Origin of the sequence: Xanthomonas translucens pv. cerealis, from assembly GCF_006838285.1 — a bacterium.
In the GTDB taxonomy this organism is placed as follows: domain Bacteria; phylum Pseudomonadota; class Gammaproteobacteria; order Xanthomonadales; family Xanthomonadaceae; genus Xanthomonas_A; species Xanthomonas_A cerealis.
The window spans coordinates 115344-343100 of the sequence record NZ_CP038228.1 but is presented as its reverse complement, the minus strand read 5'-3'; the positions used below and the strand labels follow the sequence as shown (position 1 = coordinate 343100).

At 65.6% G+C, this 227757-nt stretch carries 205 protein-coding genes, 1 tRNA gene, 1 other RNA gene, 7 pseudogenes and 1 riboswitch (2 of these 215 running past the window's edge); of the genes and pseudogenes, 113 read left to right on the top strand and 101 right to left on the bottom strand.

The features are described 5' to 3' along the window. A protein-coding gene (gene coaE / locus E4A48_RS01535; RefSeq protein ID WP_142741782.1) for a dephospho-CoA kinase crosses the window boundary here: on the top strand, positions 1-273 show its final stretch. It extends 348 nt beyond the left edge of the window; only the last 273 of its 621 coding nucleotides appear in the window; its start codon lies beyond the left edge, outside the window; its stop codon occupies positions 271-273. Positions 274-510: 237 nt separating this feature from the next. On the opposite strand, the gene E4A48_RS01530 is transcribed toward coaE, so the two are convergent. From E4A48_RS01530 to rimK, 4 genes are all read right to left on the bottom strand, one after another. Continuing rightward, a complete protein-coding gene (locus E4A48_RS01530; RefSeq protein ID WP_142741781.1) occupies positions 511-1851 on the bottom strand; it encodes a sensor histidine kinase in 1341 nt (446 codons plus the stop codon). After that, a complete protein-coding gene (locus E4A48_RS01525; protein WP_003466405.1) occupies positions 1844-2521 on the bottom strand; it encodes a response regulator transcription factor in 678 nt (225 codons plus the stop codon). Before E4A48_RS01525 ends, E4A48_RS01530 begins: the two co-directional genes overlap by 8 nt. A 98-nt stretch (positions 2522-2619) precedes the next feature. Beyond that, positions 2620-2994 carry a hypothetical protein gene (locus E4A48_RS20805; protein WP_260608032.1) on the bottom strand — a complete coding sequence of 125 codons (375 nt, stop codon included), beginning with the start codon at positions 2992-2994 and terminating at the stop codon, positions 2620-2622. Positions 2995-3256: 262 nt separating this feature from the next. Next, positions 3257-4150, bottom strand: coding sequence for a 30S ribosomal protein S6--L-glutamate ligase (gene rimK / locus E4A48_RS01515; protein ID WP_058195840.1), 894 nt, complete (start codon positions 4148-4150; stop codon positions 3257-3259). 297 nt (positions 4151-4447) lie between these two features. Here rimK and E4A48_RS01510 point away from each other — a divergent pair, with 297 nt between their 5' ends. Next, positions 4448-6745, top strand: a complete 2298-nt coding sequence (locus tag E4A48_RS01510) for a TonB-dependent receptor family protein (RefSeq protein WP_142741780.1) — start codon at positions 4448-4450, stop codon at positions 6743-6745. Positions 6746-7239: 494 nt separating this feature from the next. Here the strand turns inward: E4A48_RS01510 and E4A48_RS01505 are convergent, their stop codons facing one another. From E4A48_RS01505 to E4A48_RS01495, 3 genes are read right to left on the bottom strand one after another with little or no spacing between them, the layout of a single operon-like run. Beyond that, positions 7240-9285, bottom strand: a complete 2046-nt coding sequence (locus E4A48_RS01505; protein WP_409976371.1) for a phosphocholine-specific phospholipase C — start codon at positions 9283-9285, stop codon at positions 7240-7242. After that, on the bottom strand, positions 9171-10193 hold the full coding sequence (locus tag E4A48_RS20800; protein ID WP_142741778.1) for an SDR family NAD(P)-dependent oxidoreductase: 1023 nt from the start codon (positions 10191-10193) through the stop codon (positions 9171-9173). Before E4A48_RS20800 ends, E4A48_RS01505 begins: the two co-directional genes overlap by 115 nt. Next, complete coding sequence (locus E4A48_RS01495; protein ID WP_142741777.1) at positions 10090-10608, bottom strand: SDR family NAD(P)-dependent oxidoreductase; 519 nt, start codon at positions 10606-10608, stop codon at positions 10090-10092. Before E4A48_RS01495 ends, E4A48_RS20800 begins: the two co-directional genes overlap by 104 nt. Positions 10609-10791: 183 nt before the next feature. Between E4A48_RS01495 and E4A48_RS20795 the strand changes: the two genes are divergently transcribed. The 10 genes and pseudogenes from E4A48_RS20795 to E4A48_RS01445 all read left to right on the top strand — a co-directional run bounded on the left by E4A48_RS20795 (position 10792) and on the right by E4A48_RS01445 (position 21740). Then, positions 10792-11010, top strand: a complete 219-nt coding sequence (locus E4A48_RS20795; protein ID WP_230812370.1) for a hypothetical protein — start codon at positions 10792-10794, stop codon at positions 11008-11010. A gap of 338 nt (positions 11011-11348) precedes the next feature. Then, positions 11349-13487 (top strand): type III secretion system effector XopAA, encoded by a 2139-nt coding sequence (xopAA, locus tag E4A48_RS01485; protein WP_039005796.1) that lies wholly within the window; start codon positions 11349-11351, stop codon positions 13485-13487. Positions 13488-13546: 59 nt separating this feature from the next. Then, a pseudogene (locus tag E4A48_RS01480) lies at positions 13547-13896 on the top strand (hypothetical protein); the annotation flags it as partial. A gap of 365 nt (positions 13897-14261) precedes the next feature. Further along, a complete protein-coding gene (locus tag E4A48_RS01475; RefSeq protein WP_142741776.1) occupies positions 14262-15416 on the top strand; it encodes a 2-aminoethylphosphonate--pyruvate transaminase in 1155 nt (384 codons plus the stop codon). Then, the gene (locus tag E4A48_RS01470; RefSeq protein WP_039005799.1) at positions 15416-16738 is read left to right on the top strand and encodes an O-acetylhomoserine aminocarboxypropyltransferase/cysteine synthase family protein; all 1323 of its coding nucleotides are present in this window, start codon (positions 15416-15418) and stop codon (positions 16736-16738) included. Before E4A48_RS01475 ends, E4A48_RS01470 begins: the two co-directional genes overlap by 1 nt. A gap of 25 nt (positions 16739-16763) precedes the next feature. Further along, on the top strand, positions 16764-17804 hold the full coding sequence (locus E4A48_RS01465) for a fatty acid desaturase family protein (protein WP_142741775.1): 1041 nt from the start codon (positions 16764-16766) through the stop codon (positions 17802-17804). Continuing rightward, on the top strand, positions 17801-18682 hold the full coding sequence (locus tag E4A48_RS01460; protein WP_312845567.1) for a gamma-glutamyl-gamma-aminobutyrate hydrolase family protein: 882 nt from the start codon (positions 17801-17803) through the stop codon (positions 18680-18682). Before E4A48_RS01465 ends, E4A48_RS01460 begins: the two co-directional genes overlap by 4 nt. Positions 18683-18718: 36 nt before the next feature. Continuing rightward, positions 18719-19318 carry a LysE family translocator gene (locus E4A48_RS01455; RefSeq protein ID WP_080763378.1) on the top strand — a complete coding sequence of 200 codons (600 nt, stop codon included), beginning with the start codon at positions 18719-18721 and terminating at the stop codon, positions 19316-19318. A gap of 67 nt (positions 19319-19385) precedes the next feature. Next, a complete protein-coding gene (locus tag E4A48_RS01450; protein WP_080763379.1) occupies positions 19386-20309 on the top strand; it encodes a homoserine O-succinyltransferase in 924 nt (307 codons plus the stop codon). A gap of 78 nt (positions 20310-20387) precedes the next feature. After that, positions 20388-21740, top strand: a complete 1353-nt coding sequence (locus E4A48_RS01445) for a glutamine synthetase family protein (protein ID WP_142741773.1) — start codon at positions 20388-20390, stop codon at positions 21738-21740. 476 nt (positions 21741-22216) lie between these two features. On the opposite strand, the gene E4A48_RS01440 is transcribed toward E4A48_RS01445, so the two are convergent. Continuing rightward, positions 22217-23092 carry an ImmA/IrrE family metallo-endopeptidase gene (locus E4A48_RS01440; protein ID WP_260608030.1) on the bottom strand — a complete coding sequence of 292 codons (876 nt, stop codon included), beginning with the start codon at positions 23090-23092 and terminating at the stop codon, positions 22217-22219. Further along, on the bottom strand, positions 23089-23670 hold the full coding sequence (locus E4A48_RS01435; RefSeq protein ID WP_260608029.1) for a helix-turn-helix domain-containing protein: 582 nt from the start codon (positions 23668-23670) through the stop codon (positions 23089-23091). Before E4A48_RS01435 ends, E4A48_RS01440 begins: the two co-directional genes overlap by 4 nt. Positions 23671-23753: 83 nt before the next feature. Between E4A48_RS01435 and E4A48_RS01430 the strand changes: the two genes are divergently transcribed. From E4A48_RS01430 to E4A48_RS01410, 5 genes are read left to right on the top strand one after another with little or no spacing between them, the layout of a single operon-like run. Next, complete coding sequence (locus tag E4A48_RS01430) at positions 23754-23978, top strand: DUF2188 domain-containing protein (RefSeq protein ID WP_142741771.1); 225 nt, start codon at positions 23754-23756, stop codon at positions 23976-23978. A 6-nt stretch (positions 23979-23984) separates the two neighbouring features. Then, positions 23985-24971: a CBASS cGAMP-activated phospholipase gene (locus E4A48_RS01425; RefSeq protein ID WP_142741770.1), complete on the top strand. Its 987-nt coding sequence runs from the start codon at positions 23985-23987 to the stop codon at positions 24969-24971. A 9-nt stretch (positions 24972-24980) separates the two neighbouring features. Further along, positions 24981-26117, top strand: coding sequence for a CBASS cGAMP synthase (locus E4A48_RS01420; RefSeq protein WP_142741769.1), 1137 nt, complete (start codon positions 24981-24983; stop codon positions 26115-26117). Beyond that, positions 26114-27748 (top strand): ThiF family adenylyltransferase, encoded by a 1635-nt coding sequence (locus E4A48_RS01415; RefSeq protein WP_142741768.1) that lies wholly within the window; start codon positions 26114-26116, stop codon positions 27746-27748. Before E4A48_RS01420 ends, E4A48_RS01415 begins: the two co-directional genes overlap by 4 nt. After that, the gene (locus E4A48_RS01410) at positions 27745-28212 is read left to right on the top strand and encodes a Mov34/MPN/PAD-1 family protein (RefSeq protein WP_260608028.1); all 468 of its coding nucleotides are present in this window, start codon (positions 27745-27747) and stop codon (positions 28210-28212) included. Before E4A48_RS01415 ends, E4A48_RS01410 begins: the two co-directional genes overlap by 4 nt. Positions 28213-28289: 77 nt before the next feature. Here the strand turns inward: E4A48_RS01410 and E4A48_RS01405 are convergent, their stop codons facing one another. After that, positions 28290-29930: a MobA/MobL family protein gene (locus E4A48_RS01405; RefSeq protein ID WP_142741766.1), complete on the bottom strand. Its 1641-nt coding sequence runs from the start codon at positions 29928-29930 to the stop codon at positions 28290-28292. Positions 29931-30303: 373 nt separating this feature from the next. Further along, positions 30304-30639: a helix-turn-helix domain-containing protein gene (locus tag E4A48_RS01400; RefSeq protein WP_142741765.1), complete on the bottom strand. Its 336-nt coding sequence runs from the start codon at positions 30637-30639 to the stop codon at positions 30304-30306. A gap of 144 nt (positions 30640-30783) precedes the next feature. On the opposite strand from E4A48_RS01400, the gene E4A48_RS01395 reads away from it, so the two are divergent. Both E4A48_RS01395 and E4A48_RS01390 read left to right on the top strand, forming a co-directional pair. Beyond that, positions 30784-31095: a hypothetical protein gene (locus E4A48_RS01395; RefSeq protein ID WP_142741764.1), complete on the top strand. Its 312-nt coding sequence runs from the start codon at positions 30784-30786 to the stop codon at positions 31093-31095. Positions 31096-31139: 44 nt separating this feature from the next. Beyond that, on the top strand, positions 31140-31532 hold the full coding sequence (locus E4A48_RS01390) for a hypothetical protein (RefSeq protein WP_142741763.1): 393 nt from the start codon (positions 31140-31142) through the stop codon (positions 31530-31532). A 224-nt stretch (positions 31533-31756) separates the two neighbouring features. On the opposite strand, the gene E4A48_RS01380 is transcribed toward E4A48_RS01390, so the two are convergent. Next, a complete protein-coding gene (locus tag E4A48_RS01380) occupies positions 31757-32647 on the bottom strand; it encodes a MobA/MobL family protein (RefSeq protein WP_142741761.1) in 891 nt (296 codons plus the stop codon). A 288-nt stretch (positions 32648-32935) separates the two neighbouring features. Here E4A48_RS01380 and E4A48_RS01375 point away from each other — a divergent pair, with 288 nt between their 5' ends. From E4A48_RS01375 to E4A48_RS01355, 5 genes are all read left to right on the top strand, one after another. After that, positions 32936-33118 (top strand): hypothetical protein, encoded by a 183-nt coding sequence (locus E4A48_RS01375; protein WP_126966382.1) that lies wholly within the window; start codon positions 32936-32938, stop codon positions 33116-33118. A gap of 621 nt (positions 33119-33739) precedes the next feature. Further along, positions 33740-34216 (top strand): hypothetical protein, encoded by a 477-nt coding sequence (locus E4A48_RS01370; RefSeq protein ID WP_142741760.1) that lies wholly within the window; start codon positions 33740-33742, stop codon positions 34214-34216. Next, entirely contained in the window at positions 34216-35247 is a 1032-nt protein-coding gene (locus tag E4A48_RS01365; protein WP_142741759.1) for a serine/threonine-protein kinase, read from the top strand. The genes E4A48_RS01370 and E4A48_RS01365 overlap by 1 nt, the downstream gene beginning before the upstream one ends. A 688-nt stretch (positions 35248-35935) precedes the next feature. Next, positions 35936-37798, top strand: a complete 1863-nt coding sequence (locus tag E4A48_RS01360; RefSeq protein ID WP_185910700.1) for a DEAD/DEAH box helicase family protein — start codon at positions 35936-35938, stop codon at positions 37796-37798. A gap of 752 nt (positions 37799-38550) precedes the next feature. Continuing rightward, positions 38551-39720 carry a tyrosine-type recombinase/integrase gene (locus E4A48_RS01355; protein WP_142741757.1) on the top strand — a complete coding sequence of 390 codons (1170 nt, stop codon included), beginning with the start codon at positions 38551-38553 and terminating at the stop codon, positions 39718-39720. Positions 39721-40177: 457 nt separating this feature from the next. Here the strand turns inward: E4A48_RS01355 and E4A48_RS01350 are convergent, their stop codons facing one another. From E4A48_RS01350 to E4A48_RS01340, 3 genes are all read right to left on the bottom strand, one after another. Beyond that, on the bottom strand, positions 40178-41044 hold the full coding sequence (locus tag E4A48_RS01350; RefSeq protein ID WP_142741756.1) for a hypothetical protein: 867 nt from the start codon (positions 41042-41044) through the stop codon (positions 40178-40180). Positions 41045-41223: 179 nt separating this feature from the next. Beyond that, positions 41224-42204 carry a sce7725 family protein gene (locus tag E4A48_RS01345; protein ID WP_142741755.1) on the bottom strand — a complete coding sequence of 327 codons (981 nt, stop codon included), beginning with the start codon at positions 42202-42204 and terminating at the stop codon, positions 41224-41226. A gap of 44 nt (positions 42205-42248) precedes the next feature. Then, entirely contained in the window at positions 42249-43112 is an 864-nt protein-coding gene (locus E4A48_RS01340; RefSeq protein WP_142741754.1) for a sce7726 family protein, read from the bottom strand. Positions 43113-44449: 1337 nt separating this feature from the next. Here E4A48_RS01340 and E4A48_RS01330 point away from each other — a divergent pair. Further along, positions 44450-45558 (top strand): IS3 family transposase gene (locus E4A48_RS01330; protein ID WP_142741752.1). Its coding sequence is split into 2 segments (ribosomal slippage): positions 44450-44702 and positions 44702-45558, totalling 1110 coding nucleotides; the frame shifts between segments, so codons are not numbered across the junction. 539 nt (positions 45559-46097) lie between these two features. Here the strand turns inward: E4A48_RS01330 and E4A48_RS20380 are convergent. The 15 genes from E4A48_RS20380 to E4A48_RS01260 all read right to left on the bottom strand — a co-directional run bounded on the left by E4A48_RS20380 (position 46098) and on the right by E4A48_RS01260 (position 60178). Next, positions 46098-46427 carry a hypothetical protein gene (locus tag E4A48_RS20380; protein WP_185910699.1) on the bottom strand — a complete coding sequence of 110 codons (330 nt, stop codon included), beginning with the start codon at positions 46425-46427 and terminating at the stop codon, positions 46098-46100. Between the two features lie 123 nt (positions 46428-46550). Beyond that, a complete protein-coding gene (locus tag E4A48_RS01325; RefSeq protein WP_142741751.1) occupies positions 46551-48770 on the bottom strand; it encodes a hypothetical protein in 2220 nt (739 codons plus the stop codon). Further along, positions 48767-49762: a hypothetical protein gene (locus E4A48_RS01320; protein WP_142741750.1), complete on the bottom strand. Its 996-nt coding sequence runs from the start codon at positions 49760-49762 to the stop codon at positions 48767-48769. The genes E4A48_RS01325 and E4A48_RS01320 overlap by 4 nt, the downstream gene beginning before the upstream one ends. 777 nt (positions 49763-50539) lie before the next feature. Beyond that, positions 50540-51607 (bottom strand): ankyrin repeat domain-containing protein, encoded by a 1068-nt coding sequence (locus tag E4A48_RS01310; protein WP_142741749.1) that lies wholly within the window; start codon positions 51605-51607, stop codon positions 50540-50542. A gap of 93 nt (positions 51608-51700) precedes the next feature. Then, positions 51701-51934 (bottom strand): hypothetical protein, encoded by a 234-nt coding sequence (locus tag E4A48_RS01305; protein ID WP_142741748.1) that lies wholly within the window; start codon positions 51932-51934, stop codon positions 51701-51703. Between the two features lie 102 nt (positions 51935-52036). Beyond that, positions 52037-52225, bottom strand: coding sequence for a hypothetical protein (locus E4A48_RS01300; protein ID WP_142741747.1), 189 nt, complete (start codon positions 52223-52225; stop codon positions 52037-52039). 3 nt (positions 52226-52228) lie between these two features. Continuing rightward, positions 52229-52384: a hypothetical protein gene (locus tag E4A48_RS20375; protein WP_185910698.1), complete on the bottom strand. Its 156-nt coding sequence runs from the start codon at positions 52382-52384 to the stop codon at positions 52229-52231. A gap of 106 nt (positions 52385-52490) precedes the next feature. Then, entirely contained in the window at positions 52491-53501 is a 1011-nt protein-coding gene (locus E4A48_RS01295) for a hypothetical protein (RefSeq protein WP_142741746.1), read from the bottom strand. A 78-nt stretch (positions 53502-53579) separates the two neighbouring features. Next, on the bottom strand, positions 53580-54074 hold the full coding sequence (locus E4A48_RS01290; protein ID WP_142741745.1) for a hypothetical protein: 495 nt from the start codon (positions 54072-54074) through the stop codon (positions 53580-53582). A 51-nt stretch (positions 54075-54125) separates the two neighbouring features. Continuing rightward, positions 54126-54605 carry a hypothetical protein gene (locus tag E4A48_RS01285; protein ID WP_142741744.1) on the bottom strand — a complete coding sequence of 160 codons (480 nt, stop codon included), beginning with the start codon at positions 54603-54605 and terminating at the stop codon, positions 54126-54128. Positions 54606-54617: 12 nt separating this feature from the next. Further along, on the bottom strand, positions 54618-55094 hold the full coding sequence (locus E4A48_RS01280; RefSeq protein ID WP_142741743.1) for a hypothetical protein: 477 nt from the start codon (positions 55092-55094) through the stop codon (positions 54618-54620). Positions 55095-55109: 15 nt separating this feature from the next. Next, entirely contained in the window at positions 55110-56318 is a 1209-nt protein-coding gene (locus E4A48_RS20370) for a hypothetical protein (RefSeq protein WP_185910697.1), read from the bottom strand. Between the two features lie 3 nt (positions 56319-56321). Further along, a complete protein-coding gene (locus E4A48_RS01270; RefSeq protein WP_142741742.1) occupies positions 56322-56678 on the bottom strand; it encodes a DUF4150 domain-containing protein in 357 nt (118 codons plus the stop codon). A 6-nt stretch (positions 56679-56684) separates the two neighbouring features. Beyond that, on the bottom strand, positions 56685-58046 hold the full coding sequence (locus E4A48_RS01265) for a DUF2169 family type VI secretion system accessory protein (protein WP_142741741.1): 1362 nt from the start codon (positions 58044-58046) through the stop codon (positions 56685-56687). Positions 58047-58060: 14 nt separating this feature from the next. Further along, a complete protein-coding gene (locus tag E4A48_RS01260) occupies positions 58061-60178 on the bottom strand; it encodes a type VI secretion system Vgr family protein (protein WP_142741740.1) in 2118 nt (705 codons plus the stop codon). Between the two features lie 229 nt (positions 60179-60407). On the opposite strand from E4A48_RS01260, the gene E4A48_RS01255 reads away from it, so the two are divergent. Beyond that, positions 60408-60683: a hypothetical protein gene (locus tag E4A48_RS01255; protein ID WP_142741739.1), complete on the top strand. Its 276-nt coding sequence runs from the start codon at positions 60408-60410 to the stop codon at positions 60681-60683. Between the two features lie 21 nt (positions 60684-60704). Here E4A48_RS01255 and E4A48_RS21400 read toward each other — a convergent pair whose 3' ends face one another. After that, on the bottom strand, positions 60705-60923 hold the full coding sequence (locus E4A48_RS21400; RefSeq protein WP_142741738.1) for a hypothetical protein: 219 nt from the start codon (positions 60921-60923) through the stop codon (positions 60705-60707). Positions 60924-61094: 171 nt separating this feature from the next. After that, the gene (locus tag E4A48_RS01245; RefSeq protein WP_142741737.1) at positions 61095-61490 is read right to left on the bottom strand and encodes an H-NS histone family protein; all 396 of its coding nucleotides are present in this window, start codon (positions 61488-61490) and stop codon (positions 61095-61097) included. Between the two features lie 263 nt (positions 61491-61753). Here E4A48_RS01245 and E4A48_RS20365 point away from each other — a divergent pair, with 263 nt between their 5' ends. Further along, the gene (locus tag E4A48_RS20365) at positions 61754-61960 is read left to right on the top strand and encodes a hypothetical protein (RefSeq protein ID WP_185910696.1); all 207 of its coding nucleotides are present in this window, start codon (positions 61754-61756) and stop codon (positions 61958-61960) included. Here E4A48_RS20365 and E4A48_RS01235 read toward each other — a convergent pair. The 4 genes from E4A48_RS01235 to E4A48_RS01220 form a co-directional block, all read right to left on the bottom strand. After that, positions 61957-62208 carry a hypothetical protein gene (locus E4A48_RS01235; protein WP_142741735.1) on the bottom strand — a complete coding sequence of 84 codons (252 nt, stop codon included), beginning with the start codon at positions 62206-62208 and terminating at the stop codon, positions 61957-61959. The genes E4A48_RS20365 and E4A48_RS01235 overlap by 4 nt on opposite strands. A gap of 59 nt (positions 62209-62267) precedes the next feature. Next, positions 62268-63605, bottom strand: coding sequence for a site-specific integrase (locus E4A48_RS01230; protein WP_142743071.1), 1338 nt, complete (start codon positions 63603-63605; stop codon positions 62268-62270). Between the two features lie 253 nt (positions 63606-63858). Then, positions 63859-63932: transfer RNA gene (locus tag E4A48_RS01225), tRNA-Gly, on the bottom strand. 273 nt (positions 63933-64205) lie between these two features. After that, complete coding sequence (locus tag E4A48_RS01220) at positions 64206-66026, bottom strand: autotransporter outer membrane beta-barrel domain-containing protein (RefSeq protein WP_142741734.1); 1821 nt, start codon at positions 66024-66026, stop codon at positions 64206-64208. A gap of 160 nt (positions 66027-66186) precedes the next feature. Here E4A48_RS01220 and thiS point away from each other — a divergent pair, with 160 nt between their 5' ends. The 4 genes from thiS to E4A48_RS01200 all read left to right on the top strand — a co-directional run bounded on the left by thiS (position 66187) and on the right by E4A48_RS01200 (position 69968). Beyond that, positions 66187-66387: a sulfur carrier protein ThiS gene (gene thiS, locus E4A48_RS01215; protein WP_039005805.1), complete on the top strand. Its 201-nt coding sequence runs from the start codon at positions 66187-66189 to the stop codon at positions 66385-66387. 55 nt (positions 66388-66442) lie between these two features. Beyond that, positions 66443-67237, top strand: a complete 795-nt coding sequence (locus E4A48_RS01210; protein ID WP_142741733.1) for a thiazole synthase — start codon at positions 66443-66445, stop codon at positions 67235-67237. Between the two features lie 10 nt (positions 67238-67247). Then, entirely contained in the window at positions 67248-68033 is a 786-nt protein-coding gene (gene trmB / locus E4A48_RS01205; protein WP_039005806.1) for a tRNA (guanosine(46)-N7)-methyltransferase TrmB, read from the top strand. A gap of 66 nt (positions 68034-68099) precedes the next feature. Next, a complete protein-coding gene (locus E4A48_RS01200) occupies positions 68100-69968 on the top strand; it encodes an SLC13 family permease (RefSeq protein WP_039005807.1) in 1869 nt (622 codons plus the stop codon). 7 nt (positions 69969-69975) lie between these two features. Here the strand turns inward: E4A48_RS01200 and E4A48_RS01195 are convergent, their stop codons facing one another. Continuing rightward, on the bottom strand, positions 69976-70317 hold the full coding sequence (locus E4A48_RS01195; RefSeq protein WP_039005808.1) for a Rieske (2Fe-2S) protein: 342 nt from the start codon (positions 70315-70317) through the stop codon (positions 69976-69978). Positions 70318-70515: 198 nt separating this feature from the next. On the opposite strand from E4A48_RS01195, the gene E4A48_RS01190 reads away from it, so the two are divergent. From E4A48_RS01190 to E4A48_RS01170, 5 genes and pseudogenes are all read left to right on the top strand, one after another. Then, entirely contained in the window at positions 70516-70788 is a 273-nt protein-coding gene (locus tag E4A48_RS01190) for a hypothetical protein (protein ID WP_039005809.1), read from the top strand. Positions 70789-70909: 121 nt separating this feature from the next. Continuing rightward, positions 70910-71617, top strand: a complete 708-nt coding sequence (locus tag E4A48_RS01185; RefSeq protein WP_058195848.1) for a fumarylacetoacetate hydrolase family protein — start codon at positions 70910-70912, stop codon at positions 71615-71617. A gap of 110 nt (positions 71618-71727) precedes the next feature. Then, positions 71728-72147 (top strand): large-conductance mechanosensitive channel protein MscL, encoded by a 420-nt coding sequence (gene mscL / locus E4A48_RS01180; RefSeq protein ID WP_039005812.1) that lies wholly within the window; start codon positions 71728-71730, stop codon positions 72145-72147. A 64-nt stretch (positions 72148-72211) separates the two neighbouring features. Next, positions 72212-73620 (top strand): annotated as a pseudogene (locus tag E4A48_RS01175) (M28 family peptidase). 63 nt (positions 73621-73683) lie between these two features. Continuing rightward, positions 73684-74736, top strand: a complete 1053-nt coding sequence (locus E4A48_RS01170) for a LacI family DNA-binding transcriptional regulator (protein WP_142741732.1) — start codon at positions 73684-73686, stop codon at positions 74734-74736. A 59-nt stretch (positions 74737-74795) separates the two neighbouring features. Here E4A48_RS01170 and E4A48_RS21395 read toward each other — a convergent pair. The 3 genes and pseudogenes from E4A48_RS21395 to E4A48_RS01155 all read right to left on the bottom strand — a co-directional run. Next, positions 74796-75221 (bottom strand): annotated as a pseudogene (locus tag E4A48_RS21395) (cytochrome P450); the annotation flags it as partial. Beyond that, positions 75203-75268 (bottom strand): annotated as a pseudogene (locus E4A48_RS21525) (hypothetical protein); the annotation flags it as partial. The pseudogenes E4A48_RS21525 and E4A48_RS21395, both read right to left, overlap by 19 nt. A 133-nt stretch (positions 75269-75401) precedes the next feature. After that, positions 75402-76241: a TrmH family RNA methyltransferase gene (locus E4A48_RS01155; protein ID WP_039005815.1), complete on the bottom strand. Its 840-nt coding sequence runs from the start codon at positions 76239-76241 to the stop codon at positions 75402-75404. A gap of 466 nt (positions 76242-76707) precedes the next feature. Here E4A48_RS01155 and E4A48_RS01150 point away from each other — a divergent pair, with 466 nt between their 5' ends. Then, entirely contained in the window at positions 76708-77757 is a 1050-nt protein-coding gene (locus E4A48_RS01150; protein ID WP_039005817.1) for a hypothetical protein, read from the top strand. A 220-nt stretch (positions 77758-77977) separates the two neighbouring features. Here E4A48_RS01150 and E4A48_RS01145 read toward each other — a convergent pair whose 3' ends face one another. From E4A48_RS01145 to cysD, 3 genes are all read right to left on the bottom strand, one after another. Beyond that, the gene (locus tag E4A48_RS01145) at positions 77978-78535 is read right to left on the bottom strand and encodes a GNAT family N-acetyltransferase (RefSeq protein WP_039005818.1); all 558 of its coding nucleotides are present in this window, start codon (positions 78533-78535) and stop codon (positions 77978-77980) included. A gap of 842 nt (positions 78536-79377) precedes the next feature. Then, the gene (cysN, locus tag E4A48_RS01135; RefSeq protein WP_039005820.1) at positions 79378-81366 is read right to left on the bottom strand and encodes a sulfate adenylyltransferase subunit CysN; all 1989 of its coding nucleotides are present in this window, start codon (positions 81364-81366) and stop codon (positions 79378-79380) included. Then, positions 81366-82274, bottom strand: coding sequence for a sulfate adenylyltransferase subunit CysD (gene cysD / locus E4A48_RS01130; protein ID WP_039005821.1), 909 nt, complete (start codon positions 82272-82274; stop codon positions 81366-81368). The genes cysN and cysD overlap by 1 nt, the downstream gene beginning before the upstream one ends. Before the next feature lie 197 nt (positions 82275-82471). Here cysD and E4A48_RS01125 point away from each other — a divergent pair, with 197 nt between their 5' ends. From E4A48_RS01125 to E4A48_RS01115, 3 genes are all read left to right on the top strand, one after another. Then, positions 82472-84343 (top strand): assimilatory sulfite reductase (NADPH) flavoprotein subunit, encoded by a 1872-nt coding sequence (locus tag E4A48_RS01125; RefSeq protein WP_142741731.1) that lies wholly within the window; start codon positions 82472-82474, stop codon positions 84341-84343. Positions 84344-84460: 117 nt separating this feature from the next. Beyond that, the gene (gene cysI / locus E4A48_RS01120; RefSeq protein WP_039005824.1) at positions 84461-86185 is read left to right on the top strand and encodes an assimilatory sulfite reductase (NADPH) hemoprotein subunit; all 1725 of its coding nucleotides are present in this window, start codon (positions 84461-84463) and stop codon (positions 86183-86185) included. Beyond that, complete coding sequence (locus E4A48_RS01115; RefSeq protein ID WP_039005826.1) at positions 86182-86922, top strand: phosphoadenylyl-sulfate reductase; 741 nt, start codon at positions 86182-86184, stop codon at positions 86920-86922. The genes cysI and E4A48_RS01115 overlap by 4 nt, the downstream gene beginning before the upstream one ends. 174 nt (positions 86923-87096) lie before the next feature. Here the strand turns inward: E4A48_RS01115 and E4A48_RS01110 are convergent, their stop codons facing one another. The 3 genes from E4A48_RS01110 to E4A48_RS01100 all read right to left on the bottom strand — a co-directional run bounded on the left by E4A48_RS01110 (position 87097) and on the right by E4A48_RS01100 (position 91075). Then, positions 87097-88572: a PepSY-associated TM helix domain-containing protein gene (locus E4A48_RS01110; protein ID WP_142743070.1), complete on the bottom strand. Its 1476-nt coding sequence runs from the start codon at positions 88570-88572 to the stop codon at positions 87097-87099. Further along, entirely contained in the window at positions 88572-90632 is a 2061-nt protein-coding gene (locus E4A48_RS01105; protein WP_142741730.1) for a TonB-dependent receptor, read from the bottom strand. The genes E4A48_RS01110 and E4A48_RS01105 overlap by 1 nt, the downstream gene beginning before the upstream one ends. A gap of 68 nt (positions 90633-90700) precedes the next feature. After that, positions 90701-91075 carry a DUF2946 family protein gene (locus tag E4A48_RS01100; RefSeq protein ID WP_142741729.1) on the bottom strand — a complete coding sequence of 125 codons (375 nt, stop codon included), beginning with the start codon at positions 91073-91075 and terminating at the stop codon, positions 90701-90703. Positions 91076-91427: 352 nt separating this feature from the next. Here E4A48_RS01100 and E4A48_RS01095 point away from each other — a divergent pair, with 352 nt between their 5' ends. The 4 genes from E4A48_RS01095 (at position 91428) to E4A48_RS01080 (ending at position 94797) form a co-directional block, all read left to right on the top strand. Further along, on the top strand, positions 91428-91649 hold the full coding sequence (locus E4A48_RS01095; RefSeq protein ID WP_009580108.1) for a hypothetical protein: 222 nt from the start codon (positions 91428-91430) through the stop codon (positions 91647-91649). 11 nt (positions 91650-91660) lie between these two features. Beyond that, positions 91661-92644: a DUF6976 family protein gene (locus E4A48_RS01090; RefSeq protein ID WP_039005830.1), complete on the top strand. Its 984-nt coding sequence runs from the start codon at positions 91661-91663 to the stop codon at positions 92642-92644. A 218-nt stretch (positions 92645-92862) separates the two neighbouring features. Beyond that, positions 92863-93288, top strand: a complete 426-nt coding sequence (arsC, locus tag E4A48_RS01085; protein ID WP_039005831.1) for an arsenate reductase (glutaredoxin) — start codon at positions 92863-92865, stop codon at positions 93286-93288. 300 nt (positions 93289-93588) lie between these two features. Further along, positions 93589-94797 (top strand): sensor histidine kinase, encoded by a 1209-nt coding sequence (locus E4A48_RS01080; protein ID WP_142741728.1) that lies wholly within the window; start codon positions 93589-93591, stop codon positions 94795-94797. Between the two features lie 28 nt (positions 94798-94825). Here E4A48_RS01080 and E4A48_RS01075 read toward each other — a convergent pair whose 3' ends face one another. After that, positions 94826-95413, bottom strand: a complete 588-nt coding sequence (locus E4A48_RS01075) for a phospholipid scramblase-related protein (RefSeq protein ID WP_039005833.1) — start codon at positions 95411-95413, stop codon at positions 94826-94828. Between the two features lie 208 nt (positions 95414-95621). Continuing rightward, on the bottom strand, positions 95622-96605 hold the full coding sequence (locus E4A48_RS01070; RefSeq protein WP_142741727.1) for a LysR family transcriptional regulator: 984 nt from the start codon (positions 96603-96605) through the stop codon (positions 95622-95624). A gap of 168 nt (positions 96606-96773) precedes the next feature. Here E4A48_RS01070 and cobA point away from each other — a divergent pair, with 168 nt between their 5' ends. From cobA to E4A48_RS01050, 4 genes are all read left to right on the top strand, one after another. Next, entirely contained in the window at positions 96774-97991 is a 1218-nt protein-coding gene (gene cobA / locus E4A48_RS01065) for a uroporphyrinogen-III C-methyltransferase (protein WP_142741726.1), read from the top strand. 28 nt (positions 97992-98019) lie between these two features. Continuing rightward, on the top strand, positions 98020-98979 hold the full coding sequence (gene cysK / locus E4A48_RS01060) for a cysteine synthase A (RefSeq protein ID WP_142741725.1): 960 nt from the start codon (positions 98020-98022) through the stop codon (positions 98977-98979). A gap of 487 nt (positions 98980-99466) precedes the next feature. After that, a complete protein-coding gene (locus E4A48_RS01055; RefSeq protein WP_230812712.1) occupies positions 99467-101212 on the top strand; it encodes a S10 family serine carboxypeptidase-like protein in 1746 nt (581 codons plus the stop codon). Between the two features lie 62 nt (positions 101213-101274). Next, entirely contained in the window at positions 101275-101676 is a 402-nt protein-coding gene (locus E4A48_RS01050) for a hypothetical protein (RefSeq protein WP_039005839.1), read from the top strand. A gap of 110 nt (positions 101677-101786) precedes the next feature. Here E4A48_RS01050 and E4A48_RS01045 read toward each other — a convergent pair whose 3' ends face one another. After that, entirely contained in the window at positions 101787-102893 is a 1107-nt protein-coding gene (locus E4A48_RS01045; RefSeq protein ID WP_142741724.1) for a nucleoside hydrolase, read from the bottom strand. Between the two features lie 293 nt (positions 102894-103186). On the opposite strand from E4A48_RS01045, the pseudogene E4A48_RS01040 reads away from it, so the two are divergent. After that, positions 103187-103538, top strand: a pseudogene (locus tag E4A48_RS01040) (methyltransferase family protein). A gap of 105 nt (positions 103539-103643) precedes the next feature. Here the strand turns inward: E4A48_RS01040 and E4A48_RS01035 are convergent. Next, a complete protein-coding gene (locus E4A48_RS01035; protein ID WP_142741723.1) occupies positions 103644-104150 on the bottom strand; it encodes a hypothetical protein in 507 nt (168 codons plus the stop codon). Positions 104151-104276: 126 nt separating this feature from the next. Here E4A48_RS01035 and E4A48_RS01030 point away from each other — a divergent pair, with 126 nt between their 5' ends. Continuing rightward, on the top strand, positions 104277-104834 hold the full coding sequence (locus E4A48_RS01030) for an O-acetyl-ADP-ribose deacetylase (RefSeq protein WP_142741722.1): 558 nt from the start codon (positions 104277-104279) through the stop codon (positions 104832-104834). A 184-nt stretch (positions 104835-105018) separates the two neighbouring features. Here the strand turns inward: E4A48_RS01030 and E4A48_RS01025 are convergent, their stop codons facing one another. The 7 genes from E4A48_RS01025 to E4A48_RS00995 all read right to left on the bottom strand — a co-directional run bounded on the left by E4A48_RS01025 (position 105019) and on the right by E4A48_RS00995 (position 115322). Then, the gene (locus tag E4A48_RS01025) at positions 105019-105909 is read right to left on the bottom strand and encodes a YopT-type cysteine protease domain-containing protein (RefSeq protein WP_142741721.1); all 891 of its coding nucleotides are present in this window, start codon (positions 105907-105909) and stop codon (positions 105019-105021) included. Between the two features lie 270 nt (positions 105910-106179). After that, a complete protein-coding gene (locus tag E4A48_RS01020) occupies positions 106180-107184 on the bottom strand; it encodes a class I fructose-bisphosphate aldolase (RefSeq protein WP_142741720.1) in 1005 nt (334 codons plus the stop codon). Between the two features lie 232 nt (positions 107185-107416). Beyond that, positions 107417-108883 carry a pyruvate kinase gene (gene pyk, locus E4A48_RS01015; protein WP_039005845.1) on the bottom strand — a complete coding sequence of 489 codons (1467 nt, stop codon included), beginning with the start codon at positions 108881-108883 and terminating at the stop codon, positions 107417-107419. 354 nt (positions 108884-109237) lie between these two features. Further along, the gene (locus E4A48_RS01010; RefSeq protein ID WP_039005846.1) at positions 109238-109882 is read right to left on the bottom strand and encodes an HAD-IA family hydrolase; all 645 of its coding nucleotides are present in this window, start codon (positions 109880-109882) and stop codon (positions 109238-109240) included. Further along, positions 109879-111057 carry a phosphoglycerate kinase gene (locus tag E4A48_RS01005; protein ID WP_039005847.1) on the bottom strand — a complete coding sequence of 393 codons (1179 nt, stop codon included), beginning with the start codon at positions 111055-111057 and terminating at the stop codon, positions 109879-109881. The genes E4A48_RS01010 and E4A48_RS01005 overlap by 4 nt, the downstream gene beginning before the upstream one ends. 213 nt (positions 111058-111270) lie before the next feature. Then, positions 111271-112635: a DUF3999 domain-containing protein gene (locus tag E4A48_RS01000; protein WP_142741719.1), complete on the bottom strand. Its 1365-nt coding sequence runs from the start codon at positions 112633-112635 to the stop codon at positions 111271-111273. Then, positions 112632-115322, bottom strand: coding sequence for a DUF2339 domain-containing protein (locus E4A48_RS00995; protein WP_142741718.1), 2691 nt, complete (start codon positions 115320-115322; stop codon positions 112632-112634). Before E4A48_RS00995 ends, E4A48_RS01000 begins: the two co-directional genes overlap by 4 nt. A gap of 325 nt (positions 115323-115647) precedes the next feature. Here E4A48_RS00995 and E4A48_RS00990 point away from each other — a divergent pair, with 325 nt between their 5' ends. After that, positions 115648-116541, top strand: a complete 894-nt coding sequence (locus E4A48_RS00990) for a methyl-accepting chemotaxis protein (protein WP_260608026.1) — start codon at positions 115648-115650, stop codon at positions 116539-116541. A 180-nt stretch (positions 116542-116721) separates the two neighbouring features. On the opposite strand, the gene E4A48_RS00985 is transcribed toward E4A48_RS00990, so the two are convergent. After that, entirely contained in the window at positions 116722-117195 is a 474-nt protein-coding gene (locus E4A48_RS00985; protein ID WP_058196069.1) for a hypothetical protein, read from the bottom strand. Between the two features lie 203 nt (positions 117196-117398). Between E4A48_RS00985 and E4A48_RS00980 the strand changes: the two genes are divergently transcribed. Beyond that, positions 117399-117617: a hypothetical protein gene (locus tag E4A48_RS00980; protein ID WP_052234995.1), complete on the top strand. Its 219-nt coding sequence runs from the start codon at positions 117399-117401 to the stop codon at positions 117615-117617. 22 nt (positions 117618-117639) lie between these two features. Next, entirely contained in the window at positions 117640-118050 is a 411-nt protein-coding gene (locus tag E4A48_RS00975) for a hypothetical protein (protein ID WP_039005852.1), read from the top strand. Positions 118051-118142: 92 nt separating this feature from the next. Here the strand turns inward: E4A48_RS00975 and gap are convergent, their stop codons facing one another. Further along, positions 118143-119144: a type I glyceraldehyde-3-phosphate dehydrogenase gene (gap, locus tag E4A48_RS00970; protein ID WP_039005853.1), complete on the bottom strand. Its 1002-nt coding sequence runs from the start codon at positions 119142-119144 to the stop codon at positions 118143-118145. A 168-nt stretch (positions 119145-119312) separates the two neighbouring features. Here gap and E4A48_RS00965 point away from each other — a divergent pair, with 168 nt between their 5' ends. The 10 genes from E4A48_RS00965 to E4A48_RS00920 all read left to right on the top strand — a co-directional run bounded on the left by E4A48_RS00965 (position 119313) and on the right by E4A48_RS00920 (position 126084). Beyond that, entirely contained in the window at positions 119313-119942 is a 630-nt protein-coding gene (locus E4A48_RS00965; RefSeq protein ID WP_039005854.1) for an OmpW/AlkL family protein, read from the top strand. 116 nt (positions 119943-120058) lie between these two features. Next, positions 120059-120454 carry a hypothetical protein gene (locus E4A48_RS20780; RefSeq protein ID WP_260608025.1) on the top strand — a complete coding sequence of 132 codons (396 nt, stop codon included), beginning with the start codon at positions 120059-120061 and terminating at the stop codon, positions 120452-120454. Further along, the gene (locus E4A48_RS00955; protein ID WP_039005855.1) at positions 120451-121263 is read left to right on the top strand and encodes a S1/P1 nuclease; all 813 of its coding nucleotides are present in this window, start codon (positions 120451-120453) and stop codon (positions 121261-121263) included. Before E4A48_RS20780 ends, E4A48_RS00955 begins: the two co-directional genes overlap by 4 nt. A 348-nt stretch (positions 121264-121611) precedes the next feature. Beyond that, positions 121612-121974 (top strand): rhodanese-like domain-containing protein, encoded by a 363-nt coding sequence (locus tag E4A48_RS00950; protein ID WP_009579511.1) that lies wholly within the window; start codon positions 121612-121614, stop codon positions 121972-121974. 5 nt (positions 121975-121979) lie between these two features. Continuing rightward, a complete protein-coding gene (locus E4A48_RS00945; protein ID WP_039005856.1) occupies positions 121980-122330 on the top strand; it encodes an ArsR/SmtB family transcription factor in 351 nt (116 codons plus the stop codon). Continuing rightward, on the top strand, positions 122327-123160 hold the full coding sequence (locus E4A48_RS00940) for an MBL fold metallo-hydrolase (protein ID WP_039005857.1): 834 nt from the start codon (positions 122327-122329) through the stop codon (positions 123158-123160). The genes E4A48_RS00945 and E4A48_RS00940 overlap by 4 nt, the downstream gene beginning before the upstream one ends. Before the next feature lie 115 nt (positions 123161-123275). Next, positions 123276-124052, top strand: coding sequence for a molybdate ABC transporter substrate-binding protein (gene modA / locus E4A48_RS00935; protein ID WP_039005858.1), 777 nt, complete (start codon positions 123276-123278; stop codon positions 124050-124052). A 10-nt stretch (positions 124053-124062) separates the two neighbouring features. Then, entirely contained in the window at positions 124063-124758 is a 696-nt protein-coding gene (modB, locus tag E4A48_RS00930; RefSeq protein ID WP_058196080.1) for a molybdate ABC transporter permease subunit, read from the top strand. 82 nt (positions 124759-124840) lie between these two features. Next, positions 124841-125458: a molybdenum ABC transporter ATP-binding protein gene (locus E4A48_RS00925; RefSeq protein WP_039005859.1), complete on the top strand. Its 618-nt coding sequence runs from the start codon at positions 124841-124843 to the stop codon at positions 125456-125458. 68 nt (positions 125459-125526) lie between these two features. Beyond that, a complete protein-coding gene (locus E4A48_RS00920) occupies positions 125527-126084 on the top strand; it encodes a flavin reductase family protein (protein ID WP_142741717.1) in 558 nt (185 codons plus the stop codon). A gap of 185 nt (positions 126085-126269) precedes the next feature. On the opposite strand, the gene E4A48_RS00915 is transcribed toward E4A48_RS00920, so the two are convergent. The 4 genes from E4A48_RS00915 to E4A48_RS00905 all read right to left on the bottom strand — a co-directional run bounded on the left by E4A48_RS00915 (position 126270) and on the right by E4A48_RS00905 (position 128774). Next, complete coding sequence (locus E4A48_RS00915) at positions 126270-126881, bottom strand: hypothetical protein (RefSeq protein ID WP_142741716.1); 612 nt, start codon at positions 126879-126881, stop codon at positions 126270-126272. Between the two features lie 128 nt (positions 126882-127009). Beyond that, positions 127010-127249 (bottom strand): energy transducer TonB family protein, encoded by a 240-nt coding sequence (locus E4A48_RS20775; protein ID WP_260608024.1) that lies wholly within the window; start codon positions 127247-127249, stop codon positions 127010-127012. Between the two features lie 3 nt (positions 127250-127252). Further along, positions 127253-128416, bottom strand: a complete 1164-nt coding sequence (locus E4A48_RS00910; protein ID WP_260608023.1) for a M56 family metallopeptidase — start codon at positions 128414-128416, stop codon at positions 127253-127255. After that, a complete protein-coding gene (locus E4A48_RS00905) occupies positions 128406-128774 on the bottom strand; it encodes a BlaI/MecI/CopY family transcriptional regulator (RefSeq protein WP_009579500.1) in 369 nt (122 codons plus the stop codon). Before E4A48_RS00905 ends, E4A48_RS00910 begins: the two co-directional genes overlap by 11 nt. Positions 128775-128884: 110 nt before the next feature. Here E4A48_RS00905 and E4A48_RS00900 point away from each other — a divergent pair, with 110 nt between their 5' ends. From E4A48_RS00900 to E4A48_RS00860, 9 genes are all read left to right on the top strand, one after another. Beyond that, positions 128885-130834 (top strand): acetyl-CoA hydrolase/transferase C-terminal domain-containing protein, encoded by a 1950-nt coding sequence (locus E4A48_RS00900; protein ID WP_185910692.1) that lies wholly within the window; start codon positions 128885-128887, stop codon positions 130832-130834. 192 nt (positions 130835-131026) lie between these two features. Next, positions 131027-132196 carry a phosphatidylinositol-specific phospholipase C1-like protein gene (locus E4A48_RS00895; RefSeq protein ID WP_052234996.1) on the top strand — a complete coding sequence of 390 codons (1170 nt, stop codon included), beginning with the start codon at positions 131027-131029 and terminating at the stop codon, positions 132194-132196. 137 nt (positions 132197-132333) lie between these two features. Further along, the gene (locus E4A48_RS00890; RefSeq protein WP_142741714.1) at positions 132334-135054 is read left to right on the top strand and encodes a TonB-dependent receptor; all 2721 of its coding nucleotides are present in this window, start codon (positions 132334-132336) and stop codon (positions 135052-135054) included. A gap of 176 nt (positions 135055-135230) precedes the next feature. Beyond that, positions 135231-136181, top strand: a complete 951-nt coding sequence (locus tag E4A48_RS00885; RefSeq protein WP_003469527.1) for a L,D-transpeptidase family protein — start codon at positions 135231-135233, stop codon at positions 136179-136181. Between the two features lie 4 nt (positions 136182-136185). After that, positions 136186-136902: a M23 family metallopeptidase gene (locus tag E4A48_RS00880; protein ID WP_142741713.1), complete on the top strand. Its 717-nt coding sequence runs from the start codon at positions 136186-136188 to the stop codon at positions 136900-136902. A 264-nt stretch (positions 136903-137166) separates the two neighbouring features. After that, on the top strand, positions 137167-137892 hold the full coding sequence (locus E4A48_RS00875) for a DUF3348 domain-containing protein (RefSeq protein ID WP_058196078.1): 726 nt from the start codon (positions 137167-137169) through the stop codon (positions 137890-137892). 10 nt (positions 137893-137902) lie between these two features. After that, the gene (locus E4A48_RS00870; RefSeq protein ID WP_142741712.1) at positions 137903-140239 is read left to right on the top strand and encodes a DUF802 domain-containing protein; all 2337 of its coding nucleotides are present in this window, start codon (positions 137903-137905) and stop codon (positions 140237-140239) included. Then, positions 140236-140886, top strand: a complete 651-nt coding sequence (locus E4A48_RS00865) for an OmpA family protein (RefSeq protein WP_039005868.1) — start codon at positions 140236-140238, stop codon at positions 140884-140886. The genes E4A48_RS00870 and E4A48_RS00865 overlap by 4 nt, the downstream gene beginning before the upstream one ends. Then, positions 140876-141550: a DUF2894 domain-containing protein gene (locus E4A48_RS00860; RefSeq protein WP_142741711.1), complete on the top strand. Its 675-nt coding sequence runs from the start codon at positions 140876-140878 to the stop codon at positions 141548-141550. Before E4A48_RS00865 ends, E4A48_RS00860 begins: the two co-directional genes overlap by 11 nt. A gap of 206 nt (positions 141551-141756) precedes the next feature. Here the strand turns inward: E4A48_RS00860 and tkt are convergent, their stop codons facing one another. From tkt to E4A48_RS00795, 13 genes are all read right to left on the bottom strand, one after another. Then, positions 141757-143757, bottom strand: coding sequence for a transketolase (gene tkt / locus E4A48_RS00855; RefSeq protein ID WP_142741710.1), 2001 nt, complete (start codon positions 143755-143757; stop codon positions 141757-141759). Positions 143758-143916: 159 nt separating this feature from the next. Beyond that, positions 143917-145236 (bottom strand): dicarboxylate/amino acid:cation symporter, encoded by a 1320-nt coding sequence (locus E4A48_RS00850; RefSeq protein ID WP_039005873.1) that lies wholly within the window; start codon positions 145234-145236, stop codon positions 143917-143919. Between the two features lie 120 nt (positions 145237-145356). Further along, positions 145357-147129 carry a BatD family protein gene (locus tag E4A48_RS00845; RefSeq protein WP_142741709.1) on the bottom strand — a complete coding sequence of 591 codons (1773 nt, stop codon included), beginning with the start codon at positions 147127-147129 and terminating at the stop codon, positions 145357-145359. Next, positions 147126-148940, bottom strand: a complete 1815-nt coding sequence (locus tag E4A48_RS00840; RefSeq protein ID WP_142741708.1) for a tetratricopeptide repeat protein — start codon at positions 148938-148940, stop codon at positions 147126-147128. Before E4A48_RS00840 ends, E4A48_RS00845 begins: the two co-directional genes overlap by 4 nt. Continuing rightward, positions 148937-149971, bottom strand: a complete 1035-nt coding sequence (locus E4A48_RS00835; protein ID WP_052234997.1) for a vWA domain-containing protein — start codon at positions 149969-149971, stop codon at positions 148937-148939. The genes E4A48_RS00840 and E4A48_RS00835 overlap by 4 nt, the downstream gene beginning before the upstream one ends. Continuing rightward, positions 149968-150423 carry a DUF4381 family protein gene (locus tag E4A48_RS00830; protein WP_142741707.1) on the bottom strand — a complete coding sequence of 152 codons (456 nt, stop codon included), beginning with the start codon at positions 150421-150423 and terminating at the stop codon, positions 149968-149970. Before E4A48_RS00830 ends, E4A48_RS00835 begins: the two co-directional genes overlap by 4 nt. After that, on the bottom strand, positions 150420-151364 hold the full coding sequence (locus tag E4A48_RS00825) for a DUF58 domain-containing protein (RefSeq protein WP_409976356.1): 945 nt from the start codon (positions 151362-151364) through the stop codon (positions 150420-150422). Before E4A48_RS00825 ends, E4A48_RS00830 begins: the two co-directional genes overlap by 4 nt. A gap of 104 nt (positions 151365-151468) precedes the next feature. Continuing rightward, the gene (locus E4A48_RS00820; RefSeq protein ID WP_142741706.1) at positions 151469-152488 is read right to left on the bottom strand and encodes an AAA family ATPase; all 1020 of its coding nucleotides are present in this window, start codon (positions 152486-152488) and stop codon (positions 151469-151471) included. Positions 152489-152666: 178 nt separating this feature from the next. Continuing rightward, entirely contained in the window at positions 152667-154556 is a 1890-nt protein-coding gene (locus E4A48_RS00815) for a type IV pilus secretin PilQ (protein WP_142741705.1), read from the bottom strand. 20 nt (positions 154557-154576) lie between these two features. Further along, a complete protein-coding gene (locus E4A48_RS00810) occupies positions 154577-155116 on the bottom strand; it encodes a pilus assembly protein PilP (RefSeq protein WP_142741704.1) in 540 nt (179 codons plus the stop codon). Continuing rightward, positions 155113-155775 (bottom strand): type IV pilus inner membrane component PilO, encoded by a 663-nt coding sequence (locus E4A48_RS00805; protein WP_142741703.1) that lies wholly within the window; start codon positions 155773-155775, stop codon positions 155113-155115. Before E4A48_RS00805 ends, E4A48_RS00810 begins: the two co-directional genes overlap by 4 nt. After that, entirely contained in the window at positions 155772-156494 is a 723-nt protein-coding gene (locus tag E4A48_RS00800) for a PilN domain-containing protein (protein ID WP_142741702.1), read from the bottom strand. The genes E4A48_RS00805 and E4A48_RS00800 overlap by 4 nt, the downstream gene beginning before the upstream one ends. Beyond that, positions 156494-157552, bottom strand: a complete 1059-nt coding sequence (locus E4A48_RS00795) for a pilus assembly protein PilM (RefSeq protein ID WP_039005880.1) — start codon at positions 157550-157552, stop codon at positions 156494-156496. Before E4A48_RS00795 ends, E4A48_RS00800 begins: the two co-directional genes overlap by 1 nt. 216 nt (positions 157553-157768) lie before the next feature. On the opposite strand from E4A48_RS00795, the gene E4A48_RS00790 reads away from it, so the two are divergent. From E4A48_RS00790 to E4A48_RS20770, 3 genes are all read left to right on the top strand, one after another. Beyond that, positions 157769-160198 (top strand): penicillin-binding protein 1A, encoded by a 2430-nt coding sequence (locus E4A48_RS00790; protein WP_142741701.1) that lies wholly within the window; start codon positions 157769-157771, stop codon positions 160196-160198. Positions 160199-160390: 192 nt separating this feature from the next. After that, positions 160391-161038, top strand: a complete 648-nt coding sequence (locus tag E4A48_RS00785; RefSeq protein ID WP_058196294.1) for a hypothetical protein — start codon at positions 160391-160393, stop codon at positions 161036-161038. Between the two features lie 57 nt (positions 161039-161095). Beyond that, a complete protein-coding gene (locus E4A48_RS20770) occupies positions 161096-161230 on the top strand; it encodes a hypothetical protein (protein WP_256057770.1) in 135 nt (44 codons plus the stop codon). A 372-nt stretch (positions 161231-161602) separates the two neighbouring features. Here E4A48_RS20770 and E4A48_RS00780 read toward each other — a convergent pair whose 3' ends face one another. From E4A48_RS00780 to E4A48_RS00760, 5 genes are all read right to left on the bottom strand, one after another. Next, complete coding sequence (locus tag E4A48_RS00780; protein WP_003477356.1) at positions 161603-162892, bottom strand: citrate synthase; 1290 nt, start codon at positions 162890-162892, stop codon at positions 161603-161605. Positions 162893-163179: 287 nt separating this feature from the next. Then, complete coding sequence (locus tag E4A48_RS00775; protein WP_039005884.1) at positions 163180-163422, bottom strand: type B 50S ribosomal protein L31; 243 nt, start codon at positions 163420-163422, stop codon at positions 163180-163182. Positions 163423-163583: 161 nt separating this feature from the next. Beyond that, positions 163584-164522 (bottom strand): nucleoside hydrolase, encoded by a 939-nt coding sequence (locus E4A48_RS00770; RefSeq protein WP_142741700.1) that lies wholly within the window; start codon positions 164520-164522, stop codon positions 163584-163586. A 96-nt stretch (positions 164523-164618) separates the two neighbouring features. Then, entirely contained in the window at positions 164619-166775 is a 2157-nt protein-coding gene (recG, locus tag E4A48_RS00765; protein ID WP_142741699.1) for an ATP-dependent DNA helicase RecG, read from the bottom strand. Positions 166776-166784: 9 nt separating this feature from the next. Further along, positions 166785-167168, bottom strand: a complete 384-nt coding sequence (locus tag E4A48_RS00760) for a RidA family protein (protein ID WP_047324552.1) — start codon at positions 167166-167168, stop codon at positions 166785-166787. 135 nt (positions 167169-167303) lie between these two features. Here E4A48_RS00760 and E4A48_RS00755 point away from each other — a divergent pair, with 135 nt between their 5' ends. Both E4A48_RS00755 and E4A48_RS00750 read left to right on the top strand, forming a co-directional pair. Continuing rightward, complete coding sequence (locus E4A48_RS00755) at positions 167304-168296, top strand: hypothetical protein (protein WP_260608022.1); 993 nt, start codon at positions 167304-167306, stop codon at positions 168294-168296. Positions 168297-168300: 4 nt separating this feature from the next. Beyond that, positions 168301-168615 (top strand): hypothetical protein, encoded by a 315-nt coding sequence (locus E4A48_RS00750; protein WP_009578834.1) that lies wholly within the window; start codon positions 168301-168303, stop codon positions 168613-168615. A gap of 175 nt (positions 168616-168790) precedes the next feature. Here the strand turns inward: E4A48_RS00750 and E4A48_RS00745 are convergent, their stop codons facing one another. The 4 genes from E4A48_RS00745 to E4A48_RS00730 form a co-directional block, all read right to left on the bottom strand. Continuing rightward, positions 168791-170962, bottom strand: a complete 2172-nt coding sequence (locus E4A48_RS00745; RefSeq protein ID WP_039005890.1) for a RelA/SpoT family protein — start codon at positions 170960-170962, stop codon at positions 168791-168793. A 101-nt stretch (positions 170963-171063) separates the two neighbouring features. Next, positions 171064-171363 carry a DNA-directed RNA polymerase subunit omega gene (gene rpoZ, locus E4A48_RS00740; RefSeq protein WP_003470812.1) on the bottom strand — a complete coding sequence of 100 codons (300 nt, stop codon included), beginning with the start codon at positions 171361-171363 and terminating at the stop codon, positions 171064-171066. Positions 171364-171475: 112 nt separating this feature from the next. After that, the gene (gene gmk / locus E4A48_RS00735) at positions 171476-172102 is read right to left on the bottom strand and encodes a guanylate kinase (protein ID WP_039005892.1); all 627 of its coding nucleotides are present in this window, start codon (positions 172100-172102) and stop codon (positions 171476-171478) included. A 110-nt stretch (positions 172103-172212) separates the two neighbouring features. Then, on the bottom strand, positions 172213-173073 hold the full coding sequence (locus tag E4A48_RS00730) for a YicC/YloC family endoribonuclease (RefSeq protein WP_142741698.1): 861 nt from the start codon (positions 173071-173073) through the stop codon (positions 172213-172215). Between the two features lie 101 nt (positions 173074-173174). Here E4A48_RS00730 and rph point away from each other — a divergent pair, with 101 nt between their 5' ends. The 9 genes and pseudogenes from rph to E4A48_RS21520 all read left to right on the top strand — a co-directional run. Then, positions 173175-173900 (top strand): ribonuclease PH, encoded by a 726-nt coding sequence (rph, locus tag E4A48_RS00725; RefSeq protein WP_003470803.1) that lies wholly within the window; start codon positions 173175-173177, stop codon positions 173898-173900. Positions 173901-173946: 46 nt separating this feature from the next. Continuing rightward, the gene (gene rdgB, locus E4A48_RS00720) at positions 173947-174537 is read left to right on the top strand and encodes an RdgB/HAM1 family non-canonical purine NTP pyrophosphatase (protein ID WP_039005894.1); all 591 of its coding nucleotides are present in this window, start codon (positions 173947-173949) and stop codon (positions 174535-174537) included. Between the two features lie 103 nt (positions 174538-174640). After that, positions 174641-175798, top strand: a complete 1158-nt coding sequence (gene hemW / locus E4A48_RS00715; RefSeq protein WP_142741697.1) for a radical SAM family heme chaperone HemW — start codon at positions 174641-174643, stop codon at positions 175796-175798. A 75-nt stretch (positions 175799-175873) separates the two neighbouring features. Beyond that, positions 175874-178243 (top strand): DUF1631 domain-containing protein, encoded by a 2370-nt coding sequence (locus tag E4A48_RS00710; protein ID WP_142741696.1) that lies wholly within the window; start codon positions 175874-175876, stop codon positions 178241-178243. Next, on the top strand, positions 178240-178581 hold the full coding sequence (locus tag E4A48_RS00705) for a PilZ domain-containing protein (RefSeq protein ID WP_039005898.1): 342 nt from the start codon (positions 178240-178242) through the stop codon (positions 178579-178581). Before E4A48_RS00710 ends, E4A48_RS00705 begins: the two co-directional genes overlap by 4 nt. A 407-nt stretch (positions 178582-178988) precedes the next feature. Beyond that, positions 178989-180320, top strand: coding sequence for a Xaa-Pro dipeptidase (gene pepQ / locus E4A48_RS00700; protein WP_142741695.1), 1332 nt, complete (start codon positions 178989-178991; stop codon positions 180318-180320). 206 nt (positions 180321-180526) lie between these two features. Next, positions 180527-181120: a TetR/AcrR family transcriptional regulator gene (locus tag E4A48_RS00695; RefSeq protein ID WP_058197052.1), complete on the top strand. Its 594-nt coding sequence runs from the start codon at positions 180527-180529 to the stop codon at positions 181118-181120. A gap of 25 nt (positions 181121-181145) precedes the next feature. Continuing rightward, complete coding sequence (locus E4A48_RS00690; RefSeq protein ID WP_142741694.1) at positions 181146-181781, top strand: cytochrome b; 636 nt, start codon at positions 181146-181148, stop codon at positions 181779-181781. 217 nt (positions 181782-181998) lie between these two features. Further along, positions 181999-182187, top strand: a pseudogene (locus E4A48_RS21520) (Xaa-Pro dipeptidase); the annotation flags it as partial. Between the two features lie 148 nt (positions 182188-182335). On the opposite strand, the gene E4A48_RS00675 reads toward E4A48_RS21520, so the two are convergent. After that, positions 182336-183667 carry an aminopeptidase P N-terminal domain-containing protein gene (locus E4A48_RS00675; RefSeq protein WP_142741691.1) on the bottom strand — a complete coding sequence of 444 codons (1332 nt, stop codon included), beginning with the start codon at positions 183665-183667 and terminating at the stop codon, positions 182336-182338. Positions 183668-183670: 3 nt separating this feature from the next. After that, positions 183671-184216 (bottom strand): YecA/YgfB family protein, encoded by a 546-nt coding sequence (locus E4A48_RS00670; protein WP_039005903.1) that lies wholly within the window; start codon positions 184214-184216, stop codon positions 183671-183673. 159 nt (positions 184217-184375) lie between these two features. On the opposite strand from E4A48_RS00670, the gene E4A48_RS00665 reads away from it, so the two are divergent. From E4A48_RS00665 to E4A48_RS00625, 9 genes are all read left to right on the top strand, one after another. After that, a complete protein-coding gene (locus tag E4A48_RS00665) occupies positions 184376-186595 on the top strand; it encodes a putative bifunctional diguanylate cyclase/phosphodiesterase (protein ID WP_142741690.1) in 2220 nt (739 codons plus the stop codon). Between the two features lie 67 nt (positions 186596-186662). Then, on the top strand, positions 186663-186884 hold the full coding sequence (locus tag E4A48_RS00660) for a TIGR02449 family protein (protein ID WP_039005906.1): 222 nt from the start codon (positions 186663-186665) through the stop codon (positions 186882-186884). Continuing rightward, positions 186881-187174, top strand: a complete 294-nt coding sequence (locus E4A48_RS00655; protein ID WP_003471552.1) for a cell division protein ZapA — start codon at positions 186881-186883, stop codon at positions 187172-187174. Before E4A48_RS00660 ends, E4A48_RS00655 begins: the two co-directional genes overlap by 4 nt. Before the next feature lie 98 nt (positions 187175-187272). After that, positions 187273-187457: non-coding RNA, 6S RNA (gene ssrS, locus E4A48_RS00650), on the top strand. 344 nt (positions 187458-187801) lie between these two features. After that, entirely contained in the window at positions 187802-188395 is a 594-nt protein-coding gene (locus E4A48_RS00645; protein ID WP_039005908.1) for a 5-formyltetrahydrofolate cyclo-ligase, read from the top strand. Continuing rightward, positions 188392-188862: an EVE domain-containing protein gene (locus E4A48_RS00640; RefSeq protein ID WP_039005909.1), complete on the top strand. Its 471-nt coding sequence runs from the start codon at positions 188392-188394 to the stop codon at positions 188860-188862. The genes E4A48_RS00645 and E4A48_RS00640 overlap by 4 nt, the downstream gene beginning before the upstream one ends. A 112-nt stretch (positions 188863-188974) precedes the next feature. Beyond that, on the top strand, positions 188975-189622 hold the full coding sequence (rpiA, locus tag E4A48_RS00635; protein WP_039005910.1) for a ribose-5-phosphate isomerase RpiA: 648 nt from the start codon (positions 188975-188977) through the stop codon (positions 189620-189622). A 116-nt stretch (positions 189623-189738) separates the two neighbouring features. Then, positions 189739-190188 (top strand): DUF192 domain-containing protein, encoded by a 450-nt coding sequence (locus E4A48_RS00630; RefSeq protein WP_058197112.1) that lies wholly within the window; start codon positions 189739-189741, stop codon positions 190186-190188. A gap of 38 nt (positions 190189-190226) precedes the next feature. Further along, positions 190227-191141 carry a SirB1 family protein gene (locus E4A48_RS00625; RefSeq protein WP_409976370.1) on the top strand — a complete coding sequence of 305 codons (915 nt, stop codon included), beginning with the start codon at positions 190227-190229 and terminating at the stop codon, positions 191139-191141. Between the two features lie 227 nt (positions 191142-191368). Here the strand turns inward: E4A48_RS00625 and E4A48_RS00620 are convergent, their stop codons facing one another. After that, a complete protein-coding gene (locus E4A48_RS00620) occupies positions 191369-191560 on the bottom strand; it encodes a rubredoxin (protein ID WP_142741689.1) in 192 nt (63 codons plus the stop codon). Positions 191561-191634: 74 nt separating this feature from the next. On the opposite strand from E4A48_RS00620, the gene thiE reads away from it, so the two are divergent. The 4 genes from thiE to E4A48_RS00600 all read left to right on the top strand — a co-directional run bounded on the left by thiE (position 191635) and on the right by E4A48_RS00600 (position 195250). Next, positions 191635-192258, top strand: coding sequence for a thiamine phosphate synthase (thiE, locus tag E4A48_RS00615; RefSeq protein WP_142741688.1), 624 nt, complete (start codon positions 191635-191637; stop codon positions 192256-192258). Positions 192259-192397: 139 nt separating this feature from the next. Next, on the top strand, positions 192398-193690 hold the full coding sequence (gene hemL, locus E4A48_RS00610; protein WP_039005913.1) for a glutamate-1-semialdehyde 2,1-aminomutase: 1293 nt from the start codon (positions 192398-192400) through the stop codon (positions 193688-193690). A 385-nt stretch (positions 193691-194075) separates the two neighbouring features. Next, the gene (locus E4A48_RS00605) at positions 194076-194384 is read left to right on the top strand and encodes a hypothetical protein (RefSeq protein WP_142741687.1); all 309 of its coding nucleotides are present in this window, start codon (positions 194076-194078) and stop codon (positions 194382-194384) included. Between the two features lie 248 nt (positions 194385-194632). Then, complete coding sequence (locus E4A48_RS00600; RefSeq protein ID WP_260608021.1) at positions 194633-195250, top strand: HAD-IA family hydrolase; 618 nt, start codon at positions 194633-194635, stop codon at positions 195248-195250. 410 nt (positions 195251-195660) lie between these two features. Here E4A48_RS00600 and E4A48_RS00595 read toward each other — a convergent pair whose 3' ends face one another. From E4A48_RS00595 to E4A48_RS00575, 5 genes are all read right to left on the bottom strand, one after another. Next, positions 195661-196893 carry an acetylornithine transaminase gene (locus tag E4A48_RS00595; RefSeq protein ID WP_142741685.1) on the bottom strand — a complete coding sequence of 411 codons (1233 nt, stop codon included), beginning with the start codon at positions 196891-196893 and terminating at the stop codon, positions 195661-195663. 261 nt (positions 196894-197154) lie between these two features. Continuing rightward, positions 197155-197577 carry a VOC family protein gene (locus E4A48_RS00590; RefSeq protein ID WP_039005916.1) on the bottom strand — a complete coding sequence of 141 codons (423 nt, stop codon included), beginning with the start codon at positions 197575-197577 and terminating at the stop codon, positions 197155-197157. 179 nt (positions 197578-197756) lie between these two features. Next, the gene (locus E4A48_RS00585; RefSeq protein WP_058196724.1) at positions 197757-198917 is read right to left on the bottom strand and encodes an ROK family protein; all 1161 of its coding nucleotides are present in this window, start codon (positions 198915-198917) and stop codon (positions 197757-197759) included. Between the two features lie 323 nt (positions 198918-199240). Continuing rightward, entirely contained in the window at positions 199241-200056 is an 816-nt protein-coding gene (locus tag E4A48_RS00580; protein ID WP_039005919.1) for an SDR family oxidoreductase, read from the bottom strand. A gap of 141 nt (positions 200057-200197) precedes the next feature. Then, positions 200198-200872 (bottom strand): serine/threonine-protein kinase, encoded by a 675-nt coding sequence (locus E4A48_RS00575; protein WP_058196725.1) that lies wholly within the window; start codon positions 200870-200872, stop codon positions 200198-200200. Between the two features lie 48 nt (positions 200873-200920). Here E4A48_RS00575 and E4A48_RS00570 point away from each other — a divergent pair, with 48 nt between their 5' ends. After that, positions 200921-202936 carry a bifunctional DedA family/phosphatase PAP2 family protein gene (locus E4A48_RS00570; protein WP_058196726.1) on the top strand — a complete coding sequence of 672 codons (2016 nt, stop codon included), beginning with the start codon at positions 200921-200923 and terminating at the stop codon, positions 202934-202936. 134 nt (positions 202937-203070) lie between these two features. Here E4A48_RS00570 and E4A48_RS00565 read toward each other — a convergent pair whose 3' ends face one another. The 3 genes from E4A48_RS00565 to E4A48_RS00555 all read right to left on the bottom strand — a co-directional run bounded on the left by E4A48_RS00565 (position 203071) and on the right by E4A48_RS00555 (position 206742). Beyond that, positions 203071-203655 carry an LON peptidase substrate-binding domain-containing protein gene (locus E4A48_RS00565; RefSeq protein ID WP_039008953.1) on the bottom strand — a complete coding sequence of 195 codons (585 nt, stop codon included), beginning with the start codon at positions 203653-203655 and terminating at the stop codon, positions 203071-203073. A gap of 28 nt (positions 203656-203683) precedes the next feature. Continuing rightward, positions 203684-205129 (bottom strand): UDP-N-acetylmuramate:L-alanyl-gamma-D-glutamyl-meso-diaminopimelate ligase, encoded by a 1446-nt coding sequence (mpl, locus tag E4A48_RS00560; protein WP_142741684.1) that lies wholly within the window; start codon positions 205127-205129, stop codon positions 203684-203686. Between the two features lie 1049 nt (positions 205130-206178). Next, positions 206179-206742, bottom strand: a complete 564-nt coding sequence (locus E4A48_RS00555) for an adenylate kinase (protein ID WP_039005924.1) — start codon at positions 206740-206742, stop codon at positions 206179-206181. 145 nt (positions 206743-206887) lie between these two features. On the opposite strand from E4A48_RS00555, the gene E4A48_RS00550 reads away from it, so the two are divergent. Together E4A48_RS00550 and E4A48_RS20350 are read left to right on the top strand one after the other, a co-directional pair. After that, positions 206888-208147, top strand: coding sequence for a 6-phosphofructokinase (locus tag E4A48_RS00550; protein WP_039005926.1), 1260 nt, complete (start codon positions 206888-206890; stop codon positions 208145-208147). Between the two features lie 327 nt (positions 208148-208474). After that, positions 208475-208648, top strand: a complete 174-nt coding sequence (locus E4A48_RS20350; RefSeq protein WP_185910690.1) for a hypothetical protein — start codon at positions 208475-208477, stop codon at positions 208646-208648. 105 nt (positions 208649-208753) lie between these two features. Here E4A48_RS20350 and E4A48_RS00545 read toward each other — a convergent pair whose 3' ends face one another. Next, the gene (locus E4A48_RS00545) at positions 208754-209293 is read right to left on the bottom strand and encodes a hypothetical protein (protein WP_142741683.1); all 540 of its coding nucleotides are present in this window, start codon (positions 209291-209293) and stop codon (positions 208754-208756) included. A 256-nt stretch (positions 209294-209549) separates the two neighbouring features. Here E4A48_RS00545 and E4A48_RS00540 point away from each other — a divergent pair, with 256 nt between their 5' ends. Then, positions 209550-211577 carry a sodium-translocating pyrophosphatase gene (locus E4A48_RS00540; protein WP_142741682.1) on the top strand — a complete coding sequence of 676 codons (2028 nt, stop codon included), beginning with the start codon at positions 209550-209552 and terminating at the stop codon, positions 211575-211577. 54 nt (positions 211578-211631) lie between these two features. On the opposite strand, the gene E4A48_RS00535 is transcribed toward E4A48_RS00540, so the two are convergent. After that, entirely contained in the window at positions 211632-212120 is a 489-nt protein-coding gene (locus E4A48_RS00535) for a hypothetical protein (protein WP_142741681.1), read from the bottom strand. A 195-nt stretch (positions 212121-212315) separates the two neighbouring features. Here E4A48_RS00535 and ppa point away from each other — a divergent pair, with 195 nt between their 5' ends. The 3 genes and pseudogenes from ppa to E4A48_RS00520 all read left to right on the top strand — a co-directional run bounded on the left by ppa (position 212316) and on the right by E4A48_RS00520 (position 215277). Continuing rightward, positions 212316-212849, top strand: coding sequence for an inorganic diphosphatase (gene ppa / locus E4A48_RS00530; RefSeq protein ID WP_003467322.1), 534 nt, complete (start codon positions 212316-212318; stop codon positions 212847-212849). 158 nt (positions 212850-213007) lie between these two features. After that, the gene (locus tag E4A48_RS00525) at positions 213008-214123 is read left to right on the top strand and encodes an HDOD domain-containing protein (protein WP_039005933.1); all 1116 of its coding nucleotides are present in this window, start codon (positions 213008-213010) and stop codon (positions 214121-214123) included. Positions 214124-214286: 163 nt separating this feature from the next. Beyond that, positions 214287-215277, top strand: a pseudogene (locus E4A48_RS00520) (IS1595 family transposase). A gap of 36 nt (positions 215278-215313) precedes the next feature. Here the strand turns inward: E4A48_RS00520 and E4A48_RS00515 are convergent. The 3 genes from E4A48_RS00515 to E4A48_RS00505 all read right to left on the bottom strand — a co-directional run bounded on the left by E4A48_RS00515 (position 215314) and on the right by E4A48_RS00505 (position 220112). Further along, positions 215314-215979, bottom strand: a complete 666-nt coding sequence (locus E4A48_RS00515) for an ion channel (protein WP_142741680.1) — start codon at positions 215977-215979, stop codon at positions 215314-215316. Between the two features lie 70 nt (positions 215980-216049). Beyond that, complete coding sequence (gene thiC, locus E4A48_RS00510; RefSeq protein WP_039008955.1) at positions 216050-217927, bottom strand: phosphomethylpyrimidine synthase ThiC; 1878 nt, start codon at positions 217925-217927, stop codon at positions 216050-216052. A gap of 110 nt (positions 217928-218037) precedes the next feature. Next, positions 218038-218138, bottom strand: a riboswitch (TPP riboswitch). Between the two features lie 123 nt (positions 218139-218261). Then, the gene (locus E4A48_RS00505; RefSeq protein WP_142741679.1) at positions 218262-220112 is read right to left on the bottom strand and encodes a methyl-accepting chemotaxis protein; all 1851 of its coding nucleotides are present in this window, start codon (positions 220110-220112) and stop codon (positions 218262-218264) included. 615 nt (positions 220113-220727) lie between these two features. Here E4A48_RS00505 and ilvC point away from each other — a divergent pair. The 7 genes from ilvC to leuC form a co-directional block, all read left to right on the top strand. After that, a complete protein-coding gene (gene ilvC / locus E4A48_RS00500; protein WP_039005937.1) occupies positions 220728-221747 on the top strand; it encodes a ketol-acid reductoisomerase in 1020 nt (339 codons plus the stop codon). Positions 221748-221790: 43 nt separating this feature from the next. Beyond that, positions 221791-223512, top strand: a complete 1722-nt coding sequence (gene ilvG, locus E4A48_RS00495) for an acetolactate synthase 2 catalytic subunit (protein WP_039005938.1) — start codon at positions 221791-221793, stop codon at positions 223510-223512. Further along, complete coding sequence (locus E4A48_RS00490) at positions 223496-223744, top strand: ACT domain-containing protein (RefSeq protein WP_009606991.1); 249 nt, start codon at positions 223496-223498, stop codon at positions 223742-223744. The genes ilvG and E4A48_RS00490 overlap by 17 nt, the downstream gene beginning before the upstream one ends. 198 nt (positions 223745-223942) lie before the next feature. Further along, on the top strand, positions 223943-225049 hold the full coding sequence (locus tag E4A48_RS00485) for a threonine dehydratase (protein WP_039005939.1): 1107 nt from the start codon (positions 223943-223945) through the stop codon (positions 225047-225049). Then, the gene (locus E4A48_RS00480) at positions 225046-226605 is read left to right on the top strand and encodes a 2-isopropylmalate synthase (protein WP_142741678.1); all 1560 of its coding nucleotides are present in this window, start codon (positions 225046-225048) and stop codon (positions 226603-226605) included. Before E4A48_RS00485 ends, E4A48_RS00480 begins: the two co-directional genes overlap by 4 nt. Positions 226606-226621: 16 nt before the next feature. After that, a complete protein-coding gene (locus E4A48_RS00475) occupies positions 226622-226978 on the top strand; it encodes a methyltransferase (protein WP_230812707.1) in 357 nt (118 codons plus the stop codon). A gap of 37 nt (positions 226979-227015) precedes the next feature. Beyond that, a protein-coding gene (leuC, locus tag E4A48_RS00470) for a 3-isopropylmalate dehydratase large subunit (protein WP_039005942.1) crosses the window boundary here: on the top strand, positions 227016-227757 show its 5' portion. It continues 674 nt past the right edge of the window; the window shows 742 of its 1416 coding nt (coding positions 1-742); the start codon lies at positions 227016-227018; its stop codon lies off the right edge, out of view.

The window sequence follows — 227757 nt, the reverse complement described above, 5'->3', positions numbered from 1 at the left end:
ACCGAAGTCGGCGCGCGCGCCGCGTATCCGTGGCTGGACCGGATCGTGGTGGTCGATGCGCCCGAGGCGACGCAACATGCGCGCCTGATCCAGCGCGACGGCATTACCGCCGAGCTGGCGCAGCGGATGATCGCGGCGCAGGCCACGCGCGCGGCGCGGCTGGCGATCGCCGACGATGTGGTGGTGAACGATGGCGACGCCGAGCGGCTGCAGGACGCGGCGGATGCGCTGGATCGGCAATACCGCGCATTGGCGGCGGCGAAAATCGCGTAGGCCGTTTCGATCGGCAGACCTTGCGAGTGTCGGGGCTGAAGCCCCTCCCACATTGCACCCGGTGAGATGACCGCAAGTCCCTGTGGAAGCGACGTCAGTCGCGACGAGCGAAGTGGGATACCCCACGGCTTCGGACAAAGCCGGAGTTGATGGCACGACCCGAGACCCACCTGAGTCTGTCCTTGCAGCCGCAGCAAGCACTCAAGCACGCCACAGGCTTGTCCTGCGAAGCGAGCCTCAACCCGCTGCGGGCCTGAACCACAGCGTCGCCACCACGCCCTTGGAGGCGCCCGGGCGCACGTTGACCTGCCAGCCGTACAGGTCGCACAGCCGGCTGACGATCGACAGGCCGATGCCGCCGCCCTGCGAATGTCCGGCATGGGTGCCGCGGTAGCCGCGCTGGAACAGCTTGGCGGCGTCCTCCTCGCTGAGGCCTGGGCCGGAGTCGATCACCTGCACCGCATCGCTCAACACCCGCACCACCACCTGGCCTTCCTGGGTGTACTTGACCGCATTGCCGATCAGGTTGCCCAGCGCCACCGACAGCGCCGACTCCGGCGCATCGATGAGCAGATCGCGCTCGCCCTCCAGCAGCAGTTGCAGCGGCTTGCCGCCCAGCTGCGCGCGGTGCGATTCGATCAGTTGTTCGGCGACCTTGGCCACGTTGCTGTGGCCCTGCCCGCGCTCGTTGCGCGACAGCAGCAGCAGCGAGCCGATCAGGTCGCTGCATTGCTGTTCGGCGCGCTGGATACGCTGCAGGCGCTGCAACACCTTCTCATCGAGATTGGGACGGGTCAGCAGCAGTTCGGTGGCGCCGCGGATCACCGCCAGCGGCGTACGCAGCTCATGGCTGACGTCGGCGTTGAACTCACGGTCGCGCTGCACCACTTCGGTGAGCCGGGCCGAGTAGTCGTCGAGCGCTTCGGCCAGCTGGCCGACTTCGTCGTCGGGGAAATGCGGCGCCAGCGGCTTGGGATCGCTGCTGCCGCGATAGGCGCGCAGCCGCGCAGCCAGATCGGAGACCGGACGCATCACCCGCGATGCCGACCACCAGCCGATCACCAGCGACAGCACACTGAACACCAGCACCGAGAGCAAAAGTGCGCGCTTGAGTTGAACTTCGCTGCGCAGCGTTTGAGTCATGTCATATGCGAGGAAAAACCACTCGCTCTGTGTCTTGCGCACCGCCAGCTTGTAGGCGAACGGGTCTCCATGTTCGTCCAGTCCGACAATGTTGTGGTTGCCGTTAGGCAGCCGCGCCCAATCAGGGCGCTCCTGCCGCACACGGTCGAACTTGTCGCGGGTGAACACAAATGCGCGAATCTGCTGGACTGGCAGATCCGGATTGCGACTTCGGTCAGAATAGAAACGCTGGGCGAAGGCGTCGATATTGCGATTCATCACGTCTTCGACCAGCTGGTTCTCCACCCGCGCCCGCGCCCAGTTGGTGGCGAACGCGAACAGCGCGGTCAGGCCGAAGCCCAACAGCACGAAGGACAGGATGATGCGGCTGCGCAGGCGGCGGCGGTAGCGTCCGCGCCGCCGCACCGCCCGCGGCAACTCTCCAGCTTCAGGCATCGGGCGCGGCGATGCGGTAGCCGATGCCGTGGCGGGTCTGGATCATCGGCACCTCGAACGGCTTGTCCACCACCGCGCGCAGGCCGTGGATATGCACGCGCAACGAGTCCGAATCCGGCAGTTCCTCGCCCCACACGCGGGTTTCCAGCTCCTGCCGGGTCACCACCGCAGGCGAGGCTTCCATCAGCGACTGCAGGATCTTCAGCGCGGTCGGGTTGAGCTGCAGCAGCTTGCCCTGGCGCCGCACTTCCAGCGTGTCCAGGTTGTATTCCAGGTCGCCGGTCTCCAGCACGCGGGTGTGCACGCCCTTGCCGCGGCGCGACAGCGCGTTGAGCCGCACTTCCACTTCCTGCAGCGCGAACGGCTTGATCAGGTAGTCGTCGGCGCCGGAATCGAAGCCTGCCAGCTTGTTGTCCAGCGAGTCGCGGGCGGTGAGCATCAGCACCGGGGTCTGCTTGCGCGCTTCGTTGCGCAGCTTGCGGCACACTTCGATGCCGTCCATGCCCGGCAGGTTGAGGTCGAGCACGATCGCATCGAATTCGTGCACGACCGCCAGGTGCAGGCCGGTGACCCCGTCGGCGGCGAAATCCACCGTGTGCCCGCGGTCCTCGAGGTAGTCGCCCAGGTTGGCAGCGATATCGCTGTTGTCTTCGATCACTAGAATTCGCACCAACATTTACCCCGTCAGTCGTACTTGCCAGTTGGATTGCGCCGCATCAATTCCTGCGCATCCTCGTTGTCGCGGCGGCGTTCCGCCACGGTCTTGCATTACGTCGTGGCGCGCAGCGATCCGATGACCGCTTCGCGCCTGCAGATCAGCCGGCTGTCCGATGACGCCTTGGCCAGCAGCGTGTTGACCGTTTCCTGATCGTTGAACAGCACGACCGTCTCTTCCTTGCGCAGCGTATCGACGTCGAGATGGGAATTGAGCGCCGTCGCCATGCGCGACCGCACGGCTTCCACCTTGCTGCCATTTTCCGCACCGAGTTCGGAGTAGGTCTTGCCATCGTCCAACTGCTGACGAATTGTACTGAGTTGCTGTGCGAACGATTTCTTCACGTTCATGGGCGCCTCACCTTTCGGTGCCGCTACCGCGTCGCACGCGAGCGCCATCCCCAGTCTCAGACCGATCACCTGCTGCATCCCATCCCTGCGCGATTGGCGGTGTGAGCGCACTGTAGCCGCCCCGCGAACGGGGCCGCAAGCTGCGCGCAGCGGGGTTTCGGTGCGTCGTCGTCGCCACAGACCTGCGCATACAAAAAGACCCAAGCGGCGACGCCGCTTGGGCCAAAAGATATATCCCGATTACCGTTCCTGCTGAGGAGGGCAGAGCTGCGGCCCGAGGAAGCATACACAGACGGGAATTAAACCCGTGTTAAGCCAGAACGAGGGCGCGGATATCACCCTAACTCACTGATTTCTTTCGAATCAGACTGGCTTCGAGGTGTTCGATGACCTTGCCGGCGATATCCAGCCCGCACACCGCCTCGATCCCTTCCAGGCCGGGGGTGGAGTTGACCTCCAGCACCAGCGGGCCGCGCCGCGCGCGGATCAGGTCGACCCCGGCCACGCCCAGGCCCAGGGCCTTGGCCGAGCGCACCGCCACCTCCTGCTCGCCGCGGCTGGCGGTGGCCAACTGCGCACTGCCGCCCGCATGCAGGTTGGAGCGGAAGTCCCCTTCCGGCGCCTGCCGGCGCATCGCCGCGACGACATGGTTGCCGACCACGAAGCAGCGCAAATCGGCGCCTTCGGCCTCGCCGATGAACTCCTGCACCAGGAAATTGGCGTACAGGCCGCGCAGCGCCTCGACTACGCCGCGCGAGGCGCTGGTCTTCTCGGTCAGGATCACCCCGGTGCCCTGGGTGCCCTCGTTCAACTTCACCACGTGCGGCGGCGGCCCCAGCATCGACAGCAGATCGCCGGTGTCGTCGGGGTTGTCGCCGAACACGGTCATCGGCATGTCGATGCCCTTGGCCGCCAGCAGCTGGTGCGCGCGCAGCTTGTCGCGCGCGCGCAGGATCGCGTCGGAGGGATTGGGCGTGCGCACGCCCATCATTTCCAGCTGACGCAGCACCGCGGTGCCGTAGCGGGTAACGGAATTGCCGATGCGCGGGATCACCGCGTCGTAGCCGGTGATCGGCTTGCCCTTGTAATGCATGGTGAAGGCGCCGGCCGCGATGCGCATGTAGCAGCGCAGCGGGTCGAGCACGCGCACCGTATGCCCGCGCTCGCGGCCGGCCTCGACCAGGCGCCGCGTCGAATACAACTTGGTGTTGCGTGACAGGATGGCGAGCTTCATCGAGGCGCGATGGCGGTGGCTGGCCCGGCATCATACGTTGCGCCGTCGGCGCTGCGAGGTCGCTGCCATGCCCGATCGTTCGCGCGCGAACGTGGCGGCGGCGCGTAACCGGCCTTGGCATGCTCGCTCGGCCGTGGGTATCGGCAGACACGCTGTCCCACAGCCGACACGGAACCGCCCCGAAACCTTCACAAAACCGTTGCATGGTGGCGAGCGGGCCGCACAGGCCGTGTGTTGGCTGTCACGCATCGCACGCTGGGTCCCCACGCCTCCCTCATTTTATCTTGGTGAATTCCGATGACCGCCTCCTCCACAACCCTGCGCCTGCATGCGCTGGTGCTCGCCGTCGCATCCGCGCTGCCGGCCTTCGCCGCAGTGGCCGAGACCGCACCGGCCGACGCTGCTGCCACGGCCACCGCCGGTCACGGCGACGCGACCATGCTCGATGCGATCACCGTGGTGTCCACCGGCACCACCCGCCAGGTGCAACGCATCACCCGCGAGGACATCGGCACTACCGCCCCCGGCACCAGCGCGCTGAAGGTGCTGGACAAGCTGCCCGGCGTGCAGTTCCAGTCGGCCGATGCGTGGGGTTCCTACGAGTGGTCGACCGCGATCAGCCTGCACGGTTTCGACCAGAGCCGGCTCGGCTTCACCCTGGATGGCGTGCCGCTGGGCACCATGAGCTACGGCGTCAGCGACGGCCTGCAGGTGACCCGCGCGATCATCTCCGAGAACGTCGGCTCGGTGGAGCTGTCGCAGGGCGCCGGCGCCCTGGGCACCGCCTCGAGCAGCAACCTCGGCGGCGCCGTGCGCTACTACTCCGACGATCCGGACGCCACGCCGGGCATCCGCTTCAGCCAGACCTTCGGCTCCGATTCCACCCGCCGCACCTACCTGCGCGGCGACACCGGCGACATCAACGGCTTCTCGATGTACACCTCGCTGGTGCACGGCGAAGTGGACAAGTGGAAAGGCTACGGCAACAACGAGTACAACCAGGCCAATGTCAAGGCGCTGTACCAATGGGGCGACGGCAACCGCGTCAGCCTGTTCCTGGACAGTTCCAAGCGCAAGGAATACGACATCATGGACCTGTCGCTGACCTCGCAGAAAGCGCTGGGTTGGGACTGGGACTACCTGATGCCGGACTGGAACAGCGCGGCGCAGATCGCCAACGCGCTCAACGGCAACGGCAGCTACCCGGCGTCCTTGAACGCCCTGCCCGCCGACTACGGCAAGGCCGACGCCACCTACTACTCCGGCGCCGGCCTGCGCGACGACAACCTGGCCGCGCTCAGCGGCGCGTTCAACCTGGGCGGCAACGCCACGCTGAACCTGACCGGCTACTACCACGACAACAACGGCGAAGGCCAGTGGACCACACCATACGTGGCCTCCTCGGCCACGGTACCGCTGTCGATGCGCACCACCGACTATCGCCTCAACCGGCATGGCGTGACCGCGTCGCTGAACTTCACCGTCGCCGGCAACGAGATCGAGATCGGCGGCTGGTACCAGAACGCCAAGACCGTGCAGGAGCGCAACTACTTCCTGCTCGATGGCCCGTTCACCGATCTGTACTACTTCAACAAATCCGGCACCCTGTTCGCACGCGGTTTCGCCCAGCACTACGAAACCGACACGCGCATGTTCTATGCGCAGGACACGCTGCGCCTGCTCGACGACCACCTGACCGTGAACGTCGGCGCCAAGAAACTGCAGGTGGACGCCACCGCGCAGTCGCTGGTGCCGACCAGCTCCTACGCGGCCGGCGAGATCAAGGCCGATTCGGATCTGTTGCCGCAGGTGGGCGTGAACTACAAGCTCGACGAGCACCAGGAAATCTACGCGTCCTACAACAAGAACATGGCCGGCTTCGGCTTCACCCCGTTCCAGGAATCGCAGACGGCGTTCGACGCGATCAAGCACTCGCTGCAGCCGGAAACCGCGCAGACCTACGAACTGGGCTACCGCGTGCGCGGCGACGGCATCGAGGCATCGCTGGCGCTGTACCACACCACCTTCGACGACCGCCTGCTGGTGACCTCGCCGTGCAGCGCGATCCAGACCTGCTCGGCCACGCTCAACAACGTCGGCTCGGTGCGTAGCCAGGGCGCCGACCTGGCGGTGATGTGGCGCCCGATCGCGCAGCTGCGCTGGCTCAACTCGCTGTCCTACGACGACTCCACCTATCAGGACGACTACCTCAACGGCGGCGTGGTGGCCACCTCGGGCAAGCGCGTGGTCGGCATCCCGGAGTGGATGTTCTCCAGCAGCCTGGCCTACGAGAACGCCGGCTGGCACGCGGCGCTGGACGGCAAGTACACCGGCCGCCGCTACATCAGCTACCTCAACGACTCGTCGGTGCCGAGCTACTGGCGCTTCGACCTGAGCGCGGGCTACGACTTCGGCGAAGTCGGCATGTTCCAGAACCTGGGCCTGAGCGCCAACGTCACCAACCTGTTCGACAAGCGCTACTTCGCCACCGTCGGCACCAACGGCTATGTGGTCTCCGATCCGAACGGCTACAACCAGACGCTGATGGCCGGCGCGCCGCGCCAGTTCTTCGTCACCTTCAGCGGCAAGTTCTGAGGTGAGGCAGCGCCAGGGAAGGCGATCGCGCCGCCGTTGCGAAAGCAGCGGCGGCGCCTTGCGTTTGAGAGGTAAAAAACTGCACGCATGAAGCCGCCATCTGGCGGCTTTTTCGATTGTGCATGGCACTGTTGACGCCGGTGCTGACCCAAGAGTCGCTCGCCGCCGATGGCCCGAGGCCATCCGCAATTCCCGCGGCTGCACGAGGGGCCGGATGGATGCACAGACTTCCGTCCCGACGGTATCCGCTGCGGCCGGGTTTGTCGCTTCGTTCGTCGCGACTGAAGTCGCCCACAGGCGGCTCGCGGCCGACTCACCGGGTGCACGGTGGGAGGGACTTCAGTCCCGACGGCATCCGAGGCCGGAAGATTCACCATGCCGCTCATCGCGGTTGAAACCGCTCCTACAAAAAGCGCGCAGTGCCCGGGTTTTGCAGGAGCGGCTTCAGCCGCGACAAATGGCGTGCGACGCCACCTTATTGAATGGGCCCACCGCTACCCGGCAACAGCGCGGCCGATCGCCGGATCGCTCATGCTCGGACGGCCGTTCTCGATATGCCCGGCCAGGCGCCGCCGCCACTGCGGCATGGACGCGCTCGCCACATCCAGGTCGTACCAATGATGCTGCGCCGCCAGCTGAAAGCGCAGCCGCTGGCGTGCGCCGGCCGCGAGTTCGAGCGTCTGCTCCGCACCGCCGCGGTAGGCATCGCGGATCCGCAGCCGGCACGCCTGCGCACCGGCATTGCGCAGCTCCAACAGCAGGCATTGGCTGGCGGCGTCGTAGTCGGCATCGGCCTGCAGCCCCACGTCGGCCACGCCATCGCCATGGAACTCGCGCAGGAAACCGTTGGGCCCGTGCACGCGCAACGCGTAGCCGGGATCGGCGGCCGCGCCGCGCCAGTCGCGCGCATCGTGCAATTGGCTGCCAGCCGCAAGCGTATAGAACCACGGGCCGGCGCTGCCGCCATCGGCATAGGCGTTGAGCGCGACCCCGACCGTGCTGCGGTTGAGCATGCGCAACGTCGGTTGCTGCGGCCCCGCCTGCAGGCGCACGTCGAAATCGTAGGGCAGTGCGCGCGCCGGGCGCTGGCCCGGCTCCTGCGCGGGCATGGCCTGCTGCGCGGGTCGCTGCGGTGCCGGCAAGGCCGCAGTCGCATCGACGCGGGCCATGAAATCGCGGGTGTCCGGCAAGGCGACGCGGGCGTCGTCGTGCCCGGCGAAATCCAGTGCCGAGGTCAGGTCGCCGGCGATCGCGCGGCGCCACGGGCCGATATTGGGTTCGGCGACGCCGAAGCGGCGCTCCAGGAACCGGATCACCGAAGTATGGTCGAACACCTGCGAATCGACCCAGCCGCCGCGGCTCCATGGCGACACCACCAGCATCGGCACGCGCGGGCCGAGGCCGAGCGCGACGCCGTGGTAGTCCTCTCCGCGCACATCGACATTGCTGGCGCCCATGCCCGGATCGGTCGCCGGCAGCGCCGGTGGCACATGATCGAAGAAGCCGTCGTTCTCGTCGTAGTTGATCAGGAACACGGTCTTGGACCACACCTCGGGCGATGCCGCCAGCACCCCCAGCAGACGCGCGCTGAGCGATTCGCCATAGGCCGGGGTGGCCTGGGGATGCTCGCTGAGCAGATACGGGGCCACGATCCACGACACCTGCGGCAGGTTGCCGCTGCGCACATCGCGTTCGAACGCTGCGAGCAGGTGCTCGCCGCGCGAGGCCTTGGCGTTGTCGGCGGTGGAACCAGGCACGATCGCGCGGCCACGCTGGTACAAGGGCGAGCTGCGGTCGAGATTGCGGAAATTGGCGAAGTACGGGTGGCTGTTGTCGCCGTAGTTGTCGAACTCCTGGTACACCTGCCAGCTGACCCCGGCCTGCTGCAGGCGTTCGGAATAGGTGGTCCAGGTGTAGCCGGAAAACGCCGGATTGTCGCGCGCCATGTCGGCGGTCCAGTTGCCGTCGTCGCGGTTGTTCACCGCCTGCTCGCCAGCATTGCCCACGCTCAGGCCGCTGGTGCCGGTGAACATGTACATGCGATTGGGATTGGTCGGGCCGAACAGCGAGGCGTGGTAGCCGTCGCAAATGGTGAAGGCGTCGGCCAGCGCGTAGTAGAACGGCAGGTCCTCGCGCTGAAAGTGGCCCATGGTCATCGCCGTCTTCTGCGCGATCCAGGCGTCGTGGTGCTTCCAGGTTTCGTGCGAGCCCTTCCAGTCGTGGTTGAGGCCCTGCATCCACTGCGCGCTGCTGGTCTGGCCATTGAGGCGGAACGGCAACACGTAGCGCTCGCCGGCGCCGGCTTCGGGCTGATACCAGACCGGACGGCCGCTTGGCAGTTGCAACGGCCGCGGGTCGCCGAAACCGCGCACGCCGCGCAGACAACCGAAATAATGGTCGAACGAGCGGTTCTCCTGCATCAGGATCACCACATGCTGCACGTCCTGCACGGTGCCGGTGACCCGTGCCGGTGGCACCGCCAGCGCGCTGCGGATGGCACCGGGCAGCAGCGGCATGACCGCCCCGGCGCCGAGAGCCAGGGACGCACGGGTGAGGAAACGACGACGACTGTGTTCGACCACGGGGAGAGACCGGCGACGAGCTTGCGCTCACTGACCGGCCAGCGTAGATGCCGCAGATGAAGCGGGTTTGACAGCCGCTTGCGCACCGCGCGCAAGGATCGGCAGGCGCCGCGATCGGGATGCAACGGGCGATGCGCGGGCGAGCTCCAGCGCAGGAGCGGGCCGCAGCCTCGACGACGTCTGGCCGTAACGCACCCTTGCTTTCTATCCGTCGTTTTCGCCCGCAAAGTCGGCTTCGACGCCGAGCCGCCATCCACCGCCCAGTTGCTGCCAGTGACATAGGACGCGGCATCGGAGGCAAGGAACGCGATGATGCCGGCAATCTCCCAAAGCTCATCGGATCGTGCCATCGGGGTATCTCGACCAAGGCAATCGCGCGCCAGGCTGGTGTTGGGCAAAGGCCGATCGCTGGCGCAGAAATGACCTGGGGCGAGGGCATTCACCCGGATGCCGAGCGCGGCCCACTCACAGGCCAGACGACGCGTCAGCATCCGCAGCGAAGCGCGGCGCGGGGGCCTGGTGGAGATCATGGTCGGCAGCACGTTGACGATCGCACCGCCGCCGGCAACCTGCATATGGCGCGCCGCGCCGCGTGCCGCGACCTGGGCAGCTTCCAGTCGTGCGCCAAAGATGCGGCAAAAATCCGCTGCTCGACCGCTGATGGTTGCCCCGCCGGTGGTGGTGTTGACCAACACGGCGATGGGTCCATGCTGCGCCACCGTCATGTCCAGGGCTTGCTCGAGCGCTGCGGCATCCTCGATATCAACGTCGATACCGGATTGCCCGGCCGGCAGCATGGCAATGCCGCGATCCAGCACGACGACAGGGCGATCGATGGAAAAACGCGCCGCGATTTCGAGGCACATCCCGCTGCCGCCGCCGACGACGATCGCGATGCCCTCGCCGCCGACGCCAGGGGCGGCATGCCCCGTCGAGATTGAAGGACACCAGCCGCCGAATATGTTCGAGCGGAATGTCGAGTGCCGATCGCGCGCGCGGATCGACGATCCCTGCGTTGTTGATGAGCACCTCCATCCGGTCAGAGCGTGCGGCCGTGGCAGTGGTCACGTCGATGATCGAGTGCGCATCGGACACATCCATGCGCATGGCCAGGTGGCGTTCGCCCAGGGCCGCCGCAGCGGCCCTGATTGCAATCTCGTCGATGTCTGCCAGTACCAGCGTGTCACCTGCAGCAGCGAACGCCTTCGCCGTTGCCAGCCAGTTTGCCGATCCTGCGCCTGTGATCAGCACGATCTTCGCAGCATTGCCAAAATCCGGCATCCGTTTCTCCACATCGGCATTGGCGGCTAGAGCGTGCCATCAACGTTGAAGGATGATTGCTCGCCGCACACAGAACCGGCTCTGGACAGGGTTTGCATCGCATCATCGCCGTAGCGGGTCGTGGCAGCATCTCGCGCAGTCTGCTCGCGAGCCGACACCGCGCGCCGCAAGGAGCGACTCGCGATGTTCGACCCGGCGCCGCACGAGATCGCGCGCCGGCACGGAGCGGTCGGCGTCGATCTCGGCGGTCGCACGCGGAGATCGCAGCGTCCATCGTCGCCGACGATCATGGCCGTCGAGAACGCGGTGGCGGTGGTGCAGAAGCAGCAAGGGGCGGCGATGGCCGGCTTAAGCGCCGAGCCGGCGCTCGGGGCGAGCGAGGGGCGTCCGGCCGCGGTTTGAGATCGATCGCCCGTGTGTATCCGCAGCAGCGCTTTCGCTTGGGCGGCGGGCACTTCGCGATCGTCCGCGCTCGGCGCGCCGGCGCTGCGGAAACTTGCGCCGTCCGCCATCCCGAAATGTTTGGCCCGCCATGCTCGCCAGTGCCGCCATGTCGACGGCCTCCGTCGCGACCTGAGCGCCGGTGATGTCCCGGGCCTGTCTCTTCCGCGCGCCGCGCTACGTCCGCGGCGCCGGTGCGGCAGACGCCAGCTTCGGCTGAACCAGCGCCTGATACGGGACGCCGGTTCGCACGCGAGCGCGCTCTACGCCTTCTTCCTCGCAAGGACTCCACCACCTAAATGAAAACCGCAAGCCTTCGCCCTCACGCGTATCCGCACGACCCGGTTCCAGGCGACGGATCGTCATCCACCCACGCGGCGGCCACATCCACCGACCGCGGCATCGAGATCGAATCGGCATCCGGCAGCGGCACCCTGTCGCCCACGGACGCCACGCTAGCGCTCGCGCGCCCGAGACCGGCTTGGAACGCCACGACGCGCCCCGCGGATCTGCTGCCGATCTCCACCCGGCGGCCGTCATCGCCCGAAGTCCAGCCGGCCATCGTGCAAATCGGGGACGACGAAGGCGTCCGGGACTTGCCCCCGCAACCGGCTCGTTCCGTGGCGCAGCAGTCGCACCTACCCAATCCCGGCGATACAAAGGACGTCGAGAGCGGGCTGCTCTTGCGCGATTGCGCGTCGCGGGTCGCCGCCTTCCTGGACAACCTGTCGGTCGTCCAGGAAGTCCAGCAGTTCGATGACGTCGAGTTCGTGGACAAGCTGCGCAACGAACTGGTCACCGAGCCCGGATGCCCCGAGCCGAAGACGCTGCTGGCCGCCATGAGCGAGAAGGTCGATGAACTGCGGTCGCACCTGGACAAGCAAGCGGCGACGCCGGAGGAGGCCAAGTTCCTGGCCGAGGCCCGGCGCTACCTTGAGCCGGTCATGACCAGCTTCGAGACCGACATCGACACCTTGCAGCACGACGCGAGCGCCGCGAAGCGGATGTTCCAGGGCGCGCTGACGCTGCTGCTCTACCCCTTGCCGCTGGCCACGCTGTTCACGCAGAAAACGGGCACCTACGCTGCGTTCAACATCGCCTCCTACGCCTACACAGCAATACAGCTGATCTCGCTCATGCGACGGCCGACGACGGACGCGAAGCTGATCAGGAAGCACGCTATCAACCGGCACAGCCTGGTCTTCTTCATCTCGCTGATCTATGCCGTCCCCACCTTCTACGCCAAGGCCAAGCCGCTGCAGCACAACGCCGGCTTCGTCGCCGGCGCGGCGGTGACGCAAGGGACGATGATGTTCGGCCTGCGGCTGGGGCAGGACCTGATGGACTCGACGCGGCTGCGCTTCAACAGCGCCTTCAACCGCAGGCACGATCTTCCCGGCGGCTTCAAGGAAGCCATTGAGGGGATCGTGGGCGACCTGCGCGCGGGTCTGGGCAAGGTCAACGGATTCGTCGGCGAGTTCCAGCAGGACCGGCGGATCACGCCGCATATGGACCGGCAGCTCACCTTCTTCAAGCAGGACCTGTCCAGAATCGTGACGGGCCTTGAGCGGCTCGTAGCGACCGGGACGGGACAGGAGAGCCCGGTCGCCTCACGCCATGGCTCGGGTCCGCTGGATGCGGTGCACCGGGCCCTGGACGCCTCGTTCGCGAACAATCCCGAACTGAAGGGAAAGCTCGCACTGGCGACCGTCGCCTTCGCCGTTCTCGGGTCGAACATCGCCCTGATGCGCAACGACGGGCTGGCCCTACCTGACTTCATCGCCGATGCGGTCGTCTCGTCGACGTTCCTGCTCTGTGAAGCGCTGAGCCCGCACGTCTCGCTCACGGGGATGAACGACAGCGTGAGCGACACGGTCGGCGGCATGACGATCGGCCTGCCCTTCTCCGCAGCCGCGCTGATGAACGGCTACATGGACGACCCCAGGGGCAACCCCGCGGGCTTCATCGCTGGGACCGCCGGCTACACGGCGGCCTACATGCTCTTCGGCCGGGTGGCCGGCGACGTCCTGTCCAAGGGCCTCATGGCCACGGGCGGAGCGCTCGGCTGGGGCCAACGGCACGCGATCCGCCTCGGCCGAAGCGCGATGGCCCTGGGCTTCGAGCTGGTCGCCGGCCACCGCTCGCCGGCTGCAGCGGATGTGCACGCCGTCGCCGAGGTCGAGATGGCGGATGTACCGCGCGAGCCGCTGTGCTTCAGCCCCGCACAGCGGGCGTTCGCCGAACGCACCCTGGTCGACACGCTCGAGCAGATCGGCGACGAGTGGCACGACGCGCGCGACGAATGGGAAGGCGGATCCGAGGGGACGGCGGTTGGTGACGCCCCCTGGTCCGACGCACCGGTGGAGCTGTCCGTGCAGCTGGCGCCCCAGTCGGAACAAGCGGCCCTGCAGGCGCATGGGGGCGGGCGGGATTGCTGAGCGGGGTTGTCAGCTCAAACCCGATTTTTTTCTGACGGCCCCGATGTGATCAGCTTTCGTTCAAGGGCGACAGCCACCAGGCGGCACAGGCCAGTCGCCTGGACTGGCACCTGGTCGCGCTGACGTTCACCGAATGGGGCGAGCAGCTGCCTTGCTGGACGGTGGAGCCCCGTATCTGGACCAGCCCCACAGCCTCGAGCGCCGAGATCTTCTGGCCAACGCCGACGCACCGCTGACCGAGACCGACGACTTCGGCGAGGCGGCCGAACTCAACGTGAGCCGGCGCAGCGGTGCCGATCGCGCGGTCGGCGTCGCCTTGCGCGTGGCCTGGTTGAGCGGCTTTGTCCAGACCGCGGACATGCCGCCCCACCTCCCGCAAAAAGACACTGACCTCCTGCGCTTCGACTGAACACTTTTCAGAGTCCAACCTGACCTCTCGTAGGTTTTCGTGATAAAGGGGGTGAACCTCAGGCCATTCCTAGATTGATATCCCAGATGGAACTAGATAAAGATCAACGGATAATTGCGACCTAATCTTTATAGCTAAATTTCATGTACGTTTTGGCTAAATTACCTTGCCTCAGCTCATGCGGCGGGTATTATCTGAATCGATAGATGAACCGCTGATTGTACAGCCGCATAGATTATAAAAAATAAAATACAAAATAAAACGAACCCATCGTCGATCAGCCAGCTTCGCTACCACCATTAGCCATAGATCATGTGAACGCACTGCATTACATTCCCCCAGTTTACACATACTGAGATTTCCATATGTGTCCAGAGAAATATTTCTTAATGACACCGGGTCCGTTGGCTTTGAGCGACGAAGTAAAATCACAGATGCAATTCGACATGGGCTCAAGGGACGAAAGCTTTAGGATCACGACTGCCTCGATGCGTAACCTGGCGATCAACCTAGTCGAAGGGCAGGAGTCACATTCGGTCATCCCCATCCAAGGCAGTGGAACCTATGGCATCGAAGCAGCGCTGGCCACATTTATAGGTCAGTCCGATAAGCCGCTTGTATGCATAAACGGCATTTATGGCGAGCGTATGCTGAAGATACTTCAGCTACGCGGAATACGGGCTGCGAGCATGAAGGCTCCTAGCGACAAGCCGCTTTCGGTCGCCGATATAGTGGAATATCTTGACACAGATCGCACGATCACCCACATCTGCTTCGTTCATTGCGAGACGACCACTGGTGTCATTAATCCACTTAATGAAATCGTCAAGCTGGCCAAGCGTTACGGAGTCATTACGATCGTCGACGCAATGAGTTCTTTTGGCGCAGTTGATATCAGTGTCAAAATTTCCCCTTTCGACGTCCTTGTGACTTCAAGTAATAAGTGCATCGAAGGGCCGCCTGGCATTTCGTTAGTAATAGCCAAGCTGGCCCTGCTGAAAAGAAAAAAAACACATCCGGTCAATTCTTTCGTTTTAGATGTTCGCGACCAGTGGAAAACGCTTGAGGAGACAGGAGAGTGGCGATCAACTCCTCCTACTCATGTGGTACAGGCATGCGCCAAGGCACTCGAACTGTTGACCCTTGAAAGTGTGGCCAACCGCAGAAAGCGGTACTGCTTGGTGCGAGAAGAGATCATTCGCGCAACGGAGCGATACGCTGTTCCGTTACTAAGTGCGAGGGCGCGATCTCCGGTGTGTCTGGCGCTCACCGCGAAGGGAGTGATTGATACCGAGGAGGATTTCAATGAATTCTATCGACATCTTGTCAGATACAACCTCTACATATATGCAAAATTCCATGTTCAAACGCGAAGCTTCAGAATCGGCTGCATCGGCGCAATCAAGCCGGCATGGATACTCGTTCTGGCGACGGCGTTTCGTGAGTTTTTCGAAGACCACAAACACCGCTTGGTAGAAGCGGCATTTGACAATCCTGAGCTCGAGAGCGGAGCGGCCTAATGTCATATCGCACCCACGAAAAAAGCCTTTCGATGGAAACAGCCGTTCTGCATGCAGGTTATCGGCACGACCCAGCAACCAACGCTATTGCCGTCCCCATCTATCAGACCACGGCTTATGAGCTCGATGATGATCTGGCCGCCGTCTCGGATATCTACAATGTCAAGCGCGACGGTTTTACCTACACGCGGATCATTAATCCAACCACCCGCGTCCTCGAGCGCAGATACGCCCAAGTGGATAACGCAGCAGATGCGCTTGCCGTGGCTTCCGGACAAGCCGCCACCTTTCTTGCGCTGGTGAACTTGTGCAGTGGCCGACCGGGCGACAACGTGGTTACATCGAAGTATCTATACGGGAATTCTTGGAATTTGCTTTTCAATACCTTCAAGCGCTTAGGGATTGAGGCAAGATCTGCTGACCCGCAGGAACCAGAATCCTTCAAGCGGCAGATCGATGACAGGACCATCGCGTTATTCGGCGAAGTCATTTCTAATCCTTGCGTCATTCCGTTACCGGTATCGGCGCTTGCCGCGATTGGCAAGGCGCGTGGCATTCCCCTCGTGGTTGACAACACGACAACGCCTCTTGTGTGCAGGCCCGGGGCACTGGGCGCCGCAATCAGCGTTTACTCGGCAACGAAGTACATCTGTGGCCACGCCACCACACTGGGAGGACTTGTCGTCGACAATGGAATTTTTGCTTTTGATGATGCCTCCCGCTTCCCACTGCTAAATGGCCCTGACGAAGCGCATGGCGACATATGCTGGCGAGATGCTGTGCGCCTTCTGAATGACTTAGGAAATAGCGCTTATCTTTTGAAAGCACGTATGACTTGGCTTCGCGATACAGGCGCGGCGATCAGCCCATTCGCAAGCTTTCAGCTGATACAAGGTCTGGAAACACTAAGCCTGCGCATGCAGCGTCACTGCGAGAACGCTGCGTCGGTTGCCAGTTTCCTAGCAGGTCATCCCAAGGTCAGACGCGTTTCGTATCCTGGTCTTGCTACTGGACGCGACCGAGACGTCGTAGATGAAATGGTCGACGTGCAAGTCGGCTACGGCGCAATGATCATGTTCGAGTTAGACGATGAGGCTGCAGGCAGAAAATTCGTGCAGAACATCCGTCTCATGTATCACGTTTCAAATGTGGGGGATGCACGCACACTCGTGACGCATCCGGTCTCGACCACCCATACTACCGTTCCCAAAACTCAGCGTGAGGCAGCCGGAATATTTGATGGCTCGATCCGCCTTTGCGTCGGCATAGAGAACATTGATGACATACTTGACGATATAAAGCGCGGTCTTGATGCCGTTTAATGGCTGATTAGCCTGGAGAAGCATCATGAAAAAAGAGAAAAATTGGGCACTCAGAAATAAGCGATTCGACACATTCCATTTTTCTCGCGAAATCATGCGCGAGCTGGCTGGCTTGCGTCCCGACAATACGACTGGCGCTTTATACATAATAAAGGACTATACAGTAATGGTGGCCTGCGCAGTTGCGACGGTTCAACTCAGCTGGTGGCTTTACCCATTGGCATTATTAATCATCGGCGCGCACCAGCGCGGGTTGACGACGATCTCACACGACGCTGCGCACCGAATACTAGCAAAGAATAGAGTATGGAACAATTTCCTCGGGACGACGTTCGCCGCTTACCCTATATTCCAGCGGCACTGGGCATATCGCGTGTCCCATGTCTATCTACATCACCCGCACCTTGGTGATCCAGAGCAAGATCCCGACTTGAAGTTCTTTATCAAATCGGGGGTTTATACGGTTCGCGAGCCGCGCGATTACAAATCCTTTATTCTCTGGAAAGCGATCTTCGGCGGGGCGACATTTCGTTACTTGAGCTATCTTTGGAGTAACCGATTCTTTGTTGTGGGAGATAGACAGAAGAGCGTCGACAAGTGGGGCGTTCTTATCGATTCGTACGGTTTCGCGGCATTCTGGATCGCGGTAGTCGCCGGCTTTACCGCAGCGAATGCTCTACATCTGCTTGTGCTTTTTTGGCTAATCCCTTACCTCACCACGTTTCAGGTGTTGGGTTGGTTCACCGAGCTGGCTGAGCACTCGCCCATGTGTGAAACCGAGGTGGAGAATGTTTATTTGACAAGGAATAGGAAGGGCGGATTCATAGAACGCTTATTGTTCGGCGTCAATTACGATGAGTACCATCTTGAGCACCATCTTTCGCCGGGGGTCCCATTCTGGCTATTAAAAAAAGCACAGAAAATCCGAATGCGCGACCCAATATATGCGAATATTGGAAAATCCTGGGGAGGTCTATTTTCGAGCGGCCCGCAGGGGCAGCCAAGTGTGATCTCGCAATTGCTTGATCGGAACCGCCGCCTATACGAAATTAGCCTGCGCAAATGATCCGGAGCACATCCACAATGGAACATGTTTCCGATTGCGTGATTCGACCTGTTGTTGGAGTGACATCAAATCGCCATATCGATGATGGCGTTCATCGTGACAGGTTGCGACGACGTTACATCGAAGCCCTTGATACCTACGCTGCCGTTGAATGCGTCATTCTTCCGACTGTAGACGGGGATCTTCCTTGGGATACAAGCCTTAGAAAATTTCGTTCCCTGATGCATCGTCTAGACGGCCTGGTCTTGACTGGCGACGAATCAAATCTCGATGCAGACATTTTTGATGGACGACAGCGCCGTTGGGACCGTGCCGACGACGACGTTATCCCTGGGGAACGAGACCGGCCCAGGGATCGTCTGTCGTCTGTCGCGTTGTCGATCGCAAGAGAGCTGGATATGCCATTCCTCGGCATTTGCCGCGGGTTGCAGGAAATGAATGTTCAGCAAGGCGGAACGCTTGTGACACATCTGCCGGCCACGGAGTTCGGCATAGTGCACAGCGAGCCCATGAACGTACCCCGCGATCAGCAGTATCTGCCATCGCACGGAATTCGGATCGTATCCGACGGAATACTTGCCGATATCCTCGGGGAGGGAAACGATCGGCTCCAAGTTAATTCGCTTCATAACCAGGGAGTGTCCGAGCCGGCGCCCGGGATTCGAGTCGAAGCCATCGCCGACGATGGCGTCGTCGAGGCAATTTCCTACCGCTCCTCGACTTTTCAGCTCGGAGTACAATGGCATCCCGAATGGCATGTCGGACACGATGCCGTAAGTCAGAAGATATTCCGCCTCTTTGGCGATGCGTGCCAGGCATATGAAGCGAGGCGGCATGTCGGAAGTAATTCGGCATCCTTCTACAAGGCAATATATTGAAGCCTGCCCAACGTTACATAATACAGTGACGATATAATGGATCTCCATCTGATGGCTCTGTTCGCCATTGCGTTCACTTGCGCGGTCGCCGTGCCGGGGCCGAACGTAGCATTTGTTGTGGCTCAAGCTCTCAAGTATGGCCGTAAGATTATAGTTCCCTGTTCGTTTGGCTTCGGACTGGCCACTGCGATTCACGCCATTGTCGCGCTGTCTGGGGTCGGCTTGATCATTCACGAGCACTCGTCGCTTCTCGGTTATCTGCGTTGGATAGGAGCGATCTATCTCACGTACATTGGTCTAATTTCTTTCCTATCCCGGCCGGAACATCACAACACAGAAATAATCGCTTCTAACACGCGAAAGTTGTTCCTCGATTCATCACTTGTCGCCCTGACTAATCCCAAGGGATGGCTGGTCACTTTGCTTACCTATCCAAGCTTTATCAGTCCTTACTATTCTTACACGCGCCAAGCAATTGCGTTGAGTTTGGCAGGACTGCTTATTTCCCTCTTGATTTATAGTGGATATGCGTTGCTTGCACAAAGGGCACGCATCCTTTTCAGGAACGAACGCAATATAAGCCGGGTAGCAGGCGCGATCTATCTGCTTGTCGCAGTTTTCCTAGTGCTTTCCTGATTGAGTCAATATTTCTCATGCGAGAAACGGCCGATGCAGGCCGATCGTCGAAGAGGGCCGCAATCTCATGTCAATACTAATCCCTAAAGGGCTGCCGGCAGGTTGTGCTCTTGAAAACGAAGGCATCACCGTCTTAGAAGATGAGGCACTGATCCATCCGCAGCGCCGATCTATAAGCGTGGGGTTGCTTAACCTGATGCCAAATAAAATCAATACCGAAATCCAGATAGCGCGCCTTTTGGGTTCCAGCCACTTCCAGGTTGAGTTGACGCTTGTCAGGATATCCAGCCACTCATCGAAGAATACACCTGTCGAACACTTGAAATCGTTCTATAAGGACTGGCGGGATATTAATAACCGGAAATTTGATGGGTTTATAATAACCGGAGCGCCGGTTGAGAAAATTCCTTTCTGCAGCGTCGATTACTGGGATGAGCTCGCTGGAGTATTTCAGTGGACGCAGACCAACGTCCATAGTTGCTTTAACATCTGCTGGGGGGCGCAAGCTGCCATGCATTTTTTCTATGGGGTGCCAAAGTACGTCTTGAAAGAAAAGTTATTCGGCGTATTTAAGCATCACATCTATGATATCGACTCCCCTTACTTGAAAGGTTTCTCAGAGGAACTCTACATTCCCGTGTCGCGCTGGACGGAAATGCGTCGCATCGACCTCCCTATTGATAGCGGCGTTTCCGTTCTCATTGATTCGCTCGATACCGGACTTTGCTTGTTGAGCGATCCCAAGCATCATTCTTTGCATTTCTTTAATCATATCGAATACGATTCGAATACTCTTGCAGACGAATACTTCCGCGATCTAGCCGCAGGAAGAAATATTCATCTGCCCATTAACTATTTTCCAGACGATTGCCACTATCTGCCACCCACGAATCGATGGCGCAGCCATGCAATTTTATTGTTCGAGAACTGGATAAACCATATTCATAAAACTTCCTTGACGGATCTGAATATGATCGGTCGATGTCGATGAGTTGCCGCCGGCAGACGCGCAGCTCTCGTAAAAACCTCATATATACAGTACCCATTTAAATGGCGGTGGCAATCCATCATGAACTTCGATGAACTCAGGAATTCCGTCGCGTCTGGCGCGATCGATACGATATTGGTATGCATGGTTGACATGCAAGGCCGGCTCATGGGAAAACGCTATCATGCTGCTACATTTGTTCGTCATGATTACAACCAAGGCCATGCCTGCAATTATCTATTGGCCAATGACATGGAAATGGTCCCGGTGCCAGGTTACGCAAATGCCAGCTGGAGTGTTGGTTACGGCGATTTCGTTCTCAGGCCTGACTTTTCCAGCCTGCGATTGCTGCCGTGGCTGGACGCAACGGCATTGGTGATTTGCGATGTCTACAATGACAACGGGGAGCCAGTGGCGCAATCGCCCAGACATATCTTGCAAAGGCAGTTACGCCGGATATCCGACCGCGGAATGCGCGCCTGTTTCGCATCGGAGCTTGAGTTTTACCTCTTCGACGAGACTTATGCCGAAATTTCGAGAAAAAATTATAATTCACCATCGGTATTTGGAAGTTACAATCAGGATTACAACATTCTGTCGACAACGCGACAGGAGTGCGTCATGCGTCCGATCAGAAAAGGCCTATATGGTGCTGGTGTCGCAATTGAATGCACAAAGGGCGAGGGAGGCGCTGGCCAGGGGGAAATCAATGTTCGGCATTCAGACCCGTTGTTGATGGCCGATCAGCACACGATCATCAAGCACGGCAGCAAGGAAATAGCAGCGCAGCACGGCAAGTCAATCACCTACATGGCAAAATGGAACGATAATTATGCAGGGTCGTCCAGCCACGTCCACTCTTCGCTATGGTCGTCTGATGGCTGCCCCCTGTTTTATGACGAAGCAGAACCGCAGGGAATGTCCGTTATAATGAGGAACTACTTGGCCGGAATCCTTAAGTATGCGGGAGATATTACTCTCCTGTTGGCACCCTACATAAACTCCTATAAAAGATTTCAGATTGACACGTTCGCACCCACTAAGATCGCATGGGGCTGCGACAATCGAACGACCGGCTTACGCGTTTGTGGCCTGGGCTCGGATGATCTGCGCGTCGAGTGCCGCATTGGTGGTGCCGATATGAATCCCTACATTGCGTTCGCCGGACTGATTGCAGCTGGCTTGGCAGGGATTGACGAGAAACTGCCATTGGGCGAGCCGTGCAAGAGCGACGCATATCGCGACACGGGATTGCCGGACATCCCGAAAACACTAAGAGCTGCCATCGGCATCAGTTCGAGCTCGAGTTGGCTCCGCGAGGTGCTAGGAAGCGGGGTTGTCGACCATTACGTCCATGCCGCGCAATGGGAACAATCCGAATACGATAGGCATGTAACCGATTGGGATTTGCTCAGGGGATTTGAACGTAGTTAGGGAAGGTCTGTTCAATGCGTTCGATAGTGCCATCCCAATGTAGGCAGACACCAGACGCGCCGCGTCGCCGGGTCGAAGAGTGAGAGGAAGAACCAGAAAACGCGCGCCGACTTACCCCCCGCGCAAATCAGCAGGAACCAAGAAGCGCACGTAGAGGCCTGAAGGCCTATGCAGCGACAGGGGTTTTGGCAAAAACGAAACCTCAAACGATATCTTGGGAGGTCGTTGGAGGTGGTCTTCAGCCGGAAGGAATAGGCAGCGCGGTCAAGAACTTAGCACTGAAATTCGCGAGACTGGAGCGGGCGAAGGGAACCGAATCCAACTCACCCTAACCCATTGATCCGCCTAGATTTCAAGCGGAACAAGGAACCCAAAAACAACACCTCGAACGATACCTAATCTAGCAAGGCTCACATCCTGACTCAAGCTGGCAGAGTCCCATTTCGAGCGCTAGCACTTCCCAGGGCTGCGCTTGATCAACGACGCTTGCGAGGCTTTTCCCAAGTCAACTCGCCCGTGAGTTCGGGCAAGCCCCCATCGTCCTCCCAGCTCTTCCCGAAGCGGTCGTGCTCAACTTCCGGAAGCTCTTCTTGATCGAACCACAACAAGGATGTCGTGGTGTCGCTTAGCGAAAAGTGCCTTGCGATCTCGCAAAGCTCAAGACCCCTTTCCCAGTTCTCAAACCAGATGTCTTGTGCCACCCAGGCCGAGTCGGCGCCGTTCTCCCCCAACTCGCGCAAGCGATGCGCCACGGATCCAGATGGGATGTTAGTCCTTGGCGGGATCCATGCCTTGACCCCGCGCAGGGCTTTGGAAAGCACTGAGTAGCGCACGACGCCACGGTCCATAGTGACGAATGCACAGGGATAGTCAGTGAGGCTGGCGTAGCGTGAAGCAGCGGCAGGAAAGGAGGTGCCAAATTGCGCGGCCATCTGCTCGATCAGCGCAAGCGAGGGCTCTTCCTTGGGGACTGTCGCGAGCCACTCCTTGTAGGGCATCAAGAGTTCAGAGGCGAAGACGTCGCAAAACACCTCGTTGGGGTCGCGCTTGGCGTATCCCCATTGAGGCACTTCTTCGTGTTTGGAGGGAAGTCCAAGCACCACGTGGGCAATTTCGTGGCAGACGGTAAAGCGCTGACGCTCCTCGCTCTCCAACTCATTGACCGTAATGATGCTCTTACCGTTCTTGCCTGGAACCGTGTATCCAGATTCCCCCTCGTCCAAGGGCTCTCTTCGAAGTTTGGCGTTGGCAGCGATGAGGTAAGGCGATAGATCCTCTCGAATGCTGGAAATGTCCAGGTTCGCAACAAATCTTCGCGCCAGCTGGCGCACGCCCGCCTCATCCATGATCATCCTTCCTCGTCGTCTTCCTCGAAGATACGCTTGGTCCGAGCAATCAGCACTGCCGGATCGGGCCGCGTCGCTCCTCTATGCCTGACTCCAGCGGCTGCTGTAAAGATCTCAAGCTCAACCGATTCGTCTTTAAGGACGAACTCGACCAACAGCGGGTCAGCGTCCTCGTGCGTTGCGAGCCAATTCACGATCTCGGCATCGCGCGCGCTCGGCTTGAGGACTTTGACTAGCTTGCCCAACAGATCCTGGGATGGGCTGGTCTTGTCCCCTGACTCCAAGCGATGGACATAGGCATGGTCCACCGAGGCCAATTGACCAACTTCGCGCAGAGAGAGAGTCCTGCGCTCGCGCAAGGTCTTTAGGGCAACGCCCAAGCCTGTTTGAGGCATAAAAAATCCACTGAGTGACCATAAAGCGGGCCTTCGGACCACCCGCACCAAAATCGCACCAACGCCGGGCGCTTTGTGACCGTTGCACCCGTCACAAATCTCTGCTAGCGTGTTGTCCAGCCAGACAACAGATCGCGTCTTTAGCTGCAATCTGCTCGCTTGGCCGCCTTGCTCTTGTTGTCTGAGCAAGCAACCCATTGTGCATAGGGCTTTCGCAATTGACAACCCATCCGCCGGGTCGGCGGGTTCATTCAGGCAAAAGGAACCAAGCAATGGCAGGCAAGAACCAGCATGTAGTGCCCCACCCGGAGGGTTGGGCGGTCAAAGGCGAAGGCAATGGTCGGGCGACTTCTGTCCATGACACCCAGCAGCAAGCAATCGATGCAGGGCGGGAAATTGCTCGCAACCAGCAGTCTGAGTTGGTGATCCATCGCCCCAACGGTCAGATCCGTGACAAGGATAGCCACGGTCACGACTCGTTCCCGCCCCGGGGGTAAGACGCCATGGACCATGTCCCGCCCCTCCACGTGCTGGCCCTTTCGGGCGGTGGCTACCGTGGCCTGTATACCGCCACGGTCCTGGCCGAACTGGAACAGGTGCTCGGGCGCCCGATTGCCCAGCATTTTGATCTGATCTGCGGCACGTCGGCGGGCGGGATGTTGGCCTTAGGGCTGGCCAACGAGATCCCCGCGAGCGAGCTGAAAGACCTTTTTGAAAAGCACGGCGGGCGCATCTTCGGCTCTCGCAGCTTGGCAAGGCGGCTGCTTGGCTTCTGGCTTATCGCCAAGCACAACCCTGACGGGCTGCGTGAGGTTCTGGCGGAGCGCTTTGGCGAGACCACGCTTGGCGACCTCAAGCACCCCGTGCTGATCCCTGCTGTGAACTACTCCACCGGCAAAGGACAGTTCTTTAAAACACCCCATCACCCCAGCTTCGAATTGGACCATCGCCTTAAAGTGATGGATGTGGCCTTGGCAACCGCAGCAGCGCCGGTCTACTTCCCGCTCGCGCGTAATGAGCGAGGCGTGTTTGCTGATGGTGGCTTGGTGGGCAACGCACCTGGCCTGTTTGGTCTCCATGAGGCACGCCACTTCCTCGCTACCGATCCAAACGTAAAAGTTCGGGTGCTTTCGATTGGCACCATGACCGTAGGCTCCACCGTGCGCGGAAACGCCAGTCTGGATCGCGGCTTCGGCAAATGGCGTGGCGGGTTGTTCGATCTGGTGATCTCAGCCCAAGAGTCGTCGGTCCATCACTTGCTGGGGCATACCTTGGGTGCGGACTACTACAAAATCGATGACCAAGCCACTCCGGACCAGAGCAAGGACGTCAAAGCGCTGGATCGAGTCTCGATTGCTGCGACGAACACCCTGAAAGATCGAGGCAGCCATGCAGCGCAGCGCGCCATTGGGGATCTGGCATTCCGGCCATTCCGCGATCACCAAGCCGCCGCGCCCCGCTTCTATCACGGCTCTCACAAGAACGCTTAGGAGGCGACCATGCTGAACTTGAGCCCGCTGTTATTCACTACCGTTGAAAATCGGACCTGTCTGCATGGCGCGCTGGACTTGGAAGAGGCGCAACGCACCTACATTGCCCAAGCACGCCTGGATGTCCGTAACTGCCTGAGAGAAGGCATCCCAGCGGTCCTCAGAGCACGTGGCTATCCTGGCCAAGTGCCAACCCCTCGATTTTTCACCCAAGGGTCATGGGCCTACAAGACCCTCAACGCACCTGCCAAGCCCCCACAGCAAGCTGATGTCGATGATGGCTGCTACCTGCCCATGAGCTTCGTCTCGCAGAGCAACCGGCCCAGCGTTGCGGCCGGGGTCTTCTTCCAAGCCGCAGAAGCAGCGCTCCAACCCTTGGTCGACCAGAACCAGTGGCAGCTGATCACCGATAAGGACACCTGCATCCGGATCGTGATCGCCAAGGACGCCCATATCGACATCCCGCTTTACGCCATTCCTGACGAAGAGTTCGTCACTCTGGCTAAGGCTTTTGAGAGCCGTGGGCTGACCATGGATGCGCTCTCCTTCGCTGAGGAGGAAGATGTCTGGACAGCACTGCCGCGTGACAAAGTGCTGCTCGCCCATCGTAAGGAAAACTGGATGGCCTCCGATCCTCGGCCGGTCAAGGAGTGGTTCTTGGGCGAAGTCGAGGCGAAGGGAGAGCAGTTCCGTCGCACGGTTCGCTATCTCAAGGCTTACCGGGATTGGCACTGGGAGAGCGGCGGTCCGGCTTCGATCCTTCTGATGGCAGCGGCAGCACCACTGTTCGAAAAGCACGATGGCCGTGATGACATGGCTTTGCTCTCCGTCGTCGAGAAGCTTCCTGGCGCCCTACGCGCAGGGGTGAACAATCCGGCGAACACGAACGAATCCCTGACCGGGCGATTGGGTGCGGCAGGCGTTGAAAACGCAGCGAAGGCCTTCGAGAACTTTGCGGTCATGCTGCGCGGTGCAATTCATGCGTCTAATGCTTCGCAATCCTGCGCTTGGATGCGCCAAGAATTTGGTGTCCGGTTCCCCGATGATCCGGAGAGGGTCAGGATCGTCTCCGTCGCCAGCAGCATCGCATCGTCCTCCGCCGTCGCTGGCCCAAGCGAACTGATCGGGCGTTCCAAGGCTGGATGAGCGCGAACCAAGTCAACGCGGTGATCAAGGCGTTCGCGCCGCGTGGTTTTGTCTTCGCTGGCAAGGCCCCAAACGGCCGATTCCTCCTCCATGGCCACCTAAGCTCTCCAAGCAATCAAGACATCCCGTGCGAGATTCAGCTCGATCCAGAGCTGTTTGCTTTTCCTAAAATTAGGCTGCTTGAACTTCCCAAAGAGCTATCCGGCCGCCCGGTCCCGCACCTCAATGGGCAAGGCGAGCTGTGCTATATCGCAACCGGCACCGTCGTCTTAGACATCTTCAATCCCGTCAGCCAGTCGTTAGCTTGCCTCGATCGAGCCCAGCACGTGCTGACTCAGATCATGAGGGGGGAGATGGTCGATGACCTGGCTGAAGAATTTTTCGCCTATTGGGGAGGGAACGGCTGGTGCTTTAGTGACATCCAAGGCGATCGCCTGGGAAAGATGCATTGCACCATCGAAGAAAGGAAGGATGGCAAGGATATCTGGACAGTCACCGACGAACCGGAGCGCACGACCAAGAAGCTCAATGCCATGCACTGGAAAGCCAATGTGCGTAAGGCGAGCTGCGTGCGAATCAAGACGGATGCGCAACCTCGCCCACTGATAGTGAACTGGCCACCAATGTGCTTGCGAGATGTGCTGAATTGGCAAAGCACACTGGATGTCAACTGCCGTCGGAGAATTCATCAGAGCATCTACACGGCAGAAGCGAACAAAGCAAATCACTTGCTTGTGATCATCGAGTCGCCCTTGATGACCTACGCTTTCGGTGTGCTATTTGATCGCGCCAAGCGCGCACCTTGCAAGAAGCTGGCTGAGCGCCGAGATCCCACTTATCAACTCAGGATCAAGCCGCTCTCCATGCTGAGGATTGATGACCGCTATTTAGCTGAGCGCAATACACCCAAGCGCCGGACGCTTGCAGGGAAGAGGATCGCGCTTGTCGGTTGCGGAACCATTGGTGGATACCTGGCCGACATGCTGGTCAAAGCTGGCGCTGGCACCAGTGGCGGTGAGCTAACGCTTATCGATCCTGATCTATTCCTACCTCAGAACATCGGGCGACATCGCTTGGGGTTTCCAAGCTTGCTCGACAACAAGGCTACCGCCATGGCTGGGGAACTTAGACGCCTGGCACCAGGAGCACTTCTCAGAGATATCCCTAGCGATGTCAGGGCTGCTCACTTCGAACATCTGGATCTTTTGATTGATGCCACGGGCGAAGAAGCCTTAGGCCATTGGCTGAGTGCACATTATCGAGACTTGACCGACATCCTGACTGTCTGGATTGAAGGAACAGGAACTGCTGTTCGAGCCTTGCTGGCCAAGAAAGGCGCGAGTCCATGCTATCGCTGCATCTGGCACCACACTCGAGACGGCGCCTTCCCGTCCGTCCAAGGCGAATTGCCGACCACACTTGCCGGACAAGGATGCGAAGGCCTGTATGTGCCCTTCCCCGCCACAGTCTCTGTCCAGGCGGCAAGCCTCGGAACCGAACTCGCGGTCGATTGGGCTAACGGCGTCTCCACTCCTTCATTTCGCACCCGCGTCACCGATCAAGCGTTTGAGTTAGCAACGGCGGATTGCGATCTCCCAGCCCATGAGGGTTGCCCCGTATGCCATTCATGAGCGCATGGGGAACATTCGATCGACAAACCTTGGTCCATTTTTCCGAGCGCACCCTTGCCGTCTTTCAAGACCACACCCAGCGCGATGCGACTGACGCAGAAGCCGGAGGGCTGCTTCTAGGAACGGTCCATGGCAACCACATGCTCATCGAGCAAGCCACTACCCCGACGAAGTGGGATAAGCGCTTTCGCACGCTGTTCGAGCGCATGCCGTTTGGCCATCAAGCCATCGCCTTGGCCAGGTGGAATGCAAGCAAAGGCACGGTGCGTTACCTGGGCGAGTGGCACACGCACCCAGAGGACAACCCGCAGCCTTCGGGGCTCGATCGCTCAGAGTGGAATCGATTGGCTGGCTTGCGTCAAGATGGGCGTCCTATGCTAGCCGTGATCGTAGGACGCCGCGATCTCTATGTTGAGCTGGCACCACAGAAGGGTCTGGGCCCAAAACTTCTCGGAATTGAGTAGCTGACACACTCACTTTCTAAGCTCTGCCGGCTTATTGGACGACAGAGCTGTGTTTCATCTACGTGCTCGTTCGCAGGTTAAAGAGATGGTTTTGGCGGCCGAAACCTCAACTCCCAGCTCCCCCCTTTGCCTTCGACCTCATGTGGGGGCACATCACCAACCGTTGTCTCGGGCGTTGGCGCTTCGATCGATGGCATTTTGAATTTTTTCTCCAAGGCCTCAGCCGCTTCCACCATCACCTTTCGGGCCTTCTTGATGCGCCACTGCTGGATCGCTTGGATTCGAGGCGATACATGCCTCTTCTCTCGCGCTAGACGCTGCCTGGCTCTTGCCACCACTTTCGTGTCTGGATCGCCCTCTTGCTCGGCAAGCTTGGCCTGTGCATCGAGCACTGCCATGCGTGCTTTGTAAGGCCGCACCAAGGTGTGCGCATACTTGCTGATTGAGCGGGCCAAAACCTCGGTGTCCTCGAAGAGGAACGGTTTGGTGGGATAGCTATCGACTCGCCGGCAAACAAGCGTGGCGTAAGCACGCTCGAAATCTGGCTCAATCTGGATGCCTGGGATCTGGCGAAGCACTTCCAAAGACTGCTGCGCTACTTCTCGCTGGGCTTCAAGCCAATCTTCGATCAGCTGCGCCTCTTGGTTTAGGACCTCGGCGTCTTGTCGGCCCGAGGAGCGAGCCAGACGCGTCACCTTACTGAGATACCGCGCTTGTCCACTGTAAGGGGTGTAGAGCCCTGGGCGGGGGGCGGGTTGGCGGGCCAAGCGTTCTTTGATCTGCTGGACGCGCTCAGCAACTCGCGCTCTAACGTGTGCGGGGTGCTTTTTGCTCCCTGCTGAGGTCTGTGCTCTAGCCCGGTCTCGAAGTGCTGACGCGTGACTGTGTGACGGGGGGACCGGCTGCAAAAGTGTACCACTGGCCTTCATGTGCGCGGCAACGATGTTCGAGAGCGCAATGGCTGCGTCTGCCCCGCCTCGGCCCTGCACTTCTGCCGTGAAGTTGGTTTTTCTCATCAACGCGACCTTGGCTTTGCCCATGTGCTTGCCAGGACGGCGCGTCAGTTCCCGGGCGCGCTCGAAATCTCCGTTCATGGCTGCTTCCCGGGCCTGGGCTTGGAGCGTTCTTGGGTCAACGGTCTTCTGAATGCCCGCTTTTCGAAGGTGCCGGTTGATTTCGGCTGCAATCTCTTTGCGAAGCGCTCGCACCGCGCGCGTGCCCTCCCCTTGCCTGGCATCGAACTCCGTTCCTGCGCGCTCACCGAAGCCGTTAGGCCCGACCTGGCGCGAAGACATCAGAAGGTGGACATGGTGGTTGCGCCGGTCTCCATCGCGACTGGGTAAGTGGACTGCGACCAGCACGGCGACCTGGTGGCGATCGACCAGCAGTTGCCCAAGGCTCAATGCCAGATCCTTGCGCTGTTCATCGGTGAGGCTTTGCGGGAGCGCGACCTCCACCTCGCGAGCCACAAGCGCGTTCTTTCTGGTCTCAGCCGCTTCATTGGCGTTCCAGAACTTCTCGGCATCTAGGCACCAACTGGGCGCGCCCTTGGGTGCAAGCATCTGGGCGAAGGCCACGCCATGCCGGCGCGAGTATTCGTGGCGCAGCCCGGTCGCCTCGTCGACCAGATCAAAGCCCGCTCGGTAAGCTGCTGCCGCGACGGATGAGTCCCCTTTACCGCGACCAAAAGATTTCATGTGTGAGTGATAAATAGCCATCTAGACCCCTATTCATGTTTGTGGAGAAAACATAGAACAAGAGCATTTTTGAGTTGTCTAGGCGCCGATGGCAGTGGCGTTTGTGTGCCCAAAATCTCAGAGTTTTTGATCTGTTGAGCGGGGCAAGCCGATCAACGAGGTGGCCAACGGCCACCGCACCGACGCGCCAGCGGCAGCGCACGGTTTTCGAGAATCGAAAACCATCAGTGCGCTCTTGCTTTCAGATTTGGGGTTATGCCGCATCCGAGGCGAACGCTCGCAACCAAAGCACTCGCGCGCGCGAAAAAAATGCCAGCGAAGGCCCCTTTACAAACATGAATGAAATATAAACAAATCTGATTTGCTTTGGATCGCATCGCCCGACGACGCCGGCCTACGCCGACCTTTTGGTTGCAGCTTTGCGCTGCAACTCGACTAACACTTCGCGCTGCTCATCCAGAGAAAGCTTCGCCAGCGCTGTGATTGCCTCAGCGATCTCATCGGTCTCCGCATAGAGCGCGGCCAGCGGCATGTTCAATGCCTCGGCAAGACGCTTGGCGGTGCGTAAGTCGCACTCGTTGACGCCGTGCTCGTAGCGATTGATCCGCGTGCGGGCCACCTCAGCGGCTACCCCGGCTGCCACCCCTAAGGCTTCTTGGGTCAGCCCAGCAGCCAGGCGTGCCTGTCTTAGGCGGTTGGCAAAGATGAGGCGAGCGTCTTTCGGATGCAAAACGTGACCACAGGCATGCAATGTGACGAACGAGCATGGCGCCTCCCACTTGTGGTGTCTGTTACTTTTTCAGTAACATGACCGCGCGTCAAGTTCAAGCCTGGCCATTGCCGAGGCACCGCCCTCTCACTCTTAGGAATTTGTATGCGCAAAGCACGCCTTGCCGTTGTCGGGATGTTGATCGTCTTCATGGCTGGTTGCTCGGGAGGTCGACCATCGCAAACTGAGCGGGAATTTGCCTTCTTGCAGTTCGTCAAACAGAACAGCAACGATGAGGCACGGATCGAAGACTTTGATAGCAACCAATGCACCAAGGCCGAAGGGGCGCCTGGCTACACATGCGATGCCAGCGCCAAGGTGGAAGCCATGGGGCGCGACTTTGGTCATCAGATGGACGGGGTCTACACCTTCACCAAGGTGGGCGGCGCCTGGAAAGTGACTGGCCGCGTCCAGTAAGCCCACCGACTCTCAGCCCTCTTCTTCTTCGCTTCGGAGCTTCTATGACAGTTGGAACGTTCCTTCTCTTGCTTACTTCGGGTGCTGCAGCTGTTGGCGCCTTTGCTGTCATCAAGTCCTTGGAAAAGCAGCGGAACAATGTTGCGTTCAACCAGGGCTTTCAGCGATTTCATCGCTACAAAAAAACGCAAATTGCCTTGTCGACTGAGAACTCGTCAATCAAGGTGGAGGTTGGAGGAGTAATCAAGACCTATCGATTGGGCGATGTTCGCTCCTGGGAAAAGCATTGGCACAACTCGCGTCACCAAGGCACGCTGACGCTCAATGTTCGCGACATCGATCATCCGGTTTGGACGATCAAGTTCGGCAACGAGACAGAAATGAACAAGTGGTATGAGCTGGTCAGTCAGGCGGTCAATGAGAAGTTGAAGCTCTGACCAAGCAACCACTGGGCTAGGCGACTGGGCTTGACGGCGAAGCCTTCTCTGCTACGAATCGAAAAACCTCAACACTGGATTCGTCATCATGCCTTCTTCCGTACACTCCCCTGCTACGCCCCTCGACCAGCAAGAAATCCAATTGCGCCAAGAGCATGTAGATTCCTGGATTAGCCAACAGCATGCAGCCGGCTTTGGCGTTGACCAGCACATGACCGACGCCCTCAATGCTTATCTTGATGGCCGCTTCGATCTGCCTGGATTGTTGACAGAGCTTCGTCGTCCCTACTTGAACTGAGCCCACCAGCGGGTGCCCGCATGATGGGCACCTGCGCCAGCGAAGTCTCACAAGCAGAAGCATCCATGCCTGGTCCTGGGCGCTCTCGCTGGGCCTGTTCCGCCGTGTGGCCATCCGGCACGCTCAACAGTCGTCCCTCTTGGCGATAGCGGGACAGAAGCTGCTCAAAGCTTGCTTGTCCTTGGACATAGATCCCGTTGCCTCGCGTCGCTTCCAAGCGTTCCGTCAAGGGCAGATGCTCAACCGATTTGCCAATGCCGGCCTGTTCAAGGTGCGCATTGATCCGATCAGCGATCATGGCGCGAATCCATTGGATCTCAGCCAGGCCGTTGATACGCCCATCTAGAATGCGCGTCTTCTGCGTTAAACCAGAGGCTTCCATACGCCGTGTCGTGGCAAGCAGATGGCAATAGAAGTAGCGCACATCGTCCTTCGTCGGTCGGTGGTGGCTCGCTTGCAACGCAAAGCCAAAGCGCTCAATCAGGCGATGTGCGATATCGAGCACCAACTCCCAGCGCTTGGGGTCATCGAATTCGTGCGGCAGCGCAACCGCAAAGTCGCGGCAGACGGTGCTGTTGCAGCGTCGCTCTGCCGCTTCTACAGCGGCCCAGAGGCGCTGTGGGTCGTCCGCCCATGCCGGTGAGCCAGTTGGCGCCATGCAACGCGATTGGATGATGCCTGCCCTACCCCGGTAGTCGTGACGCGCGCCTGACTTGGGATCGGTGAGCAGATAGCCGCCGCGATAGGCGGCGGCTGCGATCGCAGAGTGCCCCTTTGCTCGGCTGTAAGTTTTGATGCGGGTGTGGTAAATGGCCATGCGTTTCTCCTGATGTTGGAGAAACACTTTCTCTAGATTTTGAGAAGCGCAAGGCTTTTGGGATCACTATTTCCGCTGCTTTTCGCTGCCTAATTGATGGAATCAAACCAAGCCATCATCCACCACAGACATGCCCAAAGATCCAGAGCAAATACCCTTAAAAGGCCAAGGCTTAATTTAATACCAAGCAATAACTTAGCAACTAAAAATCACATCGCAAATCAAAAAAATCTTGACTAAGAAGGCATACATGCTAATACATGAAGATCTTCCATACAGAGAATTTCAATGAAATTAAGACTCGACCTTCCTTCCATCATCATTATCGCCACTGCATTTTTTATCTATGGAGGCGTAATTGGCGAAGGTATCGAGCAATATCGCTCACGCCAAAACCCCAAGACTTTTCATGCCAACGACCAATACAAGGCTAGCCAAAGCTGTGTAGATCAAAATTCGCATCCAAGCTGACTCTTCAGCTAAATACATGTAAGTCAGGTATGCACTGAATGCGCATAGCAAAAGGGTAAATATAAACATCCCTCATCCTTTGGAGTATTTGGCGTTATAAATACTTACAGCACAGCTAAGCAGCCCACCTACCAATATCGACACTAATTTTTGCACAAATAGACTAAAAATAACTAGTGGCGCCCAGGAAAATATATGCACACCGGAATTTGGAATAGCCATCACCAAGTATTCATGTTTTTCACCACAATTTTAACTGCATACCGTATTGCTAAACGTGACCGGAGGCCGACTTCATGGCACTCTGCTAGCTTGGTAAGCGACACCCGTGACTATTGATGTCCGTCAAGCCTAACTACTTCCTCCCCGCTTCTAGAGCAACTCTGAGCAGCTTTCTCGATGCTCAAGAAGTGCCCAGCTCGCCACTTGGCATGGCGGACTTGGTAGCCGAGCAAGAGCACCGGCTCCAACTACTGCTAAGGCACGTATATGCTGTTTTTACCCGCCCATGCACCGGCATGCTCCTCCAACAGTCGGACAACAAGAAGGCATGATGACTGAACCATTCGGCCTAAGCTTTGGTATTCTTCACCAATTCGCAGACCATACAGGATGTATCCAATGTCGAAGCGCTTTGTGAGCTTAGTTGTTGTGGGGGCAGAAATCACCCTCGTCCAAGCCGAAGTTCCGACCGATGCAAATCAGCCCATCGTGATTACTTCCGACGCAACCTGGAAGATGCAGCAAGGCGATTCGCATGATGCCTACGATGTGCTCTACAAGCGCTGCACAAGTTATTTTGCAGAACAAAAAATCGATCAAATCGTAATCAAGGCAAGCGCGGTATCACAAGGAAATGCCACACTTGCGTTGCTGCGGAGTGCCGAGGCTCGAGGTGTAGTCATTGCTGCCGCCGCTTCGACCGGCAAGGATGTAGCTCTGCTGACAAAGGCTAGCATCAGCAAAACATACGGAAACAAAAAGGTCGACGAGTATGTCAAAGACGATGCGTTCTGGAAGGCCCATACTCAAGGGGCTTCATTAAGAAAGGCAAGCCGCGAAGGCGCCTTGCTGATCCTAGCTCAGAGGAACAGCTAATGGCCAATGTGGTCCCGGCCCTTCAAGTAGGCCCAAAGCTGGGAGCCGGGCACTTCGGTGTTGTCTACTTAGGCAACGACAGTGTCCATGGCGAAGTCGCAGTCAAGGTCCTTGAACGGAAGAACGGTCAAGACGACGCTTCATGGGACACGCATAAAGCGAGTTTTCTCTCAGAGGCGCAAAATCTCTCAAAAGCCAAGCACCGAAACGTGGTAGAAGTTTTTCACATCGAAGAACTTCCTGACGGAAAGAGCATACGATTTTGTATGGCGTATTGTGCCGGAGGTTCTGTGCAAAGCGCCTACGAAAACGGGCCGATGGACCTCAAGTCGGTACGGAAAATCGCAACGGAAGTATCGATGGGTCTCGGTGCTCTCCATGCTAGGAACATGCTCCACCGAGACATCAAGCCTGGCAATATCTTGATCGATAATCAGGGAGTTGCAAAGCTTGGTGATTTCGGCCTTGTAACCGATCGTTTAATCATGGGCTACGGCTCTGTAGAAGGCTACTCTGATCATATTGCCTTTGAGGTATGGGGAGGCAATCCAACCAGCCCAAGAACAGATATCTGGGCACTTGGAATGACACTTTATCGACTGCTTCATGGCCAAGATTGGTATGAGCGGAGTCCGGCGCCACGCCATATTGTTAAAAATGGCGGCTTTGCGAATTCATTGACTTGGTTGCCACATATTCCTAAAGCATGGCGAACGGTTATTCGGCGCATGCTCAACGATGTCCCTAGTGCACGATATCAAAATGCCCAGGAACTTTTGAATGCCTTCTCTAAACTACCAACGCCCTCGTGGACAACCGCAGTCTCAGCAGACAAAGTCGTTTGGCAGCAGCTCGTCGGAACTCGTAAAAAGACCGTTGAATGGACAATGCACTCAGCTCGAAGCCATAGCTGGTCAGCGCGGAGTGAACCTATCAATGGCGCGGGAAACACGCGCTCTCTAGGAGGATCGAATGGACGTGTTGGCTTAAAGCCTGCTCTACGCGAGCTGAGTAAATTTTTTAACGGCTGACAAACACCGATCGTCACTTACCCATTTTGCAGCTACCGGAACGGAGCAAGCGTGGCAAAAGATAGGCGCCGATTGCATCTGCCGCAGTGAGCGGAGAAAGCTCAAAGGCAACAGCAGCGGCGTCTCTTCGGAAGGAAGAGCATCGAGAGCAATAAGCATCAGTGGCCACTACACCGCGAGGAGGAAGCCACGCACGACCACAGCATCGACAGCGAGGCTGCTCTACCTTGAGAGCGCCAGTCTTTGAGCCGCTCTTTTTTCGATCAGCAGTGGTCATGATGTTCCTCATTTCACCAACATAGCAACTTTGTTCAAATAAGCAAGTAAAGATATGGCGCCATAAAATTAGGTAGGTTACGAGATCACACTTTCGTCTCATGTCATGCGATTTCCACCTAAATTAAACGAAAGTGTCGGCCAAGTTAACTTCCTGAACAAATTGGAAAGATCAAGCGAGCATCACCGCGCGTGACCCAAGCGCAAGTCCATGGCAATCTCTCGAGCTGGCAAACGCCATTCGTGACTATTGATGTCCGTCGAGCCTAACTACTTCCTCCCCGCTTCCAGGGCCACTCTGAGCAGCTTTCTCGATGCTCACCAGGTGCCCGACTCCCCACTTGGCATGGCGGCGCTTCTTGTTGCTATCACTGGCGCTGCCCCGTCTACGCCGCCATCCAAATTGACCCGCATGATTGATGAGGCGTGCCGACTTTTTGGGAAGGACCCAGAAAGTGGGCGCTTGTATCTTCTGCGACTCGCTTCTGAGGTCCCTCGAAGCATTGACGAGTGGGAACGCCAACTGTCCCTTCAAGGAATTGCGCTAGCTGATGAGAATACAGCAGATGGCTTCTGCGCTATGTCACCCGACGCATTTCCAGTAGATCAATTCCAAGCAGCCTGTCGGACGACCCTTGGTCCGCACACTGTTCGCTTCTACGGCGAAGGTGCACTCGTTGAGCAGGAAGATAGCGAAGAGGACGACATCGACGACGGTGAAACGGGTAAGCGTATTTCAGCTTATGTTGAGCGCACGACCGACTACACCGTAGATCAAGTTAGAGCCATCCGGTCCCTGATCGCTAACGCCGATGAGCACATCGACCTGGACGCATATGCCGGCACCGGCAAGACGCACATTGTCAGCGAACTGCTGGCGCACGATGCGCGACACTTTACGTTCGTTACGCCTAGTGCAGCCCAAGCTCAGGCTCTCAGAAGCCGTCTAGGCGCAGGCAAGCTTCGTGTGCTTACGATGATCCGCTTTGCAAACCTGGTGGCAGCTCGTGCCTTTGAGCAGCGGGCGCTCTCCACCGATTTCAAGCCCGTATGGCAAAAGTCCACCGCATCGCTTGCTGACATCGCCAGCGTTATAGGCGTGCAGCGTATCGGAGGCTATTCGCCTACTGCCGTATTGCGAATTGCTTTTGAAGGCATTAGCCGCTGGTGTCGCTCATCCAGCATAGATCTGCAACCGGACCACTTCAATCGCGTCGTCATGGGAGCAATGATTGATTCAACGGCTTATATTGCAGCTGCTGAGCATGTTTGGCGTTCTATGTTCAGCGCCGAAATCCAAAAGCAAATCAAAATGATCATCAATGTCGATCATATCGGCAAATGGCTTGCGCAGCACCGCGTTAAATTGCCGACCCACTGGGGCACGATTGTCGTGGATGAAGGACACGATATGAGCGCAGCTTGGAAGAGCTTGCTGTCTGACTATGCCGGTGGCGTTATTAGTCTGGGAGACCCAAACCAGCGCCTGATTGGAACAGCCCCACGCTTTCTGCAAGGAAAGTCATTGGAAATGACCCAGTCTGTGCGCCAAGGCCAAGCCGTAGATTCATTGGTGAATGGCGCAATGCGTCTGGATTCCACTGGCATATACAGTTCTCTTTTCGCTGGAACGGCTGATCATGCTACTGTTACAAGCACCTATGGGGCATGGCGCGATGTTCCGCAAGTTGGAACGCGAATTTTTGGCAGTCCGTTCACCTTGCTTGAAGAGGCTCTCCGGCTTATTGACGCTGGTGCACGAGTAGGCATTCATAACTTTTCTGTCGAACTGATCCAACGCGAAGTCGGCCTCATTGAGGATGCGTTTCGTGCTTACGACCATGGAGTGTCAGGCGACTATCGCTGGCGGGATTTTCATAAGGAGTGTTCGCGATTGGGGAAGCCTCAAATTACGCGACTCTTTGAGAGAGGTTTCGGATCCACTCAGTTTAAGGAACTGGTGGGCAAGCTTTCCCCATTTGATTCAGCACGCACGAAGCTTGCACTCGTTGAACATGTTAAAAACTCGGAGCATCCCATCGTCAGCATGGCGCGGTGCTGCTTCGAAAGCATCTATACCCCTCAACGGGCTCATAATCCGGTCCGAGCTGTCTACACGGCTCTCACTCGCGGCAGCCAGCAGCTCTGGGTTCCCCCCGACGCCTTAGATGCATTACGCGTAAGTAATGAACACTTCCATGAGCAACGCCAACAGCGCAAAGCTAAAAGAGTTGTCCGCCCCGACCTTCGTTATCAGAAGCCAATCCAACGTTGACCCAAATTTAGGGACCTATCAACACGAGGTCCCTGTATCCGCTTGAAATAAACCAGCCCCCGCCTTTAAGGTTCTAGGAGCCTCTAACGGCCACTTCCGGAGACCAATTTGAAACCAGTTTTATATTAAACCCCTCTTCCCCCTCCAACCGACTATATGCGATCTTGGTCGGTAAAGATTTGATTGCCTAACTGTCTTCTTAAGATTGATTGGATTAGGCAAAGCCACTTCATTTATCTTGCGTTCATTTTATTTGCGTGAGATATCTCTCAGTTTCCGCCCGCTTGTTACTTTTAAACACTACATGCGCATTGATGGTTTCAAGCCCATTTATACAGCTGAAATCATTGGCATATATAGCCCGTTGATAAAATTACCCATAAAAGTTAAACTGAAAATATAGCTATTTAAACGGCAATTAGTGAGACCACCTTAGACAATCATTGACGCGAAATTTCTGTCCTATTTTATCATTGACAGAAAATCCCCTCCCCTTATCAAACGTCTACCTCCTCATAATTGGATCGTAGATGCACTTTAAACACTCCCCACTTCATCAATATTTGCAACAGCCCAAAGGTCAGTTATCCATCCGAAGCATTCGCATCGGCAAAGTCGAATTTACAGATATGGTCGTTCAAGACCGAGCCGGCGCGCTTCACCTTCAGGACCTGGTCCAAGCGACCTACGACCATCATGAAAAGCTGCGACGACTTCGCCGATCCGGAACTCGCTATCCTGAGCCCCTGCCCTTGGCCACCCCGGCGCGACTCCTCTCTGAAGAGGTCGACGACTTCCTCAAAGACAAGGAGCGGCAGAACCTGCGCACCACCACGATCGAGGCCTATCGTCGAACGCTTGCCATCTTGCAGCGTGTGAGTGGCAACACGTCCGTTGCCCGGATTGATCACACGCATATCTACCAGATGTGGGATCTGCTGCGATGGGCACCCGAAGACTTCATGACCAACCCCAAGCATCAGTGGTTGAGCGTCGAAGCATTGATCGCCAAAGGTCAACGTCTGGGCCGGGCGCAGCCTGCCAATGCCACATTAGAACTGCACCGGCGCTTCCTCGCGTCCTTCTTCAACACCTTAGTCAAAGCGCGTGCCATCCCGCACTCGCCGATGGATGCGTTCAAGCCGGCCAAGGAAGAACTCCTGGCTGATCAGGACGAGCCCGAGCGTCTGCTCTCGCCAGAGGAAATCCAGAAGATCTTCAACCCCGAGACCTTCCTGCCTTGGGCCAAGAAATACCCTCATCGCTGGTGGTGTCCGCTCATTGCGCTATACACGGGCGCTCGGATCAACGAGATCGCTCAGCTCAAAGTGGCCGACATCGTGCAAGATCAGGGCGTCTGGTGCTTTTCGATCCAGAAGACCGTGGATGAGGACTTGGCGCAAAGCGCAGGCAAACGCAGCCGGCAAAGCCTCAAGGGCAAGAGCGCCATCCGCAAGGTGCCGATCCACCCAAGCCTCATCCAGACGGGCTTCCTGGACTTCTTGGCCGACATCAAGGCGTCTGGCCACCCGCGCCTCTTTCCTAACCTATCGGCTGGCACCTGCCGCAAGACCGGCGAGCCGAATGGACGCTACAGCCAGGGCTTCGTCAATCAGTTTGCGAAGTATTTGAAGGAGCTTGGCTTTGGCAAAGGCATTGGATCGCATGCGTTCCGCCATACGCTTGCCACAGAGCTGGACGCCAAGGGCGTGCGGGTTGAACACATCGCATTGATCACTGGCCATGCCCTCAACAAGAAGGCGCCCGTTCTGCAGGACAACTACGTGCACAAGTCGGCCGGCAACACCCGGAAGATCCAGGTCGAAGCGCTCGGCCACTATCAGCCGTCTGTGATACTACCGAACTATGTGCGCGGGCAGTTCAAAGAGCGGTTGAGGAAAGGGGCGAGGATGTATCCCTAATGCATGGAATACCAGCCCAAGACAACCATCGTGGTTTGCTGACCTTGACAGCGCTTTACGCTGCCCTATAGGTGTTGCCTTACGAACACGGAAATAACCTCATGACACCCGATGAATTTTGGACAAAGGCCTTCTTAGCCGCTCTCACGCGCGTTTCCCCAAAGCGCGCCGAGCGGGAGGCATTGAAGGCTACCAGGGTATTTGAGCAACATCTAGCGCTCGCGAATATGCACGACGAAACCATCTCTCGATCCAGCATCAACCCTGGCAGAGTTTGTGCATCGACGGAAGTAGCATTCATAAAAACAGCTCCTCACAAAGGAAGGCGCGACAACAGGAATGGGGACGCCGCCAAACTAACACCAGACCGTAAAACGGTTCAAACTGCAGCTCCCAGAAAAAAAATCAAACGAGACATCGTTTCCATGCCCAGGAAGCCTGTCCGCAAATTTTCATACTAACGCCGCTTTGCAAAGCGCATTCCAGGCAAACGACTCAGCTCTGAGCTTGGTTTAGCCTTTGATGTGAGATGTTCTCGCAACTCAAAGATCAGCTCGCGCAAATCTGCTGTACTCTCACTAAATGCAAAAAAAGAACCGTTGGCTGTTGCAACTATGGCGCTCATCTGCTCATCCTTTCCGTCGCAGAGGAATTGGATATAACGATCAAAGTCGTCAATATTCACGCCCACGTTTCGCCATACTTTGTTTTCTAAATCAAGCATAGCAACGGCGGACCCAAAAAACTGAGCAGGGGACCAGTTTTCTGGTATCTCAAAATTTTTTTCCCCTGGCGCAGCCTTTTCTTTTGATCTCAGCCCAAGTGCATAACGCTTCAAAAACTCAAGTCCAACAAGGAGATTTCTTTTCTCGGCAGCGCTTCGGTCTGGCTCACGGGCCTTGCTTTCAAAGAATCCACCTTTTCGATGAGTTCCAAGCACATATGGCTCTATAACAAGCTTAGGGCGAGGCCCGTTGACATCGGCGTAGACGAAGTGATGCGCAATGAGCGAAACATTCAGAATATTAATTGCTTGTTGATCCTCTAGCGCCACCCCCTCAATCACAGAGCGCAACATAAGATGCGCATGCTTACGTCCTTTAACAATCGGCCTCCGCCACTCTTCTTCGACCGTATCCCAAGTCGACTTAACTTCAAAAAGATAAAACCTATCTCCCAGGCCAATTTTAAGATCGCCGAATTTCTTATCGGCATTTCCAGACAGACTGATGAAAATCCCTCTACTCTTTTTCTTGATTAACCCTCTGCCCCATTGCCAATCCCTCAAAGCAAAAGCAACAGAACTTTCAGCTAATCTTGCCATTACGCATTCCCTATCAGCATGCTCAAAAGGCCAATCCTTTATGGGCGTAAATTTCCTAATAACCTATAGCTTCGAGTGGAAAATTGATCAAAGAACAAAGTCACACTGCCTGCCGCATATAACGAGTCGTGAAAAAATTCATCAAATGCATCCGTCATCCTGCTCGTGATAACATCACTCTATCTAGCATGAGGAGCGGCGCTCAATAAGCGTCCCTGCAAGACATCCATCATCAGACACATATGATGGATAATCTGTAGTTTCTTACTACCAGCGAGCTGAGGAAAAAGCGATTCTTGAACTAGTCGTTCGAACTCACTCAATGCAGGATTTGAACCGAATTCATTTGGCCGCTGACGCACCTGATTCACAAGCTTCCTAGCCGCCTGCAAGAACTTCACCGCCGTGTCAACTTGAAGCTGGATCTGATCATCCGACACGAAGTGTTCAATACGAACATGCTGACTTGCCAGGTCCTTGTAAGCGGCATGAATAGTAACTGCCCCAGGCGGTCCACCTCCGTCCTGAAACGCCTTACCCAAGCAAAGGTAGTCACCGATCCCCGCAGCGTGTCCTTGGAAGAGTGTATGGCGATCGGTAAAAAAGTCTGCTCCTTGATAGTCGGCATTCCGCACCTGACTGATAAAGCAATCTTTCATCCAGATGGTGCGTGGTGATGGTAACGCCGCTATCGTTCGAGAACCGACATGATCGGTGAATACCAAGAACCAACGAACGCGGGCTTGACTGCTGAGCCACTGGGCATCGCGAAGTGACAAATGGTCATCGCTGACGACCACCGCTAAATCTCGATCAGGAAAGCGCGTCAAGAATGCTTCAAGACCAGATAGTGTGACCCGCGCATCGGCTAGGAAGGTCGGCACTATCGCTGGTGCCTCATTGAGTTTGTTCCAGATCTGGTTCTGCCAAGCTGACAGCGCATCCTCGTCCCGAAGCTGATGCCTGTACGGATTGACGATGACACCAATACTTTGACCAGCTTCTTGGCAGAGACTGATGCACCTTGCGAGGTCGTTGACTTGGGCGATGACAGGCTCCACAACAGGAAGCCACTGCGTCATATCTCGATCGGCATGGCCAAGCAACGCGCGAATGGCCAATAGCTCAGATCGGCGGCCATACATATACGGAACATACATCCTGATCCCCAAGCAGCGCCCCCTGCGCCGGTTCTCGACCCATCCTAATTCAGATCATGAAGTGCATTCAAGACACGCCTTTGCTGAGCGGTAGACAGAGGTGTGGCATAGCCGAGAACCCGGCAACTGCGGGGCAATTCGCGCACAAACTTTGCCATCGACTCCGTGGTAGTGCGTCCCCGCATTGCCGCCACAACGATGCGCTGCGCCTCTCGGACCGACAGCGTTTCCCACAAGCGCCAGTAGTGCTCGTAGCGGAGACCGTTGGGGACTTCTGGCTGTGCACCAAACCGCTGCCGCAACGCTTGGCAATACTCTTTGCTCCGAAGCATACCGAACAGTGCCTTCTTGTCGAGATCGGCGCCAGAACTATTCGGCGCCCTGATTTCGCGCAAAGAGCCATTGGGTTGAAGAGTGAGAATGCCCACTCTCTCATCAAGCACGCGCAAATAGCTTGGGCTGATCGACGGATGCGTGACCAAGTAGACACGCTCGAACACCTTCAAGTAATCCGGGGTCTGAGTCGACAGCCTACGATGACTGTCGAACTCCGTCTTGATCTCGTAAGCCGTCGAGTTGCCATTGAAGACCGCCAGATCGACAATTGATCGTCCCACAGGCAATTCGACGTGCAAGCTGGATGTGCGAGGACTATGGCGACCAAACACCACGCGATCCGCGATGGTTGCTTTGTAAAAATACTCGCAACGATAGTGCTGGCGTAACCCATCCAGAACTTGATCCAGCAGCTCAGCAACCGTTTTTTCTGAGCAATCCGGAAGCCCGGCATCAGTCAAAATTTTACGGATGAACCGCCCGTCTCCCGTTCGTCCAACTTGCGTCAGCACGGGCCGCGTCAAGGCTTGCGCCGCCTGGCGCCAAGAAATCGTGGTGTCTTGCGCCAACATCGCGCCATGTCCGAAGGAAGCTGGTGAGCAAGTGTTCCACAACACGACCTTGGGCGCCAACTGCCTCACATGCGACACTTGCGACCGTCATGGCTGCCAAGGAATCACACCTACTAGCCTTGCGTGACGTGCGACCAGCCTAAGCTGTGGCTCCTTGGGAACAACTCGGATGCCGATCCGCTTCGGGCTAAACCAACCGACCATGACGCTTTTGCCTCGAAACAGCTGGGAATGCCCCGGGGCGCTCGCCCGGGTCTACACCGTCACTTGATCCAAAGGCCGAAGCTCACCGGCTGTCCGAAGAAGCACTTGGGCCGCATTCGGACCCATTTCAAAAAACCCTTGCATCTCGATGGCCGAAATGAGCATGACAGCGGCATCTCACCGAGCTCGTGGGTGTGCAGATAGCCCAGGCACCGCACCTGGTGCACGCGCGACTGTGCTTCTTGTGGCAACGACATGGCGGCCAGCACCAGCAAGTCAGACCGCTCAAACACCAGCAATTCCCTGCTCACCGTTCCCCAACTCAGAAGTTTCCCGCCACTGGCCAAGCCTTGGTCTCCATGATGCCAGATTGGGTAGATCCGACAACTGAGACCTGGTGCTCGACAGCTACCCCGCGCGCTCAGCGGCACTGTGATAGGAATAAAGATTAGCGAACCTGGCCTTGGCCCAAGCGGCTGCCAAGTAGAAGCCTGGCGCAGCGCGGTGAAACCGCGCGTAAGCCCCCCTGCCCTAACCTCGAACGTCAGATCAGCAAGTGCATTGACGCGCGCCAAGGTCACCGACGCTTGCGGGAGTAGGATGTAGCTCTGCCACTCTGAACGATCATAGTCATTCGCCGCGCACGGGACTTCGCCATCCCATCGCTGCTGGGAGAAGCGGCAGCTCACCCAAAGCCTAAGGGGCGATGAAATGAGGTTCTTTGGAACGAAGAAGTGCGGCTCGGTGGGCATGACAGGAGGGCGTGGGAAAAGCTTGATATCGCGCGATCTCAACGCCTGCGATTGCGGCGACGCAGACGGCATGGCTCACTTCAAGCCCCGGATGCGGAGCTTAGATCGGCATTACAAACGGCGAGGGCAGGGCGGTAAGTCGGGCTTAACCTGCGCGACGTGTGCCTGAAGGTCGAGTGCATCCAGCCACGTCTGAATCGTAGGGCGCGCCCGATAGAACTCTGAAAGCAGCGAAGGTGTTGCCATCGTCTGGATGGTTGCTGCATCAAATAATGGTTCAAGCAAAACAGCGCAACCCCTGACCCACCCCCAGAAAACTGGGGCAATCTAAAGTAGAGACTTCGGCACCCTGGGCCCCCGTAGCAGACGAGGATTGACCCGATGAAGAAGTCACGGTTTACCGAGCAACAAATCGCCTACGCACTCAAGCAGGCCGAGCTGGGCATGGCGGTTGGCGAGATCTGCCGGAAGATGGGCGTGGCCGAGGCCACGTTCTATGTCTGGCGCAAGAAGTACGGTGGACTGGGGCCTTCAGAGCTGAAGCGGCTGCGCTTGCTGGAAGAAGAGAATCGCAAGCTCAAGCAGCTGGTTGCGGATCTGAGCCTGGACAAAGCGATGCTGCAGGAGGTGGTCACAAAAAAGCTCTGAGGCCTGCCCAGCGCCGTTCTTGGGTAGGCCAATTGCGCGAGCGTTTTGGGGTCAGCCTGCGCCGCGCATTGCGGATGATGTCGATGTCCCACTCCAGTTATTCGTACAAGGCCAAGGCAAGGGATTGCAGCGCGGTTCGTATGCGGATGCGGGAGATCGCCTTGAGCCGTGCTCACTACGGATGCGAGCGGGTGTTCGCTGTGCTGCGCCGGGAAGGCTGGCGGGACAACCACAAGCGCATCCATCGTATTTACAAGGAAGAAGGCCTGTCTTTAAGGCATTGCCGGGCTCGTCGTAGTCGCAGCGCTCGTCGCCGCCAGCCGATCAAGGTTGCCACCGCGCCCAACACGCTATGGGGCATGGACTTCGTGAGCGATGCACTATTCGATGGCCGCCGCTTTCGTTCGTTGACGGTTGTGGATCACTTCACTCACGAGTGCCTGGATATCGTCGTGGATCAGTCGCTTCGTGGCGAGCATGTAGCCGAAGCGATGGCCCGCCTGGTGGCTCAGCGCGGCAGACCAGAGGCCATCAAGGTGGACAACGGGAGCGAGTTTGCCGGCAAGGTGATGGATCGCTGGGCGTATGAGAATGGCGTGGAGCTGGACTTCTCCCGGCGCGGAACGCCGACCGACAATGCGCTGGTGGAGAGCTTCAACGGCCGGTTGCGGCAGGAGTGTTTGAACGAGCATTGGTTCTTGTCACTGGCCGACGCGCGGAGCAAAATCGAAGCGTGGCGGCGCTTCTATAACGAGGAGCGGCCCCACAGTGCACTGGTATGGAAAACCCCTGAGGAATTTGCCCGAGAATACGGGTCCCAAGCGAATTCACAGGCGCAGTAGAAGGTCGGATTTTCTACTTTCAAATGGCACAGCAATCGGGGGTGGGTCATAGGGAATTGGACTCCAAACCGGCATGCTACTCAAAATTGGGGGGACGTCGCCCCAGTGACGGCTTTGAAGCGCCGCAACCAAAGCCAATCGTAGATCGACCTTCGCTCCTCTTACAGTGATGAGGTACCGGACGATCTCCTCAGAACCGCTTTGCGCGGCCAACCTCAATGACTTCTCCCCGAAGCGCGCCGACGATTTTTCCAGATTTCGCGACCACCTCAGCAAGGCGCTTGACCATGACCGAGTGCCCTGGTCAGAAGCCCTTTCCATGGCGTTCTCGCAAGTGTCTTCTGGATCTACCAGATCTGTGGCAATGAGCACTTCCACAATCTCCGACAACCCATACTCGGCAGCCAAGGGGAGCGCGCGTGTCGCGATCCCGATCCTGGAGGCAGAAGGCAATAGCGCAGCCACGCACATCAAGGAGCCAACGGAAATTGCGTTCCGAAGCGGGAGATGGGCGCATGCGCGAGACTCACTAAGCGGGATCAGGCGTTTGACCAGCTCGACATGTTCGAGTGTCGAAGCCAATGAAAGTGCCAAACACTGCTTCCAAGATCGCCTGCGATGGGATGCGCCAACTCGGCGGCGCAAGCATCGTTGCGCAGCACCGCTTCCCGAAGCAGTGCTGTTCCGAGCGTTGCCGCCATGGGACTTTTGACAAGCCAACTCACTAGTTCGAAGAAGCTTTTAGCGCCCACCAAAGCCATGAAGGCCTCGCACTTGGCGCCTTCAGTGTCCTCTGTTTGGGCGTTTGCTTGAGGATAGCCCGTGAGCGGGCTGAGGCACACTTTTTCGCCAGAAGCCTCGGATCCCAAGCATTAGTCTTAGATTGCTTCAATGCCTTGACCATGATCTCCCTCTTCACAAGAAGGTAAGACCGAGCAACACTTCGTCAAATCATCCCGAGCACCTACATGCTAAGACGGCGGATGGGGCTTCTAACCGGCTTCTTTCCCTAGACGGCCAATTAGAAAGAGAAAGCCAAGCAGTGCGCTCGGCTTCTTCGAGCCTATCAGGCTATCGACCATTGTCGATCCCAGCTCATCCATGTGCTGGCTTACCAAGCGCATCCGCTTGGAAAGCAACGCCACAGCAAACTCCAGTGACGCCTCACCGTAAGGATGGGCATGGCGCGCAAAGATCTTTGCCAATAGCTCTTTCATCAGACCACTCAACTCCGGGCTTGACGAGTAATCGAGTTCAGAAGGGAGTGCTGCGCGTAAAATGCAGGCTTGCAGGATACTATCGTTGAAGCGATGAAAATTCTCCGGGGACAGCACCACTGACTCGTAGCCGCTCGCTTTGAGTTGTAGCGCCAGATCAGGGATTTCACGCGCACGCTGCAAAACTGACGACGCAGTCAAAAAGACTGTCTCGTTAGACGCGGCATCATCTTCGACCTTCCCTTGAAAGAACACGAAGCCTTCCGTCAGCACCAAATCCTTACCGTTCGATGCTGGAAGAAAGGAGTGATAGCTCTTACCGATCGCATTAACCGCAAGCTCAATAGAATTTTCGATGAGTGACTGATCAACGGAGGTCAGATCAAGTTCCGCAGCTTCCATCTCGGAGGCTAAATCTGCATACCGCTTCCACACTGGGACGTTGGCTTCAACGCCAACAGGAAGCGATACCCACGATGAAAATCCGTAGGAGCGCGCTGCGCTTGGGCCCCTGACCAGGAACTGGCGAAGTCGATCCCACACTTCTTCCGACCGCGAAACGCCCAGCGCAACAACGAAATGACGAGGCAGCTTCGGCGCGAATTCCCTCAAATCGCGGCTTACCTCTCGCAGCATTCCGCCATCGCCAGCAACAGCCTGCACGACAGCCACTCCTTTCGAGCTTTTGAGCGCCTCAGCACTCAACGCGCTGTTACTTAGGAGCGTCAACGCGCTCCACGCCCCCTTGGCCTCCTGCAACTCATGCGCAAGGCTTTGCGCAAGAAGCTCAGACCCATTGTCATCAACATAGATCACAGTGTCGACAGAGGCGGGGATTTGCCATCGCGCTACATCACGCAGCCATTTCCGGACATCTCCAAGCTCCGCCACAGACTTGCCATCAAAGCCAACCAGGTGAACTTCGCCTCTTCCTCGCCGCGCTTTATTCAGCACCAAACTCTTGCTTTCACCCAGTTGCTTCAAGTAGCGCGAAAGTGCTTTCGGCTCATGGTGAACGCTAATCGTCACACCGCGTGGCGGCTTTGATCGAGACGTGAAATGCTCACCAATCAGCTCGATCTGAGTCTCAGTGCCATCCGGCAGGCGCGAAATATCGAGCGACTTGACATCATCTAGCGCGATGAGCGTTCTCCCTCCATCATCAATCTTGGATCGATTGACTAGCGTAAGTACAACATCATCGGCAAAGCGATTTTCTTTGATGAGGCGTTTGGCCATGCCGCCTGTTGTAGACGCTGAAACGATGACCGCGTGAGGAACTGTGGGTCGTAGAAGCTTGGAGATTTCCTTGTAAGAGTGAAAACTCTCAATGCGGGCATCGCTGCCAACGTAGCGCATTGCTTCTTTGACGATTAGATAGATGCCCATGCTATCGATGAGCACCAACTCCAATTTACGCTCGCGCAGAGCCGGAAGCTCAGCGATCAGTGCACAGCCAACAAAGGCAAGCTCAACCTCGCTCGCTACCAGCTCCCTGGCCTGCACAAAGACTTTGTTGACAGTCCCAGACGGATGGCGGAAGACATGACCGCCCGGCGCCGATTGCACAACGCCATTACGCTGAACAAGCTCAGCCAGACCCGCATCAATTACCTTCTGTGGGCCCAGCACGAAGCCACCACCGTCAGGCTTGGCTTGCTCAACGACCGCGAACGTCCCATCTTGCTGCCAGGCTATAAATTGCCAGGCTTTGATAAACGGTAGACCGCCACGCTCACTTCGAGCCAAGAAGCTCTCTTTGGCCAATGAGTCGCTCTTCCAATGGGTCAGAAGCTCATTGATTCCCGCTTGGTTAGATATGACCAAGAGCACATCGGGAAGCGCCGGAAGCGCCCTCAGCGCTCCTTTAAGTTCATCGAAGAGATCATTGGAAGTCAGCGAAGCTCGGGCATCGAAAAAAACGCAAAGCGCTTCTGTTTGGATGCCCGTGCGCTCGCAAGGGGCAACGCAACGGTAAGAGAATGATCTGGTCATGGGCGGCGAATGGGCAGAAGGATTGAAACAACCGACCCGGCCATCTCGCCAAGCTCATCAGGACTCCAATCCTCAAACGCAAATAGCTCCACATCTTCACCCGGCGCGAAAGCGCGAAAGAGGCGCAGCCTCCCAGTTCGAATGGTGATTAGCCCGCCCACTTGTCGAAGCTTTTCAAGCACCTCAGGAATTCCGTTTCCCGCTCCGGTCTCCCGCTTGCTTGTTGCGTGCTTTCGAAGTCCTTTCAACACAATCTCGCGCTCCTCCTCGATGTCAAGGACTTTCACACGCTTGCCCGTGAGCCGCCCAACGAAGCCTGGACCTGTATCGAAGAAGCTCATTTGAATAGATCGAAGCCCTGTGTCTCCCTGACCAAAACTCACCTGCTCGCGCTCCCAAAATTCGCGTAGTGACGCATGACTTTGAAAGTCGCCTCCAAAGATGCGATCACTCATCTCCTTCCAACCAATGATCAGCCCTTCCGCATGCGCGGCATAAGGCTTTCCTTCGGCATCGGAGGTCGCATGCTCTTGGGTGTTTTTCATAAGCTCAGTTGCAAACAACGCACATGCGTCCCAGAACGAAGCTTCGATCCGCGTGGCATCAGTCCTTGCCACATAGCTATTTAGCTGTTCCAAGGTCGCGAGCATCTCCTGCTTCCCCTTCACAGCAAACGGCGATTTTTCCGTAAAGAGCGCACTCAGGTATTGCGACTTGGCGCCCGCGATGCAGGGGAAATCCAACGACCGCCCTTTGACGACATCATCGAATTCAAGCAATTCGGTGCTTGCTATCTTCGAAGATGCTTGACGCAACGCATCGCGGCGACTGATCTGCTCATTGCCAATGACGACCCCGCCACTCATCCGAATGGCAACAAGTCCTGGCGCGTAATCGCACCACTTATCCAACAGCACTTGCGTCAGATTCTGGGCATTAAAAATGAGGCGTCTTCCTGGCGCATGGCGCGCCCAAGTAGCCAGAAGCTGCAAGCGCGCGGCATCTCTTAGTGGACCGTGCCGCTTTGAGGCAAACTCCTTCCCGGCCAGAAGATCATTCCCAGGTGAGGCCAAGACCTGGTGCAAGGCACTTTCGATGTCGCTGAGCGAGAATTGCTTTGACAGTGAGAAATTTGGCATTTGGGGCCTTGGCCGGTAGCGTTTCAATCAGCCGTTAAACAGCGGAACTTGCACCGCGCTCGACAGCCGGTCATTCATGACTTCAACACCTGAGTCGCAAGTATAGCGCGCCGGACGCCCTGACTTGCGGGCGAGCCCCCCCCCGGATCGAGCATTACAGCATGCGCGTCGCCTCATCCAGTTTGCCGCGCTCATTCGCCGCGCTCAGAGGCTGCTTTGATCTTCGCAGCTGTCGCCTCGAAGATCCGAAAGAAGCCACAAACATACTCCTAACAACGCTTCGTGTTGGCCCACCGCCGATCCAGCGCCTCGTCTAGACGCAGGAAGGCAATGGCATCTAAGCTCAAGACCTCGATCACAGCATCGATATCAGCAGCGTCACCAAAGAGAGACAACGCCTCCTCGGCCCAGTGTCGACAAGCGACTCAGAACTCTGGGAAAAGGGTGAGCGCAAGATGCGAGGTCACATTATTGCCAGCAGCTCTGAACTGATCGCCATCTACGACACTGACCTCCATCAGGTCCGAACCCTATCGCGTGGCGATTGGGAGATACGGAGAGCAGGTCCTTAGAAGCAAGCAACGGAGTGAGGATGCCGATGACATCTAGGTATATTTCTACAGCACTCGCTTACAAGCGTGCGCCGCGTGCTGCGCGCTTCTCTGTTGGACTTGACGTATTGCTCTGCGCACCTCTCTGGCGCTCGTTGGATTGAAGCTCTCTGTGCTGCTTCTTAGCCTCAACTTTGGCGATCAAATTGTCTAGCTTTTCTTCGATCACTTCGTCCGAGATCAATTCGCGCACGTGATCCAAGTTCACTCGGCGAACCAGAATATCCGCCACTTCATCATGGCCATTTTGGAGTGCAGCAAATAAGCCTGCCTCCGGATAGCAGGCCTTGTTCGCGAACTCCAAAACGGACTTAACGATTGATGCATTGCCATTGGTTGCCGCAGTGAGCATAGCTTCTTGACCAAAGTCGCGCGGCGCTTGGCCTGTTCTGACGATCGCCCACAGGAGTGTCCGCACCAGTTGCTCATGGCCTTTGGCAGCAGCAACATTCAGCCCCAACGAAAAGGTATCTTCCGGATCTGGAAGACCGGCTTCAATCAAGAACTCAACGATGTCGACATGATTGTTCTCTGCCGCCGCCGCAAAGCCATGCTGCGCACATTGAATTTTGGATGAAAACGGCAGCAGATGCTTGACCACTTCCAAGTAGCCTCCCCGACAAGCAGCGATCAGCGCTCGACTGTCCTGGGCCTTGGCATCTGAAAAAAGGACCAACTGAAAGACCACATCTGCTTGACCATGACGCGCTGCCTCATACAACGCCTGAGAGTCGCCTTGCAAAGGACTGCATTCTTTCAGCAGGCGTTTGACGCACTCCGTGTGCCCGTGCCTGGCAGCAAGCACCAATGCCTCGTCATCCTCTGCGTCGCAAAACGCCATGAGCTGCTCAACTGCCCGCACCGAACCCGCCTTGACAGCGACATCAAGCGGATAAACCGCAGATGATTTCGATAACAGTGGCACCAGTTGATCAACCAAGCTTTCTTTGCCGCTCGTGATCGCCACATCAATGGCGTAACGTGCCGCAGCATCAATGTCACCCTGAGCCTGACAAAGCGACTGCACATACGTCTCGCTTCCCTGCTTCACTGCTTGTCTAATATTTCTTCTAATTGATTGGTCCATTTCGTCTCCTTTCCATTCAACTTAAGGCCGAAACGCCTTTCGTCAAGATCGCGGCGTGACAGCATCAGTCGATTGGACAAGCCGAGAAGGGACTTACAGATCGTCGATGTCAGGAACATGGTCCTCGTAGTCACACGCAATGAGCGTGCCGGTTTCATCTTCGATGCGATGGATCTCGGGTGCGCTGTGCCATTCTTCGAACTCGAAGTCGCTATAAGAGATCGCGTCGATATCACATTTGGAAAGGGCTTCCTCGGGCGAGGTCGCCTCAATCGTTGCCCAGTGGACGACTTGGACGGTGCCGTTGATCTCGATGGTGTATTTCATCTTGCTCTCCGCGCTTGACGACTTGCCAAGCTTCGGAACGCAATCTATGCATCGCAGGCGCGTCGCTACAGGACGAAATCGCCACGATCGCTGAACATCCATTCATCCGTCGCCGATAACGCCAGCGCCCGGATGCACCAGGCAGCCAATACGTAGTCGCTCCTGAAATCGGGGATCTTTGTGGGTGAGCGCTAATTCGAGCGCGGTTCCCAGCCCTTGTGCTACCTGTTTGTCTGGTTCCGAGCCGAGCCGAATCAGGGTCGTTATCGCATCGGAATTCTCGAGTTGCATCGCTTACCACAGCAAGGTCATCTGCTTGCGTCCCGCAGCATCCACCACCACGCCGTTGCGCACCAGGGTTTGCAAACGCGCCCTATCATTGTCGTCAATGGCCTGGGCGGCCTGAAGATAGGGGCCATCAAAGTAGGCTGCCGGATTTTCGCGCTTCATGTCGCATCCTGAAGCAAGGATTGCCACAAGCGCTAGTAAGGTAAAATTCAAAATATATCGCAAGACATCCGCCACCGCACAGCCGGGTATCCTATTTCCACTCCACTCATGAACCGAGCAAGTCATCGCGATAGCCCGTAGCCAGAATACTCACTGATTCTATTCTATTATCCAGGATATCGAAATTGATCCACAGCAAGAAGTCCGGCAGATACCATCTGGCCACCCCCCAGGTAATATTCTCCTCCCAATGGTCCGGCTGAACCCCCACTCTTTCAATGAGGACAGACGGCGAGTCATCGAAGCTCAGGCCAAAAGGAAGATCTCCGCGCCAGCACTGGTAGTCAGATAGACGATCGCGCACCATATCAATGCCGACGAAGCCGGGAGTGCCATCCGGGGCCGGACGACGTGGATCGAAATAAAGCTCAAACCCGTACTCGCGCTTTCGGTCTACGGCTTCACGTTCAACCGCCCGAACCAAATCGTCGGGTTCGAAATCTCGGAAAGCCTCGCGAAACCGCTCCTCGTTAGCAGAAGCACCGAATAATGATCTAATCACGTCGACGGTGGGATAGTGCGAGACTCGCTCCAGAATGGGCGCTGGCGGGGATAGGATGCCTACGCTGATATCGAACAAACCGGGTATTTCAGGCTTCGCAAGATCACCTGGCATATAAGTCAGGCGGGCATTAAAATAGGGCAGCCAGTAGGAATCGCGCTTATAGGCATGAAGGCTACCCCCGTACCCGGCCGCCTCCATTTTGGCCCTAGCCGCTTCGCGCGTGTCCGACCAGTCAAGGCCAAAGGGCATCAAGCCATCATAGCGACGCATTACGTCCGGAATACCCGACGTAATGGCAATATTCGCGAAGACTAGATTGTCGCTTTTTCCGTGCAATCGTGGCGGCAGCTTCTGCCAGTAATTTTGCTCGGTAAAAGAAAGCAGAATTCCTTGGGAGCTGATCCGCAAAATAGCTTCATAGGGGCTCTTAGGTGGTTTAGCCAGGATCGGGCGCCTTTTGACACCCAACTCCTTGAACATGGCTTCGACACCTTCGTCCGTGGAAAGACAGCCCAAGAGGGCGAAATACTTTTCAACGTCCTTGGTTGTCATGTTTTGCTCATTGTCGGCGGCTCAAGGCCAGTATTCAATACTTTTGTCTAGGAGCGATTCTCTGCCCGCCCGATAATTCTAGTTTACGCCTTCTGCAGGGGCCAAACCGAAGCAGCGTATACGGCCATTTTCACCGCCAAAATCAGCAGCGAGCTCGACACCATTGCAAATCCAGACGTCAACATCGCCGTACGACGTACAGTCGGGCAGCGAATTGGTGGAAAGATGACGCTTGACCTCATTCCTGCTCATTGCAAAATTCAGTCCAAAGGGTAACGGCCCGGCATAGTCTACCTTACTCTCGCCCTTTGCCCAAAAAGCTACATCTACAAGAACCCACGGTCCTTCATCGACGTCATGGTAAGGAATCTTCTTGAGCAAGCCGACGTCGTTGAATCCCATGTGGATTCCATGATCGAAGTCCGACCAACGAAGCTGCCCTTTTAACTTCTTGGAAAGCGGTCTGAGCTGATCAAGCGTGATTCCAAACTTGCCGAAAATAGCCTGGACCCGAGCATCGTCGGTGTCTTTGCCGATCGTATCTACGAGATGTTGGGGTTCTGGATAGTTCATAGCTTTCTAATGGGGCGATGGGCAGGCAGCTGAAACCTTGGAACAATTCCGTCACTCCCTGATTGGAGCCTGTAAGCCTACCAACTTTACCTCCTGGCTCTTCACATCATAATTCACTACTAGTCGGTGGCTTCCCTTATCCCACACGTCTGCAACGATATTGGAGGTGGAGGGCTCACCGAGAAATTCTTTAATTTGCTGTCGCGACAATTCGAAACGCACACCATAGGGAATTTCGCCACGATATCTTGGACTACCATTCAGGCCGGCACGAAAGACCGCATGGGTCAGGATCCACGGCCCTTCCCCAACATCATGGTAGGCGCTGGGCTCCCTCAAACCCGCATCCTCGAATTCAAGCTGTATGCCCAAGCTTTTATTGACAAACTCCTTCTCGCCTATCACGCCTTCGATAATTGGCCGCAGATCGAACTCCTTTATTTGAAAGGCTTCCCTGATGACTGAACCGCTTGCGCTGCCCAGTGACTTATCGATTGCAGCAATAAATTTGACCGGCGATGGATAGTTCATGAGGGATCCGAATCAGTCAGTAGGAGGCTGCATTCCTAGTGATTTCACGGCGCCGCTTTTCATGTCATAATTTATAAAAACCTTATGCTGCTCTTTCTTCCACACATCCACTCTCGGGCTGCTCTTAGTCGGCGGACCTAAAAGATCAGACAATTCATTCTTGCTCATGTCAAACCTGATGCCATAGGGAAGCACGCCGGGATACGCGTTTCCTCCACCTTTTTCCGAGCGCAAAAAGACCTGATCGAGCACCCAAGGACCTTCGCCTATGTCGTGATAAGGTATTTCGCGTCTTTGCCCTTCATCCTCGAACTCCAGTTGAAGGCCGCGCGTCTTATCCTCATATATCCGTCGACCCTGCTCATTGAGGGGGTCCGGACGAAGGTCTTTTTCTTTGAGATTCAGCGCCTCAAAAAGACGTGCACCCTGTTCACTGTCGTGAATTTTACCCAGTGCATCGATGATGGTCTGTGGATCGGGATAGTTCATAACTCGCCTCAACACTTAAAGAATATTTTTCCACGGATCGGTCGTCCTTTTCCCGCTAACAAAGTCGTCCAACACCTTATCCAAAAACTGATCATACTGCTTGTTCGTGATTTTTCCAATTTCACCAGTGGCCTTCTGCAAAGCGCCCAGGCATTTGTGGTGCTTATCACTGCGCCGCATGTTCTCGCGATGCTGATGCGCCTCGTCATGCGCAGTTTTCTGAAGGTCGGATGCTCCCAGCTTGTTATTTTGGTTACTATTTGTGAGGCCCTCCCCATGTATTTCCTTCGGGACGCTTACGGTGAATGCATGCCTCCCGATCCTGTCTTTCAGCGCTCTTCTTTCGCCTGCATCCAAATCGATTTCTTTGCTTCTGGCGATCTGAAGCGCGCGCTGCAATAGGGCAGCCTGCGGCGGTATGTGATCCCGTTCCAGCCCGACGCTTTCAGCGTCGAACTCTTGAAGCTTTCCATAGGGTCCCTTTTGGCCGCATTCAAGGGGCTTCTTCTGCTTGACCTTCTTGCCGGGTGCCGCCTCTCCCGCTTCCTTGGCTCGCTCCTCTGCCAAGTCCTTGGCCTCCTTCTCGGCTAGGTCCTTGGCTTCCTTCTCTGCCCCTTCTTCCGTGAGCTCCTTGGTCGCTTTTGCCGCCGCCTTCTCACTCTTCATCGCGCGTCTGGCCGCTTTGGCGCCGCTGGCGGCCCAACCGGCAAATGGGATCGCCGAGGCAAACGACAGTCCCGCACCGACATAGTCGCCCCGTGCCAGGCTGACCAGGCCGCTGGCCACATCGGCCACATCCCCAACAACCGGGATTAAGCCCGCGACGTCCAGTGCGACCTGAGTGCCGTCAAGTATAGCCTCTCCGTTTTTGGCCCAGAATGTCCCCTCTTCCTCAGTCTCATCCTTGACGGGAGGGTTCGCCTTCGTGGCAGGCACAGGGGATGCGCCGCTTTCTCCAACCACTCTGCCTAACGTGTTGCCAGTCTTGAAGTGGGAGAACGGCGGCAATGTCGCCCGTTCCTTTCGCAACATGAAGGCACTTAGCTCGTTGTATTTCTCTTCCTGAAGCTCTCCATAGCTCTGATGGAGGTTGTTCCCCTGGAAATCCGTGCCATAAATGTCAGCGATAACGCCGCCGTTGGGGCCGGTCTGCAGCATAATCGTTTGTTTGCCGCCAATGGCGTTGGCGGATTGCCGGAGCGGGATGGTTTCTATAACGCCCATCCGCTACGCTCCGTTCATCCAGAACAGATCGCCATGACGGATGACCGGACGTTTCTCTGCCCGGACCGTGAAACTGTGCTCCTTGGGATAGCAATTGGCCTCAACGGTGCCGCTCTTGATCCCTGTCGCCCTACCGGCGGCGTCACCCAAGGTCTTCGGCACCTTGCTCATGCTGAACACTACAAGGGGGTGTCCGTTGGCATTTACGCTGCCGGCCACCTGTACCGCATCCTGCAGCTCCGCGGTCACCGGGTACGGCACCGGCACGACAGCGCTGCCCATCGGGGTCTTGCAGACGTCAGGCGCAACGTACACCACCCTCCAGCCGGACTGCTGGCGCGCCACATAGTTATCGGCCATCTGAATTCACTTCACGAGAGATGGAGCGGAGGTGGCCCGGCGTACCAATGCCGCCGCGGGGTTGGTCTCGAAGCGTGCCTCCAGGACACGAAGCGGTGTTCCGGCAGGCAATGACATGCGGTGCGTCAGGGTCAGCGTCAGGGTATCGGTATCGATGATGACGGTATCGGTCATCATCGGCATCGGCGCGACGGTGCCGTTACGCAGCCGCATGAGCAGGAACGGCCGATGACACGGCAGATCGAACCACGCCAGCCCCTCCCTTGTGAGGTAGGGGTCGACCAGGTTGGTCAATTCGAAGCGTGCATCCGGCGCCAGAAACGGTATCTGTTGATCGACGGGTGCGGCGTTCCAGTAGCCGAAGTCGAAATCCTCCGGCAACTTTGGCCAGCGGTGATCGAGCCAGGCCGCATCATAAGTGCCCGCCAGGTGCACCCGAGGTGCCCAGGCACGTCCGACAGCACCGAATCCGGCTGGCGTTTCGCCATACCCTTCAGCGATCTGCGTCATCTTGAACGCGTCAATCGGCTCATCCGGGTGCCGGATGAGGCAGGGCTTGTCGATTGGCGCATGTGGGTATTCGAACTGCGGGGCAAACCAGCCTTCTGGCCCGTTGACCCCGTCCTTGCCCGCAAGCGTGAACTGTCGTTCCTCAAACCAGCCGCGGCCCAGCGGATTGCTATAGCAAACTTCATCCAGCAGATCGGGGGGCTGGCGCGGATCCTCCAGATGCGCAGGATTGGCAACGCGGGAACGACCACCCCAGGCGTTTTCCCACCGCAGGGCAACGCCAGCAACCGGTTCGGGGTTGGTCAACTGCCAGCGCCGCAGCAGGCCGCGACGAAAACGGCGTGGCCCGCTGACGCGCAATGTCTTGTCGAGCAGTATCTCGTATGTTGACCGAGCGGCGAGTTCCCGTTTGGCACGCGCGACCTCCTGCTGCCAACGCTGCAGCTGCGCCGGGCTCGGTGCCATGTTGGGGGCCAGACCATAGGGAGGCGCGATTTCCGGCACCGGAACCGCCGGCAACGGTCGGCTGATGCGCAGGCGACTTTCCCACTGCGCGCTCGGCCGTCCATGAGGGGCATGCGCATGGCCTCGAACCAGCACGTCGCAGAACGGCTTGTACGGTGCCAGATCGCTCTCCTCACGCACACTGCTCTCGCCGGTTTCGCCGTAGTATTCATCGGCCAGACACAACGGCACAGGCGCTTCGTCCTGCACAAGAGGATGGAGGTACCCCGGATTCTGCGAGTCCGGCTCAAGTCTATAGGCGATCTTCATCGCCACGACCGTGTGTTCCTTGTCGTCAGGCGCGAGCGAGGAAAAGCACAGCGCGTCGAACGGGGTGAGGTTGCGGAATTCCATGCCCAGCCTCCGGATCAATTGATGTCCACATCCTTGCCGTTGATCGAGACTGGTCCGCTGGCGGTGAAATCGAAGGTTGCGCCGTTGATGAGTACCGTGCCGTCCGATCGCATCACCAAGGTGGACTTGCCGACCGTCACCACGAACTCGTCGCCGGCATCGATGTGGTAACGCTTGCCGACCTTCGTGGACTTGTTTTGCCCAATCTGCGCGCTCTGCGACAACCCAACGGTCGTGTTCATCGCCGCACCCACGCTGGTCTGGTAGGCGGCACCGATGGTCAGCGCCTTCGCCAGACCGATTGTCTCGGCTTTCGCCAGGGCTATGGTTTCCACCTTGTTGCCGCCGATGGTGACACTGCGATTGTTGCCGATCTGGATCGTCTCATCGATACCGACATCCTCGGTGCGATTGTCTCCGACAGAGATCGTCTCGTTGTGGTCGACGCGCTCGGTGCGGTGGCGTTTGACCTGTACGTTCTCGTCGCGATCGATGGTCTTCTTGCGGTCGTTACCTACCCAGTGAGATTCGTCGTGCTCGACCTCTATGCGCTGGTCCTTCTCGGCATGCAGCCAGACCTCCTCATCACCCTTCTTGTCCTCGAAGCGGAATGCGTTCGCGTTCTCGTACTCACCCCCATGACTGGATCGGGTCAGGAAACCGGTTTGAGTCTTGTTCGCCGGCAACTCCCACGGCGGCATCTGCTCCTGATTGGGAACCAATCCGGTGATCAGAGGACGATCCGGATGCCCGTCCAGGAACTGAACAATTACCTCCTGCCCAATGCGCGGAATCGCCACGAAGCCGAAACGGTCGCCGGCCATAGGTGTGGCTACCCGCACGCGGCAATAGCTTTTCTCGTTGTACTCACCGACGCGGTCGTTGTGGAATTGCACCATCACACGGCCATATTCGTCACAGTCGATTTCTTCGCCGGCGGGACCCACGACCAGCGCGGTGTGCAGGCCATAGACCCGCGGCATGAGGCTGTTGTAGCCGCGCCCAGGTCGCCAAGGCACCTTCTGCCGAACGGCAACAGCGGAATTGCTGTAGCGGGCGGGCTCATTGCCAAGGTGATTGTTGACGACTTCATGATGGACACTGACGACAAAAAATCTGCGATCCTCTTCTGGATCGCGATCGTGTTCGAAATGCTCGACCAGATCGAAGTAACGGTTGGGCTGCAAGCGGGCCGCGTTACCGCGGCTCTCGTAATGCTTGGCCTTGGCCTCGATCTCTTCCAGGCTCAGCTTCGCGCGTTCCTCGCCCTCCGCTACGGTCCGGAACCCGTAGGCGCCGGTATCTTCGTAGATCTCCAGCTCCGGCACGTCGCCCTGCTGGTTCACCGTGGCGATACTTGCCGCTGAGGGTCGACGCGGATTCTTGAAGTCGAAGCTCGACACCGCATAGCGTGTGGGGGCCAGCCGGCGCGCGGGCGACCATTCGGCGATCGCGTCGTCGTCGTCGGGGCCGCCCTCGGTGAAATAGCGAATGAGCGGCACCCCATCGATCGGTGCCACCTGTTTGGAATCGTCGCAGAGCACCAGGGTGTGGCCATCTGCTCGATGCTCGTAGCCGTAGTACCAGCCCCGCGTCTCCCACCAACGATGCAGGAAGTTCGCATCGGATTCCTGCCACTGCATTGCCTCGGTCTGCGTCGCATCGGAGGTCGCCCCAACTTGCAGGCGATAATCGTGGAAGCGGTAGCGGCCGAGTATCTCGTCGGTAAGCGCAGCGACGGTTTTCTGGTGCAGAGGGCCGCTATTCTGACGCGATCGCAGAAACGCCATCCACGGGCGCAACACCATGCGGTAGTGCGCAATGCCACCGTCTGTGCTGGTACGCCCGAACTCGAATACGTAGCCGTTGAAGTAGCGAGGGCCGCCGTCGCGGCGCACCAACTCGATGGTGGCCATCTTGCCTATCAGCGACTTGGCGGGGATCGCTGCGTCCTCGGAGAGGAGCGTCAAGGTGTACTCGAAATCCCGAGACAGCGCCTCGTCTGCAACCAGCTTCTCAGGGAGCAGGACCGCGGAAAGGCCGTCGTCGTTTGGAAAGCTCAGTCTCATCAACCGCGAGGTCTGGCGTTCCAGCAAAGCGGAGAGCGCTGTAGCTGCAGTGGGGAGCCACATTGTTCGATTCTTCCATGGAGAACAAGTAGTTCCATCATAGCGCGACGGCCGGCATAAAAACCTGAACTTAAAATGACTCCAGGCTGAATCGACCGAGATTGGCCCTTAGCCCGAAACCCTGCGAGCTCGGCGCTACAATGGGTACGCAGGGGGCGGGATCGGAATCTCGCCACAGTAATTGTCTGCGTAATGCGACGCACAGGGCGACGGCGCCGCCCCAGAGCAGATCATGGAGCGGTTCGCCGCGCTCACCAATACCATCGTCTCGGTGCTGCGCAAGCCCAAGGCACGGATGGAGGCGCTAATGCCGGAGATGTTGGAAAAGCGGATCGATGGACTGATCGGCGGCATGGGCACCTTGCGCACGACAGCCGAGCAGATGTCCCCAAGGCGATACCCGGTCCCCAGTGTCGCCTTCACTGATCAAGGCGCGGCGTATGACTACGCCAAGCACTGGATGGCCACGTGCTATGTGTCGAGCACAGGCTCAGTAAGTGCAGCCTAGCAGCCCCGCTTGGCATCAGTCCTAACCTTCCACGTCTGTAAGCTCATGCCAAACCAAGATCTCTTTGATTCGTCGCCCAATGAACTCGGCATCCTGAGCAGTGAGCGCTTTTGTCTCAATGATCTGCGCCATGCCAGCGAACGCGCGTAAGAAATGGCATCTGTCAGGACTTGATACTCGCAACGCCGGCACCGCATCGTCCAAGCGGTCAAGGTGGGTTCGCAACTGGGCTCTGTCCATAGCTCATAGTATCGGCGGCACTGTCGCAAAGTTTGAGACACATGGCCGCACCCTCCTCGGTGAGAAGCCGGCGTGGGAGGGCCTAGCGTCCTTCTACGCCCTTTTGCGTGACGCAACCCCGCTAGGCTTCCCATTTGCTAAAAAGCATCACACCACGGGGCTTTGTAAAGCTCACCCCGGATACTTAGGAAACTTCTCATCCGGATGCTTGGCTTTCCATTCCTTGTAAGACGCACTGCCCTGCCAAATGGTGAAAGCCTTAGGCGGACGGCCACGCCCTGACCATGTCTCTTGGTTGTGGGGCAGCCAATACTTCGGCGCCACTTCTTTCTTTGTGGAAGCAGCTTTCTTCGGCTTGGCTATCCCAACACCAATCAGAGCGGCAATCTCTGATTTCTGCTTTGCACTGAAATGACCACTGTATTGGTCGAGAAGCTTGATGATCTCCGAATAAGTTTCGGACGATTGCTGCTGGCGCAGCTGAGCTTCCTGCTCTTCCAACTTCCGAATTTCGGCTGCCAATTTTTCCTTGGCAGCGGCAAGGGCACTTAGAGACGCGTTTTTCATTCGAAACTGATCCAGTCAATTGATTAGTAAATTATTCGCGAAAAATCGAGCCCAGTAAAGCCCTACTTCTCCGATCACAAGCTCGGCTTGCGCTCTCGATAGTTTAAAATTGTTACGCAAGGCCTACACCTGTTGACGTTCTTTTAGGAAAAATGACGTCACGCGCCCCTCGCCGCCTGAACATCTAACATATAGAGCCAACAACTTGACATGCTCTATTATTCGATTACAAGAAGCAAGCCACCTCTATCAAAAACACCCACATGAAAATCGAAGATTTTTGGAACCAAGCCTTCATCGCAGCTCTGACCAGACTCCCCGTTGAGCAAGCTAAACAAGAAGCCACAGATGCACTCAATGCATGTATTGATCATTGGAATGAAGAAGGCCGTCAATATTTTCCCCAACTCCCGCAACGTTGGTCTGATGCGGAAATCACCTCAATTCCGAGACAGGGAAAGGATTTCTAAAGCTGATGTCCGGCAGGAAATGGCTCGGGATTCTCCTCAAATGAATATCCCAATTCCTCCGCTCTTTGTATTGCTTCTTCTTTGGTCGACCCACTACAAACAAACACATAGGGCGGCGGATCGGTTAGCACTAAAAACCACTGCGGCGGATCGGTCAGCGTTGCATGCCCATGCTGAGGATTTGCCTCAACAAGAATCACTTTGCGACTCTGCCGTTGAGGCTTCGATTTTTGGTTTCCATATGCCATCTATACACCTCATGCGGTTTTAGATATCCAAACCTAGCGAAAATTGGTTGAGGATCGCTCTAATTCTTGGTCTTTGAAGAGAAATAGTGCACTCGATAGAGCGGCAAAGCGACAGGCGGTTTGAAGCGCGCCAACGTCGCTACACGATCCGGCAACGACCGACGATCAATGTAGAACTTCTCCAACACCCCCTGACCTCGCGCATGGCCGGTGATCGCCGCAATGGCTGAGGCCGACACACCCGCTTCATCCAAACGCGACGCAATGGTGTGGCGAAAGCCATGAAAGCCTTGCCCCTTCGCCGTGATCCCTTGACGTTTAATGTAGACCGAAAACTGTCGACTCAACTGTCGACCAAAGCCCAGTCCGGTGCTATTGGGCAGATGAGGAAAGATCTGCGTGTATCCTGCTTGGCGCACCTCATCGATATAAACCAGAAAACCAGCATCGATCACCGGCTTGGCCAACGGCACAAAACGGCGGCTGTTCTTGTTCTTGACGCTCTGCCCCTTTCCACCCTGTCGCACGAAGAACCCTGGCACCCCATCGATCGTGTCGATGTCCTCCACTCGAAGCTGCGCGATCTCATTCACCCGCGCCCCTGAGTAAAGCCCGAGCATCGGGCCGAACCACCGATGAGGATACTTTTTGGCCCACGCCGGGAAGGCGACAGGATCGAAGATCGCTTTCAACTCAGCATCGGTGAAGGGCTCACCTGTGTCGTCAGCATCTGGTGTAGCAATCGCCCGGATACCCGCCAGCGGGTTACTTGCCAAAAGCCCTGCCGAGACCAGCGACACCAAGAACACCGACAAGCGCTGACGGTGCTTGGCAACCGTCCAGGCAGCAGGCTCGGGAACCTGATTGGTTTGGGCAAGCGCCACCACCTCCATGACCGCAAGACCCTTATAGGGTGCGCGCTTGGTCGCATTCGACGGCCACCACCGCACGACATCGAAAAAGGCGCGCACATGGTCTGCCGTTAACTCGGACACCGCCAGGTCCTGCCCAACGGCGCCCGCGAACAAACGTAGCGAGTGGCGGCTTTCAAGCACCGTCTTACTGTGGAGCTTGGCGCGACCCAAGTCCCCCAAGTGATCCGCAATCGCTTTGGACAACAGCGGGCCAGATGCTTTGGCCTTGCCTGTGCGCCAGCCACTTGGCTTGGCGCGCGCGGCATTTTCACTGGCTGGCTCGCGCAACAGCTCAGCGAACAATGCTGCGTCTTCGGGGGTGTCGATCTGGGCTTTACCGAGATGCGTGCCATTAGGCAGCGTCACATCGGTCAATGTGAGTTCGCGCAGTCCTTGTTCTCGAATGCGGCGCAGCACTTCGTCCAGATCCACGGTCATCCCTTTCCGCATGGCATCGAATGCCATCGATAGTGCCATCCCCATGTAGGCAGACACCAGACGCGCAGCGTCGCCGGGGCGAAGATGGAGAGGACGAACGAGATATCGCGAGCCGACTTGCCCCCGCAAATCAACAGGAACCAAGAAGCGCACATAGAGGCCTGAAGGCCGATGCAGCAAGAGGGGCTTGGGCAAAAAACGATACCTCAAACGATACCTTGGGAGGTCGTTCGAGGCGGTCTTCAGTCGGGAGGAATAGCCAGCGCGATCAACAACTTAGCGCTGCAACTCGCGAGACTGGAGCGGGCGAAGGGAATCGAACCCTCGTCAGTAGCTTGGGAAGCTACAGCTCTACCATTGAGCTACGCCCGCGTCGCCGGTGCAGTCTATGCGGTGGGCCGGCGGTTGCGCAAGAAATCGGTGTGACCACGCGATCGCTCGGGCGCCGGCGCCCGAGCGATCGTGATGCCGATACTTGCTTGCAGGTTGGGATGTGTTGCGGGAGAAGCTTCAGCCCCGACGCCCTACCGATAAGGCGTCGGGGCTGAAGCCCCTCCCACAGGGAACCGGTTTGGCGGCGCGCAGCCTGACATTCCCTCGTGCCCGGCGCATGGCCGGGCACGAGGGACAACAACGACGCCGCGCTTAGAAGCTGCCGCCAAAGTTCACGAACAGCGAGGTGTCGTGCGCGCGGCTCTGGCCGGTGGTGGCGGCGATGCCGACATTGCTCTCCAGGCCAAACACCTTGGCCCGCGCGCCCAGCACCACCGAGGCGTAGTTGCGGTCGATGGCCAGGCCCGGCACCGCGTAGGCGCCCAGGTCGGGCATGGTCTGCAGCCACGCGGTGGCTTGCTCGCCCTTCTTGAACTGGTGGTCGTAGGTCGCCTGCAGGTACGGCTTCACCGCGCCCGCATCGAGGCTGGCCTTCCAGCCGACGCGGCCGACCAGCGAGTCGACGTCCTGGTCGTAGTAGCCCAGCGCGCTGGAGTTCGGGTTGCTCTCGGTGTAACCGTCGCGCTTGACCTTCTGCCAGATCGCCGCGGCCACCGGGCCATGCTTGAACGCGCCCTCGCCGAATTCGTAGCCGCCCTGCAGCGCCGCGGTCAGGTTGCTGCCGTCCGGCGAGCCGTTGTGCTCGACGGTGGCTACGCCCAGGTTGACCTTGCGCTTGACGTCGTAGCTCAGCCAGCTGTAGCTGAGCTGGGCGTTGACCCAGGCGTGCTCGCCATACCAGCCGGCGAAGCCGCCCAGGGTGCTGTCGTCCTGGGTGTAGTCGCCGCCGCGGTTGCCGAAGTCGGCATCGACGCGGCCGAAGCCACCGAAGCCGCCGAACACCCATTCGCCGCGCGACCAGTCCACGCCGAACAGGCCGGCCGGGGCCAGGCCGTCGTACAGGTCGCCATGCGAATAGCGCTGCATGTCGCCGCGCAGGTTGCCCCACCAGCGCATGCCGTCCGCTTCCGGGCGGCCGTCGACGTGCCAGGCGACCTGGTCGGCGCGGGCGCGGCCGGTGACCTCGGCCGAGTGGCTCAGCACCTGCTGCAGGCGCGGGCCTTCCAGGATCGACAGCGCGTACTGCGCCAGGATTTCGTGGGTGCGCCCGGTCGGGTGGATGCCGTCGGCGAATACGTAGCTGTTGGCGGCGTCGGCGCTGACGTAGCTGGTCGGGTTGCAGGTCAGCGACTGCGCGGTGATCTGCGGCTGACAGGCGGTGCCGGTGGAGTTGCTCAAGCCATAGGTGGACGGGCTGGCGATCACTTCCTGCAGCAGGTGGAAGGTATCCACCGGGATCACCTGTAGCCCGGCGCTCTTCAGCCCGGCGAACAGCGCGGTGTTGTAGCTGCCGGCCAGCGCGGTGCCCTGCGCCATCGCCGTGGCGCCGCCGGCGCGGAAGCGCGGGGTGAGGCCGACATCGGGAATGGTGGTGACCATGACGTAGCGCGCGCCGGCGTTCTGCAGGTTGGCGACGATGCCGACCTCGGCCGTGACCGCGTTGCCGATGGTGGTCTGCGCCGGCGCTCCGGCCGCGACCGCGAGCAGGTCGTTGGCGCCGCCCCACACGCTGTACAGCGCGTTCGGGTCGGCCTTGCCGCCGTTGGACGCCAGGTAGTTGCCGGCTTGCGTCGCCAACGACGGCGCCATGCCCAGCGCGCTGGGATTGGCCAAGCCGACGCGGGCGTTGCCGGCGGCGTAGTCGTCGCCGATCTGGCCGTTGCCATTGGCGTGGCCATCGGTGTGGTAGTGGTCGGCGATGTACTGCGCCCAGACCCAGTCCGGATTGGTCGTGAACTGGCCGGTCACCGCCTGCACCGAGGCCGGCAGCAGCGGCCGGTAGTAGCCGGCGTCGGTCAGGCTGTCGCCGAAGAACACGGTACGGCTATAGCTCTGTTGCGCGAACGCGGGCGCGGCGGCGAGCACGATCGCGGCGGCCAGCAGCGAGCGGAGTGGACGGATGGACGAAGTCATGGAGGCCCTCCCGGGCGATGATGAAGGTGACTCGAGGTACGACCGGAACATACGCAGCCGCATGGCAGGCATGATTTCACCTTTGCCCCCTTACGCTCACGTTGCACTGCCGCAATACTATCGCGCGCCTGACGGCACGCCACTGCACAATAATGATGACATGAACATCGAATTGAACGGCCAGGTCCGCCCGCTTCAGCCCCACACCACCATCGCCGCCCTGCTGCTTGAGGAAGGGCTCGCGCAGCGCCGCGTTGCGGTCGAGGTCAACGGCGCGATCGTGCCGCGCGGCGCGCATGCCGAGCACGCGTTGCGCGACGGCGACCGGGTCGAGATCGTGCACGCGCTGGGCGGCGGCTGAATTCGGCGCGGCGCCCGACTCGGCAGCGCCGGGTGCGATGGGCGATAATCCGGCGATGAACGCTCACGCCCCCCATGACACGCTGGTGATCGCCGGCAAGCCCTACCGTTCCCGCCTGCTCACCGGCACCGGCAAGTTCGCCGATCTGCAACAGACCCGGCAGGCTACCGAGGCCGCCGGCGCCGAAATCGTCACCGTGGCGATACGCCGCTCCAACATCGGCCAGACCCCGGGCGAGCCCAACCTGCTCGACGTGCTGCCGCCGCAGCGCTACACCATCCTGCCCAACACCGCCGGCTGCTATACCGCCGAAGACGCGGTACGCACCTGCCGCCTGGCGCGCGAACTGCTCGACGGCCACAACCTGACCAAGCTGGAAGTGCTGGGCGACCAGCGCACCCTGTTCCCGGACGTGGTAGAGACTCTGAAGGCCGCCGAGATCCTGGTCGCCGACGGGTTCGAGGTGATGGTCTATACCAGCGACGACCCGATCCTGGCCAAACGCCTGGAAGACATCGGCTGCGTGGCGGTGATGCCGCTGGCCGCGCCGATCGGCTCCGGGCTTGGCATCCAGAACCGCTACAACCTGCTGGAGATCATCGACAACGCCAAGGTGCCGATCATCGTCGATGCCGGCGTCGGCACCGCCTCGGATGCTGCGATCGCGATGGAACTGGGCTGCGACGGCGTGCTGATGAACACCGCCATCGCCGGCGCGCGCAACCCGGTGCAGATGGCCAGCGCGATGCGCAAGGCGGTCGAGGCCGGGCGGGAGGCGTTCCTGGCCGGGCGCATCCCGCGCAAGCGCTACGCCAGTGCCTCCTCGCCGATCGACGGGCTGATCGGCTGAGGCCGCGCGCATGACCAATCCGTTCTCCAGCGCTGGCGCCAAGACCCCGCCCAAGCCCTTCACCATTGCCGAAGGGCACCGCCAGGTGCGCAGTTTCGTGCTGCGCCAGGGCCGCTTCACGCCCGCCCAGCAGCGCGCGTTCGACGAACTGTGGCCGCGCTTCGGCCTGGACTACAGCGGCCAGCCGCGCGATCTCGACGCCACCTTCGGCCGCACCGCGCCGAAGGTGCTGGAGATTGGCTTCGGCAACGGCGAGGCGCTGCGCTTCGCCGCGCGCCACGACCCGGCCCGCGACTACATCGGCATCGAGGTGCACGCGCCCGGCGTGGGCCGCGTGTTGAACGCGCTGGCCGCCGACGCCAGCGAGCACGTGCGCCTGTACCACCACGACGCGGTGGAAGTGCTGGAGTATGAGATCGCAGACGGCGCGCTCGACGAAGTGCGCATCTATTTCCCCGACCCGTGGCACAAGAAGCGCCACAACAAGCGCCGCCTGCTGCAGCCGGCGTTCGCCGCGCTGCTGGTACGCAAGCTGCGCGCCGGCGGCCGCCTGCACGCGGCCACCGACTGGGCCGACTACGCCGAGCAGATGTGGGACGTGCTGGACGCCACCGCAGGCCTGGTCAACCGCGCCGGCCCGCGCGGCCACGTACCGCGCCCGGACTGGCGCCCGCAGACCCATTTCGAGACCCGCGGCCAGAAGCTGGGCCATGGCGTGTGGGATTTGCTGTACGACCGGGAATCGGGAGCGGGCAATGCGGAATCGGAACAGCAACCGCCCCCGGCATCCGCTTAGCGCCCGCCTGCGTCAGACCATCGCTTCTGCCATTCTCCATTCCCGATTCCCCACTCCCGGCCCTCAATGGACACCGCGCTGACGCTGACCACCGATATGAAGCTCGTGCTCGGGCTGGTCGGCTTCACGATGGCGATGTTCGTGTTCGAGCGCATCCGCGCCGACGTGGTCGCGCTGGTGGTGCTGGTGGTGCTCGGGGTGACCGGGCTGGTCGCGCCGGAAGAGCTGTTCAGCGGTTTCTCCGGCAACGCGGTGATGAGCATCATCGCCACCACCATCCTCGGCGCCGGGCTGGAGCGCACCGGCGCGCTGAACCGGCTGGCGTCGTGGCTGCTGCGCCGCGCGCACGGCGTGGAAGAGCGGCTGATGCTGCTGACCACCGGCATCGCCGGGCTCAATTCCTCGTTCATGCAGAACCCCTCGGTGATGGCGCTGTACCTGCCGGTGGCATCGCGCCTGGCCGCGCGCACCGGGCTGACCCTGCAGCGCCTGCTGCTGCCGATCGCCGCGGCGATCGTGATGGGCGGCGCGCTGACCATGGTCGGCAACTCGCCGCTGATCCTGCTCAACGACCTGCTGCAGTCGGCCAACAACAACCTGCCCTCGGGCATGGCCACGATCGAGCCGCTACGCATGTTCGCGCCGCTTCCGATCGGCGTGGCGCTGCTGCTGGCCTCACTGATCTACTTCCGCGTGCGCGGCGACCGCACGCTGATGGAAGAGGAGCAGCTGATCAACAACGGGGTTACCCCGGCACGCACCGAGAGCTACTTCGCGCGCACCTACGGCATCGAGGGCGACGTGTTCGAGCTGATCGTCAGTGCCGACAGCCCGCTGGTCGGCATGACCCTGGGCGAGGCCGAGACGGTGCACGACGCGCCGCTGCTGCTCGCGCTGAAGACCGGCAACGACACGCGCCTGGCGCCACCGGCGGACATGCGCATCTGGGTCGGCAGCGTGCTCGGGGTGATGGGCGCGCGGCAAGAGGTGGCCGATTTCGCGCAGAACCAGTTCCTGCGCCTGTCCTCGCGGCTGCGCAATCTCGGCGACCTGTTCAATCCCAGCCGCGCCGGCATCTCCGAGGCGGTGATTCCGCCGACCTCGCGCTTCATCGGCAAGTGCGCGGCCGAACTGCGCCTGCGCAAGCAGGCCGGGATCAGCCTGCTGGCGATCAACCGCGACAAGCAGGTGATCCGCGAGGACGTGCGCAAGGTGCCGCTGCGCGCCGGCGACATGCTGGTGTTCCACAGCATCTGGCAGGACCTGGCGCAGGCCTCGGAGAGCCGCGACTTCGTCGTGGTCACCGACTATCCGAAAGGCGAGCACCGCCCGCACAAGTTCAAGATCGCGATGACCATCTTCGCGCTGACCATCCTGATCGCACTGACCAGCAAACTGCCGGTGGCGCTGACCCTGATGACCGGCGTGGCCGGCATGCTGCTGACCGGCGTGCTGCGCATGGACGAGGCCTACGCCTCGATCAACTGGAAGACCATCTTCATGATGGCCGGGCTGATCCCGCTGGGCTGGGCGATGGACAGCAGCGGCACGGCGGCCTGGGTCGCCGGCCATACCATCGCGCGGCTGCCCGAAGGCGTGCCGGTGTGGGCGCTGGAGATCGCGCTGGCGCTGCTGACCACCGCGTTCTCTTTGGTCATCAGCCACGTCGGCGCGACCATCGTGATGGTGCCGATCGCGGTCAACCTGGCGTTGGCGTCTGGCGGCAATCCCACCGCGTTCGCGCTGATCGTGGCGCTGTCCGCATCCAACAACCTGATGACCGCGTCCAACCCGGTGATCTCGATGGTCACCGGCCCGGCCAACTACCAGCCGCGCGAACTTTGGCGGGTCGGCGCGCCGCTGTCGCTGATCTATACCGCGGTGGTGGTGTTGATGGTCAACCTGATGTCGATGACCTGGTGGGGCGCGTTCTAGGCGCCACTCACGCCAGGAAAACCTGGCCCTCGCGCACCGCCACCGGCACCGCGAGCAGGCTCTGGCCGCGGCACGGCCCCGACACGCAGCTGCCCTGCTGCAACTCGAACGTGGCGCCATGCGCGGCGCAAACCAGATGGCCTTCGCGGCTTTTCAGGAACTGCCCCGGCGCCCAGTCGAGGCGGCGCCCGGCATGCGGACACACGTTCAACCAGGCGCGGACGCCGTCGCCGTCGCGGTACAGCAGCAACGACTCGACGGCGCCGCCGAACGTGGCCTCGGCCTCGACCAGGCTGCCGGGTGCGAGCTGCTCCAATTGCACCAGCACGGCGGAAGATGACTCGGTCATGGAAACACGGCGGCAACGCGGAAAGAATCGCCATTCTCGCATGTCCGCGGTGCGCCCCCGCGCCGCACTTCACTTGGCGGCGACACGCAAGACCTTGTACGGGAAAGTGTTACTTTTCCTCTTAACGAACTTTTCACTCCGTCACGGAAGACAGCGCGGATACTGCCACCTCGGTTCAAACTGACACAGACTTCTGCCATGCGTGTACGCGCCTTTCATTTCGATCAGTTCCGGCATGTCTTCGCGCCGCGCAAGCCGCGCCATCCGCTGGTGAAACTGGCCGTCGGTTCGCTTGGCCTGGCGATCCTCGCCGGGCTGGTGTTCGTCAGCGTGTTCGTCGGCGCGGCGATGATCCTCGGCGGCATCGCGATGAAGCTGCTGAGCCAGCGCGGCAAGCGCCCGTCCGCGGCGCGCCAGCATGTGGTCGATGGCGAGTACCGCGTGTTGCGCAAGCCGGCGTTGCCGCTTTAAAGCTTGGAATGGGGAAATTGGGGAATGGGGAATCGTGAAAGCGATGTCCTCGCGCCTGCTGGAATTGGGTTGAACCCGACGCGTTAGACTGCTGCATCCTGTTCTTCTCTGGATGCATCCCATGAAAGACCTGTTTGCTGCTGCCGAAGCGCCACGCGTGCCCGTGCGTGGGCTGGGGCTGTTTCCGGTGCATCGCATCTACTGCGTGGGCCGCAATTTCGCCGACCATGCGCGCGAGATGGGCGCCAGCGCGCCGGCCTCGAAGGCCGAGCGCGGCCAGCCAACGTTCTTCATGAAGCCGGCCGATGCGCTGGTGATCGGCAGCGACTCCATTCCCTACCCGTCCGCGACCCAGGACCTGCACCACGAAGTGGAACTGGTGGTGGCGCTCGGCCAGGATGCGCCGGCCGGCGTGCTCGGCGTCGAGGATGCGGCCGCGCTGGTACTCGCCTATGGCGTCGGCCTGGATCTGACCCGGCGCGACCTGCAGGCCGCGGCCAAGGCCAGGGGCCTGCCGTGGGACATCGCCAAGGGCTTCGACCATTCCGCGCCGATCAGCGAACTGATCCCGGCCGGCGAAGTCGGTGCGCTGGAGGCGTTGAACCTGTCGCTGGAGGTCAACGGCCAGGTGCGCCAGCAATCGCTGCTCGACCAGATGATCTGGAACGTGCCGGAGATTCTGCACGAACTGTCCACGCTGTTCGCGCTGCGCGCCGGCGACCTGGTGTTCATGGGCACGCCGGCCGGCGTGGCAGCACTGCAGCCGGGCGATCGCTTCAGCGCACGGTTGGAGAACGTCGCCGAGCGCCACGGCACCATCGTCGGCTGAGCGGCGCGCATGCGCGCTGCCGCGCGCTGAGCAACTTGATCCAAGGACGACAACGACTGCGCTAGGCTTGGACCGCGGCGACAGGCCCGCGCAACGATTGAGGAGCCCCGATGGGCATGATCCGCGAGTTCAAGGAATTCGCCATGCGCGGCAACGTGCTGGACCTGGCGGTCGGCGTGGTACTCGGCGCGGCGTTCGGCAAGATCGTCACCGCGCTGGTGGAGAAGATCATCATGCCGCCGATCGGCATGCTCGCCGGCGGCGTGGATTTCTCGCGCTGGGCGTGGACGCTGAAGGCGGCGACGGTGGACGCGGCAGGCAAGGATGTGCCGCCGGTGGTGATCGGCGTCGGCGATTTCCTCAACACCATTCTCCAGTTCGTGATCGTGGCCTTCGCCATCTTCATGCTGGTCAAGGCGATCAATCGCATCGCGCGCAAGCAACCGCCCGCGCCCAAGGCGCCGAGCGAGGAAGTGCTGCTGCTGCGCGAGATCCGCGATGCGTTGAAGCACGACGCCACACCGCAGTAAGTGCCGTGCGCAGGCGCGCCACGCGCTGCTAAGTTCGTGGTTCACCGCTGTCGCGGAGTCCTTCATGCGCCGTCTTGCCGTCGTCATCGCCGCCATGCTCGCCGCTGTCTCCGCTGGCGCGTCCGAGACCACCCGCATCCCGGACGCGGCGTTGTCCACCGCCACCACGCTGCGCGAGCAGGCGCTGGCCGACGACACCGGTTGGAAGGTGGTCGAATCGCTGACCACCGAGGTCGGCCCGCGCATGGCCGGCAGCGAGGCCGATGCGCGCGCGGTCGCGTGGGCCAAGGCCAAGTTCAAGGCGCTGGGCTTCCACAAGGTATGGACCGAGCCGGTGACGTTCCCGAAATGGGAGCGGCGCAGCGAACACGCGCAAGCGCTCGGCGCCAATGCGCAGCCGCTGCGCGTGACCGCGCTGGGCGGCAGCCCAGCCGCATGGTCGAAGCCGACGTGGTGCGCTTCGCCGACCTCACCGCGCTACAGGCCGCCCCCGCCGGATCGCTGCGCGGCAAGATCGCCTTCGTCGATTACCAGATGCTCAAGGCGCGCGACGGCAAGGACTACGGCAACGGCGGCGCGGTGCGCAGCAAGGGGCCGTCGGAGGCGATCGGCAAGAGTGCGATCGGCTTCGTGATGCGCTCGGCCGGCACCGATTCGCACCGCGTGCCGCATACCGGCATCACCCGGTTCGACGAAGGCCCGACCCCGATACCGGCGGCGGCGCTGGCGGTACCCGATGCCAACCAGCTGGCGCGCCTGCTCGCGCGCGGCCCGCTGCGACTGCACCAGGCGTTGGGCTGCGGCTGGGACGGTCAGGCCACCTCGTACAACGTGATCGGCGAGATCACCGGACGCAGCAAGCCCAAGGAGGTGGTGGTGATCGGCGGCCGCCTGGATGCGTGGGACCTGGCACCGGCGCGATCGACGATGGGGCCGGGGTCGGCATCAGCATGGCTGCCGGGTACCTGATCGGCCAGCTCAAGCGCGCGCCCAAGCGCACGATCCGCGTAGTCGCCTTCGCCAACGCAGAACAGGGGCTGTACGGCGGCAAGGCCTATGCGCAGGCGCACGCCAAGGACATGGCACTGCACCAGATCGCTGCCGAGAGCGACTTCGGCGCCGGCCGCATCTATGCGTTCAACACCGGCTCCGGCGATGCCGCCGCCTCCCGCGAGGCGACCCGGCAGATCGCCGAGGTGCTGGCGCCGCTCGGCATCGACTACGCGCCGGACAGGCGGCCCCAGCCAGGACGTAGGCCCGTTCGCGGCCAAGGGCCGCGACTGGGCGTGGCTGGCGCAGGACGGCAGGGATTACTTAGATCTGCACCACACCGCCGACGACACCCTGGACAAGATCGATCCCAAGGCGCTAACGCAGAACGTCGCCGTCTATGCGGTGTTCGCCTATCTGGCCGCCGAGGCCGACGGCGGTTTCGGCAGCCAGACCAAGACAGTGCAACCGCCCCGGGAGTAAGCTGACGGTCCTGCTGCGGGGGATGTGCAGGCTTTCCTTTTTCGCAACATCGCCAGGAACACGATGGGCAAACAGCAAGGTCGTGCAGGCTCCGCGGTAACGCTTCTGGATGTGGCGCAGCACGCAGGCGTCTCGCCGATGACCGCCTCGCGCGTGATCAACCGCCACCCTCGGGTGGGCGCGTCGCTACGCGAGCGTGTCGAGGCCTCGATCAAGACGCTCGGCTACCGTCCCAACCTGGCCGGGCGCTCGTTGCGCACCGCCAGCCTGGCGCGGATCGGCGTGCTGTACAGCAATCCCAGCGCGGCCTATCTCAACCAGTTCATGCTCGGCATCCTCGAACAGAGCAGCCTGGACGGCAGCCAGGTGCTGGTGGAGAAGAGCGACGACATCGGCAGCCAGCGCACCGCCACCGAGCGCCTGCTCGACGCCGGCGTGGACGGGGTGATCCTGCCGCCGCCGCTGTGCGATTCGCGGCAGACCATCGAGGAACTGGACGCACGCGGCATCCCGGTGGTTGCCGTGGCCACCGGCACGCCGATGCAGGACGTCAGTTCGGTGCGCATCGACGACTACCAGGCGGCCTGCGCGATCACCCGGCATCTACTCGAACTCGGCCATCGCGATATCGGCTTCATCAGCGGCGATCCCAAGCACACCCCGAGCGCGCTGCGCAGCCGCGCGTTCTTCGACACCATGGCCGCGGCCGGCCTGCCGGTCGCCGCCGCGCGCGTGGCCGAAGGCCTGTTCACCTACCGCTCCGGGCTGCTCGCCGCGACCGCGCTGCTGCACGCCGCGCCGCGCCCCAGCGCGATCCTGTGCAGCAACGACGACATGGCCGCCGCCGCGGTGGCGATCGCCTACAGCTTGCGCCTGCGCGTACCCGAGGACCTGTCGATCGCCGGCTTCGACGACACCCCGGTGGCGACCACGATCTGGCCCGAACTGACCACTATCCACCAGCCTGTCACCGCGATGGGCCGCGCCGCGGTCGCGCTACTGCTCGGCGAGATCCGCCAACGCCGCGACGGCCTGCCCAGCCGCGGCATCCACCAGGTGATGGAGTACACGCTGGTGACGCGCGGCTCGACCGCACCGCCGGCGCACGCGCAGTAGCCGGCCTCGCGCTGCCGCAAACGGCGTGTTCGGGCGCGGCCCTCACCGCCGCGCGCGGCTCAGTGGCGGACGACGTCGACCTGAGCGACACCGAGCAGTCCGGCCAGCGGCACCTCGGCGCGGGTCTGCCGCGGACTGGCGGCCAGGCCCTGGCCGCGCAGCAGGTCGAGCAAGCGTTCCGCCAGCGGCATCACCATGTGTCGCCCCCAGCAGCGTTCGGAGGCGTGGCCGAACGGCAGATAGCAGGGCTGGACGTCGGGGTCCAAGCCGTCCCAGCGCTCGGGACGGAACGCCTGCGGTTCGTCCCACAGCGCCGGATCGCGGTGACTGAGCAGCGGCAGCACCAGCACGTCGGCGGCGGCGCCGATCCGCGCGGCCAGCCCAATGTATTCGGGCGAGGCATTGCACAGGATGTTCCAGGACGGCGGCAGCAGGCGCATCGATTCGTAGAGAGATAACGCGGCGGCGGCGGCCGCCGCCACCGGTTGGCGCCGGTCGGCGGTGCGGCGAACGGGATCGCGCGGAACAGCATGCTGCCGTCGGCCTGGACCTGGCCGCGCACGCTGCCCGCGGCCAGCGTCACCTGCGCTGCAGGCACGGCAGCGGCGGGCGCCTCGCGCGCGCCAGCGGCGCGACGCCCAGCAACAGGCACTGCAGCGCCGGCTTCACCGTGCAGCTGCCGACGCCGCAACGCGGCTGCGCCAGGCGCCGAGCAGCACCGCGGTGGCGGAGGCGACGTTGAGGCTTTCCACCGCACCGCTGCCGGGGATCGACAAGCGCAGTTCGCAGGCTTGCGCGAAGTCGCGGTCCATGCCCTCGCGCTCGGCACCCATCACGTAGACCAGGCGCGGCGGCAACGCGGCGGCGAACACGTCGGCGCCGCCGTCCACCAGCGTCGCCGCCAGCGCGAAGCCGGCCGCACGCAACTGCGCCAACGCTTGCTCCGCTGGCGGCAGCCGCACCAGCGGCAGCGCCTCGGCGCCGCCCTCGGCCACGCGCGCGGCAGCGCCGGACAGGGCCAGCGTCGCGGCGTCCGGCAGCAGGATCGCGGCGGCGCCGAAATGCGCGGCCGAGCGCAGGATCGCACCGAAGTTGTGCGGGTTGCCGACCCCGTCCAGCCACACCGCCAACGCCGGACCCGGCGCCAGCGTCTGCAGCCACGCCGCCAGCGGCAACGGTTCGGCACGCACCACGTCGGCGACCACACCCTCATGGTGTGCGCTGGCCGCGAGCTTGTTCAGATCGGCTTCTTCCACCACGCGGTAGCCGACGCGATTGGCCGCGCACCACTTGAGCAGCGGCTGCAACGCCGGAATCCGCGCCTCGGCCAGGTACAGCTTGCGGATCGCCTCGGGCCGGCGCGCGTACACCGCACGCACCGCATTGAGACCATACAGGCGCAGTTCGCCGCGATTGGCGTCGGCCGCGCGCGGCACCGGCGCGGCACGTTCGGGCGGCGCGGGCGAACGCGGGCCACGTGGGCTCTTGCCCCAGGGCGAGGTCATCGGTGCACGCCCATGGCGCAGCAGAAACGAAGGACATGACGCATGGGAAGTCTCCTGGAAAACACGCGGGTCGCGCGCCAGGCCGGCGCGCTCGGGGGATTTTCGCTCATTCGGGCGCCGCCGGTTGCCCCGGGTATGCCGATCGCGTGCCGATACTTGTCTACGCCGCACCACACGAAGTGCGAATGCCTCGCGCACCCGACCGTGAAGCATTTCTCCATGGCTGCGCATTATGCAGAATTGGTGCATATACGCGCAGAAATCCGACAATAACGCGCGCTATGCATGGTTCATCGTCGCCGCTCCCTCAGCCCTTCAGGCAGGTCTTATCGAGACGCGCCACGCACGTCCCATTCTCTTGCTCACGGAAATCCGGCAGCCCCGATCCTGCGCGCACGCGCGCATGCCGGAAGCAATGCGTCGGTTTCCGAGAGTACTTCCCGCGTTTCCAAGATAAGGCAATTCCATGCGCTTCAATCTCCGTACCACGCCCCGCCGCGCCTGCGCCGCGCTGCTGCTGTCGCTGCCCCTGATGGGCCTGAGCGTCACCGCGCTGACACAGACATCCACGCCCGACGCGCGTCTCGCGCGAGTCGGCGCCCTGCCCGCCAAGCACAAACCTGCCGGTGTGCCCGACGATTACGTGCAGACCCCGTTCGGCTACTTCCCGCCAGCCTGCGTCCGCCAGGTCCACAACGGCGAGCGCATCCTCAAGGACGGCAGCCTGCAACACGCCAATGGCGCGCGCGAACCGGCGCAAGCCTGTACCCAGGACAACTTCACTCCCAGCGGCGTGCGGGTGCGGCCCGACGGACGCGGCATCGATGGCCAGCAGGTCCGTAACGCTGTGGCGCTGGCAGCATCGCGGTCGCGCCGCTCGGTGCCGCCGCCGATCCCCCACGGCTACATCATGGTCGCCGGCTATCATACCGGCACGCCGCTCGGACGCATCGTGGCGAGTTGGACAGTGCCGCAGAACCCGACCAACGTGGCGCGACAGATCGTGTACTTCTTCCCTGGTTTGCAGAGCGACGATCCGACGATCCTGCAGCCGGTACTGGGCTACCGCGGCGAAAGCAATGCCTGGGATCTGAGCAGCTGGAAGTGCTGCCAGGAAGGCACGGTGTGGTACAGCGATTACATAAAGGCCAAGGCAGGCGATCAGATCGTAGGCGACACCTATGCAACCTGCGGCACCGGTAACCCGTGCTATGACTGGAACGTCGACACGCGCAACGTCACCACTGGCCAGAGCGTACGCCTCAGCACCACGTATAACATCGATTCGGAGTCGCACCAGGTGATGGGCGGCTCGCTGGAGGTGTATTGGCTGGACAGTTGCGACCAGTACCCGCCGGAAGGCAGCATCACGTTCACCAATATCGGCGTGTACGACTACCAAATGAACCGCGTGCGGTCGCCGCCGTGGCGCACGCTGGACTACAGCGCCGGATACGACGTGCAGTGCGACTACGATGTGCAGACCACCTCCACCTCGGCGACGATCTTCTACTGATCGCGCCCGGACCTGCAGGCACGACACCGCTGCCGGCCACCGGCCGGCAGGGTGAAGTACGGGTCGGCCGGCGCATGAAGATCAGCGGCTTGTTCCAGATCAAGCCATTCGATGCAGTGGTGATCGATTCCATGCAGTCGCCCCAGGCGCAAGCAGGATGCCCCGTGCACGGGGCTGCTTCGACCGTGCATCACGCGACGCCGACTGCGCAACGCGGCTCTTATCCCGGCGTATGCAGGCGCCCAAACAAATGCAGATCGTGCAAGCGCCCATGCTTGCGCAGCGCGCCGCGGCGGACGCCCTCGCGGACGAAGCCATTCTTCTCCAGCACACGCGCCGAAGCCGGGTTGCTGTCCAGCACGCTGGTTTCGATGCGCAGCAATCCGAGTGCGGGGATCGCCCAGTCCAGATAGGTGGCGACGATCCGCGTCATCCGCCCCTGGCCCCAGTAACGGCGCCCCAGCCAATAGCCGAGTTCGGCGACATGCGCGCGCTCGCCGCGCCCGGGACGCAAGGCGATGCTGCCGCAGGCCTCGCCGTCGATCTCGATCGCCAGCAGCGGATGGCGCAGCTCGACCACGCGCCCGGCCAGGAACGCTTCGCCGTCGGCGCGCGTATACGGATGCGGGAAGCGTTCGCTGAGGCCGCGCACCACCTGCGCATCGTCGGCATGGCGCAGCAGCGCATCGAGATCGCCGCCGCGCCAACGGCGCAGTTGCATGCCGTCGATGCTCAGGCGCAGATCGCGCCACGCCGTGTCGCTGGGGTCGTCGGGCATCGGCGGCGCTCCTGCTGAGGGGCATCCGAGCATACCGCGATGGCGCCCAGCGCAACCAGGCGACACGCGCGCGCAACGTCCGCGCTAACGCAGCGCGCCCTTCCTTGCACGATCGTTCCGAGCCGTCCGATGCACTCCGCGACCTCCGCCGCTGCGGCACGTATTCCTATCTTCGTGCACCACAACATCGCGCCGGCGCCACGGCCGTTGCAGGTGTACCGTCGCCTGTACGCCGCGCCGGCGCGTTTCGCGCGGCAGATGCGCCTGCTGCGGCGGCTGGGCTACCGCGGCGTATCGATGTCCGATGCCATGCCCTACCTGCGCAGCGAACGCCACGGCAGGATCGCGGTGCTGACCCTGGACGACGGCTACCACGACAACCTGCATGCGGCGCTGCCGGTTAGGCATCGAGAAACCGCTGATGAGCCTGGCCGAACTGCGTCAGTGGCACCACAGCGGCATGGAGGTGTCGCCAGCAAGCCCACCGATCCGAGCAGCAGCATGCGCTGTCGCAGGTGCAAGCGATCCATCATCGCGGTGATGGGCGCAAACATCCGTTCCGGCACGCCCGACGACGCCGGCCCGACGCGTGCTTGGGCTTTGTCTGCCATTTCCATATCCGTTTTCCGCGCAGTGGCGAAACCGTTCGCCAATGGGCCACAGGCGCCATCCCCGAGACATCGCACGTCATTGCGACCCCAAACCTCAACGGCTGCGCTGGCGCTGACTGAAGCGCCCCTCGCGCGTCGCTGCCGCCAGCCGTGGCGGGACGAACGCCGGCCGGCGCGACTGGCGCAGCGGCGCCTGCGCCATCGGGTGTGCCGCGATGGCGGCGGCGCCGCTCAGTCGTGCGCGTCCAGCCACGCCAGCACCTGCGCCGCCAGCGCCTGTGCGTTGTCGCCGTCCGCGCGCAGGTGCAGCTCCGGCTGTTGCGGCGCCTCGTACGGCGAATCGATGCCGGTGAAATTGGGGATCTGCCCGGCGCGGGCCTTGGCGTACAGCCCTTTCACGTCTCGCGCTTCGGCCACCTGCAGCGGCACGTCGACGAACACCTCGACGAACTCACCGGCGGCGAAGCGCTCGCGCGCCATGCGCCGTTCGGCACGGAACGGCGAGATGAAGCTGACCAGCACGATCAGCCCGGCGTCGGCCATCAGCCGCGCCACCTCGGCGACGCGGCGGATGTTTTCCACCCGGTCCTCATCGGTGAAGCCCAGATCGCGGTTCAGCCCGTGGCGCACGTTGTCGCCGTCGAGGATGAAGGTGTGATAGCCGAGCGCATGCAGGCGCTTGTCAACCAGGTTGGCGACGGTGGACTTGCCGGCACCGGACAGGCCGGTGAACCACAGCACCTTCGGCGCTTGGCCCTTGATCCGCGCGCGTGCGGCGCGGTCCACGTCCAGGTGCTGCCAGTGCACGTTGCCGGCGCGGCGCAAGGCGAAATCCAGCGTGCCGGCGGCGACGGTGGCGTTGCTCTGCCGGTCGATCAGGATGAAGCCGCCGAGCGCGCGGTTGCGCGCGTACGGCGCGAAGACGATCGCTTCGTCCAGCGACAGGTTGCAATAGCCGACCTCGTTCAATTCCAGGCGCTTGGCCGCCAGCCGCTCCTGCGTGTTGACGTCGATGCGGTGCTTGATCTCGCTGACGCTGGCCGACACCGTGCGGGTGCCTAGCTTCAGCCAGTACGGCCGCCCCGGCAGCAGCGCGGCATCGTCCATCCACAGCAGGTGCGCGGCGAACTGGTCGGCCACCTCCGGCGGGTCGTCGGCGGCGGCGATCACGTCGCCGCGGCTGATGTCGATCTCGTCGGCCAGGGTCAGGGTCACCGCCTGCCCGGCCACGGCCTTGTCCACGTCGCCATTGCCGTCGAGCACCCGCGCCACGGTGGAGCGGCGCGCCGACGGCAGCACCACCACCGCATCACCGGGCCGCACCTGGCCGGCGGCGAGCGTGCCGGCGAAACCGCGGAATTGCTGGTTCGGACGGTTGACCCATTGCACCGGCAGGCGCAGGCCGCTGTCGGCATCGCGCGCGGCCAGGTCCAGGCCTTCCAGGTATTGGAGCAAGGCCGGGCCGCCATACCAGGGCGTGCGCGCGGAGCGCTGCGACAGGTTGTCGCCGTCGAGCGCCGACAGCGGGATGCATTGCACCTGCGCGATGCCCAGTTGCGCGGCCAGCGCGCGGTAACTGGCGACGATCGCATCGAAGGTGGCCTGGTCGAAATCGACCAGGTCCATCTTGTTGACCGCCAGCACCACGTGGCGGATGCCGAGCAGCGAGACGATGTAGCTGTGGCGGCGGGTCTGGGTCAGCAGGCCCTTGCGTGCATCGACCAGCACCACCGCCACGTCGGCGGTGGACGCGCCGGTGGCCATGTTGCGGGTGTACTGCGCGTGGCCAGGGCAGTCGGCGACGATGAACTTGCGCTGGTCGGTGTCGAAGTAGCGGTAGGCCACATCGATGGTGATGCCCTGCTCGCGCTCGGCGGCCAGGCCGTCCAGTAGCAGCGCGTAGTCGATCTCGCCGCCACGGCTGCCGTGGCGCTTGCTGTCGGTGCTGAGCGCGGCGAGCTGATCGTCGAACAGGCGCTTGCTGTCGTAGAGCAGGCGCCCGATCAGCGTGCTCTTGCCGTCGTCGACGCTGCCGCAGGTGATGAAGCGCAGCAGCGGTTTTTGTTCGTGTTGCTGCAGGTAGGCGGCGATGGCGATGGCGCGGTCGCGGGACCGGGGACCGGGGACCGGGGACCCGGAAAAGCCGGCCGTCTCGGACACGCGGCTGTTGCTGTTTTCGGGTCCCCGGTCCCCGGTCCCCGGTCCCGCCACGATCCCCATCAGAAATACCCCTCCAACTTTTTCTGCTCCATCGACGCGCCCGGATCCTGGTCGATCACCCGCCCCTGCCGCTCCGAGGTGGTGGTCAGCAGCATTTCGGCGATGATTTTTTCCAGCGTGTCGGCCTGCGACTCGACCGCGCCGGTCAGCGGATAGCAGCCCAGCGTGCGGAAGCGCACCTGCCGCAGCTGCGGCACTTCGCCCTCCCGCAGCGGTAGCCGCGCGTCGTCCACCATGATCAGCGCGCCGTCGCGTTCCACCACAGGGCGCTCGGCGGCGAAATACAGCGGCACCACCGGAATCGACTCGCGGTAGATGTACAGCCAGATGTCCAGCTCGGTCCAGTTGGACAACGGGAACGCGCGCACGCTCTCGCCGGCATGCACCCGCGCGTTGTAAAGATTCCACAGCTCGGGGCGTTGGTTCTTCGGGTCCCAGCGATGCTTGTCGTTACGGAACGAGAACACCCGCTCCTTGGCCCGCGCCTTCTCCTCGTCGCGGCGCGCGCCGCCGATCGCCGCATCGAACCTGCCCTGATCCAGCGCCTGCTTCAGGCCCTGGGTCTTCATCACGTCGGTGTGCACGGTGGCGCCGTGGGTGAACGGGCCGATGTCCTGGGCGACGCCGTCGGGATTAATGTGCACGCGCAGTTCAACTCCGCTCTCGGCGGCACGGCGGTCGCGGAACGCGATCATCTCGCGAAACTTCCAGCGCGTATCCACATGCAGCAGCGGGATCGGCGGCGGCGCCGGCGCGAACGCCTTCAGCAGCAGATGCAGCAGCACCGAACTGTCCTTGCCGACCGAATACAGCAGCACCGGATTGCGGAACTCGGCGGCCACCTCGCGCAGGATGTGGATGCTCTCGGCCTCGAGCCGGTCGAGGTGGGACGGGGCGGAAGAATGCATCGGGGACAACGCAAGACTCATTGGAAAAGGGACGTGTCGAGGGTAGCAGCGACCACGACGACCGGAGCCGGCAGTGTGTGATGCAGCTTGCGGGCATTGAAATAAGCGGGGGGCATAAGCCGATAACCCCTGCTCCTTTCTGCCTCGCGCAACGAATCCCTAACATCGGTCATCTCTTCTTCCCACCCGGACCGGTCATGACCGCCGCCTCGCCCGCGTTGCCGCCCAGCCCCTTGCCTGACGAGCGCAAGGCGCTGCTGGCGCGGACGGTGGAGGGGCTGGATGCGGCCAGCCTGTGGTGGCTGTCCGGTTATGCCGCCGGCCTGGCCCAGGGCCAGGGCCACGCACCGCCGTCGCTGGCGGTGCTGCCGGGCGGCGCCGCGGCCAGCCAGGGCGCGCAGCGGCTGAGCATTGTCTACGGCAGCCAGACCGGCAACGCCCGCCGCGCCGCCGAACAGTTGGCGGCCGACGCCGAGGCCGCCGGACTGACGGTGCGCCTGCTGCGCGCCGATGCCTATGCGACCCGCGAACTGGCCGGCGAGCGCCTGCTGTATGTGGTCATCAGCACCCAGGGCGAAGGCGATCCACCGGACGACGCGATCGGCCTGGTCGAGTTCCTGCAGGGGCGCCGCGCGCCCAAGCTGCCGGAACTGAAGTACGCGGTGCTCGGCCTGGGCGATTCCAGCTACGCCGACTTCTGCGGCATCGGCAAGCGCATCGACGCGCGCCTGGCCGAACTCGGCGCGCAGCGGCTGCTGCCGCTGGGCGAGGCCGACCTGGACATCGACACCGTGGCGGTACCGTGGCGCACCCAGGCGCTGGCGCAGGCGCGCGAACTGCTGAAGAGCGCGGCCGCGCCATCGGCGACGGTGACCCCGCTGCGCAGCGCCGCCGCGGCCGCCTGGAACCACGCGCGCCCGTTCGCCGCCGAGGTGCTGGCCAACCAGCGCATCAGCGGCCGCGACTTCAAGGGTCCGCGCTACGCCACGCATGGCCAGGCCGACAAGGACGTGCGCCACCTGGAATTGTCGCTGGCCGGCAGCGGCCTGCACTACGAGCCGGGCGACGCGCTGGGCATCCGCCACCGCAATCCGCCGGCGCTGGTGGAGGCCGTTTTGACGGCGACGCGACTCGACGGTCATGCCCACGTCACCGTCGATGCGCAAACTCTGCCCCTGCACGAGTGGCTCACGGCGCATCGCGAACTGACCCGGGCCTCGCGGCCGTTCCTGGCCGCGGTCGCCCGCCGCTCCGCCGCCGCGGCGCTGGAGCAGCTGCTCGACCCTACCCAGACCGCCGGTCTGGCGGCGTTGCTGGCCGATCACCAAGTGATCGACGTGCTGCGACGCTGGCCGGCGGATTGGGACCACAGCGCCCTGCTGGACGCGCTGCGGCCCCTGGCCCCGCGCCTGTATTCGATCGCCTCCAGCCGCAAGCGGGTCGGCGACGAGGTGCACCTCACCGTCGATGTGCTGGCCTACCAGGCGCACGGCCACGCCCATGGCGGCGCGGCCAGTGGCTATCTGGCGGCCCTGGCCGAAGGCGACAGCGCCCCGGTCTACATCGAACCCAACGAACGTTTCCGGGTGCCGGCCGACGCCAGCCGCGACATCCTGATGATCGGTCCCGGCACCGGCGTGGCGCCATTCCGCGGCTTCGTGCAGGAGCGCGCCGAGAGCGGCGCCAGCGGCCGCAACTGGCTGTTCTTCGGCGCCCGCCACTTCAACCAGGATTTCCTGTACCAGGCCGAATGGCAACAGGCGCTGCGCAGCGGCGAACTGCAGCGCCTGGACCTGGCGTTCTCGCGCGACGTGCAGCCGCTGCGCGACGGCAACGTGCCGGACAAAGTCTACGTGCAGCAGCGCCTGCGCGAGCGCGGCCGCGACGTCTACGACTGGCTGCAGAACGGCGCGCACCTGTACGTGTGCGGCGCGATCGGCATGGGCAAGGACGTACACGCCACGCTGCAGCAGATCGTGGCCGAGCACGGCGGGCGCAGCGCCGAGGATGCCGCCGCCTATCTGACCTCGCTGCAGCGGGAGGGACGGTATGCGCGCGATGTCTATTGAGTTTGCGGGACCGGGGAGCGGGGACCGGGGACCCGGAACCGCAACGCCAAGGGCTTTTGCTACAGCCGTTGCTCTTGCTTCCCCCCGGTCCCCGGTCCCCGGTCCCTGGCCCCCCCAATGAGCCACTCCGTCGAAGACATCAAGGCCGAAAGCCGCCGCCTGCGCGGGTCGCTGCTGCAGAGCCTGGCCGATCCGGTCACCGGTGCGCTGCGCGAGGACGATCAGACCCTGATCAAGTACCACGGCAGCTACCAGCAGGACGATCGCGACCTGCGCGACGAGCGGCGCCGGCAGAAGCTCGAACCGGCCTACCAGTTCATGATCCGCACGCGCACGCCGGGCGGGGTGATCACGGCGGAACAGTGGCTCAAGCTCGACGCCATCGCCACCACCTACGGCAACCATTCGCTGCGCGTGACCACGCGTCAGGCGTTCCAGTTCCACGGCGTGATCAAGCGCGAGCTGAAGGCGACGATGCAGGCGATCAACGCCGCGCTGATCGACACCCTGGCCGCCTGCGGCGACGTCAACCGCAACGTGCAGGTCGCCGCCAATCCGCTGGCCTCGCGCGCGCACGCCACGCTGTACGCCGATGCCGCGCGCGTGTCCGAGCACCTGCTGCCCAATACCCGCGCCTACTACGAGATCTGGCTGGACGAGGAACAGGTGGCCGGCAGCGGCCAGGAGCAGGAACCGATCTACGGCGATACTTACCTGCCGCGCAAGTTCAAGATCGGTTTCGCGCTGCCGCCGATCAACGACGTGGACGTGTTCGCCAACGACCTGGGCTTCATCGGCGTACTCGGCGCCGACGGCGCACTGGCCGGCTACAACGTCAGCATCGGCGGCGGCATGGGCGCCAGCCACGGCGACGCCGAGACCTACCCGCGCGTGGCCAACGTGATCGGCTTCATCGCGCGCGAGCAACTGATCGATGTCGCCACCGCCGTGGTCACCACCCAGCGCGACCTCGGCAACCGCACGCTGCGCAAGCGCGCGCGCTTCAAATACACCATCGACGACCATGGCCTGGAGGTCGTCGTCGCCGAGATCCAGCGCCGCGCCGGCATCGCGCTGCAGCCGACCCGTGCGTTCGCATTCGAGCACAACGGCGACCGCTACGGCTGGAGCGAAGGCGAGGACGGCCGCGCGCACCTGACCCTGTCGCTGCCGGCCGGGCGCATCGCCGACCACGACGCCGGCGCGCGCCACCTCAGCGGCCTGCGCGAGATCGCCGAACTGCTGCAGCGCCACGGCGATGGCGCGCACTTCCGCATGACCTCCAACCAGAACCTGGTGATCGCCGGCATTCCCGCCGCGCAGCGCGCTGCGATCGACACCCTGGTGCGCGCGCATGCGCTGGACACCGGCAACCAGGCGCGCACCGCGCTGGCGCGTGCGGCGATGGCCTGCGTGGCGCTGCCCACCTGCGGCCTGGCGATGGCCGAGGCCGAACGCTACCTGCCCGACTTCGCCGCCAAGCTGGAGCCGTTGCTGGACCGGCACGGGCTGCGCGAGGCGCCGATCCTGCTGCGCATCTCCGGTTGCCCGAACGGCTGCTCGCGGCCGTATCTGGCCGAGATCGCGCTGGTCGGCAAGGCCCCAGGCCGCTACAACCTGATGCTCGGCGCCGATCACCGCGGCCAGCGCCTGAACACGCTGTACCGCGAAAACATCGGCGAGCCGGAAATCCTCGACGCGCTGGATCCGCTGTTCGCGCGCTACGCCAGCGAACGCGTCCCCGACGAGGGCTTCGGCGACTTCCTGCACCGCAGTGGCCTGGTCGCGCTGCCCGCCTATCCCACCCACCGTCATCTCATTCCTTCGGAACTGCACGCATGAGCGCCCTACCCGCCTCCGCCCACCACGACTCCGCCAACACGCCGATCGCGGCCTTGGACCTGGACGCGACCAACGCGTTGCTGGCGCCGATGAGCGCAGTGCAGCGCGTGGCTTGGGCGCTCGAACACGGCCCGGCCGAGGCCGCGCTGTCGTCGAGCTTCGGCGCGCAATCGGCGGCGACGCTGCACCTGCTCACCCAGCAGTTGCCGGACATCCCGGTGATCCTGATCGACACCGGCTACCTGTTCGCCGAGACCTACCGCTTCGCAGACGCGCTCAGCGACAAGCTCAAGCTCAACCTCAAGGTGTACCGGCCGCTGGTCAGCCGCGCGTGGATGGAAGCGCGCCATGGCCGCCTGTGGGAACAAGGGATGGTCGGCATCGAGCAGTACAACAACCTGCGCAAGGTCGAGCCGATGCGCCGCGCGCTGGACGAACTGAAGGTCGGCACCTGGTTCACCGGCCTGCGCCGCAGCCAGTCCGACAGCCGCGCGCAGACCCCGTTCGTGCAGAAGCGCGGCGAGCGCTACAAGATCAACCCGATCGCCGACTGGAGCGACCGCGACCTGTGGCAGTACATGCAACAACATGGCCTGCCCTACCACCCGCTGTGGGAAGAAGGCTACGTGTCGATCGGCGACTTCCACACCACCCGCCGCTGGGAACCGGGCATGCGCGAGGAAGACACCCGCTTCTTCGGCCTCAAGCGCGAATGCGGCATTCATGAGGACATCTGAGGCTGGCTTGCCGCGGGCACTCGGCAAGCCCTAGCAAGCCTTTGTGGGAGCGACGTCAGTCGCGACGAACGGAACGAGAAAAGTTCTGGATTGCGATGCCATCGGGATCAAAGTCATCACATAGCTCCATCCAGTGCGTTGGCCACGAGCCCCTCGTGCCCATACAGCAGAGCCTCATTCGCGCCGCAGCACCCACCACCAATCCAGGGCCAACATCAGCAACAACGACACCCCGACCAGCGGGAACAGCACGCCGCCGATCGCCAGCAACGCGAGCACGCCGCGCAAGCTGCGCCGGTCCGCTGGCAGCGGCGGCACGCCCCATCCACTGGCAGGACGGCGCTTCCACCACATCAGCGCGGCGCTGACGCACAACAGTACGATGCCCAGGCACGAGACGATCAGCAGCACCTGGTTGACCGTGCCGTATTGCTGCCCCAGGTGCACGTTGATGCCCCATTCCAGCGCCTTCGCCATGGGCCCGTAATCGGCATAGCGCATGTCCAGCAGCACCTTGCCGCTGTATTGGTCGAGATGGATCACCCGCTGCTGCGCCAGGTCCGGCGGATACACCGATGCGGTGTACACACCGCGCGCGCCGCGCGGCAGTGCCACGCTGTAGCCGGCGGCGATGCCGCGCGCCTGGAACCGCGCCACCGCCGCATCCAGGCCGATCGCGCCAGGTGACGAGGGCGGCGAAGGCATCGCCTCCAGCGCCATGCCGCCATGTGCGGCATGCACGTCATCGCCATTGTCCGCCCCAGCTGCCGCGGAAGACGCATCCGTCGCCGTCGCCGGCATAGGCATAGGCATAGGCATCGACGCAGCCTGCGGCAGCTGCGACTGCGGCAGGCGCGCCTGGCGCAGCGACCAGGCCGGCACCTCTTCGTCGCTCAGGCGCTGCGTGGACATCGGCACGTCCACGCGCAGTCCGGCCGGATAGCCGTAGTGATGGCCGTTGGCCAGGCGGTTCACCTGCGCGCCCCAGAACCACGACCACGGCATCCCGGTCAGCGCCAGGAACAGCAGCATCGCGCCGACCACGCTGCCGGTCAGCGCATGCGTATCGCGCCAGAACACGCGCTGTGGCGGCCGCCCGCGCACATGGGTGACGCCGCCGCGGCGGCCACGCGGCCACCACAGGTAGGCGCCGGTGAGCACCAGCAGGATCGCCCAGCCGGCGGCCACTTCGATCAGCGCGTTGGCCCACGGCCCGACCAGGGCCAGGCTGTGCAGACGCCGGATCGTCCACGCCACGGTGCCATGCTCGGGCAAGCGGCCCAGCACGCGTGCCCGGTACGGATCCAGGTACACCACCACGCGGCGGCCATCGCCGCTACCCACGGTCACTTCAGCCGACGCATCGCGCCGCGGCGGCGTGGTGTAGCGCAACGCCTGTCCCGGTTGCGCCGCCAGCGCCGCGTCGAGCAAGCGCTGCGGCGCGGCGGCCTGCGCCTGCGCTGGCACCGCGACCGTCTTCAGCGCGCGATGGAAGTAGCCGTCGATCGGTTGTTGATAGACGAAGGCGGCGCCGGTCAGCGCCAGCCAGGCCAGCAACGGCAGCACCAGCAGGCCGGCGTAGAAATGCCAGCGCCAGACGGCACGGTAGAAACGCGCCGGCGGCGCCGCCGGCGGGTTCGGCATGACCATCACCAGCCCCAGCTGAGGCTGGCGTACAGCGCGCGCCCGTCGCCCGGCGAGTCGCCGGAGGAACCGCTGTCGTACCACGCGTAGACATAGTGGCGATCGGTCAGGTTCTTCAGCTGCAGCGACAGCTCGCGCTGCGCGCGCCACGCCCAGGTCGCGCCGACGTTGGCCAGCGCGTAACCACCGTAGCGGCCCAGCGTATTGGTGCGCTCCACGTAGTAGTCGCCCTGCGCATTGCCCCAGGCCGACAGCTTCAGCCGCGGCGTCGCCTGCCAGTCGATACCGGCATTGGCAAGGTAATGCGGCACGCTCTCGATCTCCTTGCCGCGCGTGGCCGGCGCGCTCGGATCGGGCGTGACGATCAGCGCACGCTGCCGCGAATACGCCAGCCACAGCGTCCAGCGCTCGTCCGGACGCAGGTTCAGCTGCGCGTCCCAACCGCGGCGCAAGGTCTTGCCGACATTGCCGACCTCACCAACGCCGACCCTGCCATCGACGCCGAAGATGGTCGCCACTTCGTCGGAGGCGCGTTGTTCCCAATAGGCGATGCGCGCGTCCAGGCGCTTGGCGTCGGCGAACTTCAATCCGGCTTCCCAGCCGTCGTTGTACGACGGACCCACGTTGCCGGGCTGGCTGCGGTAGGCGCCGTTGCCGCTGCCGATCTGGAAGGTGCGGCCGAGGTTGGCATAGGCACTGGTCTGCCCTGTCAGCGCCAACACCGCGCTGAGCTTGGGTTGCTTGATCGCCCCGTAAGCGTAAGCCGGATAGCGCGCGTCACCGAGCCGGTCGCGAAAATCCCCATCGACCCAGTCCACACGGTAGCCCGGCACCAGTTGCAGGCGCTCGAACGGGCGGATCACCGCCTGCACGTAGGCGCCGTGCGTGTCCAGATCGAAATCCCAGTCGCGCAACGGCGCGGTGCGCACCCGCGCCACGGTGCGATAGCGTTGCGAGGTGTTGTCCTGCCATTGCGCATCGACCCCGCCTTCCAGCGCGAACGACGCCGCCCAGCCCACCTCGGGACGCCAGCTGGCCTTGGCCAGGAAACCGCGCTGAGTCTCGTCGGTATCGCGTTCCTGCTGCGCGCCGGCGGCGGTGAAGCGCACCCAGCGCTGGTTCTGGTAGCGATTCCAGTACAGCTTGGCGCTGCCCTGCACGGCGTCGGCCAACTGCGCGTCCAGATGCAGGCTCACCTGCCCGGTCTGGCGCTCGCTGCGGTCGTCGCGCGCATAGTCCGGCGAACTGCGCGGCGCGCGTTGCGCGCTGGCGTCATCCAGATAGCCCGCTTCCAGTGCTTCGTTGCGGTAGTAGCGCGCGCTGAGCCCGGCATGCCAGCGCTCATCCGGATCGGTGTAGAACCATTTGCCGGCGAAGGCGCGCTTGCGCGCGTCGGCATGATCGCGATAGCCGTCGCTGTCGCGCCAGGCGGCGAAATAGTTCTGGCTCCAGACGCCGCGTTCGATGCCCTGGCTGGCCTGCACCTCGCGCGTGCCGAAGCTGCCGACGGTGACGCTGGCGCGGCCGTCGTTGCCGCCGCTGCGGGTCAGCACATCGACGCTGCCGGCGATGGCGTTCAAGCCGTAGCGCGGATCGTTGGTGCCGCGCACGATCTCGATCGCGGCGATGTCCAGCGGGAATACCGCGTCCAGGTACGGCATGCTGCCGACGTTGTCGTTGCTGGGAATGCCGTCGATCAGCAGCTTGACCGCATTGACCCGGCCTTCGCCGTTGAAACCGCGGAACGAGAAGCGGCCGGCATCGGTGCCCATCTTGAACTGGGTGACCTGCATGCCGGGTGCGCGCATCAGCAGCTCCCAGCTGTAGTCCACGTGCTGGTCCTGCAGCAGGTCGCCGCCCAGGATGTCCACCGAACTCAGCACGCTGCGCGCGGTGGGCAAGGACAGCGGATTGGCGGTGACCTGGACCTTGCCCAGGGTCAATGCGGAATCGGCGGCGGGCGGCTGCACGCCGCTGTCGGCAGCAACGGCCGGCGCAGTCACGCTGGCCGCGAAACAGACACAGCCGCACGCTGCCATGCGCGGCAAGGAAAAAAAACGAATCATCAATGGCTCCATCGGCACGAAGACGTACCGCGGCGACACCGCGGCACGCACGAAGAGGCGTTCGTGTTTCAGGAGAACCAGGGAGGCCCACGCGCGGCGTGAGCGCGCCAACTGCACCTGTCCACCACCGGCGGGCGCGGTGAGGCCAGCGGCGGACGCTGGCGCAACCAGGGCAACAGCAGCAACAGCACCGCCAGCAAGGGCAGCAGGCGCGCGGCCAGCAGGCAGTAGTCGCACGCCTGCGCGTGCAGCATGCGGCCGTCGTCATGGGCGCCGGTGTGGCCAGGCAACGACACCGCAGGCAATGCAAGGATCGATTGCACGCCACCGCTGGTGCACAGCGCGCCCGCCGCGGCTGCGGCCCAGTCGCCGGAGCGCGCCTGCTGCCAACGGCTCAACAGAGGCGCAGTCAGCATCAGCACGATTGCCACAACGGCGAGCATGGCCCAGAGCATGGATGGCGGGCGGCGACGGATCACCGCGGCAGTCTAGGGCTTGCCGCCGCGATCGGGGTAGACCCTGCGACACATTGACGCATGCGCAGCAAGACAGGAGGCAGGAGCGGGTCGCCAGGCAAACGCGTCGTCACGCCGCATGGCGCATGCTCCGACACGGCCATCGGATTGCCGTATGCGGCGCCAACCTGGGGGCGGCAGCGACAGCCAAGCCAGTTCCATTCCATAACCGCTTACAGAACGGCCCGGCGCTCAATCACGCCGGCCCCGCGTCGATGCCGGACCAATGCCACGCCTACGCGTCGGCCATGCGCAAGACTTCACCCGTGGAGGGACGAAGATGATTCCGAGCAAAAGCCATCCCAAGTGGGTTCCGCTGCTCCGCGGCGATACCAAGCTGCAGTTCAAGGTATTCGCCGGGAACATGATGCTGAGCCAGTGCGCGCGCAAGTTGAAAAGCGATGCGTCGCCGCAGACCGTACAGGCCTGCATCGACGAGGCGCATGCGTTCTTCAGCAAATACGAAAATCTCTACAAGGCCGAGCTGCAGGCCCACTTCTGAGGAGAAGCGACATGCTGATGACACGCGAACAAGCGGCGCAAAAGATCCAATCCGGCGCCACCTTGTATCTGGCAGGCGACCAGGCGCTGCTCGACAGCCTGCCCAAGGGCAACTGGATCGGCGGCACCATCCCCTATTTCATGGACAAGCAAGGCGGCACCCACAGCCGCGAACTGATCTTCGTCAGCGAGCAGGACCATTGCGTCAGCGGCTCCAGCGTACGCTGGTACGATGTGGACGAACTGGCGTCCATCGCCAGCGACTCGCCCGATCACGGCTTCAGCGTGATCATCCTGCCGGCGACCAGCCAGGCGCATGTGCGCTATGCGCAGGATTCGCCCGACTACCCCGGGCTGTTCATGAAGAACATCGTCGGCTGGGTGTCCGGCGTGGACCTGGCGGACCTGGGCAAGGTGGCGCCGCGCATCTACGACGGCACCAGCGGCAAGTCCTACAGCGAAGGCTGCGTGGCCCTGCACGCAACCTTGCCGAAGGACAAGATGGTCTCGGTCGGCATCGTCAACTGCTTCAAGCAGGGGGATGGCGATGTGCTGACGTTCGCGCAGGACGGCTTCGACGTTGGCCAGGCCCTGGTCAACGGCGAGCTGCGCGACTTCGCCGAGTACCTCACCGCCAACCAGATCGACGTGCGGCTGCCGCTGGTCGCCGACTACAACGGTGAGAAGATCAACGCCAGCATCCAGTCGATCGACCAGGACGGGCACAAGGTCACGCTGTACGCGCCGGTGTTCCGCGGCGTGGAATACCGCATCGCCGCGCCGGTGGCCAACTATGTCGAGGAATTCTCGCGGCAGTTGCCGCAGACCGTGAGCAGCCCCGAGTTCAGTTGTAACTGCATCCTCAACTTCCTGTACTCGGAGCTGGAGGGCAAGCGCACCGGCGAACTGATCGGACCGGTGACCTTCGGCGAAGTGGCTTACCAGTTGCTCAACCAGACCATGGTGTACCTGCAGATCGAGGACGTGCCGACCTGAGCGTCGCGCAACGGCTCCACCTGGCGGGCGCAGCGATGCGCCCGTCGTCGTTTGCGGAGCGGAGCCACGCGCTGGCCTCATTCCGTCATTTCTGGAAGTATCGAAACGATGCACACCGACCACACGGTGCAGCCGTGCGCGCGCTCGCCCACGCGCACCGACTGGCCGCCTGCCGTGCGCTATCGCACCGAGCCCCCCCAATCGCACCGAGTCCCCCGATGAGCGCCATCACGATCTACCACAACCCCGCCTGCGGCACCTCGCGCAATGTCCTAGGACTGATCCGCAACAGCGGCGCGGAACCGAGCGTGGTCGACTACCTGAAGACCCCGCCGGACCGCGCCACCCTGCAGGCGCTGATCGCGGCACTGGGTATTCCGCTGCGCGAGGCGCTGCGGCAGAAAGGCACGCCCTACGCCGAACTTGGCCTGGGCGACCCCACACTGAGCGAGGACGCACTGCTAGACGCGATACTGCAGCACCCGATCCTGCTCAACCGGCCGATCGTGGTCACCGCGCTGGGCACGCGCCTGTGCCGGCCGTCGGAAACGGTGCTGGAGATCCTGCCCTCGCCGCAGCGCGGCGCCTTCGCCAAGGAAGACGGCGAAGCCCTGATCGATGCGGACGGCCGCCGGGTCGGTTGAGCTGTCCGCACTGCAGAAGCTGGACCCGTTCGCAAGCGTGCGCCCGGAGCCGCTGGCGCTGGGCGCCGCCCGCGCCACACATCCTGCTGCAGTAAGACGCGTGGCGCACACGTTTCAAGTTCACCCTGCTCACCGGCGACCTGGCGCCACTACAGCGAACGCCTGCCAGACACCGATGTCCTGGCGAGGGCGGCGGGCGCCGCACCGCCTGCAAGCGTTGCGTCAGCGTGAAGGCAGTGTCATTGAAATGTGTGATCGTTACCATAAACTGAGACACTCACCATCGCCGAGCCGTTTCGCATGTCTTCCGTCGCATCCGCTGCCGGCCCGATCTATTGCGCCGCCAAGCCCGGCAACGAAACGCTGCGCCTGGACGCGCTGCATAGCTACGCGATCCTGGACACGCCGCGCGAGCCGGCGTTCGACGACATCACCCGCCTGGCCGCGATGATCTGCCAGACCCCGATCGCGGTGGTCAACCTGATCGACAGCGAGCGGCAGTGGTTCAAGAGCGAGATCGGCCTGGGCACCAGGGAAACCCCACTGGCGACCTCGCTGTGCGCGCACGCGCTGCTCGAGGACGACCTGCTGCTAGTGCCGGATACGCGCGAGGATCCGCGCTTCGCCTGCAACCCGCTGGTCACCGGCGCCGAACGCCTGCATTTCTACGCCGGTGCCTTGTTGAAGACCTCCGATGGCCTGCCGCTGGGCACCGTGTGCGTGCTCGACCGGCGCGCGCGGCAGCTGACCTACGAGCAGATCGAAGCGCTGCGCGCGCTGGCGCGGCAGGCGATGGCGCAACTGGAACTGCGCAAGGCGCTGGCCCTGGCGCAAGAATCCAACCACTACCGCAGCCGCCTGCTGGCCATCGCCGGCCACGACCTGAAGGCCCCTCTGCGCACCGCCGCGTATGCCTTGGCCAAGGTCCAGCGCCAGCTCGATGCGGTCAGCGGCGTGCCGCTGGACGACGCGCGCAAGGCGCTGAACCAAGTCGCCAGCGGCCTGGACGACCTGGCCGCCAGCGCGGTCGCCGGCGGCGAGCACAGCCTGCCGGTGCTGCGCGACGTCGCCCTTGCCGACCTGCTCGGCCCGATCCTGGACACCTGGCAACCGCAGGCCGCGGCCAAGGGGCTGCGGCTGCGCTACGTGCCAACCACGCTGCGCGTGCGCAGCCACGCCGCGCTGCTGGCCACGCTGATCGGCAACCTGCTCGGCAACGCGGTCAAGTACACCGAGCACGGCTCGGTGCTGATCGGCTGCCGGCGCCGCCGCGACCAGGTGGTGGTGGAGATCATCGACAGCGGCATCGGCATGGACGGCGACAGCCTGCGCCACCTGTTCCAGGCCTTCCGCCAGGCCGACCCGCGCAGCGAAGGCCTCGGCCTGGGGCTGTGGATCGTGCGCCGCACCGCCGAAACGCTGGGCTGCAGCGTCGAAGTGCGCAGCCGCCCGGGCCAGGGCAGCCGGTTCTCGGTGACACTGCCGCTGGCAACCTCGCCGAACGCCTGAGTGCGACGGCGCCGCGCGGCAATACGGGTTATTCCTTCAGCACCATGTCGATGCACAGCACCGCGGCCATGATCAGGATGCGTACGTCGTCCTCGGCCGGCACAGCATTGTCGATGGCGAGCATGTAATTGTCGGCCGAGGTGAACAGCTCCTTGCCCAGCCCGGCCCACTTCTTGGACACCCGCGCCAGTTCGCGCTCGCCCTGCACGAAACGGAAATCCCAGCTGGTCCATTTGCCGCGCAGCGTGCACACCAGCTTCTCGCGCGCATCGAGCACGTCGAACTTGCCGCCGATGGAAAAGAATTTCTGGCTGAAGGAACCGACCAGGCGATCGTGCTCGTCCAGCACTTCGACCTTGGACAGGAACAGAGAGAAGCCGCGCTTGACCGTCAACACCTTCTGCCCGTTCGGGGTGCGCACTTCCACCTGGAACGGGGTCATGCGCTTGTAGTCGCTGAAACGGAAGATCTTGGTGAAGATGCCCAGGTTCGGCTCGCGGCATTGGAGCACCTGCTGGTTGCTCTGCGGATCGAACACGTCGTAGTTGTTGGCGGCCTTGAACATGCCAACCTGCTCCTTGACGAAGAACAGGTTCTGCTGGAGGACGGGGTGCATGGACATCCTTGTTGCGGGGAAAAGACGTAGCGCAACGTAGCGGTCGCGCGCACCGATGGCAATGGCAAGCTCTACAGTACGCGGCATCCGCGCAGCCTCAAACGCGCCGCTTGCGCCGCGCCATCGGCGATCGCCGATACGGATGCCGCCGGACCGGAGCGGCCCCCAGATCAGGCCAGGATCGCCGAAGATGCCATGGCGCCGCCGCTCAGCTGGTGATGGTCTGGGTCAGTGCTTCCCAGGTCGGCGGCGGCGGCCAGTCAGGCTCCTGGTTGCCTTCCATGACCCGGCGCAGGTCGCGGGTATCGATCTGCGGCGCCAGCACGTGCACCAGTTCCAGCGCGTAGTCGCGCAGCACGCGGTCGCGCGGCAGCACCGCCCAGGCGATGCAGTCGGGAATCTCCGGCGGCGCCGGCCAGGCGCGCAGGTCGGTGTCGCCGGCATGCACCGCCATCTCCGCGAGCAGGCCGACGCCGAGGCCGGCGCGCACATAGGTTTTGATCAGGTCGGCGTCGAGTGCGGTCAGGGCGATGCTCGGCTCCAGCCCGAGCCGGGCGAAGGCACGCTGCAGCGAGGAGCCGGGCCGGGTCGAGGATTCGTAGCTGATCAGCGGTTGCACCGCCAGCGCAGCCATGTCCGGCACCCGCTTGGACACGTCCAGCGCATGCCCGCGCGGCACCAGCACCAGCCGCCGCCAGCGGTATAGCGGCACCGCGATGCCGGCGCCGGGCTCGCTGCCGGCGGTGCTGACGATGGCGATGTCGGCATCGCCCTGGCTGAGCAGGTCCAGCGCCGCACTCTCGGCGGCCTGCTGCAGGTGCACGCTGACCTGCGGATACGCCAGCTTGATCTGCGCCACCGCCGGCGGCAGCACGAAGCGCGCCTGGGTATGGGTGGTGGTCAGGGTCAGCTGGCCCTGGCTCTCGCGGCGCTGGTTGGCGGCGTAGGTGCGGATGTTGTTGGCCTCGGCCAGCACCGCACGGGCGCGCTCGATCACTTCGCGGCCGGCCGGGGTCACCGTCTCCAGGCTGCGGCCCTTGCGCACGAACAGCAGGAAGCCGAGTTCGTCCTCCAGCTGTTTGAGCTGCTTGGACAATCCCGGCTGGGTGGCGTGCACGCGCGCCGCCGCAAGGGTGATGTTGAGATCGGCATCGGCGATGGCGACGAGGTAGCGGAGTTGGGTCAGCGTCATCGGAGCGAGGGCGAGGCGCCGCCTGGCGGAAGCAGCCACGACTGTAGTGGAAATGGGCCGTCTACCTTATAACCGAAAGCTATCTGGCAGCTGCATGAAGTCATTTCCGAAGGCTATAAGCCGGCGCTACGGTCACCGCTTCCTCCTGCTTCCTGTATCGCCACCGCCGTGAGCCCTGCCCCGATTGCGTTGTATCCGGACCTGCGCGAGCGGCCCGTGCTGGTGGTCGGCGGCGGTGCCGCCGCCGAGGGCCAGGTACAGGCGCTGCTCGCGGCCGGCGCCGCGCCGCGGCTGGGCGCGCCGACGCTGACCGCGACGCTGCTGGCCTGGGCCGAGGCCGGACGCGTGCAATGGTTGCGCGGCCGCTTCGACCCCGCCTGGCTGGACACGGTGTGCTACCTGATCGCCGCCAGCGACGAGCCAGTGCTGAACCGGCTGGCGCTGCAAGCCGCCGCCGCGCAACGGGTGTTGGCGCAGGCCGCGCCTGGCACCACCGATGCGCTCGCCGCACCCACGGTGGCCGACGCCGCCGGCGACAGTGCCAGCGCGCCCGCCACGACGGCGCAGGCGCAAGCGCTGCGTCCCGGCACGGTGACCCTGGTCGGCGCCGGCCCCGGCGATCCCGGCCTGCTGACGCTCAACGCGCTGCACGCGCTGCGCAATGCCGAGGTGGTGCTGCACGACCGCCTGGTCAGCGCCGCGATCCTGAACCTGCTGCCAGGCACCGCCGAACGGATCGAAGTCGGCAAGTCGGCCAGCGGCCACAGCGTGCGCCAGGAGCAGATCCACGCGCTGATGCTGGAGCATGCGCGACGCGGCCGCCGTGTGGTGCGACTGAAGGGCGGCGATCCGTTCGTGTTCGGCCGTGGCGGCGAGGAACTGGAATATCTGCGCGCGCACGGCGTGCCCTACGCGGTGGTGCCGGGCATCACCGCGGCGCTGGCCTGCGCGGCCTACGCCGGCATCCCGCTGACCCACCGCGCGCATGCGCAGTCGCTGCGCCTGGTCACCGCGCACTGCAAGCAATCGTTCGACACGCTGGACTGGGCCGCGCTGGCGCAGGAACGGCAGACCCTGGCGGTGTACATGGGCGTGGCCGGGCTGGACACGGTGCGCGAGCGCCTGCTGCGCGCCGGCCGCGCCGCCGACACCCCGTTCGCGCTGGTGGAAAACGGCTCGCGCCCGGAACAGCGCGTGGTCGTCGGCACGCTCGCCGACCTGCCCGACACCGCCCGCGCGCACCAGGTTGGTTCGCCGGCGCTGCTGATCCTGGGCGAGGTGGCCGCGCTGGCGACCGATCTGCACTGGTTCGGCGCCGCGCCGCTGCCCGCACCGCCCTCACCTTCCCCGGCGCCGGCCGTGCCTACCCTGGCCCACGCCGCTTGACTCGCATCCCGTTCCGGAGACTCTGCGCATGGCCATCTACGACAACATCCTCGACACCATCGGCCACACCCCGATCGTCAAGCTGCACCGCCTGCCGCCCGAACACGTGAGCCTGTACGTCAAGGTCGAGGCGTTCAATCCCGGCGGCTCGGTCAAGGACCGGCTGGCGCTGGCGATCGTGCTCGACGCCGAGGCCAAGGGCCTGCTCAAGCCCGGCGACACCATCGTCGAAGCCACCTCCGGCAACACCGGCGTGGCCCTGGCGATGGTCGCCGCCGCGCGCGGCTACAAGTTCGTGGCGACGATGGTGGAGACGTTCTCGATCGAGCGCCGCAAGCTGATGCGCGCGTACGGCGCCAAGGTGATCCTGACCCCGGCCGCCGAGCGCGGCAGCGGCATGGTGCGCAAGGCCGAGGAACTGGCCCAGCAGCACGGCTGGTTCCTGGCCCGGCAGTTCGCCAATCCGGCCAACCCCGCCTACCACCGCAGCACCACCGCCGCGGAAATCCTGCGCGATTTCGCCGGCCGCCGGCTCGACCATTTCGTCAGCGGCTGGGGGACCGGCGGCACCCTCACCGGCGTCGGCGAAGTGCTGCGGGTGGCGCGTCCGGAGGTGCGCATCATCGCCACCGAGCCGGCCGGCGCGGCCCTGCTGCAGGGCCAAGAGTGGAAGCCGCACAAGATCCAGGGCTGGACCCCGGACTTCGTGCCCGAGGTGCTCAACCGCGAGGTCTACGACGAGGTGCTGAGCGTGGAGGACACCGATGCGATCTCCGTGTCGCGCCGCCTCGCCGCCGAGGAAGGCATCTTCACCGGCATCTCCGGGGGCGCCACCGTGGCCACCGCGCTGCGCGTGGCCGAGACCGCGGCACCCGGCTCGGTGATCCTGACCATGCTGCCCGACACTGGCGAACGCTACTTTTCCACCCCGCTGTTCGCCGACATCAACGAAGGCTCAGACGACGACTGGCTGGCCGGGCTGCCGTAACGCCGCCAGTCCGGGCCGGCCTGCGCGCGCCGCGGATGCCGCGCAATCGCCTCGAACGCGACGCCGGGCTGCGGCCGGCTCGCGGCCGCGCCGCAAGCAACGGACAGCGGCAATGCCATCTGCGCACAGTGTTCCGAAGCGCGCGAAACCCTGACTTTCTCATGCGCGCGCAGACACCCGAGCGCTCGCCGCAAGCGGCAACCGCCGATGGCCTCCGCGCGCCCTTGGAACACGCCTGCGTCGCGCACCGGGAACGAGACACATACGATAAATGACGAAAGGCTCTCATCAAGGATCAGCGGATCCGGGCACGCTGCGCAGCGCCACCCGAGTACAGCCCTGAAACCATTTCCGGGATACAGAGCGGCCGCATGTCCTGCGACATGTCGATCGAAGCACCTGCGGCTAATTCCGTCCCGCGCTCGAGGTACGAGCGCCAGCGTCTGGATGGCGCAGCGCCCTCTCCCGTTCGCAAGGATCCGTCATGATGTATCGCAATGCTCGCGCCGCTTGCTGGCGCATATCGCTTGCCGCCACCGGCCGCCTGCTCGCCGGTGCTGTGCTGCTCGCCGGCGCCCAGCTGCCCGCTTACGCGCAGCAGCTCGCGAAAGCGACGGACAGCCCCTATGTCGATCGCATCGCCTATTCCTCCAAGGCCGATGCGGGCCTGGATCCCAGCGTGGCCAACGAGCGTTCGGCGCTGATGCACCATATCTGGCACGCAGGGAAACCGGCGCTCGCCTACACCACCCGCACCGGCCACCTGATCGCGCGGGATGCGTCCGGGCGGCCGCAGGCCTCGATGTCCTATGTGGCGTATAGCGCAGCGTCACAGGACGGCAAACCGAGACCAGTGACGTTCTTCTACAACGGCGGCCCCGGGTCCGCCGCGGCGCTGCTGCGCCTGGGCTCGTTCGCACCGACGCGGCTGGCCACCGCTGAACCGGCCTTCGGCAGCTGGCCCAACTACCCGATGGTCGAGAACGCCGAAAGCCTGATCGCCAACACCGACATGGTATTCATCGACCCGCCCGGCACCGGCCTGTCCGAAGCGATACTGCCCAACACCAACCGCAGTTTCTGGGGGTGCGACAGCGATGTGCGGGTCATGCGCGACTTCATTCGCCGCTATCTGCAGGTCAACCCGCGCCAGGACGCGCCGTTGTACCTGTATGGAGAATCGTATGGCACCGCACGCACCGATATGTTGGCGTTGGCGCTGGAATCGGCCGGCGTGCACCTCACCGGCATCGTGCTGCAATCGTCGATCCTCAATTACTTCAGCGATTCGACGTTCAGCGGATCGGCCTACTACCCGGACTACGCCAAGGGAATGAAGTACAGCGGCGATACGATCGCCGACTACCTTCCCAGCTACGCAGCGTCCGCTGCCTATCATCGGCAGACCGAGGTCAGCGCCAGCGACGAGTTCTATGCGCTGCAGATGCGTGCCTTCGTGAGCGTCGTGCACAACGAGTTCCAGCGCTACGGGCCGAGCTGGACGTTGAGCCAGTACGGCTTTCCCACCTTGCTGGGCAAGCCGGTATTGCCGAGCGACGCGGTCCTGGAGCGGTGGCGGGCGCTGTCCGGCCTCAACACGCAGGCCTTGCGCGGCTACTTCAGCACCCAGCCCTTCGCCGATGGGCTGCTGCCAGGCAGCAAGATCGGTCGCTACGACGGCCGCACCAGCCTGCGCAACGACGATCCGCGGCTCAAGCAGGATGACGACCCTTCCAGCGTGCTGATCGAACGCCCGCTGAGCAACGCGCTGCAGCGGCAGTTCCCCGACTACCTCGGCTTCAGCGCGCCCAACGCCAGCTACGTCTCGTTGAACATGGACACGATCGACCAGTGGGACTTCTCCCACGCCGGCAAGGTCTTACCGGACACCATTCCAGACCTGCTCGGCGTGCTGCGGCTCAATCCGGCACTGAAGGTCCTGGCGCTCAGCGGCTACCACGACCTGGCCACGCCTTTCTACGCCACCGAAAAACAGTTGGCACGGCTGCGCACCATCCGCGGCCTGAAGGCCGACGTCATGGTCAGCAACTACGCCGGCGGGCACATGATTTACCTGGACGATAACTCGCGGCCGAAGATGCAGGCCGATCTGCGCGATTACTACGCCGGCAGGCACATCCGCGATGCCATCCCGCTAGCCCTGCTGGATTCGCCCTGGCCGGACAACCGTGGCGTCGGCACGGCCACGCCCGCCGACGCCGCTACCCATTGAATGGCGTTGCAGCCGCGACCCGCTTCCTACAGCCAAGGATCCCCATCATCATGTGTTACCGCATGTATTGCCGCTATTTTCCCGCCCTGCTCGTGCTCCTGACAAGTGCCGCCACAGCGCAGACCCTGCCCATCCAGTCCGTCGCAGAGATCGCGCCGGCGACGGCCCCGCACCGCGGCATCGACGGCCCTTTTGCGCCGTCCGCACGATCCAGCGTGGCCGACAGCGCAGCGCAGACGACCACTAGCGGCGATGCATTGGAGGACGAAGCGCAGCGACGCCTGGAAGCCGCCCTGGACACGGATGGCAGCCTGGCGCACGGCGCGGCGATCAACAAGCAGCAGGCACTCAGCGGCGGCATGGGCTACATCGTGCAGAACTTCGAGCGGATCGACCGCCTGCACAACGGTCGCATCACCCTCGATGACGTCAAGGCCTACACGCGGCAGCAGCAGCCACGCTAGCGCGCTTGCACAAGCGGCGTGCCTGGCTACGGCGCATGGCTCACCGCGTTGTACGCGGTTATGACGTTCAGATCGGTGCCGCGGATGCCGCGGTGGCCGAGGTAAGCGCCTCAGCCCGGCAGCGGCACGCCCAGCGCTGGCGGCTGCGGCGCGGTCAGACGCTCCACCAGCAGGCGTTCGAGCGCCTCCACATCGACCTCGCGCACCACCTGTTGCGCCTGTTCGCCTAGGCCGGGCTGGTAGCCCGGCGCCCATGACAGGATGTCGCCGTAGCCGGGGCCGAACTCGGTATTGGCGTCGATGTACAGCGTCTCGCTGACCGTGGCCAGCTGCGGCTGCAGCCACAGCGCCGTGGCCAGTTCGTCCCATAGCGGGAAACCCGGCTCGCGCCGGCGCAGCGCATGGCCGATCGGCGTGTCGGCGGCGCTCATCCGCGCCAGCAGCTGCGGGGTCAACTCGGTGGCGGTGGACGGATCCACCGGCACCATCACCAGCTTGCGCCACGGCGAACGCATCACGATGCTCGCCGCTTCCGGGTCCCAGCGGATATTGAACTCGCGCCGCGGCGCATTGACGAACTCGCGCGCGAACTGCCGCGCCGACACGCTGTCGCGGCGCTGCCGCGGGTTGAGGCTGCCGCCCATGTAGACCAGTTCCCTGGCCAGCGAGGCGAACTGCGGATCCAGCCGCTGCGCCAGCGCCAGATTGGTCAACGGACCGGTGGCGACGATGCTGACTTCGCCTGGGAATTGGCGCACTTGGCGGATCATGAACAACGCCGCCGGCTCGCTGGCGGCCTGCACCACCGACGGATTGCCCAGCGCCAGGTCGGGCACCACGTCGTGCGCGTGGTAACGCGGCGCACTCTGCACGGTGTCGTGCTCGATCCATTGCCGGGTCCACGCGCCCTTCCACAGCAGTTTGCCGTACAGCGCTTCCCAGCGCTCGGTGGCCAGCTCGCTGTTGAGCAACGGGTGCACCGGCCCGGGCAGCACCGGCACCTCGCCGCGGCCGGCGATTTCCAGCAGGCGGCGCGTGTGCGCCAGCGCCTCGTCGCGCCAGATGTTGCCGCTGACCACCGAGATGCCGAGCACCTCGACCTCCGGCGATTGCAGCAACAGCAGCTGCGCGGGCGTGAAACCGTCGATATCGTCTTCGAGGATGACGCGGCGGCGCGGAACGGGGGAACCAGCGGACGCGGAGACGGGAGAGGACATGGAATGTGTGTTGGAGAAAGAAGGAACGGCCGCGGACCGGCGCGGCATGTACCGCGGCTCAAGTGAACACCATTGCGCCGCGGCTGCACAGCACGCAAAGCGTAGGCGCGCCCACAAGACCTGCCGCATTGTCGCCGCGAACCATCGCCCGGGCCATGCCTGGCCCGCGGCGCGCTGTAGTGACGCTACACGCAGACCTGAGGACGGGAGAAGCAGCGTTGAGCGATCAAACAGGCGAACAGCGGCGCGACCAGCCCGACCCCATCCCGCTGCTGGTGCGCACGACATCGCCCATGCATTTCCTTGCCGCCATGCTCATCGGCGCGTGGCTGCAACAGGCGCTGCCGCTGCCGCAAGGCCGTGCGCTGGCCTGGATGCAACTGGCCGGCGGCGTGGTGGCCGCTACCTGGCTGCTGTTGTCGCTGCTGTGCCTGGCGCTGTTCGTGCAACGGCGCACCACCGTGCTGCCCGAACGCGATCCGTCCAGCCTGGTCGTGCATGGCCCCTACCGCTAGAGCCGCAACCCGCTGCTGCCGCTCCCGCTGCTGGCGCTGCAGCGGGTGCTGATCCCGTTCGAGGAAGCGCGCTTACGCGAGCGCTTCGGCAGTGCCTACGCGCGCTAAGTGCGCGCAGATGCGGCGCTGACTATAGGCGGTGCCGCACGGCGCATCGGATACATCGCGCTGGATCGCAACCGCGCTGGCGTCGGCGAGCCTCCTATCCCGCGACCTTATAAGATCGACTCCCACATCAGCCACCGCGCAGCCACCAGAACGCCACGGCGGCGACCAGTACCAGCACCAGCACCAGCACCAGCACCAGCACCAGCATGCGCCACAGCCATGCGCCGGGGCGATCGCCGCCGGCCACGGTCGGCAGCGTCCCAACGCGCGGCGCACTGCGGTCGCGGTAGCGCTCGACCAGTGCCTTGGCCTCGCGCAGCTGCATGCCCGGATGCTGCTCGCGGGTCAGCTTGATCGCCTGCAGCAGGCGTCCCTGGCCCAGCGCCAGCAAGGCCGCCGGCGGCAGCCGATGCGCCCCGGTCGATGCACCTACTGAAGTCTGGGGGGCGCCGGCATGCCGCTCGAGCATCTCCGCGACCGTCTGCGCCGCCCCGGCACGCAGCCATGCGTCCACCTGCCGCTTGGCGCTGCCCAGGTCCATGCCGCTCTGCGCGCGCAACAGCTTGATTGCCTTGATGATCTCGCCACGCGCCAGGGCCTCGGCGATGGCGGGTGAGGGCTGGGTGCGGTTCATGTCGCAGGCGCTGAGATGGAGACATCGCAGTCTTGCCGTTCGCCAGTGAAGCCGCCGTTGTGTCGGTCCAGCGCGAACCCCCTGTTCATCACGTTTCCGTCATTGGAATCCCATAAAGATCCCGGCATGAAAATCGAAATCTGGCAAGGCGACATCACCGAACTGGACGTGGACGCCATCGTCAACGCCGCCAACGAATCCCTGCTCGGCGGTGGCGGCGTGGACGGGGCGATACACCGCGCCGCCGGCCCTCAGCTGCTGGAAGAGTGCCTGCGCCTGCCGGAACTCAAGCCCGGCGTGCGCTGCCCGGTCGGCGAAGTCCGCGCCACCGCCGGGCACCGGCTCAAGGCGCGGCACGTGCTGCATACCGTCGGCCCGGTATGGCGCGATGGCGCCCACGACGAGCCGGCCCTGCTCGGCAACTGCTACTGGCGCTCGCTGCGCCTGGCCGAACAACTGGGCCTGCATTCGGTGGCGTTCCCGGCGATCAGCTGCGGCGTGTACGGCTACCCGCTGCACCAGGCCGCGCGCATCTCGGTGGCCGAAACCACCGCCTGGCAGCGCGCGCATGCGGTGCCGAAGCGGGTGATCCTGGTCGCCTACAGCGATGCGGCCTACAAGGCCTATCAGCAAGCGTTGATGCAGGTGTCCTTGCTGCAGGCGGCGCAGCCGCAGGTGGCCTGAGCCTTACCGGCAAAGGCATGCCCCCGCGATCCGCTCAGGCAGCAGGCGCTACCGGAGCGCTTCCCCTGCTCAATGAGCCGTGCAGGCGAAGGCAAGCGCGCGCACCAATGCGACAAGCAATGGGGTTGCCGGTGCGAGCGGCAAGATCAGCAGCCGTCTTTTCGTAGGTGTCGCTGGAGCGTGCCTACGCCACCCCCTGTATGACCATGCTTTCAAGTTCGAGGTACCCATTCATTCGACTCCCGTATCTCGCCATCAGCCCCTCGAACATATCTGGCAACCCTGCAGCGCTCGACGAGAATTCACCGTAGTTGGGGTCAAAAAGCGAGACATTGCCGCCAGCGCTCGAAGTGGCCACAGCGTGCCGAACACGCTTCCCGCTGCAATCGAAGCACAAGCTGACCAGACATGCCTGGCGTTCGCGCGCAATGTGGGCCAGCGCGTCTGTTTGCCTACTTACATGGAACATCGCAGACTGGCCCATCGGCTGCAGTCCGCGAGAGACAAGAATCCTCTGTCGCGCTGCGATCCGGGCGTCTTCTCGCTGCTCCCGGTTTCCACCTGCCGATTCGGCGGCGTCTTCGTATGCATATTGAATGTTCTCAGCTTCATCAGCGTTCAGCGATAAAATCCTGCTAGCAGGCTCGCCTTGCCCACGAACGCCCAACCATTGCACGGCAAAGCCCATACAGGCCTGCCTCGCGTTGGCGCCTCTCAGCTCCGCGACCCTGTAGTTGTTGAGGACTGCATCGACGTCCGTGCCGCCGGCACGGCTGCTTGCGCATAGCCCGCGGTCGACCGATTGGCTTCTCCCGGCAAGCTCGGCGCCGCGCTGTTCAACGCTCTTCCTCTCCCTCGTTCTGGAACGTTCGGGCGCACCGAGAGGCAGCGGCTCGTGCCGGGTTTCGCGCCTCTTGGGGTGGTCGAAACGAGGCAACAAGGGCGCCAACGCATCTTCGGCCCCGTGAGTGAATGCGCTGGATGATGTGTCATGGACGTGTGTGGCGTCACCGCTTCTGTCCGCTGAAACGTCCTGGGGCGAGACATAAGAATTGCGCGCGACGATTTTTTGCATGGGTAGCATCATTTTTTTACGAAGGGACATGAGCGGCGAACGTCCGCTTGCCTGACTCTGCCACCGAGTATGCGAACTACCACGGAAGTGGCACATGCCGCGGCCGAAGCGGCGCCGTCGATTGCGAACTGCAGGCCGCCAGCTGGGCATCGATTTATACCGCCTGCATCCGCCCCCCATCCGCCCCTGCGACGCCTGCGCTCGCAAAAGACGGGCTACAAAACGACAACGCCGGCGATGCCGGCGTTTTCGTGCGCTTCTATGCGGGCCTCAGTCCTGCCACTTGCCCAGTGCGGCCAGGCCGTTTTCCTTGGCGCGCTCGTAGACCACCTGCTGCGCCTTGGCGACGTTGCCCTTCATGTCCTGCGCCCACAGTTTCAGCGCGGCCTGCTGCATCGCGCGGCCGTAGGAGAAGCTGAGCGGCCACGGCAGGGTGCCGATCTGATTCATCGCATTGAGATGCGCGGTGGACTGCTCATCGGTCTGCCCGCCGGACAGGAACACGATGCCCGGCAGGATCGCCGGCACCGTGCTCTTCAGGCACATCACGGTGGACTCGGCCACTTCCTCGACGCTGGCCTGCTCGTCGCAGTCCTTGCCGGCGATGACCATCGAGGCCTTCAGGATGGTGCCTTCCAGCACTACGTTCTGCTCGTACAGCGCGCCGAACAACGAACGCAGCGTGGCTTCGGTGACCTCGTAGCAGGTCTCGATATCGTGGTTGCCGTCCATCAGCACCTCCGGCTCCACCATCGGCACCAGGCCCTGCTCCTGGCACAGCGCCGCGTAGCGCGCCAGCGCATGCGCGTTGGTCTCGATGCACACGCCCGACGGGGTGTCCTCGCCGATGGTGATCACCGCGCGCCACTTGGCGAAGCGCGCGCCGAGCTTGTAGTACTCCTCAAGGCGCGCGCGTAGGCCGTCCAGGCCTTCGGTGATCAGTTCGCCGGGCATGCCGGCCAGCGGATGCGTCCCCTTGTCGACCTTGATCCCGGGAATGATGCCGTGCTCGGCCATGTACTTCGGGAACGGCACGCCGTCCCTGGTCTTCTGGCGGATGGTCTCGTCGTACAGGATCGCGCCGGAGATGTGGTCGCCCAGCTTCGGCGTGGTCAGCAGCAGCTCGCGATACGCGCGGCGGTTCTCTTCGACGTTCTCGATGCCGACGCTGGCGAAGCGCTTGGCGATCGTGCTGGTGGATTCGTCGATCGCGATGATGCCCTTGCCCGGGGCGACCATCGCCTGTGCGGTTTCGGCAAGCTGTTCGATGCTCATGGAATTCCTGTGGCACGGGACGGGGAAGCCGTAAGTATATCGCGGCAAACGCTACCGATTTCTTCACGAAATGCTTGCAACCGTTTCCATCCGGTAGACGCAACGCGCGACCGCACACGCACTACCGCGTGCTGGCGAACGAGCGGCCGAACGCGCGGACAGGCAAAAAAAACCGCGCGCTGTACAGGCAGCGCGCGGTCGTGCAGCGGCGTAGAGCAGTGCGCCGCTGCGGTTACAGCTCGCCCAGGCCGCTGGCGCGGCCGTCCGGGCCGACCTCGAGTAGGCGCAGCGTGTTGGTCGCGCCGTGGGTTTCCATGTGCTCGCCGCTGGTGAACACCACGCGGTCACCGGGGCCCATGCGCTCGGCCTCGACCAGCAGGCGGATCGCCGCGCGCGCCGCTTCGCGCGGGGTCAGGCCGCGGCTGTCGAAGTTGATCGGGAACACGCCGCGCATCATCGCCATGCCGCGGCGCGCGCCGTCGTGGCGGGTGAACGCGTAGATCGGCATCTTCGAGCGGAATCGCGACAGGAAGCGCGGGGTGCCGCCGGATTCGGTCAGGGTGACCACGCCGCTCAGGCCGATGTGCTCGGACAGGAACATCGTCGCCATTGCGATCGCCTGGTCGGCGCGCTCGAGGTTGCGCTGCGCGGCCTCGAAGTCGGTGTCCATCTCGAACTGGCGCTCGGCGCCCAGGCAGATGCGGGCCATCGCCTGCACCGCCTTGACCGGGTAGGCGCCGGCGGCGGTCTCGGCCGACAGCATCACCGCATCGGTGCCGTCGATCACCGCATTGGCCACGTCCAGCACCTCGGCGCGGGTCGGGATGGGATTCTCGACCATCGACTGCAGCATCTGCGTGGCGGTGATCACCACCTTGTTCTGCGCCAGCGACTCGCGAATGATCTTCTTCTGCAGGCCGGGCAGTTCGGCATCGCCGATCTCCACCCCCAGGTCGCCGCGCGCGACCATCACCACGTCGCTGGCCTCGACGATCTCGCTCAGGTTCTCGATCGCCTCGGTGCGCTCGATCTTGGACACCAGCGCGGCCTCGCAACCGTGCTCGCGGGCGATGCGGCGCGCGTCGTGCATGTCCTGCGCGTTGCGGCAGAACGATACCGCGATGAAGTCCACGCCGATCTTGGCGACGATGCCGATCAGCTCCTTGTCGCGCTCGGTCAGCGCGCCCAGCGACAGGCCGCCGCCCTGCTTGTTCAGGCCCTTGCGGTCGGACAGCATGCCGTCGTTGAGCACGGTGTTGACGATGCGCGCGCCATCGACTTCGACCACCTGCAACTGCAGCAGGCCGTCGTCGAGCAGCAGCACGTCGCCAGGCTTGACGTCGTTGGGCAGGCCCAGGTAACTGACGCCGACCTGGTGCTCGTCGCCGGCCGGCGCGTTTGGATCGGCGACCAGGTCGAAGCGCGCGCCGGCCTTCAGCGCCACCTTGCCGGCGGCGAAGCGCTCGATGCGGATCTTCGGCCCCGGCAGGTCGGCGAGGATGCCCACTTCGCTGCCCACGCGCTGCGCGGCAGCGCGCACTTCGGCGGCACGCTTGGCCTGGCCGGACGGGTCGCCGTGGGAGAAATTCAGGCGCACGACGTTGACGCCGGCGCGGAACAGGTCCTCGAGTACGCCGGGCGGATCCGTGGCCGGGCCGAGGGTGGCGAGAATCTTGGTGCGGCGCTGGCGTTCGATCATGAGACGTCGTTCCCTGGAAAAGCGGTCAAAATTAGCACAGGCACTGCGACGGCAGGATGGCGAATCGACATAGGCCGCCGCGGATGCGCGCATGTCCTGCAGACAATGCGGGACAGTATGCGGACTCGACGCCGCGCCAGTGCTGCCTGGCCAGCACCAGCCCGCGTGCCAGACAAGCCCGGACTCACCGCGCTTGCGCCGTTCCCTGCGCTGTCAGGCACAGCCGCCAGCCGCCGATCAGACGCGCCACATGGCGGTCTGGCGCTCCACCCCACGCACGCGAAGCAGGCCGGCATCACATAAGTTCCGCAGCGGCTCCGCTTTTACGCATCCCCATTCCCCCGTTCCCAGCCCTCAAGCAAGCAGCGCCGGCAACTGCGCCGGCACCTCGGCCAGCGCGCTGGCGCCGGCCTGGCGCAGCTCGGCTGCATCGCCGAAGCCCCACAGCACGCCGATGCTGCGCATGCCGTGGTGGTTGGCGCCCTCGATGTCCATGCGCCGGTCGCCGAGCATCACGCATTGCGCCGGCTGTAGCGACAATCGCTGCAGGGCCTCGGCGATCAGGTCCGGCTTGAAGCGGCGCTGGCCGTCGTCGCTGGCGCCGACGATCTCCTCAAAGTGCGCGGCGAACGGCAGCGTCGCGACGATGCGCCGGGCGAAGCGTTCGTTCTTCGAGGTCACCACCGCGAAGCGATGGCCGGCCGCGGCCAATGCCGCGACCGCCGCGCCAACCTCCGGGAACACGGTGTGCTCGCGCCAGCCCTGCGCGTCGTAGCGCTCCCGGTACAGCGCCAGCGCCTGCGCGGCCAGCGACTGGTCGCCGGGGAAATAGTCCTTGAAGCTGTCGCGCAACGGCGGCCCGATCCAGCCGCGCAGTTGCTGCGGCTCGGGCGCCGGGCGCCCGAGTTCGGCGAACGCATGGCGGATGCTGCCGACGATGCCGGCCTCCGAATCGACCAGAGTGCCGTCCAGGTCGAAGAACAGGGTGCTCGCGCTCACGCGCCGCGCGCCTGCAGCGCCGCCACCGCCGGCAGGGTCTTGCCTTCCAGGAATTCCAGGAAGGCGCCACCGCCGGTGGAGATGTAGCTCACCTGCCCGGCGATGCCGTACTTGTCGACCGCAGCCAGGGTGTCGCCACCGCCGGCGATGGAGAACGCCGGCGAGGCGGCGATGGCGCGCGCCAGGGTTTCGGTGCCGTGGCCGAACGCATCGAACTCGAACACGCCGACCGGGCCGTTCCAGACCACGGTGCCGGCCTTGGCGATCAGGTCGGCGTAGTGCGCGGCGGTCTGCGGGCCGATGTCCAGGATCAGGTCGTCGGCGGCGACGTCGGCCAGCGCCTTCACCGTGGCTTCGGCGTCGGGCAGGAACTGCTTGGCCACCACCACGTCGGTGGGCAACGGGATCGCCGCGCCGCGCGCATTGGCGTCGGCGACGATCTTGCGCGCGGTGTCGAGCAGGTCCGGCTCGCACAGCGACTTGCCGACCGGGTGGCCGGCCGCGGCGATGAAGGTATTGGCGATGCCGCCGCCGACGATCAGCTGCTCGACCTTGTCGACCAGGTTCGACAGCAACTCCAGCTTGGTGGAGACCTTGCTGCCGGCGACGATCGCCAGCAGCGGCTTGGCCGGGTGCTGCAGCGCCTTGGCCAGCGCGTCCAGCTCGGCCATCAGCAGCGGGCCGCCGGCCGCCACCGGCGCGAACCTGACCACGCCGTGGGTGGACGCCTGCGCGCGGTGCGCGGTGCCGAACGCATCCATCACGAACACGTCGCACAGCGCCGCATATTTCTGCGCCAGCGCCTCGTCGTCCTTGCCCTCGCCAAGGTTCATGCGGCAATTCTCCAGCAGCACGATCTGGCCCGGCTGCACCTCCACGCCGTCGACCCAATCGCGCAGCAGCGGCACCTCGGTGCCGAGCAGCGCGGCCAGCCGCGCGGCGACCGGCGCCAGCGAATCGGCCTGCGTCCACACGCCTTCCTTGGGCCGGCCCAGGTGCGAGGTCACCATCACCGCTGCGCCCTGCTCGAGCGCATGGCGCAGCGTCGGCACCGAGGCCAGGATGCGCTGCTCGGACGTGATCTGGCCGTTGTCGTCGATCGGCACGTTGAGGTCTTGCCGGATCAGCACACGCTTGCCGGACAGGTCGAGATCGGTCATTCGCAGGATGGGCATTGTCGGTTGCTCGCTATCGTGGGGTTGCTGAGGAAAAAGGAAGCCTTGCGCAGCATAGGCGCAGCGATCGGAACGTGCGCTTTAGGCAGGCTGGCGCCAGCGCGCACGGGCGGTGCCGAGGCCGGCATTGTCCGGCGTCGGCCGCGCAGCGGCAAATCGGGCCGCAGCGTAGCTGCCCGGGACGAACCGACGACGCAGCAGCGCCGCTGCCGATCAGCCCGCGCCGGGCGCGGCCGGCTTGCGCAGCAGGCTGAAGGCGAAACCGACCACGATCAGCGCACCGCCGACCAGCAGCGCCCACAGCAGCCAGGCCTTCCAGTCGCGCGGCGTGGCCGGCGCCTGCAGCGCGGCGGCACCGGCCAGCGGCACCGCCGCGCCGAGCGTAGCGGTGGCCGGCGTCCATTGCGGCCCGCGTTGCGCACGCAGGGCCTGCAAGGTGGTCGCCAACGGCGCGGCGGCGCGCTGGGTGCGCGCACTGCCGGCGGCCAGCGCATAGGGCGGTGCGCCCTGCGCCAGGAAGATCAGCGTTTCCGGCTGGTAGCCCAGGCGCAACGCCGGCCGCTGCCGGCCCGCATCCTGCGTGGCCAGCAACCGCCAGTAGCGGTCGCGCACCGGCTGGGTCAGCGCCTGCGGCGGCGAGCGGCTGGCGCCGGCGCCGACCTGGTAGGCCACCCACGGCCCGGCCCGGTCCTGCCACGGCGCCTGCTCATCGTCGCGGCTTTGCACGCGCCATTCGATCGCGCTGTTGCCGGGCAGCGCGATGTCCAGCTGCGCGACCGGATAGCGGCCCGGCGCTGCGAACTCGAAGCTGTGCTGCGCCGGATCGGCGTGCAGCGCGTCTAGTTGCTGCCAGTGCCAATCGGTGGCGGCGGGCGCCGGCGCCAGTTCCGCCTCCACCCCGGTCAGCGTCGGCAGCGGCGGCGACGACAACGGCAGCAGGCGCAGGTAGCGCACCTGGCGATCGATGGCGATGCGCAATTGCTGCAGGCGCTTGCCCTGGTTGGCCAGGTCGACCAGGGTCGCCTCCGGCACCAGCAGTTCCCAATCGCGCAGATCGTCGCTGGCCTCGACCCGGTAGCGCGCCTGCCGCGGCTGCGCATCGGCCGCCCACTGCAGCGACAGCGCGCGCAACGGCTCGCGCAGCGCGCTGGCATCGATCAACCAACCGGCTTCGGCACTGGCCGTGGCGCTGCTGGCAATGCGGGTACGAATGCGGCGCACACTGCCGTCGCTATCGCGCTCGGCGATCAGCTCCAGGTCGTCCGCACCGCCACCGGCCACCGCCGGCAGCGGAAACCACGGCAGCGGCTGCCGGCGCGGCGTGGTTTCGGCGTGCTCGGCTGCGAACAGTGCCGCCGGCAGTGGGTCGCCGGCGGCGTTGAACACCTCCACGTCGCCCAGCGAGGCCAGGTGGGCGCTGCGATACACCGCATCGTCCAGTTGCACGCGGTAGGCGCCGGCGGCCGGATCCTGCAAGGTCAGCGGCCATTGCTGGGCATAGTCGTCGCGCTGGCTGGCGGCGCAGCAGGCGAGCGGCAGCAACGCCAGCAGCACTGCTGGAAAGATCGGGCGTTTCATGGATGGGCCTCCTCGGCCGGTTCGGTGGCGCGCGGCGGCGCCGGCGCGAAATAGCCGACCACGGTGCACAACAGGCCGTAGGCGATGAACGAGGCGATGCCGGCGACATTGCCGAGGTTGCCGCGATCCACCAGCAGCAGCTTGCCCAATACCACCGCCATCAGCAACGCACCGGCCAGCCACAGACCGCGCTGGCCGCGGCGCGAGCCTAGCACCCAGCCCAGCACGCCGAGCACGCTCCACACCACGGTCAGGCTGGTCTGCGCCACGCTGGCGGACAACAGCGACGCCCACGGCACCGGCGCCCAGTAGTGCACCGCATGCAGGGTCACGCTGGTGATCCACAGGAATCCGGCAGCGGCCAGCACTTGCAGGCGCCGGGTCCGCAACAGGGCCGGCGCGGTCGCCGACCACAGCCAGCGCGCGGCCAGCGCCACCACCAGCAATTGGCTCAGTTCCAGCGGATTGAGCAGCGGCAACCACGGCAGCGGCGCACTGGCGCCGGGTACGCACAGCGTGCACAGCCACGCCACGCCGAGCAGGCCGAAATAGCCGCCCTGCAGCGCTGTGCGGCAACGATCGAAATCCGCCCCCAGAGGCGCGGCCAGCCACGACCAGCGCAGCAGCGACAACGCCGCCGCCGCCAGCCATGGCGCCAACAGCAATGCCCACTGCCAGCCCTCGGCCAGGGCGAAGCGCTGCGCCAGCCAACTGCCGAGCAAGGACAGTACCGACGGCCACACCAGCCACCAGGCGAACTGCGCCGCGCGCGCCACCCAGCCGCCGCTGCCACGCAGGCAGATCAGGCTGCGCACGCCGAGCACCGCGAACAGCGACCACGCCCAGACGCCATGCCCGGCGAACGGCTGGCCGTGGGCGTCCGCCTGCAGCATCGCCAGCGGCAGCGCCAGCAGCAGCCCGCCGAGCGTGGTCGCGGCCAGCGCGCGCGCCGGCCAGCGGCGCTGCGCCTCGGCGGCCAGCCAGCCGCTGAGCGCGACGAACCCCAGCAGCAGGTCGGCCTGCGCCGAGGCCGCGACGAAGCGTTCGATCTCGGCGACGCCGATCCCGCACCACCACGCCAGGCCCCACACGTAATAGGCCAGCACCGGCGTGTCGGCGCCGGCACGGCGATAGCTCCAGGCGCTGGCGAGACCGGCCAGGGCCAGCAGCGCACCACTCATGAAGGTGGCATTGGCCACCGCCTGGACATCGTGCCAGGCCAGGTCCAGCCCCAGCACGAAGCCGATCGCCGCGGCCAGTTGCAGGCCGGCGCCGCTGAACTGCGGCAGCCAGCGTTGCTGGCGCAGTCCCAGCCACACCAGCGCCGCGCCTTCCAGCGCGAAGATGCTGGCGGTGGCGCGCGCCGACAGCGCCAGCGGCACCGCCAGCGTGGCGAAGCCCACCGCCAGCAGCGCATAGGCCTGGCCGAGCACCGCGTAGCGTTCGCGCCGGATCAGTGCCGCGGCCAGCAACGCATATACCGCCGCCAGGCCCAGCGCGCACAGCGCCAGCGGCATACTTTCGCCGCGCAGCAGCCCGGCCTGCAGCGAGAACGCGACCAGCGGCGTGCCGAACACCAGGCTGCCGTCGACCAGGTTGCCGCGCGTGGCCGGCTGGCGCCGCGCGTACAGGATCGGGATCAGCAGGTAGAAGGCGAAGAACAACAGCAGGAACGGCTCGGTGCTGGCGAACTTCGCCGGCTGGTACTGCAGCACGCCCCATAGCGTGCCGATGCCGAAGGTGAAACCGAAGCCGAGCAGGTTCAGCACCCGCCACGGCCGATACCAGGCGATCGCGAACACCGCCGCGTTCAATACCGCGTAATAGGAGAACAGGCCGACATGGTTGCCGCTGCCGGTGGACAGCCAGATCGGCGCCAGGAATCCGGCCAGCGTGGCCAGCATCGCCAAGGTGCGCGATTCCTGCACGACGGCCAGCACGCACATGCTGGCCACCAGCACGATGCTCAGCGCGAACGCAGCGCCGGCCGGCATCAGCGCGGACAGCTTGAACGCGGCGAACACGGTCAGTAGCAGCACGCCGATCGCGCCTCCCTGCAGGGCCAGCGCGAAGCTGCGCTTGCGCTCGCGCTGGTGCCAGCCGAAGCCCAGGCCGGCCAGCGCCGCGGCGGCGATGCCGGCATAGCGCAGTTCGATCGGCATGCGCAGCCAACCCTGGTCGCCGGCGTACTTCAGCAATGCGGCAACGCCGGCCAGCAGCACCAGCATGCCGATCTTGACCGGCACGTTGCCTTCGGTGAACCAGCGCTTGGTGCCGGCCAGCAACCGCTCGATCGGATCCGGACCGCGCGGTACCGGCGGCAGTGGCGCGCCGACCGCCGCGGCCTCGCTCGCCGCGGCGGTCAGCGCGCCGAACGGCGGCGGGAGCGGCGGTGGCACAGGTACGACCGGGACGACCGCAGCGAGCGGGGCGAATGGACGTCCCTCCACGCCATCGTTGTCGGCGAGCAGCGCATCGTTCTCGGTCTCGGTGTCCTCGGCATCGCTGGCTGCGTCGAATCGGGCAGCGGCCTGCGCCGCCTGCGGCGCGGCATGCCGCATCTGCGCCAGTTGCAGTTCCAGGGCCGCCACGCGCCGACGCAGGCCGGCCAGCGCCACCCACAGCACGATCATCAGGATCGGTACCGCCAATACCGCCACCACCACCAGCACGATCAACCCTTCCATCCGGACTCCATCCCCAAGGCGGCGCGGCGCGGTGCGCGCGCCTGTGGTCCGGCGACGCCGGTCCTGGCGCAGATGGTAAACGAGTTCGGCCCTGCCGCGGCCAGGCCGCGGACAGTGCAGCGCAGGCGCGGCAAGGCATCTGGGCAACAGACGCCAGCACAATCGGCGCTAAAGCCATTGCATTGGCGGCCGCTAGCGCGCTTGCCCCATGTTGCGCCTGCTGGTCCTTCCCGTCCCAGCGACAGCACCAATGAACCTGCCAGCCACACCCACCGAAGCGCCCATCGACGACCATATCCGCTCCGTGGCCGGCCTGTCCGACTAATTGCTCGGACAGCTGCGGCAGTCGCTGCAACGCATCGACGAGAGCAACCGCACCACCCATGTGATCTCGATGAACGCACGCATCGAATCGGCCCGGATCGGCCAGGCCGGGCGCGGCTTCAGCGTCATCGCGCAGGAAATGGACGTGCTGTCGCGGCGCGTCGCCGACGCCACCCAGGACCCGGACAAGGTCGCCGCCAGCGCCGACATGCGCCACACCCTGCGGCGGCTGGACGACGACGTGCGCCGCACGCGCCTGAGCGAACTGGCGCTGAGCAACATCGACCCGATCGACCGCAACCTCTACGAACGCAGCTGCGACGTACGCTGGTGGTCAACCAGCGCGGCCATCGCCGCCGCCGCGCGCCCTGGCCGCGGCGACGACGCGCTCGCTTATGCGGCGCGGTGCATGGGCCAGGTCCTGGAGTCGTACACGGTGTACTTCGACCCGGTGCTGGCCGGCACCGATGGCCGCATCCTCGCCAACGGCCGGCCGCAGCAGCACGCCGCGGCCGGCAGCGACGTGTCCGCGCATGCCTGGTTCGAGCACGCCATGCGCACGCGCAGCGGCGAGCAGTTCGGCTTCCAGGGCGTGCATGCCAGCACCCTGGCCGATGGCGAGCGCGTACTGGTGTATTCGTGCACGGTGCGCGATGGCGGCCGCGTCGATGGCCGCGTGCTGGGCGTGCTCGGCATCGTGTTCCGCTGGAACGCGCTGGCGCAGACGGCGGTGCAGCGCACGCCGCTATCGGAGCAGGAATGGGGCATCAGCCGGGTGTGCATCGTCGATCCGCACGGCCAGGTCCAGGCCGATTCGGCCGGGCGCAGCTGCAGGAGCGGACCGACTTCGCCGGCCGCGAGGCGCTGTTCAAGCAGCCGCGTGGCGCGGTGCTGAGCGATCTCAACGGACGCCCGCACTGCATCGCACATGCGGCCTCGCCCGGCTACGAAACCTACCGCACCGGCTGGCATTCGCTGATTTTGCAGGCGCTGTAGGCGACCGTCGCATGGCCGGAACGCAGGCAAAAAAAAGCCCGGGCGCGCGACGCCGCCCGGGCCCTGCTGCTGCGCCAGCTTATTCGCGGTAGCCGCTGTCGTTCTTGTTGTGGATGATCCAGATCAGGTTGCCGCCGCTGCCCATCGACTTGCCGGCGAACACCAGGCGGCCCTGTCCCTTGTAGGCAAGTTCGTAGCGGTAGCGGTCGCCACCGTAGAAAAACGGGATGAACGCCTTGCCGGTGACATAGGAACCCTGGTCGGTGGGTTCGCCGATCAGGTCGGTCACCTGCTTCATCGGCATGCCGATCTTGAGCTGGGTGAACTTGCTGCCGGGTGCCGGCTTGCCGGTGATCTCGCCTTCGTAATCGTTGACGCCCTTGACGGTCTCGCCGTAGCCGGCTTCGACCTGCGAGGAATTGGTGACCTCGCCATCGGCGTTCATCCAGCTCGGCGTGCCGCTGTGCTTCTTGGCCATCGCCTGCATCGGCAGCGTGGCCGCCATCGCCACGGCCAGCACCAGGGCGCCTGTCCATACACGGTTGATCTGCATTGTTTCGCTCCTTGCATCCATTGAGTGCCCCCTGTCCATCGCTTGTCATGCCAGCGCGGGAACATCCGCTGGCCAGCGGCGCATTAGTGCATGCGTCGGCGCCGATATCCACGCCTGACCGGCGCCGCCATCGACGCTTGCCGGCACCTGCCGGGCATGATGGAGAGCGCGCCAGCGCGATGCGCGCATTCCGCGCGCAGCCCATGGATCTGGCCTCGCCGCCTCACCGCAAGGACGTACGCAATGCCCACTTACCGTCGCCCCCTGTCCTGCCCGCGCTGTGGACTCTGCTGCTGGGTAGCGCACCGCCGGCCTCGGCCGACATGTTCGGCAGTCCTGAAGCCGTCGCGCGCAGTTGGGTCGGCCACGATGCCAGCGAACTGATGATGCAGTGGCCGGTGGACCACGGCCTGTACACCTAGGAAAACACCCAGACCCACGAAACTGCCTACAGCACTGGCCGCAGGGCCGAGACACGGCGCGATCGTGGCGCTGGAGCCGATCCAGAACAAGGGCACCGACATTCCCGAGCGCAACAAGCAGATCACCGATGCGGCGACCAAGCTCGGCGGCATGGCCGGCAGCATCCTGGGCATCAAGGGCAGCAGCAAGGCCGACGCTGTCGGCGTCGGCACGACGACGTTGGCAGCCGGGGCGGGCGAGGCCGCAGGCCGGAGCGTAGTTGCCAAGATCGCCGGCAACGGCCCGGCAGCGCACTACATGGTGAAGATCCGCTTCGGCAACACGGCGCAGGTGGTGGTGTCCAAGCCCAATGCCGAAGTCGCCGGGCTGGCGGTGGGCAGCCGGGTCAAGGTCACCGGGAGCGGTGAGAGCATGCGCATGGAGGCCGAGTGAGCGCAACGCCGGCGCGACCGCTTCGCCGGCACCTCCCGGCAAGCACAAAAAAAGCGCCCGCAGGCGCTTTTTTTGTGGACGGGTGGCGCGGCTTACTTCGCCACCACCTTGACCATTTCCAGGCACTTGTTGGAATAGCCCCACTCGTTGTCGTACCAGGACACCAGCTTGACGAAGGTGCTGTCCAGCGCGATGCCGGCGTCGGCGTCGAAGATCGAGGTGCGCGCGTCGCCGCGGAAATCGGTGGCCACCACCTTGTCCTCGGTGTAGCCGAGGATGCCCTTCAGCGCGCCTTCGCTCTGCGCCTTCACTTCGGCGCAGATCTCGGCGTAGGTGGCCGGCTTTTCCAGCTCCACGGTCAGGTCGACCACCGACACGTCCGAGGTCGGCACGCGGAAGCTCATGCCGGTCAGCTTCTTGTTCAACTCCGGGATCACCACGCCCACCGCCTTGGCCGCGCCGGTGCTGGACGGAATGATGTTCTCGAGGATGCCGCGGCCGCCGCGCCAGTCCTTGTTGCTGGGGCCGTCCACGGTCTTCTGCGTGGCGGTGGCCGCGTGCACGGTGGTCATCAGGCCGCGCTTGATGCCCCACTTGTCGTTGATCACCTTGGCCAGCGGCGCCAGACAGTTGGTGGTACAGCTGGCGTTGGAGACGATCGCCTGGCCGGCATAGCTGGCGTGGTTGACGCCGTACACGAACATCGGCGTGTCGTCCTTGGACGGGGCCGACAGGATCACCTTCCTGGCGCCGGCGTCGAGGTGCTTCTGCGCGGTGTCCTTGGTCAGGAACAGGCCGGTGGATTCGATCACCACCTCGGCACCGACCTCGTCCCACTTCAGCGCCGCCGGATCGCGTTCCTGGGTCAGGCGGATCTTCTTGCCGTTGACCACCAGGTGATTGCCGTCGACCGACACATGGCCGTCGAAGCGGCCGTGCACGGAGTCGTACTGCAGCATGTACGCGAGGTAGTCGGGCTCGAGCAGGTCGTTGATGGCGACGATCTCGATGTCGCTGCCGAAATTCTGTACCGCCGAGCGCAGCACGTTGCGTCCGATGCGACCGAAACCGTTGATGCCAACCTTGATTGCCATTTCAGTAGCTCCTGCGGCCGCGCCTGACGCGGCGGATGGAAGGGGGACAGCATTCTATCAGGCCGGCCGCATCGCGCCCGACACGCGCATTCGACGCGTTTGATCAGGATCAAGGCGACGCGGCGACGCCGGCACGACACTGCGGCCACACCCAACCGAGACACCCCCATGCGCAAGATCTCCCCCCTCCTGCAGTCCGGCCTGGCCGCCGCCCTTTGCCTGTGCGCCCTGCCGGCGCTGGCGCAGTCGCAGGGCGACTGGACCGTGGGCATCGGCGCCCACCAGGTCAACCCGACGTCCGACAACGGCACGCTGGCCGGCGGCACCCTGCCGCTGCGCATCGGCAGCGACATCAAGCCGACCGTCACCTTCGAATACTTCGTGCACCAGGACCTGGGCATCGAGGTGCTGGCCGCGCTGCCGTTCAAGCACGACATCGCGGTCAAGGGCGTCGGCAAGGTCGGCAGCACCAAACAGCTGCCACCGGTGGTCTCGCTGCAGTACCACTTCAACAGCGCCGGCAAGGTCTCCCCGTTCGTCGGCGCCGGCCTCAACTACACCACCTTCTTCAGCGAGCACACCAGCGGCGCGCTGGCCGGCACCAAGCTCAAGCTAGAGGATTCCTGGGGCCTGGCCGCGCACGTCGGCGTGGACGTCGCGCTCACCGACAAATCGGCGCTGCGGGTGGACCTGCGCTGGGCCGACATCGACAGCGAGGTCAGGGTCGACGGCGCCAGCACCGGCACCGCGAACATCGATCCGCTGGTCTACGGCCTGGCCTACGTGATGAGGTTCTGAGGCCGCACGGCCGCCGCGCTTCTCTGGCAGACTACGCTGCACAAGGATGTGGATCGGTCGCCGCCGGGCCGACACCGGGATTCGCATCCGCCCATTCGCCGTCACCGGGGTCCCCAATGAAGCCACCCCTGTTCCGCCGTCTCGCCGTCGCCGCCCTTGCGGCCATCGCCCTGCCCGCCGCCGCGCAGTCGGCCGGCCACTTCACCACCAACTACGGCATCCACGGCATGGTGCCCGGCTCCTCGAACGGCACCCTGAGCGGCAGCGAGCAGCGCTTCAGCGCCGACGCCACACCGGCCGTCTCGTTCGCTACGAATACTTTGCGACGTGGACAGCGGCACGCTCGGCAAGGCCAGGCTCGATCCGCTCACCTACGGCCTGGCCTACCTGCTGTATTTCTGATTCGCCGCGCCGCACGCCGCGCCCCGCACGGGCGAGGCTTAGCGGTTGCGCAACGGCGCGATGACGCGGCCATGGCAACCTCATCGGTGCCGGCTAGAATCCGCGCATGAAATCCTCTCTCTTCGTTTCCGCCGCGCTCGCCGCGGCACTGGCCGTCGCGCCGTCCGCCGCCTTCGCCTGGGGTCCGCTCGGCCATCGCCTGGTCGCCGATCTGGCCGAGGCGCAACTCACCCCGCAGGCCCGCGCGCAGGTGCAGCAGTTGCTGCAGGGCGAACCCGAGCCGACCCTGGCCGGCGTCGCCAACTGGGCCGACCAATTGCGCGAAAGCAACCCGGACATGGGCAAGCGCACCGGCCCCTGGCACTACGTCAACCTCGGCGAAGACCAGTGTCACTACGAGGAAACCCGCAACTGTCCCGACGGCAACTGTGTGATCGAGGCACTGCACCGTCAGGCCGCGATCCTCGCCGACCGCAGCCAGCCGCAGGCGGCGCGGACCGAGGCGCTGAAGTTCGTGGTGCATTTCACCGGCGACATCCAGCAGCCGCTGCACGCCGGCTATGCGCGCGACAAGGGCGCCAACACCGTCCAGATCCAGTTCGAGGGCAAGGGCAGCAACCTGCATGCGCTGTGGGACAGCGGCCTGCTGCGCAGCCGTGGCCTGGACGAAGCGCACTATCTGGCGCAGTTGCGGGCGCAACCGTTGCCGGCGCCTTCGCCTGCCGGCAGCGCGCTGCCGCCGCCGGCCGCGGCCTGGGCCGAAGCCTCGTGCCGGATCATGCTGCGCCCGGGCTTCTACCCGCCCGGCGCCAAGCTGCCGGCGGACTATGTGGCGACCTGGCGCCCGGTCGCCGAAGCGCAGTTGCGCCAGGGTGGCGCCGATCTGGCCGCGACGCTGAACGCTGCGCTGGGCAAGTAATCGCAACGGCGACGCGGCTGGCGTATCCATTGCCGTGTCGGCGGGATGTGTCCTCTCGATGGAGCGGCTTCAGCCGCGACAAGCCTTACCGATAGATCCTGTCGCGGCCGAAGCCGCTCCAGGAATGCGGCGGGATTCGGCGCGCGACCGAACCTGACCGACATGCCCCTGCGCCCAGCGCGAGATCTCAGCAGGACAAACAGCTCGAAGCGGCGACTCCAGGACGAAGGTTCGATGCAACCCGGTCGGTGCCGGCGCCCCGTCGCTGGCTGCGAGATAAATTAGAAATTCATTATATTAGTAATGACTGATATTATGAGCGTCGTCCATTTACCGGAGCCCCCTCCAATGCCCCATTCCTCCGCACAGGCCCTGGTCGATAGGGCGCGCCCGCAGATCCACGAAGTCGACACCGATGCCGCCGCCACGCCGCTGCCCGGCGAGTGGATCATCGATGTGCGCGAACCCGGCGAGTTCGCCGTCGGCCACCTGCCCAACGCGATCAACATCCCGCGCGGCATCCTCGAATTCCGCCTGGATACCGACCCGGCGCTGGCCCGCCGCGAGCAGCCGATCCTGCTGTACTGCGCCAGCGGCGGCCGCTCCACGCTGGCCGCGCTGAGCCTGCAGCAGCTGGGCTACAGCGCGGTGCGCTCGTTGAATGGCGGCTTCCTCGGCTGGACCGCCGCCGGCCTGCCGGTCGCGTTCTGAGTCCGATGGCCCGCCGCTTGCAACCGGCGATGGATCCGGCCGCGATGCGCGCGCATGCCGGCGAGGCCGCGCGCCTGCTGAAGGCGCTCGGCAACGAAAAGCGGCTGTTGCTGCTATGCCTGCTGGTGGACCACGAACACTCGGTGGGCGAGCTCAACGCGCATCTGGACCTGAGCCAATCGGCGCTGTCGCAGCACCTGGCGGTGCTGCGCGAGGACGGCTTGGTGCAGACCCGCCGCGACGGGCAGACCATCTACTATTCGCTGGTCCCGGGCCCGGCGCAGCGCATTCTCGACACCTTGCACGGCATCTATTGCAACGTCGGCCCTTCCTCTCCCGCCAAGGCAGACCGATGAGCCAGGTTCCCAACGTCCACCCATTCCACCACGCCGGTTCCGGCACCTGGAGCTATCTGGTCGAAGACGGCCGCGATGCCGCGGTGATCGACCCGGTGTTCGACTTCGATGCGGACACCGCCACGCTGTGCGACGCGCCGGTGCAGGGCCTGGTCGAGTTGCTGTCCGCGCGTGGCCTGCAGCTGCGATGGATCCTGGAAACCCACGCCCACGCCGACCACGTGTCCGCCGCGCAATGGTTCAAGAAACGCTGGCCGCAGGCGACGCTGGCGATCGGCGCCGGCATCCGTGCGGTGCGCGCGCGCTTCGCGTCGCAATTCGGCCTGAGCGCGGACGGCGGCACTGCGCACTGCGGCTTCGACCACCTGTTCGCCGACGGCGAGCGCTTCGCGATCGGCGCGCTGCAGACGCAGGTGATCGCGGTGCCCGGACATACCGAAGACAACATCGCTTACCTGATCGGCGATGCGCTGTTTTGCGGCGATTCGCTATTCATGCCCGACAGCGGCACTGCACGCTGCGACTTCCCCGGCGGCGACGCGGCGACGCTGTTCCGCTCGATCCACAGGCTCTACGCGCTGCCCGCCTCCACCCGCGTCTTCGTCTGCCACGACTACGGCGCCGGCGGCCGCGCAGTGGCCTGCGAAACCAGCATCGGCGCGCAGCGCCGCGACAACATCCACCTGCGCGACGGCGTCGGTGAAGCCGAGTTCGTCGCGTTGCGGCAGGCGCGCGACGCGACCTTGGCGCAGCCGCGGCTAATGCAGCCCTCGGTACGCGCCAACATCCAGGCCGGCCGCACCGACGACCTGCACGCCGCGCCGCGCTGAAGACGGTAGGATGCGGGCGTACCGCGCACGATTGCGCTGCCATCGCAGCGGCCTGTGCGCCACTGCGGCAGGTCCAGCCGATCGCCGCCCGTCCCCTGATTCCTCGGAGCGCCCCATGTCCCGTTCGCTACGCCGTCTGCTGTGCCTGGTCTCGCTCGCCGTCGCCATGGCCGTGCCGCCGGCATTGGCGCAGACGCCGCTGACCGTGTTCGCCGCCGCCAGCCTGAAGGAGTCGCTGGACGAGGCCGCTGCCGCCTACCAGCAGTCCAGCGGCACGCCGCTGCAGGTGTCGTACGCGGCCAGTTCGGCGCTGGCGCGGCAGGTGGAACAAGGCGCGCCGGCGGACGTGTTCTTCTCCGCCGACCTGGAGTGGATGGACTATCTGCAGCAGCGCCAGCTGGTCGATCCGGCGCAGCGCCGCAACCTGCTCGGCAACACGCTGGTGCTGGTGGCGCCACTGTCGAGCGCCACCAAGGTCGATCTGCGCAAATCCGGCACGCTCGCCGCCGCGCTCGGTGCGCAGGGCCGCCTGGCGGTCGGCCAGACCAGCAGCGTGCCGGCCGGCAAGTACGCCCGCGCCGCGCTACAGACACTCGGCCAGTGGGACGGCGTGCAGGCGCACCTGGCCGAATCGGACAGCGTGCGCGCCGCGCTGATGCTGGTCGCGCGCGGCGAAGCGCCGCTGGGCATCGTCTACGGCTCCGACGCCAAGGCCGAGCCGAAGGTGCGGGTGGTAGCGGTGTTCCCGGCCGACAGCCATGCGCCGATCGTGTATCCGGTGGCGGCATTGCGCGCGAGCAAGAACCCGGCCGCGGCCGACTTCGTGCGCTGGCTGGGCACCGCGCCGGCGCAGGCGATTTTCCAGCGCCGCGGTTTCTCGCTCGCGCACTGAGCCATTGCCGTTGTTCGCATTCACCCCGCAGGAACTCACCGCGATCGCGCTCAGCGTCAAGGTCGCGCTGGTCGCGGCATTGGGCAGCCTGCCGTTCGGCGTGGCCTGCGGCTGGTTGCTGGCGCGGCGCCGCTTCCCCGGCAAGTCGTTGCTGGATGCGTTGTTGCACCTGCCGCTGGTGATGCCGCCGATCGTCACCGGCTATGCGCTGCTGATCGTGTTCGGCACGCAGGGACCAGTCGGTGCCTGGCTGCTCGAACACTTGGGCGTGCAGTTCGCGTTCCGCTGGACCGGCGCGGCCCTGGCCAGCGCGGTGATGGGATTCCCGCTGATGGTGCGCGCGCTCCGCCTGGCCCTGGAATCCACCGACCGGCGCCTGGAAGCGGCCGCGGCCACGCTCGGCGCCGGGCCATGGCGGGTGTTCTTCAGCATCACTCTGCCGTTGGCCTGGCCGGGACTGGTCGCCGGCACCGCGCTCGCCTTCGCCAAGGCACTGGGTGAATTCGGCGCCACAATCACCTTCGTATCGAATATCCCCGGGGAAACACAGACCCTGTCGTCGGCGATCTACGGCCTGCTGCAGGTGCCCGGCGGCGAAGCGGGGATCTGGAGGTTGGCGGCGGTGGCGCTGGCGATCTCGCTTGCCGCACTGCTGCTGTCCGAATGGCTGGTGCGGCGCCAGCGCGGGCCGGAGGCGGACGCGTGAGCGCGCTCCCCGCTGGGTGCGATCGGTCCGCGGCGCGCGTCCACGGTGCGCCGTGCCCGCCGCACGATGCGAGCGTGCGCCGATGCTGAGCATCGATATCGAAGTGCAGCGCGGCCGCTTCCAGCGCCGCTTGCGGGTCGAGGAAAGCGCACGCGTGGTCGCGCTGGTCGGCCCTTCCGGCGCCGGCAAGACCAGCATGCTCAACGCCATCGCCGGCGTATTGCGCCCGCGCTGCGGACGCATCGCCATCGACGAGCGCGTGCTCTACGACAGCGCCGCCGGCATCGACGTACCCACCCACCGGCGCCGCATCGGCTACGTGTTTCAGGACGCGCGACTGTTCCCGCACATGGACGTGCGCCGCAACCTCGGCTACGGCCGCCATGGCCGCGGCCAGGCCGAGCGCTTCGGCTTCGATGCGGTGGTGGAGCTGCTCGGCATCGCGCCGCTGCTGGCGCGGCGCCCGGGCAATCTATCCGGCGGCGAGGCGCAGCGCGTGGCGATCGGCCGCGCATTGCTATCGCAGCCGGCGATCCTGCTGTTCGACGAACCGCTGTCGGCGCTGGACGCGCAACGTCGCGGCGAACTCATCCCGTACCTGCAGCGCGTGCGCGACGAAGTGCGGCTGCCGATGCTCTACGTCAGCCATCAGGCCGAGGAAGTGGGACGCATCGCCGACGCGATCCATCGGCTGGAGTAACGCGCCGACGCCGCGTTCACCGCCGATGGCCAGACTGTGCGCCATCGCAACGAAGCGAGGCCGCCGCCATGCGCCGCTACCGCAAGCACGATTTCCCGCTCGACCAGGTGCGCCGGTTCCTGGAACCGGGCCCGGTGGTATTGGTCGGTTCGGCATGGAAAGGGCAACGCGACATCATGACGATGGGCTGGCACATGGTGCTGGAATTCTCGCCGTCGCTGATCGCCTGCTGCATCTCCAGCGCCAACCACAGCTTCGGGCTGGTCCGGCGCAGCAAGCAATGCACGATCAACCTGCCGACCGCGGACCTGCTCGACACCGTGGTCGGCATCGGCAACAGCAGCGGCGCGCAGCTCGACAAGTTCGCGCACTTCGGCCTGACCGCGGTGGCCGGCACGCACGTCGACGCGCCGTCGATCGCCGAGTGCTATGCCAGCTTCGAATGCCGCCTGCACGACGGCCGTCAGATTGCCAAGCACAACCTATTCGTCTGGGAGGTGGTCAAGGCGCATGTCGCCACGTCGCCGACACTGCCCAAGACCCTGCACTACCGCGGCGACGGCAAGTTCATGCTGTCCGGCGCGGAAGTCTCGCGCAGGCGCCTGTTCAAGCCGGAGATGCTGTAGCTGCGATGACAACGCGCGGCAGCAACCCTGTTACCGCCACATGGGACATCCCTGCGAGATGCCGCCCTAGTAGGAGCGGCTTCAGTCGCGACAGACTCCACCGGCGACGCCTATCGCAATCGATGGCCCGAAGCTAACCGATCGCTTCCACAACCCACAATCATGAGAAAAGTGCCTTCCAGCGCTCACGGTTCGGCATCACGCACTGAACGCGCACTTCGACCGCCCACGCGCCCGGCCTGCACGCTGGCCTTGCCCTCGCGCACCTCGAAGGTGAACGCGTAGGCCAGCGTCACAGGCACCTCCTCCACCGACACCGCATCGTCGCAGCGTCCCTCCACTGCCGGCCGCTGCGCCGGATCGGCATAGGTGCAGATCGCCGCGGGCACGAAACGCCAGCGCGCGACCTCCTGCTGTACCGCCCGCAGCAGATCGGCGTTGTCTGCCAGCGCACCGGCACTGCATTCCTCGCGGTCGTGCAAGGGCTCGCTGCGCTGCACAGCGCCTTGCGCGGACAGGACCACACGCACGCACAACGTGGTCGGCGGCAACGTGCGCCGCGGCGAATCGGCCGGCAGTTGCGGTGTGGCTGCATCCAGCGGCTGCGGCATGCGGAACACCTGCTGCGGCTGCATCGCGTAGGCCGTGATGGCGCCGCCCGGGGCGCCGTCGCCGCGTGGCGCAAGCAGGCGCTGGTCCACGGAGTCCAGCCGCTGCGCCTGCTCGCGCTGCGGCTGGCTGATGCAGCCGGCCAGGCATAGGCACGCCCAAGCCAAGCCGAGGCAACGCGCGCTCATCGCTTCGCTGCCTCTACAGCGAAGCCGCAATACACGCGCCGGCTACGCCCCTGCCCGGTCGAATGGAAACTATCGCAGGTGTACACGTCCTTGTTCCGCGCAACGGGTGTATTCAGCAAATACCACTGTTAGTTCGATGCACCCACCACCCCCTGCGGCGCGGCCACAGGCCCCATCTCGGTTTCGAAGGTGACCGGAATCTGCAACTGCCATGGGATGGCATGCCCATGCTCACGAGCAGGAACGAAGCGCCACTGCCTGGCTGCAGTGACTGCCGCTTGGTCCAATGCCGCATTGCCACTCCCGTGGCCGAGCAAACGCACGTCGCTAGCGGTGCCGGCGGCGTCCACGCTAACCAACAGCGTCACTTTTCACGAAGCGCCGTCGCGCAGCGCCTCGCGCGGATAGGCTGGCGGCGGCATGAACGATGAAGTGGCAGGCGTAGTTGTGGCCTTGACGGACGTGGCCGCAGCATCGGCTACCGAAGCGAGCAGCATTGGCAAGCGCGTCCCGGCGTCGGCCAGCGCTGCGCCCGCTGCCGATGCACTTGCCGCCAGCGCATCTGCATCCCGCGCTTGCGCATTCGCCAGCGCAGGCGCAATGCCGCTCCCCGCCAACGCGGACGCAGGCAGCAGTTGCAACGCCCATGCGGTGACGCCGGCGCACAGCGTCGCCATCGCCACCACGGCGATGCCCACACGCCGCCGCCAGCCGCTCACGGCCGGCCGCTGCAGCATGCCGATCCGTTGCCGCAAGGTCTGCCCGGCCTGCCAGTGGCAGCCGACCGGCAAGGTGATCGCATCCAGTTGGGTCTGTAGCATGGCCTTGGCGTAGCTGCGGCGCGAGGCCGGATGCCGCGCCAGCACCGCCGCGTCGCAGGCCAATTCCCGGTCGAAGCGAAACCGCGTCGCGGCCCAGTGCAGCAACGGATTGAACCAGTACACGCAGCGCAAGGCCGCCAGCAGCAGGTTGCAGCGGATGTCGCCGCGGGCGATATGCATGCGCTCGTGGGCCAGTACCAGTGGCGCCTGCGCGGACGGATAGCGCTGCGCGAAGTCCATCGGCAGCACTATCCGCGGGCGCCAGGCGCCCAGCACCAGCGGACCGTGCAGGGCGTGCTGCGCGTACAGCACCCCGTCGACGCCGGGCGACAGCCGCCCCAGGCTGCGCCGGTAGCGCCGCTGCTGCCGCCACAGGACGGCAGCCATCGCCGCTGCGCCCAGCGACCACACCGCGACCATCCATAGCGCAATCCGGCCGCTCGCGATCGGCAGCGCACCCGCGGTCTCCGCCGTACGGTGCGGCACACTCACCCAGACCTGCGGCATCGCCAATGCCGCCGGCAGCGCCGGACGCACACCGGCGGGCGACAGCACGGCGAGCATCGCCATCGGCACGATGCCCCACACGGCGTAGGCGATGCCGGCACCGAACGCGCGCCGCAACGGCGCACGCAGCGCCAACACCAACACGATCGCCGCGCTGCCGGACAGCGCCGTGGCCCACATCCCGGCTACGAAGGTTTCAACGCGCATCGTCCAGCTCCTGGATCAGTCGTTTGAGTTCGGCGATATCGGCGTCGCTGAGCTTGCCGCGTTCGCTGAAGTGGGCCACCAGCGGCGCGACGCGGCCGCCGAACAGGCGTTCGAGCAGGCCCTCGCTCTGTTGCTGCACCCACTGCTCGCGCTGCAGCAGCGGCGCGTACAGATAGCGGCGGCCCTGTTTGTCGGCGCGGATCGCGCCCTTGTTGAGCAGCCGGTTGAGCAAGGTCTTGACCGTGGGCTCGGCCCAGCCGCCATGCCCGGACAGGGCAGCGAACACCTCTTCGGCGCCTAGCGGGCTTCGGTCCCACAGCACCTCCATCACCACGGCTTCGGCATCACTGATCGACATGTCGTTTACGCTTGTAATTTTTAACGATTACATTTGTAAACGAATTCATCGTCAAGCACTTTCGCCAACCGCGGAAGCACACGATCACAGCGCTCACCTAAGCTATGCCGATGACCGACTCCCTCGAAGACCTCGACGCCGCTGCCGAGCTGATCCTGCAGCGCATCCACGGCCCGCTGCGCATCGGCGCGCCGCTGGGCATCGGCAAACCGCACCGCCTGCTCAACGCGTTGTACGACCGCATCGCCGCCGATCCGGCGCGGCCGATGCAGCTCTACACCGCGCTGTCGCTGAACCCGCCGGCGCCCGGCGGCCGGCTGGAAGGCCGCTTCGTGCGCCCGTTCGTGCAGCGCCATTTCGGCGACGACTTCCCGAAGCTGAAGTACGTGCAGGCGCTGCAGCGCGATGCGCTGCCGGCGCATATCCAGGTGGAAGAGTTCTACATGCAGTCCGGCGCGCTGCTGCGCTCGACGCAGGCGCAGCGCAACTACACCAGCCTCAACTACACGCATGCGGCCGATGCGGTGGCGCAGCGCGCGCCCAACCTGATCGTGCAGAAGGTGGCGCGCGAACCCGACGGCACGCGCCTGTCGTTCTCGTGCAACAACGACATCACCCAGGACACGCTGGACGCGGTGCGCAGGCGCGGCCTGCCGCGGCCGCTGCTGGTCGCCGAGGTCGATCCGCAGCTGCCGTGGATCGGCGGCAGCGCGGCGGTGGAGGCGTCGTTCTTCGACGTAGTGGTGACCCCGCCGGGCCCGTATCCGCGCCTGTTCGGACTGCCGCGGCAGCCGGTGGCCGATGCCGACTACGCCATCGGCCTGTATGCGAGCGCGCTGGTGCGCGACGGCGGCACGCTGCAGATCGGCATCGGCACGCTGGCCGATGCGCTGTGCCATGCGCTGGTGCTGCGGCATACCGACAATGCGCGCTACCGGCAGGTGCTGGCGGCATTGGATCCGGCGCTGGGAGCGCACCCGGCAGTGCAGGAATGCGGCGGACTGGCACCGTTCTCGATCGGCCTGTTCGGCTGCAGCGAGATGCTCAACGAAGGCTTCCGCCAGCTGGTCCAGTGCGGCGTGATCAAGCGCAAGGTGCTCGACGACGCCGAGCTGATGCAGCGCGTGGCCGACGGCAGCGCCGATGCCGACGACCTGGCCCGGCTGCAGCGCGACGGCGAATACCTGCAAGGCGCGTTTTACCTCGGCTCGCCCGAGTTCTACGCCTGGCTGCGCGCGATGCCGGCGCACGCCCGCGCCGGCATCGGCATGCGCCGGATCAGCGCGATCAACCAGCTGTATGGCGACGAGCGCTTGCGCCGCCTGCAACGGCGCGAGGCGCGCTTCTTCAACTCGTGCATGATGGCCACCGCACTGGGCGCAGCGGTGTCCGACGCGCTGGACGACGGCCGGGTGGTGTCCGGCGTCGGCGGCCAGTACAACTTCGTGGCGATGGCGCATGCGCTGGACGACGCGCGCAGCGTACTGATGTTCCGTGCTACCCGCGGCGAGGCACCGGCGCCGCCGCAGTCCAACCTGCGCTGGAACTACCCCCACACCACCATCCCGCGCCACCTGCGCGACATCTACCTCAACGAATACGGCATCGCCGACCTGCGCGGCATGACCGACGAGGACTGCGTCGTGGCGATGACCGGCATCGCCGATGCCGCGTTCCAGCCCGCGCTGCTGCAGCAGGCCAAACGCGCGCGCAAGCTCGCTGCCGATTTCGTGGCGCCAGCGCCGTGGCAGCGCAACCGCGCCGAACGCGTGCGCGCCGCGCTGGCTCCGTTCCGCGCCGATGGCACCCTGCCCGACTATCCGCTGGGCAGCGACTTCAGCGAGGTCGAACAGCGCCTGCTGCGCGCACTGGCCTGGCTCAAGCGCCATACCGCCGGCACCGGCAGCAAGCTCGTCACCGTGGCGCGCGCGCTACTGTCGCGGCAGGCCGGCGATCCGGCCTGCCTGCAACGCATGGCGCTGGATGCGCCACACGGCATCGGCGCGCGCGTAGAGGCGCGCCTGCTGGCCTACGCCCTGCGCCAGACCAGATCGCCCTGAGAACCGCACCGCAGCGGCACGGCGCGGATGCGCCTCGGCCAGTGCCGAGGTCGGCGCATCGCGTTGTGCGTCGCACGCTGTCGCTTGACGCGCGTCGGTCGCAATACGTGACGCAATGCAGCAATAATCTGGAAAGACGCGCGTCAAGCTGACGCTTGATGATGGTCGCACCACGTTCTTCGACTTTGCCGCATGCGCTCCTGTTCATCTGTCTCCCCGGCGCTGGAAACGGCCTGCCCCGCGCTCCAGCCTGCCACGCGCCTGCAACGCACCCAACGCGCACTGCTGGCGCTGTTGACGATCGCACCTCTCGCGCTGCACGCCGCACCGCGGCTCAACGAGTTACAGTACATCGGCAGCCACAACAGCTACCACGCCGGTTTCGCATCCAGCGAGGCCGCGCTGTGGCAACGGATGGATCCGGCAATGTTCGCGCTGCTGGACTACCGCCATCCGCCGCTGACGCAACAGCTCGACGACGGCGTCAGGCAGATCGAACTGGACATCTATGCCGATGCCAAGGGCGGCCGCTACGCGCATCCGGCGATCGTCGATCGGATCGCCAAGGCCGGATTGCCGCCGGCGCCGGCGATTGCCGCGCCAGGGGTGATGGAAAAACCCGGATTCAAGGTCATGCATGTGCAGGACCTGGACCAGCGCAGCACCTGCCAGCCGCTGCGGGCCTGCCTGCAGGAAGTGCGCGCGTGGTCGCGGCAGCATCCCGGGCATGTGCCGGTGTTCGTCCTGCTGGAGACCAAGCAATCGCCGTTGCAACTGGACTTCGCCACGGTGCAGCCCGAACCCTTCGGCACCGAGGCGATGGATGCGCTGGACGCGGAACTGCGCTCGGTATTCAAGCCCGGCGAATATCTGAGTCCCGACCAGGTCCGCGGCGATGCGTCCTCGCTCAATGCCGCCATCCTCGACCATGGCTGGCCGTCGCTGGACGATGCGCGCGGCAAGGTCGTGTTCCTGCTCGATCAACGCTCAGCCGGCCTCAGCTACCTGCCCGGCCATCCGTCGCTGCGCGGCCGCATGTGCTTCACCAATGCGGCTCCGGGCGAAGACGATGCAGCGTTCACCGAACGCAACGACGGCAGCGCCGAGGACATCGCGCAGCTGGTGAAGGCCGGATACCTGGTGCGCACGCGCACCGATGCCGACCTGAAGGAGGCTGCGCGCAACGACACCGCGCGCCGCGACAGCATGTTGGCCAGCGGCGCGCAGTTGCTCAGCACCGATTTCCCCAATCACGAACCGGCCAGCTCCGGCTACGTGGTGCGCTTCGACGGCGATGCCGTCGCCCGCTGCAATCCGCTGTTCCCCGAGGCGAGTTGTAACGGCACCGTTCTGGCGCATTGAGCCGCACCGCTGCCGCAGCCCGGCAGCAAACCACACCTCCACTCACCTGTCGCAATGGAAGGCATGGGCGATGTCATCGCCTGCACCCGCGTGTCCGGGGGCCGGGTACACCTGCTTACCAACCGCGAGTTCCCAGCATGCAGCACACCCGTCCCATCGATCGCCTCACCTGCGCCATCGCCCTTGCCCTCACGCTGTCCACGCCCGCGTTCGCGGACGCGCTCAACGAGCGCACCACCACCCTGGATTCGGTCAATGTGCAGGCCGATCAGGCACCGGCGCCCGGCTCGGTCAACGAGCAGCGCCTGTCCGCCAGCGTCAACAGCGTGATGGACAAACAGCAGCTCGATGCCGTTCCGTCGGCGGGCATCGCCGATGTCGTCGCGCATATGCCAGGTTTGTCGGCCTACAGCGACATGCACCTGGGCCAGGCCACCACCGGCGAGAACGCCTACGTCAGCATCCGCGGCATGGACGCCAGCTACAACGCCTACACCCTCAACGGCTTCGGCATGCCCGAGACCGACTCGTCCACGCGCGCGATCTCATTGAACATGCTGGCCCCGTTCGGCATCCAGTCGGTGCAGGTGTCCAAGGCGCCGACGCCGGACATGCCCGGCGATGCGGTCGGCGGCGCCATCGACATGCGCACCCCCAGCGCGTTCGACTTCGACGGCGATTTCCACGGCAAGACCACCGCGCAGGGCCAGTTCAGCGAACTCGCCTCGGACCTGGGCGGCAAGGACAAGGGCGGCACGCTGCAGCAGGAACTGGCCTGGAAGTTCGGCGACAACCAGGCGTTCGGCCTGTATGCCTCGGCCTACTACGGCAAGAACAACAACATGGCGCAGGCGCCTGCGCCCAACAGCAAGTACGTGCCGCTGGATCCGGCGCAAGCCAACGCCAGCGACCTGCGCGATGTCGGCCCGCTGGTCAGCACGCGCTACAAGTACAGCGTCTACACCAGCCAGATCGAACGCTATGGCGGCAATCTCGCGCTCGATTGGCAGGGCGAGCACAGTGCGCTGTACGCGCGCGCCATCTACGGCAGCTACGCTGTGACCGGGCAGCAGGACCAGTCCAGCGCACGCCTGGAAACCTATCTGAACCAGCCTACCGCGGTGCGCGGCGGCTACTTCAATACGCACGACATCGAAGAAAAGCTGGCGACACTGCAACTGGGCGGCCAAACCACGCTGGACCGGCTGCACTTCGACTACGGCAGTTCGTTCGGTCGCGGCACCCGTAGCCGGCCCGATTACATCTCCGCCAGCCTGTACGGCTTCACCCCAGGCAGCTTCGCCTTCGACCTCAGCGATCCAACCTATCCGGGCATCGGACCGAGTTCCGACGCACTGAAGAACTACTTCTACAACCTGGATTCGTCGTTGCTGTGGAAGGTGCAAGGCCATGACGCCGGCAGCCACGACAACCGCCTCACTGCGCATACCGACATCAGCTACCGCGTGGACGGCGACGTGCTGGACAGCGTCAAGGTCGGCCTGGCCGCCGACCACGCCGACCGCGGCGCCTATGATCATCCGTTTTTCCACAAGGACGGCAACTTCGTGTCCAATGGTCCTTACTTCGGCGGACCCAACTACGCCTTCCCCACCGCCGGCGGCCCGCCGCTGAGCGCGATCCCCGGGCGCACGACCCCCGGCGCCTTCGACGGCCACTACGCCGGTCCGTTCAAGATCCTGGACCGCAACTGGATGTTGGCGCAGGCGCTGCCCTACAAGTACGTCAACGATCCCAGGGGCGCGGGGAACTATACCGCCAACGACTACAACGCCAACACCACCTCCAGCACCGAAGCGATCTATTCCGGTTACGCGATGGCCACACTGCACGTTGGCGATGTGACCGTGCTGCCCGGCGTGCGCTACGAACTGACCCGCTATTCGGCCGATTCCTGGCAATCCAGCGGCGACGGCATCACTGGTCAGTTCGTCAGCAACGGCCGGACCTATGGCGAGGTGTTGCCCGGCATCAGCCTCAATTATCGCCCGGACGACCTCACCGTCTACCGCGCCTCGCTGCGCCGCAGCTTTAGCCGCCCGGCGTTCGGCCTGATCTCCGGCGAGACGGTCTACACCATCGCACCCAACAACACGGTGCTGGGCATTTCCAAGCCCAATCCCGACCTCACTCCGAGCAAGGCCGACAACGCCGACCTGTCCGCGGAGTTCTACGACCACAACGGTGGCGTGCTCAGCGCTGCAACCTACTACAAGCGCATCACCGGCTTCATCTATACCTCGCAATCGGCCACCAGCAACGACAGCACGCTCGGCGGCCTGGTTCCCACCGGCACCACGTTCGAGAACGGCGTGCCGGTGACCATGCCGCAGAACGGCGGCAGCGCCAAGCTGTACGGCCTGGAACTGGCCGCGAGCAAGCGCCTGCAGGATCTGCCGGGCATCTGGAGCAATTTTGGCGTCAACGCCAATGTCACCCTGCAGCACAGCGAAGCCGACAGCAAACGTGCCGACCAACCGGACCGCACCTGGTTGCCGCGTGCGCCGCAACGCATCTACAACCTGGACCTGTTCTACGACGACAGCAAGCTGCGCGCCGACCTGAGCTACAACTACACCGGCCTGCAGCTGCTCGGCCTGACCAGCGACCGGCTCAACTACTACCTGCAGCCGGTGAAGTCGCTGGATTTCAACGCGACCTACCATCTGCCGCACGGCATCGACGTGGGCGTGTCGGCCAAGAACCTGCTCAATGCGGCGACGTTCTACGAAACCCAGGGCAAGTCCACCCGCTACATGGCCTACGACCCCGGTGCCGACGGCGCCTACGTCGAAACCGGGCGGGTGTACATGCTGACCCTGGGCTACACCTACTGACGGCAGGCCAGCCTCCGGTGCATCGCGCCGGAGGCGTGGCGGCGTCGCTCCCGACTGCGGCACAGATGCGGCCGTGGCAATGCCGCCTGCATTCCCAGTCAGCCGGGAGCAAGCCATTTCACGCCGCTACTCGCGGCGCATGGGCATGGTGACGGCCATTCATTCCGGAGTCGCCGATGTCCCGTCTTTCGCTTCCACTCGCCTGCCTCGCCGTGCTGTTCGCCAGCGCGGGCGGCATTGCCTCGGCACAGCCGCCCGCACACGCCGCAGCGGCGCCTGACAGCGGCGAGCGTTCGCCGCTGCGCGCGCAGGTCCTGCTGGATCGCGCGCACTTCTCGCCGGGCGAAATCGACGGCCAGCCTGGGTCCAACCAGCGCCGCGCCGTCTCCGGCTTCCAGAGCGCACGCGGACTGCCCGTCAACGGCGAACTCGACGCGGCCACCTGGCAAGCGCTGGCGCAGGACGCCGCACCCGCACTGGTCGCCTACACGCTCACCGCCGAGGACGTCGCCGGGCCCTTCCCCAAGATTCCCAAGAACACCGAGGAAAAAGCCAAGCTGCCGGCGCTGGGCTACGAATCGGTGCAGGAGCGCCTGGGCGAACGCTTCCATGCCGCGCCTGCGTTGCTGCAGGCGCTCAACCCGTCGATCGATCTCGGCCAGGCCGGCGCCAGCGTGCAGGTACCGAACGTACTCGGCACGCCCGCACTGCCGAAGGCGGCCAAGCTGGTCGTCGACAAGTCCGACTCCACCGTGCGCCTGCTCGACGCCAACGGCGCGATCCTGGCCCAGTTTCCCGCGTCCACGGGCAGCGAACACGATCCGCTGCCGATCGGCGACTGGAAGATCAAGGGCGTGGCGCGGCACCCGACCTACCACTACAACCCCAAGCTGTTCTGGGACGCCGACCAATCCACCAAGAAGGCCACGCTGGCCGCAGGCCCGAACAATCCGGTCGGCGAAGTGTGGATCGATCTGTCCAAGGACCACTACGGCCTGCACGGCACGCCGGAGCCATCGCGGGTCGGCAAGGCGCAATCGCATGGTTGCGTGCGCCTGACCAACTGGGATGCGCTGACCGTCGCCGCCGCGGTGAACGCGTCGGTGCCGGTGACCATGCAGGAGTGAGCGCATGAAGACGCTGCCGAGCCTGGCGTTGCTGGCGGTGGCAGTCGCGCTGGGCTATTGGATGCTGCGCGATGGCGTGCAGGTCAGGCCGAGCGCGGTAGCGGCCGCCGCGGCCAGCGGCGAGACAGCGACTGCCACGCCCACGGTGACGCCTGCTGCTGCGCCGGCAGCGGCGCAGGCGCCACCGGCGGCGACTATCCCCGCGTCTGCGCCCACCGCAGAGGTCACACCGCCAACGCCACCCGCCGCGACCGCAGCGGCAGCCGCACCGGCGAATAACGGCGCCGACCTGCTGATCCCGGTGCAGGGCGTGACCGGCGACCAGTTGCAGGACACCTTCACCGACGCCCGCAGCCAGGGCCGCCGCCACGATGCGATCGACATCCTGGCGCCGGCCGGCACGCCGGTGCTGGCGGCGGCCGACGGCAGCGTGGAAAAGCTGTTCGACAGCGAGCGCGGCGGCCTCACCGTGTACCAGTTCGAACCCAGCGGCCGCTATGCGTACTACTACGCGCACTTGCAACGCTATGCCGACGGGCTGGCGGAAAAGCAGCCGATCCGCCACGGCCAGGTGCTCGGCTATGTCGGCAGCACCGGCAATGCCGATCCTGGCGCGCCGCACCTGCATTTCGAAGTGCACCGGCTTGGCCCGGAAAAGCAGTGGTGGAAAGGCGAATCGCTCAACCCGTATCCGCTGCTGCGCGGCGAGCAGCGGCTGTAAGCGCTGGCGCCGCCAAAGCGCCGCCGCGGTGGCTTGCGCGATCGTGGCGGCGCCGGGCCTGGAACCGCAGACCGCCTGAAGCCGGGCCCGCCGCGCCAATCCCTGCCAGGGCAGGCGTTTCGCACGAGTGCAGGCGGGCCGCCTTCCGCCGCAGCAGGCGCTTGAACCGCAGCGCACCGGCGCAGCGGTTTTGCGCCTGGCGCCAGGCGTCCGGCCGGACCGGCTTGCCATTCGTGTGTAAAATTGCGCGTTTTACGCACAAGCATGGCGAAAGCTCTTCCACGGCCGCCTGTCCCGGGTCCGGCGTTCATTCGCCTCCTCGCACGTCTCACCGACGCCGACATACCGCCATCCAGCCCTGCGCTGGCCGACCGGCTCGGCCAATGGATCGACTGGACGCGCGCCGTGGCCGTGTCCAGGGCGCTGGACAGCAGGCTGCCCACGATCGACGAGGACGCGCCGTTCGAGAGCGCCAGCGAGACCGAATGCGCGCGTGTGCGCGGCGCACTGGAGCAGTCCATCGCCAACGACACCGGCCCGGATGCCGGACGCCTCGCTGCCAAACCTGGCCACGGCACCGACCCGAACGCCCCGCTCGACTATGCGCCGTTCCGCCAGCGCTACCTGTCGCTGCAGCGCGCGATGCTGACCGCCAGCGGCCGCCTGCGCGGCCAGCTGCGCGACACGCTGGCGCGCTCCTCGGCCGACATGGCGCGGCTGGCGGAGGTGGACGCGGTCATGGAACTGACCCTGAGCCCACGCGAACAGACCCTGCTGGCGGCCGTGCCGGCGCTGCTGGGACAGCATTTCGAACGCCTGCGCGAGGCCGCGCAGCCGGTGCCGGACGCCGCGCTAACGGCGCACACCGCGCCGAGCGTCGGCGCCTGGCTGGACGTGTTCCGCCAGGACATGCAGCACGTGCTGCGCGCCGAACTGGATATCCGTTTTCACCCCATCGAAGGGCTGCTCGCAGCGCTTCGCAGCCGCTGACCGAGATCTCATGTTCAAGAACCTGTTCAATTCCGTCGTGTTCCTGGCCGGCCTCGCCGCCGTGTGCTGGATCGGCGTGGGCTACCTCGGCAGCAATCCGCTGGGCGCCAGCTTCGCGCTGCTGATCGGCGCGTGCTACGTGGCCGGCGCGCTGGAGCTGTACCGCTACCGGCAGGCCACCGCCACGCTGGCGCATGGCGTGGAGGACGCAAGCGCGGCGCAGTCCGACCTGAGCGGCTGGCTGCAGCGCCTCGACCCCAGTCTGCGCAACGCGGTGCGGCTGCGCATCGAGGGCGAGCGCGTCGCCCTGCCCGCACCGGGATTGACCCCGTACCTGGTCGGCCTGCTGGTACTGCTGGGCATGCTCGGCACCTTCCTGGGCATGATGGCGACGCTGCGCGGCACCGGCCTGGCGCTGGAAAGCGCCACCGACCTGCACGCCATCCGCGACTCGCTGGCCGCACCGGTCAAGGGCCTGGGCTTCGCATTCGGCACCTCGATCGCCGGCGTGGCCAGTTCGGCGATGCTCGGCCTGCTCGCCGCGCTGTGCCGGCGCGAGCGGCTGCAGGCGGTACAAGGGCTCGATCTGGCCATCGCGACCACGCTGCACGCCCATTCGCAGGCGTTCCAGCGCACCGAAGCGTTCAAGCTGCTGCAGCGGCAGACCGAATTGATGCCGGCGCTGATCGATCGGCTGCAGGCAATGGCGGCGGGCATCGAGCAACAGGGCGCGGCCAGCGGCGAACGCCTGGCGAGCAACCAGGACGCCTTCCACGCCAGGACCGAGGCCGCCTACACGCGCCTGGCCGGCGCGGTGGAGCAATCGCTGCAGGCCGGCGTCGCCGAAAACGCGCGCGCGCTCGGCGCCGCGTTGCAGCCGGTGGTGCAAGCCACGCTGGACGGCCTGGCGCGCGAAACCCAAACGCTGCACGAGAATGTCGGCCAGGCCGTGCAGCGCCAGCTCGATGGCCTGAGCAGCGGCTTCGAGCGCGCCGCCGCGCGCGCCGCACAGACGTGGGATGCCGCGCTGGCCAGCCAGCGCGACACCAGCCAGGCGCTGCTCCAGGATCTGCACAGTGCGCTGCAAGGCTTCGGCGACAGCTTCGCGATGCGCTCCAACGGCGTGCTGGATGCCGTATCGGCACGCCTGGACGCCACCGCGGATGGTGCGAAGCAGGCCTGGAACGATGCGCTGTCGCGCCAGCAAGAGATCAACGCGCAACTGGTGGCACGCAACGCGCAGGCGCTGGATGCGATCTCGGTGCGCCTGGACGCCACTGCGGACGGCGCCAAGCAGGCCTGGAACCATGCGCTGTCGCGCCAGGAGGAGATCAACGCGCAGTTGGCAGCGCGCAACGCGCAGGCGCTGGACGCGATCTCGGTGCGCCTGGATGCCACCGCGGACGGCACCAGGCAGGCCTGGAGCGATGCACTGTCGCGCCAGGAAGACGTCAACGCCGCGTTGGCAGAGCGCAACGCGCAGGCGCTGAGCGCGGCCGCCGCGACGCTGGAACAACGCGCCGCAGCGCTGGTCGCGGCCATGCAGCACTCGCATGCGCAGTTGCAGGACGCGCTGCAAACGCGCGACCAGGCGCGCCTGGCTACGTGGACGGAGACGTTCGCCGCGATGGTCGCCGCCTTGAACGCGCAGTGGGCGCAAAACGGCGAACGCGACGCGCAGCGCCAGCAGGAGATCTGCGCCACGCTCGAACGCACCGCCACCGCGATCGCAGCGCAGACCCAGGCGCATGCCAGCGAGACCATCGCCGAGATCTCGCGCCTGGTGCAGACCGCCTCGGAAGCGCCCAAGGCCGCCGCCGACGTCGTCGCCGAGCTGCGCCAGAAACTCTCCGAAAGCATGGTCCGCGACACCGCCATGCTGGAAGAGCGCAGCCGCCTGCTCGACACGCTGCACACCTTGCTCGAGGCGGTGAACCACGCCTCCACCGAGCAACGCACCGCGGTGGACGCCCTGGTCACCACCTCGGCGGACCTGCTCGATCGCGTCGGCACCCGCTTCACCGACCATATCGAAGCCGAGACCGGCAAGCTCGAATCGGTCGCCGCGCAAGTTGCGGTCGGCGCCACCGAAGTGGCGAGTCTGGGCGATGCGTTCGGTGGCGCGGTGGAGGCGTTCGGCCACTCCAACACGGCGCTGCTGGAACGTCTGCAGGGCATCGAGCAGGCGCTGGACAAGTCGCTCGCGCGCAGCGACGAGCAGCTGGCCTACTACGTCGCCCAGGCCAGGGAAGTCATCGACCTGAGCCTGTTGTCGCAGAAGCAGATCATCGAGGAACTGCGCCAGCTGCCGGCCGGGCCGGCGCATGACGGAGCCGCAGCGGCATGAGCGACGAGCTCGAACTCGACGCCGAATCAGGCGCGCCGATCTGGGCGGTGTTCGGCGATCTGATGTCGGTGCTGCTCGGCGCCTTCGTGCTGATCCTGATCGGTGTGATCGGCGTGCAGCTGCAGCTGTCGCACACGCTGGACGAGGAAGTGCGGCAGCGGCAGGCCGAGGCGCGGCAACGCAAGACCCTGGAACAGGCGCTGGCCGCGCCGCTGGCGGCAGGCCGGGTGACCCTGGTCGATGGCCGCATCGGCATCCGCGGCAGCGTGCTGTTCGCGCTCAATTCCGACCAGCTACAGCCCGCGGGGCGCGAGCTGCTGAACAGCCTGGCCGCGCCGCTGGCCGGGTATCTGAAGGCGCGCGGCGAGATCCTGATGGTGAGCGGCTTCACCGACGACCGCCAGGTGCGCGACAGCAACCGCCAGTTCGCCGACAACTGGGAACTGTCGGCGCAGCGCGCGCTGACCGTGACCCGCGCGCTGATCGAGGAAGGCGTGCCGGCCGACGCGGTGTTCGCCGCCGCGTTCGGTGCGCAGCAACCGGTCAGCCCGAACAGCGACGAGGCCGGACGCGCCAGCAACCGGCGCGTGGAGATGGCGCCGCTGCCGAAGCTGTCCACATCTGCCGCGATGCCGCATGCGCGCTGAGGCGACACCCGTCAGCGAAGTGCTCGACGCCTGGCGGCAGCGGCAGGCCGAGCGCCTGGATCCGCTGCGTTTGCGCTTCATCGAAGCGCTGGCGCGACGCGCCGACGCGCATCAGGGCCAAGCGCGGCGCCTGCTGGAGCAGAAGTTGTCCGCGTTGCTCGCTGCCTATGCCGCGGACCTGGCCAGGATGCCGGCCGCGACCACCGCCGATGCCGATGCCGATGCCGATGCCGCGCCGAACGCGACCGAGAGCGCGAGCGCGCGCAGCCCGCTAGGCGACCTGCTGCAGCGGTTCGCCAGCGGCGCCATGCATGACGCGCACGCCGCCGCAAACGCCATGCCGCCGCAGTCTGCGCAGCAACTGCCCGCACTCGATGATGCACGCAGACTGTGGACCGAGCTGCGCAGCCGCAGCCAGCTGCGGCAATCGCTGCAGCAGGCCCCTTCCGATGCCGGCCCGCTGAATTCCGGCGTACTGGTGCACCGCGCGCTGGCGCTGATGCGCACCCTGTCGCCGGGCTACCTGCAGCAGTTCCTGGCCTACGTCGATGCGCTGTCGTGGCTGCAGCAACTGCACGACGCCGGCGCACTGGCGACGCCGCACAAGCCCGAGGCCGCCATCGGCAAGAAGCCGACGCGCGGCAAGCCGCGCAAGCGCAGTTGAGCGACGCGGCCATGCTGCTGACCACGATGCACTTTCGGCGCTGATGATGACGCATTTTTGTGGGACTTCAGTCGCGACGGGCGTTCCCGGTATAAAGCAGAAGTCCCACACGTAGTAGCAGCATCTGCATCGCGACGGCGCAAGCCCGCACACAAGAAAAAGGCCGGCTTGCGCCGGCCTTTTTCGTTCCCGCGGAAGACGCGGCGTTACAACGCCTTGGCCGCCGCGACCACGTGCTCGGCGGTGATCTGGAAGTACGTGTACAGCTGGTCGGCCGGTGCCGAGGCGCCGAACGTGTCCATGCCGACCACCGCGCCGTCCAGGCCCACGTACTTGCGCCAGAAGCCGGTGACGCCGGCCTCCACCGCCACCCGCTTGCGCACCGCGTTCGGCAGCACCGATTCGCGGTAGGCCGCGTCCTGGCGGTCGAATACGTCGGTCGACGGCATCGACACCACGCGGGTCTTCAGGCCCGCGGCGTCCAGCATCTTCTTCGCCTCCACGGCAAGGCCCACTTCCGAACCGGTGCCGATCAGAATCACCTCCGGCGCACCGCCCTCGGCATCGGCCAGCACATAGCCGCCGCGTTCGATCTGCTTGATCTGCGCGTCGCTGCGCACCTGAAACGGCAGGTTCTGGCGGCTGAACACCAGGCAGCTGGGGCCGTCCTGGCGGGTAATCGCGGCCTTCCAGCTCACCGCCGACTCCACCGTGTCGCACGGGCGCCACACGTCGTTGTTGGGGATGTAGCGCAGCGAGGCCAGGTGTTCCACCGGCTGATGGGTCGGGCCGTCTTCGCCCAGGCCGATCGAATCGTGGGTGTAGACGTGGATCGCATGCGCCGGGTTCAACGCGCTCATGCGCACGCCGTTGCGCGCGTAGTCGCTGAACACCAGGAAGGTGGCGTCGAACGGGATGAAGCCGCCGTGCAGCGCAAGCCCATTGGCGATCGCGGTCATGCCGAACTCGCGCACACCGTAGTACACGTAATTGGCGTTCGGGTCGTCGCTGGCGACCGACTTGCTGGCCTTCCACAGGGTCAGGTTGGAATGCGCCAGGTCGGCCGAACCACCGATCAGTTCCGGCAGCAGCGGCGCGAACGCTTCGATCGCCATCTGCGAGGCCTTGCGCGAGGCGATGGTCTGCGCCTCGCTGGCCTGCTTGGCGATGTAGGCATCGGCCTGGGCGATGAAGTCCTCCGGCAGTTCGCCGTGCGAGCGGCGGGTCAGCTCCGCGGCCTCGGCCGGGAATTGCTTGGCGTACTTGTCGAACGCCTGCTCCCACTCGGCCTGGCGCAGCGTGCCGGCGCCACCGGCGCGCCAGCCGTCGTAGATATCCTGCGGGATCTCGAACGGGCCGTACGGCCACTGCAGCGCCTTGCGCGCACCTTCCAGTTCTTCCTTGCCCAGCGGCGCGCCGTGCGAGGATTCCTTGCCGGACTTGCTCGGCGCACCGAAGCCGATGGTGGTGCGGCAGCAGATCAGGGTCGGCTTGTCGCTCTCGCTGAGCGCGGCCTCGATCGCCGCCTTGATCGCATCGGCATCCTGGCCATCGACATCGCGCAGCACGTGCCAGCCATAGGCTTCGAACCGCGCCGGGGTGTTGTCGCTGAACCAGCCGGCGGTGTTGCCGTCGATGGAGATATGGTTGTTGTCCCAGAACGCGACCAACTTGCCCAGGCCCCAGGTGCCGGCCAGCGAGGCGGCTTCGTGCGAGATGCCTTCCATCATGCAGCCGTCGCCCATGAACACCCAGGTGCGGTGATCGACGATCTGGTGCTCGGGGCGGTTGTAGCGCTGCGCCAGCAGCTTCTCGGCCAGCGCGAAACCGACCGCGTTGGCGAAGCCCTGGCCGAGCGGACCGGTGGTGGTCTCCACCCCGGGGGTTTCGCTGCGCTCGGGATGGCCGGCGGTCCTGCTGTGCAGTTGGCGGAAGCGCTTCAGCTCGTCCAGCGGCAGGTCGTAGCCGGACAGGTGCAGCAGCGCGTACTGCAGCATCGAACCGTGGCCGTTGGAGAGCACGAAGCGGTCGCGGTTGAACCACTTCGGATTGTTCGGGTTGTGGCTGAGGAAGTCGTTCCAAAGCACTTCGGCGATGTCGGCCATGCCCATCGGCATGCCGGGATGGCCGGACTTGGCGGCCTCGACCGCATCGGCGGCGAGGAAGCGGATCGCGTTGGCGAGCTGGCGGCGGGTAGGCGTCGTCATGTGGGTTCTGTTGGCAGCGGGCGCGGGGCGTCGGGTTCGCTATTGTCCCACAGGCGCGGGACCGGGGACCGGGGACCAGGGACCCGGAAGAGCAAAGAGCTGCGAGCATTGCGCACGAGCGCCGTCGGCCACAGAGCCGGCATTGCCGTTGCTGTTGCTCTATCGGGTCCCCCGTCCCCGGTCCCCGGTCCCGGCCGTTCCGTCCTCCCCCTTCGCCACCAACGTCGTCAACGCCAGATCACCGGTCACGTTCAGCGCCGTGCGGCACATGTCCAGGAAATGATTGACGCCCAGGATCATGCCGATGCCGACCGGGTCCACCCCGACCATCGCGCAGATCAGCGCCACCACCGGCAGCGAGCCGGACGGCACACCGGCGGTGCCGATGCCGCCGAGGATGCACACCAGCATCACCATGAACTGCTGGGCGATGCTCAGCTCCACGCCGAAGAACTGGGCGAGGAAGATCACGGTGATGCCCTCGAACAGCGCGGTGCCGTTCTGGTTGGCGGTGGCACCAACGATCAGCACGAAGCGCGACACCTTGCTCGGCAGGCCCATCTCGTCGGCCACGCGCAGTGCGGTCGGCAAGGTGGCGTTGCTGGAGGCGGTGGAGAACGCCATCACCGTGGCCTCGCGAGTGGCGCGGAAGAAGCCCAGCGGCGAGCGCCCGGCGAAACGCACCGCCAGTCCGTAGGTCACCACCATGTGCAGGCCCAGCGCCAGCACCACCACGCCGACGTAGGCGCCCAAGCGGATCAGCAGTTCGAAGCCGAACAGCGCGGCCAGGTTGAACATGAAGCAGGCCACCGCGTACGGCGCCAGGCGGATCACCAGCCCGATCAGGGTCATCGAGATCTCGAAAATGCCCTCGATGCCGCGCCGCAGCGTCGCCACCTTGGCGTCGTCGCTGAGCACCATGCCCACACCGAACATCACCGCGAAGAACATCAACGACAGGATCGCGCCGTTGCTGGAAGCGGCGGCGACCACGTTGTCGGGCACGATCGACAGCAACATGTCCATGCCGCGCGGCTGATGCTTGCTTTGATCGACGATCTGCGCGGCGCGCTCGGCGTTCTGCTGCAGCAGCTGCTGTGCCAGTGCGTGGTCCACGCCGATGCCCGGCTTGAGCACGTTGACCAGCACCAGCCCGAGCAGCACCGCGATGCCCGACAGCACCACCGTATAGCCGAGCGTCTTCCAGCCGATCCGGCCCAGCGCGCGGATGTCGCCCATTTCGGAAATGCCCATCACCAGCGCCGAGAACAGCAGCGGCACGATCAGCATGAAGATCAGGCTGAGGAACAGCTTGGACAATGGCGTGGTCAGGTACGTGGTCAGCGCCTGCACCCAGGCCGCATCGCCGCCCACGCTCAGGTGCACGGCCAGGCCCAGCACCAGCCCGAGCACGAAGCCGATCGCCATTTTCCAGTGCAAGGGCATGCCGGTCTTGGCCTTCACGGTGGTGTCGGTCATGGTATTGCCTTGCAGGAGGGAAGCCCGAGCTTAACAAACCCGCAATGGCGAGCTGCGAGCCGGCGTCACCCCGCGAGCACGCGGCAACAAGCCGCGTCGCTCACGACCGCGACCACGCTCTCACGCGTCGCGCGGATACAGCGGCGGCAGGTCGCCCTTGCTTTGCTTGCGCGGCGTATCGCGCCAGTGCGGCCCGGCCCAGAACGCCGCACGCAGCGCGGCGCGCGCGCCCGGCACATCGCCGGCGTCGCCCCAGCGGGCGCGTTGCAGGCGCAGCACCGCTTCGCGTTGCGCCGGATCGTCCAGGCGGGTCAGCAGCGCGTCGAGATCGGCGACACCGGCCTGCGCGCACAGGATCGCCGCCACCTCGTCCAGGCCGCCGCCGTCCAGCGCCTTGCGCAGGTCCGGCAGGCCGTAGCGGGCGCGTGGCGCAGTGCTCGCCGCGGACGACGCGGACGACGCAGCGTGTGCGCCGGCCGGCGCACGCCACGCACGGCCGCGCCGCCAACCCCAGACCAGCGTCGCCAGCCACAACAACGCGAACAGCGCGGCGAGCGCCATCCACAACGGCAACGCGCCGAGCCATCCGGACATCGCATGGGTCGGGGTCACCGCGTTGGCGGCCGGCGCCGCGTCCACGCTCGGCGCCGCAACGCTGGTCGGCGTGACGGGCGCGACGCGCCCGGGCAGCACCTGCAGGTTCAGATCGGGCAGCGTGGCCTCGCGTGCGGCGCCGGCCGCCACGTCCCACCACGGCACGTGCAGCCCGCCGACCCGCAACGGCCCGGCGGTTCGCGGCACGATCGAGTAGCGCCGGGTGATCTTCAGTTGCGGGCTGCCGTCGACGAACTTCTCGTCGAACTGCGGCGGCTCGGCGAACACCTGCGCGCCATCGACGCTGGGCGTCGGCAGCTCCGGGAACTGCGCCTGGGTGGCGCCGCGCGCGCTGGCCTCGACCACGATGTCGGCCGCCTCGCCCACCGCCGCACGCTGCGGCGTAGCGGTGTAGCGCAGGCGCAGGTCGTGCAGCGGCAGCCACGGCTGCGGCGCATTGGCTGGTGGCGCGCGCACCTGCAGGGTCTGCGCCGCGCTGCGCGCGGTGAGGTCGCCGCCGCGGCCAAAATAATCGTCAAAGAAGCCGCTGGGGCCGCGCCCGCGGAAGCGCGCAGCGGGCAGCGTCAACGGCCCGCTGCGCTCGGGCACCAGCAGGTAACGGCGCTCGATGATGGTGAACATGCGTCCGTCGATCTCGCGCCGGCTCTGCACATCGTCGCCGATGCGCTGCAGCGCGGCGCCGGCCGGCGGATCCAGATCCAGCTCACCCGAGGTCAACGGCACGCCAAGGTAGAGCCGCACCACCACGCCCACGCTCTGCTGCACATACGGCTGCGCGTCGTCGGCCACGGTCTGCACGAACACCTCGGCATTGCCGAGCTGCGCCGGATCGCCGGCGCGGGTGCTGCCGGCCGGCGCCGCTGCGGCCGCTGCGACCTGCAGCCGCAGCGGTGCGGTGCGCTCGTTGCCAACCCGCAGCGACGGGATGTCCAGGGTGCCAGTGACGCGCGGGGTCAGCGCCACGCCGAACAGTGACTTGGCCGTGACCTGGCCGTTGACCATCTGCATCTGCCGGTTGTTGACCTCGTCGCTGAGCGCGAACTGCGCGCGCAAGGGTGCGTACTCCGGTGCCACCAGGCCCTGGTCGGTCTCGATGTTGAGGGTGACGCTCTCGCCGGCGCCGATGCTGTCGCGGTCCAGCCACGCGCGGGTGGCGGCGGATGCCGGCAGCGCCAGCGCGGCGAGCAGCGCCAGCGTTGCCCACCGCGCCAGCCTTGCCGAATGCTTCTGCGCGGCGCACACGCCTGCGCTCCAGCGGCGTTGCTTGCGTTCGATCATGGTCCTTCCCGCTGCCTGCGTTCGTGTTCGAGTTTGAATTTGGCGCGCAGCAGGTTGCCCGGATCGTCCGGCACGCGCCGCAGCCAGGCCTCCACCGCCTGCCGCTGCTCGCGCTGCTGCGGGGTTTCCGCCGCCGCCGCGGCGGCGCGTGCGGCCGCGTCCTTGCCCGCCGTGCCCTGCTGCGCCATCGCTTGCTGCATCTGCTGGCGCTGCGCCGCGTCGGCCTGCTGCTGCGCCTGCGCATCGCCCGGCTTCGGCGGCCCCGGCGGCGGCGCATCCTTGGGCGCGCCCGGCGCCGGCGATTGCGCATTCTTCTGACCCGGCTGGCCTTGCGCATCCGCCGGCGGCGGCGCCTTGGCCTGCGCCGGGTCCTGACTCTTCGGTGCGCCGCCGGCACCGGCCTGCGACGGGCCTTTCTGGTTCTGCTGCGCGCTGTCCTTGCCCTGTTGTCCCGGCTTGTTCTGCGCGGACTGGTTCTGCCCGGACTGGCGCTTGCGCGCGGCATCGACCGCGGCGCGGTTGGCCACCGCATCGGGCATCTGCGGATGCTGCCGCAGCGCCTTGTCGTAGGCGTCGATCGCCTCGTCGTAGCGGCCCTGGCGGGCCAGCGCATTGCCCAGGTTGTACCAGCCCTGGTCGCTGTCGATGCCTTCGAACTGTTGCTGCGCAGTGGCGAAATCGCCCTTGCGGTAGGCCTGCACGCCCGCGTCCAGTCGCTGCTGGCGCACCTGGTCGGCACGCCGCCACCAGTCGCCACCGACCGTATCGGCGGCCGCCGCATGCGCGGGCAACGGCATTGCCAGCGGCAGCAGCAGCACCAGCAACACGGCAGCGCCAGCGCGGCGGCGGAACGCGAACAGGGCCAGCAGCAACAGCGGCGGCAGCAACCAATAGCCCTGATCCAGCCAGACCCGGCCGCTGTGCTCGGCGGCTGCCGTCGCGTCCTGTTGCTGCGCCGGTTGCAGCACGCCCAACTCGCGCAGATCGGCATCGGTAGGCGTCAGCATGGCGTAGCGGCCGTTGCCGGCACTCGCCAGCGCTTGCAGCGAAGCGGCATCCAGTTGCGCGTGGCCCACGCCGCCCTGGCCATCGCGATAGGCCGCGCCCTGCGCGGTTCCCAGTCCCAGCGCCGACACGCGGTAACCCTGCCCGGCCGCGCGCGCCGCGGCCTGCCGCGCTTGCGGATCGGCCTGGTCGCTGAGCAGCAGGATGTCGCCGCGGGCGAAACCGGCCTGGCGCAGCAGCTGTGCCGCCCAGTCGATGGCCAGGTCGCTGCGCTGACCAGGCACCGGCATCACCTGCGGCGACAGCGCGTCCAGGAACAGGGCGACGTTGGCCGCGTCGTCGGTCAACGGCGCGACCGTGTAGGGTTCGCCGGCGTAGGCCAGCAGCGCGACTTCGCCGCCGGCGCGCTCGCGCAGCAGCGTCGCCAGCTTGGCGCGCGCCTGCAGCAATCGCGACGGCGGCAGGTCGCCGGCCTCGGTCCGCGGCGACAGGTCCAGCGCGATCACCAGCGGCGTGCGCGACTGCCACAGCGGCTGCTGTTCCTGGCGCCAGCTCGGCCCGGACAGCGCCACCACCGCAAGCAGGTAGCCGAGCGCGGCCAGCCACAGGCCGGACAGCGATTGCCGGCCATCCTCCTTCGCCAGCAGCTGCGGCAGCAGGTGCGCGTCCACCGCGTGCCGCCACACGTTGCTGCGCCGGCGCCGGCGCAGCCAGCTCCAGCCCAGCAAGGGCAGCAACGACAGCGCCCACAGCCACTGCGGCCGCAGCAGATGCAACGCCTCCAGGAAGCCGAGCACCGCGTTCATTGCCGCCTCCATGGCCACACGAAGGCGATCAAGCCCAGCAGCAACGCCACGCCCAGCGGCCACGCATAACGTTCGATCCGCGGGCGCACCGCCGGGCCAGCCGAACGCACCGGTTCCAGGCGCTCCAGCTCGGCATAGATCGAGACCAGCTGGTCGGTGTCGCGGGCGCGGAAGAAGCGCCCGCCGGTGTCCTGCGCGATCTTGCGCAAGGTGTCCTCGTCGACCTGGTCGTCGCCGCCACCGCCACCGGGCATCGGCAGGCCGAACAGCGAATAGCCGCCGGCACCGCCGAAGGCGATGGTGTAGACGCGCACGTGTTCGGCCTTGGCCAGCTCTGCCGCCTTGCTCGGTTCCAGCACGCCGGCGGTATTGACGCCGTCGGTCAGCACGATCAGCACCCGGTCGCCCTGCGGTTGCTCGCGCAGACGCTTGACAGACAGCGCGATCGCGTCGCCGAGCGCGGTCTCGCGCCCGGCCAGGCCGACCACGCTGTCGCGCAGCTGGTCGCGCACCGTGGCCAGGTCGGCGGTCAACGGGGTCAGCGCATACGCCTTCTGGCCGAACACCAGCAGGCCGATGCGGTCGCCGTCGCGGCGGTCGAGGAAGTCGGCCAGCACCGCCTTGGCCGCGGTCAGGCGATCCACCACGCGTCCGCCCAGGGTCATGTCCGGCTCGCTCATGCTGCCGGACAGATCCACCGCCAGCATCAACTGCCGCGTCTGTTGCGGCGGCGAGATCGGCTCGCCCAGTTGCAGCGGCCGCGCCGCAGCGGCGCACAGGCAGAACCAGGCCAGCCAGGTCAGCCACAGGCCGACCCGCCACAGGCCGCCGCGCGCGGGCGCAGCCGCCACCGCCTGCAACTGCGCGGCATACGGCACGCGCAACGCCGGTGCACTGCCGCGCTGTGCCGGCAGCAGCACACGCGCCAGCAGCGGCAACGGCATCGCCAGCCACATCCACGGCCAGGCGAACCCGGCGAGCAGATCGCTGAGGCTTTGCCAGTGCTGCGAGAGCGTGCCCATCGCCATCATCGCCGGCGCCCGCCCATCAGCTCGAGGAAGCGGCGCCGCGCCAGCGGCAGCAGCGCCTGCAGCTGCGCATGCTCCAGGTCGCGCCGATAGCCGCCATCGAGCAGCACGCGGCCCGGTCCCGCAGAGAAGTCCTGGCGCTTGCCGCCGTCGAGGAAGCGCAGCCATGCTTCGCCCTGCAGCGCGGCGGCGGCCGGGTCGCGCCGGCGCGCTGCGCGGCGCAGCAATTCCGACACCGCGGCCACTTGCGCCGGCGCAGCGCCGCTGCCGAGCTCCGCATCGAACTGGCGCTGCCAGCGGCGCCGCCGCGCGCGCCGCCAGGCCCACAGGCCGAACGCGATGCCCAGCGCCAACAACACCGCGGCGCCCAGCAGCAACCAGCCCGGCGCCGGTGGCCACCAGGCGGGTGCCGGCGGCAGATGCACATCGCGCAGCGGTAGTTGTTGCGGCGTCATCGCGGCGCGCTCGCGCCCGGCGCCGGCAGCAGCCAGGATTCGCTGGCCGCATCGCTGCGCAGCACGCGCACCTGCACACCGCGGCCGGGCAGTTCGGCGGCTAGCGTTTCCAGCGGCGCGACGAATTGGTAGTGCCAGCGCTGTTGCGCGCTGGCCGCCTGCAAATCGATTTCCACCCGGCGCCCGCCGGCCCAGAACGGCAGCGCCGCGCGCGGCGGCTGCAGTTCCAGCGCGTCGGCCAGCAACAGCAGCACCACGTCGTTATGCAGCGCCAGCCCGGCCCAGCGCGCCGCGGGAATTGCGTGCGCGCTGGCCGGATCGGCCAGCACCACCAGCCGCGAGCCGGGCCGCAGCAGCTTGACCGCGTGTTCCAGCGCCACGCCGAGGCCGGCATCGTCCTGCGGCGGCTGCGCATACCAGCGCGCCAGCGCGTCGAGCACGCGCAGGGCGCCGCGCGGCCCGGCCGCCGGCGGTACCGGCGCCTCGCTGCGGCTGCCGCGCAAGGCGGCCAGGCGGTCGCCCTGGCGCTGTGCGGTCCACGCCGCCACCGCGCCGGCACGCGCGGCCTGCACCGACTTGAAGCGCACGCGGGTGCCGAAATACAGTGCCGGCGCGGTATCGGCCACGATCAGACTGAGCCGTTCGCGCTCGGCCTGGAACAGCTTGGTATGGGTGCGCCCGCTGCGCGCGGTGAGTCGCCAGTCGATATGGCGTACGTCGTCGCCGGCCACGTATTCGCGCGACTCGGCATACTCCATGCCGCGCCCGCGCAACGCCGCCGGCGCGCTGCCGCTGAGGCCATGGCGCCCGCGCCGCGGCGGCGGCACCCGCGCCACGCTCGCGCGCAGCGCCACCAGCTCGGCCAGGGTCGGGCGTACGCCGTCGCCGCCGCTCGCGGTGTCGGCATGTGACGTCTGCGGCGGCATCGCCTGTACTGCCATCGTCGCTTACCTCGCCTGCGCCACGCTGCCGCAGACCGTCAGCGCAGCGGCGCGATACGCCGGCGCGCGGTGCCGCGGCCGCCCGGATTGGCGCTGCCGCTCGCTCAAGGCGGCGGCACCTTGTCCAACAGCGCCGCGACCAGGCGATCGCCGTCCCAGCCTTCGGCCGTGGCCTCGTAGCTGGGCAGCACGCGATGGCGCAACACGTCCGGCGCGACTGCGCGCACGTCGTCCGGGGTCACGAAGTCGCGTCCCGCCAGCCAGGCGCGCGCGCGCGCGCAGCGCTCCAGTGCGATCGAGCCGCGCGGGCTCGCGCCCCAGGCGATGCGCCGCGCCAATGCCGGGTCGTAGCCGCTGGCGTCGCGCGAGGCCAGCACCAGTTCGATCAGGTAGCGCTCCAGCGGCGGCGCCAGATGCAGCGACAGCACCGCACGCCGCGCGGCGAACACGTCGTCAAGCGGCATCCGCGGCGGCGGCGCCTCGCCATGGTCCAGGGTTTCGCGCGCGCGCTCGCGCGCCAGGCGCAGGATCTCGGCCTCGGCGGCGGCCTCCGGATAGCCGATCCGCACGTGCATCAGGAACCGGTCCAGCTGCGCTTCCGGCAGCGGGAAGGTGCCTTCCTGCTCGATCGGGTTCTGCGTGGCCATCACCAGGAACAGCTTCGGCAGCGCATAGGTATGCCGGCCGACCGTGACCTGGCGCTCGCCCATGGCTTCGAGCAGCGCCGACTGCACCTTGGCCGGCGCGCGGTTGATCTCGTCGGCGAGCAGGATCGGATGGAAGATCGGCCCGGGCAGGAACTCGAAGCGGCTTTCCTGCGGCCGCCACACCTCAGTGCCGGTCAGGTCGGCAGGTAACAGGTCCGGGGTGAACTGGACGCGGGCGAAATCCGCTTCCAGCCGCGCTGCCAGCGCGCGGATCGCGGTGGTCTTGGCCAGGCCGGGCGCGCCTTCGACCAGCAGGTGGCCATCGGCGAGCAGCGCGATCAGCAGCCGCTCCACCAGCGCGGCCTGGCCGACAATGGTTGCGGACAGGCCGTCGCGCAGAGCCAGGAAGGCGGCGTGCAAGCGCTGCTGCTCGGACGCGGCGGGAGTGGGGTCGAAGCTGGAGGGCGTGGTGTTCATGTGCCGAGTTTGACCCATCGACGATGAAATGGTTCTGCGCGCAGCGCAAGCATCGGACGCAAATTCAGATTTGCCTCATCTGCAGGCGCAAACGACGACGGGAGAAGCACATGCTTCTCCCGTCCTGATGTCCCCCCCGCGTTGCCTGTGCGCAGGTGCTTGGCAAGGCCTGCGCGGGTCAGCCAGCGCTGGGTGCGCGCTTGGCCACGCGCATCACCTTCGGGGTCACGAAGATCAGCAGCTCGGCCTTGCTCTTGCTGCGGCCGCGCTTCTTGAACAGATTGCCCAGGAACGGGATATCGCCCAGGAACGGCACCTTGGAGATGCTGTTGCGGTCGGTGAACTCGTACACGCCGCCGATCACCACGGTCTGGCCGTCGTCCACCAGCACCGCGGTGTTGATCTCGCGGCGGTTGATTTCCGGGATGGTGCCGTAGCCTTCGAGCACGCGGTACTGGTCGACTTCATCCTTCTTCACGTTCATGTTCAGGAACACGCGATTGTCGTCGGTGATGGTCGGGGTGACCTTCAGCTCCAGCAGCACTTCCTTGAACTGCACGTTCGGCGTCGCCGCGGTCCCGCCGGTGCCGCCGGTGATGGTGATGTAGCCGATCTCCTTGCCCTGCTTGATCACCGCCTCGCGCTGGTTGGAGGTGACGATGCGCGGGTTGGAAATGACTTCGCCACGGCCTTCCTCCTGCAGCGCCGACAGCTCCAGATCCAGGTTGAAGTTGGATCCGAGCAGGGTATAGGCCAGGCTCGGCAGCGTCGGCGCACTGGTGAAGGTGGTGCCACCCAGATTGACATTGAGCCCGCGCGTGGCCGCGGCGTTGCCACCGGTCGCGCCGCTGCCGATGGTCGCGGTGTTGTCGCCATAGGTGTGGGCGCCGCCGATGCCGAACCTGGCGCCCAGGTCGCGGGCGAAGGTATCGGTGGCGATGACGATGCGGCCCTCGATCAGCACCTGGTCGACCGGACGATCGATCACGTTGATCAGCTCGCGCATCTGCGCGATCTTCTTCGGGATGTCGCTGATCATCAGCGTGTTGGTGCGCTCGTCGGCGACGATGCGCCCGCGCGGCGACAGGAAGCCGTTGTCGGTCTGGCCGCTGCCGCCACCGCCACCGCCGCCGCCCCCCCCACCACCGATGCCCTTGGCTTCGGTCAGTGCTTTGAAGATCGTGGAGGCGCTGTGGTAGTTGATCTGAATGTAGTCGGTGCTCAGGTCCTCGCGGTTCTCGATCGCGATCCGCGCGTCTTCCTTGTCCTGCTCGAACTTGGCCAGCTCCTGCTGTGGCGCGACCCAGACCACGGCGCCGTCGCGGCGCTTGTCCAGGCCCTTGGCGCGCAGCACGATGTCCAGCGCTTGGTCCCACGGCACGTTGACCAAACGCAGGGTGACATTGCCCTGCACGGTGTCGGAGGCGACGATGTTGAGATTGGATTCCTCGGCAATCAACTGCAGCACGGTGCGCACCGGCACGTCCTGGAAATTGAACGTCACCGGGCGGCCGCTGTAGCCGCGCGCGGCGACCTGCGCCGCCGCCTGGCTGACCGTACTCGCGCTGACCGCACCCACCGCCGGCGCCGAGGTCCGCGGCGCGATCTCCACCACGTAGTCGTTGCCCGACTGGTAGGCCATCGACTCGAATGGGCCATTGGTGCTGAGCACCAGCTGCGCGCCACCGGCGTACGGCTTGGCGTCGATGCGCTGCACCGGCGTGGCGAAGTCGGTGACGTTGAGCGGATGCTGCAGCTCCGCCGGCAACGCGGCATTGCCGATATCGACCACCACGGTGTTGCCCTGGGTGCGCAGATCGGGACTGGCGCCGGCGCCGCTGAAGTGCAGGATCAGCCGCCCCGCATCGCCGTCGCCGCGCTTGAAGTCGATCTTCGACACCGTGAGCTTGGCCGGCGCCTGCGCCGTCGTCGGCGCCGCCGGCGTCGCCGCATGCGCCGCGCCCATCACCGCCGAACTCCCCAGCAGCGTCGCCAACCCCAATGCGCGTAGCCGCACCGTCGCGCCGCGCCGGATGGGACGCAGGCTCAGGGCCTTGGAAAAAGTCATCGTGCTATCCCCATAATCAATCATTGATCGTCCAGCGCCACGGCGGCCGGACGTTCCAGCCAACCGCCAGCGCCATCCGGCACCAGTTCAATCAAATCGATCCGGTCCTCGTGCACCCCGGTCACGCGGCCATCGCTCTGCCCCATGTAGATGCCGGGCCGGACCCGATAGGTCACCTTGTCCGGCGCCATCACCAGCGCCACCAGGCCACCGCCGCTGCCCAGCGTGCCGACCATCTTCAGGCCGTCCAGCGGGAACTGCTCGAGCGGTTCCTTGCGCCGGTTAGGATCCGGGCGCAGGCCGTTGTTGCCATCCGGAGTGGACCAGGCATCGCTGAACGGATCGCGCAGGCCCTGCGCCGAATATTCGAAGGTCTCGAACTGCTGCATCACCGGCAGCGGCTCCAGCGGCTGCGCCGGCCGCGCACGCACCTCCTTGACCCAGTTTTCCAGGTTCGGCGCATCGCCCGGGGTGCTGCTCGCGCCACGGCCGCAACCGCCGAGCAACGCCACCAGCGCCAGCCCGGCCAGGCACTTGAATGCCACGATCCGCCGCGTCATGCGCCACCGCCTTGCTTGGAATCCTTCTTCGCCGCGGCTGCCGCCTTCTCCTGGTCCGCCATCTCCTTGTCGTCCAGATAGCGATAGGTCTTGACCGTGCCGGACAGTTCCAGCTCGCCGCGCGCGGTGAGTCCGGCCTTCTTGTCCTTGGGCTTGAGATTGATGTCGTGCATGGTCAGGATCACCACCCGCGGCAGCGACGCCACGCCGCTGACGAAGGCACCGAACTGGTGGTAGCTGCCGACCATGCGCAGCGCGATCGGCTTCTCCGCGTAGAATTCCTTCGGCGACTCCGGACCGGGCTGGAACAGCTCGTTGGCCAGGCCGCTGGACAACGCGGTCTGCGAGATGTCGATGATCAGGTCCGGCATCTCGGTCTTGCTCGGCAGCTGCTGCAGCACCTGCTCCATCTGCGCCAGCTGCTGCTTCAGCGGCTGCAGGTTGACCGCGCGGCTTTGCTCCTTCTCGAACGAGGCGCGCAACTCGGTTTCCTTCTGCTCCAGCGAACCCAGCTCGTCGCGCTTGTCGCTGAGCAGCAGGAACCAGGACATGGCCAGGATGAACAGCGTGAGCAGCACGCAGAAGCCGATCTTGGCCTGCTGCGGCCAGTTGCCGATGTTGTTGAAGTCGAGGTCTTTTACATTGAATTTCTTGCTCATGACGCCGGTCCCTGTTGCGCTGGCGTGGCAGCCGGTGTGGCGGCCGGCGCAGCGGCCGGCGGCGTGGCGGGTGCGGTCGTTGCGGCAGGAGCGGCAGCGGCGCCCGGTGCCGGCGCGGCAGCGCCCGGCAGCGATTCGGAGGCGTCGCCCGGAACCGGCAGCTTGACCTTGAGCGTGAACACGTACGGCAGGGCCTTGGCGTCGACGATCGGGCCCTTGGCATCCTTGTCCTGCGCCTTTGCCTCGATCACCGACAGCTCCGGATTGGTCATCCAGCCCGAGCCTTCGAGGTTGCGCATGTAAGCGCTGACCCGCGCATTGGATTGCGAGCGCCCTTCCAGGGTCAGGATGTCGCCTTCCTGCTTGACCGCGGTCAACACCACGCCGTCGGGGATGGTGCGCACCAGCGAATCGAACAGATGCACCATCTGCGAGCGCTTGGCCTGCAGTTCCTCGATGACCCGCTTGCGCGCCAGCAAGCGCCGTTTCTGTTCGTCGAGCTTGTCGATTTCCTGGTTCTGCGCCTTGACCTTGTCGATCTCGGTCTGCAGATAGGCGTTGCGCTCGTTCTGCCCGGTGATCTGGCGGTCGTAGTAGAACCAGACCAGCAAGGCCAGCAGCACGCCGGCCAGCGCAGCGAAGCCCAGCATCGCGTAGAACTCGCGCTCGCGTTGCTTGCGCCGCTCCGCCCGCCAGGGCAGCAGATTGATTTTTGCCATCAGTCGAAGCTCCTCAGAGCCAGGCCGGTGGCGATCATCAGCGCCGGCGCGTCCTGCGCCAGCGCATGCGCCTGGACCTTCGGCCCCAGGGTCATCTGCGCCAGCGGGTTGGCGACCACGGTCGCCACCCCCAGTTGTTCCTCGACCATCTCCGGCAACCCGGCCAGCGCCGCGCAACCGCCGGCCAGCACGATGTGGTCGACCCGGTTGAATTCGCTGCCGGCGTAGAAAAACTGCAACAGGCGGCTGATCTGCTGCACCGTCGCCTCCTTGAACGGCTCCAGCACTTCGATCGCGTAGCTTTCCGGCAGCCCGCCCTGGCGCTTGGCCATGCCGGCTTCCTCGTAGGTCAGGCCGTAGCGGCGCATGACTTCGTCGGTCAGTTGCTTGCCGCCGAACACCTGTTCGCGGCTGTACAGGCTGCGTCCGCCGCGCAGCACGTTGAGCGTGGTCATAGTGGCGCCGATATCGACCAGGGCGACGACACCGTCGGCGGCCACCGGCAGCTCGTTGGCGACCAGCGCGAACGCGTTCTCGACCGCGAAGGCCTCCACGTCCATGACCTTGGCGATCAAGCCACCGAGCTCCAGCGCCGACTGGCGCAGCTCGACGTTCTCCGAGCGCGACGCGGCCAGCAGCACCTGCACCATCTCCGGATTGTTGGGGATGATCCCCAGCACCTCGAAGTCCAGGTTCACTTCCTCGATCGGATACGGGATGTAGTTGACCGCCTCCAGCTCGACCTGCGCTTCCAGTTCGTTCTCGTCCAGTTCGGCCGGCATCGGGATCAGCTTGGTGATCACCGCCGAGCCGGCCACCGCCGCCGCCGCATGCTTGGCGCGGGTGCCGGAACGGGTCACGGCGCGGCGGATCGCCTCGCCCACCGCCTCGACCTCGACGATGTTCTTCTCGACCACGGCGTTGGGCGGCAAGGGTTCCACGGCGTAGTGATCTACGCGGAACCGGTTGCCACTACGCGACAACTGCAGCAGCTTGACCGCGGTCGAACTGATATCGACACCGATCAGCGGTTGCTGACTTTTTGGGATAAGCCCCACGGATTTTCCCCTGCCGACGGGCACTTGGACGCCAATGTTGCGCCCGCGCATTAATAATGATTTTTTTGCAATTGGCAACCGCCCTGGCATGGCGCGACCTCCGTCACGGCATGTCACGCGGCAGCAAACCCGTCGCATCCCCGGAACCGGCCCCAGCCGTTCCCCGGCGTACTCTATACTCTGCGCCCAAGAAATCTGCAATCGGAATCTCTCTCGATGCCCCGTTTTCGTCGTTGGCTGCGCTGGGCGCTGGTTACCTTTTTCGTCCTCGCCCTGATCGGAGCCGCCGCCGCCGGCGGGCTCTATTATGTCGTGTCCTCCAAGCTTCCCGACGTGCAGACGCTGCGCCAGGTGGAGCTGCAGGAGCCGATGTACGTCTATGCCAGCGACGGCAAGCTGATGGCCCTGTTCGGCGAGACCCGACGCTATCCGATCACCATGAAGGACGTGCCGGCACGGCTGAAGCAGGCATTCCTGGCCACCGAGGACGCGCGCTTCTACCAGCACGGCGGAGTCGACTACAAAGGCATCGCCCGGGCGGTGTGGCTGCTGGCCACCACCAGCGACAAGCGCGTGCCGGGCGGCTCGACGATCACCCAGCAGGTCGCCCGCCAGTTCTTCCTGAGTTCGGAATACAGCTATACCCGCAAGCTGGCCGAGATCCTGCTAGCGCGCAAGATCGAGGCCGAGCTGAGCAAGGACGAGATCTTCGAGCTGTACCTCAACAAGAGCTTCTTCGGCAACCGCGCCTACGGCGTCGCCGCCGCGGCCGAGTACTACTACGGCAAGAAGCTCAACGAACTGAGCCTGGACGAGATGGCCTCGCTGTCCAGCATCCCCAAGTTCCCGTCCAGCGGCAACCCGATCAGCAACCCCGAGCGCGCCAAGCAGCGCCGCGACAACTACGTGCTCAGCCGCATGGCCGCGCTGGGCTTCGTCAGCCAGGCCGAGGCCGACGCGGCCAAGGCGGTGCCGATGCATGCGACCCCGCACGAGCGCCCGGTCGAGGTCGAGTCGCCCTACGTGGCCGAGCTGGTGCGCCAGGAAATGATCGCGCGCTTCGGCGGCGACGTGCTCGACAAGGGCTACCATGTCACCACCACCATCGATACCGAGCTGCAGGCCGCGGCCAACCATGCGGTGCGCCAGGGCCTGGTGATCTACGACCGCCGCCACGGCTGGAACGGCGTGGAGAAGCATTTCGACGTCGCCGCCGATGCCGACGCGGCCGCGCTGGCCAGCCACCTGGCCGGGATCAACGCGCAAGGCGGCATGCTGCCGAGCATCGTCGCCGCCACCGGCAGCGACGGCAGCGCCACGGTGGTGCTGGCCAACAAGAGCGAACTGGTGCTGCCGGTCGCGTCCAGCCGCTGGACCGGGCGCAGCCCGGCCGCCCTGCTCAAGCGCGGCGATCTGGTGCGGATCCAGGCCGGCGAGAAACCCGGCGAATGGGAAATCACCCAGCTGCCGCGCGGGCAGTCGGCGCTGGTCTCGCTGGACGCCAACAACGGCGCGCTGCGCGCCCTGGTCGGCGGCTTCAGCTATGCCGGCAACAAGTTCAACCGCGCCACCCAGGCGCGGCGCCAGCCGGGCTCCAGCTTCAAGCCGTTCCTGTACGCGGCCGCATTCGAGAAGGGCTTCAACCCGGCCTCGATCGTGCTCGACGCGCCGGTGGTGTTCCGCGATCGCCGCGGCAAGACCTGGTCGCCGCAGAACGACGGCGGCGGCTTCCGCGGCCCGATGCGCTTGCGCGAGGCGCTGGTGCAGTCGCGCAACCTGGTGTCGGTGCGCCTGCTCGACAGCATCGGCGTGGACTTCGCGCGCAAGTACATCAGCCAGTTCGGCTTCCAGGAGGCCGAACTGCCGCCCAACCTGTCGATGTCGCTGGGCACCGCGTCGCTGACCCCGCTGTCGATGGCGCGCGGCTATGCGGTGTTCGTCAATGGCGGCTCGCGGGTGGACACCTGGATGATCGACAAGGTCACCGACCGCGACGGCAACGTGCTGTTCCAGGAGCACCCGCCCACCGCCTGCCGCAGTTGCGGCAGCGTCGGCGGCAGCGCCACCCCGGCCAGTCAGGTCGTCGACGGTTTCAACTTCGGCAGCGCCGCGCCGCCATCGCCGCCCAAGCCTACGGCGACCGCCGCCGCGACCCCGGCCGAGACCGCGCCGGCGACCGATCCCCAGGCCAAGGTGGCACCGCGCGCGATCGACGAGCGCACCGCCTACCAGTTGGTCTCGATGATGCGCGACGTGGTCCAGCGCGGCACCGGCACTGCGGCCAAGGTCCTTGGCCGCGCCGACGTCGGCGGCAAGACCGGCTCCACCAACGACCACCGCGACGCTTGGTTCTCCGGCTTCGGCGGCCCCTATGTGACCACCGTGTGGGTCGGCCGCGACGACTTCCGCTCGCTCGGCTACCGCGAGTACGGCGGCAAGGCGGCGCTGCCGATCTGGATCGAGTACATGCGCGTGGCGCTGAAGGACAAACCGCTCGCCAGCAACGATCCGCCGGCCGGCATGGTCCAGGCCACGCTCAACGGCGCCACCGAATGGGTCAAGGTCGAGGACATGGACCGCATCCAGGAGTTCGACTACGGCCTGCAGGACCAGAAGACCGACGACGCGGCGTTCGATATTTTCTGACCGACGTTCGGGACTCAGGACCGGGGGACTCGGCACTCGGAGGGTCCTGGGGCAGAGGCGGCGATGGCTGGCGGACGCTGCGTAGCCGGACGATTCGGTCGGAATGCAGCCTCGCCCGGCGCGTGACAGCGCTGCATGCCGGCGTCATCGCGCTGTTGTACAGTCGGGGCAGGCTTTGAGGGAGGCGGCCCCATGCACCACGCTCGGCAACATGCCCAGACCCGCACGCACGAACGCCGCCGTCGGCTGGCCCACGAAGCCGCGCGGCTGATGGCCGAAGGCGGCTTCCGCGACTTCCACCAGGCCAAGCTGAAGGCTGCAGAGCGGCTCGGCATCCATGACGACGCCTCGCTGCCGCGCAACCGCGAGATCGAGGATGCGCTGCGCGAATACCAACGCCTGTTCGCCGGACCCGACCACGCCGGCGGTCTGCGCCTGCGCCGCGAGGCCGCGTTGCGCGCGATGGACTTCCTGCGCGGCTTCGCGCCGCGCCTGGTCGGCGCGGTGCACGACGGCACCGCCGATGCCAATAGTCCGGTACAACTGCACCTGCACAGCGACGACGCCGACGCGGTCGCGCGCTTCCTCGAGGAACACCGGATCCCGGCCGAATCGCGCACGCGCCGGCTGCGTCTGGACCGCGAACGCAGCGAGGACTTCCCGGTGTGGCTGTTCGCCGCCGAGGAGCTGGCCTTCGACCTGACCGTGCTGCCCTACGATGCGCTGCGCCAGGCGCCGCTGTCGCAGATCGACGAGAAGCCGATGCGGCGCGCATCGGAAAGCCAGCTGCGGCAGTTGCTGACCGAACAAGACATCGCCACCGACCGGCCGTGCCGCTGAGCACCCGCCTGCGCCGCGCTCAGCGCACCGATGCTTTCGCGCCAACGGCCCCGCGGCATGCCCGCCATTGCGCCCGACTCCATCGTCGTCAATGCCTTCTACGCGCTGCTGGAACTCGACGGCATCACGCGCATGCATGACACCGACAGCCAGGCGCTGGTGGCGCAGATCGACATGCCGGTCGATCATTAGCGGGCTTCTCGGTGCTGGATTCCGATCCATGCCAGCGTCACGGCGGTCGCGAGGAAAGCGTGGGGACTGCAGTCCCTCTCACAGCGTACTTAGCCGACCAATCGCTAGCCTCTTTGTAGGAGCGGTTTCAACCGCGACACTGGCAACGGCAAGATATCGGACTTCGAAAGCCTCCGGGGGCTGAAGCCTTTCCTACCTAGAACCATGCACGCGGTTGTAGAGGACACACAACAGCGGATGGCCATCGCCATCAAGCGCGCCACGCCGGGCCTTGCTACCGCAGCCAGACTGGCCGCCGCATCACGGTCCCGCCCATAAAAAAACGCCCCGCGAAGCGGGACGTTCGATTGCCACAGCGCAGCGGCAGCGGGCTCAGCGCTGGCCGTCGGCCTTGTAGTCGCGCTTGTCGTAGCCGGTGTAGATCTGGCGCGGACGGCCGATCTTCATTTCCGGATCGACCTGCTGCTCCAGCCAATGCGATACCCAACCAGCGGTGCGCGCGATGGCGAACATCACCGTGAACATCTCCACCGGAATGTTCAACGCCTTGTAGATGATGCCCGAGTAGAAGTCGACGTTCGGGTACAGCTTGCGCTGCACGAAGTAGTCGTCCTTCAGCGCCGCCTCTTCCAGCTTCAGGGCAACTTCCAGCAGCGGATCGTTGACGCCCAGTTCGCCCAGCACCTTATGGGTCATTTCGCGGATGATCTTGGCGCGCGGATCGAAGTTCTTGTACACGCGGTGGCCGAAGCCCATGAGACGGAAGCTCGAGTTCTTGTCCTTGGCCTTGGCCACGGCGCTCTCGACGTTGTCGGCGGTGCCGATCTCTTCCAGCATCTTCAGCACGGCTTCGTTGGCGCCGCCGTGCGCCGGACCCCACAGCGCGGTGATGCCCGCGGCGACGGAAGCATACGGATTGGCGCCGGTGGAACCGACCAGACGCACGGTCGAGGTCGAGGCGTTCTGCTCATGGTCGGCATGCAGGATGAACAGCAGGTCCAGGGCCTTGGCCACGACCGGGTTCATCTCCAGCTGCTCGCTCGGCACTTCGAACATCATGTGCAGGAAACGCTCGACGTAGCCGAGATTGTTGCGCGGGTAGCGGATCGGCCAGCCGATCGAATAGCGGTGCGCCGCGGCGGCGATGGTCGGCACCTTGGCGATCAGGCGGATCGCGGCCAGGCGCCGCTGTTCCGGATCGTCGAGGTCCAGCGTGTCGTGGTAGAACGCCGAGAGCGAGGCAACGCTGCCGGCCATCATCGCCATCGGATGCGCATCGTGACGGAAGCCGCCGAGGAAATTCTTCAGCGACTCGTGCATCATCGTGTGATGCGTCACTTCGTGGTCGAAGGTCTTGAACTCGTCGGCGGTGGGCAGCTCGCCGTTCATCAGCAGATAAGCCACTTCGAGGAAGTTGGACTTCTCGGCAAGCTGCTCGATCGGGTAGCCGCGGTACAGCAGCACGCCGTTGTCGCCGTCGATGTAGGTGATCGCCGACTTGCAGCTGGCGGTCGCGGTGAAGCCCGAGTCGTAGGTGAACAGACCGGTTTCTTTGGTCAACTTGGAAATGTCGACGCAATCGTTGCCCAAGGTGGGTTTGAGTACCGGCAGAACGACCGACTTGTCGCCGGCATTCAGCGTGACCTGATCAAGATCGGACACAGTGTGCGCTCCTCAGTGGAAGGCGCCTGTCCGTACTTTGGGAACAGACGCGTGAAGGAAGTCCACGGCAATTACCACGGATTTCGCCATTATCGCACAGCAACATTTGAGTCGTCGCTCGGACTGAAGCGGTCGCGCGCCGGTGCGGTGGCGACACGGCGCTGCACCCTCGCCGCCGCCAGGACAGGAGAATTTACGCCGGCTGCGACAGCCGGGAAGCAATGCATCGGGGAGGACAAAAAAAGCCGCGCGGGGCGCGGCCTTCTTTTACCACTTCGACCGTTCGATCAGCGCGCGTAGCGCCTCTGGAACTTGTCGATGCGGCCGCTGGTGTCCGTCCTCTTGTTATTGCCCGTGTAGAACACATGGGAAGCCGAAGAGATTTCGACCTTGATCAGCGGATATTCTTCGCCGTCCTCCCACTTGACCTTATCCTTCGAGGACATGGTCGAACGGGTCAGGATCTTGAAATCGGAGGTGACGTCTTGAAACACGACGTTGTGATACTTGGGATGGATGTCGGCCTTCATGGGCTCGCACCGTAGGGGGCTGCTGGACAAGAGGAAAACTATAGCAACTCACCCGGCCTTCGCGCAAGGAGAACTTTTGCGGAATTCACGCCACCAGGATGCGCTGTGCCGACGCAGCGCTCCAGGCGCTGCCGCCCGCGCAGACGGCCGCGATACCCGGTTCAGCAGGCGCCAACCGCCGCGCGCGCCAGCGCCTGGAAGCGGGCCTGGTCGTAGCGGATCAGCATGGCCGCGTTGTCGGCCAGGCCGAGCCGGCGGTTCCAGTCCACCACGGTGGCGCCGCGACTGTGGACCCCGGCCAGTTCGACCTGCAGCGGCCGCGACTGCACCTCCAGCGCGGCCTCGGGTTGCAGCGCCCAGGCCATCGCCAGCGCATCGGCGGCGTACCAGTGCGCGCCGCGCGAATCCTCCGACCGCCGCCGGGTCTTGCGCGAGATCGCCTCGTAGAAGCGCGCCTTGTCGGTGTCCGCGGCCAGCCACTGCTCGACCTCGCGATGCGGCAGGCCATGCGCGACGGTGGCCTCCCAGTCGGCGACCTCGATATGCGGGAACCCGGAAAACACGATGTGTGCCGCTTCCGGGTCGAAAGCGATGTTGAACTCGGCGGCCGGGGTGATGTTGCCGTGGCAGGTGATCGCCCCGCCCATCACCACGAAACGGCTTACCCGCTGCGGCAGGGTCGGATCCAGCTTCAGCGCCAGCGCGATGTTGGTCAGCGGACCGAGCGCGACCAGCAGCAGCGCGCCGGCGTGCTGGTGCGACAGGCGCAGGATCGCCAGGGCCGCGTGCTCGCCCTGCGCGGCGCACACCGCCGGCACCAGGCCGACATCGCCGAAACCGTCCACGCCGTGTACATGGGCGGCGTCCACCGCCGGATGCAGCAACGGATCGGCGCAGCCGGCGAACACCGGCACGTCCTCGCGCCCGGCCACCTCGCACAGCTTCAGCGCATTGCGCACGGTGTGCTGCAAGCCGACGTTGCCGGCGGCGATGGTCAGCCCGACCACGTCGTGACGGTCGTCGGCAAAAGCCATCAGCAGGGCCAGGGCATCGTCCACGCCGGGATCGGTATCGATCAGCAGGGGAATCTTGTCGCGCATGCGGGATTCTTCATTGGTCCGTTCGTCCGCCGAGTCTGGCATTGCAGCGGGGGAGTTGGAAGCTCGGGACTCGGTAGTCCCGAGTCCCGGCTCCACCTAAGCCGCCGCAAACCGCGCCGCGCCGCCCACCCAACGCGCGATGATGCGATCGGCCAGCCCCGGCGACTCGGCCAACAGCCGTTCGGCCAGCGCCTGCACCCGCGGCAGCAGGCCGGCGTCGCGCGCCAGGTCGGCCACGCGGAACGCGGCCAGGCCGGTCTGGCGGGTGCCGAGCAGTTCGCCGGGACCGCGCAGTTCCAGGTCCTTCTCGGCGATGAGGAAGCCGTCGTTGGTCTGGCGCATGGTCTGCAGCCGCTGCCGCGCCATCGCCGACAGCGGCGCCTGGTACATCAGTACGCAGCTCGACGCGGCCGCGCCGCGTCCGACCCGGCCGCGCAGCTGGTGCAACTGCGCCAGACCCAGGCGCTCGGCGTTCTCGATGATCATCAGCGAGGCGTTGGGCACGTCGACGCCGACTTCGATGACCGTGGTGGCGACCAGCAGGTCGATCTCGCCCTGCTTGAACGCGCGCATCGCCGCCTGCTTCTCGGCGCCCTTCATGCGTCCGTGCACCAGGCCCACCTTCAGCTCCGGCAGCTGCGCCGACAAGGCGTCGTAGGTGGCCTGCGCGGCGCTGGCGTCGATGCGGTTGCCGGCACCGCCGCCCTGCCCCAGCGCCGGCTTGTCGCCGCCTTCGGCTTCGTCGATCAGGGTGCACACCCAGTACGCCTGGCGGCCTTCGGCGCAGGCCACGCGGATGCGCTGCACCAGCTCCGGGCGGCGCTCGGCGCTGAGCACGATGGTCTGCACCGGGGTGCGTCCGGGCGGCAATTCGTCGATCGCAGACACGTCCAGATCGGCATAGGCGGCCATCGCCAGCGTGCGCGGGATCGGCGTGGCGGTCATCACCAGTTGGTGCGGCACGCCGGCGCCGCTGGCGCCCTTGTCGCGCAGCGCCAGGCGCTGGTGCACGCCGAAGCGGTGCTGCTCGTCGACGATGGCCAGGGCCAGGTCGTGGAAGGCCACCGCCGCCTGCATCAGTGCATGCGTGCCGACCACGACTTGCGCCTCGCCCGAAGCGATCTGCGCCAGCACCGCGGCACGCGCCTTGCCGGTGACCTTGCCGGCCAGCCAGGCGACGCGGATGCCCAGCGGCTGCAGCCAGGCGCGCAGGTTCGCAAGGTGCTGTTCGGCGAGCAGCTCGGTCGGCGCCGCCAGCGCCGCCTGCTTGCCCTTGTCCACCGCCAGCATCGCCGCCAGCGCCGCGACCACGGTCTTGCCGCTGCCGACGTCGCCCTGCACCAGACGCAGCATCGGCGAGGGCTTTTCCAGGTCGGCGCGGATCTGCGCGAACACCCGCTGCTGCGCGCCGGTGAGCTGGAACGGGAGCGACTGCTGCAGGCGCTTGGCCAGCAAGCCGCGCCCGCGCAGCGACGGCGAACGTTGCCGCTGCAGGGCGATGCGCTGGCGGCGCAGACTCAAGTGATGGGCCAGCAGTTCTTCCAGCGCAAGACGCTGCTGCGCCGGATGCAGGCCGGCGGCGAGCGCGCCCAGATCGGCCTGCGGCGGCGGCCGGTGCGCGATCAGCAGCGCGCTGCGCAGCGACGGCAGGCCCAGTTCGGCGAGCATCGCGGCCGGCAACAGCTCCAGCGACGCTTCGTCGGGCAGACGGTCCAGCGCCTGCCCGATCAGCTTGCGCAGCGTCGCCGGGCCGATGCCCTCGACCGCCGGATACACCGGGTCCAGGCTGTCGTCCAGGCCCGCGGCCTCATCGCCGCCGAGGATCTGGTAGCTCGGATGCACGATCTCCAGGCCGTGCTGGCCGGGCTTGGGCGTGCCGAACGCACGCAGCCGCGCGCCCAGCGCGAACTGCGCCACCTGCGCGGCGCGGAACTGGAAGAAGCGCAGCACCAGCGTTGCGCGCGAGTCGTCGGCCACCGCCACGCGCAGCATCGGCCGGTAGCGGAAGCCGCGATCCACCGCCTCCACCCGAACCTCGACCTGCGCCGGGATCCCCGGCTGCAGCGCCGCCACCGGGGTCAGCCGGGTGCGGTCTTCGTAGCGCAGTGGCAGGTGCAGCCACAGGTCCTGCAGGGTCAGCAGGCCGCGCGCGGCGAACTTCTCGGCGACCTTCGGGCCGACGCCCGGCAGCGCCGACAACGGCGCCTGGCCTGCCGCCGACAGCGCCGGCGCCGGAACCTGCACGCGCGGCACGGGCGACGGTCAGTCGAGCACCATCACCGCATCGACCTCGAAGCCCACGCCTTTCGGCAGCGCAGACACTTCGACGGTGGAACGTGCGGGGAATGGCGCCTGGAAATAGTCCTGCATCACCGCATTGACCTGGGCGAACTGGGACAGATCGGTCAGGTACAGGCCCAGCCGCACGATCCGGTCGAGCGAACCGCCAGCCGCCTCGGCCACCGCCTTGAGGTTGTCGAAGGCGCGGCGCGCCTGCACGCCGACATCGCCGGGCACGACCTCGCCGGTGGCGGGATCCAGCGGGATCTGCCCGGAGAAATACACCGTGTTGCCGGCGCGCACCGCCTGCGAATACGGACCGATCGCGGCCGGCGCCTGCTCGGTGTGGATGATCTGGCGGGACATGGCGGCTCCAACGGAAGAATGGGTGGGTATTTTACTCGGGCCACCACCGCCTGGGGACATTGCGATTCGCCAGCCAATCGCCCAGACTCGGTCATGGGGCAATCATGCTCCATTGCTAAGCACAAGGAGTGCACAGTGAAGAAGTACGCGATCACGACGGTTTTCGCGGGGGCTTTCGCTTTCTCGTCTTCAGCTCATGCGGCTGCAGTAATCTGTAATGACTGCAACCCAGGGAAGAAGCAGACCATGTCGCGTGAACTCGGCATCGGAAGTCACTATCTCTGGGACTTCAGGAACCGAACCATGTACCACATGGTTGTATCGGGTGATGGGCACACAGTTCCGATGTCTGCTCCTGCCGCAGACTACCTTCGTGTGTCGTCAGATCCGAGGCTCACGATCTCTGCGGGGCAATTAATCGTCAAGGAAGTCATGTTGACGCCTGATGAGAAGAACGGCTTGACTGCCAGCCTTGCTTTATACGACAAGAACGGCGGCTCCCCAACCGTCATTGGCAATCTACAAGTTCCAGAAAGCTTCTCTATTCCTGCCTCTGTAGCCAAGACCGTGGCCGTCGCCAAGGTCACTGCTCAGGCTGATGGGACGCGGCCAATGACCGCCATGGATGCCGTGACGACACCTGCCTACCGAGACGCTGCGGCCAAAGCTGCGTTGAGTATGAACAATCTGGGGCCATTCTGGTATTTCAGAGAGCGAATGCGAGTAGCAATCTCAAGCTTTACAAGCGCCATCAGCCTGGGGTACATCCAGACGCCCATTAAAATTATTGATAACATTCAATTCCGAGACGGGTCGTTTTTCAGAGTCGAATGGAATCCGTCGTCCAAAGACTATTACTACGCAAAGGGATCTGCGATAGACGCTGTAGGCAATGCAATTCCCGAAACAATAAAAGATGTCACTGGCGAGGAAGGCGGAACACGAAACTATGTCTATCCCAATACGCCTGCGGCTCAGGGTGCTGGGACGGAGATGATTGACCATATTTCCGACCTGGGCGTTCGCTGGAATGGACCGAGCAACGTGACAGTAAACACGAGTTACATGGTGGCCTGCAGCTACACTCCCAGCGGAGCTGTGTGCGAGATACATCTCCTAACGAATTGATCATATGAATACCCAGACCAAACTGAAAAATGCTCTCGCGATACGGGCTTTTCTGTCGCTTGTTGGGGGAGTCATCCTTTGTCAGGTCGGCGAGTCATTGGGGGAGGCGGAGCACTCTTCGCACACGTTCAATTGGTACTTCATCGCGTCATGTGTGATCTACGCATTGGTGCCAATCGGAATCCTTCGGACGATTCAGCGTAGTCAGTACTTCTTCTCCAAATGGTCGTATCCTGTGACGCTCAGCGTGGCCACGCTGCTAGCACTTGGTCTGGGCTTGGCCTTTTCTTTCGGGCTGCTCTATATCCCGCCCCCTTGAGAAAGGGGGGCTTTTGATTAAGCGTGTTATGACTCTTTCGGCATAGACACGCCACGATTGGTCAGCCGCCGCCAGATCACGTGCTTGGCAAGCGCGTCGGGACTGAAGCCCTTCCGACAAAAAAGCACACATACGCCGAACTTGCGAAAATCCCGAGTTCCAAGTCCCGGCCCAACTACTGCCGCCGCACGCTCTGCACCGCCGTCAGCCGCCGCAAGCGGCGCATCACCTCGGCCAAGTGATTGCGGTCGCGCACCTGGATGTTGAAGCGCAGCACCGCGGCGTTGAAGTCGCGGTCCAGGTAGTCCACGCGCTCGATGTTGGACTGGCTCTGCGCGATCGCCGCGGCCAGCTGCGCCAGCACGCCGGTGCGGTTCTCCACATCCACCACCAGCGCGGTGTCGTAGTCGCCGATGACGCTGGTGTCCCAGCCGATCGGCACCCAGCGCTCGGGCGACTTGCGCAGTTCGGCCAGGTTCGGGCAATCCAGCCGGTGCACGACGATGCCCTTGCCGGCGGTGTGGTAGCCCATGATCTCGTCGCCGGGAATCGGCTGGCAGCAGTTGGCGAAGCTGACCACGCCGCGCTCGGTGCCGTTGATCAGGATCTTTTCCTGCGAATGCTTGGAGTGGCCGCCACCGCGCAGTTCCGCATAGGCCATCAGCGCCTGCGCGGCCTGGTTCGGCATCCAGTTGCCCAGCGCGATATCGGCCAGCAGTGCTTCCAGGCGCGGATAACGGTGCTCGCTGAGGAACGCGTCCAGGCGCCCCTTGGGCAGCCGCTCCAGCGCGCTGTCCATCGCCTCCAGCGCGCGGTCGAGCATGCGGTGGCCGAGCTGCACCGCATCCTCGTGCTCGAGCTGCTTGAGCTGGTGGCGGATCGCGGTGCGCGCCTTGCTGCTGACCACGAACTCCAGCCACTGCGGCTTGGGCGTGGCCGAGCGTGCGATGATCACTTCCACGGTCTGCCCGCTGACCAGCTTGGTGCGCAGCGGCACCAGCTTCTTGTCCACCCGCGAGGCCACGGCACGGTTGCCGACGTCGGTGTGCACCGCGTAGGCGAAATCCAGCGCGGTGGAATTGCGTGGCAGCGCGAGGATCTTGCCCTTCGGCGTGAACAGGTAGACCTCGTCAGGGAACAGATCGACCTTGACGTTGTCCAGGAATTCCAGCGACGATCCGGCGGCGCGCTGCGATTCGATCAGCTCAACGATCCACGTATGTGCGCGGCTCTGCGCGCTGTTGGGCGAGTCGCCGCCGAACTTGTAGGTCCAGTGCGCGGCAACGCCGCGTTCGGCGATCAGGTCCATTTCCTCGGTGCGGATCTGCACTTCGATCGGCGAGCCGTAGGGGCCGAACAGCACCGTGTGCAGCGACTGGTAGCCGTTGGCCTTGGGAATGGCGATGAAGTCGCGGAAACGCGCGTCCAGCGGCTTGAACGTGGCGTGCACCGCGCCCAGCGCGTGGTAGCAGTCCGGCACCCCACGCACCACCAGGCGGAAGCCGAACACGTCCATCACCTGGTCGAAGGATTTGTTCTCGTCGCGCATCTTGTTGTAGATGCTCCACGGGGTCTTGATCCGGCTCACCAGGCGGTGCTCCAGCCCCTCCTTGGCCAGCCGCTGCGACAGCTGCACTTCCACCTGCGCCATCGACTCGCGGCGCACCACCGGCTGGCTGCGGATGTGCTTTTCGATGATCGCGTGGCGCCACGGATGCAAGGCGCGGAAGCCTAGGTTCTGCAGCTCGGACTTCATCAGGCTCATGCCCAGGCGCTGCGCGATCGGCGCATAGATCTCCAGCGTCTCGCGGGCGATGCGGCTGCGCGCCTCGCCGCTCTGCGCGCCGAGCGTACGCATGTTGTGCAGCCGGTCGGCGAGCTTGATCATGATCACGCGCAGGTCGCGCGACATCGCCAGCAACATCTTGCGGAAGCTCTCGGCCGCCGCTTCTTGGCGGTCGCGGAACTTCAGCTTGTCCAGCTTGGTGACGCCATCCACCAGTTCGGCGACCGCCTCGCCGAATTCGGCGGCCAGTTCGGCGCGAGTCAGCGGCGTGTCTTCGATGGTGTCGTGCAGGATCGCGGCGATCAGCGCCTCCACGTCCAGGCCGAGTTCGGCCAGCACGCCGGCCACCGCCACCGGATGGGTGATGTAGGGTTCTCCCGACTTGCGGGTCTGCCCGGCATGCGCGGCCGCGCCCACCTGCCACGCGCGCCGCAACAGCGGGATCTGCTCGGCCGGCAGATAGCTGGCGCTACGCTCGAGGTGCAGGACGTAATCGGGGATCGCCTCGCCGGCCGGCGACGGCGTGGCGGTGGCGACCTGGGCGGAAGGGCCTGGGTTCATGCGCGAAGACTATGCCAGCGGCGCAAGGACGGCAAACCCGAAAAACGAAACAGCCCGCGGATGCGGGCTGTTCGGCAGACGATTCGAGCGCGGTGACGCGATCAGTCGTCGTTCTTGGACATGTCCTCGTCGGCGACGACCTCAGCCGCGGCCCATTCCAGCGCTTCGCGCTCGGCACGCTCGCGCTCGGATTTCTCGACTTCGTCGATCAGCGCGTTGTCGATCTTGCGCGCGGCGATCTCGCGCAGCGCCAGCACCGTCGGCTTGTCGGCCGATTCGGTGTTGTCGAGGGTGGCCTGCACGCCGTTGGCCAGCTGGCGGGCGCGCTTGGACGCCATCATGACCAGCTCGAAACGGTTGTTAACGACTTCCAGGCAATCTTCTACGGTGATGCGGGCCATGCGGGCTCCCGGCGGGCCAGCGACGGCCGCGCGTTCGAATGAGGGAAAGGGCAGAGATTGTAGGGCGCGAACCGGCCAAAATCAACCGCCCACCATTCAGTTTCCTTTGGAATCAGCCAGTTGGCTGATCCTGCAGCAGCGCCTGGATCAGTCCGGCGTGGCGTTGCTGCTGCGGCAGGCGGCGCAGGCGGCTGGCGACGAAGATCGCGCATATCTCGTCCACCGCGGTGTCGAAGTCCTCGTTGACGATCACGTAGTCGAAGTCGGCGTAGTGCGACATCTCCTCGCGCGCCGCGGCCAGCCGCTGCGCGATCACCGCCTCGCTGTCCTGGCCGCGCTTGCGCATGCGCTGCTCCAGCGCCGCGCGCGACGGCGGCAGGATGAACACGCTGACCGCATCGGGCACCTTGGCCCGCACCTGGCGCGCGCCCTGCCAGTCGATCTCCAGCAGCACGTCGCGGCCGGCGGCCAGCTGCGGCTCCACCGATTGCCGCGCGGTGCCCTTCCAGTCGCCGTGGACACGGGCGTACTCGAAGAAGTCGCCGGCATCGATCATGCCTTGGAATTCGTCGGCGGACACGAAGTGGTAGTGCTCGGCATGGCGCTCGCCGGGCCGCGGCGCGCGCGAGGTGAACGAGATCGACAGGGCGATCTGCGGATCGCGCGCCAGGGTGGCGTTGACGATGCTGCTCTTGCCGGCGCCGGAAGGCGCCGCAACGATGTAGAGAGTGCCGCGCATGTGAGTGGAAATGGAGAACCGGGAATGGGGAATGGGAAAAGGGCCAAGCAGGGCCGCGGGTGAATCGTAACCGCTTTGGCCATTGCCCATTCCCGATTGCCTGTTCGCGGCTACTCGAGATTCTGCACCTGCTCGCGGATCTGGTCGATCAGCACCTTCAGCTCCACCGCCGCATTGGAGGTGCGGCTGTCCACCGACTTGGACCCCAGGGTGTTGGCCTCGCGGTTGAATTCCTGCAACAGGAAGTCCAGGCGCCGGCCGGCCGGCTCGGGCTGGCGCAGCACGCGGCGGATCTCCTTGATGTGGCTGTCGAGCCGGTCCAGCTCTTCGTCCACATCGAGTTTCTGCAGCCACAGCACCAGCTCCTGCTCGGCGCGGCCCGGATCGACCGGATGCGGCAGGTCGGCCAGGCGCGCGGCAAGCTTGGCGCGCTGGCCGTCGCGGATGGCCGGGATCAGTTGCTTCACCTCGGCGGCGATGCGCTCGACCGCATCGACCCGCTCGACGATCGCCGCGGCCAGCTTGCCGCCCTCGCGCTCGCGCGCGGCGACGAACTCGGCCAGCACCTCGTCCAGCAGCTCCAGCGCCGGTGCCTGCAACGCGGCCGGATCGACCGCCTGGCCCTGCAGTACGCCGGGCAGCTGCAGCAGGTCGGCGAACTGCACCTGCAGTTGCGGGAAGCGCGCGCCGAGCCGCTGCGCCAGCACCGCCAGCTGTTCGACCAGCGGCTCGTTCAGCGCCAGCGTCTGCGTGGCGTCGGGCGCGCGCAGGCGCAGCATCAGGTCCAGCTTGCCGCGGTTGGCGCGGGCCGCCAGGCGTTCGCGCAACTGCGGCTCCAGCGCACGCAGTTCCTCAGGCAGACGTACGCCCATTTCCAGGAAACGGTGGTTGACCGAGCGCAGTTCGCAGCCCAGTGTGCCCCAGGGAGTGATGCGCTCGGCGCCGGCGAAGGCGGTCATGCTGCGGATCATGCGGTGTTCCGGTGCGTGCAAAGCGCGAATGGTACCCTAGCGCCCCGCCGGCCCGGCCCGCTGCCGCGGCCGGCCCTCACGCCACCTCCGGATCCAACCCCATGTCCTTTTCCCGTCCCAGTGGCCGCACGGCCGATCAGCTGCGCCCGGTGCGCATCGAACGCGCCTTCACCCGCCACGCCGAAGGCTCGGTGCTGGTCAGCTTCGGCGACACCCGCGTGCTGTGCACCGCCAGCGTCGAGAACCGCGTACCCGGCTTCCTGCGCGGCAAGGGCGAAGGCTGGGTCACCGCCGAATACGGCATGCTGCCGCGCGCCACCCACTCGCGCTCCGACCGCGAAGCCGCGCGCGGCAAGCAGGGCGGGCGCACGCTGGAGATCCAGCGCCTGATCGGTCGCGCGCTGCGCGCCTGCGTAGACCGCAACGCGCTGGGCGAACGCACCATCACCCTGGACTGCGACGTGCTGCAGGCCGACGGAGGCACCCGCACCGCCGCCATCACCGGCGCCTACGTGGCGCTGATGGACGCGGTGAACTGGCTGCAGAAGCGCGGCGACCTGAAGAAGCCGGTGGTGCTCGGCGCGATCGCCGCGGTCTCGGTCGGCGTCTACCGCGGCACGCCAGTGCTGGACCTGGACTACGCCGAGGACAGCGACTGCGACACCGACATGAACGTGGTGATGAACGACGGCGGCGGCTTCATCGAGCTGCAGGGCACCGCCGAGGGCCATGCGTTCCGCCGCGACGAACTGGATGCGCTGCTCGGCCTGGCCGAGCGCGGCATCGCCGAACTGCTGGCGGCGCAGCGCGCCGCCCTGGCGCAATGAACCAGCGCATCGCCCGGGTCACCCTGCTGGTGCCGGAGCCCAAGCCATGAAACTGGTCCTGGCCAGCAGCAATGCCGGCAAGCTCGAAGAACTGCATGCGCTGCTCGACGGCGCCGGCGTCGAATTGGTCGCGCAGTCCACGCTCGGCGTGCGCGATGCCGACGAAACCGGCCTGACCTTCATCGAGAACGCGCTGCTGAAGGCGCGCCACGCCGCCCAGGTCACCGGCCTGCCGGCGCTGGCCGACGACTCGGGGATCTGCGTGGACGCGCTGCGCGGCGCGCCCGGGCTGTATTCGGCGCGCTACGCCGGCGAACACGGCAATGCCGCGGCCAACATCGACAAGCTGCTGCACGCATTGCGCGACGTGCCCGACGCGCAGCGCACCGCGCATTTCTACTGCGTGCTGGTGCTGCTGCGGCATGCCGAAGATCCGCAACCGCTGCTGGTGGAAGGCAGCTGGCGCGGCCGCATCCTGCACGCGCGCGCCGGCGACGGCGGCCACGGCTACGATCCGGTGTTCTTCGACTCCGCGCACGGCCAGAGTGCGGCGCAGATGCCGCTGGCGCTGAAGAACCGGATCAGCCACCGCGGCCAGGCGCTGGCGTTGCTGAAACAGCGGCTGGCGTCGCTGTAGCGGCCGCTGCGCCGGCGCCACCGGTCTCTTTCAAGACGCAGCCCCCGCCACAGCGGCGCGCACACGCCGCCGCGCCAGCACACCGCCCTACACTGTCCGCCTGATGCCGCCGCTGATCCCGCCCCCGCTGTCGCTGTACGTGCACCTGCCCTGGTGCGTGCGCAAATGCCCGTACTGCGACTTCAATTCGCATGCGGCCAAGGGCGCGCTGCCGTTCGACGACTACGTGGACGCGCTGATCCGCGACCTGGACCAGGACCTGCCGCTGGTCTGGGGCCGCACCGTGCAGACCGTGTTCTTCGGCGGCGGCACCCCCAGCCTGTTCCCGGCCGAGGCGATCGACCGCTTCCTGCAGGCGGCCAGCGCGCGCCTGCGCTTCGCGCCGAACCTGGAAATCACCCTGGAGACCAACCCGGGCACCGCCGAGCACGGCCGCTTCGACCGCTATCTGGCGGCCGGAGTCAACCGGCTCAGCTTCGGCATCCAGAGCTTCGACGACGCCGCGCTGCAGCGCCTGGGGCGGATCCACGACAGCGCCGACGCCGAGCGCGCGGTGAAGCTGGCGCAGGACGCCGGCTACGCCAACCTCAATCTGGACCTGATGTACGCGTTGCCGCAGCAGACCCTGGCCGACGCGGAAACCGACATCGCCCGCGCGCTGGCGCTGCAGCCCACCCACATCAGCCACTACCAGCTGACCCTGGAACCGAACACGGTGTTCGCCGCGCGCCCGCCGCAGGGCATTCCCGGGGACGACGCCGCCTGGGACATGCAGGAGCGCTGCCAGGCGCTGCTGGCCGCCGCCGGCTACGCCCAGTACGAAGTCAGCGCCTACGCCCGCGACGGCTACCAGTGCGCGCACAACCTCAACTACTGGAAGTTCGGCGACTACCTGGGCATCGGCGCCGGCGCCCACGGCAAGATCAGCTCCGGCGCCGAGCAGAGCATCCTGCGCCGCTGGAAGGCCAAGCATCCGCAGGCATTCCTGGCCGCGGCCGGCACGCCGGCGGCGATCGGCGGCGACGAATGGATCGACGCCGAGCGGCGCCCGTTCGAGTACATGCTCAATGCGCTGCGCCTGAACCAGGGCTTCGCGCTGCGCGACTTCACCGCACGCACCGGCCTGGCGCCGGAGGCGATCGCCCCCGCCCTGGCCCAGGCGCAGGCCCGCGACTGGCTGCATGTGACGTCCGCACAGGTGCTTCCCACCGAACTGGGACGGCGCTTCACCAACGACGTGGTCACCCTGTTCATGCTCTGAAACGCAGCGTCGGCGTGGTTGCGCCTCTAGAAACGTGTTACATACCGGACCCTGAAATCAAACCACGATCACAGGATGCCATTGTCTGCCACACCGTCGGCAAGCCCGGCGACGCTCGCCAGCGCCACGCTGCCCACGCGTGTGCGCGACATCCTGGAAGCGCTGCAGGCCTTGCTGTGGCAGTCGCTGGAGGCCCCGCTGCAATCGACCCTGGCCGAGCTGGAGCGCGCGCTGTTCGAGCAGGCCGAGCACGCCCGCAACAGCCAGCTGCAGCAGAACGTCTACCAGGAACTGCAGGGCCTGCGCGCGCGCCGCGCGCGCTTCGCGCCGTTCTACAAGGCGCAACTGGAAGCGGCCCTGGCCACGCTGCGGCTGCCACCCGCCCCGCGCGGCCCGCTGCGCCAGGACAAGGCCAGCGCGTCGATGCAGATGCTGACCCTGGTCGCCGACGTGGACATCGACCGCGACATCGTGCTGCACGATATCGCCCGGCGCGAAGCGGCACGGGCCAGCACCCCACTGCAACTGCTCGGCCAGCGTTTCGGCGTACTCGCCGCGCGGCCGGCGTTCGAGGCCGAACACACGCCGCTGGGACCGCACCTGCTGTGCCGGATCCTGCGCGAGGCCGGCGAGGCACTGCAGCTGGGGCTGGACGCGCAACTGACCCTGTACCGCGCCTTCGAGCGCCAGGCGCTGGTCCGCTACGGCGAGATCGTGGAACGCGCCAACGTTTTGCTGGCGCATGCCGGCGTGCTGCCCGGGCTGGTCTACCTGCCCTACGTGGCGCGGCCGACGAGTCCCCCCGATGCGGCCTCCCGCAGCCGTGGCGCGGCACGGCCGGCGCCCGCTGCGCGCCTGGCCACCGGATGGTCCGGGCAGGCGGCGCCGAGCGGCTGGTCCGGACCCGATCCCGCCGCCACTGGCGGCGCAGCCGCCGCTCCGAACGCTGCGCCGGCACGCACGGCGGATACCACCACTTCGGCAGCGCCCGACCTGGCCGCACTGCGGCAACTGCTCGCTGCCGCGCGCGGCCGTACCGCGGGCGCCATGGCAACTGGCGCCGCTTCCACCGCGGCCAGCGGCGTCGCGGCCGCATCCACTCACGCGGCCGCCGCCATGCCAACCGCCTCGCTGCTGCAGGCCTTGGGCGAACTGCAAGCGCAACCGCCGGCGCACAGCACGCTGGCCGGCCTGCGCGGGCGCCGCCAGGTGCGCGACGTGCAGGCGGCGCTGTTGGCCACGCTGCGCGCCGAACATGGCCCGCAGGCGGCGCTGGCGCCGCAGGATGCCGACACCTTCGACCTGCTCGGCCTGCTGTACGCGGAAATCGAACGCGAAGTGCACAGCGATGCGCCGGCCGCCGGCCTGCTGGAGCGCCTGCAGGTGCCGCTGGTGCGCGCCGCGCTGCAGGACAGCGCGTTCTTCGTGCGCAACCAGCATCCGGCGCGCGAGCTGCTCAATACGGTGGCCGAGTCCGGCGCCGCCTGGCTAAGCGAAGAGGACAGCGATCCGCAGCTGCTGCTCAAGCTCAACCAGAGCGTGGACCGGGTGCTCGAGGAGTACGAAGGCGACGAGCAGGTGTTTGAACAGGCGCACCAGGACATCCAGGCGCAGTACCGCACCATGGCGCACAAGGCCGAGATCGCCGAGCGCCGCCACATCGAGGCCGCGCGCGGCAAGGAGCGGCTTGAGGTGGCCAAGGACCTGGCCAGCGCCACGCTGGAGGCGCTGTGCCGGACCTGGCAGCCGCCCAAGTTCGTGCAAGCGCTGCTGCGACAGGCCTGGTCCGACGTACTGACCCTGACCCTACTGCGCCAGGGCGAGGACTCCGATGCCTGGCGCGAGCGCAAGCAGCTGAGCCAATGCATCGCCGAGATCACCTGCCGCAGCGGCGGCGGCGGGTCCGACCCGCAACTGGCCGACGAAGTGCGCAGCGCCTTGCTGCAAGTGGGTTACCACCAGGACGAGGCCGAGGCGATCGCGCGGCGCCTGTCCACGCCGGGCGGCGACGACGCGCTGACCTCGCGTACCGAACTCAGCGTCAGGCTCAAGGCGCGCACCCGCCTCGGCGACCAGGGCGAGGACGACGAGCGGCCGCTGCAGGCGCAGCGCACTGAGGCCGAGCAGGCGGCCTACACACGGCTGCGCGGGCTGCCGTTCGGCACCTGGTTCGAATTCGTGACCAACCAGCAGGGCAACCTGAAACGACAGCGCCTGTCCTGGTACAGCCCGATCACCGACCGCGCGCTGTTCGTCAACCAGCGCGGGCACAAGGCCGCCGAGTACTCGCTGGACGCGCTGTCGCGCTTGCTGGCGCAAGGCCAGGCGCGGATCGTCAGCGAGAACCGTGCGCGCCTGATCGACCGCGCCTGGCACGCCACCGTGCGCGCGCTGCGCACCCTGGCCGGCGCGCCCGCGCCCGCCGCCCCCCTGGAGGACGCATGATCGCCGAAGCCCGCCGCGCGCCGCGCCGCCAGGTCCCGGACATGGTGCCGGTGCTGGACATCATGCAAGACGCGGTGGTCGGCCGGCTCGGCAACGTCTCCGAAAGCGGCATGCTGCTGCTGGCCTGCGTGCCACTGCACGAAGACGCGCTGTACCAACTGCGCTTCGCGATGCCGCAGGCGGGCCGCGAAGTGCAGATCGACATCGGCGTGCACCTGCTGTGGAGCGAATGCGCGCAGGCGCCGGGGCAGGCCTGGGCCGGCTTCCGCTTCCTGACCATCTCGCCTGCGCATCGCGACCTGCTGCGGCAATGGATCAATGCCGGGCCAGCCGGCTAGCGCGCTGGCAGCATCGCTGGCGCCGCTGTAGGAGCGGCTTCAGCCGCGACAACTTCCGAAGCCGGACGGCCCGCCGCTGCGCTCGTCGCGACTGAAGTCGCACAAGGATTCCACCGACGCCGCCGAGCTGCGAGGCCTCTTGTGGGAGGGACTTCAGTCCCGACGCATGCCCGTTCGGAAAATCCACCACTCCGCTCGTCGTGGCTGAAGCCGCTCCAGTTTCCATCGCCTGCACAACATAGAAGAACAAGCTCCGGTAGGCTTGGCAACGGTTGCCGCTTCCCGGCGACGCCTACGCACCGCGCGCCTACGCATGCCATGCGTAGGCGCGCGGTGCGTCAACACGCTCGCGTCGTTTGCGGCAAACTTGGCGCCTGCGTTCCCGCATCGCCGACCGAGCTGCCGCCATGATCCAGCAAGACCCCAGCGCCCTGTACACCGCGCACTTGCGCACGCTGGCGCAACGCGCCGACACCGCGCTGGCGCGCGGCGGCTTCGAGCATCTGCTCGTACCCAGCGGCAGCCCGCACTACCAAGTATTCGATGATCGCGATTACCCCTATGCGGTGAATCCGCAGTTCAAGGCCTGGCTGCCGCTGACCCGGGTGCCGAACAGCTGGCTGGTGCACACCCCGGGGCGCCGTCCGCAACTGATCTTCCACCAGCCGCGCGACTACTGGCACGTGATGCCGGCCGCACCCAACGGCTGGTGGGTCGAGCATTGCGACATCCACATCATCCGCACGCCGGCACAAGCGCTGGCGCTGCTGCCGGGACCGGCCGCGCGTTGCGCGATACTCGGCGAAGCGCAGAGCGCGCTGGGCGACTACGTGCCGAACAATCCGGAGGCGGTGGTGCAATACCTGGAATACCACCGCGCCTACAAGACCGACTACGAACTGGCGCTGCTGCGCCAGGCGCAGCAGCTGGCGGTGCACGGCCACCGCGCCGCCGAAGCCGCGTTCCGCGACGGCCGCAGCGAGTTCGAGATCCACATGGCGTATTGCAGTGCAGTCGGCCAGGACGCCAACGAGCTGCCTTACGGCAACATCATTGCGCTGAACGAGCACGGCGCAGTGTTGCACTACACCGAACTGGAGCGGCAGGCACCGGCGCAGCGGCGCAGTTTCCTGATCGATGCCGGCGCTTCCGCGCACGGCTACGCCAGCGACATCACCCGCAGCTACGCCGCCGACACCGGCAGCGAATTCCAGGCGCTGATCGACGCCATCGACGCCGCGCAAATCCGCATGGGCCAAAGCGTGCGCGCCGGCGTTGACTACAAGCAGTTGCACCTCGACGCGCACCTGGCGCTGATGGGCGTGCTCAAGGACTTCGGCGTGATCACCGTATCGCCGGAAGCCGCGCTGGCCACCGGCGTCAGCGCCGCGTTCTTCCCGCACGGCCTCGGCCATCCGATCGGCCTGCAGGTGCACGACGTGGCCGGCTTCGCTGCCAACGACCGCGGCGGCCGCATCGAGCGCCCTGCCGGCCATCCCTACCTGCGCATGACCCGCGTGCTCGAACCGGGCATGGTGGTGACGATCGAACCGGGCGTGTACTTCATCGACATGCTGCTGGACGAAGTGAAGACGTCCGGCCACGCCGCCAGCGTGGACTGGGAGCGCGTGGCGCAGTTCGCGCCCTACGGCGGCATCCGCATCGAAGACGAAGTGGCCTGCACCGACGGCGATCCGCAGAACCTGACCCGGCCGGCGTTTGCGGCTTTGGCGACCTGACGGCCGCAGGGATTCGGAAATAGCAACAACGCCTGCCGCCAAAGCCCTGCCGCCAATGGCAAGCGGCACGCAGCGCCACGGATCAGCGCGCATCCTGGCGACGTTGAATCGCCGCTTCCGGTCCACCAGCGGCATGCGCGCGGCCGCTTTGACATACGTGGCGCATGCAAATAACATACACTGCGTATGCGAGCTGGACGCCCCCGATGCAACGCCGCCGCTCCCGCACCGAGATGGTCGAACAAACCCGGGCCAAATTACTGGCGACGGCGCGGCATGCGTTCGCTACGCAGGGTTTCGCGCACACCTCGATGGACAATTTCACTGCCGCGGCGGGCATGACCCGCGGCGCGCTCTACCATCACTTCGCCAGCAAGGAAGGCCTGCTGACCGCGGTCATCGAGCAGATCGAGGTTGAGGTCGGCGCACGCCTGCAGGCCGTGTCGGACGCGGCACCCTCCCCGTGGGAAGGGTTTCGCCGCCGCTGCCGCACCTATCTGGAACTGGCGCTGGAGCCGGAGATCCGCCGCATCATTTTGCAGGATGCACGCGCCGTGTTCGGCGACATCCCGCCGACCGCACAGTCGGTGGGGATCGGCGCACTGCAGGCCTCGCTCGAAATCCTGATCGCCGCAGGCACGGTGGCGCCGCTGCATGCGGGCGTGATGGCCCGCATGCTCTACGGCGCCATCACCGAAGCCTCGTTCTGGATCGCCGAACCGGAAGGCGACCAGCAGGCGCGCCTGGCCGACGCGCTGGACGGCCTGGAACGGCTGCTAGGCAGCCTGCTCGCCCGCTGAACGATCGCTACCAGGAGTTCCTCTCATGCAATGGCGCACTACCGCAAATCGCTTCGGCTTCGTCGCCAAGCTGTTCCACTGGACCACCGCCGCCGCGTTCATCGGCGCCTACGTTGTCGTCTACTACGTCATCTGGTTCATGGACGATACCTCCGACGCGTCCTTGCCGGTGCTCAACATCCATTGGGTGCTCGGCCTGCTGGTCGGCTTCCTGGTGCTACCGCGGCTGCTGTGGCGGTGGCTGGACGTGCAGCCGGACGATCCGCCGGGATCGCCGCTGGAACATCGGCTCGCGCATGCCGCGCACTGGGGTCTGTACGCCCTGCTGATCGTCATGCCGCTGACCGGCTACGTGGGCACCGGCGCCGACACCGACTTCGGCCTGTTTCGAATCACCGGATTCAACGAGACCCGGCTGTTCGCGTGGATCAGCCAGCGCTTCGCCCTGAGCTGGGAAGCGTTCGAAGCGCCCATCGATGTCGTGCATCATTTCATCGGCAAATGGATCGCGTGGCTGGTCGTTGCGCTGCACATCGCCGCGGCGCTGTTCCACCACTGGGTGCGCCGCGATGACGTGCTCGCGCGCATGCTGCCGTGGCGGACGAAGGGCGCGGCGCCTGCGCCCGCACCAGCCGGCGAGAGCGGCACTCCGACGCCCTGAGCTGCGACGCCTGGCGACCACGGCTTGCCGCGAATCACGCGCCCGGCAGCGGCACCGGTTCGCTAGCCGGCAGCGGCCAGCGCAGCAGCAAGGCGGTGCCACCCGTGCCCGAGGGCCGGCAGGTTGCATCACCGCCGTGCGCCTGGGCGATGGCCTTGACCACGGCCAGGCGGCCCAGGCCGCCAGCCTCTGCTCCAGGTCGGCCTGTGCCACCGCACGGCCACCGCCAATGCCGCCCAGGCTCAGCAGAAGATTCACGCCAACTCGCGAACCGGGTGTGTACTTCATCGACATGCTGCTGGACGAGGCGAAGCAGGGCGGCCACACCGCCAGCATCGACAGGGACCGCGGCATCTACATCGGGGACGAAGTGGCCTGCACCGCCAGCGATACGGAGAACCCGACCCTGGCCAGCGTGTTTTGCCGCTTAGCGCAACGGCCTCCGCAACGGAGGTCGCGGCCAGCCCTTTGGGAACCGGAAATCGCAAGAGCGAGCGCGATCACATGAGGTTCCGCTTACGGCCATCCATGTCACGCACAGCCTGCCGCTTTTCCTATTTCCTATTGCCAGCCATTAACCCCTCGATCTCCTCGGTGCTGCGCGCCAGCGCCGCGGTCAGTACGCGGTGGCCGTCGTCGGTGATCAGCACGTCGTCTTCGGTGCGGATGCCGATACCGCGCCACTTCGCGTGGACCGCCTTGTCGTCGGGCGCGATGTACAGGCCCGGCTCGATGGTGAAGACCATGCCCGGCTCCAGCAGACGCGACGCGCCGGCCAGCTTGTAGTCGCCGACGTCGTGCACGTCCAGGCCGAGCCAGTGCCCGGTCTTGTGCCGGTAGAAGCGCTGGTAGCCGCCATCGGCCAGGTTCTGTTCCAGCGTGCCCTTGAGCAGGCCCAGCCGCAGCAAGCCTTCGGTGAGGGTCTGCACCGCCGCCAGGTGCCCGGCCTCGTAGGCCACGCCCGGCCGCGCCTGCGCCAGCGCCGCCGCATGCGCCGCGCCGACCAGATCGTGCAGCGCGCGCTGCTCGGCGCTGAAGCGGCCGCTCACCGGGAAGGTCCGGGTGATGTCGGCGGCATAGCCGCGGTACTCGGCGCCGGCGTCGACGAGCACCAGCTCGCCGTCGCGCAGGCGCGCGGCGTTGGCGCGGTAGTGCAGCACGCACGCGTTGGCGCCGCTACCGACGATGCTGCCGTAGGCCGGCCAGGCGTCGCCGGCGCGGAACTCGCGTTCGATCTCGGCCTGCAACTGGTACTCATGGATGCCCGGCCGCGCCAGCCGCATCGCCGCGCGATGCGCGGCCACGCTGAGGTCGGCGGCGACCTGCATCAGCGCGATCTCGTCGCGCGACTTGAACAGGCGCTGCTCATGCAGCAGATGGCCCAGTTCCAGGAACTCGTGCGGCGGCTCCGCGCCATGCCGCATCTGGGCGCGCACCCGATTGACCCAGCCGATCAGCTTGAGGTCGAAATCCACATCGCGGCCGAAGTGGTAGTACACCCGCGAGCGGCCTTCCAGCAGGCCCGGCAGGATCTCGTCGAGGTCCTCGATCGGATACGCATCGTCCATGCCGTAGCGTTCCACCGCGCCGTCCTGGCCTTCCCGCGGACCGTCCCAGGCCTCGCGCTCGGGATCGCGCTCGCGGCAGAACAGCAGCGTCTCGCCGTGCTTGCGGCCCGGCACCAACACCAGCACCGCTTCCGGCTCGGGGAAACCGCACAGGTACCAGAAGTCCGAATCCTGCCGGTACGGGTAATGGGTGTCGTGGCTGCGCACCCGCTCCGGTGCGCTCGGCAACACCAGGATGGCGTGGTCGCCGGCCATGTCCATCAACTGTTTGCGCCGACGCGCGTATTCGCCCGCGCCGATGCCGGTGAGTCGTTTCATCGCTCAGTTCAGGCGTTGCCGATGGCGCGGGCCGAGCACGCAGTCGCTGTGCAGCAGCAGCGCGGCCACGCGCACGAATTCCTCGATCTCGGCCAGCGCGTCCTCGTCCTCGTCGGCGCTGTCGAAATCGTCGGTGCTGGCCTGGGCCAGCCGCGCCAGGTCCTGCAGCGACTCTTCGCCCTCTTCCGACAACGGCGGCTTGGCGCCGGCGGCCAGGCCGAAACCGCCGAGAAAGCCGCGGCACCAGTCGAACAGGGCGTCGGCGCGCTCGGACAGCGGTGCGCCTGCATCGGCCAGCACCAGGTCGAAGGCGAAGTCGCGGTCCTCCAGCTGCGCTGCGCTGGCCTCGCGCAGCCGGTCCAGCACGTCGCCGCGGCGCGGCGTGGCGATGCCGGCATCGGCCAGCACCGCCGCCGGCCACGCCGCCAGGTCGGCGCCGCCGCCGGCCAGCCAGCCGCACAACGCGCCGTGGAGTTCGGCCGCCGACGCGGCCAGGCCCAGTTGCTGGCTGGCTTGGGTGACGTCGTCGGCGCTGGGAAGTTCGATCATGGACGCAAGGCCTGGTGTGCGCTGGCCACGGGAGTCGGGGCCAGCGGCGGAGCGGGTCTGCGCAGTGTAGCAATCCACATGTGCCGCGCTGCTTGTGAAGGCTTCCGGCAGGCGCCTACACTCCACTATCCCTTCCCTGACCGAAGCCCTGTTCCCGCCATGTCGATCGAGCACGTCGCTGCGGGAATTGTCGGCCATGCCGGCATGGACTGGCGTTGGTGCTGGGCCGCCGCCGCCGCGGTACTGGCGGTGGCCACGGTGATCTCCGCGCTGCAGGCGCTGCACTGGCGGCGGCGCATGCAACAGCAGTTGCAGCACCAGCAGCAGCTGCAGCAGCGCGACCGCCACCTGAAACTGGCGCTGTGGGGCTCCGGCGAGCACTTCTGGGATTACGACCTGCAGCAGCGCAAGCTGCGCCGCATGCGCGCCGACGAAGCTGCGCCGCATGCGCAGGAGATCACCATGGTGATCCGCGAGGACGACCCGCTGCGCATCCATCCCGACGACGTGCCGCAGGCCAAGCGCACGCTGCGCGAGCACCTGGAGGGACTGACCCCGGTGTACGTGGCCGAATACCGGGTGGACCTGGCAGGCGACGGCGTGTGGCTGTGGGCGCGGGTGCGCGGCCGCGTGGTCGACTACAGCGCCGACGGCAAGCCGCGCCGGCTCGCCGGCACCGCACGCGACATCACCTCGCACCGCCAAGCCGACCTGGAGCGGCGCATCGCCAGCGAGGTGCTGCGCAGCATGAGCGAAGCGGTCGCGGTGCTGGACGAAGAGTTCCGCTTCATCTCCGTCAACCCGGCCTTCACCCGCATCACCGGCTACAGCGAACGCGAAGTGCTTGGTCAGCCGATCGCGCTGCTCGACCACGCGCCCGAGACCCCGGCGCCGCCGTCGCACGACCACGGCCAGCCCTGGCGCGGCGAAGCCTGGAAGCGGCGCAAGGACGGCCTGGAGATCCTCTGCCACGTGCGCCGCAATACGGTCGTCGATGCCGACCGCCGGCACAGCTTCCACGTGGTGGTGCTGGAAGACATCACCGACCAGAAGCGCGCCGAGCAGGAACTGCGCTACCTGGCCAACTACGACACGCTGACCAGCCTGCCCAACCGCGCGCTGCTGTCCGAACGGCTGGCGCGCGCGATCGTGCGCGCGCGGCGCCAGGGCAGCGCGGTGGCGGTGCTGTTCCTGGACCTGGACCGGTTCAAGGACATCAACGATTCGCTCGGCCATGCGGTCGGCGACCGGGTGCTGCGCGCGGTCGCCGAACGCCTGCAGCAGGCGGCGGGTCCGCAGCACACGGTCGCGCGGCTGGCCGGAGACGAATTCACCGTGGTGGTGGAGGACATCGCCGACCAAGCCGAGGCCGAAGCCGTCGCCGCGCGCGTGCTGGCCGCGTTCGATGCGCCTCTGCAGCTGGAGGATGGTCGCAAAGTGGCGATCTCCTCCTCGCTCGGCATCTCGCTGTTCCCGCAGCATGCGTTGCTGCCCAGCGAACTGCTCAAGCACGCCGACACCGCGATGTACCAGGCCAAGGCCGCCGGGCGCCGCAACGTGCAGGTGTATTCGGCGCGCATGGACCAAGCCACCCGCCACCGCGCCACGCTGGCCAGCACCCTGCGCAAGATCCCGCTCGACCAGGAACTGAAGCTGGTCTACCAGCCGCGCTATTCGCTGCGCGAGCAGCGCGTGGTCGGCGTGGAAGCGCTGCTGCGCTGGCACAGCGCCGATTTCGGCACGGTCTCGCCGAGCCAGTTCATCCCCCTGGCCGAGGAGACCGGGTTGATCCTGGAGATCGGCGAGTGGGTGTTGCGCCAGGCCTGCACCACCCTGCGCGGCTGGCGCGCGCTGGGCCTGACCGAGTTGTGCATGTCGGTCAACGTGTCGGCGATCCAGCTCGAGCGCGGCGACCTGCCGGCGCTGATGGCGCGGATCCTGGACGAGACCGGGGTCCCGGCCGCCAACGTCGAACTGGAACTCACCGAAAGCGTGGTGATGTCGCAGGTCGGCAAGAACGCGGCCACCCTGCACGCCTGCCGCGCCCTTGGCCTGGCCCTGGCGATCGACGACTTCGGCACCGGCTATTCGTCGCTTGCCTACCTGAAGCGCTTGCCGATCAACACCTTGAAGATCGACCAGGAGTTCATCAGCGACCTGACCCGCGATCCGGACGACGAAGCGATCACCAGCACCATCATCGCGATGGGCCACTCGCTGGCGCTGAACGTGGTCGCCGAAGGCGTGGAGCAGCCCGACCAGCTGGCGTTCCTGCGCCAGCACGGCTGCGACGAGATCCAGGGCCACCTGGTCGCGCCGGCGCTGGAACCGGACGCCTGCCTGCAGTTGCTGCGGCAGCCGTTGCTGCTGCCCGCCTGAGCGGCGGCCGTCGCGCCGCCCGGCCGCGTCTTGACCGCCACTCCGGCGCATGCCTATCGTGGGCGCCATGGATAGCCCCGACGCCATCGCCCAGCTCCGCACCCTCGCCGCACGCGTGGAAACGCTGGTCGAGCGCTGCCAGCGCCTCACCGACGAAAACCGCAGCCTGCGCCAGCAGCAGGAGCAGTTGATCGGCGAGCGCTCGCAGCTGCTGACCAAGAACGAGCAGGCGCGCTCGCGGGTCGAAGCGATGATCACCCGGCTCAAGTCGCTGGAGCAGCACACGTGAGCGAACCGGTCAGCGTCCGCATCCTGGACCGCGAATACACCGTCGGCGTCGAAGCCGAGGAACGCGACAGTCTGCTCGCCGCCGCGCGCCTGCTCGACGCGAAGATGCGCGAGGTGCGCGGCAGCAACCGCATGGCCGCGGTGGACCGGGTCGCGGTGCTGGCCGCCTTGAACCTGGCGCACGAACTGCAGCAACTGCGCGACGAGCAGGCGCGGCGCGATCATGAGATGGCACGCACGCTCGCCGATCTCAATCGCCGCCTCGACGGCGTGGTCGATACGGCGCGTTGATACACCCATCGCATTTCGATCATCAACGTGAATTGCCGCGTACTGCGCGACCGACGAACGGACTAGCCAAGCGCGGCGACAGCGCTATACTTCGGTTGCGTTCTCTGCTGTAAACGACAGCGTGTGCAAACATTCGCCTTGTCCCTTAATTACGACCACGGGATGGCGACGGAATCGGGTGTGCAGGTCCGCCTTGTAGCGGGAAGCCCGATGGTTCCCCAGCTATCCCACTTGAACCCTGGGTTCAAGGTCGTTTCGCACGCATCGTCATGGCGGAGAATGCAATATCCCGGAAACGGCGCCGCAAGGCGCCGTTTCCTTTTGTGCGGCCACCGCAACGCGCGCCTGGGCGCGCTCCCCCTGGGACTGGCGCCCGCCAGGCAGACGCCGCATGCCCTCGCGCGCCCGGAGCGTCGATCGCGCCGACCCCGCTGCCGCCGGGTTCGACGTGCCCACCAGCGGGCGGCCAGGGCGCATCGCCGACGACCTCATGCCCGCGCGGCCCACGGTGTGCCGGCCCGATGCCGCCGCGCCGATCGCCGCCAGCGCAGTCGCCCCGTCAACGCCGCAGTAGTCAGTAAGCGCCAGGGCACCGACAATAACGCGGTCTCTTCCCACGCCTGTCCGATGACTTCCGACCAACGCGACTCACTGCGCCAGCAACTGCGTGCGCGCCGCCGCGCGCTCTCCGCGCCCGCGCGCCTGGCGGCGGCCGATGCGCTGGCGCAGCGGCTGCTGAACTTGCCGTTCGCGCCGCAGCACGGCCACGTCGCCGGCTACTGGGCGATGGACGGGGAGATCGCGCTGCACCGCTGGCAGCTGAGCCTGCCGGCCGGCGTGCAGTACTGCCTGCCGGTGCTCAGCGGCAAGACTCTGCGCTTCGCGCCGTGGCGCCCGGGACAGCCGCTGACCGCCAACCGCTACGGGATTCCCGAACCCGAACTCGCCGCCGCGGCGACGCTGGCGCCCGAGCAGATGGCGCTGGTGGTGGCGCCGCTGGTCGGCTTCGACGCCAGCGGTGGACGCCTGGGCATGGGCGGCGGCTGGTATGATCGCAGCTTCGCGTTCCGCCAGCGGCAAGCGCCTGCGCCCTGGCTGGTCGGCGCCGCGTTCGCGGTGCAACAGGTCGCGGCGCTGCCCGTCGCCGCCTGGGACGTGGCGCTGGACGCGGTCTGCACCGATTCCCTCACCCTCCTGACCGCGACCGATTTCCCCGCATGACCGCACGCAAGCGCTACTGGCTGATGAAGTCCGAACCGGATGTCTTCTCGATCGACGACCTGCAGCGGGTCGGCAGCGAACCCTGGAACGGAGTGCGTAACTACCAGGCGCGCAACTTCATGCGCGACGGCATGCAGGTCGGCGACGGCATCCTGTTCTACCACTCCAACTGCAAGGTGCCGGGCATCGTCGGCGTGGCCACGGTGGCCAGCGCCGCGTATCCGGACGTCACCCAGTTCGACCCCGAATCCGACTACCACGACCCCAAGGCCACCCGCGAACAGCCGCGCTGGTACCTGGTGGACGTGGCATTCGAGCGCAAGCTCGCGCGCACCATCGCGCTGGACGAGATCAAGCAGCACAGCGATGCGCTCGGCGAAGGCTTTGCGCTGACCGCGCGCGGCAACCGCCTGTCGGTGTTCCCGGTCACCGCCGCGCAGTGGAAGTTGCTGTTGGCGCTCGAGTAGCCGGAATGGAGTATTGGGGATTCGTCCCCGGCCCTGCCCGCCTGCCACGTTTCACGAATCCCGCTTTTCAACAGCCGAATGGCTGACCATCCCCAATCCCGAGTCCAAACCCATGTCCGAAAGCAAACGCCTGGCCGCCGAAAAAGCCATCGAATACGTCGAAGACGGCATGATCGTCGGCGTCGGCACCGGCTCCACGGTGGCGTATTTCATCGACGCGCTGGGCCGCATCGGCCACCGCATCAAGGGCGCGGTCTCCAGCTCCGAGCAGAGCAGCGCGCGCCTGCGCCAGCACGGCATCGAGGTGCTTGAACTGAACCATACCGGCAACCTGTCGCTGTACGTGGATGGCGCCGACGAGTGCGATCCGAACCGCTGCCTGATCAAGGGCGGCGGCGCCGCACTGACCCGCGAGAAGATCATCGCCGAGGCCAGCGAACGCTTCGTGTGCATCATCGACCCGAGCAAGCAGGTACGCACGCTGGGCGCCTTCCCGCTGCCGATCGAGGTGATCCCGATGGCGCGCAGCCTGGTCGCGCGCGAGATCCTGGCCCGCACCGGCGGCCAGCCGGTATGGCGCGACGGCGTGGTCACCGACAACGGCAACGTGGTCCTGGACGTGCACCACCTGGCCATCACCGACCCGGTGGCCCTGGAGCGCGACCTCAACCAGATCCCCGGCGTGGTCTGTGTCGGCCTGTTCGCGCGCCGCCCTGCCGACGTGGTGATTGTCGGTGGCGAGCCGCCGCGCGTCCTTTGACGCGCGCGGGATCGGGGATAACCAGGCTTCGGCAGGCCATCCCCAATCCCGGCTCTCTTGACTCCCCACGCACCATGCAACAAGGTGCGCGCTATCCCATCTTTTTCGGCAACGTCATGTCCCTGTTCCGCGCCCTGTTCGTCCTCGTCCTGCTGTCCCTCAACGGCTGCGCCAGCGCCGGCAGCGACTGGGTGGAACTGGCCGGGCACCGTTACCAGGTCGAGCTGGCCCAGGACGACGCGACCCGCGCGCGCGGCCTGATGTTCCGCGACCAGATGGACGCCGACCACGGCATGCTGTTCATCCACGACCGCGAGGAGCCACAGGCGTACTGGATGAAGAACACCAAGATCGCGTTGGACATCCTGTACTTCGACAGCAAGCGCAAGCTGGTGGCGCAGCAGCGCGACGTGCCGCCGTGCTCGGCGGGCAACGCTTGTCCGCCGTATCCCAGCAACGCACCGGCGCGCTACGTGCTGGAACTCAACGCCGGCCAGGCCGCGCAAATCCAGTTGCAGGACGGCACCGAACTGAGCTTCGGCCCGGGCGTCCCCAAGGCCCGCTGAGCCACGCCGGCATCGGGAAAAGCGCCGCCGCTGTCGCGCTGAACCCGACACCGCTGTCAGGAACCGCCGGACTTGATCGCGTCGCACTTTGCGGCCAGTCTTGGGCAATGGCGGACCGACTGACATTGCCGAGCTGGAATACCCTGGCCGCGCTCGACGACGATGCGCTGCCGCTGCTGGCCACCGCGCTGCTGATCGCCCGCGACGAGTATCCGCAACTGGATGCCGGGCACTACGACACGCTGGCGCAGAACCACGCCGAACACCTGCGCCACGAGGTGGCGATGATCGAGCCGTGGCCGCTAAAGATGGCCGCGATCAACCGCCACCTGTTCGAAGAACTCGGCTACAGCGGTAACCACGACGAATACTACGACCCGCGCAACAGCTACATGAACGAGGTGTTCGAGCGCCGCCTGGGCAATCCGATCTCGCTGGCGCTGGTGCAGATGGAAGTGGCGCGGCGGCTGGCCATCCCGCTCGACGGGGTGTCCTTCCCCGGCCACTTCCTGGTGCGCCTGCCGGTGGACGACGGCCTGCTGGTGATGGACCCGTTCAACGGCGGCCGCCCGCTGGCGGTGGAAGAACTGCGCGAGCGCGCGCGTCCGCACCTGGGCGGCGAGACTCCGGACGACCGCGCATTGCTGCAGATCCTGGATCCGGCGCCGCACCGCGCGATCCTGACCCGGGTGCTGCGCAACCTGCACGGCGTCTATGCCGAACGCGACGAATGGGACCGCGCCGCACGCAGCGCCGACCGCGTGCTCAAGCTGATGCCCGACCAACCAGAAGCCCTGCGCGATCGCGGCCTGGCCTACCTGCAGATGGACTACGTGCCCGGCGCGCGCCGCGACCTGGGCCGCTACCTGCAACTGAACCCCGAAGCCAGCGACGTGCTGCCGATCCGCGAACGCCTGGTGGAACTGAGCGCGCGGGCGCAGCGGATGCATTGAGGACTCGGGACGATGTCCCGGGGTAAATCGATGTCAAGCGATTTGAGGCAAAAAGAGCCGACTTTTTAAAAAAGCGGCCCTTTTTTGCAGCTGTGTCGCAGCCGCTTTTCTGTGGGAGGGGCTTCAGCCCCGACGCCTTACCGATAACGCGTCGGGACTGAAGCCCCTCACATAGAAAAGCGCAGATGCGCCGAACTTGCGAAAGTCCCGAGTCCCGAGTCCCGAAATCACTCCATCTCCACCATCTCGAAATCGTCCTTGGTCACGCCGCAGTCCGGGCAGGTCCAGGTGTCGGGCACGTCTTCCCAGCGGGTGCCAGGAGCGATGCCTTCTTCAGGCAGACCGTCGATTTCCCTGTAGATGAAGCCGCAGACGACACACATCCAGGCGCGGTAGGTGGTGGTAGTGGCGTCGCTCATTGGATAATCGCAAGTCTACGGGCCGAACGGGACGGCATTGTCCCACCCTCGCCCGCGCACCGGAAGGCTCATCCATGCATGCATCATCCCCGCCCCGCGGCGTCTACCTGATCACACCAGACGAGGCCGACGGCGAACGCCTGCTGGCGCGCGTGGCGGCGCTGCTCGGCCACGGCCCGACCTGGCTGCAGTACCGCAACAAACGCGCCGACACGGCGCAGCGCCTGGCCCAGGCGACGGCGCTGCAGGCGCTGTGCACGCAGGCTGGAGTGCCGCTGATCGTCAACGACGACGTGGCCCTGGCACAGGCGGTCGGCGCCGCCGGCGTGCACCTGGGCGAGGACGACGACGACCTGGCCGCCGCGCGCGCGACGCTCGGTGCCGGCGCGCTGATCGGGGCCTCGTGCTACGACGACCTCGCGCTGGCCCGCGCCGCCGCCGCGGCCGGCGCCAGCTATGTCGCCTTCGGCGCGTTCTTCCCCACGCGCAGCAAAGTCACCACGCGCCGCGCCGATCCCGGCCTGCTGCGCGACGCCGCGGCGTTGGGATTGCCGCGGGTAGCGATCGGCGGGGTGAGCCCCGACAACGGCCGCGCCCTGGTCGCCGCCGGCGCCGACCTGCTGGCGGTGATCAGCGGCGTGTTCGACGCCGACGATCCGCGCGCGGCCTTGGCCGCGTACCGCGCCTGCTTCGACTGAAACACGGCCGCGGCGCGGGTATCGAATGCGCCGATGGCCGTGCGCGCTCATGGCACGTGCGGGCGGCAGCCGCGACAATAGGCGGCATCACTTCGCGCCCGGCCCACCGGCCCGGCCAGCTCGCCAAGGATGTCCACCCATGAACCACTCCCGCTCGCATGCCCTCTTCGCCCAGGCGCAGGCGCTGATCCCCGGCGGCGTCAACTCGCCGGTCCGCGCCTTCAAATCGGTGGGCGGCGAACCGTTCTTCGTGCAACGCGCCGACGGCCCCTACCTGTACGACGTGGACGGCAACCGCTACATCGACTACGTCGGCTCGTGGGGGCCGATGATCGCCGGACACAACCACCCTGCGGTGCGCGAGGCGGTGCAGCGCGCGATCGGCGACGGCCTGTCGTTCGGCGCGCCATGCGCGGCCGAGGTGACGATGGCGCAGACCATCACCCGCCTGGTGCCCTCGTGCGAGATGGTGCGCATGGTCAACTCCGGCACCGAGGCCACGCTGTCGGCGGTGCGCCTGGCGCGCGGCGCCACCGGGCGCAGCCGCATCGTCAAGTTCGAGGGCTGCTACCACGGCCACGGCGACTCGTTCCTGGTCAAGGCCGGCAGCGGCATGCTGACCCTGGGCGTGCCGACCTCGCCTGGCGTACCGGCGGGCCTGAGCGAACTCACCGCCACGCTGAGCTACAACGACTTCGACGGCGCCACCGCCCTGTTCGACGCGATCGGCAGCGAGATCGCCGCGGTCATCATCGAGCCGGTGGTCGGCAACGCCAACTGCATCGCGCCGCGCGAGGGCTATCTGCAGCACTTGCGCGCGCTGTGCACGCGGCACGGCACGCTGCTGATCTTCGACGAGGTGATGACCGGCTTCCGTGTCGCCTTGGGCGGCGCGCAGGCGCACTACGGCGTGGTGCCGGACCTGACCACCTTCGGCAAGATCATCGGCGGCGGCATGCCGGTCGGCGCCTACGGCGGCCGCGCCGACCTGATGCGGCAGATCGCCCCGTCCGGGCCGATCTACCAGGCCGGCACGCTCAGCGGCAATCCGGTGGCAATGGCCGCCGGCCTGGCGATGCTGGAACTGGTGCAGGCGCCGGGTTTTCATCAGCGCCTGGACGCGGCCGCCGCCGCACTATGCGCCGGGCTGGAGCAGGCCGCCGCCGCCGCCGGCGTGAGGGTCACCACCAACCAGGTAGGGGCGATGTTCGGGCTGTTCTTCACCACCGAGAAGGTGGAGACCTACGCCCAGGCCACCGCCTGCGACACCGCCGCGTTCAACCGCTTCTTCCACGCCATGCTGGAGCGCGGCGTGTTCCTGGCGCCGTCGGCGTACGAAGCAGGCTTCCTCTCCAGCGCCCACGACCAGGGCGTGCTGGACGCCACGCTGGCCGCGGCGCGCGAGGCGTTTGCGGTGGTCGCCGCCGGCTGAACGGCACTGGCAACCGGTCGCGGCTTTGCTTGTGTCGCGGCCGTATCATACGTTCGACATGCACGGCCAACGGATGGCAGCAGGGCTGGGCCTCTGGAATCGGCACGCCACACGCGTTTTCCGCGATCTGCGCGGCACGCCGGCACGCGTCCGGCTCCGTACCGTCACCCGAGCCGCCAGAGGGCGCGAAGGCGACCGCTGCAGACATCCATGGCGACATGCTCAAGCCTGTCACGCTGTTGAATCCGCGCGCGCGTGGCCGCGGTGCCTCGCGACGCCTAGCTGCAGCACCTGGACCGCGCCGCCGAGTTGCCGCTGACCCTGCTGCTGGCGCCGCCCGGTTTCGGCAAGACCACCTTGCTCGAGCAATGAGCGCGGCGAGGTCGTGCTCGCGCGGCTGTCGCTGGACGAGGACGACACCGATCCCGGGCGCTGCCTCGCCTACCTGGCGCTGACCGCACGGGGCGCCGGGATCGAACTCGGCGCATCGCTGCAGGCCGCACTCGAACAGCAGAGTCAGAATCCGGAGGTGGCATTCACCCTGCCCGTGCTGATCCGCGTGATCCGTCGCGCGCCGCGGCGCCTGCTGCTCATCCTCGACGACCTATACGACCGCGCCCATGCCTCACGGCCTGCGCCGCCGCGACGGCGGCGCAGGCCGTGTGCGGCGGGTAAGTCGCGATGGAGCGGGTAAGCACGCGGCTGGCGCTATGCAGCGCCATCGGCACGGTGCGGCACGGCGCGAGGGGGGTGCTTCGCTGGCGGACGGACCCTCACCCCACCTCCTCTCCTGTGGGGAGAGGGGCTCGAGCGCAAGTGCCGCGGCGCAGGGGAGTGGCCGCCGCAACCGCGGGGACTGGGTTACTCTCGGCGGCCGATGCTCCGGACCCGACCCATATTCCAGCCTTACCGCTGCATACAGCGCCAGACGCGGTGGCCGCCTTGATCCATCCACGCCCGAAATTGCTGCTGCTCGACTTCGATGGCGTGCTGGCAGCCTACGCGCGCTTGGCACGCCTCGCGCACCTGGCCGCCCACTGCGGCTGCGATTGCGAGCGCGTGCGGCAAGTGTTGTTCGCCTCCGGACTGGAAACCGCCTACGACAGCGGCGATATCGCCACCGCCGACTATCTGCAACGACTGGGCGAAGGCCTGGGCGCGCACGTGAGCGAAGCCGACTGGATCGCCGCACGCGTGGCCGGCAGCCGCGGCGATCCCGGCGCGATCGAACGCGTACTGGCGCTGGCCGACAGGATCGACATCGGCGTGCTGACCAACAACGGCGCACTGATGGCGCAGGCGATCGCGCAGATCGTGCCGGCGCTGTTCCCACTGCTGCACGGACGCGTGCTGTGCAGCGGCGTACTCGGCGGACGCAAGCCGCAGGCCGAGGTCTACCGCCGCGCACTCGACCATTTCGGCATCGCCCCGCGCCACGCCCTGTTCATCGACGACCTGTTCGTCAACGTGCGCGGCGCCCGCGCGATCGGCCTGCCCGCCGAAACCGCCAGCGGCGCCCGCGCCCTGCGCCGCGCACTTGCGCGGCACGGGCTGACGTAAGCACCGCGCCTACAACCAACAGATCCGCTGTTGCTGAACTGTTACGACGATTGCAGCTATTGCTATTGCTGTTGCTGTTGCTGTTGCTGTTGCTGTTGCTGTTGCTCAGATTTTGATCTTGGCTTTTCGGGGCCCCCATAGAGCGCGGCGAGGTGGGCGGGTACAACCCCGCAGGGGCGCCACGCAGGATGCGTGGTGTTTTCCGCTGGCACATGGATGTGCCATCGGAAAATTCCTGTCCACCTCGCGCACCCGGAGCGCAGCGGAGGACGCGCGTCTGGGGTGTGCTTGACCAGCCATTCGGCTGTGGTGAAGCGCTTCTTTTGGTTACTTTGATCAGCCTTCGGCTGCTGTGAAGCACTTCTTTGCACAAGCGAAGAAAAGTGACTCGCGCAACGCGCGAAAGCTTCTCAACGCTTCCCGACATACTCCCGCAACGCCACCCGCAACCGCTTCAACCCCTCAGCCACTTCCTCATCCGTGATATTCAACGACGGCACGAAACGCAACACATCCGGCCCGGCCTGCAACGTCAACAATCCATGCGCAGCGGCGTGATCGAGGATCATCCCCGCCTGCCCCGCATGCGCCTGATTCAGCACCGCACCCAGCATCAGGCCACGCCCACGCACCTGCGAAAACAGCGCGAACTCATCGTTGAGCGCGGCCAGTCCCTGGCGCAGCGCCGCCGCCTGCCGCGACACGTTCGCCGCGATCGGCGCCGATGCCAACTTGCGCAGCGCCACCCGCGCCACCGCCGCTGCCAGCGGATTGCCGCCGAAGGTACTGCCATGCGCGCCGAACTGCATCGTCTCGGCGACCTTCGGCCCGGCCAGCAGCGCGCCGATCGGAAAACCGCCGCCCAGCGCCTTGGCCAGCGTCACGATGTCCGGCGTCACCTCGTCCTGCCAGTGCGCGAACAGCGTGCCGGTGCGGCCCATGCCGCACTGGATCTCGTCCAGCAGCAACAGCGCGCCATGGTGGTCGCACAGCGCGCGCACCCGCGCCAGGAAGCCCGGCGCGGCCGGCATCACCCCGCCCTCGCCCTGCACCGGCTCGAGCACCACCGCGGCCACGTCGCCAGCCGCCATCGCGGTTTCCAGCTGCACGATGTCGTTGAAATCCACATAGCGGAAACCGCCCGGCAACGGCTCGTAGCCTTCCTGGTACTTCGGCTGCGCGGTAGCGGTGACCGCGGCCAGGGTGCGGCCATGGAAACTGCCGCGAAACGTGACGATGACCCGCCGGTCCGGCGCGCGGCCCTGGCTGGCCGCCCACTTGCGCACCAGTTTGATCGCCGCCTCGTTGGCCTCGCTGCCGGAGTTGCACAGGAACGCCCTGCGCGCGAAGCGCGAGGCGCCGACCAGTTCCTCGGCCAGGCGCAGCGGCGGCTCGCTGTAGAACACATTGCTGGTGTGCCACAGCTTGCCGGCCTGCTCGATCAGCGCCGCGGTCAGGTCCGGATCGTTGTGGCCTAGCCCGCACACGGCGATGCCGGCGGACAGGTCGATGTAGTCGCGGCCTTCGCTGTCCCACACCTTGGCACCCTGGCCGCGCTCCAGCACCAGCTGGCGCGGGCGGTAGATCGGCAGGTAGTAGTGCTGGCCGAGGGCGAGCAGGTCCGCGGCGGAGGAAGCGGTCATCGAAGGGATTCCTGGGGAGACAGCGCACGAGTATAAGACCGCTGCGCGACAAGCCGCGCGCCTCTCAGGCGCTGCGCGACGGCCGCGGCAAACGGCGGGGTTGCTTCTGTTGGATGTCGCCGGCCTCACCCACTACGAGCGCGTGCGCTCACCCGCAGGCGGGGCGCCGCAAACGACGCGTACCGCGACTGCGCAACACGCGTCGGTTCAGCCGAAAACAGGCCGCCGCGCGCCGTGCATCCGGCGCGCGGCGGCAGCGAATCACCACACGCCGGTGTTCGGCATCGACGCCCACGGCTCGGCCGGGGCCAGCGCCTCGCCCTTCTGCAGCAGTTCGATCGAGATCAGGTCCGGGCTGCGCACGAAGGCCATGCGCCCGTCGCGCGGCGGACGGTTGATGACGACGCCCTGCGCCTGCAGGTGCGCGCACAACGCGTAGATGTCGTCGACCTCGAACGCCAGGTGGCCGAAGTTGCGCGCGCTGCCGTACTCCTCCTCCGAGTCCCAGTTGTAGGTCAGCTCGACTTCGGCCTGCGGGTTCTCAGGCGCGCCGAAATACACCAGGGTGAACTTGCCGGCTTCGTTGTCGATGCGCCGGGTCTCGCTCAGGCCCAGGCCTTCGGTGAAGAAGGTGCTGGTCTTCTGCAGATCGTGGACGCGGATCATGGCATGCAGGTATTTCATCGCGACAACTCCAATGGATGGGGGAAACGGGCAGGACCGCCGCGCCTTGCGGCCGCTGCCGCCAGAGCGCGCGACAGCGAAGTCCTTGCACAGGCGCACAGGCGCACAGGCGCACAGGGTAGCGCCCACGGCGTGCAGACGCGGACAAGCCGCGCACGCGGCCGTGTGCACGGCGCCACTCAGCGGAAGTAGCAGGCCTTCAACGGCAGCGTGGCCGCGCCGACCGCGCTGGCATCGGCCATCGCCGCCGCCGGCAGCAACACCGGCAGTGGCCGCGCCTGGCCGCGGCGCGGCGGGTCGTCGATGCACAGTCGCGGGATCAGGCGCAGCGCCAGGTCGCGCGGCAGGCGCCCGCCGAACACCACCGCCTGCGGATCGAACACGGCGCTGATCGCCGAGACGATCAACGACAGGCCGGGCACCGCGCGCGCGATCCAGCGCTCGATGGCCGGCCAGGCCGGATCGTAGGCGGCCACCAGCGCGCTGACGTCGGCCAGCATCACCCCGTCCTCGATCAGCATCTGCCGCAACAGTTCCAGCGTGGCACACTCCAGGCCCTGCCCCAGCAACATGCCGGCGAACTCGCCGGCGTTGCCGTGCGCGCCGCGCAGGCAGGTGCCGTCGATCACCATGCCGCCACCGAGGCCGTAGCTGAAATACAGGTAGGCGAAATCGCGGTACTGGCGGCCGACCCCGAGCAGGCTCTCGCCGACCGCGGCGACGCTGCCGTCGTTGTCGACCCAGACCGGCAGGCCCAGCGTTTCGGCCAGCCAGTCGCCGATCGCCAGTTCGCCCAGCGCGCGCAGCGGCTCGGGCGGATTCATGCGCTTGACGCCGTCGACGAAGAACCCGGTCATCGCCACGCCGGCGCCCAGCCGCGGCCCGAGTCCGCGTCCGGCCGCGGCCAGCAACCCCGCGTCGGCCTCACGCAGCTGCGCCAGCAACGCCGCCGGCTCGGTGGAGCGCAGCCGATGCTCGGCACTGGCACGGACCTGCCCGCTGAAGTCCAGCAGCGCCAGCGACAACGCGTCGGTGGCGATCGAATAGCCGACGGTATGGCCGTGGGCAGGATTGAGCGCGATCGCCGCACCGGGCTTGCCGCGGCCGCCGTGCGCCAGCGAGCCGCCAATCAGCACCAGCGCGCGCTCGGCCAGGCCATCGATCAGCCGCACCGCCGACTGCACGGTCAGCCCGGTGATGCGGCTGAGGTCGGCACGGGTGACGGTGCCGAACAGGCGCAGGCTGTCGAGCATGCGCCGCTCGTTGTCGCTGAGATCGGCATGCGTGGCATGGACGGTGCGGGAAGCGTGCGGCAGCGAGACGGCGACGGAAGCTGGCATGAGCGAGGGTGGACGGACGATCGGAAAAGCATATCGAGCCATGGTGAAATATTTAATTCACCTTTAGTTAGTGCGTTCCAGGCCATGCCTCATCGACATCATGGGCGCGTGCAGTGGCCGACGGCCATCGTGAACCGCAGCACTCCCGCCGCGGCACGTCGCGTACCCGGCCGCACATCCTGCACAGCAACACGGTGATTTGCCACGACCGCTGCAGCGAGAATTTCCGCACTGCAGACAGGCTCGGGGCTGGAGTCCTCCTTCAGGCAACCGCCGCACCGAACGCAGCGTCGCCGCAGCGGCCGGCGCTCCGCAGCGCCCACTCAGTCCAGGAACAGATCCGGCAACAACGGCTGCGTCGGATCCAGTGCGTAGCCGGACAGGTCGATCACGCCGGCCGCGGCCAGCACCTCGTCGTCGATCAGGAACTGGCCGTGGAATCCGGCCGCGGTGCGGGTCAGCACCGCATGCGCCGCATCGGCCATGATCTGCGGACGCCGGCCGTTGCCTGCAGAGACGCCCGGAATCATGTTCAGCGCTTCGGTGGCGATCAGCGTGCGCGGCCACAGCGCATTGACCGCCACACCCTGCGGGCCGAATTCGCCGGCCAGGCCCAGGGTCACGAAGCTCATGCCCATCTTCGCCAGCGTGTAGCCGGTATGCGGCGCCCACCATTTCGGATCCAGCGACGGCGGCGGCGCCAGGGTCAGGATGTGCGGATTGGCGCTACGCAGCAGGTGCGGCAGGCAGGCCTGCGCGCACAGGAAACTGCCGCGCGCATTGACCTGCTGCATCAGGTCGAAACGTTTCATCGGCGTGTCCAGCGCGCCGCGCAGCCAGATCGCGCTGGCGTTGTTGACCAGGATATCGATGCCGCCGAACGCATCGACCGTCGCCGCCACCGCCGCACGCACCTGTTCTTCCTCGCGGATGTCGCACTTCAACGCCAGCGCGCGGCCGCCGGCCGCCTCGACCGCCGCCGCGGCGCTATGGATGGTGCCGGGCAACTTCGGATTGGGCACCGCCGACTTGGCCGCGATCGCCACATTGGCGCCATCGCGCGCCGCGCGCAGCGCGATCGCCAGGCCAATGCCGCGCGAGGCGCCGGTGATGAACAGGGTTTTGCCGGTTAGGTTCACGGGAATAGGACTCAGGACGGGACTGGGGACTGGGGACCGGGGACCGGGGACCGGGGACCGGGGACCGGGGACCGGCAAGAGCTTAGCGCTATCCGTCGAAACCCTCGCAAATCCGCTTTCCCCGGTCCCCAGTCCCGGCACTCAGGGCTTCGGTCCCTGCCCCTCGTTGTCTTCCCACTTGAGCAGACGCCGGGTGACGAAGCGGTACACCGGCTTGCCGGTGGCGAACCACAGTGCGCGCACCCAGGAGTGGCGCTTGAGCAGGCGCAGTTCGACCGGGGTCAGCGCGTGCCGGCAATACATGCGCTTGTGCTTGAGCAGGTGGCGCAGGTCCTCGCGCGCCAGCAGCCGCATCCAGCGCGAACGCGGCGCGCCACGCACCGCCAGCTGGAAGTCGATCAGCGCCGGGCTGCCGTCTTCCAGCACCAGCCAGTTGGCTTCCTTGGCCAGATCGTTGTGCGCCACGCCACGCCGGTGCACCTGCTGCAACAGGCGCCGCGCGGCGCGGAAGTAGGCCAGATCGCCGCGCGGCGGGCGCTGGTACATCGCATCCCCGGCCAGGTAGCTGCGGTCCAGGAAGGTGCCGTCCCAGTCGCGCAGCTGCGGCGTCGCCGCCATGCCGGCCAGCTGCCGCAACGCCAGCGCCTCGCGCCGCGCCAGCCACCAGGCCGGCAGGCGCAGCCACCACGGCGCGGCGGTCAGGTCGCGGCGCACGAACACGCGCTCACCGCAGCCGTCTGCCTCGCGCACCAGCAGGATGCGGCCGAAGCTGTCGGACTTGAGGATCTGGGTGGAAGCGGCCGGTGCGCGGGTCATCCGCCCAGTCTAAGCGGAACGCCATCCGCACCCACTTATAATCTGAGCATGAATGCATCATGGATCGACGCCACGCTGGAGTGGGTCGCAACGCATCCCGTCCTGGCCGGCGCGGTCATCTTCGCGATCGCGTTCTGCGACGCAGTCATCGTGCTGGGCACCATCGTGCCGGCGCTGCCGCTGCTGTTCGCGATCGGCGTGCTGATCGGCCTGGGCCAGATCTCCGGTCCCTACGCCGTGGCCAGCGCCACGCTCGGCGCGCTGGCCGGCGACGCGCTCAGCTACTGGGTCGGCCACCGCTGGGGCCACCAGCTGCGCAACTACTGGCCGTTCCGGCGCTACCCGCAGCTGCTCGACCGCGGCGAGACGATGTTCCGCCGCAATGCGTTCAAGAGCATCCTGGTGGCGCGCTACGTCGGCGCGATCCGCCCGTTCGTGCCGGCCGTGGCGGGGATGATGAAGATGCCGCTGCGCCGCTATTTCGTCGCCAGCAGCGTCGCCGCGGTGACCTGGGCGCTGCTGTTCCTAGGGCCGGGCTGGCTGCTCGGCCAGGCCTACGACGCGGTCGCCGCGGTCGCCGGGCGCCTGTTCCTGGTGCTGGGCCTGCTGGTGCTGGCGCTGGGCCTGGTCTGGGCGATCGTGTTGTACGGCTACCGCTGGTCGGCCGGGCACATGGACGCGCTGCTGGCGCGCGGCCTGGACTGGTCGCGCCGGCACCCGGTGCTGGGCCGCTACTCGATCGCGGTGTTCGACCCGCAGCGGCGCGAGTCGGTACCGCTGGCGATGCTGGCGGTGATGCTGCTGGCGCTGGGCTGGTGCTGGTTCGCGCTGCTGATGGTGGTGGTCGGCCACGGCGAACCGCTGCAGCTGGACCTGGCGGTGCACGACCTGATGCTGGCGCTGCGCAACCCGCTGGCCGACTACCCGATGACCGCGCTGGCCTCGCTCGGCGACTGGCAGGTGCTGGTGCCGGCCACCGCGCTAGGCCTGGGCTACCTGGTCTGGCGCCGGCGCTGGATGGCCGCGGCGCACTGGCTGGCGGCGCTGGCCTTCGGCCTGGCCCTGACCAAGCTGCTCGGCACCACCGTGCACGTGGTGCGCCCGCCGGCGGCCAGCAGCGGCTTCGGCTTCCCGTCGGTGGCGGTGACCATGGCCACCATCAGCTTCGGCTTCTTCGCGGTGCTGATCGCGCGCGAGCTGCCCGGGCGCTCGCGGGTGTGGCCGTACCTGCTGTCGGGCGTGGTGGTGACCCTGATCGGCTTCGCCCGCCTGTACCTGGGCGCGCACTGGCTCAGCGACGTGATCGGCGGCATGTTGTTCGGCATCTTCTGGCTGCTGGTGCTGGGCATCGCCTACCGCCGCCGTTTCAACCGCGCGTTCTGGATGAAGCCGCTGGGCTGGCTGTTCTATGGCGGCTTCGTCGCCGCGGCGCTGTGGTACGCGCCGCGCGATCTGGAGCGCAAGCTGGCCAAGTTCGAACCGCCGCCACCGCTGCTGATGGAGCTGTCGGCGAGCGCCTGGTGGCAGGACGACTGGCGGCGGCTACCGTCGCGGCGCAACGAATTCGACGACGACCAGCGCTGGCCGCTGGACCTGCAGGTGGCCGGACCGCTAGCACCGCTGCAGCGCCAGCTCGAAGCCGCCGGCTGGCGCGTGCAGACCCAGGCCGGCTGGCAACAGGCGCTGCAACTGCTCGACTACAAGGCCCAGGCCGAACAGGTCCCGGTGCTGCCGGCGACGCTGGACACGCAGGTGGAATCGCTGCTGATGCTGCGCAGCGGCCCACGCCCCGGCGAACTGTACGCACTGCGCCTGTGGCCGGCGTCGGCGCGGCTGCAACCGGGCGACGTGCCGCTGTGGCTGGGCAGCGCGCAGAGCCTGCGCTACGAACGCCACGTCAACCTGATCGGCCTGTGGCGCCCGCTGCGCGGTGCCGATCCGGCACTCAACGCGGTCACCGATGCGCTGCACGCCCTGCGCACGCGCAGGGACATGCATCGTCCCTCGGAGGTGCCGGTGCTGCTGGTGCGCAGCGAGGGCGAGGCCGCCGCCGAAGCTCGGTAACGCATCCGATTCAGCGGTCTACCACAGCATCATTGTGTAGCGAAGCAATGATGGATCGTGCGTTGAGGCAACCGCAATGGCAGCGTTGCCACGGACCCGCGGCCGTGAGCGAAGGCTCCCGCGACTCACGATCCTCAGGGTATCCACCCCAACAACGTCTCCAGCCGCGCGTGCGGATCGTCCTCCTGCAGCAGCGCCAGGCGCTGGCGCTCGTCCAGCGGCAGCAGTTCGGCCAGGCGCCAGCCGACCCAGGCGGCCTGGTCGAGCAGGCGCGGGCCGGCCACCGGAAACACCTCGGCGGCCTGGTCGAGGATGCTGCCCAGCACGATCGACAACAGCGCGTGCTGCGGTTGCAACTCGTCGTCCTCGTCCGGCTCGCGCCAGTGCACCTCGGCGACCACCAAGCCGTTGTCGCGGACACGGCTGCGCAGCACGTGGAAGCGGCGTTCGCCACGCACGCTCAGCACCAGCACGCCGTCGGCGCCGACGTCGAAATCGACGATGCGCGCCTCGGTACCGTATGCGGCCGGCAGCGCCGGTGCGCCGGTTTCGCTGCCTTCCAGGATCAAGCACACACCGAAGCCGCCGCCGCTGCGGCCGCACTCGCGCACCAGGTCCAGGTAGCGGCGTTCGAACACGCGCAGCTTGATCAACGCCCCTGGCAGCAGCACCGCATGCAGGGGGAACAGCGGCAGTGTGCTGCGCTCGTCTTCGCTCATGCGCGCGCTCCGCATTGCGTCATCGCGTTCATTGCAGTGCCGCCAGGAAGCGCCGTGGCGCTCCGTCGAAGCCGCCGTTGGACATGAACACCACATGGTCGCCGGCACGCGCCTGCGCCTGCAGCGCCGCCAGCAGCGCGTCCACGTCCGCCGCGGCACGGGCGTGGCCGCGCACCGCGGCGATCACCTTGCCCGCATCCCAGGCCAGCTCCGGCCGCTGCAGGAACACCACCGCATCGGCGGCGTCCAGCGCCGGTGCCAGCGCGTCGGCATGCGCGCCCAGGCGCATCGAATTGCTGCGCGGCTCCATCGCCACCACGATGCGCGCCGTACCGACCCTGGCGCGCAGGCCCTGCAGAGTGGTGCGGATCGCAGTGGGGTGATGCGCGAAGTCGTCGTACACGGTGATGCCCTGCGCCTGGCCGAGCACTTCCAGGCGCCGCTTGACGCTGCGGAACTGCGCCAGCGCCGGCATCACCTGCGCCGGCGCCACGCCGACCGCGTGCGCCGCGGCCAGCGCCGCCAGCGCGTTCATCACGTTGTGCCGGCCGAGCAGCGGCCAGCGCACTTCGCCCAGTTCCTGGCCGTGATGCAGCACCGCGAAATGGCTACCGTCGGCCGCCAGCGCGCGCGCGCTCCATTCGAACGCAGGATCGAAGCCGAAGCGCTCCACCGGGGTCCAGCAGCCCATCGCCAGCACCTCGTGCAGATGCGCGTCTTCACCGTTGACGATCAGCCGCCCGCGCCGCGGCACGGTACGGACCAGGTGATGGAACTGGCGCTGGATCGCGACCACATCGGGGAAGATATCGGCGTGGTCGTATTCGAGATTGTTGAGGATCGCCACCAGCGGCCGGTAGTGCACGAACTTGCTGCGCTTGTCGAAGAACGCGGTGTCGTACTCGTCGGCTTCGACCACGAACAGCGGCCGCTCGGCCGCGCTCGCGGCGTCCTGCGCAGCAGCGCCGCCAGCGACCGCCGGTGCAGCGCCGCGCGCGCCACCGGCGGCGGACGCCTTGCCGCCCAGACGTGCGGACACGCCGAAATCCTCGGCCACGCCACCGATCAGGAAGCCCGGCTCGCGACCGGCCGCCTGCAACAGCCAGGTCAGGATGCTCGTCGTGGTGGTCTTGCCATGGGTGCCGGCCACCGCCAGCGTGTCGCGCCCGGGCAGCACCCGCTCGCTCAGCCACTGCGCGCCGGAGGTGTAGGCACGGCCGGCATCCAGCACCGCCTCGACCGCGGCATTGCCACGCGACAGCGCGTTGCCGACGATCACCTGCGCACAGTCGGCGCCAATGTGTTCGGGCAGATAGCCCTGCTGCAGCGCGATGCCGAGGTGTTCCAGTTGCGTGGACATCGGCGGATAGATCGCCTGGTCGCTGCCTTCGACCTCGTGGCCGAGTTCGCGCGCCAGCGCGGCGACTCCCCCCATGAACGTACCGGCGATGCCGAGAATATGGATCTTGCTCATGGGCCGATTGTCGCCGATCCCCCGGCGCGCGCAAACCGGCGCGCAGCAGCGGCCGGCGCGTGCAGCAGCGCTGGCGGATGCGCGAAGGGTCGCAACGGCGGCCGGGGTCAAGCAGGAAATCCCGTAAAAGGCCTAAAGAAAGTTCCGATAGGCAAGTCGGGGGCCGACATCGAAAATGAACGCGCCAGCCGCAGCATCCCTACGGTCCTACTCCCCAAGAGGCCATTCCCAAGGGATTTCATGCCGTGGGGCCTTGAGCAAGCCCGTTCGCTGGCACCTGACGATTCTCAGCCTCCCGCCCACGCCCACGCGTGGTGGGAGGCGTAGTTTGGCCTTGCCCATCGTGGGTGGCGGATGCGGTTGCATCCTTGCGCAGAACGCAGCTCGCTGCCTGCTTGGCGCGGACGCGCGGCAGGCGGAGTTCACCACCGACCCCGCGGGCTCCAGCCCTGTAGGCGCGCAGCATGCTTGCCTCACGTTCTTGGCCTTTGCAGAAGCGGTTTCAACCGCGACCAACACGACGACGAAAGTGCCGGCTGCGGGTGCGGTCGGGACCGAAGTCCCTCCTACCGTGCACACAGCGAGCAGGCCGCAAGTCGCTTGCGGAAGCGACTGCATGTGGCCTCGGGCCATCCCGTCGTGGCGAAAGAAGCCGTAGGCGTGATGGCGTCAGACAGTGCCGGGCCGAAGCACTCCCGCAACGCAGCCAGCCACCAAGCGCACGCCCGCTGCTGCAGAAGCGACTGTCTTCGGCCGCGACGAGCGGAGTGGTGAATGTTCCCAACCGGCATGCCGTCGGGACTGAAGTCCCTCCCACAAGAGGACTCGCCGTTCCGAGGCGCCGTTGGAACCCTTGTGGGAGCGACTTCAGTGGCGACGAACGCAGCGGCGAGCCTTCCGGCTTGGGACGTTGTCGCGGCTGAAGCCTCCTACAGTGCGCCCGTCACGATGCCCGCAAGCCTGCGACGCAGCGCCGCGGAGGGGGCAAGACCATCAACCATCAGTCGCGCCGAGCGCCGCACGAGACGGCGGCTCGGCGCAGGGCCGTCTCAGCGGCCGATCGCCGCCAGAATGCGCGCCAGCACCTCGTCCAGCGAGCCGACACCGTCCACGCGCGCCAGGGTGCCGCGCTTGTCGTAGAAACCGATCACCGGCGCGGTCGAATCGTTGTACACCTGCAGGCGCTTGCGCACCGACTCGGGATTGTCGTCTTCGCGGCCTTCGGCCTTGGCGCGGCCGGCGATGCGCTCGACCAGCAGTTCGGTGGCCACGTCCAGCTGCACCACCGCGTCCAGCGGCTGGCCGATCTTGGCCAGCAGTTCGTCCAGCGCCGAGGCCTGGGCCAGGTTGCGCGGATAGCCGTCGAGGATGAAACCGTTGGCGACGTCGTCGCGGCCGAGGCGCGATTCGAGCATGCCGAGCAGGATGTTGTCGGAAACCAGGTCGCCACGCGCCATCACTTCCTTGGCCTGCACGCCGAGCGGGGTGCCGGCGGCGACTTCGGCGCGCAGCAGATCGCCGGTGGAGATGTGCGGGATCTGCAGCTTGTCCTTCAGCCGGGCCGCCTGCGTGCCCTTGCCCGATCCGGGCGGTCCCAACAGAACCAATCGCATCAACCTGACTCCTCGAGGAAATTACCGTGCGCGGCCGGCGGCGTTAGACTCGGAGGCCACGCCTGCGCTGTACCGCAAGGTCCCCAGCTTACCGCATCCGGGCAATGTCCCGGCAATGTCCCCACCCCAGGAGCGAGCCCCGACCATGGCCCAAGGCACCCTGCTGTACGCACAATCCGGCGGTGTCACCGCCGTCATCAACGCCAGCGCCGCCGCCGTGATCGGCGAGGCGCGCGCGCGCAAGCTCAAGGTGCTGGCCGCGCGCAACGGCATCCTCGGCGCGCTGCGCGAGGAACTGATCGACACCTCCAAGGAGTCGGCCGCGGCGATCCGCGCGCTGGCGCACACGCCCGGCGGCGCGTTCGGTTCGTGCCGCTACAAGCTCAAGTCGCTGGAGGCCGACCGCGCCAAGTACGAGCGTCTGCTGCAGGTGCTGCAGGCGCACGACGTGCGCTACTTCCTCTATAACGGCGGCAACGACTCGGCCGACACCGCATGGAAGGTGTCGCAACTGGCCGACGCCTTCGGCTACCCGCTGCACTGCATCGGCGTGCCCAAGACCATCGACAACGACCTGGCGGTCACCGACACCTGCCCCGGCTTCGGTTCGGCCGCCAAGTACACCGCGGTGTCGGTGCGCGAGGCGGCGCTGGACGTGGCGGCGATGGCCGAGACCTCGACCAAGGTTTTTGTCTACGAGGCGATGGGCCGCCACGCCGGCTGGCTGGCCGCCGCGGCCGGGCTGGCCGCGCAGTCGCCAGACGACGCGCCGCAGATCATCCTGTTTCCCGAACGCGCCTACGACGAAGCCGCGTTCCTGGCGCAGGTGCGCAAGGTGGTGGACAAGGTCGGCTGGTGCGTGGTGGTGGCCAGCGAAGGCATCCAGACCGCCGACGGGCGCTTCGTCGCCGATGCCGGCGGCGGCACCGACGCGTTCGGCCACAGCCAGCTCGGCGGCGTGGCCTCTTACCTGGCCGGCAAGGTCAAGGCCGAACTCGGTTACAAGGTGCACTGGACCCTGCCCGACTACCTGCAGCGCTCGGCCCGCCATATCGCCTCGAAGACCGACTGGGAGCAAGCGCAGGCAGCCGGCAAGGCGGCGGTGCAGTTCGCGCTGAAGGGCATGAACGCGGTGATGCCCGTGATCGTGCGCAGCAGCGATGCGCCCTACCGCTGGAAGATCGAAGCCGCGCCGTTGAGCAAGATCGCCAACCACGAGAAGAAGATGCCGCCGGCGTTCCTGCGCAAGGACGGCTTCGGCATCACCGAGAAGGCGCGCCGCTACCTGCAGCCGCTGATCCGCGGCGAAGCCTATCCGCCGTACGACCGCAGCGATGGCTTGCCCAAGTACGTGGCGCTGAAGAACGTGGCGGTGAAGAAGAAGCTGCCGGCCTGGGAGGGCTGACGGAACTCGGAACTCGGAACTCGGAACTCGGAACTCGGTTTACAGCGTGTCTTTTCCCGAGGGATGGGAGAAGGCTTATTGCTTGCTCCTCGCCGCGACCCAGCGCACCGAGTGCAGGGCGGAGTTGCCTGGATCAGGCTGTGCGTGCGCGGCAGGCACCTCGGATCGACCGCAATAGCTATTGCGACAGGCCGCTCCGTGGCTTGGTCTTCCCTCCATGTGCGCCGCTGCGCGGCACTGCGCGTATGCGCGAGCGGCGGCAGACCACGGCGCCGTTCGTTCGCTGCGGCGGACAGCGATCGGGTGTCATTTCCCGCAGCTGCTGTAATGGGTTCGCAGCGAAGATTCGGCTACGCTGCCGCCTGGCGACCTGCAATTGCCCTGCAACTGCGCGACAAGGAATGGAGGATGGGCTTCGATTGGCACACCGGCCCGATCGCGCGCGCGACGGCGGTGGACGGGACTGTCATCAACTCCATAGCGCTGCGCGAGTCTGCGTGATGCAGGCGCTCGATTAAAAAGATGCCCATGCCACGCATCGGCCACGCTGCGCGGGCTGTCGCGCAGCGGCTGAATTTCGCAAGGAATGCCGCTACGCGTCCCGCCTCAGCGGCAGGCCGCGCCTTCCAACGTCATCTGCGCGGCGAACTGCGGCACCTGCGCGATCGCGCCGGCCGCCGCCTGCTTCTTCGCCTCTTCCAGATAGATCCGCGACTGGCCCTGGCCGTCGAGATCCGCCTTGGTCGCCACCGGCTTGCGCCATACCCGCACCACCGCCTGCTGCGACGGACACGCGGCGCTGGGCACGCGGATCACGTCGTTGAATTTCCAGCCGGTCGCCTCGCTGGGCCTGGCCTGGTCGAACTCCACCAGTTTGGCGCGCGGCTGGCAGGTAGGGCTGCTGCGCACCGCGGAGAACTTGTAGGGCTGGGCCGCATCGCCGGTGTAGACGCCTTCGAAGCGCACGCAGGCCTCGGGGATCTGCCGGATCGTATGCACCACGCCCACCGCCTGCGGTGCCCCGGGCTGGCGCTGCCGTTCCGGGACCGGATCGGCGGCCAGCGCCGCCAGCGGCGCGCAGGCGCACAGGCCCAGCGCCAGGGTCGAAGCGAGTGCGCGCCGCCGCGCCGGGATCGTCGATTGCATGGGCTTGCTCCTTGAAAGCGATGCGCCACGCTGCCACGCGCCGACTGAACGCGACGCCAAGACAGCGTAGGCGCCTGCCGCTGGCGATGCGCAGGACCGGGGCGCATACTCGGTGCGTTCAGGCCAGGTCGCACATGGCGATACGCACCATCGGCGCGTTGCGGCCGCGGAGTCGTTGCATGCCTCAGGCTCCTTCGGTGCGATCCCCCTGTACGTCCCCATCGCTTGGGCGACATCCACATCCTTGGGAGGGGTCATGCTGGAACGATATGCGGTCACCGTGTCACTGGCGTGCGCGGCCTTGGCAATCCTCTATGGCGTCGTGTCCACGCGCTGGGTCCTGGCCCAGCCCGCCGGCAACGACCGCATGCGGCAGATCGCCGATGCAATCCAGGAAGGCGCGCGCGCCTATCTCAACCGCCAATACCAGACCATCGCCATCGCCGGCGTGGCGCTGCTGTTGTTGGTCGGTTTCTTCCTGAGTTGGTACACCGCCGTCGGCTTCGCGATCGGCGCGGTGCTGTCCGGCGCGGCCGGCTACATCGGCATGAACCTGTCGGTACGCGCCAACGTGCGCACCGCCGAGGCGGCCCGGCGCGGACTGGGGCCGGCGATGGACGTGGCGTTCCGCGGCGGCGCGATCACCGGCATGCTGGTGGTCGGGCTCGGCCTGGTCGGCGTGGCCGGCTACTACGGTGTGCTGCAATGGCTGGGGCGCAGCGTCGAGGAAAGCCTGCATGCGCTGGTCGGCCTGGCCTTCGGCAGTTCGCTGATCTCGATCTTCGCGCGGCTGGGCGGCGGCATCTTCACTAAGGGAGCCGACGTCGGCGCAGACCTGGTCGGCAAGGTCGAGGCCGGCATCCCCGAGGACGATCCGCGCAACCCGGCGGTGATCGCCGACAACGTCGGCGACAACGTCGGCGACTGCGCTGGCATGGCCGCGGACCTGTTCGAGACCTACGCGGTCACCGTCATCGCCACCATGCTGCTCGGCGGGCTGATGGCGGCCGAAGCCGGACACAACGCGGTGCTGTATCCGCTGGTGCTCGGCGGGGTGTCGATCGTCGCCTCGATCGTCGGCACCTTCTTCGTGCGCGTGCGGCCGGGCGGCTCGATCATGGGCGCGCTGTACAAGGGCGTGCTGGTGTCGGCCGTGCTCGCCGCGCTGGCGTTCTGGCCGGTGACCCAGCAGCTGATGGGCGACACCGCCGCTGGTGCGACCAAACTCTACGGCTGCGCGCTGATCGGCCTGGTGCTGACCGGCTTGATCGTGTGGATCACCGAGTATTACACCGGCACCCAGTACAAGCCGGTGCAGCACATCGCCGCGGCCAGCAGTACCGGCCACGGCACCAACATCATCGCCGGACTTGGCGTGTCGATGAAGTCGACCGCGCTGCCGGTGCTGGCGGTGTGCGCGGCGATCTGGGGCGCATTCGCGCTGTCGGGCCTGTACGGCATCGCCATCGCCGCCACGGCAATGCTGTCGATGGCCGGCATGATCGTGGCACTGGATGCCTACGGCCCGATCACCGACAACGCAGGCGGCATCGCCGAGATGGCCGAGCTGCCGCCGGAAGTGCGTGCGGTCACCGACCCGCTGGATGCCGTCGGAAACACCACCAAGGCGGTGACCAAGGGCTATGCGATCGGCTCGGCCGCGCTCGCCGCGCTGGTGCTGTTCGCCGATTACACGCACAACCTGCAAGCCGCGCATCCGGGCGAGAGTTTTGTCTTCGATCTGTCCGACCACACGGTGATCATCGGCCTGCTGCTCGGCGGGCTGATCCCCTATCTGTTCGGCGCGATGGCGATGGAGGCGGTGGGCCGCGCCGCCGGCGCCGTGGTCGAGGAGGTACGGCGCCAGTTCCGCGAGATCCCCGGCATCATGGAAGGCACCGGCAAGCCGCAGTACGACCGCGCGGTGGACATGCTGACCCGCTCGGCGATCCACGAGATGATCGTGCCGTCGCTGCTGCCGGTGGCGGTACCGGCAGTGGTCGGGCTGCTACTCGGCCCACGCGCGCTCGGCGGCCTGCTGATCGGCACCATCGTCACCGGGCTGTTCGTTGCGATCTCGATGACCACCGGCGGCGGCGCCTGGGACAACGCCAAGAAGTACATCGAGGACGGCCACTTCGGCGGCAAGGGCAGCGAGGCGCACAAGGCCGCGGTCACCGGCGATACGGTCGGCGATCCGTACAAGGACACCGCCGGCCCGGCGATCAACCCGCTGATCAAGATCATCAACATCGTCGCGCTGCTGATGGTGCCGCTGCTGTAGGCATCTGCGACCGGCACCGGCGCTGACGATTCGACAGCGCCGGTGCGCAGTGGCTTACAGACAATCGATCAGGCCGTCGTTGACGCTGCGCTGACTGTGCGGCAGCGGCGCGAACAACGGATGCTCCCCGGCCAGCGCCCGGTACAGCGCCACCAGCCGGGTCTGCGGCAGCAGCGGCGTGGGACACTGCCACAGCTTGGCATCGACCTGCACCTTGCCGGTGGCCGGGTCGATGCTGGCCTCGCTGGCACCGAAAGTCCACACGCACTGGCCGATCGCGCCGTCGCGCTGGCGCACCGAACAGCGGTAGCGCAGCGGCTGGTAGTCGCTGTAGTCGCCCTCGCAGAAGGTGTCGCCACAGCTCTGGTCGAAGTCCTCGGCAAGCCGCCGCTCCAGGTCGTCGAATGCCTCCCAACCCGCACCCGCGGTTGGATAATCGGCCGCATCCACGTAGACCTGCTGCTGCGCCTGCGCCTGGGATGCGCCACAGGCCAGCAATACAAGCGCCAGCAGTGGGCCTATCGAATACCGGATTCCTTTCATTGCCTTGCTCCTTGGATGGACTGTGTGTGCAGCGTCGCGCGCCGTGCTGCCGCGCACTATCGGAAACCTCCCCATGCGGCCTGGTATGGAGTCGGAAAACCTTGTAGGAATAGGCTTAGCGGCCCGCGCTGCATTGCAACAGCCAACCGACTAGAATGCAGACCTCTTTAGAAGCCTCTCCACTGGAGCTAGCGCATGGGTCTGGAACTGGTCACCTCCGGCAAGAATCTCCCGGAAGAAATCAACGTCGTCATCGAAATCCCCAAGGATTCGGAGCCGGTCAAGTACGAAGTGGACAAGGCCAGCGGCGCGATCTTTGTCGACCGCATCCTGTCCACGCCGATGCGCTATCCCTGCAACTACGGCTATGTGCCCAACACCCTGTGCGGCGACGGCGACCCGGCCGACGTGCTGGTGGTGCTGCCGCTGCCGCTGGTGCCAGGTTGCGTGGTGCGCTGCCGCCCGGTCGGCGTGCTGAAGATGAGCGACGAGGCCGGCAGCGACGAGAAGATCCTGGCGGTGCCGGTAGCGAAGGTATTCGAGGGCTACGGCCACATCGAGGACATCGCCCAGGTTTCCGGCCACTGGATGGAGCGCATCGGCCACTTCTTCGAGCACTATAAGGATCTGGAGAAGGGCAAGTGGGTCAAGCTGGACGGCTGGGGCAACGCGGCCGAAGCCAAGCAGATCCTGCTGGACGCGGTCGAGCGCTACAAAGCCAGCGTCTGACCCACAGGGCGTCGCGGCGGAGGGGGAGACCCGCCGCGGCTGACCCGCTTCACGTTTTACGAGTGCCAACCCTGTCGCATTGCGGGGTTTGGAGTACATTGCGGAACGAATATTCGGGCCGGTCGAGCGTGAACCGGTCCCTTCCTGGGGGAAGTCTCTTGCGTATCCTGTTCGTCGGCGACGAAGCGAGCCTGCCGGCCGAAGTCACCGAATATATTCGCGAATTGGGCGAGGACTGGCAGGTCCAGACCGTGCTCGACGGCAATTCGGCCATCGCCGCTGCCGCCACCGAGCGCCTGGATGCGCTGATCGCCGCGCCGGTGCTGCCGGACCTGACCACGGCCACCCTGCTCGGCCAAATCCGCACGCTGAGCCCGGAAACCATCCGCATCGCGCTGATCGACGCCGAGCAGAGCAACCGCGCGCCGCCGGCGCGCATCATCGGCGTGGCGCACCGCTTCCTGCCGCTGCCGCTGTCCCCGGAAATGCTGCTCGAGGCGGTCACCAGCATCGAGGAACTGCAGGAGCTGCTGGGCGATCCGCGCTTGCGCGCCAGCATCGGCCGCATCGAGAAGCTGCCGTCGCCGCCGCATCTGTACCTGAGCCTGATGCATGCGCTGGAACAGGACGAGGGCAGCAACGCCGCCGACCTGGCCAAGCTGGTCTCGGCCGATCCGGCGATCGCGGCCAAGGTGCTGCAGCTGTGCAACTCGGCGTACTTCTCCAACGGTCGCACGATGTCCGACCTGCGCACCGCGGTGACCCGGCTAGGCATCGCCACCTTGCGCGACCTGGTCCTGGCCAGCGAAGTATTTTCGGTGCAGGCACTGTCCAACGCCGAACGCAACGCGCTGCAGCAGCGCTCACTGATGGCCTCCAAGTTGGCCTCGAAGATGCTGCCCACTGCCAGCGCCGAGCTCGGCGCGACCGCCGCACTGCTGGCCGACATCGGCCTGCTGCTGCCGGGCATCCGCAACGAGCGCGAGCCGCCTGCCGAGGACGACGACGAACGCCCAGGCCATGCCGAGGCCGGCGCCTACCTGCTCGGCCTATGGGGCCTGCCGATGCCGATCATCGAGGCGGTGGCGTTCCATCGCCAGCCGCAGCGCTCCAGCACCCGCAGCTTCTGGATCACCGGCGCGGTGCACGTGGCGATGGCGCTGGCCAGCGGCTCGGAGATCGACGAGGACTACCTGGCCAAGACCGGCACGCTGAGCAAGCTGCCGACCTGGCGCGAGCAGGCGGAAAACCTGATGGGGCTGACGTCCGCCTAGAGCGGGTCATCCATCCCCAAGCAGATCGCGCTGCTCTTGTTCGTGCACGAGGCAAGCAAGAGCACGAAGGCACCTGATGAGCCCTCACCTTCAGCCAGCAGTCGCAGGATCTGCGTTGTCCTGAGTTGATGCTGTAGTCACCTGAAGCCTGTGAGGTGGCGTGATGAGCATCAATCCCTTGCAGTTCCAAGCTGGATTATCGATGCCGGATTTTTTCACGTCATACGGCACTGAGGCCAAGTGCTACCGTGCGTTGTACAAGTGGCGTTGGCCGCACGGATTTCGTTGTCCCTCTTGTGCCGGGCGGGCGCGGTCGCGTTTCAAGCGCAGTGCCGCGATCTATGACCAATGCAGCGATGCCGGCATCAGACCAGTCTGATTGCAGGCACGATGTTTGCCGGCCCCAAACTGCCGCTGCGGACCTGGATGCTGGCCTTGCACCTGTTGACCTCGACCAAAACCAATATGGCCGCACTGGAGCTGATGCGTCATCTGTGGGTCAACTACAAGACGGCTTGGCGGATGGAGCACAAAATCATGCAGGTCATGGCCGAGCGCGAAGCGACACGGAAACTCTCTGGTTGTGTGCAGATCGACGATGCCTATCTGGGCAGCGAGCGCAACGGTGGCAAGGCCGGACGCGGGTCGGAAAACAAGCAGTCGTTCCTGATTGCGATGCAAACCGATGCCGCCTTCACCTCGCCGAGGTGTGTGGTGATCGAGCCAGTGCGCAGCTTTGACAATGCCTCGCTCAAGGACTGGACAGCGCGTCGCCTGGCGCCAGAATGCAAGGTCTATACCGATGCCTGGCCTGCTTCCGTCGCCTGGAAGAGGCCGGCGTGGTCAAGTCAAGAGCCCATCGCGCTGCTTGCGCTGCGTGGCACCCGTCGCGAACTCGTGGCACGTGCGCAAGACATCATCGATCGCAATGCGCGACTGATGCGTGCTGCCCCAATGGGAGATTCAACATCGAGCGCCATTGCGCGCTGCTGCCAGGACTTGGAGAAGGCGCATCTTTTCGACGACGGAAATGCGCGCACGATGAGCATGCTTGTCGTGAGCAAACTGTTGCTCGAAAATGGTCTACGCACTGCAATGATGGAAGACCCGAACCGTTTCGATGGCGTCAGGCCAGGCGTCGGATAACGCTGTAAGATTGCGCGCCGCCTGGCGCGTTTTTTAGCCGCAGTTCAGTCTTTGGGTTTGCGCGTGACGCTGAGCCCAATCAGTCGCGACACCACCAGGGCCATGTACATCACCCCGGCGAACTGTTCGAGCATCACCAGCGAACGCGCCAGCGGCAATACCGGCAGCACGTCGCTGAGGCCGACCCCGGACAGCACGCTGAAACTCAGGTATAGCAACTCCATCCAGGTACGCGGCGACTGCGTCGTCTGCGCGCCGATGAAGCTGCCCGGCAGCCATTGCTGGCACACCGAGAACGCGAAGGCGAACGCCCATGCCAGCAGGGTGAAGGTCGCGCCTGCCGCGTACAGTTCGTCGCGGGTGACCTCGTGATCCTGCAGCATGTAGGCGATCAGGCTGGCGGCCGTATAGAAATACAGCAGGCTTTCCAGCAGTTGCGCGAACGCGCCGAGTTTGGGACTGTGGCGCAGCGCCGCGGCGATAGACAGCACCACCGACGGCAGCGCCAGGCACCAGGCGATCCACAGCACCGACGGGCTGCGATTGACCACCCACAGCGCCAGGCCCAGCACCACGATGCCGAACGCGCCGAACAGTGCGCGCCCGGCGGCGGTGTCTTCCATCAGCGGATACAGCAACAGGCCAAGCAATTGCACGCCCAGCAGCAACGCGGACGGGTGGCGGCGCAAGGCGAGCGCGTAGCGGAGCATGCGGCATTCCGGAAGTGGCGTGCGCGCATCATAGACAAGCGCACGCCACGGCGGCGGGATGATCCCGAGCCTATCCCTGCCGGTAGACCTCGGCGCCGGCCTCCAGGAACTGCGCCGATTTCTCGGCCATGCCGGCCTGCAGCGCGTCGGTCTCGCCAACGCCATGCTCGGCGGCGTAGTCGCGCACGTCCTGGGTGATTTTCATCGAGCAGAAGTGCGGGCCGCACATCGAACAGAAATGCGCCAGCTTGTGCGCATCTTTGGGCAGCGTCTCGTCGTGGAATTCCTTGGCCTTTTCCGGATCCAGGCCAAGGTGGAACTGGTCGTCCCAGCGGAATTCGAAGCGCGCCTTGGACAGTGCGTTGTCGCGCACCTGCGCGCCGGGATGGCCCTTGGCCAGGTCGGCCGCATGCGCGGCGATCTTGTAGGCCATGATGCCGTCGCGCACGTCCTGCCGGTTGGGCAGGCCCAGGTGTTCCTTTGGCGTCACGTAGCACAGCATCGCGGTGCCGAACCAGCCGATCATCGCCGCGCCGATCGCCGAGGTGATGTGGTCGTAGCCGGGCGCGATGTCGGTGGTCAGCGGCCCCAGCGTGTAGAACGGCGCCTCGCCGCATTCGCGCAGCTGCTTGTCCATGTTCTCCTTGATCAACTGCATCGGCACGTGGCCGGGGCCTTCGATCATGGTCTGCACGTCGTGTTTCCACGCGATCCTGGTCAGCTCGCCCAACGTCTCCAATTCGCCGAACTGCGCCGCGTCGTTGGCATCGGCGATGCAGCCCGGGCGCAGTCCGTCGCCCAGCGAGAAGGCTACATCGTAGGCCTGCATGATTTCGCAGATGTCTTCGAAGTGGGTGTAGAGGAAGTTCTCCTTATGGTGCGCCAGGCACCACTTGGCCAGGATCGAGCCGCCGCGCGAGACGATGCCAGTAACGCGCTTGGCGGTCAGCGGCACGTAGCGCAACAGCACGCCGGCGTGGATGGTGAAGTAGTCCACGCCCTGCTCGGCCTGCTCGATCAGCGTGTCGCGGAAGATCTCCCAGGTCAGCTCCTCGGCGCGGCCATCGACCTTCTCCAGCGCCTGGTAGATCGGCACCGTGCCGATCGGCACCGGCGAATTGCGGATGATCCACTCGCGGGTCTCGTGGATGTGCTTGCCGGTAGACAGGTCCATCACCGTGTCGCCGCCCCAGCGGATCGACCACACCAGCTTCTCCACTTCCTCGGCGATGCCCGAGCTGAGCGCACTGTTGCCGATGTTGGCGTTGATCTTGGTCAGGAAGTTGCGGCCGATGATCATCGGCTCGCTTTCCGGATGGTTGATGTTGTTGGGCAGGATGGCGCGGCCGCGGGCGATCTCCTCGCGCACGAATTCGGGAGTGATGACGTGCTGGATGCTGGCGCCGAACGCCTCGCCGGGGTGCTGCTGGCGCAGCAGCGCATCGCGCACCGCCTCCAGCCGCTGGTTCTCGCGGATCGCCACGAACTCCATCTCCGGGGTGACGATGCCACGCCGCGCGTAGTGCATCTGGGTGACGTTGGCGCCGGCCAGCGCGCGCCGCGGCAGGTGCCGGGCCGGGAAGCGCACCGGATCCAGCCGCGCGTTGTGCTCGCGGCCGCGGCCGAAATCGGAGCTGAGCTGGGCCAGCGCCGCGGTATCGCCGCGTTCTTCGATCCAGCGCGCGCGCAGCGGCGCCAGGCCGGCGCGCAGATCGATCGCCGCGTCCGGATCGGTGTACGCACCGGAGGTGTCATAGACGGTGACCGGCGGATTGTCCTCGCCACCGAACAGGGTCGGGGTGCGGGTCAGCTGGATCTCGCGCATCGGTACGCGCAGGTCGGCACGCGAGCCTTGCACGAAGATCTTGCGCGAACCGGGGATTGGCCGGGTCACCGACTCGGACAAGGTATCGGCCTGCTGCAACAACGGGCTGGGTACGGCATTCATCGGCATTCGTCCTGGTTCTGGAAGCCCGCAACGGGTGCGGACGGTTGCGAGCGGACTCGCATCACGGACGAAGCGGCGGCGCGGGCACGGCACCGGCGCGACAGCGCACGGACCAGGCTTGCGAAGCTTCCCTACGCCGGTATCAACCGGATCAGGTTCGAAGGGACTGTCTCAACCGCGGCCTGCGCCGACGGTACCCCCGCTTCTTCGGCTATTAGACCCGTTTCTGCGGCGGACGCCAACCGGGCGCAGCTGAATCGGCGCACAACCGGACCCGATCGCTACCGCCGGCGCAACACCGGTGGCGTTTTTTGTGCGGCGTTCGCCGCGGCGCTCATTCCAGCACGTAGGCCACGCGCAATCCGCCCCAGTGGCGGCCGCGCACGTACACAGGTACCGACAGGTCGAACAGGATCTGCCCGGTATCGCGCCGATACACCTGCAACAGATACGGCTCGGTGTGACGGCCGACGCTGCGCCCGACCCGATCGGCGAACATGCGCTTGGTGCGGTTGCCGACCAGGTCGCGGGCGCGATCGCCGCTCAGCGGCTGGCTGAAGCGCAGGTTGTGGGTCGGCACGTAACCATCCGGGTTCGCGCAGATCGCGAACACGATCCACGGGTGCGCGGCCAGCAGCGGCTCCTGCAACGGCGGCAGCAGTTCGTCGCACAGCGCATCGAAGGCGGTGCGATACTTGGGCGGATCGATTCCAGCGATCGGCGTGTAGTCTGTGGAAAACAGCGCGTCCTCGCCGATGCTGCCGCGTGCGACCGCATCGGCCAGCGCCTGCCCGATCCTGCCGGCGGTCGCCGTCGCCAGTTCGCGAATGCGCGCGTGCCGCGGCTGCTGCATCGGATCGGACGGCAAGCGGAACAGGCCCACGCAATCATGCAGCGTGGTGCTGCCGGCAGCCAGCGCCGCGCTGCGCTCGACCACGCGCGCGACATGCTCCAGGTTGCTGCGGCTGAGTCCGACCACATGCGCGACCGCACGGTCGATGCCGCCGATCTCTTCGCCTTGCGCGGCGACGCGGGTGGCCACGGTTTCCATCGCCGCACTGGCGCGGCCGAGCAACTGGCCGATGCCGCCGAGCACCTGCTCGGTGCGCTGCGCCGAGGCGGCGCTGTCCTGCAAGGCGCTGCCGGTCTCGCCGATGATGACGCGTACGGCGCGCGCGGCGGCGGCGGCGCGCTCGGCCAGGCGCCGGATCTCGCTGGCGACCACCGCGAAGCCGCGCCCGGCGGCGCCGGCGTGCACCGCCTCGATGCTGGCGTTGATCGACAGGATGTTGGTCTGGAACGCGACCGCGTCAATCACCTCGATGACCTCGGTGGCGCGCGCCGAGCGCCGCTCCACCTCGCGCATCGCCTGGCCCAGCGCACGCGCCGCTTCCGCGCCCTGGCGCGCGCTGTCGTCGGCGCTGGCCGCCACCGCGATCACCGCGCGCAGCTCCTGGTCCATCTCCTGCAGGCCCTGCAGCAGCCGCCGGGTGGTCGCCACCACCGTCTGCAGCGCCTCCATCTGGGTCTGCGATTGCTGCGCCAGCTCTTCGTTCTCGGCGACCACGTGCGGCACGTCGGCAGCGATCTGCAGCGACAGCGCCACCGCCTGGCGGATCGCCTCGGCCAGATTGCCGAAGCCGGCCGACAGGCGCCGCCCGGCCATCGCCTCGGTTTCCTGCGCGGACAGCGGCGTGCTCAGCCCCAGGTCCAAGTCGCAACCGGTCAGGCGCTCACCGACCCGGTCCAGCAAGGCCTGCGCCTGCTCGCCGGCCTGCAGCCGCTGCGCCAGCGCCTGCAGCGCCGGGCTGGTCGCGCCCTGCACCTGTCCGGCGCCGAGCAGGGCGACGTCGCGCAGCAGCGCAGCGGTTTCCGCATGCGGCAGCGACAGCAGCCAACCCTCGCCGTCGCGATCGCGCTGGTAGCGCACGCGCCGCGCCGGATCGGTATCCGACGCCAGCCAACTGCCCTCGGTGCCGGCCAGCGCCGCCAGCGGCAGGCCCCACACCGCTTCGCTGGGTTCGCCGAGCAAGACCTCCGCACGCACCCCAAGCAGGTCCAGCGCGGCCCGATTGGCGGCAGCGACGCGTCCCTGCGGGTCCAGCCGCAGCAACGCCACCGGTGCATCCGGCAAGGCGGCAGCGTGTCCGGCATCGGCGCCGGGACTGCGTGTGAACAACGACATCGTCTTCCCCTCAAGGAATCCTTTGGCCATGGTATCGGCTGCCACGTGCAAGCTGAGCGACACTGCCACAATCGGGATCGGCGTCATGTCCGTTGCCGTGCGGATTCAGGCGAAGGCGTGGTCGTGCCTGTACGCTGGCAAAGCAACCCAGGCGCCGCCGTTTCCTGGCCGTGCGCCGCTGCAGGCCGGGCCGCCTGCAGACGCCACATGGCAGCCGCGCGAGGCGCCGATTTTCCGCGCAATCGGCCGCGTGGGTTTCGCGCCCGCTCACTGTTTCAGGCGTAACGATGCTGTCCTGGCGCGGCTTTCGGCACATTCGCGGTTTCGCAGCGGCGACAGGGTTGACAGCCCCTTAAAGGCCATGTTTATCTCGCCGCATGTTGCATCGCCACACCAGCCCAAAGCCGACCCGCCTGCGCGCCGACGCCGCCGCGTCGCTCCTCGTACTCGTGCTTATTACCTCGCCCACAAGTGCGGGACGAATCGGCGTGTAAGCGACAAGCAGCCTGGATTCGATCAGACCCCGCACCGGCAACGGCGCGGGGTTTTTCATTTTAGTAACCGCGAAACACACGTTTCCCCTCCCACCTACACCGTCCCGAGGAAATCAGCCCCATGACCAGTTCCACCCAGCCCACCACCAAGATCGCCATCGTCGGCTACGGCAGCCAGGGCCGCGCGCACGCGCTGAACCTGCGCGAGTCCGGCTTCGACGTCACTGTCGGCCTGCGCGCGGGCGGCCCGACCGAAACCAAGGCGCAGGCAGACGGCTTCGTGGTGAAGAGTCCCGCCGAAGCGGTCAAGGACGCCGACTTGGTCGCGGTGCTGACCCCGGACATGGTGCAGAAGAAGCTGTACGACGAGGTGCTGGCGCCGAACATGAAGCAGGGCGCCTGCCTGCTGTTCGCGCACGGCCTGAACGTGCATTTCGACATGATCAAGCCGCGCGCCGACCTGGACGTGGTGCTGGTCGCGCCGAAGGGCCCCGGCGCGCTGGTGCGCCGCGAGTATGAGATCGGCCGCGGCGTGCCGTGCATCTGGGCGGTGTACCAGGACCAGAGCGGCAAGGCCGAGCAGTTCGCGCTCGAGTACGCCGCCGGCCTGGGCGGCGCGCGCGCCAACCTGATCAAGACCACCTTCAAGGAAGAGACCGAGACCGACCTGTTCGGCGAGCAGGCGGTGCTGTGCGGCGGCGCCTCGTCGCTGGTCCAGGCCGGCTTCGAAGTGTTGGTGGAAGCTGGCTACCAGCCGGAAATCGCCTACTACGAAGTGCTGCACGAACTGAAGCTGATCGTGGACCTGTTCTACGAAGGCGGCATCACCCGCATGCTCGAGTTCATCTCCGAGACCGCGCAGTACGGCGGCTACGTCAGCGGCCCGCGGGTCGTCGACGCAGCCACCAAGCAGCGCATGCGCGACGTGCTGACCGACATCCAGAACGGTACCTTCACCAAGAACTGGGTGACCGAATATCAAGCTGGCCTGCCGCACTACACCAAGCTCAAGCAGGCCCACCTGCAACATCCGCTCGAAGTGGTCGGCAAGCAGCTGCGCGCCAAGATGGTCTGGCTGAACGGCGACGCCGCTGCCGCTGCCGCTGCCGCCAAGCCTGCCGCGTCAGGCCAAACCGCGTAACCCGCGGCTCCCCCACCCGCTTCCACCGAAAGGTCGCCACCGTATGAACTCCTCCGCTCACGGCACGCCCCGCAACGGCGCGCGCTGGCTGACGCAGGCCCTGGAAGCCGAAGGCGTGGACACGCTGTTCGGCTATCCGGGCGGCACCATCATGCCGTTCTACGACGCGCTGGTAGACAGCCAGCTCAAGCACATCCTGGTCCGCCACGAGCAGGGCGCGGCGCTGGCCGCCAACGGCTACGCCCGCGCCAGCGGGCGGGTCGGGGTCTGCGTCGCAACGTCCGGTCCGGGCGCCTCCAACCTGGTCACCGGCATCGCCGACGCGATGCTGGACTCGGTGCCGATGATCTGCCTGACCGGGCAGGTCGCCACGCCGCTGCTGGGCACCGATGCGTTCCAGGAACTGGACGTGTTCGGGCTGACCCTGCCGATCGTCAAGCACAGCTTCCTGGTGCGCCGCGTTGACGACCTGCCGCAGGTGCTGCGCGACGCGTTCCGCATCGCCCGCGAAGGCCGTCCGGGGCCGGTGCTGATCGACCTGCCCAAGGACGTGCAGTTGGGCGACGCGTCGCACTTGCCCGACCACGTGCCGGCCGCAGTCCCGGCTCCGCCGGCACCGCACGCCGCGGCCCTGGCCGAGGCGCTGGCGGCGATCGCCGGCGCCGACAAGCCGGTGATCTATGGCGGCGGCGGCATCGCCCTGGCCAATGCGGTGGACGCGTTCCGCCAGTTCATCGACATCACCCGCATCCCCACCGTGCTGACGCTGCGCGGGCTGGGCGCGCTGCCGCACGGGCATCCGCACTACCTGGGCATGCTCGGCATGCACGGCACCCGCGCCGCCAACATGGCGGTGCAGGAGTCGGACCTGCTGATCGTGGTCGGTGCACGCTTCGACGACCGCGCTACCGGCAAGCTGGCCGAGTTCGCCCCGTTCGCGCGGGTCATCCACCTGGATGCCGACGCCTGCGAGATCTCCAAGCTGCGCCATGCCGACATCGCCGTGCCCGGCGACGTGGCCGAGGCGCTGCGCGCGCTGAGCGCGGCGACCAGCACCTGCGAGGCGTGGCACGCGCGCTGCGTCGGCCATCGCGAAAAGTTCGGCGCGCGCTACGACGCGCCGGGCGACGACATCTACGCGCCCGGCCTGCTGAAGCGACTGAGCGAGTTGGCCCCGGCCGACACCGTGATCGCCTGCGACGTCGGCCAGCACCAGATGTGGGTCGCCCAGCATTGCCGCTTCAACCATCCGCGCAACCACCTGACCAGCGGCGCGCTGGGCACGATGGGCTTCGGCCTGCCGGCGGCGATGGGCGCGCAGTTCGCCTGTCCCGACCGCACCGTGGTGCTGGTCAGCGGCGACGGCAGTTTCATGATGAACGTGCAGGAGCTGGTGACCATCGCGCGCTGCAAGCTGCCGGTGAAGATCGTGCTGCTGGACAACAGTTCGCTGGGCATGGTGCGGCAGTGGCAGGAGCTGTTCTTCGCCGAGCGCTACAGCGAGATCGACCTGTCCGACAACCCGGACTTCGCCGCGCTGGCGCAGGTGTTCGGCATCCCGGCCAAGCGCATCACCGCGCGCGGCCAGGTCGAGGACGGCCTGGCCGAACTGCTGGCGCAACCGGGTCCGGCGCTGCTGCACGTGGCCATCGACGCGCGCGCCAACGTGTGGCCGCTGGTGCCGCCGAACACCGCCAACAGCACCATGCTGGAGAGCAATCCCGCGACCCAGCGCCAGGAGACCGTCCATGCGATACCAGCTTGACCTGGTGCTGAAGCCGGTCGAAGGCGCGCTGCTGCGCGCGATCGGCATGGCCGAGCGGCGCGGCTTCGCACCGCTGTCGATTCGCGGCGCGCCGGCGCCCGACGACGCCGGCCGCTGGCACCTGCAGATGGTAGTGGACGGCACTCGCCCCGGCGAGAGCCTGCGCCTGCAGATGGAGAAGGTATACGACTGTGAGTCGGTGCGGGTGACTGCGCTGGATGTAGCGCCATGAAGCTGTCGGGACCGGGGACCGGAGACCGGGGACCGGGGCTGGGCCTTGCGGGCGTTTTGAGCGGCGCGCGCTGCCCGCGTTTTTCCGCTCGTTTGCATGCCCGCCCGCGGAGGGGCCTTCTTCCGTGGAGGTTGCTTCTTCGCGGCAACCCCATTTTCCGGGTCCTCGGTCCCCGGTCCCTGGTCCCGCGTCCGCCCCATGCCTGACCCCGGCCGCCCCGCCCCGCAGGAACCCGACGTAGGCGACGTCGCGGTCAGCGTCGCCGACGTGCTGGCCGCGCAGGCGCGGCTGCGCCGGTACCTGCCGCCGACGCCGGTGCACTATGCCGAGCGTTTCGGGGTGTGGTTGAAGCTGGAAAACCTGCAGCGCACCGGGTCTTACAAGGTGCGCGGCGCACTGAATGCGCTGCTGGCCGGGCTGGAACGCGGCGACGAGCGCACCGTGATCTGCGCCTCGGCCGGCAACCATGCGCAGGGCGTGGCCTGGGCCGCGCACCGCCTGGGCGTGCAGGCGATCACGGTGATGCCGCACGGCGCGCCGCAGACCAAGATCGCCGGCGTCGCCCACTGGGGCGCCACCGTGCGCCAGCACGGCGACAGCTACGACGAGGCCTACGCCTTCGCCCGCGAACTGGCCGAGCAAAACGGCTATCGCTTCCTGTCCGCGTTCGACGACCCGGACGTGATCGCCGGCCAGGGCACGGTCGGCATCGAGCTGGCCGCGCACGCCCCGGACGTGGTGATCGTGCCGATCGGCGGCGGCGGCCTGGCCGCCGGGGTGGCCTTGGCGCTACGCTCCCAGGGCGTGCGCATCGTCGGCGCCCAGGTCGAGGGCGTGGACTCGATGGCGCGGGCGATCCGCGGCGATATCCGCGCGATCGACCCGGTGCCCACCCTGGCCGACGGCGTCAAGGTTAAAATCCCCGGGTTCATCACCCGCCGGCTGTGCGCCAGCCTGCTCGACGACGTGGTGATCGTGCGCGAGGCGGAACTGCGCGAAACGCTGGTCCGCCTGGCGCTGGAGGAGCACGTCATCGCCGAGGGCGCCGGCGCGCTGGCCCTGGCGGCCGGCCGCCGCGTCTCCGGCAAGCGCAAATGCGCGGTGGTGTCCGGTGGCAATATCGACGCTGGCGTGCTGGCGACGCTGCTGTCGGAGGTGCGCCCGCGCGCGCCGCGCAAGCCGCGCCGCCGCAATGCCGAGCGACTTCGCAACCAACGTGCCGCCGCACCGCCCGCTCCAGCTCGCCCCGCGTCTTCGCTCCCCCATCCGCCAGCCACCGCCGCCGTAGAGGAAACCATCTGGTGAACACTTCTGCTTCTTCCCAGACCCCCCGCATCCGCATTTTCGACACCACCCTGCGCGACGGCGAGCAATCCCCCGGCTGCAGCATGACCCCGCAGCAGAAGCTGGTCATGGCCCGCGCCCTGGCCGAGCTGGGCGTGGACATCATCGAAACCGGCTTCCCGGCCAGTTCGCAGTCCGACCGCGAGGCGATGGCGCTGATCGGCCGCGAACTGCGCGAGCCGACCCTGGCGGTACTGTCGCGCTGCCTGGCCACCGACATCGAGACATCGGCGCGCGCGCTGGAGGCGGCGGCCCGGCCGCGCCTGCACGTGTTCCTGTCGACCAGCCCGCTGCACCGCGAACACAAGTTGCGGATGAGCCGCGAGCAAGTGCTGGAATCGATACGCAAGCACGTATCGCTGGCGCGCCAGTACGTGGACGACGTGGAGTTCTCGGCCGAGGACGCCACCCGCACCGAAGAGGATTTCCTGGCCGAAGTGACCACAGTGGCGATCGCCGCCGGCGCCACCACCATCAACCTGCCGGACACGGTCGGCTTCACCACGCCCGAAGAGATCCACGGCATGTTCGCGCGACTGATCGCCAGCGTGTCCGGCGCCGAGCGGGTGATCTTCAGCACCCACTGCCACAACGACCTGGGCCTGGCCGTGGCCAACTCGCTGGCCGCGGTGGAAGCCGGCGCGCGGCAGGTGGAATGCGCCATCAACGGCATCGGCGAGCGCGCCGGCAACTGCGCGCTGGAAGAGATCGCGATGGCGCTGAAGGTACGCGGCGCGTTCTACGGGATCGACACCGCGATCAACACCCAGCGCCTCGTCGCCAGCTCGCAGCTGCTGCAGCGGCTGGTCGGCATGCCGGTGCAGCGCAACAAGGCGATCGTCGGCGGCAACGCCTTCGCCCACGAGTCGGGCATCCACCAGCACGGCATGCTGCGCCACCGCAGCACCTACGAGATCATGCGCCCGGAAGACGTGGGCTGGGAGTCCTCGCAGATGGTGCTGGGCCGCCACAGCGGCCGCGCCGCGGTCGAGCAGCGCCTGCGCGCGCTGGGCTACGTGCTGGAAGAAGCCGAACTGATCCTGGCGTTCGAGGCGTTCAAGGCGCTGTGCGAGCAGCAGCGCGTGGTCAGCGACTCAGACCTGCAGGCGATGATGCAGGACGCGCCGGAAAGCCAGGGCTACCGGCTGTCGTCGATGACCGTCAGCGACCGCGGCCAGCGCGCCAGCGCGCAGGTCGAGCTGTCCGATCCGGACGGCCAGCGGGTCAGCGAACACGCCGAAGGCGACGGCCCGGTGGATGCGCTGTTCGCCGCACTGGCCGCGGCCACCGGCGTGCAGCTGACCCTGGACAGCTACCAAGTGCACAGCGTCGGCATCGGTGCCGACGCGCGCGGCGAGGCCAACCTCAGCGTTCGCCACGGCGAGACCGAATACGACGGCACCGGCACCAGCCGCGACATCATCGAGGCCAGCGCGCTGGCCTGGCTGGACGTGGCCAACCGCGTGCTGCGCCAGCGCCAGGGCGCGCAGACCCGTGCCGCTAGCACCGCAGCCTGAGCCGATGCGCGCGAACATGCTGCCGGCCGAGGGCCAGCGCTGCAACGCGCAGGGCGAGGCTGGCGACGCCAGCTTCGTGCCGGTGCCGGGCGCACCGGTGCTGGACCTGCTGGCGCCACGGCCGGGCGAACAGCGCCTGCGGCAGAGCGCATCGCTGGCGCGCCCCACGCCGCTGCCGACCGGCATGGCCGGCTGGCTGCGCACGTTCGCCGCCCCGTTTCTGGCAGGCCTGAACGCCGCCATACGACATGACATTCTCGCTAACGCCGTCGCATTGCTGACGCCAACGCTATGCGACGATCGCGACCGCTGGAGCGCCGACGACGTCCGCCTGCGCTTCCACGCCATGGTGCCGGCCCTGGCCGACGCCTGACGCCCGCTCGTTCCAGACCCACGCAAGGTTATCGGCAATGAACCCAGCCCCACGCACCCTGTACGACAAACTGTGGGACGCGCACGTCGTCGTCCCCGAAAGCGCCACCGCCCCGGCGGTGCTGTACATCGACCTGCACCTGATCCACGAGGTGACCTCGCCGCAGGCGTTCACCGAACTGAAGGCGCGCGGACTGGCGCCGCGCCGGCCCGACCGCACCAAGGCGACGATGGACCATTCCACGCCGACCCTGCCGCGCGGTGCCGACGGCAAGCTGCCTTACTACACCAAGGCCTCCGAGGCGCAGGTGGACATGCTCGCGCGCAACTGCGCCGACTACGGCATCGAGCTGTTCGACATGGCCTCGGACAACCGCGGCATCGTGCACGTGATCGCGCCCGAGCAGGGCTTCACCCAGCCCGGCATGACCATCGTCTGCGGCGACAGCCACACCTCCACCCACGGCGCGTTCGGTGCGCTGGCGTTCGGCATCGGCACCAGCGAGGTCGGTTACGTGCTGGCCACCCAATGCCTGCTGCAGCGCAAGGCCAAGACCATGTCGATCACCGTCGACGGGCCGCTGGCGCCGGGCGTTGGCGCCAAGGACGTAATCCTGCACATCATCGGCGTGATCGGGGTCAACGGCGGCACCGGCCACGTGCTGGAGTACCGCGGCTCCACCATCGAGGCGATGGACATGGAGCAGCGCATGACCCTGTGCAACATGTCGATCGAGGCCGGCGCACGCGCCGGCATGGTCGCGCCGGACCAGGTCACCT

Excerpts from the sequence above, each read along its gene's own strand:
- E4A48_RS01455 (WP_080763378.1), top strand. The coding sequence starts at position 18,719 with ATGGATCTCCATCTGATGGCTCTGTTCGCCATTGCGTTCACTTGCGCG.
- E4A48_RS00950 (WP_009579511.1), top strand. The coding sequence starts at position 121,612 with ATGCCCCATTCCTCCGCACAGGCCCTGGTCGATAGGGCGCGCCCGCAG.
- E4A48_RS01050 (WP_039005839.1), top strand. The coding sequence starts at position 101,275 with ATGTATTGCCGCTATTTTCCCGCCCTGCTCGTGCTCCTGACAAGTGCC.
- E4A48_RS01345 (WP_142741755.1), bottom strand. The coding sequence starts at position 42,204 with ATGTATGTTCCGTATATGTATGGCCGCCGATCTGAGCTATTGGCCATT.
- E4A48_RS01255 (WP_142741739.1), top strand. The coding sequence starts at position 60,408 with ATGGAGCGGTTCGCCGCGCTCACCAATACCATCGTCTCGGTGCTGCGC.
- E4A48_RS20375 (WP_185910698.1), bottom strand. The coding sequence starts at position 52,384 with ATGAAGCGCGAAAATCCGGCAGCCTACTTTGATGGCCCCTATCTTCAG.
- E4A48_RS00770 (WP_142741700.1), bottom strand. The coding sequence starts at position 164,522 with ATGCGCGACAAGATTCCCCTGCTGATCGATACCGATCCCGGCGTGGAC.
- E4A48_RS01230 (WP_142743071.1), bottom strand. The coding sequence starts at position 63,605 with ATGGGGATGGCACTATCGATGGCATTCGATGCCATGCGGAAAGGGATG.
- E4A48_RS01150 (WP_039005817.1), top strand. The coding sequence starts at position 76,708 with ATGCGCTTCAATCTCCGTACCACGCCCCGCCGCGCCTGCGCCGCGCTG.
- E4A48_RS01210 (WP_142741733.1), top strand. The coding sequence starts at position 66,443 with ATGAACGCTCACGCCCCCCATGACACGCTGGTGATCGCCGGCAAGCCC.
- E4A48_RS20365 (WP_185910696.1), top strand. The coding sequence starts at position 61,754 with ATGAAAATCGAAGATTTTTGGAACCAAGCCTTCATCGCAGCTCTGACC.
- E4A48_RS00745 (WP_039005890.1), bottom strand. The coding sequence starts at position 170,962 with ATGAACCCAGGCCCTTCCGCCCAGGTCGCCACCGCCACGCCGTCGCCG.
- E4A48_RS00695 (WP_058197052.1), top strand. The coding sequence starts at position 180,527 with ATGCAACGCCGCCGCTCCCGCACCGAGATGGTCGAACAAACCCGGGCC.
- E4A48_RS00690 (WP_142741694.1), top strand. The coding sequence starts at position 181,146 with ATGCAATGGCGCACTACCGCAAATCGCTTCGGCTTCGTCGCCAAGCTG.
- E4A48_RS00840 (WP_142741708.1), bottom strand. The coding sequence starts at position 148,940 with ATGAACGCGGTGCTCGGCTTCCTGGAGGCGTTGCATCTGCTGCGGCCG.
- E4A48_RS01370 (WP_142741760.1), top strand. The coding sequence starts at position 33,740 with ATGTCGAAGCGCTTTGTGAGCTTAGTTGTTGTGGGGGCAGAAATCACC.
- E4A48_RS01290 (WP_142741745.1), bottom strand. The coding sequence starts at position 54,074 with ATGAACTATCCAGAACCCCAACATCTCGTAGATACGATCGGCAAAGAC.
- E4A48_RS20350 (WP_185910690.1), top strand. The coding sequence starts at position 208,475 with ATGGGTTCGCAGCGAAGATTCGGCTACGCTGCCGCCTGGCGACCTGCA.
- E4A48_RS01475 (WP_142741776.1), top strand. The coding sequence starts at position 14,262 with ATGTGTCCAGAGAAATATTTCTTAATGACACCGGGTCCGTTGGCTTTG.
- E4A48_RS21400 (WP_142741738.1), bottom strand. The coding sequence starts at position 60,923 with ATGGACAGAGCCCAGTTGCGAACCCACCTTGACCGCTTGGACGATGCG.
- E4A48_RS00540 (WP_142741682.1), top strand. The coding sequence starts at position 209,550 with ATGCTGGAACGATATGCGGTCACCGTGTCACTGGCGTGCGCGGCCTTG.
- E4A48_RS00865 (WP_039005868.1), top strand. The coding sequence starts at position 140,236 with ATGAGCGACGAGCTCGAACTCGACGCCGAATCAGGCGCGCCGATCTGG.
- E4A48_RS00810 (WP_142741704.1), bottom strand. The coding sequence starts at position 155,116 with ATGACGCGGCGGATCGTGGCATTCAAGTGCCTGGCCGGGCTGGCGCTG.
- E4A48_RS00985 (WP_058196069.1), bottom strand. The coding sequence starts at position 117,195 with ATGCAGATCAACCGTGTATGGACAGGCGCCCTGGTGCTGGCCGTGGCG.
- E4A48_RS01115 (WP_039005826.1), top strand. The coding sequence starts at position 86,182 with ATGAGCGCCCTACCCGCCTCCGCCCACCACGACTCCGCCAACACGCCG.
- E4A48_RS01075 (WP_039005833.1), bottom strand. The coding sequence starts at position 95,413 with ATGCACCCCGTCCTCCAGCAGAACCTGTTCTTCGTCAAGGAGCAGGTT.
- E4A48_RS01095 (WP_009580108.1), top strand. The coding sequence starts at position 91,428 with ATGATTCCGAGCAAAAGCCATCCCAAGTGGGTTCCGCTGCTCCGCGGC.
- cysI (WP_039005824.1), top strand. The coding sequence starts at position 84,461 with ATGAGCCACTCCGTCGAAGACATCAAGGCCGAAAGCCGCCGCCTGCGC.
- E4A48_RS01200 (WP_039005807.1), top strand. The coding sequence starts at position 68,100 with ATGGACACCGCGCTGACGCTGACCACCGATATGAAGCTCGTGCTCGGG.
- E4A48_RS01365 (WP_142741759.1), top strand. The coding sequence starts at position 34,216 with ATGGCCAATGTGGTCCCGGCCCTTCAAGTAGGCCCAAAGCTGGGAGCC.
- E4A48_RS01380 (WP_142741761.1), bottom strand. The coding sequence starts at position 32,647 with ATGGCCATTTACCACACCCGCATCAAAACTTACAGCCGAGCAAAGGGG.
- E4A48_RS00965 (WP_039005854.1), top strand. The coding sequence starts at position 119,313 with ATGCGCAAGATCTCCCCCCTCCTGCAGTCCGGCCTGGCCGCCGCCCTT.
- E4A48_RS01375 (WP_126966382.1), top strand. The coding sequence starts at position 32,936 with ATGAAATTAAGACTCGACCTTCCTTCCATCATCATTATCGCCACTGCA.
- E4A48_RS01405 (WP_142741766.1), bottom strand. The coding sequence starts at position 29,930 with ATGGCTATTTATCACTCACACATGAAATCTTTTGGTCGCGGTAAAGGG.
- E4A48_RS01005 (WP_039005847.1), bottom strand. The coding sequence starts at position 111,057 with ATGCCCATCCTGCGAATGACCGATCTCGACCTGTCCGGCAAGCGTGTG.
- E4A48_RS01280 (WP_142741743.1), bottom strand. The coding sequence starts at position 55,094 with ATGAACTATCCCGATCCACAGACCATCATCGATGCACTGGGTAAAATT.
- ilvC (WP_039005937.1), top strand. The coding sequence starts at position 220,728 with ATGACCAGTTCCACCCAGCCCACCACCAAGATCGCCATCGTCGGCTAC.
- E4A48_RS01245 (WP_142741737.1), bottom strand. The coding sequence starts at position 61,490 with ATGAAAAACGCGTCTCTAAGTGCCCTTGCCGCTGCCAAGGAAAAATTG.
- E4A48_RS00475 (WP_230812707.1), top strand. The coding sequence starts at position 226,622 with ATGCTGCCGGCCGAGGGCCAGCGCTGCAACGCGCAGGGCGAGGCTGGC.
- E4A48_RS00830 (WP_142741707.1), bottom strand. The coding sequence starts at position 150,423 with ATGACGCCGCAACAACTACCGCTGCGCGATGTGCATCTGCCGCCGGCA.
- cysD (WP_039005821.1), bottom strand. The coding sequence starts at position 82,274 with ATGCATTCTTCCGCCCCGTCCCACCTCGACCGGCTCGAGGCCGAGAGC.
- E4A48_RS00595 (WP_142741685.1), bottom strand. The coding sequence starts at position 196,893 with ATGACCGCTTCCTCCGCCGCGGACCTGCTCGCCCTCGGCCAGCACTAC.
- arsC (WP_039005831.1), top strand. The coding sequence starts at position 92,863 with ATGAGCGCCATCACGATCTACCACAACCCCGCCTGCGGCACCTCGCGC.
- E4A48_RS01045 (WP_142741724.1), bottom strand. The coding sequence starts at position 102,893 with ATGTCCTCTCCCGTCTCCGCGTCCGCTGGTTCCCCCGTTCCGCGCCGC.
- E4A48_RS01360 (WP_185910700.1), top strand. The coding sequence starts at position 35,936 with ATGATTGATGAGGCGTGCCGACTTTTTGGGAAGGACCCAGAAAGTGGG.
- ppa (WP_003467322.1), top strand. The coding sequence starts at position 212,316 with ATGGGTCTGGAACTGGTCACCTCCGGCAAGAATCTCCCGGAAGAAATC.
- E4A48_RS00825 (WP_409976356.1), bottom strand. The coding sequence starts at position 151,364 with ATGGCAGTACAGGCGATGCCGCCGCAGACGTCACATGCCGACACCGCG.
- E4A48_RS00880 (WP_142741713.1), top strand. The coding sequence starts at position 136,186 with ATGAAGACGCTGCCGAGCCTGGCGTTGCTGGCGGTGGCAGTCGCGCTG.
- E4A48_RS00730 (WP_142741698.1), bottom strand. The coding sequence starts at position 173,073 with ATGATCCGCAGCATGACCGCCTTCGCCGGCGCCGAGCGCATCACTCCC.
- E4A48_RS01285 (WP_142741744.1), bottom strand. The coding sequence starts at position 54,605 with ATGAACTATCCATCGCCGGTCAAATTTATTGCTGCAATCGATAAGTCA.
- E4A48_RS00900 (WP_185910692.1), top strand. The coding sequence starts at position 128,885 with ATGACCGACTCCCTCGAAGACCTCGACGCCGCTGCCGAGCTGATCCTG.
- ilvG (WP_039005938.1), top strand. The coding sequence starts at position 221,791 with ATGAACTCCTCCGCTCACGGCACGCCCCGCAACGGCGCGCGCTGGCTG.
- E4A48_RS00565 (WP_039008953.1), bottom strand. The coding sequence starts at position 203,655 with ATGAGCGAAGACGAGCGCAGCACACTGCCGCTGTTCCCCCTGCATGCG.
- E4A48_RS00835 (WP_052234997.1), bottom strand. The coding sequence starts at position 149,971 with ATGATGGCGATGGGCACGCTCTCGCAGCACTGGCAAAGCCTCAGCGAT.
- E4A48_RS00710 (WP_142741696.1), top strand. The coding sequence starts at position 175,874 with ATGCCATTGTCTGCCACACCGTCGGCAAGCCCGGCGACGCTCGCCAGC.
- E4A48_RS01170 (WP_142741732.1), top strand. The coding sequence starts at position 73,684 with ATGGGCAAACAGCAAGGTCGTGCAGGCTCCGCGGTAACGCTTCTGGAT.
- E4A48_RS00805 (WP_142741703.1), bottom strand. The coding sequence starts at position 155,775 with ATGAGCAAGAAATTCAATGTAAAAGACCTCGACTTCAACAACATCGGC.
- E4A48_RS00490 (WP_009606991.1), top strand. The coding sequence starts at position 223,496 with ATGCGATACCAGCTTGACCTGGTGCTGAAGCCGGTCGAAGGCGCGCTG.
- E4A48_RS00575 (WP_058196725.1), bottom strand. The coding sequence starts at position 200,872 with ATGACCCGCGCACCGGCCGCTTCCACCCAGATCCTCAAGTCCGACAGC.
- E4A48_RS01080 (WP_142741728.1), top strand. The coding sequence starts at position 93,589 with ATGTCTTCCGTCGCATCCGCTGCCGGCCCGATCTATTGCGCCGCCAAG.
- E4A48_RS01495 (WP_142741777.1), bottom strand. The coding sequence starts at position 10,608 with ATGCCGGATTTTGGCAATGCTGCGAAGATCGTGCTGATCACAGGCGCA.
- E4A48_RS01035 (WP_142741723.1), bottom strand. The coding sequence starts at position 104,150 with ATGAACCGCACCCAGCCCTCACCCGCCATCGCCGAGGCCCTGGCGCGT.
- E4A48_RS00675 (WP_142741691.1), bottom strand. The coding sequence starts at position 183,667 with ATGAAACGACTCACCGGCATCGGCGCGGGCGAATACGCGCGTCGGCGC.
- E4A48_RS00640 (WP_039005909.1), top strand. The coding sequence starts at position 188,392 with ATGACCGCACGCAAGCGCTACTGGCTGATGAAGTCCGAACCGGATGTC.
- E4A48_RS01465 (WP_142741775.1), top strand. The coding sequence starts at position 16,764 with ATGAAAAAAGAGAAAAATTGGGCACTCAGAAATAAGCGATTCGACACA.
- thiC (WP_039008955.1), bottom strand. The coding sequence starts at position 217,927 with ATGAATGCCGTACCCAGCCCGTTGTTGCAGCAGGCCGATACCTTGTCC.
- E4A48_RS00705 (WP_039005898.1), top strand. The coding sequence starts at position 178,240 with ATGATCGCCGAAGCCCGCCGCGCGCCGCGCCGCCAGGTCCCGGACATG.
- E4A48_RS01470 (WP_039005799.1), top strand. The coding sequence starts at position 15,416 with ATGTCATATCGCACCCACGAAAAAAGCCTTTCGATGGAAACAGCCGTT.
- E4A48_RS01220 (WP_142741734.1), bottom strand. The coding sequence starts at position 66,026 with ATGACTTCGTCCATCCGTCCACTCCGCTCGCTGCTGGCCGCCGCGATC.
- E4A48_RS00895 (WP_052234996.1), top strand. The coding sequence starts at position 131,027 with ATGCGCTCCTGTTCATCTGTCTCCCCGGCGCTGGAAACGGCCTGCCCC.
- rph (WP_003470803.1), top strand. The coding sequence starts at position 173,175 with ATGTCCTTTTCCCGTCCCAGTGGCCGCACGGCCGATCAGCTGCGCCCG.
- E4A48_RS00535 (WP_142741681.1), bottom strand. The coding sequence starts at position 212,120 with ATGAAAGGAATCCGGTATTCGATAGGCCCACTGCTGGCGCTTGTATTG.
- gap (WP_039005853.1), bottom strand. The coding sequence starts at position 119,144 with ATGGCAATCAAGGTTGGCATCAACGGTTTCGGTCGCATCGGACGCAAC.
- E4A48_RS00505 (WP_142741679.1), bottom strand. The coding sequence starts at position 220,112 with ATGTCGTTGTTCACACGCAGTCCCGGCGCCGATGCCGGACACGCTGCC.
- E4A48_RS00925 (WP_039005859.1), top strand. The coding sequence starts at position 124,841 with ATGCTGAGCATCGATATCGAAGTGCAGCGCGGCCGCTTCCAGCGCCGC.
- E4A48_RS00555 (WP_039005924.1), bottom strand. The coding sequence starts at position 206,742 with ATGCGATTGGTTCTGTTGGGACCGCCCGGATCGGGCAAGGGCACGCAG.
- E4A48_RS01300 (WP_142741747.1), bottom strand. The coding sequence starts at position 52,225 with ATGCAACTCGAGAATTCCGATGCGATAACGACCCTGATTCGGCTCGGC.
- E4A48_RS01265 (WP_142741741.1), bottom strand. The coding sequence starts at position 58,046 with ATGGAATTCCGCAACCTCACCCCGTTCGACGCGCTGTGCTTTTCCTCG.
- hemL (WP_039005913.1), top strand. The coding sequence starts at position 192,398 with ATGAACCACTCCCGCTCGCATGCCCTCTTCGCCCAGGCGCAGGCGCTG.
- E4A48_RS20795 (WP_230812370.1), top strand. The coding sequence starts at position 10,792 with ATGTTCGACCCGGCGCCGCACGAGATCGCGCGCCGGCACGGAGCGGTC.
- E4A48_RS00910 (WP_260608023.1), bottom strand. The coding sequence starts at position 128,416 with ATGCGCGTTGAAACCTTCGTAGCCGGGATGTGGGCCACGGCGCTGTCC.
- E4A48_RS01055 (WP_230812712.1), top strand. The coding sequence starts at position 99,467 with ATGTATCGCAATGCTCGCGCCGCTTGCTGGCGCATATCGCTTGCCGCC.
- E4A48_RS01105 (WP_142741730.1), bottom strand. The coding sequence starts at position 90,632 with ATGATTCGTTTTTTTTCCTTGCCGCGCATGGCAGCGTGCGGCTGTGTC.
- E4A48_RS01530 (WP_142741781.1), bottom strand. The coding sequence starts at position 1,851 with ATGCCTGAAGCTGGAGAGTTGCCGCGGGCGGTGCGGCGGCGCGGACGC.
- E4A48_RS20800 (WP_142741778.1), bottom strand. The coding sequence starts at position 10,193 with ATGTGCCTCGAAATCGCGGCGCGTTTTTCCATCGATCGCCCTGTCGTC.
- E4A48_RS00955 (WP_039005855.1), top strand. The coding sequence starts at position 120,451 with ATGAAATCCTCTCTCTTCGTTTCCGCCGCGCTCGCCGCGGCACTGGCC.
- E4A48_RS01390 (WP_142741763.1), top strand. The coding sequence starts at position 31,140 with ATGACAGTTGGAACGTTCCTTCTCTTGCTTACTTCGGGTGCTGCAGCT.
- E4A48_RS00885 (WP_003469527.1), top strand. The coding sequence starts at position 135,231 with ATGTCCCGTCTTTCGCTTCCACTCGCCTGCCTCGCCGTGCTGTTCGCC.
- E4A48_RS01340 (WP_142741754.1), bottom strand. The coding sequence starts at position 43,112 with ATGTTGGCGCAAGACACCACGATTTCTTGGCGCCAGGCGGCGCAAGCC.
- E4A48_RS00660 (WP_039005906.1), top strand. The coding sequence starts at position 186,663 with ATGGATAGCCCCGACGCCATCGCCCAGCTCCGCACCCTCGCCGCACGC.
- rpoZ (WP_003470812.1), bottom strand. The coding sequence starts at position 171,363 with ATGGCCCGCATCACCGTAGAAGATTGCCTGGAAGTCGTTAACAACCGT.
- E4A48_RS01425 (WP_142741770.1), top strand. The coding sequence starts at position 23,985 with ATGGACCATGTCCCGCCCCTCCACGTGCTGGCCCTTTCGGGCGGTGGC.
- mscL (WP_039005812.1), top strand. The coding sequence starts at position 71,728 with ATGGGCATGATCCGCGAGTTCAAGGAATTCGCCATGCGCGGCAACGTG.
- E4A48_RS01440 (WP_260608030.1), bottom strand. The coding sequence starts at position 23,092 with ATGATCATGGATGAGGCGGGCGTGCGCCAGCTGGCGCGAAGATTTGTT.
- E4A48_RS01450 (WP_080763379.1), top strand. The coding sequence starts at position 19,386 with ATGTCAATACTAATCCCTAAAGGGCTGCCGGCAGGTTGTGCTCTTGAA.
- E4A48_RS00670 (WP_039005903.1), bottom strand. The coding sequence starts at position 184,216 with ATGATCGAACTTCCCAGCGCCGACGACGTCACCCAAGCCAGCCAGCAA.
- E4A48_RS01445 (WP_142741773.1), top strand. The coding sequence starts at position 20,388 with ATGAACTTCGATGAACTCAGGAATTCCGTCGCGTCTGGCGCGATCGAT.
- E4A48_RS01325 (WP_142741751.1), bottom strand. The coding sequence starts at position 48,770 with ATGACCAGATCATTCTCTTACCGTTGCGTTGCCCCTTGCGAGCGCACG.
- E4A48_RS00915 (WP_142741716.1), bottom strand. The coding sequence starts at position 126,881 with ATGAGCGCGCGTTGCCTCGGCTTGGCTTGGGCGTGCCTATGCCTGGCC.
- E4A48_RS01025 (WP_142741721.1), bottom strand. The coding sequence starts at position 105,909 with ATGCAAAAAATCGTCGCGCGCAATTCTTATGTCTCGCCCCAGGACGTT.
- E4A48_RS01430 (WP_142741771.1), top strand. The coding sequence starts at position 23,754 with ATGGCAGGCAAGAACCAGCATGTAGTGCCCCACCCGGAGGGTTGGGCG.
- E4A48_RS01195 (WP_039005808.1), bottom strand. The coding sequence starts at position 70,317 with ATGACCGAGTCATCTTCCGCCGTGCTGGTGCAATTGGAGCAGCTCGCA.
- rimK (WP_058195840.1), bottom strand. The coding sequence starts at position 4,150 with ATGAAGCTCGCCATCCTGTCACGCAACACCAAGTTGTATTCGACGCGG.
- thiS (WP_039005805.1), top strand. The coding sequence starts at position 66,187 with ATGAACATCGAATTGAACGGCCAGGTCCGCCCGCTTCAGCCCCACACC.
- E4A48_RS00800 (WP_142741702.1), bottom strand. The coding sequence starts at position 156,494 with ATGGCAAAAATCAATCTGCTGCCCTGGCGGGCGGAGCGGCGCAAGCAA.
- E4A48_RS01310 (WP_142741749.1), bottom strand. The coding sequence starts at position 51,607 with ATGGACCAATCAATTAGAAGAAATATTAGACAAGCAGTGAAGCAGGGA.
- E4A48_RS01185 (WP_058195848.1), top strand. The coding sequence starts at position 70,910 with ATGAAAGACCTGTTTGCTGCTGCCGAAGCGCCACGCGTGCCCGTGCGT.
- E4A48_RS01295 (WP_142741746.1), bottom strand. The coding sequence starts at position 53,501 with ATGACAACCAAGGACGTTGAAAAGTATTTCGCCCTCTTGGGCTGTCTT.
- E4A48_RS00940 (WP_039005857.1), top strand. The coding sequence starts at position 122,327 with ATGAGCCAGGTTCCCAACGTCCACCCATTCCACCACGCCGGTTCCGGC.
- mpl (WP_142741684.1), bottom strand. The coding sequence starts at position 205,129 with ATGAGCAAGATCCATATTCTCGGCATCGCCGGTACGTTCATGGGGGGA.
- gmk (WP_039005892.1), bottom strand. The coding sequence starts at position 172,102 with ATGCGCGGCACTCTCTACATCGTTGCGGCGCCTTCCGGCGCCGGCAAG.
- rpiA (WP_039005910.1), top strand. The coding sequence starts at position 188,975 with ATGTCCGAAAGCAAACGCCTGGCCGCCGAAAAAGCCATCGAATACGTC.
- E4A48_RS00570 (WP_058196726.1), top strand. The coding sequence starts at position 200,921 with ATGAATGCATCATGGATCGACGCCACGCTGGAGTGGGTCGCAACGCAT.
- E4A48_RS01410 (WP_260608028.1), top strand. The coding sequence starts at position 27,745 with ATGAGCGCATGGGGAACATTCGATCGACAAACCTTGGTCCATTTTTCC.
- E4A48_RS00945 (WP_039005856.1), top strand. The coding sequence starts at position 121,980 with ATGGCCCGCCGCTTGCAACCGGCGATGGATCCGGCCGCGATGCGCGCG.
- E4A48_RS01020 (WP_142741720.1), bottom strand. The coding sequence starts at position 107,184 with ATGAGCATCGAACAGCTTGCCGAAACCGCACAGGCGATGGTCGCCCCG.
- E4A48_RS01125 (WP_142741731.1), top strand. The coding sequence starts at position 82,472 with ATGACCGCCGCCTCGCCCGCGTTGCCGCCCAGCCCCTTGCCTGACGAG.
- E4A48_RS01510 (WP_142741780.1), top strand. The coding sequence starts at position 4,448 with ATGACCGCCTCCTCCACAACCCTGCGCCTGCATGCGCTGGTGCTCGCC.
- E4A48_RS20770 (WP_256057770.1), top strand. The coding sequence starts at position 161,096 with ATGCCCGCCATTGCGCCCGACTCCATCGTCGTCAATGCCTTCTACGCG.
- E4A48_RS01270 (WP_142741742.1), bottom strand. The coding sequence starts at position 56,678 with ATGGCCGATAACTATGTGGCGCGCCAGCAGTCCGGCTGGAGGGTGGTG.
- hemW (WP_142741697.1), top strand. The coding sequence starts at position 174,641 with ATGCCGCCGCTGATCCCGCCCCCGCTGTCGCTGTACGTGCACCTGCCC.
- E4A48_RS00815 (WP_142741705.1), bottom strand. The coding sequence starts at position 154,556 with ATGACTTTTTCCAAGGCCCTGAGCCTGCGTCCCATCCGGCGCGGCGCG.
- E4A48_RS01460 (WP_312845567.1), top strand. The coding sequence starts at position 17,801 with ATGATCCGGAGCACATCCACAATGGAACATGTTTCCGATTGCGTGATT.
- E4A48_RS01190 (WP_039005809.1), top strand. The coding sequence starts at position 70,516 with ATGCGTGTACGCGCCTTTCATTTCGATCAGTTCCGGCATGTCTTCGCG.
- E4A48_RS00760 (WP_047324552.1), bottom strand. The coding sequence starts at position 167,168 with ATGTCCCGCCAGATCATCCACACCGAGCAGGCGCCGGCCGCGATCGGT.
- E4A48_RS01395 (WP_142741764.1), top strand. The coding sequence starts at position 30,784 with ATGCGCAAAGCACGCCTTGCCGTTGTCGGGATGTTGATCGTCTTCATG.
- E4A48_RS00850 (WP_039005873.1), bottom strand. The coding sequence starts at position 145,236 with ATGACCGACACCACCGTGAAGGCCAAGACCGGCATGCCCTTGCACTGG.
- E4A48_RS01070 (WP_142741727.1), bottom strand. The coding sequence starts at position 96,605 with ATGACGCTGACCCAACTCCGCTACCTCGTCGCCATCGCCGATGCCGAT.
- E4A48_RS00860 (WP_142741711.1), top strand. The coding sequence starts at position 140,876 with ATGCGCGCTGAGGCGACACCCGTCAGCGAAGTGCTCGACGCCTGGCGG.
- rdgB (WP_039005894.1), top strand. The coding sequence starts at position 173,947 with ATGAAACTGGTCCTGGCCAGCAGCAATGCCGGCAAGCTCGAAGAACTG.
- E4A48_RS00545 (WP_142741683.1), bottom strand. The coding sequence starts at position 209,293 with ATGCAATCGACGATCCCGGCGCGGCGGCGCGCACTCGCTTCGACCCTG.
- xopAA (WP_039005796.1), top strand. The coding sequence starts at position 11,349 with ATGAAAACCGCAAGCCTTCGCCCTCACGCGTATCCGCACGACCCGGTT.
- E4A48_RS00845 (WP_142741709.1), bottom strand. The coding sequence starts at position 147,129 with ATGATCGAACGCAAGCAACGCCGCTGGAGCGCAGGCGTGTGCGCCGCG.
- thiE (WP_142741688.1), top strand. The coding sequence starts at position 191,635 with ATGCATGCATCATCCCCGCCCCGCGGCGTCTACCTGATCACACCAGAC.
- E4A48_RS00775 (WP_039005884.1), bottom strand. The coding sequence starts at position 163,422 with ATGAAGGCCGACATCCATCCCAAGTATCACAACGTCGTGTTTCAAGAC.
- E4A48_RS01420 (WP_142741769.1), top strand. The coding sequence starts at position 24,981 with ATGCTGAACTTGAGCCCGCTGTTATTCACTACCGTTGAAAATCGGACC.
- E4A48_RS01235 (WP_142741735.1), bottom strand. The coding sequence starts at position 62,208 with ATGGCATATGGAAACCAAAAATCGAAGCCTCAACGGCAGAGTCGCAAA.
- E4A48_RS20370 (WP_185910697.1), bottom strand. The coding sequence starts at position 56,318 with ATGGGCGTTATAGAAACCATCCCGCTCCGGCAATCCGCCAACGCCATT.
- E4A48_RS00905 (WP_009579500.1), bottom strand. The coding sequence starts at position 128,774 with ATGTCGATCAGTGATGCCGAAGCCGTGGTGATGGAGGTGCTGTGGGAC.
- modA (WP_039005858.1), top strand. The coding sequence starts at position 123,276 with ATGTCCCGTTCGCTACGCCGTCTGCTGTGCCTGGTCTCGCTCGCCGTC.
- E4A48_RS00665 (WP_142741690.1), top strand. The coding sequence starts at position 184,376 with ATGTCGATCGAGCACGTCGCTGCGGGAATTGTCGGCCATGCCGGCATG.
- E4A48_RS01000 (WP_142741719.1), bottom strand. The coding sequence starts at position 112,635 with ATGAAACGCCCGATCTTTCCAGCAGTGCTGCTGGCGTTGCTGCCGCTC.
- E4A48_RS01100 (WP_142741729.1), bottom strand. The coding sequence starts at position 91,075 with ATGCTCGCCGTTGTGGCAATCGTGCTGATGCTGACTGCGCCTCTGTTG.
- E4A48_RS01090 (WP_039005830.1), top strand. The coding sequence starts at position 91,661 with ATGCTGATGACACGCGAACAAGCGGCGCAAAAGATCCAATCCGGCGCC.
- E4A48_RS20780 (WP_260608025.1), top strand. The coding sequence starts at position 120,059 with ATGAAGCCACCCCTGTTCCGCCGTCTCGCCGTCGCCGCCCTTGCGGCC.
- E4A48_RS00590 (WP_039005916.1), bottom strand. The coding sequence starts at position 197,577 with ATGAAATACCTGCATGCCATGATCCGCGTCCACGATCTGCAGAAGACC.
- E4A48_RS00750 (WP_009578834.1), top strand. The coding sequence starts at position 168,301 with ATGAATACCCAGACCAAACTGAAAAATGCTCTCGCGATACGGGCTTTT.
- E4A48_RS20805 (WP_260608032.1), bottom strand. The coding sequence starts at position 2,994 with ATGCAGCAGGTGATCGGTCTGAGACTGGGGATGGCGCTCGCGTGCGAC.
- tkt (WP_142741710.1), bottom strand. The coding sequence starts at position 143,757 with ATGACGACGCCTACCCGCCGCCAGCTCGCCAACGCGATCCGCTTCCTC.
- E4A48_RS00785 (WP_058196294.1), top strand. The coding sequence starts at position 160,391 with ATGCACCACGCTCGGCAACATGCCCAGACCCGCACGCACGAACGCCGC.
- E4A48_RS00585 (WP_058196724.1), bottom strand. The coding sequence starts at position 198,917 with ATGCCAGCTTCCGTCGCCGTCTCGCTGCCGCACGCTTCCCGCACCGTC.
- E4A48_RS00515 (WP_142741680.1), bottom strand. The coding sequence starts at position 215,979 with ATGCTCCGCTACGCGCTCGCCTTGCGCCGCCACCCGTCCGCGTTGCTG.
- E4A48_RS00875 (WP_058196078.1), top strand. The coding sequence starts at position 137,167 with ATGGCGAAAGCTCTTCCACGGCCGCCTGTCCCGGGTCCGGCGTTCATT.
- E4A48_RS00550 (WP_039005926.1), top strand. The coding sequence starts at position 206,888 with ATGGCCCAAGGCACCCTGCTGTACGCACAATCCGGCGGTGTCACCGCC.
- E4A48_RS00485 (WP_039005939.1), top strand. The coding sequence starts at position 223,943 with ATGCCTGACCCCGGCCGCCCCGCCCCGCAGGAACCCGACGTAGGCGAC.
- E4A48_RS01030 (WP_142741722.1), top strand. The coding sequence starts at position 104,277 with ATGAAAATCGAAATCTGGCAAGGCGACATCACCGAACTGGACGTGGAC.
- trmB (WP_039005806.1), top strand. The coding sequence starts at position 67,248 with ATGACCAATCCGTTCTCCAGCGCTGGCGCCAAGACCCCGCCCAAGCCC.
- E4A48_RS01350 (WP_142741756.1), bottom strand. The coding sequence starts at position 41,044 with ATGGCAAGATTAGCTGAAAGTTCTGTTGCTTTTGCTTTGAGGGATTGG.
- E4A48_RS01305 (WP_142741748.1), bottom strand. The coding sequence starts at position 51,934 with ATGAAATACACCATCGAGATCAACGGCACCGTCCAAGTCGTCCACTGG.
- E4A48_RS00630 (WP_058197112.1), top strand. The coding sequence starts at position 189,739 with ATGTCCCTGTTCCGCGCCCTGTTCGTCCTCGTCCTGCTGTCCCTCAAC.
- E4A48_RS01110 (WP_142743070.1), bottom strand. The coding sequence starts at position 88,572 with ATGGTCATGCCGAACCCGCCGGCGGCGCCGCCGGCGCGTTTCTACCGT.
- E4A48_RS00645 (WP_039005908.1), top strand. The coding sequence starts at position 187,802 with ATGACTTCCGACCAACGCGACTCACTGCGCCAGCAACTGCGTGCGCGC.
- E4A48_RS00890 (WP_142741714.1), top strand. The coding sequence starts at position 132,334 with ATGCAGCACACCCGTCCCATCGATCGCCTCACCTGCGCCATCGCCCTT.
- cysK (WP_142741725.1), top strand. The coding sequence starts at position 98,020 with ATGGCCATCTACGACAACATCCTCGACACCATCGGCCACACCCCGATC.
- E4A48_RS00790 (WP_142741701.1), top strand. The coding sequence starts at position 157,769 with ATGCCCCGTTTTCGTCGTTGGCTGCGCTGGGCGCTGGTTACCTTTTTC.
- pepQ (WP_142741695.1), top strand. The coding sequence starts at position 178,989 with ATGATCCAGCAAGACCCCAGCGCCCTGTACACCGCGCACTTGCGCACG.
- E4A48_RS00820 (WP_142741706.1), bottom strand. The coding sequence starts at position 152,488 with ATGAACACCACGCCCTCCAGCTTCGACCCCACTCCCGCCGCGTCCGAG.
- E4A48_RS00995 (WP_142741718.1), bottom strand. The coding sequence starts at position 115,322 with ATGGAAGGGTTGATCGTGCTGGTGGTGGTGGCGGTATTGGCGGTACCG.
- E4A48_RS00620 (WP_142741689.1), bottom strand. The coding sequence starts at position 191,560 with ATGAGCGACGCCACTACCACCACCTACCGCGCCTGGATGTGTGTCGTC.
- E4A48_RS01155 (WP_039005815.1), bottom strand. The coding sequence starts at position 76,241 with ATGACCTCGCCCTGGGGCAAGAGCCCACGTGGCCCGCGTTCGCCCGCG.
- cysN (WP_039005820.1), bottom strand. The coding sequence starts at position 81,366 with ATGGGGATCGTGGCGGGACCGGGGACCGGGGACCGGGGACCCGAAAAC.
- E4A48_RS01145 (WP_039005818.1), bottom strand. The coding sequence starts at position 78,535 with ATGCCCGACGACCCCAGCGACACGGCGTGGCGCGATCTGCGCCTGAGC.
- pyk (WP_039005845.1), bottom strand. The coding sequence starts at position 108,883 with ATGATCGAACGCCAGCGCCGCACCAAGATTCTCGCCACCCTCGGCCCG.
- E4A48_RS01415 (WP_142741768.1), top strand. The coding sequence starts at position 26,114 with ATGAGCGCGAACCAAGTCAACGCGGTGATCAAGGCGTTCGCGCCGCGT.
- E4A48_RS00870 (WP_142741712.1), top strand. The coding sequence starts at position 137,903 with ATGTTCAAGAACCTGTTCAATTCCGTCGTGTTCCTGGCCGGCCTCGCC.
- E4A48_RS00920 (WP_142741717.1), top strand. The coding sequence starts at position 125,527 with ATGCGCCGCTACCGCAAGCACGATTTCCCGCTCGACCAGGTGCGCCGG.
- E4A48_RS01260 (WP_142741740.1), bottom strand. The coding sequence starts at position 60,178 with ATGTGGCTCCCCACTGCAGCTACAGCGCTCTCCGCTTTGCTGGAACGC.
- E4A48_RS00980 (WP_052234995.1), top strand. The coding sequence starts at position 117,399 with ATGGATCTGGCCTCGCCGCCTCACCGCAAGGACGTACGCAATGCCCAC.